This window comes from Salinibacillus kushneri, from assembly GCF_900111405.1.
Classification (GTDB): Bacteria; Bacillota; Bacilli; order Bacillales; family Alkalibacillaceae; genus Salinibacillus; species Salinibacillus kushneri.
The window spans coordinates 1-176,243 of record NZ_FOHJ01000007.1 but is presented as its reverse complement, the minus strand read 5'-3'; the positions used below and the strand labels follow the sequence as shown (position 1 = coordinate 176,243).

179 protein-coding genes, 1 tRNA gene, 1 rRNA gene, 4 pseudogenes, 1 riboswitch and 2 other annotated features are annotated in these 176,243 nt (G+C 38.0%); of the genes and pseudogenes, 125 read left to right on the top strand and 60 right to left on the bottom strand.

Annotated elements, in window-relative coordinates; all coding sequences use genetic code 11:
* A partial coding sequence (locus tag BMX63_RS11945) for a helix-turn-helix domain-containing protein (protein WP_143060130.1) occupies positions 1-295 on the bottom strand: 295 nt, incomplete at its 3' end.
* Positions 296-538: 243 nt separating this feature from the next.
* Between BMX63_RS11945 and pruA the strand changes: the two genes are divergently transcribed.
* The 11 genes from pruA to rlmD all read left to right on the top strand — a co-directional run bounded on the left by pruA (position 539) and on the right by rlmD (position 16,050).
* The gene (gene pruA, locus BMX63_RS11940) at positions 539-2,089 is read left to right on the top strand and encodes an L-glutamate gamma-semialdehyde dehydrogenase (RefSeq protein WP_093135900.1); all 1,551 of its coding nucleotides are present in this window, start codon (positions 539-541) and stop codon (positions 2,087-2,089) included.
* Positions 2,090-2,266: 177 nt separating this feature from the next.
* Complete coding sequence (locus tag BMX63_RS11935) at positions 2,267-3,724, top strand: aldehyde dehydrogenase family protein (RefSeq protein WP_093135898.1); 1,458 nt, start codon at positions 2,267-2,269, stop codon at positions 3,722-3,724.
* 19 nt (positions 3,725-3,743) lie between these two features.
* Positions 3,744-4,604, top strand: a complete 861-nt coding sequence (locus tag BMX63_RS11930; RefSeq protein ID WP_093135894.1) for a methyl-accepting chemotaxis protein — start codon at positions 3,744-3,746, stop codon at positions 4,602-4,604.
* Positions 4,605-5,039: 435 nt separating this feature from the next.
* Positions 5,040-6,584, top strand: a complete 1,545-nt coding sequence (gene putP / locus BMX63_RS11925; RefSeq protein ID WP_093135892.1) for a sodium/proline symporter PutP — start codon at positions 5,040-5,042, stop codon at positions 6,582-6,584.
* 208 nt (positions 6,585-6,792) lie between these two features.
* Entirely contained in the window at positions 6,793-8,385 is a 1,593-nt protein-coding gene (aceB, locus tag BMX63_RS11920) for a malate synthase A (RefSeq protein WP_093135889.1), read from the top strand.
* A gap of 19 nt (positions 8,386-8,404) precedes the next feature.
* Positions 8,405-9,685, top strand: a complete 1,281-nt coding sequence (gene aceA, locus BMX63_RS11915; protein WP_093135886.1) for an isocitrate lyase — start codon at positions 8,405-8,407, stop codon at positions 9,683-9,685.
* 597 nt (positions 9,686-10,282) lie between these two features.
* Positions 10,283-10,573, top strand: coding sequence for an Asp-tRNA(Asn)/Glu-tRNA(Gln) amidotransferase subunit GatC (gatC, locus tag BMX63_RS11910; RefSeq protein WP_093135884.1), 291 nt, complete (start codon positions 10,283-10,285; stop codon positions 10,571-10,573).
* A gap of 13 nt (positions 10,574-10,586) precedes the next feature.
* On the top strand, positions 10,587-12,059 hold the full coding sequence (gene gatA, locus BMX63_RS11905; protein ID WP_093135881.1) for an Asp-tRNA(Asn)/Glu-tRNA(Gln) amidotransferase subunit GatA: 1,473 nt from the start codon (positions 10,587-10,589) through the stop codon (positions 12,057-12,059).
* The gene (gene gatB, locus BMX63_RS11900) at positions 12,056-13,486 is read left to right on the top strand and encodes an Asp-tRNA(Asn)/Glu-tRNA(Gln) amidotransferase subunit GatB (protein WP_093135879.1); all 1,431 of its coding nucleotides are present in this window, start codon (positions 12,056-12,058) and stop codon (positions 13,484-13,486) included. The genes gatA and gatB overlap by 4 nt, the downstream gene beginning before the upstream one ends.
* A gap of 139 nt (positions 13,487-13,625) precedes the next feature.
* A complete protein-coding gene (locus BMX63_RS11895; protein ID WP_093135876.1) occupies positions 13,626-14,522 on the top strand; it encodes a diacylglycerol kinase in 897 nt (298 codons plus the stop codon).
* Positions 14,523-14,667: 145 nt separating this feature from the next.
* Entirely contained in the window at positions 14,668-16,050 is a 1,383-nt protein-coding gene (gene rlmD, locus BMX63_RS11890; protein ID WP_093135873.1) for a 23S rRNA (uracil(1939)-C(5))-methyltransferase RlmD, read from the top strand.
* A 426-nt stretch (positions 16,051-16,476) separates the two neighbouring features.
* Here the strand turns inward: rlmD and BMX63_RS11885 are convergent, their stop codons facing one another.
* Together BMX63_RS11885 and BMX63_RS11880 are read right to left on the bottom strand one after the other, a co-directional pair.
* On the bottom strand, positions 16,477-17,172 hold the full coding sequence (locus BMX63_RS11885; protein ID WP_093135871.1) for an SDR family NAD(P)-dependent oxidoreductase: 696 nt from the start codon (positions 17,170-17,172) through the stop codon (positions 16,477-16,479).
* 2 nt (positions 17,173-17,174) lie between these two features.
* On the bottom strand, positions 17,175-17,555 hold the full coding sequence (locus BMX63_RS11880) for a MerR family transcriptional regulator (RefSeq protein ID WP_093135868.1): 381 nt from the start codon (positions 17,553-17,555) through the stop codon (positions 17,175-17,177).
* Between the two features lie 764 nt (positions 17,556-18,319).
* On the opposite strand from BMX63_RS11880, the gene BMX63_RS11875 reads away from it, so the two are divergent.
* The 10 genes from BMX63_RS11875 (at position 18,320) to BMX63_RS11835 (ending at position 26,115) form a co-directional block, all read left to right on the top strand.
* On the top strand, positions 18,320-18,880 hold the full coding sequence (locus tag BMX63_RS11875) for an isochorismatase family protein (RefSeq protein WP_093135866.1): 561 nt from the start codon (positions 18,320-18,322) through the stop codon (positions 18,878-18,880).
* A 498-nt stretch (positions 18,881-19,378) separates the two neighbouring features.
* On the top strand, positions 19,379-19,738 hold the full coding sequence (locus BMX63_RS11870) for a GlcG/HbpS family heme-binding protein (RefSeq protein ID WP_093135863.1): 360 nt from the start codon (positions 19,379-19,381) through the stop codon (positions 19,736-19,738).
* Positions 19,739-19,910: 172 nt separating this feature from the next.
* Positions 19,911-20,450 carry a DUF5412 family protein gene (locus BMX63_RS11865; RefSeq protein ID WP_093135861.1) on the top strand — a complete coding sequence of 180 codons (540 nt, stop codon included), beginning with the start codon at positions 19,911-19,913 and terminating at the stop codon, positions 20,448-20,450.
* 211 nt (positions 20,451-20,661) lie between these two features.
* Positions 20,662-20,931 carry a VOC family protein gene (locus BMX63_RS11860; protein WP_177167285.1) on the top strand — a complete coding sequence of 90 codons (270 nt, stop codon included), beginning with the start codon at positions 20,662-20,664 and terminating at the stop codon, positions 20,929-20,931.
* A gap of 190 nt (positions 20,932-21,121) precedes the next feature.
* Positions 21,122-21,277: a hypothetical protein gene (locus tag BMX63_RS18290; protein ID WP_220083830.1), complete on the top strand. Its 156-nt coding sequence runs from the start codon at positions 21,122-21,124 to the stop codon at positions 21,275-21,277.
* Between the two features lie 174 nt (positions 21,278-21,451).
* Entirely contained in the window at positions 21,452-21,832 is a 381-nt protein-coding gene (locus BMX63_RS11850) for a hypothetical protein (RefSeq protein WP_093135855.1), read from the top strand.
* 169 nt (positions 21,833-22,001) lie between these two features.
* Positions 22,002-22,178: a hypothetical protein gene (locus BMX63_RS18080; RefSeq protein WP_177167284.1), complete on the top strand. Its 177-nt coding sequence runs from the start codon at positions 22,002-22,004 to the stop codon at positions 22,176-22,178.
* A gap of 205 nt (positions 22,179-22,383) precedes the next feature.
* Entirely contained in the window at positions 22,384-22,851 is a 468-nt protein-coding gene (locus tag BMX63_RS11845; protein WP_093135853.1) for a GNAT family N-acetyltransferase, read from the top strand.
* 320 nt (positions 22,852-23,171) lie between these two features.
* Positions 23,172-23,558: a VOC family protein gene (locus BMX63_RS11840; RefSeq protein WP_093135850.1), complete on the top strand. Its 387-nt coding sequence runs from the start codon at positions 23,172-23,174 to the stop codon at positions 23,556-23,558.
* Positions 23,559-23,952: 394 nt separating this feature from the next.
* Entirely contained in the window at positions 23,953-26,115 is a 2,163-nt protein-coding gene (locus tag BMX63_RS11835; RefSeq protein WP_245732823.1) for a heavy metal translocating P-type ATPase, read from the top strand.
* A gap of 138 nt (positions 26,116-26,253) precedes the next feature.
* Here the strand turns inward: BMX63_RS11835 and BMX63_RS11830 are convergent, their stop codons facing one another.
* Both BMX63_RS11830 and BMX63_RS11825 read right to left on the bottom strand, forming a co-directional pair.
* A complete protein-coding gene (locus BMX63_RS11830) occupies positions 26,254-26,598 on the bottom strand; it encodes a four-helix bundle copper-binding protein (RefSeq protein ID WP_093135847.1) in 345 nt (114 codons plus the stop codon).
* 282 nt (positions 26,599-26,880) lie between these two features.
* Positions 26,881-27,399: a hypothetical protein gene (locus BMX63_RS11825; RefSeq protein WP_093135844.1), complete on the bottom strand. Its 519-nt coding sequence runs from the start codon at positions 27,397-27,399 to the stop codon at positions 26,881-26,883.
* Positions 27,400-27,765: 366 nt separating this feature from the next.
* On the opposite strand from BMX63_RS11825, the gene murB reads away from it, so the two are divergent.
* The 5 genes from murB to BMX63_RS11800 all read left to right on the top strand — a co-directional run bounded on the left by murB (position 27,766) and on the right by BMX63_RS11800 (position 31,606).
* The gene (gene murB / locus BMX63_RS11820; RefSeq protein ID WP_425441485.1) at positions 27,766-28,689 is read left to right on the top strand and encodes a UDP-N-acetylmuramate dehydrogenase; all 924 of its coding nucleotides are present in this window, start codon (positions 27,766-27,768) and stop codon (positions 28,687-28,689) included.
* Positions 28,690-28,994: 305 nt separating this feature from the next.
* Positions 28,995-29,765 (top strand): phosphotransferase, encoded by a 771-nt coding sequence (locus BMX63_RS11815; RefSeq protein ID WP_425441484.1) that lies wholly within the window; start codon positions 28,995-28,997, stop codon positions 29,763-29,765.
* A 230-nt stretch (positions 29,766-29,995) separates the two neighbouring features.
* Positions 29,996-30,400, top strand: coding sequence for a hypothetical protein (locus tag BMX63_RS11810; RefSeq protein WP_093135839.1), 405 nt, complete (start codon positions 29,996-29,998; stop codon positions 30,398-30,400).
* 138 nt (positions 30,401-30,538) lie between these two features.
* A complete protein-coding gene (locus BMX63_RS11805; protein WP_093135837.1) occupies positions 30,539-30,907 on the top strand; it encodes a hypothetical protein in 369 nt (122 codons plus the stop codon).
* A gap of 144 nt (positions 30,908-31,051) precedes the next feature.
* Positions 31,052-31,606, top strand: a complete 555-nt coding sequence (locus BMX63_RS11800) for a SurA N-terminal domain-containing protein (protein ID WP_093135834.1) — start codon at positions 31,052-31,054, stop codon at positions 31,604-31,606.
* Between the two features lie 490 nt (positions 31,607-32,096).
* Here the strand turns inward: BMX63_RS11800 and BMX63_RS11795 are convergent, their stop codons facing one another.
* Positions 32,097-32,912, bottom strand: coding sequence for a DMT family transporter (locus BMX63_RS11795; protein WP_342732730.1), 816 nt, complete (start codon positions 32,910-32,912; stop codon positions 32,097-32,099).
* A gap of 137 nt (positions 32,913-33,049) precedes the next feature.
* Between BMX63_RS11795 and pdxR the strand changes: the two are divergent.
* The 4 genes and pseudogenes from pdxR to BMX63_RS11775 all read left to right on the top strand — a co-directional run bounded on the left by pdxR (position 33,050) and on the right by BMX63_RS11775 (position 35,694).
* Positions 33,050-34,464 (top strand): annotated as a pseudogene (gene pdxR, locus BMX63_RS11790) (MocR-like pyridoxine biosynthesis transcription factor PdxR).
* A gap of 233 nt (positions 34,465-34,697) precedes the next feature.
* The gene (locus tag BMX63_RS11785) at positions 34,698-34,880 is read left to right on the top strand and encodes a DUF4179 domain-containing protein (protein ID WP_093135832.1); all 183 of its coding nucleotides are present in this window, start codon (positions 34,698-34,700) and stop codon (positions 34,878-34,880) included.
* A gap of 134 nt (positions 34,881-35,014) precedes the next feature.
* A complete protein-coding gene (locus BMX63_RS11780) occupies positions 35,015-35,278 on the top strand; it encodes a DUF5643 domain-containing protein (protein ID WP_093135829.1) in 264 nt (87 codons plus the stop codon).
* The gene (locus BMX63_RS11775; RefSeq protein WP_093135827.1) at positions 35,263-35,694 is read left to right on the top strand and encodes a hypothetical protein; all 432 of its coding nucleotides are present in this window, start codon (positions 35,263-35,265) and stop codon (positions 35,692-35,694) included. The genes BMX63_RS11780 and BMX63_RS11775 overlap by 16 nt, the downstream gene beginning before the upstream one ends.
* 122 nt (positions 35,695-35,816) lie before the next feature.
* Here BMX63_RS11775 and BMX63_RS11770 read toward each other — a convergent pair whose 3' ends face one another.
* Positions 35,817-36,347, bottom strand: coding sequence for a phosphatase PAP2 family protein (locus BMX63_RS11770; RefSeq protein ID WP_093135825.1), 531 nt, complete (start codon positions 36,345-36,347; stop codon positions 35,817-35,819).
* A 460-nt stretch (positions 36,348-36,807) separates the two neighbouring features.
* Between BMX63_RS11770 and BMX63_RS11765 the strand changes: the two genes are divergently transcribed.
* The 5 genes from BMX63_RS11765 to BMX63_RS11740 all read left to right on the top strand — a co-directional run bounded on the left by BMX63_RS11765 (position 36,808) and on the right by BMX63_RS11740 (position 41,168).
* On the top strand, positions 36,808-38,088 hold the full coding sequence (locus tag BMX63_RS11765) for a glycosyltransferase family 2 protein (RefSeq protein WP_245732821.1): 1,281 nt from the start codon (positions 36,808-36,810) through the stop codon (positions 38,086-38,088).
* 842 nt (positions 38,089-38,930) lie between these two features.
* Positions 38,931-39,119, top strand: coding sequence for a helix-turn-helix transcriptional regulator (locus BMX63_RS11755; RefSeq protein WP_177167283.1), 189 nt, complete (start codon positions 38,931-38,933; stop codon positions 39,117-39,119).
* A 4-nt stretch (positions 39,120-39,123) separates the two neighbouring features.
* Positions 39,124-39,621 (top strand): DUF3278 domain-containing protein, encoded by a 498-nt coding sequence (locus tag BMX63_RS11750; protein WP_177167282.1) that lies wholly within the window; start codon positions 39,124-39,126, stop codon positions 39,619-39,621.
* A gap of 205 nt (positions 39,622-39,826) precedes the next feature.
* Positions 39,827-40,177 (top strand): PadR family transcriptional regulator, encoded by a 351-nt coding sequence (locus tag BMX63_RS11745; RefSeq protein WP_093135815.1) that lies wholly within the window; start codon positions 39,827-39,829, stop codon positions 40,175-40,177.
* Positions 40,164-41,168 (top strand): HAAS signaling domain-containing protein, encoded by a 1,005-nt coding sequence (locus tag BMX63_RS11740; protein WP_093135812.1) that lies wholly within the window; start codon positions 40,164-40,166, stop codon positions 41,166-41,168. The genes BMX63_RS11745 and BMX63_RS11740 overlap by 14 nt, the downstream gene beginning before the upstream one ends.
* Before the next feature lie 119 nt (positions 41,169-41,287).
* Here BMX63_RS11740 and BMX63_RS11735 read toward each other — a convergent pair whose 3' ends face one another.
* Together BMX63_RS11735 and BMX63_RS11730 are read right to left on the bottom strand one after the other, a co-directional pair.
* Positions 41,288-41,989, bottom strand: a complete 702-nt coding sequence (locus tag BMX63_RS11735) for an HAAS domain-containing protein (RefSeq protein WP_220083829.1) — start codon at positions 41,987-41,989, stop codon at positions 41,288-41,290.
* Positions 41,990-42,039: 50 nt separating this feature from the next.
* On the bottom strand, positions 42,040-42,363 hold the full coding sequence (locus tag BMX63_RS11730) for a PadR family transcriptional regulator (RefSeq protein ID WP_093135807.1): 324 nt from the start codon (positions 42,361-42,363) through the stop codon (positions 42,040-42,042).
* A gap of 384 nt (positions 42,364-42,747) precedes the next feature.
* Between BMX63_RS11730 and BMX63_RS11720 the strand changes: the two genes are divergently transcribed.
* Positions 42,748-42,963: a helix-turn-helix transcriptional regulator gene (locus BMX63_RS11720; protein ID WP_093135925.1), complete on the top strand. Its 216-nt coding sequence runs from the start codon at positions 42,748-42,750 to the stop codon at positions 42,961-42,963.
* The gene (locus tag BMX63_RS11715; protein WP_093135802.1) at positions 42,950-43,381 is read left to right on the top strand and encodes a hypothetical protein; all 432 of its coding nucleotides are present in this window, start codon (positions 42,950-42,952) and stop codon (positions 43,379-43,381) included. Before BMX63_RS11720 ends, BMX63_RS11715 begins: the two co-directional genes overlap by 14 nt.
* A 124-nt stretch (positions 43,382-43,505) precedes the next feature.
* Here BMX63_RS11715 and BMX63_RS11710 read toward each other — a convergent pair whose 3' ends face one another.
* Complete coding sequence (locus tag BMX63_RS11710) at positions 43,506-44,423, bottom strand: SDR family oxidoreductase (protein ID WP_093135799.1); 918 nt, start codon at positions 44,421-44,423, stop codon at positions 43,506-43,508.
* Positions 44,424-44,551: 128 nt separating this feature from the next.
* On the opposite strand from BMX63_RS11710, the gene BMX63_RS18075 reads away from it, so the two are divergent.
* From BMX63_RS18075 to BMX63_RS11695, 4 genes are all read left to right on the top strand, one after another.
* On the top strand, positions 44,552-44,722 hold the full coding sequence (locus BMX63_RS18075) for a hypothetical protein (RefSeq protein ID WP_177167281.1): 171 nt from the start codon (positions 44,552-44,554) through the stop codon (positions 44,720-44,722).
* A 417-nt stretch (positions 44,723-45,139) separates the two neighbouring features.
* Positions 45,140-46,312 (top strand): MFS transporter, encoded by a 1,173-nt coding sequence (locus BMX63_RS11705; RefSeq protein WP_245732820.1) that lies wholly within the window; start codon positions 45,140-45,142, stop codon positions 46,310-46,312.
* Between the two features lie 602 nt (positions 46,313-46,914).
* Positions 46,915-48,417 (top strand): sodium/proline symporter PutP, encoded by a 1,503-nt coding sequence (gene putP / locus BMX63_RS11700; RefSeq protein WP_093135796.1) that lies wholly within the window; start codon positions 46,915-46,917, stop codon positions 48,415-48,417.
* Between the two features lie 121 nt (positions 48,418-48,538).
* Positions 48,539-49,492 carry an agmatinase family protein gene (locus BMX63_RS11695; RefSeq protein ID WP_093135794.1) on the top strand — a complete coding sequence of 318 codons (954 nt, stop codon included), beginning with the start codon at positions 48,539-48,541 and terminating at the stop codon, positions 49,490-49,492.
* 49 nt (positions 49,493-49,541) lie between these two features.
* Here the strand turns inward: BMX63_RS11695 and BMX63_RS11690 are convergent, their stop codons facing one another.
* Positions 49,542-49,940, bottom strand: coding sequence for an SLAP domain-containing protein (locus BMX63_RS11690; RefSeq protein WP_093135791.1), 399 nt, complete (start codon positions 49,938-49,940; stop codon positions 49,542-49,544).
* A gap of 100 nt (positions 49,941-50,040) precedes the next feature.
* On the opposite strand from BMX63_RS11690, the gene BMX63_RS11685 reads away from it, so the two are divergent.
* The 3 genes from BMX63_RS11685 (at position 50,041) to BMX63_RS11675 (ending at position 51,737) form a co-directional block, all read left to right on the top strand.
* Positions 50,041-50,607, top strand: a complete 567-nt coding sequence (locus BMX63_RS11685; RefSeq protein WP_093135788.1) for a hypothetical protein — start codon at positions 50,041-50,043, stop codon at positions 50,605-50,607.
* A gap of 282 nt (positions 50,608-50,889) precedes the next feature.
* A complete protein-coding gene (locus tag BMX63_RS18070; protein ID WP_093135786.1) occupies positions 50,890-51,198 on the top strand; it encodes a hypothetical protein in 309 nt (102 codons plus the stop codon).
* Entirely contained in the window at positions 51,198-51,737 is a 540-nt protein-coding gene (locus BMX63_RS11675; protein ID WP_093135783.1) for a spore coat protein, read from the top strand. Before BMX63_RS18070 ends, BMX63_RS11675 begins: the two co-directional genes overlap by 1 nt.
* Before the next feature lie 192 nt (positions 51,738-51,929).
* Here BMX63_RS11675 and BMX63_RS11670 read toward each other — a convergent pair whose 3' ends face one another.
* The 6 genes from BMX63_RS11670 to BMX63_RS11655 all read right to left on the bottom strand — a co-directional run bounded on the left by BMX63_RS11670 (position 51,930) and on the right by BMX63_RS11655 (position 57,104).
* Positions 51,930-52,559, bottom strand: a complete 630-nt coding sequence (locus tag BMX63_RS11670; protein WP_093135780.1) for a queuosine precursor transporter — start codon at positions 52,557-52,559, stop codon at positions 51,930-51,932.
* Positions 52,560-52,603: 44 nt separating this feature from the next.
* Positions 52,604-53,101 carry a preQ(1) synthase gene (queF, locus tag BMX63_RS11665; protein WP_093135777.1) on the bottom strand — a complete coding sequence of 166 codons (498 nt, stop codon included), beginning with the start codon at positions 53,099-53,101 and terminating at the stop codon, positions 52,604-52,606.
* 73 nt (positions 53,102-53,174) lie between these two features.
* Positions 53,175-53,221, bottom strand: a riboswitch (PreQ1 riboswitch).
* A 90-nt stretch (positions 53,222-53,311) separates the two neighbouring features.
* The gene (locus BMX63_RS18065) at positions 53,312-53,488 is read right to left on the bottom strand and encodes a hypothetical protein (RefSeq protein WP_177167280.1); all 177 of its coding nucleotides are present in this window, start codon (positions 53,486-53,488) and stop codon (positions 53,312-53,314) included.
* A gap of 3 nt (positions 53,489-53,491) precedes the next feature.
* Positions 53,492-54,334, bottom strand: coding sequence for a hypothetical protein (locus tag BMX63_RS11660; protein WP_093135775.1), 843 nt, complete (start codon positions 54,332-54,334; stop codon positions 53,492-53,494).
* Positions 54,335-54,897: 563 nt separating this feature from the next.
* Positions 54,898-55,074 carry a hypothetical protein gene (locus BMX63_RS18060; protein WP_177167279.1) on the bottom strand — a complete coding sequence of 59 codons (177 nt, stop codon included), beginning with the start codon at positions 55,072-55,074 and terminating at the stop codon, positions 54,898-54,900.
* Between the two features lie 74 nt (positions 55,075-55,148).
* Complete coding sequence (locus tag BMX63_RS11655) at positions 55,149-57,104, bottom strand: aconitate hydratase (RefSeq protein ID WP_093135772.1); 1,956 nt, start codon at positions 57,102-57,104, stop codon at positions 55,149-55,151.
* Positions 57,105-57,693: 589 nt separating this feature from the next.
* On the opposite strand from BMX63_RS11655, the gene BMX63_RS11650 reads away from it, so the two are divergent.
* Positions 57,694-58,680 (top strand): Gfo/Idh/MocA family protein, encoded by a 987-nt coding sequence (locus BMX63_RS11650; protein WP_093135769.1) that lies wholly within the window; start codon positions 57,694-57,696, stop codon positions 58,678-58,680.
* A 91-nt stretch (positions 58,681-58,771) separates the two neighbouring features.
* Here the strand turns inward: BMX63_RS11650 and BMX63_RS11645 are convergent, their stop codons facing one another.
* From BMX63_RS11645 to BMX63_RS11630, 4 genes are all read right to left on the bottom strand, one after another.
* Positions 58,772-59,104: a helix-turn-helix domain-containing protein gene (locus BMX63_RS11645; protein WP_093135767.1), complete on the bottom strand. Its 333-nt coding sequence runs from the start codon at positions 59,102-59,104 to the stop codon at positions 58,772-58,774.
* A gap of 91 nt (positions 59,105-59,195) precedes the next feature.
* The gene (locus tag BMX63_RS11640) at positions 59,196-59,324 is read right to left on the bottom strand and encodes an anti-repressor SinI family protein (RefSeq protein ID WP_093135764.1); all 129 of its coding nucleotides are present in this window, start codon (positions 59,322-59,324) and stop codon (positions 59,196-59,198) included.
* A gap of 627 nt (positions 59,325-59,951) precedes the next feature.
* Positions 59,952-60,959, bottom strand: a complete 1,008-nt coding sequence (gene mreBH, locus BMX63_RS11635) for a rod-share determining protein MreBH (RefSeq protein ID WP_093135760.1) — start codon at positions 60,957-60,959, stop codon at positions 59,952-59,954.
* Between the two features lie 129 nt (positions 60,960-61,088).
* On the bottom strand, positions 61,089-61,220 hold the full coding sequence (locus BMX63_RS11630) for a YflJ family protein (RefSeq protein ID WP_093135756.1): 132 nt from the start codon (positions 61,218-61,220) through the stop codon (positions 61,089-61,091).
* 174 nt (positions 61,221-61,394) lie between these two features.
* Between BMX63_RS11630 and BMX63_RS11625 the strand changes: the two genes are divergently transcribed.
* The 6 genes and pseudogenes from BMX63_RS11625 to BMX63_RS11600 all read left to right on the top strand — a co-directional run bounded on the left by BMX63_RS11625 (position 61,395) and on the right by BMX63_RS11600 (position 65,682).
* A complete protein-coding gene (locus BMX63_RS11625) occupies positions 61,395-62,138 on the top strand; it encodes a YkgJ family cysteine cluster protein (RefSeq protein WP_093135754.1) in 744 nt (247 codons plus the stop codon).
* 15 nt (positions 62,139-62,153) lie between these two features.
* Positions 62,154-62,531: a DnaJ family domain-containing protein gene (locus BMX63_RS11620; RefSeq protein ID WP_093135751.1), complete on the top strand. Its 378-nt coding sequence runs from the start codon at positions 62,154-62,156 to the stop codon at positions 62,529-62,531.
* Positions 62,532-63,268: 737 nt separating this feature from the next.
* On the top strand, positions 63,269-63,991 hold the full coding sequence (locus tag BMX63_RS11610) for an ABC transporter ATP-binding protein (protein WP_093135746.1): 723 nt from the start codon (positions 63,269-63,271) through the stop codon (positions 63,989-63,991).
* Positions 63,988-64,200 carry a hypothetical protein gene (locus tag BMX63_RS18760; RefSeq protein WP_342732694.1) on the top strand — a complete coding sequence of 71 codons (213 nt, stop codon included), beginning with the start codon at positions 63,988-63,990 and terminating at the stop codon, positions 64,198-64,200. Before BMX63_RS11610 ends, BMX63_RS18760 begins: the two co-directional genes overlap by 4 nt.
* Before the next feature lie 15 nt (positions 64,201-64,215).
* Positions 64,216-65,016 (top strand): annotated as a pseudogene (locus BMX63_RS11605) (ABC transporter permease); the annotation flags it as partial.
* Between the two features lie 12 nt (positions 65,017-65,028).
* Positions 65,029-65,682, top strand: a complete 654-nt coding sequence (locus BMX63_RS11600; RefSeq protein ID WP_093135743.1) for a TetR/AcrR family transcriptional regulator — start codon at positions 65,029-65,031, stop codon at positions 65,680-65,682.
* A gap of 52 nt (positions 65,683-65,734) precedes the next feature.
* Here the strand turns inward: BMX63_RS11600 and BMX63_RS11595 are convergent, their stop codons facing one another.
* Positions 65,735-66,562, bottom strand: a complete 828-nt coding sequence (locus BMX63_RS11595) for an HAD family hydrolase (RefSeq protein WP_093135741.1) — start codon at positions 66,560-66,562, stop codon at positions 65,735-65,737.
* 96 nt (positions 66,563-66,658) lie between these two features.
* Between BMX63_RS11595 and BMX63_RS11590 the strand changes: the two genes are divergently transcribed.
* The 5 genes from BMX63_RS11590 to BMX63_RS11570 all read left to right on the top strand — a co-directional run bounded on the left by BMX63_RS11590 (position 66,659) and on the right by BMX63_RS11570 (position 70,275).
* Positions 66,659-67,327, top strand: coding sequence for an SOS response-associated peptidase (locus BMX63_RS11590; protein WP_093135738.1), 669 nt, complete (start codon positions 66,659-66,661; stop codon positions 67,325-67,327).
* Positions 67,328-67,510: 183 nt separating this feature from the next.
* Positions 67,511-68,080 (top strand): RNA polymerase sigma factor, encoded by a 570-nt coding sequence (locus BMX63_RS11585; RefSeq protein WP_342732762.1) that lies wholly within the window; start codon positions 67,511-67,513, stop codon positions 68,078-68,080.
* Positions 68,080-68,526, top strand: coding sequence for an anti-sigma factor (locus BMX63_RS11580; protein WP_093135733.1), 447 nt, complete (start codon positions 68,080-68,082; stop codon positions 68,524-68,526). The genes BMX63_RS11585 and BMX63_RS11580 overlap by 1 nt, the downstream gene beginning before the upstream one ends.
* Complete coding sequence (locus BMX63_RS11575; RefSeq protein WP_093135731.1) at positions 68,519-69,619, top strand: hypothetical protein; 1,101 nt, start codon at positions 68,519-68,521, stop codon at positions 69,617-69,619. The genes BMX63_RS11580 and BMX63_RS11575 overlap by 8 nt, the downstream gene beginning before the upstream one ends.
* On the top strand, positions 69,619-70,275 hold the full coding sequence (locus BMX63_RS11570) for a LiaF transmembrane domain-containing protein (RefSeq protein ID WP_093135728.1): 657 nt from the start codon (positions 69,619-69,621) through the stop codon (positions 70,273-70,275). The genes BMX63_RS11575 and BMX63_RS11570 overlap by 1 nt, the downstream gene beginning before the upstream one ends.
* A 185-nt stretch (positions 70,276-70,460) precedes the next feature.
* On the opposite strand, the gene BMX63_RS11565 is transcribed toward BMX63_RS11570, so the two are convergent.
* The gene (locus BMX63_RS11565; protein ID WP_245732824.1) at positions 70,461-71,855 is read right to left on the bottom strand and encodes an alanine/glycine:cation symporter family protein; all 1,395 of its coding nucleotides are present in this window, start codon (positions 71,853-71,855) and stop codon (positions 70,461-70,463) included.
* A 160-nt stretch (positions 71,856-72,015) separates the two neighbouring features.
* Here BMX63_RS11565 and BMX63_RS11560 point away from each other — a divergent pair, with 160 nt between their 5' ends.
* Genes BMX63_RS11560 through BMX63_RS11550 form a run of 3 tightly spaced genes read left to right on the top strand, consistent with a single transcriptional unit; the run spans position 72,016 to position 73,649 of the window.
* The gene (locus tag BMX63_RS11560) at positions 72,016-72,513 is read left to right on the top strand and encodes a low molecular weight protein-tyrosine-phosphatase (protein ID WP_245732819.1); all 498 of its coding nucleotides are present in this window, start codon (positions 72,016-72,018) and stop codon (positions 72,511-72,513) included.
* A gap of 13 nt (positions 72,514-72,526) precedes the next feature.
* Complete coding sequence (locus tag BMX63_RS11555) at positions 72,527-72,793, top strand: YtxH domain-containing protein (protein ID WP_093135724.1); 267 nt, start codon at positions 72,527-72,529, stop codon at positions 72,791-72,793.
* 16 nt (positions 72,794-72,809) lie between these two features.
* Positions 72,810-73,649 carry a YihY/virulence factor BrkB family protein gene (locus tag BMX63_RS11550; RefSeq protein ID WP_245732818.1) on the top strand — a complete coding sequence of 280 codons (840 nt, stop codon included), beginning with the start codon at positions 72,810-72,812 and terminating at the stop codon, positions 73,647-73,649.
* Between the two features lie 234 nt (positions 73,650-73,883).
* Here BMX63_RS11550 and BMX63_RS11545 read toward each other — a convergent pair whose 3' ends face one another.
* Positions 73,884-75,821 carry a heavy metal translocating P-type ATPase gene (locus BMX63_RS11545; protein ID WP_093135721.1) on the bottom strand — a complete coding sequence of 646 codons (1,938 nt, stop codon included), beginning with the start codon at positions 75,819-75,821 and terminating at the stop codon, positions 73,884-73,886.
* Between the two features lie 414 nt (positions 75,822-76,235).
* Entirely contained in the window at positions 76,236-77,423 is a 1,188-nt protein-coding gene (locus BMX63_RS11540) for an MFS transporter (RefSeq protein WP_093135719.1), read from the bottom strand.
* 170 nt (positions 77,424-77,593) lie between these two features.
* On the opposite strand from BMX63_RS11540, the gene BMX63_RS11535 reads away from it, so the two are divergent.
* Positions 77,594-78,409: a YfkD famly protein gene (locus BMX63_RS11535; protein ID WP_093135716.1), complete on the top strand. Its 816-nt coding sequence runs from the start codon at positions 77,594-77,596 to the stop codon at positions 78,407-78,409.
* A gap of 119 nt (positions 78,410-78,528) precedes the next feature.
* Here BMX63_RS11535 and BMX63_RS11530 read toward each other — a convergent pair whose 3' ends face one another.
* Positions 78,529-79,389 carry a mechanosensitive ion channel family protein gene (locus BMX63_RS11530; protein WP_093135714.1) on the bottom strand — a complete coding sequence of 287 codons (861 nt, stop codon included), beginning with the start codon at positions 79,387-79,389 and terminating at the stop codon, positions 78,529-78,531.
* Between the two features lie 93 nt (positions 79,390-79,482).
* Between BMX63_RS11530 and BMX63_RS18055 the strand changes: the two genes are divergently transcribed.
* The 4 genes from BMX63_RS18055 (at position 79,483) to pdaA (ending at position 83,262) form a co-directional block, all read left to right on the top strand.
* Entirely contained in the window at positions 79,483-79,635 is a 153-nt protein-coding gene (locus tag BMX63_RS18055) for an SE1561 family protein (protein WP_177167277.1), read from the top strand.
* A 140-nt stretch (positions 79,636-79,775) separates the two neighbouring features.
* Positions 79,776-81,080, top strand: coding sequence for a Na+/H+ antiporter family protein (locus BMX63_RS11525; protein ID WP_093135711.1), 1,305 nt, complete (start codon positions 79,776-79,778; stop codon positions 81,078-81,080).
* 53 nt (positions 81,081-81,133) lie between these two features.
* Positions 81,134-82,402: a histidinol dehydrogenase gene (hisD, locus tag BMX63_RS11520; RefSeq protein WP_093135708.1), complete on the top strand. Its 1,269-nt coding sequence runs from the start codon at positions 81,134-81,136 to the stop codon at positions 82,400-82,402.
* Between the two features lie 62 nt (positions 82,403-82,464).
* The gene (pdaA, locus tag BMX63_RS11515) at positions 82,465-83,262 is read left to right on the top strand and encodes a delta-lactam-biosynthetic de-N-acetylase (RefSeq protein WP_245732817.1); all 798 of its coding nucleotides are present in this window, start codon (positions 82,465-82,467) and stop codon (positions 83,260-83,262) included.
* Positions 83,263-83,665: 403 nt separating this feature from the next.
* On the opposite strand, the pseudogene BMX63_RS11510 reads toward pdaA, so the two are convergent.
* A pseudogene (locus BMX63_RS11510) lies at positions 83,666-83,845 on the bottom strand (IS1595 family transposase); the annotation flags it as partial.
* A 38-nt stretch (positions 83,846-83,883) separates the two neighbouring features.
* Here BMX63_RS11510 and BMX63_RS11505 point away from each other — a divergent pair.
* Both BMX63_RS11505 and BMX63_RS11500 read left to right on the top strand, forming a co-directional pair.
* Positions 83,884-84,753, top strand: a complete 870-nt coding sequence (locus BMX63_RS11505; protein ID WP_093135707.1) for a DNA-3-methyladenine glycosylase family protein — start codon at positions 83,884-83,886, stop codon at positions 84,751-84,753.
* A 103-nt stretch (positions 84,754-84,856) separates the two neighbouring features.
* Entirely contained in the window at positions 84,857-85,615 is a 759-nt protein-coding gene (locus BMX63_RS11500) for a GNAT family N-acetyltransferase (protein ID WP_093135704.1), read from the top strand.
* A 249-nt stretch (positions 85,616-85,864) separates the two neighbouring features.
* Here the strand turns inward: BMX63_RS11500 and BMX63_RS11495 are convergent, their stop codons facing one another.
* Positions 85,865-86,728 (bottom strand): Cof-type HAD-IIB family hydrolase, encoded by an 864-nt coding sequence (locus tag BMX63_RS11495; protein WP_093135702.1) that lies wholly within the window; start codon positions 86,726-86,728, stop codon positions 85,865-85,867.
* A gap of 140 nt (positions 86,729-86,868) precedes the next feature.
* Between BMX63_RS11495 and BMX63_RS11490 the strand changes: the two genes are divergently transcribed.
* The 3 genes from BMX63_RS11490 (at position 86,869) to BMX63_RS17770 (ending at position 88,116) form a co-directional block, all read left to right on the top strand.
* The gene (locus tag BMX63_RS11490; RefSeq protein ID WP_093135699.1) at positions 86,869-87,630 is read left to right on the top strand and encodes an SDR family NAD(P)-dependent oxidoreductase; all 762 of its coding nucleotides are present in this window, start codon (positions 86,869-86,871) and stop codon (positions 87,628-87,630) included.
* Positions 87,631-87,800: 170 nt separating this feature from the next.
* A complete protein-coding gene (locus BMX63_RS11485) occupies positions 87,801-87,980 on the top strand; it encodes a hypothetical protein (protein WP_177167276.1) in 180 nt (59 codons plus the stop codon).
* Positions 87,973-88,116 (top strand): hypothetical protein, encoded by a 144-nt coding sequence (locus BMX63_RS17770; protein ID WP_245732816.1) that lies wholly within the window; start codon positions 87,973-87,975, stop codon positions 88,114-88,116. The genes BMX63_RS11485 and BMX63_RS17770 overlap by 8 nt, the downstream gene beginning before the upstream one ends.
* Before the next feature lie 155 nt (positions 88,117-88,271).
* Here BMX63_RS17770 and BMX63_RS11480 read toward each other — a convergent pair whose 3' ends face one another.
* The gene (locus BMX63_RS11480; RefSeq protein WP_093135694.1) at positions 88,272-88,637 is read right to left on the bottom strand and encodes a DoxX family protein; all 366 of its coding nucleotides are present in this window, start codon (positions 88,635-88,637) and stop codon (positions 88,272-88,274) included.
* Between the two features lie 139 nt (positions 88,638-88,776).
* Between BMX63_RS11480 and BMX63_RS11475 the strand changes: the two genes are divergently transcribed.
* The 6 genes from BMX63_RS11475 to BMX63_RS11450 all read left to right on the top strand — a co-directional run bounded on the left by BMX63_RS11475 (position 88,777) and on the right by BMX63_RS11450 (position 95,128).
* Complete coding sequence (locus tag BMX63_RS11475; protein ID WP_093135691.1) at positions 88,777-89,895, top strand: NAD(P)/FAD-dependent oxidoreductase; 1,119 nt, start codon at positions 88,777-88,779, stop codon at positions 89,893-89,895.
* Positions 89,896-89,970: 75 nt separating this feature from the next.
* On the top strand, positions 89,971-90,573 hold the full coding sequence (locus BMX63_RS11470; protein WP_245732815.1) for a transporter: 603 nt from the start codon (positions 89,971-89,973) through the stop codon (positions 90,571-90,573).
* A gap of 82 nt (positions 90,574-90,655) precedes the next feature.
* Positions 90,656-92,767 carry an MMPL family transporter gene (locus BMX63_RS11465; protein WP_093135686.1) on the top strand — a complete coding sequence of 704 codons (2,112 nt, stop codon included), beginning with the start codon at positions 90,656-90,658 and terminating at the stop codon, positions 92,765-92,767.
* 264 nt (positions 92,768-93,031) lie between these two features.
* Complete coding sequence (locus tag BMX63_RS11460) at positions 93,032-93,238, top strand: hypothetical protein (protein ID WP_093135684.1); 207 nt, start codon at positions 93,032-93,034, stop codon at positions 93,236-93,238.
* 346 nt (positions 93,239-93,584) lie between these two features.
* Positions 93,585-94,106: a redoxin domain-containing protein gene (locus BMX63_RS11455; protein WP_093135681.1), complete on the top strand. Its 522-nt coding sequence runs from the start codon at positions 93,585-93,587 to the stop codon at positions 94,104-94,106.
* Between the two features lie 182 nt (positions 94,107-94,288).
* Positions 94,289-95,128: a hypothetical protein gene (locus tag BMX63_RS11450; RefSeq protein ID WP_093135678.1), complete on the top strand. Its 840-nt coding sequence runs from the start codon at positions 94,289-94,291 to the stop codon at positions 95,126-95,128.
* Here the strand turns inward: BMX63_RS11450 and BMX63_RS11445 are convergent.
* The 7 genes from BMX63_RS11445 to BMX63_RS11415 form a co-directional block, all read right to left on the bottom strand.
* The gene (locus tag BMX63_RS11445; RefSeq protein ID WP_177167275.1) at positions 95,109-95,384 is read right to left on the bottom strand and encodes a glycoside hydrolase family 25 domain-containing protein; all 276 of its coding nucleotides are present in this window, start codon (positions 95,382-95,384) and stop codon (positions 95,109-95,111) included. The two genes, BMX63_RS11450 and BMX63_RS11445, sit on opposite strands and share 20 nt — an antisense overlap.
* 27 nt (positions 95,385-95,411) lie before the next feature.
* A complete protein-coding gene (locus BMX63_RS11440) occupies positions 95,412-95,885 on the bottom strand; it encodes a hypothetical protein (RefSeq protein WP_093135675.1) in 474 nt (157 codons plus the stop codon).
* A 62-nt stretch (positions 95,886-95,947) separates the two neighbouring features.
* On the bottom strand, positions 95,948-96,211 hold the full coding sequence (locus tag BMX63_RS11435; protein WP_093135673.1) for a hypothetical protein: 264 nt from the start codon (positions 96,209-96,211) through the stop codon (positions 95,948-95,950).
* Between the two features lie 412 nt (positions 96,212-96,623).
* Positions 96,624-97,757, bottom strand: a complete 1,134-nt coding sequence (locus tag BMX63_RS11430; protein WP_093135671.1) for a zinc-dependent alcohol dehydrogenase — start codon at positions 97,755-97,757, stop codon at positions 96,624-96,626.
* Positions 97,758-98,026: 269 nt separating this feature from the next.
* Positions 98,027-99,274, bottom strand: a complete 1,248-nt coding sequence (locus tag BMX63_RS11425; RefSeq protein ID WP_093135669.1) for a hypothetical protein — start codon at positions 99,272-99,274, stop codon at positions 98,027-98,029.
* Positions 99,271-99,783, bottom strand: coding sequence for a pilus assembly FimT family protein (locus tag BMX63_RS11420; RefSeq protein ID WP_093135667.1), 513 nt, complete (start codon positions 99,781-99,783; stop codon positions 99,271-99,273). The genes BMX63_RS11425 and BMX63_RS11420 overlap by 4 nt, the downstream gene beginning before the upstream one ends.
* Positions 99,784-100,200: a type IV pilus modification PilV family protein gene (locus BMX63_RS11415; protein WP_093135664.1), complete on the bottom strand. Its 417-nt coding sequence runs from the start codon at positions 100,198-100,200 to the stop codon at positions 99,784-99,786.
* A gap of 369 nt (positions 100,201-100,569) precedes the next feature.
* Here BMX63_RS11415 and BMX63_RS11410 point away from each other — a divergent pair, with 369 nt between their 5' ends.
* The 15 genes from BMX63_RS11410 (at position 100,570) to mbcS (ending at position 115,627) form a co-directional block, all read left to right on the top strand.
* Positions 100,570-102,228: a GspE/PulE family protein gene (locus tag BMX63_RS11410; RefSeq protein WP_093135662.1), complete on the top strand. Its 1,659-nt coding sequence runs from the start codon at positions 100,570-100,572 to the stop codon at positions 102,226-102,228.
* 11 nt (positions 102,229-102,239) lie between these two features.
* Positions 102,240-103,289 (top strand): type IV pilus twitching motility protein PilT, encoded by a 1,050-nt coding sequence (locus BMX63_RS11405; RefSeq protein WP_093135660.1) that lies wholly within the window; start codon positions 102,240-102,242, stop codon positions 103,287-103,289.
* Positions 103,276-104,484, top strand: a complete 1,209-nt coding sequence (locus BMX63_RS11400; RefSeq protein ID WP_093135658.1) for a type II secretion system F family protein — start codon at positions 103,276-103,278, stop codon at positions 104,482-104,484. Before BMX63_RS11405 ends, BMX63_RS11400 begins: the two co-directional genes overlap by 14 nt.
* 32 nt (positions 104,485-104,516) lie before the next feature.
* Positions 104,517-104,927, top strand: a complete 411-nt coding sequence (locus BMX63_RS11395; RefSeq protein WP_093135655.1) for a type II secretion system protein — start codon at positions 104,517-104,519, stop codon at positions 104,925-104,927.
* Positions 104,928-105,027: 100 nt separating this feature from the next.
* Positions 105,028-105,759: a prepilin peptidase gene (locus BMX63_RS11390; RefSeq protein ID WP_342732659.1), complete on the top strand. Its 732-nt coding sequence runs from the start codon at positions 105,028-105,030 to the stop codon at positions 105,757-105,759.
* A 21-nt stretch (positions 105,760-105,780) separates the two neighbouring features.
* Positions 105,781-106,764, top strand: coding sequence for a type IV pilus biogenesis protein PilM (gene pilM, locus BMX63_RS11385; protein ID WP_093135650.1), 984 nt, complete (start codon positions 105,781-105,783; stop codon positions 106,762-106,764).
* The gene (locus BMX63_RS11380; RefSeq protein ID WP_093135647.1) at positions 106,764-107,327 is read left to right on the top strand and encodes a PilN domain-containing protein; all 564 of its coding nucleotides are present in this window, start codon (positions 106,764-106,766) and stop codon (positions 107,325-107,327) included. Before pilM ends, BMX63_RS11380 begins: the two co-directional genes overlap by 1 nt.
* Positions 107,324-107,938, top strand: a complete 615-nt coding sequence (locus BMX63_RS11375; protein WP_093135645.1) for a type II secretion system protein M — start codon at positions 107,324-107,326, stop codon at positions 107,936-107,938. The genes BMX63_RS11380 and BMX63_RS11375 overlap by 4 nt, the downstream gene beginning before the upstream one ends.
* Positions 107,939-108,063: 125 nt before the next feature.
* A complete protein-coding gene (locus tag BMX63_RS11370; protein ID WP_177167274.1) occupies positions 108,064-109,176 on the top strand; it encodes a sensor histidine kinase in 1,113 nt (370 codons plus the stop codon).
* The gene (locus tag BMX63_RS11365) at positions 109,166-109,801 is read left to right on the top strand and encodes a response regulator transcription factor (protein WP_093135639.1); all 636 of its coding nucleotides are present in this window, start codon (positions 109,166-109,168) and stop codon (positions 109,799-109,801) included. Before BMX63_RS11370 ends, BMX63_RS11365 begins: the two co-directional genes overlap by 11 nt.
* A 229-nt stretch (positions 109,802-110,030) precedes the next feature.
* Positions 110,031-110,231 carry a hypothetical protein gene (locus BMX63_RS11360; protein ID WP_093135637.1) on the top strand — a complete coding sequence of 67 codons (201 nt, stop codon included), beginning with the start codon at positions 110,031-110,033 and terminating at the stop codon, positions 110,229-110,231.
* A gap of 427 nt (positions 110,232-110,658) precedes the next feature.
* On the top strand, positions 110,659-111,591 hold the full coding sequence (locus BMX63_RS11355) for an ABC transporter ATP-binding protein (protein ID WP_093135634.1): 933 nt from the start codon (positions 110,659-110,661) through the stop codon (positions 111,589-111,591).
* Positions 111,592-111,603: 12 nt separating this feature from the next.
* Positions 111,604-112,860 carry an ABC transporter permease gene (locus BMX63_RS11350; protein ID WP_093135632.1) on the top strand — a complete coding sequence of 419 codons (1,257 nt, stop codon included), beginning with the start codon at positions 111,604-111,606 and terminating at the stop codon, positions 112,858-112,860.
* Positions 112,857-113,936: an ABC transporter permease gene (locus BMX63_RS11345; protein ID WP_093135629.1), complete on the top strand. Its 1,080-nt coding sequence runs from the start codon at positions 112,857-112,859 to the stop codon at positions 113,934-113,936. Before BMX63_RS11350 ends, BMX63_RS11345 begins: the two co-directional genes overlap by 4 nt.
* Before the next feature lie 116 nt (positions 113,937-114,052).
* Complete coding sequence (mbcS, locus tag BMX63_RS11340; protein WP_093135912.1) at positions 114,053-115,627, top strand: acyl-CoA synthetase MbcS; 1,575 nt, start codon at positions 114,053-114,055, stop codon at positions 115,625-115,627.
* A gap of 45 nt (positions 115,628-115,672) precedes the next feature.
* On the opposite strand, the gene BMX63_RS11335 is transcribed toward mbcS, so the two are convergent.
* Positions 115,673-116,053 carry a YhfM domain-containing protein gene (locus tag BMX63_RS11335; RefSeq protein ID WP_093135627.1) on the bottom strand — a complete coding sequence of 127 codons (381 nt, stop codon included), beginning with the start codon at positions 116,051-116,053 and terminating at the stop codon, positions 115,673-115,675.
* Between the two features lie 113 nt (positions 116,054-116,166).
* On the bottom strand, positions 116,167-117,339 hold the full coding sequence (locus tag BMX63_RS11330) for an ROK family transcriptional regulator (RefSeq protein WP_093135624.1): 1,173 nt from the start codon (positions 117,337-117,339) through the stop codon (positions 116,167-116,169).
* Positions 117,340-117,522: 183 nt separating this feature from the next.
* On the opposite strand from BMX63_RS11330, the gene xylF reads away from it, so the two are divergent.
* The 8 genes from xylF to BMX63_RS11290 all read left to right on the top strand — a co-directional run bounded on the left by xylF (position 117,523) and on the right by BMX63_RS11290 (position 126,693).
* Positions 117,523-118,608, top strand: a complete 1,086-nt coding sequence (gene xylF, locus BMX63_RS11325) for a D-xylose ABC transporter substrate-binding protein (RefSeq protein WP_093135621.1) — start codon at positions 117,523-117,525, stop codon at positions 118,606-118,608.
* An 85-nt stretch (positions 118,609-118,693) separates the two neighbouring features.
* Positions 118,694-120,226, top strand: a complete 1,533-nt coding sequence (locus tag BMX63_RS11320; RefSeq protein WP_093135619.1) for a xylose ABC transporter ATP-binding protein — start codon at positions 118,694-118,696, stop codon at positions 120,224-120,226.
* Positions 120,204-121,376 carry a sugar ABC transporter permease gene (locus BMX63_RS11315; RefSeq protein ID WP_177167273.1) on the top strand — a complete coding sequence of 391 codons (1,173 nt, stop codon included), beginning with the start codon at positions 120,204-120,206 and terminating at the stop codon, positions 121,374-121,376. Before BMX63_RS11320 ends, BMX63_RS11315 begins: the two co-directional genes overlap by 23 nt.
* 37 nt (positions 121,377-121,413) lie before the next feature.
* The gene (gene xylA, locus BMX63_RS11310) at positions 121,414-122,736 is read left to right on the top strand and encodes a xylose isomerase (protein WP_093135614.1); all 1,323 of its coding nucleotides are present in this window, start codon (positions 121,414-121,416) and stop codon (positions 122,734-122,736) included.
* A 93-nt stretch (positions 122,737-122,829) separates the two neighbouring features.
* Complete coding sequence (xylB, locus tag BMX63_RS11305; RefSeq protein WP_093135611.1) at positions 122,830-124,329, top strand: xylulokinase; 1,500 nt, start codon at positions 122,830-122,832, stop codon at positions 124,327-124,329.
* Between the two features lie 40 nt (positions 124,330-124,369).
* Positions 124,370-125,344: a Gfo/Idh/MocA family protein gene (locus BMX63_RS11300; RefSeq protein ID WP_342732643.1), complete on the top strand. Its 975-nt coding sequence runs from the start codon at positions 124,370-124,372 to the stop codon at positions 125,342-125,344.
* A 28-nt stretch (positions 125,345-125,372) separates the two neighbouring features.
* A complete protein-coding gene (locus BMX63_RS11295; RefSeq protein WP_093135609.1) occupies positions 125,373-126,356 on the top strand; it encodes an aldo/keto reductase in 984 nt (327 codons plus the stop codon).
* Positions 126,357-126,513: 157 nt separating this feature from the next.
* On the top strand, positions 126,514-126,693 hold the full coding sequence (locus BMX63_RS11290) for a hypothetical protein (protein WP_093135606.1): 180 nt from the start codon (positions 126,514-126,516) through the stop codon (positions 126,691-126,693).
* 39 nt (positions 126,694-126,732) lie between these two features.
* Here the strand turns inward: BMX63_RS11290 and BMX63_RS11285 are convergent, their stop codons facing one another.
* From BMX63_RS11285 to BMX63_RS11240, 10 genes are all read right to left on the bottom strand, one after another.
* Positions 126,733-127,629, bottom strand: coding sequence for an ABC transporter permease (locus BMX63_RS11285; protein ID WP_093135603.1), 897 nt, complete (start codon positions 127,627-127,629; stop codon positions 126,733-126,735).
* A gap of 15 nt (positions 127,630-127,644) precedes the next feature.
* Positions 127,645-128,649 carry an ABC transporter permease gene (locus tag BMX63_RS11280; protein ID WP_093135601.1) on the bottom strand — a complete coding sequence of 335 codons (1,005 nt, stop codon included), beginning with the start codon at positions 128,647-128,649 and terminating at the stop codon, positions 127,645-127,647.
* Positions 128,650-128,718: 69 nt separating this feature from the next.
* On the bottom strand, positions 128,719-130,362 hold the full coding sequence (locus tag BMX63_RS11275) for an ABC transporter substrate-binding protein (protein ID WP_093135598.1): 1,644 nt from the start codon (positions 130,360-130,362) through the stop codon (positions 128,719-128,721).
* A 41-nt stretch (positions 130,363-130,403) separates the two neighbouring features.
* Positions 130,404-131,390 (bottom strand): ABC transporter ATP-binding protein, encoded by a 987-nt coding sequence (locus BMX63_RS11270; RefSeq protein ID WP_093135595.1) that lies wholly within the window; start codon positions 131,388-131,390, stop codon positions 130,404-130,406.
* Complete coding sequence (locus tag BMX63_RS11265; RefSeq protein WP_093135593.1) at positions 131,387-132,382, bottom strand: ABC transporter ATP-binding protein; 996 nt, start codon at positions 132,380-132,382, stop codon at positions 131,387-131,389. Before BMX63_RS11265 ends, BMX63_RS11270 begins: the two co-directional genes overlap by 4 nt.
* A gap of 430 nt (positions 132,383-132,812) precedes the next feature.
* Positions 132,813-133,583, bottom strand: a complete 771-nt coding sequence (locus tag BMX63_RS11260; protein ID WP_093135590.1) for an ABC transporter permease — start codon at positions 133,581-133,583, stop codon at positions 132,813-132,815.
* Complete coding sequence (locus BMX63_RS11255; RefSeq protein ID WP_093135588.1) at positions 133,583-134,491, bottom strand: ABC transporter ATP-binding protein; 909 nt, start codon at positions 134,489-134,491, stop codon at positions 133,583-133,585. The genes BMX63_RS11260 and BMX63_RS11255 overlap by 1 nt, the downstream gene beginning before the upstream one ends.
* Before the next feature lie 2 nt (positions 134,492-134,493).
* Complete coding sequence (locus BMX63_RS11250; protein WP_093135585.1) at positions 134,494-134,682, bottom strand: PLD nuclease N-terminal domain-containing protein; 189 nt, start codon at positions 134,680-134,682, stop codon at positions 134,494-134,496.
* Positions 134,683-134,817: 135 nt separating this feature from the next.
* Positions 134,818-136,569 (bottom strand): LysM peptidoglycan-binding domain-containing protein, encoded by a 1,752-nt coding sequence (locus BMX63_RS11245; RefSeq protein ID WP_177167272.1) that lies wholly within the window; start codon positions 136,567-136,569, stop codon positions 134,818-134,820.
* Between the two features lie 530 nt (positions 136,570-137,099).
* Positions 137,100-137,172: transfer RNA gene (locus BMX63_RS11240), tRNA-Ala, on the bottom strand.
* 126 nt (positions 137,173-137,298) lie between these two features.
* On the opposite strand from BMX63_RS11240, the gene nagZ reads away from it, so the two are divergent.
* A complete protein-coding gene (gene nagZ / locus BMX63_RS11235) occupies positions 137,299-138,999 on the top strand; it encodes a beta-N-acetylhexosaminidase (protein WP_093135579.1) in 1,701 nt (566 codons plus the stop codon).
* Between the two features lie 462 nt (positions 139,000-139,461).
* On the opposite strand, the gene BMX63_RS11230 is transcribed toward nagZ, so the two are convergent.
* A complete protein-coding gene (locus BMX63_RS11230; RefSeq protein ID WP_093135576.1) occupies positions 139,462-139,587 on the bottom strand; it encodes a YfhE family protein in 126 nt (41 codons plus the stop codon).
* Positions 139,588-139,766: 179 nt separating this feature from the next.
* Here BMX63_RS11230 and recX point away from each other — a divergent pair, with 179 nt between their 5' ends.
* Together recX and BMX63_RS11220 are read left to right on the top strand one after the other, a co-directional pair.
* Positions 139,767-140,588 carry a recombination regulator RecX gene (gene recX / locus BMX63_RS11225; protein WP_093135574.1) on the top strand — a complete coding sequence of 274 codons (822 nt, stop codon included), beginning with the start codon at positions 139,767-139,769 and terminating at the stop codon, positions 140,586-140,588.
* A 17-nt stretch (positions 140,589-140,605) separates the two neighbouring features.
* Positions 140,606-140,956 carry a YfhH family protein gene (locus tag BMX63_RS11220; RefSeq protein WP_093135571.1) on the top strand — a complete coding sequence of 117 codons (351 nt, stop codon included), beginning with the start codon at positions 140,606-140,608 and terminating at the stop codon, positions 140,954-140,956.
* A gap of 111 nt (positions 140,957-141,067) precedes the next feature.
* Here the strand turns inward: BMX63_RS11220 and BMX63_RS11215 are convergent, their stop codons facing one another.
* The 3 genes from BMX63_RS11215 to BMX63_RS11205 form a co-directional block, all read right to left on the bottom strand.
* Positions 141,068-141,217: a YpzG family protein gene (locus tag BMX63_RS11215; protein ID WP_093135568.1), complete on the bottom strand. Its 150-nt coding sequence runs from the start codon at positions 141,215-141,217 to the stop codon at positions 141,068-141,070.
* Between the two features lie 2 nt (positions 141,218-141,219).
* Positions 141,220-141,381: a small acid-soluble spore protein K gene (gene sspK / locus BMX63_RS11210; RefSeq protein WP_093135566.1), complete on the bottom strand. Its 162-nt coding sequence runs from the start codon at positions 141,379-141,381 to the stop codon at positions 141,220-141,222.
* Between the two features lie 126 nt (positions 141,382-141,507).
* A complete protein-coding gene (locus BMX63_RS11205) occupies positions 141,508-142,491 on the bottom strand; it encodes a metal-dependent hydrolase (protein ID WP_093135563.1) in 984 nt (327 codons plus the stop codon).
* A gap of 206 nt (positions 142,492-142,697) precedes the next feature.
* On the opposite strand from BMX63_RS11205, the gene mutY reads away from it, so the two are divergent.
* From mutY to BMX63_RS11175, 6 genes are all read left to right on the top strand, one after another.
* Positions 142,698-143,771, top strand: coding sequence for an A/G-specific adenine glycosylase (gene mutY / locus BMX63_RS11200; RefSeq protein WP_093135560.1), 1,074 nt, complete (start codon positions 142,698-142,700; stop codon positions 143,769-143,771).
* A 153-nt stretch (positions 143,772-143,924) separates the two neighbouring features.
* Positions 143,925-144,107, top strand: a complete 183-nt coding sequence (locus tag BMX63_RS11195) for a gamma-type small acid-soluble spore protein (RefSeq protein ID WP_093135558.1) — start codon at positions 143,925-143,927, stop codon at positions 144,105-144,107.
* Between the two features lie 182 nt (positions 144,108-144,289).
* Positions 144,290-144,820: a nucleoside tri-diphosphate phosphatase gene (gene ntdP / locus BMX63_RS11190; protein ID WP_093135555.1), complete on the top strand. Its 531-nt coding sequence runs from the start codon at positions 144,290-144,292 to the stop codon at positions 144,818-144,820.
* 155 nt (positions 144,821-144,975) lie between these two features.
* Positions 144,976-146,742, top strand: a complete 1,767-nt coding sequence (locus BMX63_RS11185; protein WP_093135553.1) for an ABC transporter ATP-binding protein — start codon at positions 144,976-144,978, stop codon at positions 146,740-146,742.
* A gap of 329 nt (positions 146,743-147,071) precedes the next feature.
* A complete protein-coding gene (locus tag BMX63_RS11180) occupies positions 147,072-147,269 on the top strand; it encodes a hypothetical protein (RefSeq protein ID WP_093135550.1) in 198 nt (65 codons plus the stop codon).
* 14 nt (positions 147,270-147,283) lie between these two features.
* The gene (locus tag BMX63_RS11175; RefSeq protein WP_093135906.1) at positions 147,284-147,436 is read left to right on the top strand and encodes a PspC domain-containing protein; all 153 of its coding nucleotides are present in this window, start codon (positions 147,284-147,286) and stop codon (positions 147,434-147,436) included.
* Between the two features lie 88 nt (positions 147,437-147,524).
* Here BMX63_RS11175 and BMX63_RS11170 read toward each other — a convergent pair whose 3' ends face one another.
* Entirely contained in the window at positions 147,525-148,592 is a 1,068-nt protein-coding gene (locus tag BMX63_RS11170) for an FUSC family protein (protein WP_093135547.1), read from the bottom strand.
* Between the two features lie 288 nt (positions 148,593-148,880).
* Between BMX63_RS11170 and BMX63_RS11165 the strand changes: the two genes are divergently transcribed.
* Together BMX63_RS11165 and BMX63_RS11160 are read left to right on the top strand one after the other, a co-directional pair.
* Complete coding sequence (locus tag BMX63_RS11165; protein WP_093135544.1) at positions 148,881-153,077, top strand: 5'-nucleotidase C-terminal domain-containing protein; 4,197 nt, start codon at positions 148,881-148,883, stop codon at positions 153,075-153,077.
* 519 nt (positions 153,078-153,596) lie between these two features.
* On the top strand, positions 153,597-154,121 hold the full coding sequence (locus tag BMX63_RS11160) for a YceI family protein (RefSeq protein ID WP_093135541.1): 525 nt from the start codon (positions 153,597-153,599) through the stop codon (positions 154,119-154,121).
* 517 nt (positions 154,122-154,638) lie between these two features.
* On the opposite strand, the gene BMX63_RS11155 is transcribed toward BMX63_RS11160, so the two are convergent.
* On the bottom strand, positions 154,639-155,931 hold the full coding sequence (locus BMX63_RS11155) for a glutamate-1-semialdehyde 2,1-aminomutase (protein WP_093135903.1): 1,293 nt from the start codon (positions 155,929-155,931) through the stop codon (positions 154,639-154,641).
* 116 nt (positions 155,932-156,047) lie between these two features.
* Between BMX63_RS11155 and BMX63_RS11150 the strand changes: the two genes are divergently transcribed.
* The 8 genes from BMX63_RS11150 (at position 156,048) to trpA (ending at position 164,113) form a co-directional block, all read left to right on the top strand.
* A complete protein-coding gene (locus BMX63_RS11150) occupies positions 156,048-156,317 on the top strand; it encodes a hypothetical protein (RefSeq protein ID WP_093135538.1) in 270 nt (89 codons plus the stop codon).
* 325 nt (positions 156,318-156,642) lie between these two features.
* Positions 156,643-156,889: a binding site (T-box leader), on the top strand.
* 271 nt (positions 156,890-157,160) lie between these two features.
* Positions 157,161-157,421, top strand: a binding site (T-box leader).
* A 97-nt stretch (positions 157,422-157,518) separates the two neighbouring features.
* Entirely contained in the window at positions 157,519-158,937 is a 1,419-nt protein-coding gene (trpE, locus tag BMX63_RS11145) for an anthranilate synthase component I (protein WP_093135536.1), read from the top strand.
* Positions 158,934-159,518: an anthranilate synthase component II gene (locus BMX63_RS11140; protein ID WP_093135533.1), complete on the top strand. Its 585-nt coding sequence runs from the start codon at positions 158,934-158,936 to the stop codon at positions 159,516-159,518. The genes trpE and BMX63_RS11140 overlap by 4 nt, the downstream gene beginning before the upstream one ends.
* A 185-nt stretch (positions 159,519-159,703) precedes the next feature.
* Entirely contained in the window at positions 159,704-160,735 is a 1,032-nt protein-coding gene (gene trpD / locus BMX63_RS11135) for an anthranilate phosphoribosyltransferase (protein WP_093135531.1), read from the top strand.
* A complete protein-coding gene (gene trpC, locus BMX63_RS18520) occupies positions 160,732-161,520 on the top strand; it encodes an indole-3-glycerol phosphate synthase TrpC (protein ID WP_093135529.1) in 789 nt (262 codons plus the stop codon). Before trpD ends, trpC begins: the two co-directional genes overlap by 4 nt.
* Positions 161,517-162,125, top strand: coding sequence for a phosphoribosylanthranilate isomerase (locus BMX63_RS18515; RefSeq protein ID WP_093135527.1), 609 nt, complete (start codon positions 161,517-161,519; stop codon positions 162,123-162,125). The genes trpC and BMX63_RS18515 overlap by 4 nt, the downstream gene beginning before the upstream one ends.
* A gap of 1 nt (position 162,126) precedes the next feature.
* Complete coding sequence (gene trpB, locus BMX63_RS11120) at positions 162,127-163,332, top strand: tryptophan synthase subunit beta (protein ID WP_093135524.1); 1,206 nt, start codon at positions 162,127-162,129, stop codon at positions 163,330-163,332.
* The gene (gene trpA, locus BMX63_RS11115) at positions 163,325-164,113 is read left to right on the top strand and encodes a tryptophan synthase subunit alpha (protein WP_093135521.1); all 789 of its coding nucleotides are present in this window, start codon (positions 163,325-163,327) and stop codon (positions 164,111-164,113) included. Before trpB ends, trpA begins: the two co-directional genes overlap by 8 nt.
* Positions 164,114-164,155: 42 nt before the next feature.
* Here trpA and BMX63_RS11110 read toward each other — a convergent pair whose 3' ends face one another.
* The gene (locus BMX63_RS11110) at positions 164,156-165,997 is read right to left on the bottom strand and encodes a monovalent cation:proton antiporter family protein (protein WP_093135518.1); all 1,842 of its coding nucleotides are present in this window, start codon (positions 165,995-165,997) and stop codon (positions 164,156-164,158) included.
* 341 nt (positions 165,998-166,338) lie between these two features.
* Between BMX63_RS11110 and BMX63_RS11105 the strand changes: the two genes are divergently transcribed.
* Both BMX63_RS11105 and bcp read left to right on the top strand, forming a co-directional pair.
* Positions 166,339-166,701: a potassium channel family protein gene (locus BMX63_RS11105; protein WP_245732814.1), complete on the top strand. Its 363-nt coding sequence runs from the start codon at positions 166,339-166,341 to the stop codon at positions 166,699-166,701.
* A gap of 61 nt (positions 166,702-166,762) precedes the next feature.
* Positions 166,763-167,230, top strand: a complete 468-nt coding sequence (gene bcp, locus BMX63_RS11100) for a thioredoxin-dependent thiol peroxidase (protein ID WP_093135513.1) — start codon at positions 166,763-166,765, stop codon at positions 167,228-167,230.
* Positions 167,231-167,444: 214 nt separating this feature from the next.
* On the opposite strand, the gene BMX63_RS11095 is transcribed toward bcp, so the two are convergent.
* The 4 genes and pseudogenes from BMX63_RS11095 to BMX63_RS11075 form a co-directional block, all read right to left on the bottom strand.
* Positions 167,445-168,416, bottom strand: coding sequence for an AEC family transporter (locus BMX63_RS11095; RefSeq protein WP_143060151.1), 972 nt, complete (start codon positions 168,414-168,416; stop codon positions 167,445-167,447).
* Between the two features lie 168 nt (positions 168,417-168,584).
* On the bottom strand, positions 168,585-169,034 hold the full coding sequence (locus tag BMX63_RS11090; RefSeq protein ID WP_093135506.1) for a hypothetical protein: 450 nt from the start codon (positions 169,032-169,034) through the stop codon (positions 168,585-168,587).
* 84 nt (positions 169,035-169,118) lie between these two features.
* Positions 169,119-170,402 (bottom strand): annotated as a pseudogene (locus BMX63_RS11085) (MFS transporter).
* An 88-nt stretch (positions 170,403-170,490) separates the two neighbouring features.
* Positions 170,491-171,123 carry an ArsR/SmtB family transcription factor gene (locus tag BMX63_RS11075; RefSeq protein ID WP_093135497.1) on the bottom strand — a complete coding sequence of 211 codons (633 nt, stop codon included), beginning with the start codon at positions 171,121-171,123 and terminating at the stop codon, positions 170,491-170,493.
* A gap of 210 nt (positions 171,124-171,333) precedes the next feature.
* Here BMX63_RS11075 and BMX63_RS11070 point away from each other — a divergent pair, with 210 nt between their 5' ends.
* The 3 genes from BMX63_RS11070 (at position 171,334) to perR (ending at position 173,443) form a co-directional block, all read left to right on the top strand.
* On the top strand, positions 171,334-172,284 hold the full coding sequence (locus BMX63_RS11070; RefSeq protein ID WP_093135494.1) for a D-2-hydroxyacid dehydrogenase: 951 nt from the start codon (positions 171,334-171,336) through the stop codon (positions 172,282-172,284).
* A 2-nt stretch (positions 172,285-172,286) separates the two neighbouring features.
* The gene (locus BMX63_RS11065; RefSeq protein WP_093135491.1) at positions 172,287-172,841 is read left to right on the top strand and encodes a cob(I)yrinic acid a,c-diamide adenosyltransferase; all 555 of its coding nucleotides are present in this window, start codon (positions 172,287-172,289) and stop codon (positions 172,839-172,841) included.
* A 155-nt stretch (positions 172,842-172,996) separates the two neighbouring features.
* Positions 172,997-173,443 (top strand): peroxide-responsive transcriptional repressor PerR, encoded by a 447-nt coding sequence (perR, locus tag BMX63_RS11060; protein WP_093135489.1) that lies wholly within the window; start codon positions 172,997-172,999, stop codon positions 173,441-173,443.
* 563 nt (positions 173,444-174,006) lie between these two features.
* Here the strand turns inward: perR and BMX63_RS11055 are convergent.
* Positions 174,007-174,387 carry a YgzB family protein gene (locus BMX63_RS11055; protein ID WP_093135486.1) on the bottom strand — a complete coding sequence of 127 codons (381 nt, stop codon included), beginning with the start codon at positions 174,385-174,387 and terminating at the stop codon, positions 174,007-174,009.
* Positions 174,388-174,516: 129 nt separating this feature from the next.
* Here BMX63_RS11055 and BMX63_RS11050 point away from each other — a divergent pair, with 129 nt between their 5' ends.
* The 3 genes from BMX63_RS11050 to BMX63_RS11045 form a co-directional block, all read left to right on the top strand.
* On the top strand, positions 174,517-175,377 hold the full coding sequence (locus tag BMX63_RS11050; RefSeq protein WP_093135483.1) for a nucleotidyltransferase-like protein: 861 nt from the start codon (positions 174,517-174,519) through the stop codon (positions 175,375-175,377).
* Between the two features lie 82 nt (positions 175,378-175,459).
* Positions 175,460-175,624 (top strand): hypothetical protein, encoded by a 165-nt coding sequence (locus tag BMX63_RS18045; RefSeq protein WP_177167271.1) that lies wholly within the window; start codon positions 175,460-175,462, stop codon positions 175,622-175,624.
* A 387-nt stretch (positions 175,625-176,011) separates the two neighbouring features.
* A 16S ribosomal RNA gene (locus tag BMX63_RS11045) occupies positions 176,012-176,243 on the top strand; the annotation flags it as partial.

Genomic DNA, 176,243 nt, shown 5'->3' with positions numbered 1-176,243 from the left:
AATTAAGAATCAAAGGCGGTTCAGTAATGCCAAATTTTCTAGCAACATCTTCAAGGGAATCTCCTGTTCTTACCTTATAGTTTATGACATCTAATTTAAATTGAACAGGATAATTCGTAGATGCTTTTTTAGTAGTCAAACCCTGTTCCCCAAACTGTCGGAAAGCACTGACCCATTTTCTTATATTGGTTTTACTTCGAATTCCAAATCTTTTAGCCAAGGAAGCATATCCACCTTCTCCAGCTAAATAAGCGTTAACTACATTTTGCTTAAATCCTTCATCATATTTGACCACAAAAAACACCCCAAAAGTTAGAATTAGTTCGTCTAACTTTTGGGGTGCACATCAATGTGGTTAGTCTTTTTTGGCTCTAAAAAGCGATATTTCAAGGTACATGGCTATTCGATTTTTTATCATATTTTTTAGAAAAATACCAATAGTGTGATTTGAACGGCTTGTCTGAATAGGTTAAAATATAAGTGGATGCCTTATATAGAGATATTAAAGGCGATTCATATCATAAAGGGAGGAATGAACATGGTCGTACCATACACACATGAGCCTTTTACAGATTTTACAAATGACGAGAATCGAAAGAAGCAGGAAGCGGCAATCAAACAAGTTGAAGCTGAATTAGGTAAGGAATACCCTTTAATTATTGGTGGAGAACGTTACTATACAGAGGATAAAATTGTTTCGCGAAATCCTGCGAACAAAGAAAAGATTGTAGGTAAGGTTTCCAAGTCAAATCAGGAACTCGCTGAAAAAGCGATGCAGGTAGCCGATAAAACATTTAATACTTGGAGCAAAACGAAGCCGGAGATGCGTGCAGACATTTTATTCCGTGCTGCAGCCATTATTCGTCGTCGTAAATTTGAATTCAATGCCTGGATTATAAAGGAAGGGGCAAAGCCTTGGAAAGAAGGGGATGCTGGTATTGCAGAAGGTATTGACTTCTTAGAATATTATGGACGTCAAATGCTACGTTTAAAAGATGGTGCCCCTGTGAACAGCCGTCCGATTGAAAATAATCGTTTTCACTACATTCCGCTTGGAGTTGGTGTTGTAATCTCCCCATGGAACTTCTTATTTGCAATTATGACAGGTACAACCGTTTCATCTATGGTTGCAGGTAATACAGTGCTGTTAAAGCCGGCTAGTTCCACTCCTGTTATTGCATATAAGTTTATGGAAGTAATGGAAGAAGCGGGTATGCCTGCTGGAGTGATAAATTATATTCCTGGAAGCGGCTCTGAAGTAGGAGATTACTTAGTCGAGCATCCTCGTACACGTTTCGTCAGCTTCACAGGTTCAAGAGAAGTTGGAACACGTATCTATGAACGAGCTGCTAAGGTGCAGGACGGTCAGACTTGGCTTAAGCGCGTTGTAGCAGAGATGGGGGGCAAGGATACTATTGTAGTAGATGACGATTCTGATCTTGAATTAGCAGCAGAATCGATTGTAAACTCTGCATTTGGTTTCTCAGGACAAAAATGTTCTGCATGTTCACGTGTCGTTGCACACGAAGATGTATATGAAGATCTCGTAACACGTGTTAAAGAGTTAACGGAACAAAACTGCTCATTAGATAATCCTGCAAAACATAGTACTTATATGGGTCCAGTTATTGATCAAGCTGCTTTTGATAAAATTATGAGCTATATTGAGGTAGGAAAAGAAGAGGGGGAATTGGTAACAGGTGGAGAAGGTGATGATTCCACTGGTTATTTCATTAAACCAACAGTGTTTAAAGATGTTTCTCCAACAGCCCGCATTATGCAGGAAGAAATTTTCGGGCCTGTTGTTGCCTTTACCAAGGCGAAAAACTTTGATGAAGCGATTGATGTGGCTAACAATACCGAATATGGATTAACAGGAGCTGTAATCTCTAACAATCGTGAACACATTGAAAAAGCCAGAGAGGATTTCCATGTAGGTAACCTTTATTTCAACCGCGGTTGTACAGCAGCGATTGTAGGTTACCATCCATTCGGTGGATTTAACATGTCAGGTACAGACTCTAAAGCAGGTGGACCTGATTATTTAACTAACTTTATGCAAGGGAAAACCACCTCTGAAATGCTTTAAAATGGAAAGTAAAAAGGCACTGAACCAGCCGGGTTCAGTGCCTTTTTTTTAGATTAAAGCCCAAAAATGACATCAGGATTGAATTCCTAGTTCGAATTATCTAATTTTAATTTATTTTCTTAATTTAACTACTCTCCCTGACGATATAAATAGTGTTAAATGACTAGGAGGGGTAAGATGATAGATATTCATTCACTGAACAAACAATACATTGCTGGAATATGGCGTGATGGTAAGAGTAGTCGTTTACTTGCTGATAAAAATCCATACAAAGATGACCTCATTACAGAATTTAAGATGGCTACAACAGAAGATATAGATGAAGCGTATCAAAGAGCGCAATCTGCAATGGATGAATGGAATCAGATTAACCCGTATAAGCAGCGGGATATTCTTGAAAAAGCTGTAGCTTATATTGAGGAACATGAAGAAGCTATTACGAATATGATCATTGATGAACTTGGTGGAACCCATTTAAAAGCTGCGTTTGAAATTGGTCTTGTAAAAGATATGATTAAGGAAGCAGCCACCTTTCCACTGAAGAAAGAGGGCAAAATTCTCCCATCTGTTGAAGATGGAAAGGAAAACCGCCTCTATCGTATGCCTGCAGGTGTCGTTGGGGTTATTAGCCCATTTAATTTTCCTTTTTTCCTATCTGTTAAATCCATTGCACCAGCCATTGGAGCCGGAAATGGTGTTGTTCTAAAAGCCCATGAGGAAACACCAATCGTAGGCGGTACACTGATTGCTAAGATTTTTGAAGAGGCTGGAATTCCCAAAGGTCTTTTTAATGTAGTAGTCACGGATATTAGTGAAATCGGTGATACTTTTGTAGAGCATCCAATCCCACGAATCATCTCTTTTACAGGATCAACTGCTGTGGGTAAACATATTGCGCAGCTGGCCGTGAAGAATTTTAAAAAACCACTGCTTGAATTGGGTGGTAACAGTGCTTTTATCATTCTGGATGATGCAGATATCGACTATGCAGTTCATGCAGCGGCTTTCAGTCGATTTACACATCAAGGTCAAATTTGCATGTCGGCTAATCGTATTATCGTCCACCAATCTGTATATGAAGAGTTTATTACCAAGTACAAGGCGAAAATTGCATCACTGAAAACAGGTGATCCACGTAATCCTGATACCGTTATAGGTCCTGTAGTAAATGAAGGCGCAGCCCAAAACCTTAAAGCATTAATTGAAAAGGGCATTGAACAGGGGGCGACACCACTACTTAAAGGAGATATTCAGGGGAATATGGTAGAGCCAACCATCCTGACAAATGTTACTCCGGATATGGATGTTGCCCAGAAGGAGATGTTTGGCCCTGTTGTTAGTGTTATGACATTCGAAACAGATGAGGAAGCTATTCAAATGGCTAATCATACCAACTTTGGTCTTAGTGGTGCCGTTCATACAGCCGACGGTGAACGGGGTGTTCAATTAGCCAAACGTGTACATACTGGTATGATTCACGTCAACGATATCACGATTAATGATGAACCGATTGTTGCCTTCGGTGGTGAAAAGCAATCCGGTCTAGGTCGTCTAAACGGAGAATGGAGCCTTGAAGAATTTACGACCTTAAAGTGGATTTCGATTAACTATGGACAACGTCAACTTCCATACTAAACAGTAAAGGAGAAGAGATATGACGGATATAAATAATGTTAAGACAGATTCAGAACTTTTGGATGCCTTTATTAAAGTGGCACCATTTTTGAACCAATTGACACATGATGATATCACAATCGGCATCTATGATACCGAAAAGCTGATTATTAATATTCCCGGGGAAACGTTCTCGCTAAATGTAACCCCTGGTGATCCACTTGCAGAAGGTGACATTATCACAAAAGCTATTCGGGAAAACCAGCAAAAATCGGAGATCGTACCGAAAGAATTATTTGGTTTTCCGCTAATAGCCCGAGCTATTCCATTACATGATGAAAAGGATACGGTTATTGGAGGAGTAGGGCTAGGTACCAGCCTGGAAAAAGCTAATAAACTTCACGAAGTGGCCGAAAGTCTTTCGGCAGTAGTCGAACAGTCGGCTTCTTCTATTCAAGAAGTGACAAGCTCTATCAATGAGTTGGCTCAAAATGTCACCAATGTTTCTTCGCAAGTAAAAGAGGTAAATGAAAGTACAGAAGAAATCGGTGAGGTTTCAACAGTTGTTAAAGGTATTTCTGAACAGAGTAATCTTCTGGGATTAAATGCATCGATTGAAGCTGCGCGTGCTGGAGATGCCGGAAAAGGTTTCGGTGTTGTTGCTGAAGAAATTCGCAAACTGGCCAATAACTCAAAGGATAACGTCAAAAAAATTGATGATGCAACGCAAAAAATTCAAAGTCTGATTACCGAACTGGATGGCGCCTTTGCCGGTATCCATAAAATGACAGACTCACAGGCCGCTGCTATACAAGAAATATCATCAACGATTCAGGAAATTAGCACCAACGCTCAAGATTTAGCCCAATTAGCAGAAAAGCAGATTTATGCAGATAAATAGATAATTGTTTATCATCTTCCCGAAAACCTTCTTAGTTGGAGGTTTTCGGGTTTTTTGTGGTATAGAAAATGTAAAAATAAAAGCTTATGGATAAAAATTCAGGAATGGACACGTCTAGTTCCAGTGCAATGTGACAAGCGAGATATTTTTAAAATATATTCAAGCATAATGTCGGATTTTGTCGCAATAAGCAATGTGGATAGTCTATATCGTACTTGGACAAAATGAGAGAGATTCACTACATTTATTCAAGCTGAGACGACTTTGTCATCTTTTTGTCAAAATGTAATAATAAAAACATTGTGTTTACAAAGGAGGGTGAATATTGGAAGACTACGTATTATCAGGAGCAACGATGTTTTGGTTATTTGTTCCGATGCCTATTTTAATCATACTATCAGCTATCACATTATTTAACAGAGGTGACAAAAATTAATGAGTACTTTTATTACGTTTATTGTATATTTAGCCGGGATGCTATTACTTGGTATTGTCGGCTATCGACTGACTAGTAATCTATCCGACTACTTTTTAGGTGGAAGGACCTTGAGTCCAGGGGTTGCTGCTCTTAGTGCTGGGGCTTCAGACATGAGCGGGTGGCTTCTATTAGGACTGCCAGGTGCGATTTATATATCAGGTTTAGGAGAAGCATGGTTAGCTATTGGTCTTTCGATTGGTGCCTATCTAAACTGGCAGTTTGTTGCCAAACGACTTAGGACTTATACAGAAGTATCAAATAATTCCATTACCATTCCTGACTTTTTTGAAAACCGCTTTAAAGACCACTCTCATATCCTCCGTTTTGTATCTGCGTTGGTTATTCTATTCTTCTTTACGATTTATACAGCATCAGGAATGACAGCAGGAGCAAAATTATTTAGTTCATCATTTGATTTAACGTATACGCAAGGTCTTTGGATCGGTGCGATTGTTATCATTGCTTATACATTTTTAGGTGGTTTCCTGGCTGTAAGTTGGACTGATTTTATTCAAGGAATTCTAATGTTCGCAGCTCTTATCATTCTGCCAATTGTTGCTATTTCAAAATTAGGAGGCTGGCAGGAGACTCTAAATACTGTAGGGAATCTCAGTTCACAAATGGGAACCAACCATTTAGAAATGGTGTCTGGAGTAGCGGTGATCGGAGTTATTTCCTCGCTTGCATGGGGGTTAGGTTATTTCGGACAGCCTCATATTTTAGTGAGATTTATGGGATTAAGATCTCATAAGGACGTTCCAAAAGCCAGGTTTATCGGAATTTCCTGGATGGTAATCGGGTTGTTTGGTGCCATTTTCGCAGGACTTGCTGGATTTGCTTATATCGCGTCATTAGATGCTAGTGTTCTAGCAGAAGAAAATATCAAATTGGTATCTGCACTTGAAAATGGAACAGCTATTGATTTTTCATTACTGGATGACGAAGAATCTATCTTTATTTTATTATCACAATTTTTAACTCATCCTATTGTTGCAGGAATTCTCCTGGCAGCTATTTTATCAGCAATTATGAGTACGATTGACTCACAGCTGCTTGTATCATCATCCGCTTTAGCAGAGGACTTTTATAAGGGAATTTTCCGAAAAAATGCTTCTGATAAAGAATTGGTTACAGTAGCTCGTTTGTCCATTATCGTTATAGCCATTATAGCGATTATCATTGCAAGTGATCCAAGTAGTTCTGTTTTAAACTTAGTAAGTTATGCCTGGGCAGGATTTGGTGCAGCATTCGGGCCAATCATTCTTTTATCCCTATTTTGGAAGCAGGTTACTGCGCCAGGTGCAATGGCGGGAATGATTGCAGGAGCAGTGATGGTTGTTATATGGGCTAACCTTTCCGGTGGATTATTTGATTTATACGAAATTGTCCCGGGATTCCTGTTGAATACACTTTTAACCATTGGAATTAGCCTATTTACAAAAACGAATCCAGAGATGGAAAAAGAGTTTGAGGAAGCACGTGAAATGGCCAAAAACGGATAATATATAACAAAGATACCGATGAAAAAGGGATGTACCAACGTTGTTGGTACATCCCTTTTTACATTATGCACATCTCCATATACAGACGCTCATTTGTCGAAATTTTTCGTTATTTTTTCTAAGAAAAGGGGTTACATTTTTTGCAACCCTGTTATATAATACATACTATATAAAAGAAACTGTATTATAACAAAAGGATGGTGAGATTTTGACAGCGAAAGTAGCCGGTGTAGCGAACCAAAAGGAAGAGAGACGTGATGACACAGAAATCTTAACAGCAGGAACCCTTGTGTTTTTGCAGCAGTTAGAAAGAAAATTTGGAAAACGCAGACAAGAGCTGTTACAGAACAGAGAAGAACGCCAGAAAAAATTTGATGCTGGTGAGATGCCTGATTTCTTACCCGAGACAAAAAACATCCGTGAAAGTGACTGGAAGATTTCTCCGATTCCAGAAGAAATTCAAGACAGAAGAGTAGAGATTACAGGTCCAGTAGATCGGAAAATGGTCATTAATGCCCTTAATTCCGGAGCAAAAGTTTTTATGGCCTGTTTTGAGGATGCTACTGCACCTGCCTGGGAAAATATGATCCAGGGTCAAATCAACTTAAAAGATGCTGTGCGAAGAACGATTGAATTAACAACGGAGAAGGGCAAAAAGTATGAGTTGAATGATGAAACAGCCGTATTGTTTGTAAGACCAAGAGGCTGGCATTTAGAAGAAAAGCATTTGGTTGTTGATGGGAAGCCAATGAGCGGGAGTCTGTTTGATTTTGGTTTGTACTTCTACCATAATGCGGAGAAGTTAATAGAGGCAGGAACAAGACCTTATTTTTACCTTCCCAAAATGGAAAGTCATTGGGAGGCACGCCTATGGAATGATGTGTTTGTATTTGCACAAGAATACTTTGGGATTCCCAAAGGGACGATTAAAGCAACTGTCTTAATTGAAACCATATTGGCAGCTTTCGAAATGGATGAGATTTTATATGAATTAAAAGATCACTCAGCAGGGTTAAACTGCGGCAGATGGGATTACATTTTTAGCTATTTGAAAAAACGTAAAGGTCATCAGGAGGTCATCTTGCCAGATCGATCGCTAGTAACGATGACCGTTCCATTCATGAGATCCTACTCTTTACTTACCATCAAAACCTGTCATAGAAGAGGAGCACAGGCAATTGGTGGCATGGCCGCTCAAATTCCGGTTAAGGGAGATGAAGATGCAAATCAAAAGGCCTTTGCAAAAGTTAGGATAGATAAGGAACGGGAAGCAAAAGACGGTCATGATGGCACTTGGGTTGCCCACCCTGGTTTAGTTCCAGTAGCCAAGGAAGTGTTTGATAAGGAAATGCCAGATGCGAATCAGGTTGATCTGAAAAAATTAAATGATTTGCAGGTTTCCGCTGAAGACCTGCTTGAAATTCCAACAGGTGATATTACAGAAAAAGGGCTTAAACAAAATATTCGTGTGGGTATTCTGTATATCGCCAATTGGTTACAAGGAAGAGGTGCTGTACCTATCAATCATTTAATGGAGGACGCAGCTACTGCAGAAATTTCCAGAGCCCAAATATGGCAGTGGATTCGTCATCCAAAAGGCGTACTATCTAATGGCAGGGAGGTGACAGAAGAGCTTTACCAGGAGCTTAAGCAGGAAGAGGTAAAACAAATTATTTCTGAAGTCGGGGAAGAGGTGTTTGAACAGGGGAGATTTTCAGAAGCTGTAGAGTTGTTTGATAAATTAATTTTAAAGGATGAGTTGGAAGAATTTCTAACATTACCTGGATATGAAATTTTATAAGAAAAGGGAGGAATTTTATATGAATAAACGTGTAAGAGAGCTGCGGAAAAATTGGGAGCGGGATAGTCGCTGGAAAGATGTGGAGCGCCCTTATACAGCTGAAGAGGTTATTGGCCTAAGAGGTTCTATCGATATTGAACACACACTTGCCAGAAAAGGAGCAGAAAAGCTTTGGAATTATTTAAATACGGAAGATTATATTCATGCCCTTGGAGCATTGACCGGAAATCAAGCTGTACAACAGGTTAAAGCTGGTTTGAAGGCCATTTATCTAAGTGGGTGGCAGGTAGCTGCAGATGCAAATATTTCTGGACACATGTATCCGGATCAAAGCCTGTATCCTGCTAATAGTGTGCCGCATGTAGTTAAGCGTATAAATCAAGCATTACAAAGGGCAGACCAAATTCACTATTTGGAAGATGATGATTCTGTTGATTGGTTTCAACCAATTGTAGCCGATGCTGAGGCAGGTTTCGGGGGTCAACTGAACGTTTTTGAATTAATGAAGGGAATGATTGAATCAGGTGCTTCAGGGGTACACTTTGAAGATCAGCTTTCCTCTGAGAAGAAATGTGGTCACCTGGGTGGGAAAGTATTACTCCCTACTCAAACGGCAGTAAGAAACTTAATTTCTGCTCGACTTGCAGCAGATGTAATGGGTACACCAACGATACTGATTGCTCGTACGGATGCAAATGCGGCAGATATGGTGACTAGTGATGTGGATCCGTATGACCATGAATTTATTACAGGTGAACGTACTTCAGAAGGCTTTTACCGTACAAAGGCAGGAATTGATCAGGCGATTGCAAGAGGGCTTGCCTATGCACCTTATGCTGATTTAATCTGGTGTGAAACTTCAGAGCCAAATCTTAAAGAGGCCAGGAAATTTGCAGATGCGATTCATGAAAAATATCCACATAAAATGCTTGCCTATAATTGTTCACCATCCTTTAACTGGAAACAAAAGCTTGATGAACAAACCATAGCGAACTTTCAGAAAGAAATTGCCAAAATGGGTTATAAGTTTCAATTCGTAACACTTGCTGGATTCCATGCCTTGAACCATAGCATGTTTGAATTAGCAAGAGGTTATAAAGATCGTGGAATGGAAGCCTATTCTGAATTGCAGCAAGCAGAATTTGCAAGTGAAAAAGACGGCTATTCAGCAACAAGACACCAGAGGGAAGTAGGAACTGGTTACTTTGATCAGGTATCTACTGTTGTATCTGGAGGGACTTCTTCCACAACCGCGCTCAAAGATTCTACAGAAGAAGAGCAATTTACGGTTAAATCATAACACGGTAAATCACGGCCTACTCTGTTGCCGCAGGGTAGGCTTTTATAATGCCTCCAGTTCTTCACCTGACGTATTAAAATCCCTCTGGCTTATTCAAAAGATATCAATAGAATGAAAAAGAAGCAATAGGTTTTGGGAAAATAAGGGTGTCCAGAGTGCGTAAATCTTGTTAAACAAACGTTTGTTTAAACGCCTTAAAAAGACGATAACAATTGCTGTATAGGAGGACATATCAGTATGGATGAGCTGTCTGTCTGTGTGAGTGGAAATGATGTCTTTTTCAGGAATAATCCACTCTGCTAGGCGGAGATTCTGTTGGATGAAGACTGGATTCGGTCCCGAGGGTTTAGTTTAGTCTGTGTTGTGAATAAACAAGTCGATGTTAAGTGAGATTCGGTCTGTTTTGCTGCTCAGACTCGCATTTTGCAATCATCCTGTCACATCGATAAAGCTTTTAAACCGGATCCTATTGTAAAATGTTCCTCTTTTGCCCTTTAAAATGTTAGAATAAACATTGGTACAAGTTGCTACTCCATAGGTAATTTTGCTATTATAAATAAATATTGTAAGTGTTCGATTATTTTGGAGGTGAATGAGATGGCTGAGATTTCAAAAGAGCAGGTTAAACATGTTGCAAATCTTGCACGACTGGCGATTACAGAGGAAGAGGCAGAGAAATTAACGGATGAGTTAGGTTCGATTATTAAATTTGCCGAGCAATTAAATGAACTGGATACAGAAAATGTAGAGCCTACAACGCACGTACTGGATTTGAAGAATGTCATGCGAAAAGATGAACCAAAACAATGGTTGACACAGGAAGAAGCATTGAAGAATGCACCTGAAAAACAGGACGGGCAATTCCACGTTCCATCCATTTTAGAGTAAGGAGGTAGAAGAGATGTCACTATTTGATTATTCAATCCAAGAATTACAGGAAAAAATACATAAAAAAGAAATAAAAATTCAGGATTTAGTAGAAGAAGCTTATCAAAGAATTTCTGACGTAGATGATCAGGTTAAAGCTTTCTTAACCCTGAATGAGGAGGAAGCTCGCAAACAGGCAAAAGAACTAGATGAAAGTGACGCAACGGCAGAGGAGAAATTGTTCGGCCTTCCTGCTGGGATTAAAGATAATATAGTAACAAAAGGTTTACGCACCACTTGCGGGAGTCAATTTTTAGATAACTTTAATGATCCTTTATATAATGCGGCGGTCATAGACAAGTTGAATCAGGCTAAGTCGATTACAATTGGTAAGCTGAATATGGATGAATTTGCAATGGGTTCATCGAATGAAAACTCAAGTTATTTTACCACCCGAAACCCTTGGAATACGGATTATGTACCAGGTGGATCAAGTGGAGGTTCAGCTGCAGCCGTAGCATCTGGTGAAGTTCTGTATGCATTAGGTTCTGACACAGGAGGATCCATCCGTCAACCAGCTGCCTTTTGTGGAGTAGTTGGTTTAAAACCTACATATGGAAGAGTATCCCGTTTTGGACTAGTTGCCTTTGCTTCATCCTTGGATCAAATTGGACCGGTAACCAAAACGGTTGAGGATAATGCCAAAGTACTTGAAGTGATTTCCGGACACGACCAAATGGATTCTACGAGTGCTGATGTAGACGTTCCGAAATACTCTGAGGCATTAACAGGTGATGTAAAAGGCTTGAAGATTGCTGTTCCAAAAGAATATTTAGGTGAAGGTGTGAATGAAGAAGTACGCAATTCTATTCTCGAAGCCTTGAAAAAATATGAAGAATTAGGTGCAGAGTGGGAAGAAGTTTCTCTGCCTCACTCCAAGTATGCTGTGGCAACCTATTATCTATTAGCATCTTCTGAAGCATCAGCAAACTTAGCAAGATTTGACGGTGTGCGTTATGGAGTTCGAGCAGAAAATGCGAAGTCCATGATGGATATGTTTAAAGAATCCCGCAGTCAGGGCTTTGGTGAAGAGGTCAAACGCCGTATTATGCTGGGAACCTTTGCATTAAGCTCAGGTTATTATGATGCTTATTACAAAAAAGCCCAACAGGTACGTACATTAATTAAACAGGATTTTGATCAAGTACTAGAGAAGTATGACGTCATTATGGGACCAACAACCCCAACACCAGCTTTCAAAATTGGAGAGAAGATTGAAGACCCACTAACCATGTATGCCAATGATATTCTTACCATTCCAGTTAACCTTGCTGGCGTACCAGGTATTTCGATTCCTTGTGGTTTCTCAGCTGAAGGATTGCCAATTGGGTTGCAAATTATTGGAAGACACTTTGATGAAAGCACCGTTTATCGTACAGCCCATGCATTTGAACAGGCAACAGATTTCCATAAGCAAAAGCCAGCATTGGGAGGTGTTCAGTCATGAATTTTGAAACCATCATAGGTTTAGAAGTTCACGTTGAATTAAAAACGCAGTCTAAGATTTTTAGTCCAAGCCCGAACGCATTTGGTGATGATACCAACACAAACGTAAACCCGATTGATTTAGGGTATCCAGGTGTTTTGCCCGTACTTAATGAAGAAGCCGTGAATTTCGGTATGCGGGCTGCTCTTGCTTTGAATTGTGATATTGCAACGAACACCAAATTTGACCGTAAAAACTATTTCTATCCTGACAATCCTAAAGCCTACCAAATCTCTCAATTTGATCAGCCAATCGGGGAAAATGGCTGGATTGAGATTGAGGTGGATGGAGAAAAGAAGAGAATCGGGATTACACGCTTGCATTTAGAAGAGGACGCAGGAAAACTAACACATAGTGATGATGGTTATTCTTTAGTAGACTTTAACCGTCAAGGAACACCACTTATTGAGATTGTTTCAGAGCCGGATATTCGTACACCAAAAGAAGCTTATGCCTATTTGGAAAAGCTAAAATCCATTATTCAATATACAGGTGTTTCCGATTGTAAAATGGAAGAAGGATCTCTTAGATGTGATGCCAACATTTCCCTTCGCCCCATTGGACAAGAGGAATTTGGTGTTAAAACGGAGCTGAAGAACCTGAACTCCTTTAACTATGTACAAAAAGGCCTTGAATTTGAGGAAAAGCGCCAGGAAAAGGTATTACTTTCCGGTGGGGAAATCCTTCAGGAAACTCGTCGTTACGATGAACAAACGAAAGAGACCATCCTGATGCGCGTGAAAGAGGGTTCTGATGATTATCGCTATTTCCCAGAGCCTGATTTAGTTCCATTATATATTGATGAGGAATGGAAGGAGCGGGTTCGTGGAGAGATTCCGGAACTTCCAGATGCCAGAAAGGATCGTTATGTCAATGATTTGGAACTTCCTGCTTATGATGCTATGGTTTTAACCCTTACAAAAGAAATGTCCGACTTCTTTGAAGAAACCATTGCAGCTGGGGCAGATCCTAAATTAGCTTCTAACTGGCTAATGGGTGAAGTTTCCGGTTATTTAAATAAGCATGATCAAGAGCTAAAGGATATTGCTTTAACACCAGATGCTCTTGCGAAAATGGTGAAGTTAATTGCAGATGAAACCATATCTTCTAAAATTGCGAAGAAAGTCTTTAGTGAGCTGGTTGAAAAGGGTGGAGATCCGGAAAAAATCGTTAAAGATAAAGGACTTGTACAAATTTCAGATGAAGGACAGCTTACTGAAATTATTACAGGTATTCTGGATGAGAACCAGCAATCTATTGATGACTATAAGAACGGAAAAGATCGCGCACTTGGTTTCCTGGTAGGACAAGTGATGAAGGCAACAAAAGGGCAAGCTAATCCTAAGATGGTTAATAAAATTATCTTAGAGGAAATGGACAAAAGATAGATTCTAATAGGAAAGAGTTCAAGGTTGTCCGCATAGATATGTTAAAAGAGCAGATTCCGTCACAATCTGCTCTTTTCATTTCAATCAAAAAGGGATATGATGAAAACTGGTTAGATATCCAAAAATGAAGGTGAAGAAGATGAAGCGTGCCAGAATTATTTATAATCCGACATCGGGACGTGAGGCATTTCAAAAGGAACTTCCCATCGTTTTACAAAAACTGGAGCAGGCCGGTTATGAGGCATCTACTCATGCAACAACAGGAGCAGGAGATGCAACAGAAGCTGCCAGGACTGCAGTGAAACGTAAATATGATGTTGTAATTGCTGCTGGAGGAGATGGGACGATTAATGAAGTGGTTAACGGTTTAGCTGAACAACCCTATCGTCCTAAACTTGGCGTTATTCCCGTGGGGACAACGAATGATTTTGCTCGCTCGCTAAGAATTCCCAGGAATATTCAAAAGGCCATTGATGTCGTCGTGGCCGGACATACGAAAAAAATCGACATTGGTAAAATTAATGATGAGCAATATTTTATTTATATCGCGGGTGGAGGAAAAATCACTGAACTGACCTATGAAGTGCCCAGTAAACTAAAAACGATGCTTGGACAACTTGCATATTATATAAAAGGAATTGAGATGCTCCCCTTTATGAAACCAATCAATGTTCGGATTACTTATAATGATCATATCCTGGAAGAACCGATTATGATGTTTTTGATTACAAATTCCAGTTCCATTGGCGGATTTGAAAGAGCAAATCCAGAAGGAGAAATGGATGATGGTTATTTTGACCTGTTAATTGTAAGAAAAACACATTTTGGTGACATTCCTAAAATAGCGACTAGTCTTCTTAAAGGCAACCATATTCACCATGACAAAATTATTTATGCGAAGACAAAATCAGTGACGGTTGATGTAGAAGAAAAAGTTTCGTTAAATATTGACGGGGAATATGGCGGATTATTGCCCGGGAAATTTGTCAATTTGTATCAGCATATTGAATTCTTCGTTCCTGAGAATACGGATTAGACAGGAGTTTGTCTGATTTCGTATTCTTTGTTCTGTAAATGGGAAGGAAAAAGGCAATTGTTAAAGAAATCATGAGCTACCATGAGTTTTTCAAGCAATTAAAGGAAAAATAGAATCGAAAGCTTAATAAAAAGGAAGATTAAACATGGCTAAAGTAAAACCACCTGTTACCAAAAATGAAACGGTTGAACTTGAATTTGTCGATTTAACCCACGAAGGCTCTGGGGTAGGTAAAATAAATGGCTATCCTTTATTTGTTCCCTACGGTTTACCCGGTGAAAAAGCCAAAGTAAAAGTAGTTAAGGTTAAGAAAAACTTTGGTTTTGGAAAATTACTGAAGGTATTAGAGCAAAGTCCAGAGCGTATTGAACCCCCTTGTGATGTTTTTTATCAATGTGGGGGCTGTCAGATCCAGCATATGAGCTATAAGATGCAGCTTGATGTGAAACAAAAGCAAGTACAGGATGCCATGCGAAAAATTGGACATTTAGAAGATGTTCCTGTTCACTCGACAATCGGTATGGAGGATCCTTGGCGGTATCGAAATAAAGTTCAAATTCCTGTGAAAGGTGTAGAGGGTCGTTTAGAAACTGGTTTTTATAAGAAACGAAGTCATGACATAATCAATATGGATACGTGTCCGATTACAGATGAACAAAATGATCGTATGGTCGAAGCTGTGCGTCGAATTGCCGAAGATGCAGGGATTACTCCATATGATGAGAATAATCATCGTGGCATTCTTCGACATATTATGGTCCGTAATGGAAAGGAAACCAATGAGATTATGGTTGTTCTTGTAACCAGGACAGATAAGCTTCCCTATGAGGAGAAAATCGTCGAAGAAATTCTTAAGGCCTATCCTAATGTGAAGTCCATTATGCAAAACGTAAATCCTGAACGCACCAATGTCATATTAGGGAAAAAGACAAAACTTTTGTGGGGTGAAGAATACATCCACGATGCTATTGGAGATATCCAATTTGCGATTTCCGCGAAGTCCTTTTATCAGGTTAATCCTGTGCAAACGAAGAATCTTTATGACATTGCATTAGAGTACGCCAATTTAAGCGGTAATGAAACGGTTGTCGATGCTTACTGTGGTATTGGAACGATTTCTCTCTTCCTTGCCCAGAAAGCCAAAAAGGTTTATGGAGTGGAGATTGTTCCCGAAGCTGTTGATGATGCGAAGAAAAATGCAAAATTAAACAGGATTCATAATGCAGAGTTCTATGTAGGAGCAGCTGAAAAAGTGATGGATTGGTGGAAAGCTCAAGGGTTAAGACCTGATGTTATCGTGGTTGATCCACCACGAAAAGGCTGTGATGAAACGTTACTTAAAGCCATGTTGGATATGCAGCCTAAACGTATTATTTATGTTTCCTGTAATCCATCCACTTTAGCGAGAGATTTGAATATTTTAGCTGAGGGAGGTTATGAAACAAAAAAAGTACAGCCGGTGGATATGTTTCCGCAGACAAGCCATATTGAGAGTGTGGCTTTGATTGAAAAAGATTTGTCTAATTAATAAAATCTCTTGCTAGTTAAAATAAACATTTGCTAGTCCGACCCTGATTTCGTTAAAAAATACTTTTGCGAACTCGGGGTCTTTTCATGCCAAAACCCTTGTTATTCCTGGATTCTCTCTTTTCTCGGTTTTTTCTTATTTCACATATGTTTTTTATAACTCCGAAAAAATGGTGAAAAAACAGGTGGAAAATAGGCGAAAAAACGTCCATTTTTGATCCGAAAACCCTTCAAAATGGGGGTTCCGTAGCAAAACTTTATTTTAACGCTAGTGGTGGAATGCGGGTTTGAGGAGGGGATTTTAGCTTGAGTTTATTTTGGTTTCACATAGTAGAAAAAGCTGATCTTCCTAATTAAGAAAATCAGCTTTTTACTCACCATGAATCTGGCATGGAATCAGCTAAGTTTATACTCTATATTAAGATCCTTACCATGGCATAAAGCCATCTTTCATTAGCATTTGTCCATGATGCCATTTACCATCTGTTGCGTAATCAACAATTATTTTAGCACCTTCTGCTGGCGTTTTTCCAAGCGGATAATGATCATTTAGATCTGTGGATGTTGGTTCAGGCGTTACGGCGAAAATTTGTGCTTGTGTATCTTTAAGTTCATGAGCAAAACCAACCAACATGGCATTGTTTGCTGTCTTTGAAGTGTTATACGTAAATGAATTTGGTAGAATACCTTGTGAAAGAATGGCTAAGGAAGCCATTTCCATCGTGACGTTTAGTATAGTACCTTCATTTTCTTTAATCAATAATAGGATTCCACGTGTTAGTTCAAAAGTTCCAAAAAAGTTTACTTCAAATGCTTCTCGTAAATCCAGGATATCTGTCTCCATTGGACCATGTTCCATATTGCCACCAATACCAGCATTATTTATTAGTAAGGATAAATCGGAATGTTCCTTTTTAACCTCTTGTACAGCTTGATAAATACTGTCTGCACTGCTCAAGTCGAGCTGAATAAAGGTAACGTTTTCTCCCAACTCATCTGCAGCCGCTTTTCCACGATTTATATCACGAGCTCCAAGTAATACATGGAAGTCTTTCTCCATCAATTGTTTGGCAATTTCGAAGCCAATTCCTTTATTTGCTCCCGTAACTAATCCTTTTTTCAAATTTATTCTCCTTCCTCTCTATCTATAATATGTTTGGTATAACGATCTATCTTGAAATCAATCCCCTTTAAAGATTCTGTCATTAATGAAATTTCTGCAAGCACCGATTTTTTGTGATTCTTCATCATTTCAAGCCGCTGATTTATGGTGTTATCTCCTTCTACCACCCAATCAATATACTGTTTAATTCCACTTATTGGCATATGCGTGTTTTTTAAACAAATGACCGTTTCAAGTAGCGAAATTTGATCTTTTGAAAATAATCGCCTTCCAACTTCATCACGCTCAATTAGTGGAAGTAATCCTTTTTTTTCATAATATCGTAGTGTTGATTTTGGAATATTGAACTTGGCAGCAGCTTCACTTATTGAATAATACCTCATTTGGAGACCCCCAAAATTTGAATGATTTCATTTCGTCAACATAGTCATCATACAACTTAAATTATGGTTTAAGTCAATACAAAACTTTATTTTAACTGAAACGGTGGAATGCGGGTTTGAGGGGTGGATTTTAGAAGGAGTTTATTTTGGTTTCACAAAGATTGTAGATACAAAATAAACTCCCACCATTGATAAAAAAGTTTGACCAAAAGCCTAATTTCATGAAAATAAAGTTCTGATACAAGCGTTTGAAAGAAGTTGGAGAAAAAGGTATTTCCTATATCCTGGCTTCTTTCAGACGCTTTTTTCGTTGAACGATTTATTCCTTAAAAAATAAAGTTACATTTTTAAAATGAATTCGGGAAAATTGGGTTTTGTGTTGAGACTTTTTTATAAATGGCGACGGAAGAATGGGAGTTGGAAGGGGGGAAGTGTTGAGAGATTTTTATAAAGAGAATGAGGGCTTAGGAACTTTGGAATAGAAAAAAAGGAATGATATGCGGGAGAATAGGAGATTGTGAAGAAATGTACTTAAAGTAACGCAGCAGAATGATAGTGAAAAAACTAATTGACGATATGGGGTGTTATTTCAACTATAATATGTTACTATTAACTATCTGAAAATTTCAACACTTAATTAGAGGACAATCTTAGTGTAGGAGGTAGATATTATGAAAAAGAAAAAATATATCGACGTTAAAAACATTAAGGGGAAAACGTCAAATTAAATAAAACGTTTCCCCAATTTGAGAGGGGAAAATTATTTGAAGCAAATATTGTTAATCATTGATGCCCAGCAGGAGTTAATTGAAGGGAATCAAGAAGAAAGTGCTATTTACAAAAAGGAACAACTTATCACAAATATCAATGCAGTGATAAAAAAAGCAAATAATTTTAATGTTGCTATTGTCTTTGTAAGGGACTTGGAGGTTGCAGAAGGAATAGGCAAAGGTTTTCAAGTTCATGAAAAAATTAATGTACCTACTAATGCAAATTTCTTTGAAAAAACAGCAACGAATTCGTTTCAGGGTACAGGACTTCTAAATTACTTAAAATCTCAAGAAATTGGACATGTTGTTGTAATGGGATGTGCAACCCAACATTGCATAGATAGTGCAGTCCGAACGGCAACTATTAATGGAATGGATGTCACCTTAGTTGGGGATGGACATTCAACAACAGATGGCGATGTTTTAAGTGCAGAACAAATGATAAAGCATCATAACGAAACTCTTCATGGACATTACAATGTTGAAAACTTTTCCATTGTAAGAAATACAGAAGAAGAGTTATTCTATCCAACACATAATTCATATAGGGAATAATTGATTAGTAGAGCAATATCCCAATTTCTTAGTTCTTGAGATTTATCTTGGGTATTACTTATTAAGGTAGAATTGGAATATAATTTAAAACGTTAAAGTATGTGAACCATTACACTTAAAGTAACGGGGTGCTTTAATTTAACAATAGGAACAGTAAATAATATTTATTCGAAAATGAAAAAATAGGTCTTGCTTAAAAACGGAAGTGTTTTAATTGGCAATTATTTTTTCGGTATTTGTAATTTTGGTAGTAAGCTTTGGAAAGTATAAATTGGTAACTGGAAAAGGCCCCCTTATAATAGTTATACACCATATGACCATATTGCTAGTCAGAGCATACAGAGTTCCAAGAGTATAAGTCATCATTTGAAGAATAAGAAGACGATTAGTAAGTCGTACAATTTAGTGTTTTAACTAAAGGGCGTAATTCTTCAAGAAGGATTGGGCTACTTTTTTGTTGAAGACTTACACTAGATACTACTAGAGGTGTTTTTAGCAATGGTACTTAATTTGGAAATAGCTAAAAGGATTATAGAAACAGCTGAAATAATTGCCAATGAAAGCCAGTTGAATATGACTTTTGCAATTGTAGATCTTGGTGGTCATTTGATTGCCCTCCATAGAATGGATGATGTTGAGTTTATTAGTATTGATGTAGCTATTGGGAAGGCTTATACTTCGGCAGCATTTAGAACAACAAGTGCGGAGGTAGCAAAAAGGGGAGAAAAGTTACCCTTGTTTGTTAATGCAATAACAACCGTTACACAAGGGAGATATATACCACAAAAAGGTGGATTACCTATTAAAATAAATGGTAAAGTAGTTGGGGCTATTGGGGTACGGGAGAAGAATATGTAGAAGTATTAAGAGATGCTCTTGAAAAGGTTTGTAATTAGCTTCAGTACAAGACTTTAATAACAATAACTTTGGCTTGTTAAGCTAACGGGGCTATTCTTTAAGAAGATGGCATCCCTCAAAAAGCAAGCGATTGCTTTTGTCCTAATGAAGGTAAAAATGGGGGGAGAATAAATTGGATAAACGATTTAACTCATTTTCCTTTTATTTAATACTTATATGTTTAGTGTTAGCAGTCTACTCATTATATTCTAATACAAACAACACTTGGTTGATCTCACCGCCAAATTCCATTCTTCTATTGCTTAGTTTACTAGCTTTTGTCTTAGGAATTTTAGGTATTAAAGACAAGAGAAATTGGAGAACAAAAACAAGAGGTTGGTTAACAATAATCTTATCATATTTGGCATCTTTCGTACTTTTTTTGGTCGTTTTATTTGAACTCACTTTTTCTTCTATGGGAGCAAGTGAACATATTAAAACGGTTAGTTCTCCTGACAAAAAATACACCATTGATTTCTACCAATGGGATGCAGGGGCAGCTGGAACATTCGGGATAAGAGCTGAATTGAATGGACCACTATGGTTTTCAAAAAGAATTTACTACCAAAAAAGAACTGAAGATGTAAATGTAAAATGGATAAGTAATAATAAAGTATCCATAAATAATCATATTTTGAATTTAGAAAAAGGAGATACTTTTGGTTATCGGTGACTAAGTTGAGAATAGCATATATGAATGCAAACAACAATTAAACTAAAGGGTTCTTTAGCTGAATAAGCAGTTGTCGATACGACTGCTCCATCGCTTATTGAAGTAACGGGGCAGAATAGTTGAATAAATCACTTAGTGCTAATTATGCTTTATTAGTATAGTTAGCCGTTGGAAAGGGGAAAAGAAAATGAACCTAAGAATGGAATTGTTCGTGAAAAATATAGATAAATCAATGGAGTTTTATGGTAGTGTTTTAGGTTTTAGCTTACCAAAAGATGTTAATAAAAATTACATACCCGTTAGAAAAGATGATGTGGTTTTAGGCTTAGGGGAAATGAAAAATTTGCCTGAAAGTCACCCTCTTAAAGCTGTTGACGGCCAACAAATTGGTTTAGGAGTTGAAATAGTCTTAGAAGTGGAAAATGTAAAAAATGTTTATAACAGAGTAGTAGAAAAAAGTATCCAATCCAGACTGAATTGACTAAAAGACCTTGGGGTTTGGAGGATTTTAGAATAATTGATCCAGATGGATATTATCTAAGAATTACCTCTTCAACGGCAAATGACTAATGATCACTGTTGTGCTAACGGGGGCAAACATTTAACAAGAAGATCATCATTTGATGGTCTTTTATTTTTTTGGAGCGAATTGATGGAATATTGTGTTAAATATGGGTAAGGATCTTGAGCTCACGAAGCAGTTTAGTGATTGTATTTTAGGAAGTGCTTTGCTTGCTTTATTAAATACTCCGCTATTTAGCCACGCTAAACTTGGAATATTTCCAAGTGGATATGGAGGACATATATTCGGAGAGGTTGCTTGTTAAAATTACTAATTATTTATCATTGGTCGGATTAATATTACTAATAGTATTTTCCATTACATTGATAATAAAGAATCTAATTTCACAGGAGGAATAATGTAATTATGATTCTTCTCGTATTATGCTAACTGGGGTGTATCTTCAATAAGCAGAGACGATTCTTTACTATATTAAAAAATGGAATTTCAAAATAGGGGGATTATTATTTCAAAAAAGAAATGGCTTGTAGGAGCTTTAATGGTTGGATTACTCATTTATGGTTTTCAACTTTTCACTTTGGATAAGGAGAAGAGTAAATTAAAGAATGACACTATTTCGTACTTAGAAAATAAAGGGTATGATGAGGAAACGGATATAAAAGAAATATATATTGTTGCGATAGTCGAATTAAGCAAAGATAACGAATTGATCCATACGGGTGATTACCAAGCAGTTGTTCATTTTGAAGATGAACCAAAAAATGCTTATTTTTACACTTATAAAAATAATACAAAAGAAATTATACAAATTGATAGCGTCAATGAAGGTACAAACCAATCATTAAATCATAAAGAATAATATTTTATGTTATTGTACTAGCAGGTGCAATAGTTAAAACAAGGGGCTGTTGATTGTGACAGCTCCTATTGCGTTAAAGAGCAGGAATGTTGAACAAAATGGAAAATTTTAAATGAAATATAAGTGTTAAGATTAGAGTGAGAGTGATTGTATAGATTGGAGAGATTTGATGAAAATTAACTTATTTCTTATTCAATTTGCGACTTCATTACTTGTAATATTTGGTGGCACATTTATTTTTCGTTATTTTAGAACTGGTGAACTTTTATTATTCCAACTTATTGGAGCTTCAGTAGGTGTTGTACTTCTGATTGCATCCTTGATTTGGAGAAAATTGAATAAATAATGTTGTTAAGCGAATTGGTGCTTTTAACGGAGTTGTCGAATTATGCAAAAAATACTAATTCTTATAATGGTGAATTAGTAAAATATACAAGTGATATTGAGTAATATCTAATTTAACAAACAGGTAGCTATTCTTGAAGAAGGAGAATAGTTTTTTCTTATTGAAGTAACGAGGCAGAATAATATAAGAATTGAGGAAAGTAAAGATGGTAATAAGAAATATCAAATCAGAAGACTACACAAGAATTATACCTATATTAAGTGATTGGTGGGATGGGAGGAACATGTCTCTGCCCAGGTTATTCTTTGACCACTTTCAAAATACGAGTTTTATTGTCGAGAATGATAGTGAAATAATAGGTTTTTTAATTGGATTTCTATCGCAATCTCAACATAATGAGGCTTATATTCATTTCATTGGAGTAAATCCTAAGTATAGAAAACAAGGGATAGCAAGTAAACTGTATAAGCTATTTTTTGAAGAAGTTAGGAAACATGGTGTAAATACAGTAAAGTGTATCACTTCAATTGTAAATAAGAAGTCCATTTCTTATCACACAAGGATAGGGTTTAGTATTGTACCAGGAGATAAAGAAATAGACGGTATTAACGTTCATTCTAACTACGGGGGAAAGGGCATTGACAGGGTGTTATTTGTAAAGGAAATAACATGAACCATATATTAAAAAATCCTGTTGCCGCTGTAGCTAAAAGTGCAAATAAAAATTCTAAACTTGTAAAGAGAGTTCCTTCCATTTTATTGTTTATACCACTTAATAAAAAATAGTTAAACCTTGCCTGCTTTATGTGAAATAAATGGTAAAGCTAAGAAGGATTATGAAGACTTGATGCTGGGATAATTATTAATGGCTTCCCCGTTTGAAGTATATAATATACTTATAAATAGAGTTATGACATAAATGTTAGACGTGTTAATGGCAGCCAGATGGTTATCCGTATACCAACATAGAAAATAAAAAGGTGGAAAAACGAAATGAAAATCATTGTTACCAGTATATTCGTAGAAGACCATGACAAGGCACTGGAGTTTTATTCAGATACACTGGGATTCGTAAAAAAAGAGGACACTGCCGCCGGAGAATTTAGGTGGATAACGCTTGTTTCTCCCGATGAACAAGAGGGTACTGAGCTTCTACTTGAACCGAATATCCATCCAGCTGCTAAAGAGTATCAAGAGAGGTTATTTGAAGAAGGAATTCCAGCAACAATGTTTGGCGTTGAAGATATTCACAAAGAGTATAAACGATTAAAAGAAAAAGGTGTAAGGTTTACCATGGAGCCAACAGAAATGGATGAAGTCACAATAGCTGTCTTCGATGATACATGCTGTAACCTAATTCAGATAGCGCAGAGAAAATAACTTTATGTTAATCCAGTCCTAAATTCCAGCGCTGGATTATACATGTTTAAAATGAAATAACATTAATATCATTTTAAACTAGAAATGTATCTTTATGAATGAGAAAGAAGTGAATTCACTTCTTGCATTGCAGGATAGTTGAATAATATGGATAAAATTTTAGTTGATTGTTAATACTTGCTTGTTCAAGCTTAATTAAAAACCAAATAGACTAATTTTTATTAAATATTAGTCCGAAAAACGTAAAAAATAGAACTATCAGAGTAGGATAGTTCTATTTTAATAGTACCATGTTTAAATGTACCGTACAGAGGTATCGTATTATAGGCTGTAATAGAAAATATTTTATGTAAAACAAAATACAAAATAAAATCCTTTTTAGGGAGTGGTGTAAATGGCTAAAAACAGAAATGAAAAGCAAATGCACAATTATCGTGAGCACAACCATAATCATCAAAATCATGAACACCACGTCCATGAACATCACAACCATGACCATAATAATAAATTTATACATGAAAACCATCATGAGCAGGGCGGTCATGATGGTCATAATCATGATAGTCATGGGAATTACAGCCATCATCATGGTGGTCAGGAAAGCCATGATCATCATAACCATGGAGATATGGTAGGTGATTTTAAGAAACGTTTTTTCGTTTCTTTCATTATTACCATTCCAATTCTTGCGTTATCTCCGATGATTCAGGATTTCATTGGTGTAGATTGGAATTTCATGGGGGATATGTATATTTTATTTGTGTTATCCTCTATCATTTTCTTCTATGGTGGTTGGCCGTTTATAACTGGAGGCATTAGTGAGGTAAAGGAAAAGAGTCCTGGAATGATGACGCTAATAGCGTTAGCCATCACCATTGCATATGGGTACAGTACTCTTGTTGTATTTGGATGGGATGGTCATCAGTTATTTTGGGAATTAGCAACACTGGTTGACATTATGCTGTTAGGCCATTGGATCGAGATGCGTTCTGTGATGGGGGCTTCTAATGCGCTTGAGCAGCTTGTAAAACTTATGCCAAATGAGGCACACAGATTAGATGATAATGGTCAAATACAAGATGTCCCACTGTCAGATTTGAAACGTAATAACCGAGTTCTTGTAAAGCCGGGTGAAAAGATTCCGGTTGACGGTACCATTATTGATGGGAAGTCAGCCATTGATGAGTCCATGCTAACAGGCGAGTCTATTCCAGTTGAAAAGAATACAGGAGATGAAGTAATCGGTGGCTCAGTTAATAAGGAAGGATCACTAACGATTCAAGTAGAAAAAACTGGCGAAAATTTGTATTTATCTCAGGTTATTACAATGGTTAAAGAAGCACAGGAATCAAAGTCTAAAACACAGGATTTAACAAATCGTGCAGCAAAATGGCTATTTTACCTTGCTCTAACAGCTGGAATTGTAACGTTACTTAGTTGGTTATTAGTTGGTTATTCATTTGGCGTATCAGTGGAACGTATGGTGACAGTAATGGTTATAACCTGTCCGCATGCACTAGGACTAGCTGCCCCACTTGTAGTTGCTGTTTCGACAGCCATTTCTGCTAAAAAAGGTTTGTTAATCCGTAATCGGGCAAACTTTGAAGGTGCACGTAATCTTAATGCGGTTGTTTTTGATAAAACCGGAACATTGACTAAAGGTGAATTTGGTGTAACAGACATCATACCTAATGAAGGCTATAGTGAAAAAGAAATCCTGAAATTAGCAGCAAGTTTAGAGCAAAACTCTGAACATCCTATCGCAAAGGGTATTGTAAAAGCAACAAAAGATAAAGGGGTTCAATTAGGAAAAGTAACAGACTTTGAATCCATTACGGGTAAAGGCATACAAGGAACAGTGAATGGTAAAACAGTTAATGTTGTTAGTCCAGGCTATGTGAATAGTCATAATTTAACATATGATCAACGATTATTTAACAAAATGTCAGAAGAAGGAAAAACAGTTGTATTTGTCCTGCTTGAAGATAGGTTAATTGGCATGATTGCACTTGCAGATATGGTTCGTGAAACAGCGAAAGAGGCCATTGCAACCTTAAAGGAAAAAGGAATCCATACGATTATGCTTACAGGTGACAATAATAAAGTAGCAAACTGGGTTGCTGGGCAATTGGGTATAGACGAAGTTTACGCAGAAGTTTTACCAGATGATAAGGCAAACCAAGTGAAGAAGATTCAAGATAAGGGTTGGAAGGTTGCTATGACAGGGGATGGAGTCAATGATGCTCCTGCACTTGCAACAGCAGATTTAGGTATTGCAATCGGTGCAGGGACTGATGTAGCAATGGAAACGGCAGATATTGTTCTCGTTAAAAGTAACCCGAATGATGTTATTGCCTCTATGGATTTATCAAGAAAAACTTATAGAAAAATGGTACAAAATCTATGGTGGGCAACAGGGTATAATATATTTGCCATTCCACTTGCTGCTGGTGTCCTGGCTCCGATTGGAATTGTGTTAAGTCCTGCGGTAGGTGCTGTACTAATGAGTTTAAGTACCATCATTGTTGCAATCAATGCGAGGTTATTAAAGACATAAGTAGTTCGCTTACAATCCTGGAATAAAGTGTTCAAAGCGTTTTCATTAAACATGATGAGTATTTTAAACTATAGTACTAGAAATAAGAAGAGCTTTGGGATAGTGATAGGCTCCCCAAAGCTCTTCTTATAAATTATATTATGAAGCCATTTGTCTACATGTGTTGGCACAAGTACGACAAATATTGGCACACTCCTTACAATACTCATCTTGAAATTTGTCACATTCCGTTGCACAGCCTTCACACATGTTTGCACAAAGATTACAAAAATCCTTAGCACTTTGACTGTTTCTAGCCATAAGTGCTGCTGATTGGAAACAAATTTCAGCACAATCATTTAAGTGTTTTATACATGTGATTCGTGCTTGAACATCTGGTTCTTGTAGACATGCCGTATGACATTCTTCACATGCACGAGCACATTTTAAACATTCTTCAATACATTGATCCATATTGGATGGTGAACCAGAAAGTACCCCCATCAGTTATCCCTCCTTATAATGTGAACAGTAGTAGTTTTCTCAAGTTGAAAAATAATATGCTCTAACTAGAACTGAATGTAAACGGAAGAAACTATTGGTATTTTAGACTTGAACTAACCATTTTTTTACGGGTGATTTTTGTAAAGGTGTGGTGAAAGGAGGGAATGGGATATATCTTCCTGGCTACATCGGCTATATGGTGAACGATGAAAATTAGCTATTGTAACGTACCTGCCAATATAATAGAGGGCGACTTCTATTATGTTGGTTTATCAGACTATATTATAAAAGATGTTGGAAATGTAAAAAGGTGTTTACCTGTTCTTCTACGGAGACGCGGGGAACAAACTGCCATCTCATGTGTGTTATAAATTCATCATACTTTTTCTGTAATTGGTGTTGTTGTAATGCCATTTCAATATGTGCATTTATTACATTAGTATTTTGCATCATTAAAGCAGAGTTATAATTTGTACTCGACATATTTTTGGCCGTATTACGCAGTTCCAAAACAATCCATTTATTATTATGACTTATTTCGTTTTTTTCACTATTGAAGCTATGTTTAGTACTACCATTACTTAATGGTGGTACTTCAACATAATGGCTATACTCGGGGTTTATTAAGGCTAACATTACCCAGACGTGTGTTCGCATTACATTTTCCTGCAATCTAATAATATCTCTCAACTGGTGATTAGTAACTATTTCCTGATAAGCTTTTAACTTATGAATTACGCCTTCATGGGCTGATAGATGATCAGCCATAAGACCCAGATCTACAGCGGGTAAATGAGCCATAAAGACACCTCTTCCATTCAATATAGGTTAATTTATTATAATGTATGAGAGTGAAAGTAATGTGTTCCATAAGCTGATTCGGTGATTAAGTTAGGAAAAGGAGGTATGGAAAAAAGTCTTCTGGAAGGAGAGTTTAAGTAAATCCCCTTGATAATACCTTTTGCTTCAGATTCTGATTTCGTAAAAACAAATTAACGTTTCCGATATCAGGATTTTTTTCATTTTTAATGCCTGACCATTCTTAGCTTTCCCCTCTTTCTTCTATGCAACATTTTCAATAATGTTGTAGTATTATATATGTAAGAAATCAAATTCATTATTATAATTTGTGCATGACTATCAAAACACGATAAGGCTATCTAAAGGATGATTAAATTGGTTAATAACCATCATATTTATAAAAAGTTACGGGACATTACATCTGAAGAAAATGTGATGATGGATGAATACTTGAAAAACTATATGTACACAAGATTAGGCGGCAAGGCAGACTTCTTTGTTACCCCGGCAAATATAGAAGAAGTACAGCAGGTTGTTAAGCTGGCAAACCAAGTAGGTATTCCTTTTACTTTATTGGGAAATGGATCCAACTTAATTATTCGGGACGGTGGAATTCGTGGCATTGTGATGAGTCTTAAACGCTTTCGGTCTATTCGCAGAGAAGGAAACAGTATTATTGCTGAAAGCGGAGCAAGAATTATTGATGCCTCAAGAAAAGCCCTCGAAGAACGGTTAACAGGCCTAGAATTTGCTTGTGGAATTCCGGGAACCGTAGGCGGTGCCTTATTTATGAATGCTGGCGCTTATGGAGGTGAAGTAAAGAACTGTTTAAGATCCGCTGTTGTGGTAAACCGGGAAGGTGAGGTACTCACTTTATCTGCAGATGAATTAGACTTAGGTTACCGTACCAGTAACATACCTGACAAAGGTTATATTGTTTTAGAAGCAACATTTGATTTGAAACCAGGAAATTATCGTGAAATCAAAGCGGTGGTGGATGACCTTACACATAAAAGGGAATCCAAGCAACCGTTGGAATATCCTTCTTGTGGCAGTGTATTTAAACGGCCGCCCGGATATTTTGCAGGAAAATTAATTCAAGATAGTGGCTTACAAGGAAAAGGTGTGGGTGGTGCAGAGGTATCCACTAAGCACGCCGGTTTTATTGTGAACAAAGATAATGCTACAGCGACAGACTATATCAGGGTGATTACAATGGTTCAGGAAACCGTTAAAGAAAAATTCGGTGTAGAGCTTGAAAGAGAAGTAAAAATATTAGGAGAAGACTAAGGAGAATAATAGAATCAGAAGTAGCTAAAGCGACAGTAAAATAAATACCTATTAAAAAAGTAAGTAGTTCAGTTTTGGAGTATAAAATTGTAATTTGTACCCCCTAATTGAACTACTTTTTTCATATGAAATTGTAGTCTAAAATGTAAAGCTTGTTGTAATCCAAGTTGTATAATGAATCGAGAGAATTTTAGGATAATTAACACCTATGGTAAAATAAGTTAAAAAAACGTTATTCAACTAAACCAGCAGGATAGTTTGAACGAATAATAGAATTACCAAAAGTAAAAGTGTGGTGTATAGAAGTGAATACACAATTGATAAAAAAGGTTGAAGAAATAATTGGTGTAACAAAAACAATTATAATGTTGGATGAACAAGGATGTACTTCTGAAGTACAGAAAATCATTACTGATAATGGTTGCTATTTACTTAAAAGTTCATTTGAGAAAAGATATATAGAATGGTTAAAGGATGAAGCTCTGGTACTAAAAAAGCTAAATAATAAAAAACAAATTCCAGTTCCTGAATTTTATGGTTTTATCGAAGAAAAGCGTGGAAGCCATTTAATAATGTCATTTGAGGACGGAATAACCTTAACTTCTGCATTAGAGCAAGCGAAAAGTACAACAGAAAAGAAATCGTTAATTAGGAGCTTTGGACACTTTCTTCAACAATTCCATGAAATAGATCCAATAGATTCGTTTACTCATAATATTGATTGGTTGGATCATCAGTTAGTTAAAGCCGAAAGCTATTTGGAACATGGACAAACAAAAGGTAGTTTACAACTGTTAGAGAAGTTAAAGTTAAATAAACCCCTTCCCGTCGAACAGACTGTAATTCATGGAGATTGCACAACTGAAAATGTTCTAGTGATAAATGGAGAAGTTCGATTATTTATTGATGTGGCAGGTATGACAATTGGAGACCCTCGATATGATGAATCCCTAGCTATCAGAAGTTTTGTGAATAATGAAGAATACAGAAGAGCTTTTTACGACGGATATAAACGTTACAAGGTATCAAAAGAAGAGTTTCAATATTTTGATCAAGGACTATATGAATTTTTCTAACCTTAGCTTATTGAACTAACAAAGGAGTAATAGTTGAACAGGGCGATCAACATTTTGGTCGTCTTTATTTTACCCGATAAATAATTGGAATATTATGTTAATATTAGTTTAGAAGATATTGAGCTATCCAAGCAGAAGAGTTTAATAAGTATAATTAGCCGAATATTTAAATATATCGGGAGAGTATTTCGTATTTATATTAAGTAAATAGTTTTAAGGAGGGATTTGAAATGAAAAGATTTTTATATTATTTCGGTTGTGCGGTTATTATGGGATTTGTTTTTTATTTAGGTGTGAAGTATCAAATTTGGTTAGAGGAAGAAGGGAATATAACATTTGATTTAATGCCTGTTTTGTTATTTTCATCCGTATTTCCTATTTTTATAGGTATGTGCTTACGATTGCCTAAGCTAATTGTTGAAATTAAAGAGACGAAACAATGGAAGTTTGATTGGATAAAGATAGTTGCAGTAGGTGTACCTTCCTTATATATCACGATACTCCCAATACTGTCTTACTATTCTGAGGTGAATTTGTTATTTAGCAGAGAGTTGGTAATGTCAGGTAATACAACATTGACAACAACAGCTGGAATTGTCTTTGGTTTTGTTTTATTAGACAGTTTAAGAAAATGATAACTATTAAACAAACGGGGGCTTATCTTCAACAAGATATGTAAGCCTTATCATTTTAAAGAAACAGAAATATTGAACAAGAATTATGGAACTATAGTATGAAACAACGCGTCTTTATTATTAGGGGGGCGATAAAAAGTGAAGTATTTGTTAGTATTAGTTTCTTTAATATTTATAATTTTTACAGGTTGCTCAAATGACCTTCAAGAGAACAATGACAATAATTCAAGTAATTCGGGAGGAGACTCAGGTTCCTATGCTGCATTACTAAAAGTTAATGGGGTTCAATATACTTCTCTTGGAAATGTAAATAAAGATAAATATACAATTAACGAAAAAATTGGAAAAGTAGATAAAAAGGTCCCAGTTGATGTACTACCATTTAAAGATTTCATGTCAAACTATTTGGAAGAAGGAACGCCTATATTTTCAATAGAGGAAAATACTGATGTAGTTCTTGCTAAAAGAGAAGATGAAACTTATGAAATATTAAGATATAATAACTAGGTATCTTCTTGTGTTAACGGGATGCTTTAGCTGAATAAGCAGTTGTCAATACGACTGCTCCATCGCTTATTGAAGTAAAGAGGCAGAATAGTTGAAGAAGCCTTTTATCACAAAGTTGGCACTTATAGACTTAGAGGTGAAATTATGAACAAATTAATTAGTTGTATTATTTTAATAAGTATAAGTTTCGTAGTTGGATGTTCTGATTCAACCAAATATGATAATGATGATGTTGCTGCTATTGTAAGGGGAGAAGAAATAACAGTTGGGGACATTCGCTTTTTTGCTGAAGTGAAAGATGAAGATTTACCTGAAGCTATTGAATCAAAGGTTAGGGAAACTGTTGTTATTCAAGAAGCTAAAGAAATGGGAATAGATGTCTCAGATGAAGTCGAAGAGACAATTGAATACTTTGGTCAGTATCCTTCTGAAAATGTTGATACTGATAAAGCAAATGAAATCAGAGAGTTTGCAGAGGCTCAGTCTGAAAGGTTTGATATGAAGCCAAAAGAGTTTCATAAGGAGTTTATAGAGAGAAATGCTAAGAGAAGTGCATATCAAAATGAATTTTTTAAAGAACATTTAAATGGCAATCCTGAAACAGAAGAAGAAGCTAAAGAAATGAATGAAGAAATACAACAAATAATTGATGCGTTGTTAAAAGAAAACGAAGATGAAATTGAAATACTAATTAAATAATGGATAAATATAATTTGTTATTGAACTAAATGGGGCGTTAGTTTAATAAGAATGAGCATTTTCGATAAGGAATTTGCTCTTTTTTGTACCTCAAATTACATTGGTTTTTGCACATGATTTTCCAGTTCTTCAATAATTATTGTAGATCGCAATTTGGGTTACATTTTTCTATATAAATAACTACTCAAAATACAATTTAATATTGACGTAACAATGAAAAACGAGCATCAAATTGCTATGCAATTCAACGCTCATTTTATAATACGTTTTTATTGTTTGCACTCCAAAACTGAACTACTTATAAAAAAAGAGGTGCTTTTTTGCACCTTTTTTCATTCCTGAATCCTTTCTTTCAACCTGTTTGATCATATAATCCAATTTGAAACCGGTATGGACTAGATCTGACTTTCAGTATTGGCGTTTTCTTTGATCGAATCTCTTTTCTTTATATTTGATAGAAATACCCCTGTTAAGGTGATGAGTCCTCCGATTATGGCAGATAGTAGGGCGTTTCATCAAGCCAGATCCATGCAATAACAAAAGCAAGTATAGGAGTTAAATAAAGTGAACTTGTTGCTTCGGATGCGCCTGTTCGTGAAGTCATAAAGGCAAGCATAAAATAAGGAATAACACTTGGGAAAATACCTAGATAAACAACCACCAGGGTTGTGTCCATCGGAGCATGAATGATTGCTTCCCCAAGCCCTGGTGAAAAGATCAGCATGAAAAAAGTACCGGACCAGATTGTATACATTGTAAAAGTAATAGAACCATATTTTTTTAGATAAGCATTTTGAAAAACGAAGTAAAAGCTTTCAGCAAGGGATGCAAGTAAAACCAGGAATATCCCTGAGTTAAAGGAAAAACTTTCACTTGTCCCGTATAAGGAGATCAATGCCACTCCGCAAAATCCAATCAATGAACCTATCCATCCCCAAATTCCAAATTTCTCACGGAAAAATAGTAGAGCCAAAAGAGCCGTAAATAGAGGGGTTGTTGAAACCAGTAAACTGGCTACCCCAGCACTAATCGTTTGTTCTCCAAAGTTTAGTGCGGTTTGATAGACGGAGAACCCTAAAAAACCAAGTAATAGAATGGCAGGTATATCTTTTAATTCTGGTAAGCGAATTTTTTTAATAAGTGCTACAAAAATCAGTGCTGCTGACCCAATCAATAACCGTAGAAGAGATACATGCTCAGGGGAATATGCCGTCAATGCAGCTCTTATACCGGGGAAAGCTGATGCCCACAAAGTGATGGTAATCAAATGAGCTAAAATAATTTTGAAATCTAGTGACTTTAACATATATACACCTCTATTCAACTTTAAATCCAACCAGTTCATTTTGATGTTTCCCATCTTAATATGCCTTTGGTAAAATGTCTTCAACAGGTTAACTAAAAAAACCAACCAGTTGAAACGAAGCTGGTAAAGGAGTTCATATGAAAAAACCCAAATACCAGGCAATTGTTGAGTATATTAAGGCAAGGATCTCAAAAGGTGAATGGACAATCGGAAGTCAAATACCTAGTCAGCGTCATTTGGCAAAACAATTTGAGGTCAATCGCAGTACGGTCATTACAGCGCTGGAAGAACTGATGGCAGATGGCCTAATTGAAGGAAAAGCAGGCAAAGGAACAGTTGTCACCAATAACACCTGGACCTTGATGGGGAAACAGACCTCAACCAATTGGAACGAAAACGTTACGTTAGGTATACATAAACCGAGTATCTCGACTGTGCAGGAAATTAATGAGGCTGAATCTGACGATAGTCTGATTCAACTAAGTAAGGGTGAATTATCACCGGAGATATTCCCTTTAGAGAAAATGAAATCCATTGTGCAAAAGGTTTCAAGTCAATTAACACCGTTTGGATACGAAGAACCAAAAGGTAATGTAAAGTTACGCCATGCTATCAGTGAATATCTGAAACGGAGAGGTGTTAACGTTTCGCCATCATCTATTTTAGTTGTGTCCGGTGCGCTTCAGTCCCTTCATCTAATTTCTATTGGTCTTTTAAAAAGAGGATCAACGGTTTTTCTGGAATTTCCTTCCTACTTATATTCACTAACGGTTTTCCAATCTGCTGGTATGGAATTGAATAGCTTATCAATGGACAAAGAAGGCATTATGACTGATTCCATTTATCAAACAAAGGAAAAGGGAAAAATATTTTGTATACCAATCCAACCTTTCATAATCCAACAGGTACTTTAATGCGGAAGAAAAGACGGGAAGAGCTAATCGAATACTGTGTAAGAGAACAGCTTCCGGTTATAGAAGATGATGTTTATCGCGATTTATGGATTGACAACCCGCCACCAGAGCCATTGAAATCAAAAGATCATCACGGGAATGTTCTGTATCTTGGCAGTTTATCAAAAACCCTAAGTCCAGGCCTGCGAATAGGCTGGGTAGTTGGTCCGGAATCTGTTATAAATCGATTAGCTGATTTGAAGATGCAATCCGATTATGGATCAAGTACCTTATCTCAGTTGGTGGCGGCTGAGTGGTTATCCAGTGGTTTGTACGATCATCATCTTGAAGATGTCAGAGAGCAGCTTCGGAATCGTAGAAAAGTGGCGATAGATAGTCTTAATAAATATTTAAGTCCCTATGCTACATGGGAAATACCAAAAGGTGGCTTCTTCATATGGGTTAGGATAAAATCAACTTTTAAAGTAAAAAGGCTATTTGATAAGGCTTTATCCAGCGGTATTCTTGTAAATCCTGGTCGTATTTATGCAGAACAATCAGGGCAATATATACGTTTGTCCTATGGATATGCCTCACTAGATGAGCTGAACGAAGGTATATTTCAATTAAGTGAAATCATTAAACATCAATATAAATGAAAGTTTGTGAAACTACATTCTTTTAATAGATACTGGACCTTAGCTTAAGGCTGGTGAAAATGTTGTTATGATTAAGAGAACTTGGCGCTTCAAGTTCTTTTTTTGTAGAGAGATTTTATTTAACGATTTATCTTACAAAACTTTTGATTTTCTCTAAATAACGAAAACTTTTTTATCACTCCGCAGTCTAATATATAGATACATCGTATAAGGGGGATACACCCTGGAAATGGATGTGTGCTTTTCAGAATGATCATTATCAGGAAATGGGTGCTTCTCGAGAGCATAATGGAGTAACGATGACACTGGATGGAGTCATTGCAGATCAAAAGGGGTTTGTACTCTTTATGCTTAAAGATAAAGAAGAAACCGAGCACCCATCTAGCACCCATCTATTCTTCAAGATGTATGGTTAAAAACGGCTGATGGAGAAAGAGTTGATTACAAATCTCTTTCACTAGGCGGAGCCAACCGGAATAATCAGAAGAAGAATGTATTCAGTGGAACGATTGAAGTTTTCTTTGATAAACCTTATGAAGACAGAGAGTTTGTGCTTGAGGCCCGATTAAGAAATTCCAGTGAGGAAATAACTATCCCATTTACGATCACTCAGCAAATCCCAAGTGAAAAAACGTATAAGATTAATCAGGAAATCGTTATCGATGGTCAAAGGGTTGAAGTTTTAGATGTAACGGTTAATCCGATTCGCACAGCCATCAGGCTAAAAGCGGACTCAGATAATACAAAGGAAATTCTAAACTATGAAGATGTACAGCTTGTTGATGAGCAGGGAGAAACATGGGGGAAAATATGAATGGCGTTACAGCAAGTCGCACATCAGATCATGAACAGACCATTTTCATGCAAAGCAATTATTTTCATGATCCTGAGGAACTGTACCTCGTTTTAGAACGCATGCAGGCAGTTGACCGGGGAAAGGGCAAGATAATCATTGATATGGAAAAAGAAAGAATCATGCAGCAGTCGGATGGAAAGAAACTTAGAAACGTCCAGATAGATGGAGACACATTGAAGGCAGAACTCCATACAGAAGAGGAATTTCATTATTCGATCTTTAGTACCATTATCGGGGCAAACGGAAAAGAAATTAACTCAACTTCAAGTATGCAATTTGGATTTGGTGAGAAGGGATATTCTCAAATAGATGTAACGGCTGCGAGCTTTCCTCGCCTGTATCTATTAAACTGTCCTTTTTCCCTGAATGGATAGAAGGACAGCAAAAAATACGTGTGAAATAGCTGAACATGAAGCCCCCTAATCTGCAAAGATTAGGGAGCTTCGTTGGTAAGAAAGAGTTAAATAATAAGCCACCACTCTGGCTAATTTTTTTGTTAAAAAAATGGCGTTAAATAGACGATAAAGGAACTTATTGTTCCAAGTAACGCACCAATAATACAATCAGTCGGATAATGTAAACCGAGGTACATTCGCGAAAACCCTACTAACATTGCTATTGGTAGGAGGATAATCGCTAAGATGAAGGAGTGTAATGCAAAGATAACAGCAATGGAGAAAATGGCCGTAGTATGACCAGAAGGAAAGGAATAATCCTTAAGCGGGTGTACTCCTAATTGAATATCAGGAAGTTTCACATAAGGGCGCTCACGGCAATATATTTTTTTGATGATATGAACAAAAAGATGACTTAATGCCAGGGAAAAAAGCGACTTTATTGCTACGAGTCGGAACATTGATTCAGATAAAAGAATGATGAATAGCAAAGATGAAATCGTGGATGTTGCTCCTCCTAAATGTGTTACTCTTGGCAAGATTAAATCCAATCCTTTACATCTTAGTTTATGATTGATGATTTGAAATGCATACCTATCATTGACTGATATCCATGTGACAATACGATTCAATACTATCTACCCCCACATAATTGACTAATTCTAATTCAAGTAGATAAGTTAATTCTATTTTAATCTTCCAATGTTAAGACAATTTAAAAGGGATGTTGAGTTTTTGAGAAAAAATAGCAGGCTGTTTCTAAAAGAGTGTTTTTTAAAAGATCATTTATCCATGAGACGCTTCTACAAGCAGTTGATATACACTCCTCTGAACAGGGTGATACAAATGCAGGATATATTAAATTTACCATCAAAAATATTTAGGTTAAATTTACAAGGCATTAATCCTTTAATGGAATTCAGCTGATATACTACACAGATAGAGATAGTCCTTCACTATTTGGTTTAAAAGGTTTTAAGTCAACGAACCAGTTTTGCACCTTGAAATGGGAAGACAACCTTTGGTCTTTAAATGATAGATAACGAGTGAAAGGATATAAGGAGGGGGAATAAACTAAATGGGGGTGTCAATTTGGACTCATCTATTTTCACGTCGATTCAATCCTTTAATTTCCTTATGTTCGTACTATTCACGTTGTTGTATTCGTATAGGTTTGTCTATATGTTTATTGCTTTTAGGATGAAAGGGAGGAAAAGGTCAGTTGAACATGGCAATAAACTGAACAAGTATGCTGTCATTATAGCAGCCCGTAATGAAGAACTTGTGATTGGAGAGCTAATTAGAAGTATTAAAGAGCAAAAATATCCCGAAGAATATGTTGACATTTTCGTTGTAGCAGATAACTGTACGGATCAAACCGTCCAGGTAGCGAAGGAAGGAGGAGCAATTGTTAGAGAGCGTTTTAACAAAACACGTATTGGAAAAGGATATGCCCTTGACTACATATATAAAATCATCGAAAAGGAATATTCGTTTAAAAACTATGATGGATATTTTGTGTTTGATGCAGATAATGTTCTTGAAGAGAACTATATTATGGAAATGAATAAAACTTTTAATCAGGGCTACCGAGTGATAACCAGCTATCGAAACTCGAAGAACTTTGGCCAAAACTGGATTTCTGCTGGATATTCCCTTTGGTTTTTGCATGAGTCTGAATATCTAAATCTTCCCAGGATGACTCTTAATTCCAGCTGTGCTATTTCGGGTACCGGATTTCTGGTAAGCACAGATTTGATTAGAGATAATGGAGGGTGGATTCATCACCTCTTAACAGAAGATATTGAGTTTTCCATAGATCATATCATGAAAGGAGAAAAAATTGGATACTGCAAAAAGGCTATCTTTTATGACGAGCAGCCTGTCACTCTCAAGCAATCATGGAACCAGCGTTTACGTTGGGCCAAAGGTTTTTATCAAGTATTTCTAAGATACGGTAACAATTTGACTAGACAAATTTTTCAAGGGAAAGGTAATAGATTTTCATGCTACGATATGATGATGACCATCATGCCAGCCCTTCTTATCTCCTGTATTAGCATGGTAGTAAATACATGTTTTTACTTAACGGCAATCATTTTAGAAAAAAGCGAGATCGCAACAGTAACCAATCAGGCATTGTTTGAATCCTTTATAGGCTATTATGGGTTACTCTGTTTGATTGGTCTTATTACCACCTTAACTGAGTGGAAAAACATTCACTGTTCTGGTCCGAAAAAAGTGAGTTATGTATTCACGTTTCCTATTTTTATGTTTACCTATATTCCTATTGCAGTCGTCGCACTATTTAAGAAAGTAAGTTGGAAACCGATATCGCATACTGAAGTGAAAGCACTTGAAGATATACGGTGAAACAGCATAGCTGCCCTCTTATTGTATTTTGGGGCTTCTATTATATTTTTGGAATTATTACGACGAAAAGAAGGATAATGAATGATACGCATCTTTTTACTGGTAAGAGACTATTCCTTATCGTACAACCTTGCTTAAATAGAAGATGTATATGTAATAGAAATAGAACTTGGCTTTTAAGGTAGCAGCCACCTAAAGCCAAGTTCCTTTTGTATGTAATAGGCTATGTTAAAGCTTATTGTTGATTTAATACCAGGTTGATTGGAGCGCACTGGAGCGCAAATCAACACCCATATTTAACAGAGCCTTTTAAATATGGGTGCATAAATGATTTCATAATCGGTTTCCATTTTATATATGAAGTGATTACATGATGAAACAGGTTTTATAAAACATGAGTAATAAAACCCCATAAACATATCCAACCCCTAATAGAGTTAAAGAATTATATGGGCTCTTTTTAAATAATCCGTATATACCTATCGTAATATTCCATAAAACTGTAAATCCCCAAAAAATTAGATTTGAAGAGACAAAAAGAAGGATTAGTATAAAGCTTAATAAATAAGCTAAAGCCTGGGAACAACGTAATAAAGCCAACATCCTCAACTCCTGTGAAATATTAAGTTATAGAACTGATTGTTTAATATTTTTATTTCAACAAAAATTTACATAAAAGGTAATTAATTACCAACAAATGTTTTGGCATGGTTTTCATACAGAATTTCAGTAACAAAGTAGTCTTCGGGCCAATATACTGGATAAATTTTGTGTCATATATATTTGACATATAACAAAAAGTCATATATATTGTAAATATAATGACCGAAAGGATGTTTGTCTTGAATAGAGTCAAAGAGTACAGGATGAAACAGAAATTCACTCAGATTGAATTAGCCAAAAAAGTAGGGGTGGCAAGACAAACGGTAAATTTAATTGAGAATGATAAGTATAACCCTTCGTTGTCGTTGTGTATTTCTTTATCCAGAGTACTGAAAACAGATTTAAATGCCTTATTTTGGGAGGAGTAAAACAATGAGAGAAAAGTTGCTAAATCACTTTATTGGAGCAGTTGACAATCGAGATGAATATCAACAACACGAAATCTATAAAGAGTTAGCCTTCTCAGGCATTTTGTTGTGGTATTTGTCGATGTTATTAATGTTTGTAAGTCTTATTTTGGATACGATTCACAATCAGTTTTCTTTGATGACCCTATTACTTTTCATTATCAATATGGTCTATGCAACGCTAATCATGACAAGGTTAAGAAAAAGGCAGCTTGATGAAACAGATTGTGCTTCTATAGAAGAGTATAGGGATAAAAGGAAACGTATAAAAAAATCATCCATATTAGCTGGTATTCAATGGGGACTCTTCATGTTTTTTATTATGCAGTATTTATTTCCTTATTTGTCCACGGGAGAAATTGTCGTAAACTGGGTGCAAACAGTTATATGGGGGATTGGAGGAATCCTATACGGGACTCTCCTTTATCAAATTTCTAAATCAAAGTTAAAGAAGCATTTTTAGTTATAAAAAAGCAGCTGCTCTTTCCAAATGAAGAGCGGCTGCTTTTATTCGTTATTAAATCTTTAGGGGTTTACCCTCATTGTTCTTTACAGAATGCATTTTTAGATTATAGTTTTCTAAAAGGTCTTGAAATTATTTTTTTATACTGTATGATGTATAGTATATAAATAGTGTACGTCATACAGTACTAGGAAGAGGCGAAGATATGGATCCATTAATTCATTCACTCCTAACCGAAATCAGAAGAGGTAATTTAACACTGGCGGTTTTAAGTCAATTGAGATCACCACAATATGGTTATTCGCTCGTTCAGTTACTGAAAGAACTCGGCGTAGTAATTGAACAAAGTACATTATATCCACTGTTACGAAGGCTGGAAAAACAAAAACTCGTGACGAGTTTTTGGGATAAATCTGATAAACGGCCACGAAAGTACTATCAATTAAGTGGGTATGGGGAAGAAGTTTTTCACCAATTGCGAAAGGAATGGATGAAAAATACCAAAAAACTGTATGGTGTCCTAAGTGAGGGGGAAGGTGAACATGAATTTGATTGATCTCTATATCCAGGAGGTTACTAGGTGGCTGCCCAAAGATGAACGAAAGGATATTGCATTAGAGCTTGAATCGGCCATTTATGATATGCTTCCTGAAAATTACGGTGAAGAAGATGTTTATCAGGTGCTTGAAGTAATGGGTGACCCTGCTGTTTTAGCCAACAAATATCGGGAAAAACCTATGCATTTAATTGGTCCGAAATATTATGATGTTTATATGTCATTACTCAAAATCATATTGCCGATTGCTATTGTCATTTCCCTTTTAACAGTAGTAGGTGTGGAATTCTTAAATTCAATTGAGGACAATACGGCTTTACAAACCCTGCTTTCTCTTATTGGTGATGTCATTTCAAATGTCATTACTGCATCGATTCAGGCTTTTGTTTGGCTGACCGTCATCTTTGCTTTAATTGAACGTGTAGATGGAATGAATGATGGTTTACCTAGATGGATGGGTTTCAAATCCTGGAGCCCTGAACATTTAAAACAGGCTAAAAACGTTTCAGAGAAGAAAGCTATTAAAACATCTGAAGTCTATGCAAGATTGATTTGGACTGCATTTTGGGGAACCGGTTATTTTTACGCGGATCATTTATTAGGTATATATGAAAATGGTGCCAATGGTCTAAGATTGGTGATTCCAGTTTTTAACCAGGATGTACTTATGTCGTTTTGGACATGGATTGTTTTATTAATTGGCGCAGAGGTTGTCTTAGCTATATATAAATTGATCAAAAAACAGTGGTCACAAAAATTGGCTACATTCAATATGATTTATGAATTCGTCTCGGCCGTTATATTTATTATCATTCTAACCCGGGCTGACCTTTTTACAGTTGAATTTCTTACTCAACTAAGTGATTGGTTTAATTTAACCCTTACAAATATCAAAAATATTTTGGTAGGGGGCTCAATAACGATAACATTGGTACATTCAGGAATATCGATAATTGATCGTTTTAGGAAAGCTAATGTAAAAACGAGCTAATTCTGAAAAACATAGGGAATAGCTGAAGAAGGGATTATCAAAATAGATAACATCTTTTAGCTTAATCATTTAGAGGGGATTCATTGCTTTGAAAAATGAATACCCCTATGAATAACTATTTATCGTATTTTTTCTTGTTTGTTGACAAGAAAAAAGTATAAGAATAATCCCCCAAACATGATGACCATACTTACAATCATTTGGATTTCTTTATCTAATGGTGTCATTCTTAGGAATACTTCAGGTAAATAAAGGATAGCAGGGACAATAATGGATACCCACGTTTTACTCCAAATAGAGATTGCAATAAAAATTAAGATACACAAACCAATGGTGATGGCATTTCCTAATGGATTAAATTCAATGGATGGCGTATCAACGGTTTTATCAAGAAACATTAATCCAACAAATAATCCAACCGGTATACTACCCAAAAGGAAGAAGAGAATTCGTTCTTTAGTTTTAGACAATGTGTGACTCGCCACATATTTAAATGAACCTGCAAATAAGGTCATCATGATAATAAAGATGGTCAAATCCCCTATGACTTTCAATAATGAATATTCAATCCCGCCTTGAACCGCATTCCCAAGTAGGATATAAGCATATACACCTATAAGCAAAACCGGTATATACTTTAACAATCCTTTGAGATCAAATGCCATTTCACCTGCAAGTTGTTCCATGTATTCTTTAGGACTTTGTCCGATTAAGTGTTCTACATCTTTTCCATCCTTCTCAGCTTCCATGAGATGATCTTCTAATTCAGATATGATTTTCTCAATTTCATGCTCGTTTTTGCCACTTGAAAATAAGTACACTCTTAAGTTTTTCGAGAAAATCCTGGCTCCGTTTTGATAATTCCATGTCACTAGTCCCCTTTCATTAGTTGATTTACACCATTTGAAATCACTGTCCATTTTTCCTTAAATATCTCCAGCTCCTCAAACCCTTGTTCTGTTAATCTATAATACTTCCGTTTTGGTCCGCCTGATGGAACTTGTTTTTTCGTTGTCTCAACAAGACCTTCCCTTTTCAGACGAAGCAAAACAGGATAGATGCTCCCTTCACTTATCATCGTCAAACCACGGTTATTTAGCTTTTCAGTGATTTCATAACCATATGTCTCTCCTTCTGAAATAATCGACAGGAGACATCCTTCTAATATCCCTTTTAAAATTTGACTGGTTGACAATCGTGGACCCCCTCCACCACAATGCTAACATTGTATTACAATGTAGTTATGCAAAAAAATACTACTATATTGTAATGCAATATAGTAAAACTTTAACATATTATACTTCGTATGACAATGTAAGGATTAACAATTTTTAGGCTAAATGATAAAAGTTATTAAGATATCAAAGAGTGGGAGAAAATAATGGATGTTCAATTGAAGCGACTCATTGATAAAGCCTATGAAAAGTTCGGTTTGGAACAATATGAATTAATACGACCCTTCCCATATAAAAACAGACTATTTAGTGTTGTTACACTTATCTTCTTTATTTGTTATGTAACATATATATTGAATTATGTAATATATATGTTACAATTAGCTTGAGGAGAGAGAATAATGGTGAAGAACAAAGTGAAATTAGCACGTGTTCAGGTGGATTTAACACAGCAGCAATTAGCAGAAGAAGTAGGGGTTACCCGGCAAACGATTAGTCTCATTGAGAAAGGAAAATATAACCCTACACTTAAGTTATGCTTAGCGATTTGTTATGCAGTGAATAAAACGCTGGATGAAGTATTTTGGGTTCCTGAGGAGGAAAAACATGAAGAAGATTAAAGATGAACGATTAATATTACAAAATCTAAAAAATATTCGAATCGCTTTTCTCGTCCAAAGTGCAGGCATCGTTGCGATTTTACTTTATGAGACCATATCAAAGGGATTTAGTGAAGTAAGCGATAATCCACTATGGTTCGTATTCATTTTAACTGGAGTTATCTTAAGCTGGCTAAATCTGAGAATCTCAGTTGATATGGATGACAAATCCGGTAAGAAAGCTCCTGGGCCGTATTATCCTAAGGTTGTGATAGCGGCAGTCGTTGGAATGGTCTCAGCACTATTGGTAAAGTTTGGACCAGATGGAGGCAGCACAAGGAATGCCATTATTATAGGGATAGTGTTGTTTGTTTGTTTTCTTGCTTCTTATTCATTCGTTCACTATTTACGAAAAAAACGGTCAGATCATGATGGATAAATTAACAAAATATGATTAATGCGGAATGAAAAGCTGCTCTGTTTTGGAATAGAGCAGCTTTTCCTGTGATGAAGTCATAAATTGTTCGGCGTTAATCAATGAACCCTTTATAAGGTTTGGTGCATCATTCTAACACCTGTCCTCCATTTACGTGCAGGACCTGGCCTGTTACAAAACGAGAATCGTCAGAGGCAAGATAGACAAAAGTTGGGGCAACTTCAAAGGGCTGTCCCTGCCGGCCCATAGGATTATCAGCAAGTGGTACTTGATCTGCAGAAAAACTGGATGGGATAAGCGGAGTCCATATTTTTCCTGGAGCAATGGCATTGACTCGAATGCCTTTCTTAACCAAACTGTTTGCCAAAGAGCGAGTAAATCCGATGTTTGCTGCTTTTGTTGCTGTATAGTCGATTAATTGTTCGTTTCCATAAAAGGGAACAACAGAGGATGTATTAATAATTGAGCTTCCTGCCTTTAAATATTTTAGTGCTTCACGAGTAGTGTAAAAGTGAGAGTAAATGTTAACTTTAAAGGTGTCGTCAAATTGTTCATCTGTAATATCCAGTAAGCTTAATTGCTGAAATTGAATGCCTACATGATTGCATAGAATATCCAGCTTTCCAAACGTTTCCACAGTATGTCTGACAATATCTATACACTGCTGTTTGTTTCTAAGGTCACCAGGCAACAATAAGCAACGTTTACCAATTGCTTCAATTCTGTCCTTAGTTCTTCTCGCATCTTCATGCTCATCTAAGTAAGCTATCGCAACGTCTGCCCCTTCCTTGGCAAAAATAATGGCAGCAGCAGCTCCCATTCCACTGTCTCCGCCTGTTATGAGTGCAACTTTTCCTTTTAATTTTTCACTTCCTTTGTAGTTGGGGTTTTCGATAATGGGCTTGGGTACCATTAATCCTTCTACTCCAGGTTGGCGAAATTGGCGTTGTTCTGGTACGGTCAGGGGTACTTCCTCATATTGTGTAATTTTTCCATAATTTGGGTGCGTGGGATAATGTTGATTGTTTGATTGATTATAAGACATTGATCATCCTCCTCATCAACTATTTAAAATTAAGTTATGTTTATTAGGCGAATGATGTGCAGTACATGCTCGTTTATGTGAAATAAGAATAGTGTAATAGAAGAGAAAGGAAATAAGGAGGAAGTGGAATGCACTATTATTACAATCCTGAAGTGAATTTACTGCTGATTAATCAGTCTAATGAAACAGAAGAATTGCTATATGATGAGAATGCCCATCCCTTTACCGTTCCGAAAATTGGTCCCAGACCACCATACTACTGCTATCCAAGATATGAACCTTATTATCCAATCATCTAGAAACACGTGGATTTATATTCCATAAGATTAAACGTAAGGCATCTTGCAGATCTGCGTATGTTTTATAAAGCTGTTTTCGCATCGTGTGTTGCTCTGCCTTGTAGTAGGTGAAATATACACTACGCTTTCCGCGAGTGAGCCGTGGACCACACGTCTCTCACAGGGCAAGGAAAGCTTGGATGATTTTACATCGCATGAGAAAAATGTGCATACATTTTTTAAAGGAGTCTACGTGTATTTCAACAGCTTGTGCAGCGTATTATTCTCTGATTTACCCTTTACAAAAAATGTAAATCGGCTTCTTGGTTCATAAAATGGGTACCATAGAAGCCTTATTTTTTCATTGAAGTAAAATTGCAACTGTCTTATAAGGCTCGTCTAATTTGTATCTCTCCCGCATATAAATGGTGGGGAGAGGTGAAAAAATTGAGACAAGCAGCTGTAGAAAAATTACCTATCTTTTTGATAATGTTTTTAATCAGCCTGATTATGAGTATTGAGTCACCAGTATTTACTCCCTTTGCGGCCGGTTTTGGTGCTACGAGTATTTTGATTGGAATGATGCTAAGCTTTGGTTCGATGTCTGATTTAGTTGGAAATTTAATGGCTGGCCCGCTGGTTGATCGTTTTGGTAAAAAGTTATTTATCATTTTACCTTTATTTGTATCTGGGGGATTATTTATTGCACATGGATTTGTATCAAATTCGAGGGAATTATTTTTTCTGCATGGCTTAAATGAGTTTGCCATGGCTTTTTTAATCCCGGCAGCATTTACATTGCTTTCAGGATACGCTAAAAACCGGAGGCAGCAGGGGAAAAACATGGCCATTAACGGGATTCTTACAACTATAGCAAGTATTCTGGCCCCGGTAATTGGCGGTCAGCTCGTTGTATGGATTGGCTATGTCAATACGTACTTTTTTATTGGAGCTTCTATGATCCTCACAGGATTGTATGGCTTGAGTTTTTTAAAGGAAAGACATTTTATTGTGAAAGAGCCTAGAGGAGGAGAACAGGTAAGCTTAATGCGGGTATTTACGACGCCGGAATTAAAGCTCATTTATTTAACCGGCTTTGCCGTTATGTATATACACGGCGTTATTGCTTATGAAATTCCATATTTAACGGTGGAAAAAGGCGTTTCCACATTAAATACAGGTCAGTTATTTAGCTTTATGGGGCTAGGAACATTTCTCGCCTTGTCACTCTTTTTTGTTAACCGCTTCGATCCTTTTAAAAGGTTTATAACGGGTTTGACGGGAATGAATATTTCTTTGTTTTTGTTATTTGGATTATCTTTGTCCATGCCTGTCATGTTATTCTGTGTTGGCTTTTTCTTTGGACTGGTCATGCCGGCCATCGCAACAGCCATTACTGAAAGTGTCTCGTCAAAATATCATGGCAGGGCCTTCGGAGTCATGTCTGCTGTGTATTCTTTAGGGATTATCATCAGTTCATTTATAACAGGTGTAATAAGGGAGATGATTTCCCCTTATTTTATCGCCTTTGTTGTAGGAATGTTCATTTTAACGTATGTTGGTTATTCAAAACTAAACATGACATCTGTGGTTCGGCAAAAGGCATCTTAAAGTGCTTCCCCTTAAATGAGAGTATAAAATCAAAAATGAATTCCAGGAGGGCTGGGACAAAAGTTTTTTATAAAAGAGATAGAAATAATGGATGCTGCATAGACCCGCTCCGGAAATATACTTCGCTAAAATCGTTCTTTGTTCTTCGTTGGTTGCCTTTGCTATGTCTCAGCCCCTTTTGTCTTCTTTATCTTCCAAATCATGAATTTATATATCTTACTCATGTTTTACCAAACAATAAATGAAAAATAATTGTAAGGATTTTATGATGTTTTTTGACAAAATACTTGATTCATTGATCGAAATCCCTTTAAATTATATATATAAATAACAATTTTCTAAAAATTCACTATTTACGGTTAATTATGTAATCATATAGGATAGGCTCCATTTTATGTGATGCAGGAACAAGTAGACGCGATGAATATGTGAGAGTAACGATTTTTACTGGTTAACCCATAAAAATCGTTTTCTATAAAACTAAAAGAAGGAGGGGGAAAGATGATTACAGGCTGGACATTATTCTGGTTTGCGGTTCCAATGCCGTTACTCGTAGTCTGGGCAATATATACTTATTTTAAAGAAGGGAAGGATGAAGGTTAATGGATATAAATCCAATATTAATTACGTTTATCGCCTATTTGGCACTCATGTTAACCATTGGTATAATCACTTATCGAAGAACCAATACATTGTCCGATTATGTGTTAGGCGGACGTAAGCTGGGAAGCTGGGTTACGGCTTTTTCCGCTGCCGCGAGTGATTTTAGTGGCTGGTTATTAATTGGTTTACCTGGTGCTGCATATGCGGCGGGATTTGGTCAATGGAGTTTATGGATTGCTGTTGGTCTGGCCATTGGTGCTGCGATTAACTGGACTTATGTTGCGAAACGTCTTCGTGTTTATACGGAATACTCCAATGATTCTATTACTCTACCAGAGTTTTTTGAGAACCGTTTCGGTGATAACTCAAATCTATTACGTGTTATTTCTGCGGTATTCATATTGGCTTTTTTCTTATTTTATACAGCTTCAGGTTTAGTTAGTGGTGCAAAACTGTTTCAGGGAACATTCGATGTTGATTATCATCTTGCATTAGTTATCGGAGCACTTATTATTGTTGGATATACATTTCTTGGCGGGTTTATTGCGGTAAGTTACACAGACTTTATCCAAGGGGCATTAATGACTATAGCACTTGTTTTTACTTCCGTTTATGGACTTATCCAAGTTGGCGGATTTGGAGGTCTTTTTGAGCAACTGGGCGCAGTAAATAGCAGTCTTGTCGATGGATTTGCCGCAACCTCTTATAGTCAGCCAGAAGGAATTCTCTGGGAGGCTGCAGGTCCAATTGGCTTTGTTGGAATCATTTCGGCCTTAGCCTGGGGGCTTGGTTATTTTGGACAACCGCATATTTTGGCAAGGTTTATGGCGATTCGTACCCATAAGGAAGTACGTAAGGCAAGATTGATTAGCGTAACCTTAGGACTTGTTCTTCCGCTGTATGGTGCATTGATTGTCGGGATGTTGGGGATTGTTACCTTTGATCAGCCTCTCGCAGACTCTGAGCAGGTGTTTATTCAGCTTGTACAAGTCGTTTATGACCCATGGATCGCAGGTGCACTTTTAGCAGCTGTCTTAGCAGCGATTATGAGTACAGTTGACTCTCAGCTTCTCGTTTCTTCAAGTGCTCTATCGGAGGATTTCTATCGTAAATACTTCCGAAAAACTGCATCCGAAAAGGAGTTAGTTTGGGTAGGACGAATTTCCGTATTAGTAATTGCGATTATTGCACTATTTATTGCCTGGAATGAAACCAGCTCCGTTCTGGACCTTGTATCTTATGCATGGGCAGGATTTGGGGCTACATTTGGACCTGCCATTTTATTCTCACTATTCTGGAGGAAAACATCCAGAAATGGGGTTCTAGCGGGAATTATTGTTGGTGGTGTCACGGTTTTCACTTGGCAATATACGGGATCAGCCCTGTATGAAATGGTACCAGGCTTTATCTTCTCAAGTATAGCTATTGTAATCTTTAGCTTTGTAGGTCAAAAACCAACTGACGATGTGAAAGAAGAGTATGATAAGGTAGCTGGCGTATAATAAGCATAGGTTTTAAAGGCGTTTTGTTTTACCTTTTAAAAAAAGGCTTCCACTATACTATGTTCATAATTAAAAAGGCACTAAATAATGCATTCATTCAAGGTAAAAGGAGTGTTAAATCATGACTGGTGAAAAATTATATGGCAATACCCCTTGTTTTCTAGGCGGAAAAAAGGTTTCCATTAAAGATCAGAACTTACGTCATTACGATGTATTAATTTATGGTGTACCCTGGGAAGGTGCAGTCACCTGGGGCGATTATACGGGTGTTGAGCTTGGGCCAAAAGTAATTCGTTTAAACTCCGCTCGTTATTCGGGGTATTTACCCGAGCTGAATCATATTGATGTATTAAGTCATTATAAACTTGCTGACTTAGGTGATGTGGACGTGGTTCCGGCAGATACTATAGAAACCATGGACAGAATCACGAATTTTGCCAGTAAAGTCTGGGATACCGATACATTCCCAGTTGCCTTTGGCGGTGACCATGGGATTACCTATCCAATTGTAAAAGCTTTAAGTGAGAAGATTGATGGAAAAGTGGGAATTATTCATTTAGATGCTCACTATGACAATCATCCAGATTATGAGGGGGATTTATACGCCCGAAGTACACCTTTTGCCCGTATATATGAAAGTGAAAGTGTACGAAATGAAAGTATTGTTCACATGGGAATTCATGGACCTAGAAATAAACCAGAAACAGGCAAATACGCAGATGAGGTCGGTGCGACAACCATAACTTCAAGAGAAATCAGAAAAAGTAAGGATTTAGAGGTGTTGGCAAAGCAGGCTTATGATATTGCAAGTGAGGGAACAGAAGCGGTTTACTTAAGTATTTGCAGTGATGTGCTTGATTTTGCCTTTAATCCAGGTGGACCGGTTGATGGCAATGGATTAACTTCTTATGAATTGGTGGAACTGGTTCATGCATTTGCTAAATTAGGGGTTAAAGGTATGGATTTCGTTGAGGTTTATCCCCAGCAGGATGCCAATGATAATTCTTCACACTTTGTAACAACTGTAATTCTTTACGCTCTTGCTGGTAATATCTTTAGAACAAAAAACCAATAGAGAATGAAAAGCTGTCCTGATTCAATGGGGGACAGCTTTTTTGTGAAGATTAGTCATCCTCTTCGTAAACCGCTACGATTTTCGCATTTACTGGGACTGTCCCTGCCTCTTCATCATAACTTCCATGGGGAAAAATAAACGTCCATGGCATACTTGTGTATGGTTCAATGACAAGGGCAGGAATGGTAAACGTATTTTCCGCAATAATTCTCGTTTGATCCAGGTAGCGCAGTTTTTGATTTTGAAAGGTAAGTATGCTGGAACCGTGATTCTGTATCAATACGGTTACTAAAAGATCGGATTGATGATTAATAGCCTCCCATAAGGTGATAAATGGATCTTTAGAATACTGTGTCTCCTGGAAAACATGCTGAATGAAAGCACGATCCTTTTCAGACAAAGTTTTATCCCACGAGGATTCATAGTTAAGACTTTGATTCTTTTGCATCTCCATCACCTCCAAAAAATTAAATCCGTAATAAGTGGTTGATGCAGTAGAAGAAATGGTACGATAATTATTAAACCATGAAAAATGGGAGGAGATATGATTGACACATACCTTTTTAGATCAATTTTACACAATCGATCCAAATACAGGTGAATATATTATTGAAATATCACTTAAGGACTATGATGATGTTTTTAATACCTGGGATTCATCTGTTTACAATATCCGTGATCTAGATTCAAGTTTAAAATCCTTTCTAAAAGAATGTTCGTATGATATTGGTTCCAAAAAGGCCATTAAACTTCGATTTAATATGAAAAATCAAAAAAAAGATGAACGCATGGAAGCTTTAATTGCTGAGGGAATCAGAAATTATTTTCAGTATGCGCTTTACGTCACAAAAAAGCGCTTTTCAGAGAAACGTAAACGTTCCTTACTGTATGTCATTTTATCCTTATTCTTTACGATTTTATCGTACTTCTTTCAGACTACAAATGCCAGCCAATTAATGGGGGAGATCATTTCGTTAAGTTTGACAGTAGGGGGCTGGGTGTTTTTATGGGAGACGTTTTCTCTTTTATTTATCCATAGCAGCGATTTATGGAAGAAAAGGGGGCAATACAAACGAATATCCCAAGCCCCCATTATATTTCGATATATGGATTAGGCAATTTATTAAGAAAAGGAGTTTAGTCTGTGAAGATATAAAATCAAACAAGCAAACCCTACTAAGACATAAGCTAACCGGCTTTTTTATCGGAAAAACAGAGGGAGATGAAATCCTGAAGTTTTGCTATGCGACTTCACTTATTTTATAGGTGACTCTACTATTATACTCTACCATGGATACGAACCCTTTTTTCAATAGACTAGGAGACAGCCCTAACTTTTATATTATCACCCCATATACTGCTAGTGAAAGATAGTTGAAAGGAGTGATAATGAAAAAATGGTTGATATAAACAAAGATCTAGAGGGTTTATCAAAAAGTTTAGCCAGTGTATCAGTAACGGATGCTTTTAAAAAATACGGAATAGATAAAAATAATGGTGTCAACGAATTATCTGATTCGCAAAAACAAGAATTACGAAATATGGCTGACAACCTGCAATCAATGGTCAACCAATTTGTCGCTCAGCAGAAAGATCCAAGTTCTTCATCTGATTCCAAGGAGGAAAAGAAAAAGAAAGAAAAATCCAAGGAGAGCCCTCTTCGTGAGTTTCTAAACAGGAAAAATGAAAAGGAGGTTGATGGATAATGGGTCGAAGAAGGAAAAGAAATTTTGTGGATTTTGCGGGGAATACTTGGGATCATAATTGCGGCTGTGGTCAAAGCCAAAATCTCGCTTATGACTGTGGTTGCGGCTCCCAAAGACCTTATAGAACAAATAATCGGTTAGATAGGACTTATCAATCTGATGACGACGCAAAAATTGATAACTTTGCTGGCCAAGTAGAAGATATTTATCAAGGTTCTCATGAAGTAATAGAAATTAGAGATTCTTATGATGTTGATGTAACTTCCACAGACACTCAAATTGCTCTTTCCATTAAGGTAGCTATCCAAATTGCCATTGCATTTGTTGTAAATATTACAATTGCAGACTCAGATCGCGCAGAACAAGTAACCAATGACCTCTTACAGCACAGTGATATGCAACAAGTAAATCGACAAAAAGTTATTATCGAACGCTCTGAAGATATTAACGTAACAACTAATGATACGGACATTGCGCTATCGCTACAAATTCTTGTACAAATTCTCATTGCTATTCTTATTCAATTAGATATCCTGTAACCTTCTATCAATTTTTAAATTTCCCCGCCCCATCGAGCACACTCCCTTTAATAGGCTGACTCAAAATAATGAGTTAGCCTTTTTACTTTATCTCACATTCCTTTAGATAACAGCCAGAAATAGAAAGGATCGCCCAGTTCAGGACAATCCCTATTACACGATTGCTCGATTTATACCATTTATAATGGTTGTCTATGCACTTAATGGTGATTCAGAGGTATTTCGTTCTTTTCTTGCTATCCTTACCAATAGATAAGTGATAGGGGTATCCACTATTGCTACGACTAGTTTAAATACATATTGTGTGGCAATCATACCCAATAATGCAGTTATCGGAACCGTTCCAATAAACGAAATGGTGATAAATATACTAGTATCGATAAATTGACTGGCCATAGTAGAAGCATTATTTCTGAGCCATAGCTTATTATCTCCGTGCTTTTGCTTTAAACGGTGAAAGATAAACACATCAAAGTGCTGACTGGCCAAATAGGATAGTAAGCTGGCTAAAATGACACGAACGCTGCCGCTTAATATCGTTTCAAATTCCTGCTGATTCCCAAATAGAGGGGCAGCTGGAAGTTTAATCGCGATAAAGAGGAAAATGAGGGCGATTAATTGCGTAAAGAACCCAGCCTGTACTGTTTTCTTTGCTGCCTCTTTTCCGTAGACTTCTCCGACAACATCTGTTATCAGATATGTGATGACATATACAATGACTGCAGCCGGTAATACAAATTCACCTATACTAAACAATTTAACACCAATAATATTTGATAAAACCAATAGTCCAACAAATAAAGCATTTAAATAAACAAACATCGTATTCCTCTCCTTTTTAGGGAGGATTCTAAACTTTCCCTCTGTTATCGATTATCAACTTTTTCAGGATACATATCGTGATTCATTAGACGATGCTGCGCCATTTCTTCGTATTTTGTGCCTGCTTTTCCATAATTGCAATAAGGATCAATAGATATGCCACCTCTAGGGGTGAATTTCCCCCATACTTCTATATATCGAGGGTTCATGAGCTCAATTAAATCATTCATGATAATATTCATACTATCTTCATGAAAATCACCATGATTTCGGAAACTAAATAAATAGAGTTTCAATGATTTACTTTCCACCATCTTTTCATCTGGAATATAGCTAATATAAACGGTGCCAAAATCTGGCTGATGTGTTTTGGGGCATAAGGTTGTAAATTCCGGGCAATTAAATTTTACAAAATAATCCCGATTTGGATGCTTATTATCAAATGTTTCAAGCACTTCCGGTGTATAATCAAATGTATATTTTGTATGTTGATTCCCTAATAGTGACAGATCTGTCAATTCTCCATCTCTTCTTCCGCTCACTTTTCAAACCTCCTTCATTAAAAAAGCCATATCCTAAGGGAGGATATGGCAACGAATTTATATATCACGTCATATGTCCTTAGTTTTTTATAGAGGGTTGAAGCTAAGAACCTCTCCCGTACATTGCGAATATTTCATTTTCCTGCATTAGTATAAAGAGATGTGTGTTGATTGTCAAACACTTTTAAAGCAGGATGCTGAATCGATCATTTACACAAGTTTTCTTAGTATAGACCGGGCTTTAGCCGGATAATCTTGACATGTCTTAGAATCTGCTTTCTTAAATCCGGATTCATATTTAGCAGGTCGAACTTTAGTATCTTCAGGTAGAGTTAAAACAGAAATATTAGGCTGATTCTGATTTGAATCTTTTTCTTTTACGGACACTTTTTATACCACCTTTTCTAGTATATATTTAATCATTTTATCGGTAAGATTATCGATTTTTCCTAAAAGCATTAAATAGGAGGATGCTGCTTGGAAATGTTGAAGTTTCTCCTCTGTAATCATATGCTGTTGTTTAAACAATAACGCATATCCTAATCGAAATTCACCGTAATTTCGGACAAACACAAATTCGCGATTTTCTCCATTAAAATTGCGTTTGACCCGGTCATCCCAAAACTGCGGATTGGGCTGTTGGAGTGCCCATCTTATAATACGTTTATCCTCTTCTGTTGGTTTCATTTGCTCATTTAAGTTTACAATCATTAAAATACTTTTATGATCATTGTGATAAAATTCATCATTTTCTTTTTCAATCGTTTTATGGTATTCATCTTTATTAATTTGGAGAACCCAAAGGCTCTTTAAGTCATTTTTATCCATTTTGAAGATTTCTGCAACCATTTCGTCAAATTTTTTCATAAATGTTATAATTTTTTCATTAATTTTTACATCGTCTTCTGAATCCACAGCATCCAACATTGATGCTATTTCATTTTGACACACCATTTCCGGATAGGATGATCGTAATTTAACTGGCTTTTGAAATAATTTTACCAAACCCTTAGTAATAAGTATATAAAAAATAAGAGCAATGGAAACGGCTAGCCAATGAATTAATCTTGATGAATCCATATTAGGTTGGAGCTTTTCAGTGAAAGGAAATAAAATGAGGCCTGTCACTTTATTCAAACTGTCTTTTGATAAAGTGGCGGTAAGGATAATAAAGCTGAAAATTCCTAATATGCTAGAAACGTAAGTGACATTCAAGAATTTACGAAACTTCATTCCATCACCACACCTTGTTTTATATTATATAAATTTTAACAAAGTGTATTGGAAAAACCTATAAGATATGGTGAAAAAGGGAAAAATTACCCTCTTTCACCAATAGGTTTTCTAGGAGTATGGACGGAGGAAGGGATTTCCTTTTCCAACTCCATAATCGAATAGAAAACCGATTGCTTTCCAATCTGCACCGTTCCTTCCTTATGAGTTGTGAGAGGAATGCTTTCGGCCAGTGATGTCTTATTTTTTGTTGTGATTCTTAAGATGAGAAAGCACCTCCTTGCCCTCCTTGAAGATTGCACCTATTTACAAGTATATTATGCTGGTTGGTTTCTATCCGCAAAAATTTTTTAAAAATTAGGCAATAATTTTTCATAGGCTTATCCAAGATAAAGCAGTCAAAGTGACGGAATAAACTTACCCGTCAATAATATAGAAGGGCTAAGATTGAGAAATTTGTAAGCCGTTTTGTGTATATCATATTTGTGCTACGAAATGATTTTTTTGCACTTTGTTAAAATCGAAAGGACCAAATAAAAGGGAGTGCAGTTATGGCACTCCCTTTACTCTAAGGTACGATTATTTTCATCAACAGAAAATGGTGCATCTGGTTCGGGGTTATCACCTGCTTGAAACACCCCATCACCACCGCAAACCGTACAAGTATATTGCCATTCCTCATCATCAGCCAGAAGGCCAGTGCCATCACATGCTTTACATACTTTATTGCGATCTACCATGCGTATCTCCCCTTGTCTAAATACTTTTGTATAGTATTTCACAGTTTCTGGAATACATACATGTGATTGGTGTATTAAGCATTTGTATTTTGCCGTTCTCGAACCCAGTTAATTAATCCACCCTTAATCATCATGTCTTTTTGTCTGGAAGATAGAGCGTGGGTAAGCTCAAGTTCAACACCTTTTCCTTTTACAGTTGCCATTATATCGTTGCCTTCTTTCACGTTCTGTTGCAAGTTTTTAAATTGAAGAACATCGCCTTGTTCTAATTTGTTAAAGTCCTCCTCAACTTTAAAGGTGAGAGGAAGAACACCAAAATTAACAAGATTTTGCCAATGAATACGGGCGAAGTCCTTCACCACTGCAACCCGTAAACCCAAATAACGTGGAGCAAGGGCAGCGTGTTCGCGGCTTGACCCCTGACCGTAGTTATGTCCTCCAACAATCGCGTGACCACTTTGATCCCGAACATCCATAGCACGGTCATAATAGCTCTCGTCTATAATCTCAAATGTAAATTTGCTAATCTCGGGTAAGTTACTGCGAAACGGGAGAACTCGGGCTCCCCCAGCTAAAATTTCATCAGTCGAAATATTATCATCCATTTTAAGGAGGATTGGAACCTCTAATTCATCCGGAAGTTTATCCATTTCCGGAATAGATGCAATGTTAGGTCCCTTGTAAAGCTCAACATTTCTGGCTTCTTCCTTTGATAGAGGTTTGTCTAGCAATTGATCATCTACTGTAGGCTTTTTAGGGTCTTTTATTTTCGGATATTTCATTTCCAGTGTTCGAGGATCAGTGATTTCTCCTTTCAGAGCGGAGGCTGCTGCTGTTTCCGGTCCGCATAAAAAGACACTATCTTCCTTCGTACCTGAACGTCCAGGGAAGTTTCTTGGTGTGGTTCGCAGACTATTCCGTCCCGTTGCGGGTGCCTGCCCCATACCGATACAGCCATTACAGCCAGCCTGGTGCAGTCTAGCTCCTGCTTGCAGAAGGCTTGCAATATGTCCTTCTTGAACAAGGTCTGTTAACATTTGTCTTGAAGTAGGGTTGATGTCTAAAGACACCCCTTCAGCAATTTTTTTATCTTTTACAATTTCTGCGGTCATAGCAAAATCATTAAATCCAGGCTGAGCAGAGGAACCAATATAAGACTGATAAATGGATTCGCCCGCTATATCCTTAACGGGGACAACATTTCCAGGACTTGAAGGTTTGGCAATAAGAGGTTCGATTTCTGATAAATTGATTTCTTCTTCAATATCATATGCGGCCCCCTTATCTGCATGGAGCTTTATCCAATCTTCTTCCCGGTCCTGCTCCTTTAAAAAGCGTTTGACTTCTTCGTCAGAAGGGAAAACGGTTCCTGTTGCTCCTAACTCTGCTCCCATATTGGCAATGACGTGACGATCCATGGCATCCAAACTCTTTAATCCGGGGCCATAGTATTCGATAACGCGACCGACTCCACCTTTTACATCATGACGTCGGAGCAGTTCTAAAATGACATCTTTTGCACCAACCCAATCCGGTAGTTCACCAGTTAATTTGATTCCCCAAACTTTTGGCATTTTGACATAAAAGGGCTCTCCAGCAATGGCCATGGCTACATCGATACCGCCAGCTCCCATAGCAAGCATCCCCATACAGCCATTGGCACAAGTGTGACTATCTGAACCTAGTAATGTTTTACCTGGTTTTGCTAAACGCTGCATATGAACAGGATGACTAACCCCATTACCAGGACGACTATAATAAAGACCAAACCGTCTTGTTGCACTTTGTAAAAATAAATGGTCATCAGGATTTTTGTTATCAACCTGGATTAAATTATGGTCTACATACTGAGCAGATGCTTCGGTTTTCGCATAGTCCAGTCCCATGGCTTCAAGCTCAAGCATTACCATGGTTCCTGTGGCATCCTGAGTTAAGGTCTGATCAATTTTTAACCCAATTTCCTCACCAGGTGTCATGTCTCCTGAAACCAAATGATCCTTAATCAACTTCTGCGTAACATTTAGCTTCAATGTCATTCCTCCTTTATTGTTCTATAACCGTCCTGTAGATTTATAAAACCTCATATTTCATTAGACTATTCTTTATAAATTTACAAATTCATAGTAAAATATACATAGAAAAGCGAAGGCGACTGAATAGGCCAGGCAGTATAAGCAGAATACACGAAGTGGCACGTATTTTCGCCACGTAGTGGATTATGCTTATACCTGCTTTGGCCTAGGAGCAGCAGCTGGACAATGAAAAGCGAAGGCGACTGAATAGGCTTGGCGGTATAAGCAAAATGCACGGAGGGAGCAGCTGGCTAAAAAATGAACTGGTGGACTGTTTGAAGGACAATAATCTTTATTTTTACAGAGCTTTGTCTCTCATTATTTTTATAAAGGACAAATCAAAAGGGCTTCGTCAATATTTTGTCTCTCATTACACTAATGAAAGACATTTTAATTGATTTTATGCTTCTTTTTGACCTTCATACCTACAATGAAGGACATTTCCTTCACACCATTCACATTTCTTGTCCTTCATCTTCCGTCTGGAATTGCTTATGAGGGCTTGGCACAGGGTACTGCCATCAAACAAATAACAGGGGGTTAACACATGGTACGATTCGGAATAATTGGAACTAATTGGATTACTGAACGGTTTTTAGATGCAGCTAGTCAAGTAGACGACTTTCAATTAACTGCTGTATTTTCACGAACGGAAGAAAGAGCACAGGAATTTGCATCGAAGTACAATGCTCCTTATACCTTTACAAATATAACGGAGATGGCTGAAAGTGATGAATTGGATGCCGTATATATAGCATCTCCCAACTCATTACACAAAGAATATGCGGTTCAGTTAATGAATGGAAAAAAGCATGTATTATGTGAAAAACCAATGGCCTCGAATGTAAAAGAAGTAGAGGAGATGATAACAGCGGCTCAATCGAATCATGTCTTATTAATGGAAGCTTTAAAGACTAGTTTTTTACCTAATTTCAAGGTTATTCAAAAGAATCTGCATAGAATCGGCAAAGTACGAAGGTATGTAGCTAACTACTGTCAATACTCCTCCAGATATGATGGTTATAAAGAAGGAAAGATTTTAAACGCATTCAAACCGGAATTTTCCAATGGGTCTATAATGGATATTGGCGTTTACGGACTTTATCCGATGGTCGTATTATTTGGTGAACCTAAAGAAGTGAAAGCAAATGGGATGATGCTTGATTCTGGTGTTGATGGGGAAGGGACTGTTCTTGCAACGTATGAGGATATGGAAGGAATCGTCATGCACTCTAAAATTACCAATTCCCAATTACCTTCTGAAATACAAGGGGAGGAGGGAAGTTTATTACTTGACCCCATACATAAGCCTGATCGGATTTTATTTCGGGACCATAAAGGCACAGAAGAAGACTTAAGTGTTCCGCAAAATCAGAACTCAATGTATGATGAAATTTATGAATTTATCCAACTGATAAACCATAAACAAACGGAATCTGCGATAAATTCATTTCAGAACTCTAAAATTGTAGCTCAGATTATGGAAGAAGCAAGAAAGCAAATAGGGATTACGTTTCCTGCCGATAAGAAATAAGAAGAGTAGAGGCGACAAAGAGCATTTTCTCGAGGAAGAAAATGCTCCTTTTACTGAATGATTGTGGATAGTAATGGTTATATACAAAATGCTATTTATCTTGCTCTAGCTTCCATTTATTATACTCTAAAAAGCTTTTAAACTCCTCTTTAGATACACCGGATTGCATTGCTTCCTGTACTAAATGAATCCATTCATGATCTAAGTGTTCGTTTGATAGATTTTCTGTTTTTTCATGAAGAAATGTGTTTACAGATACACCTAAGACAGAAGAAATTTTTTCAAGGAACTGAATGGAAGGGTTGGATTGTAGATTCCGTTCGATTGAGCTTAAATAGGATTTTGCTACACCAGCTTGTTCTGCTAATTCAGATAGGGACATATTTTTCTGTTGACGTTGTTTTTTTATACGTTCTCCGATCATCTTTTTCACCTTCCTTAAGCTTATTATAACATAAAATTGTACAGGTGTTTGATATGGAGAACGTAATTTTTTTAAAATTAAGTCTTTACGACTAACAAGGCGTAGGGTTGGCTAGAAACTTTTTAATTTCCTCCTCACTTATACCTAATTCCAGAGCTTCCATAATAAGCTCCACCCATTCAGGATCTAAGTTGGTAAATTGGGTATGTATCATTTCCATCGGTATCCCCCTCTTATGTGTATTAGTTTTCTTTTTGGCCGGTCTATAGATATCTTATAGTAGTATATAAGACTTAAGCTAAAAAGGATGGCAACTACTGTCGAGAGGGATTTTGCAAAATTTTACATAATATACAAGCTTCTTTTACTTATTTCAGATATCACTTCATAAATCATGTTTTATAACAGCTTATTTTAGAATAAAAATTAAAAATTGGATAAAACACTCAGGTAATTTGTCGAACGATTTTTTAAAAAAACCCCCAAAAAACGAAAAAGAGGCTGGGACAAAACTTTTTCATCAAAGAAAAGTCCGAACGAAATCGAAATGGATGCTACATAAACCCGCACGGAAATATACTCCGTTTTTCGTGGCTCTTCTCGTGCTCCCACCGTGTAGTCTATGCCTTTCTCTTACAGGAAAGGGAAAACTCTGATTTTACATCATACGAGAAAATGTGCATACATTTTATGAGGAGTCTACGTATAATTGCTCCGCTCAATCGTTCACTGTTCTTCTTTTGAAAGTTTGTTATGTCCCAACCTCTTAAAAATCGGCTAAATAATCTAAAGCCTCATCAATTTTTAGTAAAAAACAATCATTTATAAAACAGACTTCTATTAAGAGTTATTTTGTAGCTTTTTGCAGCTTGGTAATCATCTTTAAGGATTTTCCAGTTCCAATGGCAACACATTCTAGAGGCTCTGGTGCAATATGAACTGGAACATCAATTTCATTTGAAAGCCATTCCTGCATGCCTTTTAGCAACGCGCCTCCACCTGTTAAGGTAATACCCTGGTCAACGATATCACCACTTAATTCTGGAGGACAACTTTCAAGAGTAGTTTGAATAGCCTCTAAAATTTGTTCCAAGGACTCTTGTAATGCTTTCTGAATTTCACCGGAAGTTAATGAAATCGTCTTAGGCAGCCCTGAAACCATATCACGTCCACGAACCTCCATACTTTCTTCGGGATGATCAATCAGAGCATATCCAATCTGAATTTTGACTTGCTCTGCAGTACGTTCACCGACTAATACATTGTATTTTTTACGTACATGCTGAATAATTGCCAGGTCCATTTTATCTCCGCCAACTCTGGTTGACTGGGAGGATACTATACCACCAAAGGAGATAATAGCAACTTCACTCGTTCCTCCACCAATATCAACGACCATATTGGAGATAGGCTCGTCTACTGGTAATCCGGCCCCAATCGCAGCTGCAATGGGTTCTTCGATTAGATGAACGTATTTTGCTCCATATTCCTTAATGGCGTTGTGAATGGCGCGGCGTTCTACTGAGGTTGCACCTGTTGGGACACAGACGACGACAGAAGGTTTACGTAATGAATGGCCTAATTTTTTGCTTACTTTTTTAAGCATCGCTTTAAGCATTTGAGAAGTAATTTCATAATCTGCAATAACTCCATCTTTCATAGGACGAACAGGTACAATGTTTTGAGGAGTCTTTCCGATCATTTGTTTCGCTTCCTCGCCTACAGCAAGCACATTTTGTGTAGCTGTATCAATGGCTACCACTGCAGGTTCATTATATACAATGCCTTTATTTTTAGTGTAAATAAGTAAATTAGCTGTACCGAGATCAATGCCAATTTCTGCTGATGAGAACATATCCATTTCCTCCATTAGTTCTAGTTTCCATGTTATACTTCATTAGTTTACCACTTTTCAATTATATAATAAAATTAAATATTCATAACAAAAAAATAACAGGGAGCGTGGTCCCTGTAATAAAATTGGTTATTTTTGCTTGCTTTCCAATAAATTGGCTAATACGTGCTTTTTATAACTTTCAATTTTACGTTCTTCATGACGGCTTACACCAATTTTCTTAAGTTCATTTACGTACCAGCCCTTACTACCGATATGCATGGAACTCATCCTCTCATTCTGTAATTACACTGAAGTTTTATCAGAGTCTAAGTTATTCTAACATCTATCAATAAATCTATGAAAGGGAGAAACACCAAAAAATACCCGTATGATTTTTGGTAAATTTCGTCTATAATTTTAAGAGAATGCAAATGATGAAGGGATTTTAATTTGATGAAAACTTATCTATCCTTTGAAGAGATTCAGGAAAAAATGCAGCTTCTGCAAAATTCTTATCAAATAGATGAAGAGAAGTTTTACCGAGTAGTAGAAGCCTGGGCAGATGAAGACACAGATGTTGAACAAAAATTATTAGCCAGTTTCCAGGAGCTTTTGCAGCTTGTAAGTGGTGAAATGGAGCAAATGGATCAAACGATGGGGATGAAACCAACGTGCCAAATGGGGTGTGCCTTCTGCTGTTACTTTCCAATTATTGTGTCAAAAATGGAAGCTAAGCTCATGACAAAAGCGATTGAACAATTTCCAGCTGATCGAAGGCAATCCATTATGGCTCACTTAACGTCATATTATGAAACATACGGAAAGAAGCTGGACACGATTACTTCAATGGATTATGAGGAAGATCCTGATTTTAAACGCAAATATATTCGCAGCCATGTACCATGTCCTTTGTTAAATACGGAAACGAATATGTGTATGGCATATGAAATACGTCCAATTCCTTGCAGGACCTATGTCAATTATACGGATCCGAACCTATGTGCCGAGAACGATTTGCCTGAGGAAACCATTAGTTTTGAGTTTTTATATAATGAATATATGGGAGCCTTAAATGAGTTTGTTCAATTCTTATATGAAGAGGAGCATACGGCTTTTATTAACTATCCAGATGATTTGTTTTCTTATGATTATTTGCCGAATTGGTTAAAAGTGTGGCATGAGAATCAATCTATGTAGCAGGGAGGTGTGGATATGGATATTGGATATATTCTTGCTGAAGAAAAAATTAAAAGCGCTTTGGATAAAGGAGAGCTCGATAATCTTCCGGGAAAAGGAAAGCCGCTTCCTAAGGATGATTTAGCAGGGATGTCTGAGGATTTGCGTACCAGTTACCGGATGATGAAAAATGCTGGTGTACTTCCGGAAGAAATGAAGATTAAAAAAGAAATGGTCACACTTGAAGAATTAATCAATCAGACACAGGATGAAAAGGAAATAGAAGAGTATAAAGAAAAGCTGACAGAAAAGCACATCCACTATCAGTCGTTGATGGATAAACGCAGACTCTCCTCATCACCGGCTTATCCTAAATATCGCGGAAAAATACAGAAACGATTTGGTATTCGCTAGGGCTGCAGGCTCTAGTTTTTTATTTACGCTGTTTTCTAAAAGATTGTTGTTTTAAGAGTCGGAATTGGACTAAATCGTAAGAGGAAGTTCCCGGATTGCCCACGGAGAGTGAGCGCAATGGAGGGGAAATCAAAACCTATGTTTATTAAGGCGGGGCTTGAATATTTATTGGCAAAAATGCCATCATTGATGCCAATAAGGTAGGTAATCCTGTAAGTCAAAATACGAGTAGTAAGACGGGGATTTTACTTACATGTACCATTTTCTTATATATTTTTATAGGATGATTTAAAAGAGGTAATGTGAATGTCTCAAAATAAAGAAGGTAGCAATTACTTATTAAAGAAATATTGGAAAGCGTGGGTCACTATTTCGTCTATCCTCTTATGTTTGTTTTTACTTAATGAATTTCTTTTTCATCTTAAGATAGTTAGCTATATTGTGTTTATTATGATTATTTTATTACCTTTTATTTTCTATGGGTATGTAAATATAAAAGAAAAAAACAAGTAATTGAAAAAAAGTGTAACGAAGGCGTAGGCCAGGCTTTAAGTAGAATCAGAGCAGAAAGCACCATGCAAGGTATAGCAGGTGTTCTTGTTGGGTTGATTCCAGGTATGCAAATTTATAGTTTAAAAACCTTTATCAAAAAATGAGTGATTAATCACTTTAGTTGTGGATAAGATTAGAATATAAAGTGAGTAACCACTCATTGATGGTGAAAGGAGAGAAACCTTATGTCCACGATGATTAAAATCCAGGGCCTGGCGCTTTCGTTTTCTAATGAGAAAGTGCTTAAAGATATTGATATGCAAATTGAAGAAGGAGAAATTTTTGGTTTGCTCGGGCCCTCCGGGGCAGGAAAGACCACTTTAGTTAAAATCATTGGAGGGATTCTTGAAGCAGATAAAGGGGAGGTTCTGATTAATCAACAAAAGGTCCCCTCTTTAAGTTTAATGAAATCCATTGGATATATGGCACAATCTGATGCTCTATATCAAGAACTATCTGCTAAAGAAAACCTGGAGTTTCTGGCTTCTATTTATGGACTGGGTAAGAAGGACAGAAAAAAGGCGATCTTAGAGGCATTACAAATGGTAGATTTAACAGACCATGTAAATAAAATTGTACAAAATTTCTCTGGAGGAATGAAAAGAAGGCTGTCGTTAGCCGGATCATTGTTACATAACCCCGATTTATTGATTTTAGATGAACCAACAGTAGGGATTGATCCCATGTTAAGGCAATCCATTTGGAAGGACCTTCAAACCCTGAAAGAACAAGGCATGACGATTCTTGTAACCACTCATGTGATGGATGAGGCGGAAAAGTGTGATCGCTTAGCTATGTTGCGAGACGGGTATGTTATTGCTTGTGATCGACCTGAACAATTAAAGAAAAATCAAGAAGTCGATACGCTTGAGAAAGCTTTTCTTGCTTATGGAGGTGATGAGTCATGAGAGTTTGGGCGATTATGAAACGAATTATGCAGCAATTTTTACGTGATAAACGATCGATAGCATTACTCATCATAGCTCCTATGCTTGTTCTAACGCTCATTTGGCTTGTCCTTGATGGGGACGATTATCATCCTGAAATTGCAGTCCAGAATCTTCCATCATCCATGCAGGAAGCATTACAAAAAGGGCTGGAAAAAGACCTTGTTTAATATACGGAAGAGGAAGCCATAGAGGCATTTAAACAAGATCAATTAGATGCTTATATAACGATAAAAAATCAAAAGCCTTTTATTCTCTTAGAAGGTAGTGAGCCCACTGCAAATTCTGCCGTTATGTCTACAATTCAAGAGGCTTTACAGTCTGGAAACACTGGAAAAAACTCTGATTCATTAATTGTTGACTATTTTTATGGAGATGAAGATTTAAATTTATTTGATCGCATTGGGTCTGTATTAATTGGATTTTTCGTATTCTTTTTTGTATTTATTATTGGAGGAATTTCCTTTCTTCGTGAGAGAACACAAGGCACTTTGGAAAAATTATTATCGACTCCTATCAAAAGATGGGAAATCGTGACTGGGTATGTATTAGGTTTTGGTTTGTTTACCATATTACAATCTCTTATCATTGTGGCGTTTTCGATTTATGTATTAGATATTTGGATGGCAGGAGACTTTTGGCAATTGCTTATCGTTACCTTTTTATTGGCTATTACCGCTTTAACACTTGCTATACTCCTGTCAGCCTTTGCTCAAAATGAATTTCAAATTATGCAATTTATTCCGATTGTAATCATTCCTCAAGTGTTTTTCTCCGGAATCTTTAATCTGGAAACGTTAGCGGAATGGATTCAAGTGTTAAGTAAGTTTATGCCACTAACTTATGGCGCGGAATCCATGCAGGAGATGATGATCAAAGGAAAAAATCTATTGGATGTCTGGCCAAATCTTCTTGTTCTGCTTGGTTTTACTTTGCTATTCTTTATATTAAATATTTTAGCATTAAAACGGCATCGAAGGTTATAAAGGAGAATGAGTATGGAGCGGCATGACATGATAAAAGAATTAATGGAAGCAGCTGATCAAAAAATGACTCCAAAACAAGCAAACATTATTCGCGCTGCAATCGAGATTTTTGCAGAAAAAGGATATGCAGCAACATCCACAAGTGAAATTGCCAATCGTGCAGGTGTAGCAGAAGGGACCATTTTTCGTCACTATAAAACGAAAAAAGAGCTTCTTATCTCTATCGTGACCCCTATGATCACCAGATTTGCTGCCCCCTTTTTTGCAGAAAAATTTGTAAATAACGTATTTGTGGATGAGAATTTAGCTGATATGGACACGTTGTTACGTGAACTCATTAAAGAACGTTATGAATTTGTTAAGCAAAATGTCCCCTTGCTAAAGATTATTTTACAGGAAATGGCCTTTCACCCTGAAATTCAACGAGGATACAGAGAAGCGTTTGTTACGAATGTTCTTCCCCGTTTTAAAAAGGCTGTGGAGCTTTTTAAGGAAAAGGGTCAGATTGGAGATTTTCCAACTGAAACTGTAATGCGTCTTACGATTTCTACTGTGGCAGGTTTTATGATTGCCCGATTTATTATTATGCCGGACTTTGATTGGGATGATGAGCAAGAAATAGAGTATACACTTCGTTTTATTCGGAATGGATTAATAGACGGTTAAGTAAAAAAGAGGCCTTGAGCCTATAAGCTCAAGGCCTCTTAAGCATGAAATTTTATTTTGTTGCTAATGTTCGTATTTTCATAAACTTTTCTTCCTTAACAGGCTCCTCTTTAGATGTCGTTAACCAGACAGCATACATTCCCAACTGCAGTGCTGGAGCTACTTCATTCATAAAGTTGTCTCCAATGGATAGCACTTGTTCAGGTTTTTCGTTGTACCTGGCTAAAACGTCTTTAAAATGCTTTTTCGTATTGGTTGGTTTTAAGGCACTCGGGACAATGTCTGAAAAAATATGATCTAAGTCTAAAAATCTCAATAATCGATGAACATCTTCCATTTCACTGTTCGTAATTAGAACCAGCTTCTTTGTTTTTGATAGTTCCTCTAAATATTCCTGTAGTCCAGGTGTTGGCTCGAGCATTCCATCTAATTTTGCCATTTGTTCTTTAGTACGGCGATAAGCCCATTGGGTATCTTCGTTTGACAGTCCGAAATGACGGGCTATGGAGTATGGTGGCCACCAGCCATCACCAATAGGAACAAAACGTTTATAATCAAATTCTGAAACAGCTAACTTATCTGGTGCATTTTTAATATGTACAAGTTCATTATTCCAGTTTTGAGCGTTCGTTAATTCTGTAGTAAATGGATTCCAAGTCCAGATGACATCCTCTTGAATATCATAGACCTTCCCGATAGTTAAGGCATGCTTCCCAGCCAAAGATTGCTGATAAAGCTCATCAAAACTCTGGTGATGTTTTTCGGGCAATCGTTGCTTTAAATGATTTACCATTAATGCAAAATGCTGGTCACCTTCATATAAAGTTCCATCCAGGTCAAAAATAATGACATCTGTTTTTTCAATAAATGCGTTCAACATAGCCCATTTCCTTTCTTCATACTTTTACTAAAACCATGTACAATATATGATAACAGAATTATCCTAATTTTACATTGAAAATAAAGGGTGATGAACATGTGTGGACGTTTTACTTTACTTGCGGAAGAATTAGAGATTTTAGAAGCTTTTGGAATTGCCAATGAAATTGAAAACTATCAACCGCGATATAACATAGCTCCTGGTCAATCAGTCTTAGCCATTGTTCATGATGGGGAGAAAAATCGGGCGGGGTATTTAAAATGGGGGCTCGTACCATCCTGGGCAAAGGATTCATCGATAGGTTATAAGATGATTAATGCTCGAACGGAGTCGGCAGCTGAGAAGCCCAGTTTTAAACGTTTGCTGGAGCGTAGACGTTGTTTGATTGTAGCGGATAGCTTTTATGAATGGAAGCGACTTGATAAAAAGAACAAGCAGCCATTAAGAATTTCACTGCAAAACCGCAAGTTATTTGCTTTTGCTGGACTTTGGGATCGTTGGAAGCAGGGGGAACAGGAAATGGTCACTTGCACGATATTAACTAAGAGTCCAAATGAATTTATGTCAGCTATTCATAACCGTATGCCTGTTATTTTACCGAAAGAAAAGGAGCAGGAATGGGTTGAAAAAGAGCAGCGGGATGCGGAGGAAATGCAGAATTTCTTATTACATTTACCTAATGAAGACCTTACAGCTTATGAAGTAAGTACATATGTAAACAGTGCAACTAATGAAGGTGAAGATTGCATTGCTCCATTAGTGTAAGGGGGGAATACGTTTTGCTTTTGTATCCTTGTCGCTCTGGTCAAATAACCCTCTGGAATGGATGGATAATATGGCATGCTAAGCAAATAAAGGACAATACTACTGACTAAGTTTTCTTGGTCAGTATATTTTTTGTTAATTTTTTGTAGGGTTTTATAGCTAAAGCCTCGTCTAAAAGATGTCATTTTTAAGAGAGGGGAGGGGAGCATCATTCACGACGAACCATTAATTGAAAAAGTAAAAGCCGGTCACCAGCAAGCTTTGCGCATGCTAATTGAAAAATATAAGCATCACATTTTTAAGGTGACCTATAGTGTAGCCAAAGATAAACAAGAGGCTGAAGACTTAACACAGGAAACGTTCATCAAAATGGTAGATGCGCTCCCTTCCTATCAAGCGCAAGGCTTTAAAACATGGTTAAGTCGTATAGCTTACCACACAGCGATTGATTCCTATCGAAAGAAAAAGCGAAGACAGGAGGATTTAACCTCCTTTGATGAGCCCATTTTTCATATTGAACAGGAAAACAGCGCAGAGATGGAGATGCTGGAAAGAAATAAAAAAGAAAACGTTCGTAAAGCAATAGAGTCAATGCCGGGAAGTTTTCGGGATGTGGTGTTCTGTTACTATATTCGGGAAATGTCTTATGCGGAGATAGCCCAGGATTTAAATATAGCGGAAAAGACAGTAGAAATGAGGCTTTATCGTTCCAGAAAATGGATGCGCCAATATTGGAAGGAGGAGGATTTTTGATGAGTAGCCATATGGAGTGGGAAATACTGCAACAGTATGTTGTAGGGCAGTTACTGGAAGATAATCAACGAAAAGTTGAAGACCACCTTAGTGAGTGTGATATATGTTTTGATCACTACATGGGAGTCATTGAAGAATGGTCCGTTCCATTTTCAGTTTCACATTCCTTTACAGATGACACCCTCGAAAAACTGCAGACCGTTCAGCCTAAACTAGCAAATGAATCATCAAAATCTTCTTCCAGAGAAGTGCATCGTAAAACGATAGGTCATTATGTCTTAGCTGCTGGTTTAACAGTTTTATTAATGTTTACAGGTGTCTTCGATATGCTATTTAGTCTTAATGATCAAATTAAAGCCGATGATCCATCTATCTCAGAACAAATTCTTGAATCAAATTTTCTTGACTCATTAAATAACGGAAAGGAGGAGAAAGGGAATGAATAAATCACGACTATTTGCCTTTTTATTAGCTTTTATACCGGGGTTTGGTCATATCTATTTGAACCGAAAAGTTAGAGGGGTGCTGTATGGGCTGGGATTTGCCGGGTCCTTAGGGCTTGCTTTTATTTTGGCGATTCTGTTCCCTTATAATGATTTTCTAATTGCTTTACTTTTAGCTCTTGGTATTTGGATGGTCAATATGTTTGATATGGTGATTACTTTATTAAGTGGTTCAGTCGTTGTACAAAGAGAACAAGGAATTCTTGAAAGTGATAGAAATCAAAATCAGCAAAAAAGAGATGAAGAGAGTCAGGACCGTTTTTTAACGATTGTCCTTTCGTTTATACCAGGTGTGGGCCATTTTCATCTAGGTCTAAATTATCGCGGATTAACCTTTCTGACAGGCTTTCTTGGTCTGGGGACAATGATTTTGTTTGTCACAATCTTAACGAGTCAGCCTGGCTTTCTTATATTTGTTCTGGGATTACCGATCATTTGGATTTACAGTCTTTTTGATACGATTCAGCTGTTAAATAAGCAACAAAATGGTGAAGAGCTTATGGATCGTTCAATTATGGAGGATTTCGAGCAGCACCGGGCAAGTGAGGGGAAAAGTAAGGCTATCACAACCGTTCTTTCCATTTTTCCGGGTGCAGGACATATGTACTTAGGCTTACAAAAGAGAGGCCTTCAGTTAATGATAGGGTTTTTACTTTCTATTTATATTCTTGATGCATTGCGGATATCTTTATTTCTCTTTTTAGTACCTGTAATTTGGTTCTTCAGCTTTTTTGATGCCCTGCAGCAGCAATCTCGTCATGAAATCGGTGAGGCTAAGGATGTACCGATAATTGGCTACTTTGCTAATCATCAACGCTGGCTCGGAATTGGGCTCATTGTATTAGGTATATTTTTTATTGTGGACTCCATTCTTATGCCTGTATTTGGACGGTATATGACAGAAGTATTCCAAATCGATATTCGTTTTTATTATCAACGATATTTACAGCTGGCAGTTGTTTGCTTGCTTCTTATTGGCGGCGGCATTCGTCTTCTTATGGGTTCGAAGGGGAAGGACAAAGGAGGAGAGGATTAATGAGGCAATGGAGAATCGGAACCTTTTCCATGGGGTTACTGTTAATTCTTTTAGGAGTAACTCTGCTGGTTGCGAATTTTGGAAATGAAAAGGTCGTTAAAATGTTATTAGTCTGGTGGCCCGTTATCCTCGTTGTTATTGGTTTAGAAGTCTTAATCTATCTCTTTTCATCGAAAGAGAAAATGCCCTTTTTAAAATTTGATGTTCTATCGATTGTGTTTATAGGTTTGATTGGATTTGCGGGTATAAGCTTTTATATGGCAAGCAGCCTCGGAATTGTTGATGAAGTAAAGGCTGCTGTTTCAGAGGAGGTTCATACCGGAGCGCTGCCAATGACAGAACATAAGGTTCCTGACCATATTGAAAAAGTGGTCGTTTTCTCAGACTTTGCTCGGCCTGAAATATTAGCGCATAAGAATGATAATCTTGTCATCTTTGGCAGCTATAAAACAACGATGTCTGATGATGCTTTTGAATCAAAAGATGTGGCACAAATTGTCGAGGCAGGAAATACATTATATGTTCAGTTTTTCCCGGGTGATTACCAATCGGGTCTGGTTAATCAAAGAAATCAGATTCAGCCTAAATTATCTTTGCCAGAGACAGTTGATGTAGAATGGGCACATGACTTGGAAAATGTTCCTGTGAGTAAATAAAGTGGTTCATAAAAGGGAGCACAAAAGTTGTGGCCTGAATAGGCCTCAAGTAGTTGTGTTCATTCTATTTATGACAGGAATAATAAATTTTAAAATATATGAGAATATTTTATTTTAAGTTTAATAATTCATCATTGAGCAAAAAAATAAAAGGTACCTGCTATATGACAGCAGGTACCTTCATTTTATGCTGATACATCTCTAGATTTTCTTTCCTGCTTTTCCTTTTCAGCGACTTTTTTAAATCGTCTGGTCTCAGCCACAACCACTCCAGATAAGGCGATTAGTCCGACCAAGTTCGGAAAGGCCATCAGTCCGTTGGCTACATCAGAGAAAGTAAATACAACATCAACGGTTGCAACCGATCCAATGAAAATAAATACAACAAATATATAACGATAAATCCGGACTCCATTTTCGCCGGCTAGATACCCAATCGCCCGTTCACCGTAATAGGACCAGCCAAGAATGGTGGAGAAGGTAAAGAATAGAACGCCAAGTGTAACAATATACATTCCGGTATCACCCAAGAACTGAGCAAAAGAAGCACTTGTTAATACAGAACTGTCCATTCCACCTCCATACTGACCAGCCATAACAATTGTAAGTCCGGTAATCGTACATACGATAATAGTATCGATAAATACCTGTGTCATGGAGACTAATGCCTGACGTGCAGGATAGTCCGTTTTTGCTGCAGCAGCTGCAATTGGTGCAGAACCGAGACCTGCTTCGTTAGAGAATAGTCCACGAGCCACCCCGTAACGAATAGCTGCCCCAAGTAAGCCTCCAAATCCGGCTTCTAAACTGAATGCTTCAGAGAAAATAGTACCAAATGCTTGGCCAACTAAATCAAAATTCATCACAATTAAAATAAGACCGCCAAGAATATAAAATGCAGCCATAATCGGAACAAAGAATGCCGTTACTTTTCCGATTGCCTTAATTCCTCCCACAATTACAAGACCTGCTAAAACCGTAAATACGATTCCGGTTACAAAAGGAGGAATTTTAAACGTATCTTGTAAGGATAGAGCGGCTGTATTGGATTGGGTCATATTACCGATACCAAATGCAGCTAAGGATGCGAAAATGGCAAAGGCTACACCTAATACTCTTCCTACTTTGTTATTCAGACCCTTTTCCAAATAATACATAGGCCCACCAGCCATAAGTCCTTGCTCATTTTTGGTGCGGTATTTAACAGCTAAAAGGGCTTCTGCATATTTTGTCGCCATGCCGACAAGTGCTGTGATCCACATCCAGAAAACGGCTCCAGGCCCACCAGCTACAACTGCAGTAGCAACCCCGGCGATGTTACCTGTACCAATAGTAGCTGCGAGTGCTGTAGTTAAAGCCTGGTAGTGGGTGATGTCTCCTTCAGACTTTTTATCCTGTTTGCTAACAACTAGTTTTAATGCATAGGGCAGAGCTCGAAATTGTAAAAATAACAGTCTGAAGGTTAAAAATAGGCCTGTTCCTACGAGTAGAATGAGTAATGGTGGTCCCCAAATTACACCACTAATATTGCCTAAAAATTCAGCGCCTTTCTCGTTAAATGTTTGTAAGCTTGAGATAATACTATCCAATGGCTTCCCCCCTCAAATAAGATCAATGTATATAAGTTGTCCATATATAAAATATTCTAAAAATTCTCATAAAATGTCAAGGTTATTAGCGAAAAAAGATGAATTTTTTCTATTTTTGCGTAATTTTTGATATATTAATGGAGGATAGGCCATGTTAAATGAAGAAGGTGGAAAGATGAAGATAAACGTTTTATTTGTTTGCCTGGGAAATATCTGCCGATCTCCTATGGCGGAAGCAATTTTTCGGCAAAAGGTTGAAAAGGAAGGGCTTTCTGACACCATAGAAACAGACTCTGCAGGTATTGGACAATGGCATGTGGGTGAACCACCACATAAAGGAACACAAGAGCTTTTATCAAAAAGGTCTGTTTCAGTAGAAGGAATCAAAGCAAGACAAGTTGATATGACTGATTGGGCCAAGTTTGCATATATTATAGGTATGGATGTGCAAAATATTAGAGATTTACATGCACTCAGAGAACCATCTGGTCAGGTTGAAATCAGGCGTTTAATGGATTATGTACCTAATCCAGTGGAGAAGGATGTACCTGACCCTTATTTTACAGGTAATTTTGATTATGTTTATGAATTAGTGGAGGAAGGTTGTAAATATTTATTAGAAGACATAAAAAAGAAGTGGAATCTTTAAGGAGGAAAGGAAAGTGAAGCAAAATCGATGGAAGCGTGGTGTACTTATAGGCGCTACACTAGGGGCTTTATGTTCTTTGTTTCATCGTGAAACAAGAGAAGGTGCGAAAGAATTTGGACGGGATGTATTAGGTCAAATACGGAGTTACCGGGAAGATCCCGCTAAGGCTTTTGAAGTTTTAAGAACAACCGTTGAAGAAATTGAGTATTATGCAGATTCCATCATTAAACAGCTTGATGATGCGGATAATATGATTGAAAAAAGACCCAAGCAGGGGTAACAAAACGATTACTGGGGTGAAAAATTTGATCCCAAAAGTTCGTAAGTTTTTCAAAAGAATGTTTTTTCGTTATATAGAGGACGATGTAGGAGGGCGAGCCGCACAGCTTGCCTATTTTTTTCTACTTTCACTTTTTCCGTTTATTATTTTTTTATTAACGCTATTAGCTTATATCCCCGTAACGGTTGATCAAATGTTATCACTTGTTGGTAGTTATGTACCAGTGGATACAATGAATTTTATTGAAGAAAATATCGGGCAGCTCATGAATAATAAAAATGGACAATTGCTGTCAATTGGACTAATAAGTACTCTTTTTATTGCATCAAATGGAATTAATGCTTTAATTATAGTGATTAATTTAACCTATGAAATCGAACCCAGACGGTCGTTTATTTTAGCAAGGCTTATTTCGATGGTTCTGACTGTAGCCATGTATTTAGTTATTATTACTGCTTTGCTATTACCTGTGTTTGGAGAACTGGTTGGGATTTACTTGTTTTCCTTTTTTGGTGCAAGTGACGAATTTATGCAAGTTTGGAATGCTTTACGCCTGGTGGTTTCATCAATCGTGATGCTCATTATTTTCATCTTCTTATATAAAATTTCACCTGAAAAACGTGTTGGCTTTTCAGAAGCATTGCCAGGAGCCATTGTTGCTACCTTTGGCTGGCAGCTTGTTTCCTTCGTATTTGCATTTTACGTTGAAAACTTTGGCCACTATGATGCAAGATACGGAAGTCTGGGTGCGATGATTGTACTCATGATTTGGCTTTATTTATCTGCCCTTATTATTATTTTGGGCGGAGAGATGAACGCTACGCTATATAAAATGAAACGGCAGGGGTGGCGATAAAAGGGTAATCCTTTTTTACGTTTATGTATGCTTGCTTGATAGCCCATAAAAAGAACCTGCTTGACACAAAAGCAGGTTCTTTTCATTTTAAGTAGTTCTGTTTGGTATTTAAATCCAAATGGTTATATTTAATATTTGTACTGTTATTTAAGGTACTAAACATACTGTGTTTTAGTATGTTATTTCATCTGTTATTTTATATTTTCTCTAAGGTATCGAACTACTTATTTTAAATTAACTTCTAAGCATCCTCAATCCATTCAGGATAACGAGAATCGTACTCCCTTCGTGGCCCACTACACCTAATGGGAGATTAAGGCTTTGCAGGAAGTTGGTTAGCAATAGAACGATGATGACAGTAACGGAAAAGACTACATTTTGTTTAACAATACGATTCATTTTTTTAGATAAGGAAACTGCATAGGCGATTTTGGGTAAATCATTTTTCATGAGTACCATGTCAGAAGTCTCTAACGCAACATCCGTTCCTTCTCCCATCGCAATGCCCAGATTTGAAGTAGCGAGAGCTGGGGCATCATTAATACCATCTCCTGTCATGGCTACAGATTTATATTCTTTTTGTAAATCCTTAAGTCTTTCTACTTTTTCTTCTGGAAGGCAATTGGCGTAATATTCTGTGATGCCGCATTCTTCAGCGATAGCTTTAGCTGTTTTTTCATTATCACCGGTAATCATTATGGTTTGAATCCCTTCGTTATTTAAAACTTTGATTGCCTCTTTTGCATCCTCCCGAACAGTATCCTTTAAAGCGAACAATGCTATAATCTGATCATCTTGGGAAACAAATACAATGGTTTTTCCCTGTTCAGCCAGTTCCTCATGAAGGCCCTTCTGAAAAGATTTTGCCTGCTCAAAACCGATAAATTCGGCTTTACCAATTTTCCAGTTAACTCCTGCAATAGTAGCAGAAATACCGTTTCCTGCTGTGTTCATCATCTCGTCTATTTCAGTAGTTAAATAAATGTTGTGATGTTTTGTATATTGAACAATAGCCTGAGCCAGTGGATGTGTTGACTCTTTTTCCATAGAACCAACTATATCTAAGACTTTGTTTTTATTTTCATTGTTGGCTAGATAGAAATCTGTTACTTCAGGCTCTCCATTTGTTAGCGTACCTGTTTTATCAAGGGCAATAGCTTTAATGTGTGAAAGGTTTTCTAAGTGGACGCCACCTTTAAATAAAATTCCATGACGTGCCCCGTTGGAAATACCTGATAAGGTAGCCGGCATAATCGAAGCTACAAGTGCACATGGAGAAGCTACTACGAGAAAAATCATGGCTCGGTAAAAAGTATCCTGCCAGGTCCAGTCGAATAAATAGTGGGGCAAAAACATCATAAGAGCTGCCCCGATAAGGACAATCTTCACATAGGTTCCTTCAAAGCGTTCAATAAAGAGCTGAGACGGGGAGCGCTCACTTTTTGCAGCCTGAACAAGGTGTATAATCTTTTGAAATACACTCTCGCTAGGTGATTTGGTTAATTCTACAACAAGACTTCCATTTAAATTGACTGTACCGGCAAAAACGTTATCATCTAATTCCTTTTCAACAGGCATTGATTCACCAGTAATGGCAGATTCATCAATGGCTGTACGACCACGGAGGATTATGCCATCTGCCGGAATTCTTTCACCGGCTTTGACTAAAATGTGATCGTTTAATTGCAAAGCTAAGACAGGTACTGTTTCTGTTTTATTTCCTGTAATGCGAACAGCTTCGTCGGGCTGTAACTTCATAAGGGAAGAGAGTTCCTTTTCACTTTTATTCATTGTATACGTTTCAAGAGCACCACTTAAAGCAAAGATGAAAATGAGGATAGCTCCTTCCATCCAATATCCGATAATCGCAGATCCTATAGCAGCGATAATCATAAGTAATTCAACATTTAAATCTTTATTTGTAATCGTATCCTCAATACCTTCCTTCGCTTTGGCAAATCCACCAATGATATAGGCTGAAACATATAAAAATACGGTAATTGAGTGCGAAAAATAAGCTTCAGTCGCCCATGCAAATAAAATAAGGACACCACTTAACAGGGCTGCTATTAACTCCAGGTGGTTAGAAATATTTTTAAACCAATGGAAAAATGGATGACGTTTAGGTCTTTGTGCTTCTTCATTTACTGGGTAGGATAATTCTAATCCCATATTCTCAACTCCCTTCACCTAATTGAAAAATATTCTTGTTTATGTAAGCTATTTGAATAGGAAAGCTCTGTACAATAAGAGAGATGTAATCACCACGTTTAAATTATAATAATTATTATCTAACTATTATTATTATAACATATTATATGCGAGATTCCATTTAAATGTTTGATCAGATTAACCTAATTGGAAATAAATCATAATCAACAAGTGGAAACTTCGAGTATATATCCATAGCATCTAAGGGCAGGAGTTAAAAAAAGAAGTCATTTTTTACCTAAAAAAACGCTCAGGTAATTTCCTGAGCGTTTATAATACTAAATTGGTTTTAATCGTATGTTATGTTTACTGTTATTCTCAGAGCGGAAACGGTTAACCATAAGGAGGAACCTTATTAACCGTCAATAAGATATTTTACATCATTTGACTAGAGGTTTTAGAATAAGCGTTTGTCTTTTTATTAAAAATCACCAGCCAGATGAGAATTAATGATAGTGTAATCATATGGAAAAAGGATAAGTCAGGAAAATATTCAATAAACAAACCACCTGCAAAAGGTCCGATAATACTGCCAAGGCTAAAGAATATTCCGCATAATATATTTCCGGCCGGGAGCAGGTTCTTTGGTAATAAATCCGTCATGTAGGAAACTCCTAATGAAAAAATTGAACCCACACACATACCCGCTAAAATAAAACTAATAAAGAGTCCGATAGTGGATTGTTCAAAAATTGATGCCATAAAAAAGATGATAATTCCCCCACCAATGACTGATAAAAGAACCTTTTTTCGACCTATTTTATCACTAAGAGCTCCTAGTGGAAGCTGTGTGATAATACTTCCGCCTGCAAAGCAAGGCAGAATATAAGATAGCATGTCAATATCATGACCAATTCGCATACCGTAAACCGGAAAATTGCCATGTAGTGATGCTTCAAGTAATCCGTAAGTGAATGGAGGTAAAAAGGCGACCCATGCTATTTTTGCTGCCTGGTAAAATCGTTTAAATGAACTTCTATTGGAGCGAAAATCTACATCCTCATTTTCTATTGTTGGAAGTTCATTACGTACCATAAACATCATGGACCAGACAAGAATACAAAGAATAGAGCTAATAATAAAAGGCAAGGTTACATGTATTGAAATGAGCTGTGTCATAAGGGGGCCAAGTGTAAAACCTGCCCCAAAGGATAGCCCGTATGTGGCAATATCCCGGCCTCTATTAGCAGGATCACTGGTTGATGTAATCCATGTTTGTGTACTGAAGTTAAGCATTTGATCCCCAATTCCAATCATTAAGCGCAGGATAAACCAGAACCATAGTGCTTCCCATAAGGTGAAGAAGAATAAGGAGGTGAATACCAAGGCACCTCCGATAAGAATCATAGGCTTATAACCGATTTTTCGTAACGGTTTTTCCATAAATGGAGAAGCAATTAATACCCCAATGTAAAGCCCGGTTGCATGCAGTCCATTAATAGAAGAAGAGATTCCACTTTGTTCTAATATAATCGCTATTAAGGGAAGAAGCATCCCTTGAGAAAAACCCGAAATCCCAACAAGAGCGACTAAAACATAAAAGCGGCCTCGTTTCGATACCATCCTTATTCCTCCTTTATTTATCTATTTACAACCTCTTGTATCTTAACGTATGTTAACGTAATGTCAATCAAAATCCCTTAAGGCTGTAGAGACCGTATATTCCTTTGCATAGATTTTAAAACGAAAGATAAAAATAAGAGAAAAATGAAAGAAAGGCTGTGAAGGAGCGTATGAAAAAGAGGCGTTTTGTGTTTTTATCGATTGTCCTAGTGACAATTATGATGTTTCCTGTTGTCTTAACAGCTGAAGAAGAAAACACAGAAGATAAAGAGGACCAATCAAATGATAACATTCCAAGTCATGTTCTGGATATATCAAAGGAAAATACTTATCCGAATACAAAAAAGGATCAAACCTATTTAGAGCCAAACGATTTGGCCAACGAGCTCATTGAAAGTTCTAAGGTAAAAATTGAAAATCCTGAATTTATCAAAATGCTGAATGAATCCTCTTTAAAGCCATCTAAATTGGCCTTTGGTTATCGCGGAGAAATTTATCTCGGGCACTGGCCTTTAAATTATAAATCAGATGAGTCAAGCATGAACTGGGAATATCAGGAGATTAATGTCAATGTATTAAACAACTTGGGCGGTAAAGAGAAAAAGACATTAAACTATGTTCAAGAGAAGGAAAAGCGTGTAAAAGGTGGTTTAACTTCTAAGACAGAAAGAGCAGAAGATGTGAAAAAAATGATTCAAATGAAGGCACAGTCAAGTACAGATCTACCCCTTGCTTTTGAAACAGTGATAGGTGCAGGGACAAAAAAAGATCAGACTTATGGTGTTTCACCCAAAAATGTTGGCTATTTACATGCTTATGCACCTGCATTAAATGAAAAGGGTGTTGTTACTTACGGAGAGGTTTATTTAATATTAAAAGGTTCTAAGAAAAAATTAGAGGTTCGAAATGTTACTAAACAGGGTATTGGAGCATGGATTCCCATACAGGACCATGCATCTTTCTCCTTTCAGCTTAAGTCAAATTAAGTATGGATTATAGGAGCTGTGGATTGCACATAGGCAAATAAAAAGGGAAGTAAGCCAATATAACATGGACAGTCCCTTTTTCGTGATTTATTCGCATTATTAAAAAGTCCGCTATCCAGCTATTCACTGGGAGCGGACTTTAAATCAACATGCTGCATAGCCATTTCCATATTGTGTTTATATAATGTTTCCGCGATAATCATTCTTGCTTGCTTAGCAGCTGTAAAGTAGAATAAATCACTGGTTACTCCCACAATAGTGAATTTATACCCACGGAAGCTATCATTAAGAGAGGTCATGCCATAAACCTGGAATTTTTCAATTGGCTGATTATACTCATCCTTCTTAAGATAATGACTGAGCTCTCCATTTAATCGATCGCAGGCTTCTTCTAAAACCTGATAAACTCGACTTGGATTTTCCTGATAGCTTGTTGTTATATGTTCAATGACGCGCATGTGGTCTATATTATAGTTTTGAATCGTGTTAACCTGCCCGTTACTGATTGTTACCAGTTTTCCACTCCATTCCCGAATGCGGAGAAAGCGTAATCCAATATCTTCAACTGTGCCTGTAAACTGGTCATTGACTGTGATAAAATCGCCCTTGTGTAATTGTTTCTCATATAAGAGGAAAACGCCGGATAAAAAGTCACGAATTACACTTTGAGCACCAAGACCAATCACAATACCGGCAACTCCTGCACCAGCCAGCAGGTTTGTGACAGGGACGTGAAAAACAGAAAGAGCATACAGCACATAACCGAAAGTTGCTGTGTAACGAACAATGGAACGAATCATAGCTTCCAATGTTTTTTCTTCACGTTCTTCAATAAAGTTTGTTCGTTTAAAAAAGGTATGGACGGCCCTTGTTATAAATTTTACGAGGATAATGGTGAATACTGCACCAATAATAAGCTTCGTTATACGCAATTGGGCTAAGTCTGTCCAGTAGCCCTGAATTGAATTCCAAAAATCCATGGCTTATTCCTCCTTGCTGTCTCATCAAAGAACATTATACAGAAAAACAAAAGGAAGCGCGAATGGAAATCATTATAAAGAAAGGTGAAGATCATGAACGAACAACAGGAAAAAATTTTAGAACTAAGACAACGTTTAGACCAGGTTATGGAACGAATTGAGGGGGTATCTCCAGATCAAATGACCGTAGATGACATTGACCATTTTATTGAATTACTTGATCAATTGGAGGAGAAGTGCAGATAGTGGGGCTGGTCCCCACTTTTTTAGGAAACACGAAAGATTTTTCGTAAAAGGGTTGATTTTTTTACGTTAATCCTTTATCATATTAAAACATTAGAGAGTTAGAGCAATAAAATATTATATTCATAGATTGGAGAAAAATCATGGCATCAGCAGTTATAATATCCGTACTTATTATGGTTGTATTAAGCTTATTACGTGTAAATGTAATGGTTTCTATCATTATTTCAGCCCTTGTAGCTGGTTTATTAACAGGAGAAACTTTAACCGATACAATCAAACTCCTTGTAGAGGGGATGTCTGATGGTGGAAATACAGCGCTAAGCTATATTTTACTTGGTGCGTTTGCAGCAGCCATTAGTTATACAGGGATTACAAGTATTCTTGTAAGATCTTTAATCAAGGTCATTAAAGGAAAAAGAAGCATTATGCTTCTTGCTATAGCCGGAATTGCTTCTTTATCCCAAAATCTGATTCCTGTGCATATTGCTTTTATTCCAATTCTAATCCCACCACTACTAGCATTATTTGACAAAATGAAGATTGATAGGCGAGGAGTGGCTACGGCCTTAACATTTGGTCTAAAGGCACCTTACGTAATGATTCCGTTTGGTTACGGATTAATTTTCCAAAGGACTATAAAGGATAGTATGAAGGAAAGTGGTTTATCTATGCCCTTATCAGACATTACCATGTCGATGATTATTCCAGGTTCAGGAATGATTGTAGGATTATTCATAGCTATATTCTTCACCTATCGAAAAAACAGAGACTATCAAACTACCGGTGAAGAACAAAATGTAGATTTAGAGAGTCTCAGTAGTGTCAAATTTGAATTAAAGCATTTTCTTACTCTCATTGCGATTGTTGCAGCAGTGATCGTACAGATTATAACAGAGGATTTAATCTTAGGAGCACTTACAGGCTTAATTCTTATGTTTATTCTCATTGTTGTTCCATTTAGAGAAGGAGAAAACATTATGACAGAGGGAATTAAAATGATGGGAATGATTGCCTTCATCATGCTTGTTGCTAATGGATTCGCGAATATCTTACAGCAGACTGGATCGGTAACAGCCCTTGTAGAACAAACTTCAGGTATTTTAGGAAGTAGCAAAATTGTGATTGCCTTCATTTTGCTTATGGTTGGTTTAGTGGTAACGATTGGTATTGGAACTTCCTTTGGTACGATTCCAATCTTGGCGGCATTATATGTACCGATTGCAAGTGAAGCTGGATTTTCAGCGATGGCGATTGCAGCTTTAATCGGTACTGCAGGTGCATTAGGTGATGCCGGTTCACCAGCATCAGACAGTACACTCGGTCCAACATCCGGTTTAAATGCTGATGGAAAACACAATCATATTTGGGATACATGTGTTCCAACCTTTATACACTACAATATCCCATTAGTTGTATTTGGTTTAATTGCTGTCGTTATCCTTTAATTTGGAGAAACACTCCCTATGTTTTAAAGCGCTGAAGGAAAGGGTGGTCGATGATGAAAATTGTTAAGGATTCTCTTGTGAAATTGGAGAGGACAATTCTGGATGATCATGATGAGCAGTTTGATTCTGTGAAAGCCATACTTCATGATGTGAAGAACAACAAGGATGAAGCATTACGTCGGTTGACAGAGCAGTTTGATCACGTAAAACTAAATGATATAAAAGTGTCAAAGGCAGAAATCATTGAAGCTTATGGTGCAGTTGAAAAACGTTTTATTGAGGCTGTCAAGCAAGCTATCTCAAATATACAATCATTCCATGAAAAACAAACGAGGCAAAGCTGGATGGATACTTCCCCATCAGGTACCATATTAGGTCAGCTCATTCGACCGTTAGCTAAGGTGGGGATTTATGTTCCAGGTGGTCGAGCTGCTTATCCCTCTTCCGTCTTAATGAATGCTATTCCTGCCCAAGTTGCTGGTGTAGAGGAAATTGTAATGGTTACTCCTCCAAATAAGAATGGAAAGGTAAATCCAGGTGTCCTAATTGCTGCGAATGAGTTAGGAATTAAGCAGATATTTAAAATAGGGGGAGCACAAGCTGTTGGTGCCCTAGCCTATGGAACACAAAGTATTCCTAAAGTCGATAAAATTACCGGCCCGGGGAACATATTTGTAGCACTTGCGAAAAAAGAAGTATATGGACTGGTTGATATTGATCTGGTGGCAGGTCCAAGTGAAATCCTTATTCTAGCGGATGAAACGGCAAATCCTAAGCTTGTTGCCGCTGATTTATTATCACAAGCTGAGCACGACCCGCTTTCTTCAGCAACACTCATAACGGTATCAGAAAGGTTAGCTTATCAAGTGGATACTGAAATTTCACAGCAGTTGCAACATTTGCCGAAAAGGGAAATTGCTGCTGAATCCATTGAAAAACAAGGGGCCATTTATGTCGTTTCCAGTATAGCTGCGGCTGTTCAGATGGCAAATGACTTTGCACCCGAGCATTTAGAGCTGCTCGTAAAAGAACCATTTTCTTATGTAGGACAGATAAAAAATGCCGGAGCTATTTTTGTAGGTGAAAATAGTACAGAGGCTATTGGTGATTATTTTGCTGGTCCGAACCATGTTCTGCCAACAGGCGGCACAGCCAAGTTCTCTTCACCTCTGGGCGTAGATGACTTTCTAAAAAAATCAAGCTTAATTTCCTACAGCAAGAATGATTTAGATGAATATGCGGATTCCATTGCTACCTTGGCGCAATTTGAAGAGCTACAAGGTCATGCGAATGCAGTGATCTTTCGTAAACAAAATTCCTAATGCATGGAATTTTTGAAGCCTGCAAATGATAAGAGTAAAGATAGAAAAGCAGGTGATAAGGATTGCGTGCATTAAGAGTTATGGCCATTAGTGTTATGATGCTATGCTTAACGGTTGCACCCTGGCAGAATGCACAAATTAAAGCCTACGATCAGACGACTTTTGGCTGGGGATATAAAAAAAACACCGAACATAATCCCCCTGATGCCGGAAAATACGGCAATATACTTGATAAATATGACAGTTATTATGTCGATAAGTCTGGGGAAAAGGTGGTATATCTTACATTTGACCTAGGTTATGAAGCTGGTCATACAGAGCTTATTTTAGACATTTTAAAACAGCAAAAGATTCCAGCAGCCTTTTTTTTAGCAGGTCATTATATTACAAGTGCGACAGATCTTGTTAAACGAATGCATGAGGAAGGCCATGTGATTGGAAATCATTCGTATAACCATCATGATTTTACCACTCTTTCTGAGGAAAAGATAAAAGAAGAATTAAATAAAATTGATGAGGAACTTGATAAAACGATAGGTGTACGCCATACCCAATTTGTAAGACCTCCACGTGGAGATTTTAGCGAGAGAACCTTGGCCATTACCGAAAAACTGGGTTATACAAGTGTTTTCTGGTCAGCAGCACTCGTTGACTGGGGCTCCCAAAATGGCCAGCAATCAGCATATAAAGATATCGTTGAACATATTCATCCTGGTGCAATTATTCTTTTACATGCAACATCTAAAGATAATGCCCTCGCACTTGAGCATTTAATTGATGAATTACGAAAAAGAGGGTATCAATTCAAAAGCTTAGAATACTTACTATGGAAGGAACATGTACCCTTTCAATATGAATGATACCAATTGGGCTGACATCAAAAAATGAATTTTGATGTTAGCCCATTTTTTGTTTACCCATTTAAAATCGTTATAAACGACTGGGTTATCATGAGCATAGCTAGAGGGATATGTTAATGGTTAGAGTAGGAGATGGGGAAGAGCCTGGATTAATGTTCTTCTAAGCTTACTTTTTCTTTTAGATTAGGCTGTTTTCTAAAATTTTGTTGTTTTTTGCATAATAATACCATTGTATGTTTTGAATTTTCTGGTAAAATTATCAAAACTGAAAATAATAGGAGTGGAGTAGAATGATAGTGGAGTATTTTATAGGAATTGTCCCGCCAGAAGAATATATAGAACAAATAGAGAATTTTCAAAACAAATGGATTAACCAATTAGGTTAGTTTAAGGGCTAAAGAAGGAAGGTTTCATCGCTTTCTACGATACCTTCTAACTGATTGAAACCAAGTTTTTCTAATGTTTTTCTAATGCGTAAGATTTTATGTCTCTAATAAATTGCAATAGAAATGTGTATTTTAAGACATTCGGCGATTTTAGGTAGCGTATAACCTTCTACCATTCGTTCCATGTACTTTACCCAATTTTGATGAGAATATATGTATAAAAAGGAGGATTCCAATGTGGACAAAGGAAGTAAGCATAAATGGATTGTTTGATTTTGATTATACATTACTCCGTTTTTCGTTTGATCCGTTAGTTGATTTAAATTGTGACGAACGCTGGGTCCGTATTCCTTTAAGAATGGGATCTGAAAAGCATATCATAAAAGTACAGGCTCTAGGTACGACTGAGGAGCCCAAGTTTAGAATTCAAGGGTATGACGAGGAAAAACAGGAAGAGCTTTCAGCCAGAGTTGAAAGCATATTTCTTTGGGATCGAAAGCTCGATTCAATTTATCGCTTTTACCAACAAACCAGACTCGCTCCATTATTTGATCAATATCCAGGTACACCGATTGTAAAGGATTTTAATCCCTATGATGCCCTTATGAAAACCATCATACATCAGCAATTGAATATGAAATTTGCCTATACCTTATCAACAAGGTATATTCAAAGCTTTGGTGAAGAAGTTGATGGAGTATGGTTTCAGCCACAGCCAGAAAAAGTAGCAAGCCTGGATTATAGTCAGCTTCGAAAGCTTCAATTTAGTCAACGCAAGGCGGAATATGTAATCGATACATCAAGGATGATTGCAGATGGCAAGCTTCATTTAGGGGAATTAGCCGGATTGTCTGATGAAGAGGTTTTTAGAATTCTGACAAAAATTAGGGGAATTGGACCATGGACCGTAGAAAACTGGTTATTATTTGGATTGGGCAGAGAAAATTTGTTGCCCGCAGCCGATATTGGGATTCAAAATGCTCTGAAAAAGTTTTGGGGTTTAAACGCCAAGCCTCATAAGGATGAAATTTATAAAATGGGAGAGGATTGGGCCCCGTATCGAAGTTATGCCTCCCTTACATTATGGAGAAGTATAGAGAGTTAAAAAGAGGAATGTTAATGTTCAAAAAATTATGATAAGGTACATAAGGGAACCTAAAAAGATGAAGTACATTCAGAATAGAATTACAGGGGGAGAGGAGAGCAATATGACAAAATGGACGTTTGACCATATTGAAACCATTGGTCATTTGATTGATGAGAATGATTTGTACAAGCATTACCACTATCCGGAAATGCTTATTCGCTATGATAGTAACTTTATGGAATTTAAACGAATGCCTTCTTTGCAGGAATTAAAAGAAGTGGAGCATAATCAAAAGGTATACCACCAACAGCATCATCAAAATCATATAAAATTTGAGTTTCCTGATAATCAAAAACCCACTTTTGAACTCATCAATTATTTGGAAAAGAACGGCTATGAGGTAGGTTTTTTAGAGCTATATTCGATTCAGCCTAAGGCGTTTCCAGCAGTAGAACCAAATCCAGATATCAAGGTTTTGGAAGTAATGGATAACCATTTTGAGGATTTTGTCGAGCTTCAGTACAGTCAAGACATTAAAAATGGAAAAGCTTTTGCTGAAGAGAAGGTGAAGTTAAATGAGCGACAAAGGCGAGATGATAAATACATAAAGGTTATAGCCTACTACGAGGGAAAACCTGCAGGAACCATGAACGTTATTCTTTCAGATCAAGCTGTGGAAATTGATGATTTGGAAGTTCGGGATGAATGGCAACGAAAGGGAATCGGCTCCCGTCTTCAGCGTTTTGTTATGGATAAATTTCCGGATTCGACCATTATCTTAGTTGCAGATGGAGAAGACACCCCTAAAGAAATGTACCAAAAGCAAAATTATCAATATCAAGGGTTTAAATATGAAGCCTTAAAAATAAAAAAAAGCTGATGGCAAACAGGATTGCTTTGCCACCAGCTTACTACTAAGATCTGGATGAAGAGGATATCCAGGCCTTTTTTATGGTATAAGAATTGACAAAATGACAGGAATGGCCACCCTCAGCTAAAAGCGACCGGTAAGACTTCTTTCCCTCCGTATGATAAGTTATCACCGGCTTTAGTTCGTCTTATTTCCTTGATTACCTATCGTTTAAGTCCGGTCGTTAGCAATACAGATGCTTCCAGCTTTTGTTTAATTTTATTCGAGTTCTTTTAGCATTTCTTCAATCGCATAAGCGACACCGTCTTCTTCGTTAGTTTTTGTTTTATACTTGCATAATTGCAGGATTTCTTCTGCTGCATTTCCCATAGCTACTCCCATACCAGCCTTCTCCAGCATGCTTTTATCATTTAAATTGTCCCCCAACGCCATCACGTCGTCCATTGAAATACCTATTTGTTCAGCTAATCGTTCTAAAGCAATTCCTTTTTGGGCATTTGGGTGATTGAATTCTAAATTTATATACCCAGATGAGGTGATGGCAATGTCTGAATGATATTCAAGTTTACGATAGACATCTTCTAATGTATTCTTATCTAAAGAAGAACTCAGGATTTTAAAAATCTGAATTTCATCATTGCCAAGTAATTTTTCATAGTCCCCCCTAAAATGAATCTTTTCATTCTGAAATCGCTGGTTAATCTGCTCCTTGATTTCTTCATCTGAGGTATCAGGATTCGCTGATTTCATAATATCTTCAATAACTTCCTCGAAGAATGCACGGCTTGTAGCATAGATTCCATCATTAGTGAAAAATTCAACATACATTTGGGCATCCTGACAGATGTCTAATATTCTTTCACAAGTCGAACGATTCATGGGGATACTGTTAGTTAACTTATGCTTTTGATCATAAATCGTTGCACCATTCAGGGAAATAATCGGGCAGGACAGGCCTGCGTTTTGTAAGGGTTTGGTTGCCGCATCATAGGATCTTCCTGTAGCAACGACAAACTTGATTCCCTTAGAGGTAACGTTCTTTATGGCTTGAATATTTCTTTCACTAATTTCTCCTTTTTCATTAAGTAGTGTCCCATCTAAATCTGAAGCTATTAGTTTCATGTTTTCGCCTGCCTTATGGTCTTATTTATCCATTCTTTACTATATCTAAAATGAGGGTTGCTTGAAAATCATTTGTTTATCCTCTAATTTAAACATAGAAGAGATTCCTTTGAAATGGAAAAATGGAAGGTGATAAAATTATGGATTTACAGTTACAAGGAAAACACGTACTAGTCACAGGTGGTTCTAAAGGAATTGGAAAAGAAATCGCCAGCGCGTTTGTCGAAGAAGGGGCAGAGGTATCCATTGTGGCCAGAGATCAGGATTACTTAAGCAAAACAAAAAATGAATTGGATGGTCGAGTATCCCTATATCAAGCAGATATTATAAAAGCGGATGAACGGGAAAAGCTTATTCAATCCTTCATAAAGGACCACGGTTCTCTAGATGTTCTCGTTAATAATGCAGGAGGAAGTAAAGGGGGAAATATCACAGAAACGGAAATGGATTTATTTTACGATACTTTAGAATTGAATTATTTCTCAGCTGTTCATTTAAGTAAGCTTGCCGCTTTACATATGAAAGAATCTAATCGTGGGTCCATCATTAATATTACCTCGATATATGGCCGGGAAAGTGGAGGGAAGCCAACCTATAATAATGCAAAGGCAGCGTTGATTAGTTTTACCAAAGCTTTTGCGGATGAAGTGATTTCGGATGGGATTCGTGTCAATAGTATTGCCCCAGGGAGTATCCTGCATGAAACAGGGAATTGGCAAAAACGGATTGAAGCTGACCCTGAGGGTATGAAGGAATTTGTGAAAAATGAAATTCCTGCTGGTCGATTTGGAACTCCAGAAGAAATCGCCAATGTAGCCGTATTCCTGGCTTCAGAAAAGGCTTCCTGGGTTGTCGGAGCAAGTATTAACGTTGATGGTGGTCAATCCAAAATGAATTTTTAGGGCCAAAACCCGAAGATATGTATTTTTTAGCACACGGTCGTCATCAACCTGGATGGTATAGATTTTTTACAGACATTTCCTCTAGTAAGGATAAAGCTGTATGAAAACCTAACAGTAAGGAGGCATGATTGCTTCCTTGCTGTTACTTTTTTATAAAGGAGCAGGTGATGATGGACAAAAAACGGAAAAAGCAGCAGGAAAAGCGGGAAATTGAGAAAGTTGAGACGGAAGAAATCGAACATCACACGGCTCATCCTGATCACAGTGAAGTGAATTTGCAGGATGTAAACTTTGCCCCTGGAGAAAATGGGTATATTTCTGGAGCGAATGAAGGAAATATCTATGGATAAAAAACAAAACGCAAAGGTTCATGGGAAAAGCAGGGGAAACCAACGAGAGCATGAATTTGCCGAAGAGTTAGCAGATGGTGGAGTAAGGGACCAAGTAATGAAAAGACAAAGCAAGAAAAGCTGCGGAGGGCTTTAGGGTAAGGAGGGAGGCCGTTCATACTGCCTCCCTCATACTAAGTGATATAGATTGAGTGGGTCTGGAATGATTTTCGATTGTAGATTGAACAATTAAAACGTTTATGGTTCAAACTTTTGATTCCACATTTTTTAACTTAAGCCACAGAGCCCGCTTTATTTCGGATATTTCGTATACAAATACCACAGTAAAATTAGAATAATAACATTAAGCCGGGATTCAAAAACGAAGGCCATAAAACCTGTATGCATCATCGGTATTTTAGTAAGAAAGATAGCCCCAAACATAATAAAAATCAGGGGTATGACAGCAAGCTTGACCCATTTTTGTATAAACAGAAATACAGCCCCGAGAATTTCAATAATAGCAATCACTTTTACAAATATAAAAGGATAGGGAAGTCCCATATTTGCAAAGTGTTGCCCAAACTCTTCGTTCAGTAGTTTCATCATCCCGGATGTTAAAAATACATAAGCCACTACATAACTCATTACTTTTAAAGGTGATAAGGAAATATTCATGATAATCCCTCCCTATTAAATTCTATGCATGAACCTGGACAAACAGTCGAAAAATTTCATCAGGGAGAACAGCTTCCTTGAATCTAAAGTTTTCGTTTATAATGAAAAAAGAAATGACGAATAGAAAAGGTGTTTTTACATGCAGAAAATTATTATAGTCGGAGCCGGTATTCTCGGAGCATCAGCGGCTTACCATTTAGCAAAAGCAGGAGCTGATGTTACGATTGTAGATCGTTTTGATCATGGACAGGCAACAGATTCAGCAGCTGGGATGATTTGTCCGTGGCTTTCACAACGCCGTAATAAAGCCTGGTACAAATTAGCGAAAGGCGGAGCGCGTTATTATCCGGATTTAGTCCAGCAATTAGCAGAAGATGGGGAGAACCATACGGGGTATCATCGTTCCGGAACGATTTTTTTACATACTAATATAGAAAAGATGCAGAAAAAGATTGATATGGCCAAAAAGCGAAGAGAGGATGCGCCGGAAATCGGGGAAATTACTCCATTAACTCCAGAAGAAACGAAAAAGCTTTTCCCTCCATTAAAAGAGGGATACAGCTCTGTTCATGTAAGTGGTGGAGCCCGTGTTGATGGTCGGGCAATGCGCCAGTCGTTGATACGAGGGGCATCTAAACATGGTGCAGTATTTGTGAAAGGTGATGCCTCCCTGACTTTTGATGGAAACCGAGTAACTGGGCTTCAAGTGGAGGACCAGACATTAAATGCCGATGAAGTTATTGTTACAGCAGGTGCATGGTCGAAAGAAATCATTAAACCCTTAGGCATAAATCTTGCTATTACTTATCAAAAAGGTCAGGTGATTCATTTGGATATTCCAGGTGAGGATACTAGGGAGTGGCCTGTAGTAATGCCTCCAAATGATCAGCATATTCTGGCCTTTGATCAGGGCCGGATTGTGATTGGTGCAACCCATGAAAATGATACAGGCCTTGATAAACGAGTAACTGCTGGTGGAGTTAACGAAGTACTGGGTAAGGCCTTAGAAGTAGCGCCAGGTTTATCAGAAAGTACCCTTGTCGAAGCGCGGGTAGGGTTTCGACCGTATACGCCTGGATTTTTACCTGTAGTTGGAGCTTTACCAAACTTTGAAGGGATTTACGTAGCAAATGGACTAGGTGCTTCCGGATTAACAAGTGGTCCGTATCTTGGCAGAGAGCTTGCTAAATTCGTTCAAGGACAGGAAACAGAAATTGATGTAAGCTTATATGACGTAGCAGGAGCTATAGAGGAATAAGACATCGTCATGAACAAATAGGATGAGTAACATAGGGGAAAGGGATTTAAAGAGGGGAAATCAATGCGACGGCTTATGAGAACCATTTATGAAAGCATCATGATCTTACTTGTCATGCTTACCATCATGACACTCTGGACAGAGAATACCTATGATTCAACCATTAACTGGATTGTATGGGGAATCTTTTTCTGTGATTTTGTGATTCGCATCATTTTAACGAGGGATAAGTGGGGTTTCATTAAGCAAAATCCATTTCTCCTTATTGCGATTATTCCCTTTGATCAGTTTTTCCAGGTAGCAAGAATTGTACGTATTTTCTATCTATTTCGCATCAAAACGATTACGAAATACTATATTACTCCCCATATTAAGAAGTGGAGTTACCGTACGAAGGCCCTGATTATCATGATGATTTTTGGCTTATTAGTCATTGAAGCGATATGGATCTGGAATATAGAAAATACAGTATTCACTTATTTTAATGGATTATATGTTGTCTTTGGCCATCTGTTATTTTTTGGTCACCAAATGTTTGATATTGAGAATGTTTTTTCTATATGGGCGCTAACGGCTACGTCGGTTGTAGGAATTGTTGTTCAAGGTTTAGCCCTGCAATGGTTTTTTTCTAAGGCGGAGGAAGTCTATAAAAGCTATAAGAATAACAAAGGTGCATAGGAAATTACATGTTTTAGAATAATGGAAGTGTCATCATGAAATAAATGATAACACTTCCTTTTTAAAGGGTGAGGTGAACTGCATGAGAAGGTTTTTGCGGTATATTACGGATTTTGTGTGTACGAAAAAAGGAATGTGGATCACACTGGCAGCTTGGTTTCTATTGATGATGTTTTTGGCTATGTTTGCCCCGAGTGCACGTGATTATGTTGTTTCCAGTGTGGATTCTCTCCCTGAAGATGCTCAATCGGTTATTGCGCAAAAGAAGTTAGATGAGCACTTTGAAGGGACAGACACAATCCCGGCACTACTTGTGTTCCAATCAGAAGAAGGGGAAATCGGCAAAGAATCTTTACTGGAGTTATTTCGTCATGTAACACCAGAAAATGTTGATGGTCTGGAGCAGGTTATTCCTATTGCACAATTATCACCACAAGCGCTTAATGGGTTTTTTTCAAAAGACAAGTCAACGGCGGTTGTTCCCGTAAACTTTGATGAAGCTCTGGAGACAGATGGGCTGGAAACGATACTAAATGAGATAGATAATTTAACAAATGAACATACAAATTTATCCTTACATGTGACAGGGCCTGCTGGAATTGCGGTTGATACGGTTAATCTATTTAGCAGGGCTGATATGGTATTAATTATTTCAACAGTGGGATTAATACTTGTTCTGCTGATTGTTATTTACCGTTCTCCACTCCTTGCGCTGACTCCATTACTAGCGGCAGCATTTGTTTATGAAGTGGTGAACCAGGTACTAGGCTTAATTGGAAAAGCCGGCCTTCCGTTAGCTAACCAATCTTTATCCATCATGTCGATTTTGCTATTTGCATCTATTATTGATTATTCGCTATTTGTGTTCTCCAGATATCGTGAAGAATTAAAAAATAAGGAGAGCAAATTCGATGCAATGAAAGATGCCATGCGAGAGACGGGCATCCCTGTATTTTATTCAGGTGGAACCGTATTAGCGGCTATGCTCGTGTTACTTTTTGCCGAGTTTAGGGATTATCAAAACTTTGCACCACTATTCGGCACAACGATGTTTTTTGTCATGCTTGCTTCTGTGACCTTAGTGCCAGCGTTATTTACCCTATTTGGCCGCAAATCTTTTTGGCCTAAAATTCCACATGTAGGAGATCAGCATGAACAAGGACATACATTCTGGGGAAGAGTAGGTGCGACAGTTGTCAGGAGGCCACTTGTATCGGTAATCGTAATGGGTGTAGTTCTAATCCTATCAGCAAGTAATCTAACAAACTTAAACTATCAGTTCGATACGATAAAGTCCTTTCCGGAAGATATGCCGTCACGGGTTGGTTATGAGATTTTAGAAGAGAACTTTGAAAAAGGTGACTTAGCTCCAACGACTGTCCTATGGGAAACATCATCGGAAATTAGTAACGATGCTAAAAAGGCTTTAGTTGAAACTCTGTCTGAACAACCTTTGGTAAGTAGTGTGCGACCGAATGGAACGTCAGGAGATAAAAGGGCTGTACAATTTCAATTAACTTTTGAGGAAAGTCCATATGCTACAGAAACGATGAATGCACTTGAGAAAATGAGAGCGAATGCAGATACAATTGTTCAAAATATAGGTGTAGGAGGTTCCCTTTATTTTGTGGGTGAAACAGCTACACAAGTGGATGATCGCATGGTCAATATTCGGGACTTAATTGTGATTGTAACACTAGAAACCTTGTTGATTTTAATCATGCTATTTTTCTTAACCCGATCTATCAAAATGCCTCTGTATATGATGGGAACAATTTTAGTATCATTTGCCGCCGCGCTTGGCTTAGGGATGTTTTTGACAGATGTATTGTTCAGCATTGAATCGATAAGTAATCGTGTACCCCTCTATTCTTTTGTGTTTTTAGTTGCCTTAGGTATCGATTACAACATTATGTTAATATCAAGGTTCTTAGAGGAACGAAGGAAGCATCCAGTGAAAAAAGCAGTAGAAATGGCAGTAGAAAATACAGGGGGCGTTATTTCTTCTGCCGGCCTCATTCTTGCCGCCACCTTTGCCGTACTAATGACACAACCAATTCAAATCTTATTTGTATTTGGTTTTATCGTCGCTATTGGCATTTTAATGGATACGTTCCTCATTCGTGGCGTCCTCATGCCAGCTTTAATTGTTCTTTTTGAAAAGGATAAATCACCTGAACAGATAAAAGAATAATAGAGAAGAGCTGTTTCAATCGAGACAGCTCTTTTTATGTTCGATATGTCAATAGTCAATATGGATTAATTCAAGTGAAGTTGGTCCACGGAAAGCGTAGTGTATTTCGGGCTGCGATAGGGAGAGTAAAGCTATGTGAAGACAGCCTCTCTTAAAACATCAGCTACTATACTACACAAAATTGTTATTGAATATTCATCAATCTTTCATATAGATAAAATAAAATAACCATAGATAGCTTGTACACTGATAGGAAGATAAAAAATGGCAGTCACATCCGCGATGGAATCCATTTTTATCATCATTTTAAGTTTTATAGCAGATGCTATTTTTTACTACTATTTGAGTAAACGTACCAAATCAAAGAAAAGGAAGCAAATCTCAATCTTTACGTCACTCTTCATTGATTTTGTGATTTATATTTGGTTAGGGAAACTTGTCGTAAATAAAGGCAAGAGGATGTCGAAGTGACAGCGGATCTTAGTCATTGAAGTGTGTTCTATCCTTTCTACCTTGTACTTTCCTGATTTTTCTAATGTATTTATCGTACATAACCGGAATAAGTATAAAAGAGTAAGAGGGACAAAAACAGCCAAACACAGGTCGAAACGTTTGATTCACTCTGTATTCTTTTAATTTGGTAACCCCTTCGCCCCTTCGTATTGGACTAGCTTTTGGCGTGTCATTAGGAGTGATTATGGTCTCATGGGGCTTCCCCTCTTCATAGGTCAAATGTCCCTGATATCTGGCTGTTAATGAAAAATAGTAGAAGGAACGTGGTTTTCGAACCTAGGATAAGCAATGGAGGAATTAGGCTATGAAAAAAGCTATCATTTTGGTTGTTCTCGCTGGGATGTTTTTTTGGGCGGTGTATGATTCTGTTTTTCAATCGAATGAAAAAGAAGCTGAAGAAAACGTTGGAATTAAGGTAGGAGATCATGCCCCGGATTTTGAATTAACCACTTTAACAGGGGAGGCTAAGACATTATCGGACTATAGAGGGAAGCCTGTGATGGTCAATTTCTGGGCATCCTGGTGTGGGCCATGTCGGAGTGAAATGCCCGCTATGCAAAAAGTTTACGAAGAACAAAATATAAATATTTTAGCGGTCAATCTCACATCTACTGAAATAAGAAAACAGGATGTACCCGATTTTGTTGATGAATTTGGATTATCCTTCCCTATTTTACTTGATAAAGAGCTGAATGTAGGAACAAAATATCAAATACAGCCCATTCCCACCTCTTTTTTTATTAATTCAGAAGGCATTATATCCTATAAGCATACAGGTCCATTGAATGAGGAACGGATTATGCAGGAGTTTGAGAAAATGAAATAAGTCTTGGTTGTGATAGAATATATCAAATAAAAAGGCTGAACTCTTCATCTTTCCTTCCTCATATTAAACTCTTTTATTATGACATGATTTCCCTTAAAGTTATGTTTAAATAGAATTATATAAGTTTTTGAATGTGTGCCGAAGATGATTTTTTTACTAAAAATTATGGAAGGAGGGGTACGTTGAATGAATTATTTCATCGACCTAAGGAGCTAGGGGAGGTCCTAAAGCTAGTTTTTTCAATCATAAAAAGTCACTTTTCAAAGCTAATTGGTATTTACCTCGTTTTAGTAGCACCTATCTATTTACTGGATGCAATCATTATGGGACTCACAGGTGTTGAGCTAATAGGTGATCAATCATTAAGTGCAACCTGGTATGAATCTATTATTTCTACCAGTACACCAGCGCCCCTTCAGGAGGGGAGTGTGTGGCTAACGATTACAGGTATAATAAGTGGTATGGTTTTATTACCGATCGCGTATGGTGCAGTGTTTTTTGCCATGAGTCATATTCGTAATAGCGAGACGTATACTACTTCTTCTGTGATTAAACAATCCCTTGCTCGTTTTTGGCCTATTTTTGGCAGTCATCTGTTATTTTTTCTAATTTTATCAGGGTTAACGTTTGTTTTTTTAATTCCTGTCGCTATGTTTGGTGTTATTAGTCCGAATATAATGATACTTTCCTTCATAGGATTTGCTATTTTAGTTGGCTATTGGATTACAAGATGGAGTTTTTATCTCATCAAAGTTACACTTGGAGAAGAAGCACCGGGATTCTCAAAAAGCTGGGACTTCACAGACGACTATGTATGGCCTTTAATGGGCTTTTATATTGTTATCTTTCTCATTACTATGTTAATCAATACCGTCATTGAATATTTATTTGGCTTTTTGCTTGGAAATGGTGTGTTGCAAATGTTTGTATTAAATATAACCACTCTTCTTACGTCTTTAATCTTCTTTGTGGGGTATAGTGTGAAGTATTTTGATGTGAAGGCTAGACGGGGTGAATGGTAGGCACTTTTGTACCACTATTATGAAGCAACCCAATTTCCTCCTGGGTTAAACCTTCTGCGGCATTAGGGACAGTGGTTAAATAACGCCCCCAGTATTCAGGCTTGCCATAGTTGTTTAAAACACAATTATATAAATCTTGGGTCACATTTGTGGAGGAATCGACTCCCCACAGATAGCTCATTATTTCACTACTTTCTCTAAGAAGGACAGGGGTGTGATGATTTTCTTCATAATATGTATATGGTTTATGACCCAAAATGGAAACACAAGAAAAAACAGCCTGTTACAAAGTAGGCTGTTTGTGTTCATTTACTTTTACATTTTTGAATTGAAAGGTTGCCTGTTGTTTGCGATTGGTTAAAACCATAATGTCTATTTCAGCGGTTTTGGGAGAAAGCATTAAGTTATGCTGAGCCGTTTTCCAATCCTTTGCCAGCTTTATTGGATCGCTTATGGATTCTTTAATGTATTTTCCTGCTTTATCTGATTCAGAAACACGAATAAGTACCTCGCCTTTACCCTTCATATCAAGCTGAAACGTAATTTGCTTTCCACCTTTAATTGATTTTGGTGTAAATACAAATCCTTCATCCTGTTTAGATCCTTTTGTGCTCACATTATAGCTTTGCTCATTAATCTCGCTAATTTCTGCATCTCCAACACTAAAATATTTATAGGCTTGTTCAGCTGCCACTAAACTTGCAGAACAGATAAAAAGTATCCAACAACTTATCCATATTGATAAAAATTTTCTCACATTGCTTCCTCCTAGTACATAACGGTTAACCATTAGTTTGGGCAATTTGAGAAAATTTATGTTTATTGGTAAGAATTATTTTTATTTAAAGGGAAGGTTACAAGCGGTATTTCATTAGCGATAACAGAAACAATTCCCTCTTCAAGTTTGGGGAATTTACTTTGGATATAATCGGCTGCTTCCTGCTGGATATCGCCTCCTTCATGATGATCCTTCACGCCTAATTCAGAAGAAAACTCCTCCAACTGGGAATTCAACTCCAAAGTAATCGCTAATTTTCCGTTTCTTTCTTTAATTTCATAGCTTTGAAAAAGATCATCATTCATCGGATCTACCCCCTCCATTTTTAGTATGGTTTCCATAGATAGAGACATGTTTGGAGGTTATTTCATGTCCCGCCAAATTTTTGTAATCCTTTATATTTATATGAAATATTTTCGAAAGTGTTTTTATTAGGGAGCATTTGGGAGGAAAGGTGATAAAAGTGACATGAATTTACTCCTGGTGACGTGAGTTTTGGCGGTATAGACGTGATTAAGGACAAAAGAGACTGGCAAAAGATAAGGTGACAGAATGAATGGGGAAACAGACAGAAATAGTAAGGAAAGTAACAGAATAAGCCTAAAAACAAACCTTCTCTGAAACCTGATAAAGTAAATTTAAGACCTAAAAGCTGAAAAACACAAAAACTAGAAGAAAGCCGACGCGTCTTAAGCGTCGACTTTGGTTGAGTATAGGTTAAGGCTTCAATACAACTTTTATACAATTATCATCTTTTCCATTAAAAATATTATATCCATGTGCTGCTTGTTCAAGAGGGAGATTGTGGGTAATAATTTCAGTTGGATCGATTTCTTCATTTACGATTTGCTTATAGAGTTCAGGCATATATGTTCTTGCATGAGACTGTCCGGTCTTTAGCGTGACGTTTCGGGAAAAGAACGGTCCTAGTGGAAACATATTGTACAATCCGCCATAGACACCGGTTAATTGAACCGTACCTGTCTTTTTGACCGCCTTTGTTGCTATTTGAATAGGTCCGAGTGTTCCACCTTGTAGTTTTAACTTTTGTTCAATGAACTCCATCGGTGATTTTTTCCCATCCATTCCTACACAGTCTATGACGACATCTGCGCCGCCTTTGGTCATTTCCTTCAATGTTTCACCTGTATCCTGGTCCTCGGCAAAGTTGAAGGTTTCCACATTGTTTATTTTTTTCGCATGCTCTAACCGATAGGGAATGTAGTCTACGGCAATGACCCGCTCTGCTCCCTTTTGCCAGGCGAATTTCTGGGTCAGCAGCCCAATCGGACCGCAGCCTAAAACAATGACAGTGTCGCCAGGCTTCATTTCCGAGTTTTCTACACTCCAAAAGGCGGTTGGCAGGACATCTGATAAAAAGAGCAGAGATTCATCGTCCATTTCATTCTCCTCAGGTATAACAAAAGGAGTAAAATTGCCAAAGGGAACGCGTAAATATTCAGCTTGTCCACCAGGGTAGTTCCCGAACTTTTCGGAGTAGCCAAAATAACCACCACTATCATAATGAGGGTTTGCGTTATCGCATTGGCTGACAAGACCATCTGAGCAATATTGGCAATGTCCACATGCTACGGTAAATGGGATGACAACTCGGTCTCCTTTGTTCACTGCAGTGACATCTGGTCCGATTTCTTCTACAATACCCATAGGTTCGTGCCCAATAATGTATCCCTCAGGCATAGGGAAATTTTCCTGATATAAATGTAAATCAGATCCACAAATGGCAGTAGAGGTAATGCGTACAATGATATCATCATTTTTTTGGATTTCTGGATCAGGTTCTTTAGTAACGTCAACATTGTATCTTCCCTGATAAGTTACAGCTTTCATGAGCAGCCCTCCATTTTCGTATGGAAAAATAACTATGCATTATTATTTGATAGGGATAAAAGGATATGCATGAAAAAATATTTAAGGTGCAGGAAAACCAAAGTAAAAAGCGTATGTTTAGCGACTTGCGGAGGTGAAGGAAATCTCACTAGTCGCTTGAAAATGGGAACATGACGGTTTCCAAAAACCTATCCAAAGACTCTCTTTTTAAAATTTCTTAAAACATAAAAAACCCTTCTCATATGTATACGAGAAGGATGGGTTCAATGCTATTCATATTGAACATTCATATCGTCATCGGTAATTTGAGGAGTGAATTGATTGCCAGCATTGCCGTCATCTGGCTGGTCTTTTACAGGAGGGCATTCATTCACAGCAAAATCATTCGTGGTCAGCTCTTCCATATCGTAAGGATGATTTTTGATTTTATCGCCATTCTCATCCGTAACCTTGCCTCCCAATTCAATTTGGCCAATGATGTCGGGTAGGTTATGGGTGTCTTCTTTGACATCATAGTTCTGGATAATGAGATCACCTTTAACCTGTACAGGATTTTTTTGGAATTTTGAATCAAACTGATATTCATATCCAGCTTCCAGTAGTAAATTACCACCGACTTTAAAATAGTCATAGATATTGTTTTGTTGGCCGTTTTTATTTTGATTAAAGCCATTTGCTAAATAGGTACTACCACCAGATTGAAAGGAACCATGTGCGTTATTACTAAAAGAAAGGGGATTTGTAAAATAGGCATGTCCTCCGATTGTTAAACGAAGGTTTATGTTGTTTACATCGTCTCCAAATTTTGCATTGCCGCATACATTTATGTCGCTTTCACTTCCTGAGGTATTGATTATTCCGTTTATTACCATATCCTTATCTGCTTTAACTGCATTTTTATTGTGAAAATCCGCATTTCCCTCAATCCACACACTTTCGTAAAACTCCCTTTTTTCTTTATTACGTAAATCCCACTCCTCTTCAATGGTCCAGCTCTTAGCCTCTTCTTTGGTGTCTGGAAATAGCCCCTCCCAGTTTATTTTGTCATCTTCATCCTTTTTAGGAATTCCTCTTATCGTGAAAGTAGTCGTTAACGTTTCGCTTTTATCGCCATCATTCCCAGTAATATTGAACTTGACTTTCGTTTCTCCTAAATCTGTATTTGGTGAAATAGTTTCTGGGATTTCTATCTTAAAATATCGGTCCGGTACATCATCATCAAGATTAACCTTTTTATTCAAATGATTAAAAATCTCACGTACATACTCTTTAATATACGTTGGACTATTATCGCTCGGAAGATCATGTTCCTTTAAATACTGGTTCATCTGATCTCTTGTATATTTCACACCAATTTCTGCAATGTCCGTTACACGATAGGAGGATTCTGTATGAGCTGTTTGATTGGCGGTAGATATAGTACTTCCGATTAAAGTCAGTGCAATGATTGAAATAAAGGCAGCGGCTAGTATGGCTAAGACCAGGGCATAGCCCTTTTGATTTTTGATGTGCTTCACGTTTCTCCCCCTCCTTTATTGGCAATTGACAATCTTGAAATACTGGTATCGATTTCTACAAAACGATAATCTCCACTTTCTATTGGACTTATTTTGAGTTTTATATGGATGGTTAGATGATTAGGATTAGTTAAGTCAATGCGTATTCGTCCGCTATTAGATGGAAGTGTATTTCCGTTAACATCTTTAATACTTGTGACTTGATACGCATATCCTGGTATAGGAACTTCAGCTTTCATCCCATTTCCATCTGTTAGCGTAAACGAATCTTTCTCTTCTATTGGAAAGGTATAAACCTTTCTTGTCTGATGGATGTCGGTAAGTTGATAAAGAATCTGATTGGCGTGTGTTCTAGCTTGATTTTTTGAATAAATGGATTGCATATTATTGTGGCTATTTGTAATAAGGCTGATAATGATGGTACTAACAATAGTCAGTAATGCGAGCGTTACGAGTAATTCTACTAATGTTATTCCTTCCTGATTGTGGGGTTTTATTGGGAGTTTCAACTACTTCACCCCCAAATAACCATATGTTTCCGCTACAATATGGTTCTCCTGATTGATAATTTCAATCTTAAAGATTTTTATATCGGAGTTTTCTTTTGGATGAGGGTTAATTCGTAAGCGGAGATCCTGATTAGATTTAAAACTTCCATTTAGATTAACAGATTTAACAGTCGGATAACCTTCTGTATTAAACCTTTCGATGTATTTTTCTCCTCGAATTTCTTCTTTATTTTTGATTCCTTCCATTATGTTTCTTACTAAATAAGTCCCTTTTAATGAATCGTCATTTTTCTCCGTAAATAGTGCCCCTTGGACCAAAAAGGTGAAAAAACCTAACAGCAGGATAATAATCAATACACTTGCTGCTAAGAGTTCTACTAAGGTCATGCCATTTCTGGATTGTAGGACTTTATTCATCGTGATCACCTACCATGCTTCAGCTGGTGTTAGTTATACTCCTATCTTACCATTAAATTCATGAAAAGGTTATACTTATGATAAAACTTTTGTAATAGGTTTATAGACTTATATATTACTTATTTTTATATTAAAGGTAAAAAATAACAGGAAAAAAGTTGTGAATATATAGTACTTGTCGTAAAATGTAGATAATAGAAAGAATTCAGACTCATCTCATCGAACACTTCACAACATGCCACCTTAGATTTACTTCACTTTTAAATGAACAAATAGAACAAAAAATAATCCTTGTTTTTCATGAAAAGAATACCTTTGCTTTTGCAGCCAAAATCCCTTAGAAGAAGCAATTTTTTTGGAGGGGATGTCATGACAATTAAAAAAAATATGCGACTGGGAGATCTATTGATTGAAAGTGGGATGATTACAGAAGAAGAACTCCAACACACTTTAGAGGAAAAAAGCCCTGAGCAAAAATTAGGAGATCTTCTTGTACAAAAGGGTCTTGTCACGGAGCTTCAATTAATTGAAGCTCTGGAATTCCAGTTAGGTATTCCTCGAGTAACTTTATATAATTACTCAATTGATAAAACTATACGCTCAATGGTATCAAAGGAATTTGCCAAGCGTCATCTTGTTATGCCTTTAAAAAAGGATAAAAACAAATTATATATTGCAATGGCTGATCCCATGGATTATATCGTGATGAATGATTTACGATTATCAACTGGTTTTAATATTGAGCCTATGATTGCAACAAAGGATGACCTTATACGAAGTGTGAGTAAATACTATGATGTGGATGATCTTGGTGAAGATTTTGAACTTCCAGAAGAAGAGGAGAAGGAAAACCTGCAACTTCTAGAGGATGAGGATTCTCCGGTTGTTAAACTTGTCAATCAATTATTACAACAAGCGGTTGTGCAGCAAGCAAGTGATGTTCATTTTGATTGTATGGAAACCAAGATTTACGTTCGTTTTCGTATCGATGGCAGGTTGCGCACGGAGAGAAGTTTACCTAAAAACATGCAGGGTCCCTTAATTACGAGAATTAAAATTATGGCCAATATGGATATTACAGAACACCGTACGCCCCAGGATGGACGTATCAAGTTATCGGTAGAAAATCGTAAAATGGATTTGCGTATTAGTACGCTGCCTACGGTATATGGTGAAAAAATTGTGATTCGTTTATTAGATTTAAGTATAGTACAGAAGGATATAAAACAAATTGGATTTGATTCAATAAATCTGGAAAAATTCCAATCCTTAATCAATCAGCCACACGGTATAGTCCTTTTGACAGGTCCAACTGGCTCCGGGAAAACCTCGACTATGTATTCAGCATTAAGTCAATTAAATGATGAAGAAAGAAATATAATTACGATTGAAGACCCAGTGGAATATCAGTTAGAAGGGATTAACCAGATTCAAGTTAACACCAATGTTAATCTGGACTTTGCTACAGGTTTACGTGCCATTTTACGACAAGATCCAAATATCATCATGGTTGGAGAAATTCGAGATCGAAAAACAGCGGCAATCGCGACAAGGGCCTCTATAACTGGACATCTTGTTCTTAGTACTTTGCATACGAATGACTCTATTAGTACGATAAATCGTCTTAAGGATATGGGAATAGAAATTTATTTAATTGCCTCTTCCTTGAATGGGGTTGTATCCCAGCGACTTGTACGAAAAATATGCCGTGATTGTAAGCATGAGCGAAAGGCTTCTACTCGTGAAACAGAAATTTTCTCGAAATATAACATTCCCATTGAGACGGTTTCCTATGGTGAAGGCTGTCCAACCTGTAACATGTCAGGATATCGGGGAAGAACGGCAATACATGAAGTATTAGTCATAGATAGTGAAATGAAAGAAGCTTTAGTCAATAATGATTCGATGGTCAAAATCCGTGATATTGCCTTGAAAAACGGATTGAAGTCTTTAACTGAGGATGGTCTGGAAAAAGTGAAAGAAGGAATTACGACAACGGAAGAAATTCTGCAAGTATCTTTAGAATAGGTGAGATGATGATGATGGAAAGGATTAACAAGCTTTTGTATCATGCTTATCAGCAGTATGCTTCTGATGTGCATTTAACCGTTGGATTGCCTCCTGTATTTCGGGTTCATGGACAGTTAAAAAGGCAAAATATGAATCCTTATGATGTTCAAGACCTTAAGGAGATTGCTTCTGCTCTTATGTCAGAAAGGCTTAAGACCATTTTTGAGAAGGATGGGGAAGTGGATTTCTCTTATGAACTCGAGGAAATATCCAGGTTCAGGATAAATGTTTACAAGCAGCGAGAGGGAATCTCGATTGCCATACGTCTTATTCCCAGTCAGATACCGTCTATTGAGGAATTACAACTACCACCAGTTCTGAAAAAGGTTGTAAGTAAACCTCAAGGTCTTGTATTAGTAACGGGGCCAACGGGAAGTGGGAAGTCTGCAACATTAGCAGCGATGATTAATGAAATTAACCAGAATACCCCAAAACATATTATTACACTAGAGGATCCAATTGAGTATATTCATCAGCACAAACAATCGCTCATTGAGCAGCGGGAAGTAGGAAGAGATACGAAGAAATTTGCATCAGGGCTCCGTGCTTCTTTGCGTCAGGACCCAGATGTGATTTTGGTTGGTGAAATGAGAGATTTAGAAACTATTTCAACTGCCATTACTGCAGCAGAAACTGGTCATTTAGTATTTGGTACGTTACATACAACGAGTGCTCCTCATACGATAGAGCGAATTGTCAATGTGTTTCCGGCTGAGCAGCAGGGGCAAATCCGTTATCAATTGGCCTCAGTATTGATTGCAACGATTTCTCAACGATTGTTTCCGAAAAAGTCAGGAAAGGGACGTATTGCAGCAACCGAAGTTTTAACTCAAAATAATGCGGTTAGCAGTCTTATACGTAATCAGAAAATCCATCAGATTCCAAACATCATGCAGACTTCTAGAGATGAAGGGATGCATTCACTTGAAATGAACATTCGTTCTTTATTACAAAAACAGCTTGTATCCCCTGAAATGGTACAAAGCTACTTGGGAGACCATTACTATGGCTCAATTTAGCTATGTAGCTCGGGACCGTCAAGGAAATAAAAAAACCGGTCTTATACAGGCCGATACAAAGCAAGGAGCTAGAATAAGGCTTAGAGAGCGTGGTCTTCGGGCTTTATCAGTAGAGCAAAAAAAAGAAACCATTTGGAATAAGGATATTTACATTGGGAGTCCTGTAAAACTGGAAGATTTCGTGGTTTATTTGCGACAATTTTCAACATTACTAAAAGCCGGTGTCACTATTGTTGATGCTACTAGAATTTTATCAGAACAAACGGAGAGTAAAGTTTTAAAAAAAACATTATCTCAGGTAGAGATGAACTTAAGAGAAGGAAATTCATTATCAAGTTCCTTTCAAAAGCATCCTAAGGTCTTTAACCGGTTTTTTATCAACATGGTTCATGCCGGAGAAGTGAGTGGATCTCTGGATGAAACCCTTGAAGAAATGGCGGGTTATTTTGAAAAGCAGCATCAGACCAGACAGAAAGTGAAGTCTGCTCTTTCTTATCCGATTATCGTAGGGATTATTGCTGTTATTGTCGTTATTTTTTTATTGGTAGCTATTGTACCTGCTTTTGTTTCAATGATTGTGAAATCAGGAGGAGACATCCCGGTTATTACCCTATTTGTCCTGACGATGAGCGACTGGATGTCAAGCTATTGGTATCTGTTCATCCTTCTTCTTATCCTGTTTATTTTAGGTATTTATCTAATACGCCAAAACAGTGAATCAAAATATTATTTAGACTACTTGTTACTGAAAATACCCGTATTCGGCAAAATTTATAAAAAATCAATCCTTGCTAGAATGACAAGAACCCTTAGTTCCTTATTAACGAATTCTGTTTCGATTCTAAGGGCGATTACATTGACGGAGAAAATCGTGGAAAATCAAGTCATTGTAAAAGTTCTTCAAGAGTGTAAAACAACGTTGGAGCAAGGTCGCTCGATGTCAGAGCCGATGATGAAGCATTGGGCATTCCCGCCTCTTGTAACGCAAATGATTAGTATCGGAGAACAAACGGGAGCTTTAGATCAAATGTTAACCCGTATTGCTGAGTTTTATGAATCTGAGGTGGATACCGCAACAGACCAACTCAAGACATTAATTGAACCATTAATGATTGTTTTTTTAGCAGTTGTAGTTGGCGTTATCGTACTCTCAATTATGGTACCCATGCTTGAAATATTTAAGAATGTTGGGTAAATAATAAATCATTTATTAGGGGGAATTATTTTATGAGAAAAGGAAGAACCATTTTAAAGAACAAGAAGGGTTTTACATTAGTTGAACTGCTGGCGGTTATTGTGATTTTGGGGATTATTGGTGCAATCGCTGTACCTGCGATTGGAAATATTATTGATGATTCAGAGGAAGATGCGGTTTATGCTGAAGCAATTAGTATTTTAGAGGGAGCAAGGCTGGCGAAGGTCAATGACGATATGGGTACTGACGGCGAAATTGATGTTAGTGATTTAGAATCCTCTGGTTATGTGGAAAATGTCTCAGATGGTTTTGACGATGCGACAATCACCGAGGGAGATAATGGTGCCTTGAGTATAAGTGAAGTTACAGTCGATGATGTTACAGTAGCAGGTACAATAGATGACATTAATGCTATTCGTGAAGGTACTCAAGAAGAAGGATAATAATGGAGATTAAACTGATAGTAAAAGTGTAGCATATCGTAGCGTTTTCCCAAAAAAACAAGAGGAATGAGTAATTTTGTGGATTTTATACATATATTTAATGAATATTGGTCTCATTTTAGGCTCATTTTTTAATGTAGTAGGATTGAGGGTTCCCAAACACCAATCAATAATAACGCCAAGGTCAGCCTGTCCGAATTGTCAACATACACTTACCTGGAAAGAGCTGATTCCGGTTTTTTCTTATATCAAACAAAAGGGAACATGTACCAACTGTTCTCAGTCCATTTCTTTGCTTTATCCAGCTATAGAGTTTTTGACTGGACTTTTGTTTGCTTTATCTTTATACGTCATCGGTCTCGATAAAGAACTAGTCGTTGCTATTACGTTAATTTCTCTTCTGGTGATTGTCACGGTTAGTGATCTCGCCTACATGATTATTCCAGATAAAGTGCTCGCTTTTTTTCTTCTTTTATTCATTATCGAGCGCAGCATCATTCAATCTGACCCATGGTATGATCCCCTTTTAGGTATGCTTATAGGTTTTGGATTATTATTCCTTATTGGGCTGATAAGTAAGGGTGGTATGGGCGGAGGGGATATTAAACTTTTTGGTGTACTCGGGATTGCCTTAGGACTCGTGAACACATTATTAACCTTTTTCTTTGCTGCTCTTATTGGTTCGGTTGTTGGTATGATAGGAATGGGAACCGGAAAAATGAAGCGGAAAAAACCGATTCCATTTGGACCGTTTATAGCATTTGGTGCCTTAATTGCTTACTTTTTCGGGACTGACATTTTTAAATGGTATGTATTATCTTTCATATATTAATGGTTAGAATTAGGTGAAAATATGGCATTAGGTCAAATAAGAACAATCAATATTGAAATACAGGATTATGTCATTCGGTGTGCAGAGGTGAAAAAAAAGCAGTCTTTTGTGGTTACTTATTGTGATGAATACTATTTTCCTACTGGGATTGTAGAGAATGGAGAAATCATTAATCAGGAAGCATTTGTTAAAACGTTAAAATATTGTGTTCGCAAATGGAAGATGAAAAGAAAAAATGTAAGATTTATTGTACCGGATTCCTCCGTGATTATTAAAACCGTTCAAGTTCCAGCAGCCATAGAAGACGAAGAAATAACGGGCCATGTCTACTTTGAACTTGGTCACAGTATTCATTTACCATTTGAGGATCCTGTTATTGATACCGTACTTTTAGAGAAAAATGAAAGTCAAAAGCAGGTACTTCTTGTTGCTTCAGCTGCAACAGCCGTTGATTCCTATCATGACTATTTCAAAGCAGAAAAAGCGACCCCTATCGCAGCTGATGTTTCAGCTTTATGCCAATATCGTCTCTTTCATCATTATGGGATCACGAATGATGATGATACATTTATGCTTGTTCAGTTTAATGTAAAGTCGGTAACGGTAAGTATTTTTGAACATCATCAACCAGTTTTCCTTCAGCATATAGAAATCCATTATCAGGAGGATACGTGGAAAGTGGTCCCTCTTAATCAAGGTGGACAGTTATCCCGGGAGCAATTTGATGAGGAGAAGGTCAAAAATGCCTTGGAAGAAATTTATACTGAGTTAGAGCGTATTCTTCGGTTTTATCAATATTCTTTAAACAATGGAGATAAACAAATCAATCATCTTATGTTAACAGGTGACCATCCATTTTTAACAGATATCCTGGAGGGCGTTCAGGAACGTTTAGAAGTTCCTGCTCATCTCCTTTCTCCAAGAACTATTCCAGCTGCAAAAGGGGTTCCATTAGGTTATGCATTTTATAATGTGATTGGACTTGCCATGAAAGAGGGAGTTTAATGGTAGTTGAGATTAATTTGCTTCAAAATCGTGAACAAAAAAATCGTACATTTATGGTAACCCTTATTTTCATGATTTTTCTATTGATTGTGCTCTTTGCTGCAGCATTTATGTATTCCGTATTCATAAAACAGGACATTTCGAATTTACAAGATACGTTAACACAAACAGAAGAGACACGTTTGAATCTAACAAATCAAGTGAATCAGGAACATCTAAAAGAAATTGACGAACTGAAACAGGCAGTAAAAGCCTTACAATCCTATCCGATTGACAGTGCAGCTTTCATAACGTCACTCATTGCTTTATTACCTGCAAACGCACAAATCGGGCATTTTGAATATACAGATGGAAAAATAAACTTACAAATTCTGATGGAAGATGATATGGATGCTGCTTATTATTTATCTCATCTTTCCCAAACAGATTGGATAGATTCAGTTAGTTTAGTCAGTGTAAGCCAAACTGATCAGGATGAAAATACCCAGAAATATATAGCTCAGTATGATTTGACGATTAACCGTGATGATGTAAGGGAGAATGGGGAAGGTGATCAGGAGTGAAGACGTTAGCGAAACGGCAAAAAATCCTTCTCGCTCTCTTTGCGATATTGTTTTTCATGAGTGCAGGGGTTCTTTATGGATGGCTGATTCATCCATTGGTAGAGGAAAAAAGTGAGATAGAGGACTCTCTGGAGTATGAAAGAGAGCTTTTAGAGGCAGTATGTAAGCAACAAAAGAATAGTGAGAACATAGATGTTAAAGAGCAATCTCAACAACTCCAAAGCCAATTACCTGTTACCCCATATCATGAGCAACTATTTTCCATGATTAATAAGGCGGAAGAAGCTACTAATAGTACGGTGAATCGATACGACATTTCAAACCGGGAATCGGTATCTATAGAAGATATCAAAGGACTAAAAGGAGTTTTGTATGATCTGGAAGTAACTTCTCCTTCTTATAAGTCCATGATCGGATTTATTGAACATCTTCAAAACCAAGAGCGAATTCTATCGGTTAATTATTTATCCTTTACAACAGAAGGTGGAGAAGGGATTACCTATCAGCTAAGTTTATCAGCTTTCTTTAAAGATGATTTAGACGGTTTACAAGCCTATCAGCCGACAATGAATATACCAGACCCAGATAACCAAAAAAATCCCCTTTCATAACGTTTAGACTGATTTCTGCTGCAATAGGCTGCATTGAAAATCAGTCTTTTCTTTTGCGAAAAATCAGATAAATATATGGTAGGATAAAGGTAATAGTTCTCGTTATGGATGAGGAGGGATCCTTGTTGCGCCCCTTTTGGTATTCGTTTTTACCTCTACTACTGCTCACAGCACTAGCTCTGTTCAATGAATATCAGGAAGAACATGTATTACCATTTATGCTCGTTTTCTACAGTCTTTTCTTTATTGTCTATTTCGTTATTCCGCTTGTAGGATGGCCATTAATTATATATGTAATTATGACGCTTATCATATCCGGTCTGGAATGGCTGAACGGTTCTTACCTGAATCTTTATGTTCTGCTTACGGGCTTTTATTTAATCATAAATAGTTTGTCTGATTTACCTGTTAAGGCTTTTCGAATTTATTTTTTCTATCAGATGTTTTCGATTTGTGTTTTATTGTATTTGCACGAGCAGCTTCATTTAGCCTCGGTTTTACTCGCGATTCTAGTAGGCTATCCCTTAATAAAGTGGAATAAAATACAGGTAGAGCAATCTGAGAAGCAGGAGATGTATGAAAAATTGGTCAGCGAGTATCGCAAACTGAAAAGACAGACCCATGAATCTGAGCGGGCCGCCCGTTTGGAGGAACGTACAAAAATGGCCAGGGATATTCATGATTCAGTTGGACATAATTTAACGGCCTTGCTTATGAAATTGCAAATACTTACAATGCAGGAAAAGAAAGAAGAATATGAAGATCTGAAACAGCTAGCTTCTGATAGTTTAGAAGAAACCAGACATGCAGTGAAGACTCTTCAGGCTGAAGAGTCTGAAGGAATCTCATCAGTACTACAGCTTATTCGTAAATTGGAAGCGGAAAGTCATATTCATTTAGATTTTACGTTAAAACAGGGCGTGTTATCCGCGCATTTAACGAATGAACAGAATATTGTATTGTATCGCGTCTTGCAGGAGTCTTTAACCAATGCCATGCGTCACGCATTTTCACGAGAGGTAAAAGTAGTTTTGGCATTAAATGCGGCGGAAGATTTAGCGTTCACCATCAAGAATAGAGTACATAATGATGTGGGCTGGCAATGGGGATTTGGTTTAACTAATATGAAAAAACGAGTCGAGGAGCTGGATGGTAAATTGAAGGTTTACCAGCATGAGCAGGAATTTGTTGTTGATGGGATTTTACCACTGAGGGAGGAGAAAGTGGATGCGTTATAATCTATTACTTGTGGAGGATCAAAGCATTGTACGGAGCGGCTTGAAAATGATGATTGAACAGGATGATACGTTAAACGTAATAGCAGAAGCTGAAAATGGAGAAGAGGCGCTTCGGAAAGTGGATGAACATATCATTGATGTGGTGGTTATGGATATTCGTCTGCCGGAAATGAATGGTATTGAGACGACCCGTCATATTAAACGGCGTTATCCCGATGTACATGTGTTAATGCTGACTACTTTTAATGATGAGGAATATGCTGAACAGTCGTTAAGAGAGGGGGCGGATGGGTTTTTGCTAAAAACAGCAGAGCCGGATAAATTGGTTCAGGCTATCCATACCTGTTTAAATGGCGGGATGACGATTCATGAAGACGTCGCAGCAAAAGTAATGCCACGCTTGTTAAATAAATCTACTGTTGAAGTAAAGGATCTTCCGTTGTCTCCGAGAGAGCTTTCCATCACCCGTTTAGTGGGAGAGGGAAAAACCAATAAAGAAATTGCCACGGAGCTCTATCTGTCTGTCGGTACTGTGAAAAATCACATTACGCAGACCCTTACTAAGCTGGACCTGAGAGACCGGACACAGCTCGCCATTTTCGCTGTTAAAAACAATTTGGTATAAGGTATAAGCGTGCTTTGAGGAAAAGAAATTCGTTCTAAATATAAAGGTTAGCTATTGGTTTATAATGAGAGTAACCGATTTTAATAATACTAAAGTGGTGGTGCTTAGGGTTGGTTTTAAAAGAATACCTCTTATAATAGGAGGGACTCTTTCCCTTGCTTTAGGGGGCATTGGAATTGTGTTACCATTAATGCAAACACCTGTAAAAGAATCGTAGGAGGAAGAGAGTTTGCATAAGTATACAAGAACAGGAAATATCATTTTTTGGACCGGAATTGTCATATTTGTTATTGGTGCAGCGATGCATGAAAATATAACAGGTGCACCAGAACCTTATACATCCTTTGCCAGACCTGTGATGATTGCTGGTGTGGTGGTTGTATTTCTTACCAACTTCTTTAGGAAAAAACGAGAAGATTCAAAAAGATAAAGGAGAATTACTATTTGCTATCCGCCGTCATTCACACAAATTCCACAACTACTCTCACAGTGCAAACAATAAAAGGGCTTAGAGAAATAAATTCTCTGAGCCTTAACTTTGATAATGCATTATTACACTAAAATCCTCTAAAGTGTATATTTCTCATTTTTTTGCAAGAGGTGCTGCGAAAAGTCCAGATAAAAATCCTCCAACACCATAAAACAATATAAGAACAATCCAAAAACAACCGATTCACCTTGAACTGCATCACTTACATACTCTGGAAGCACAACATTATATCTCCGAACACGATAAACCTGTCACTCATCCTGTGACTATCGTCATGCTTTTCCCATTATTTTAGTGACTCGAGCGTGATGCAGGAAGACTGTCCCCTTTTATAAAATATTGATAAGCAAAAGGGGGGAATAGGATTATGTTAGAAGCGTTGGATTTAAAGAAGCAATTTAAAAATACAAGGGCTGTTGATGGAGTGAACTTGTTTATTGAACAGGGTGAGGTTGTCGGACTCCTTGGACCAAATGGCGCAGGGAAATCAACAACCATTTCGATTATATCTTCGCTGCTTCCTCCATCGAGTGGAGATGTTCGTTTTTTTAATGAAAGTATTATTAAAAAGCCCCAAACTTTACGAAAGCATCTAGGTGTCGTTCCTCAGGAAATAGCTTTATATAACAATTTGACAGCTAAAGAAAACTTGCAATTCTTTGGAAAGATCTATCATATTTCTTCCAATCTCATAAAAACAAAAATGGAGGAAGTCCTAGAAATTGTAGGGCTTCAGGAGAAACAAAATGATTTGGTTAAAACCTTTTCTGGTGGAATGAAGCGAAGGTTAAATATAGGGGTAGCCTTGCTGCATGAACCCAAGCTGATTTTTATGGATGAACCAACCGTGGGGATTGATCCACAGTCGAGAAAATATATTTTAGATACTGTGAAACGATTAAATCGAGAGCAGGACCTGACCATTTTGTACACGAGTCATTACATGGAAGAGGCGGAGTATTTATGTGACCGGATTTATATTATGGACCAGGGTCATATTATTGCTTCAGGGAATAATAACGAAATCAAGGGGATTCTATCATCGGAACAAACGGTTGTCATTGAAGCGGAAATCATAGAGGACTCTTTTCTTAATAAACTGGAGTATCATCCTTCTGTAACCCAGGTCTATAGGCAGGAGAATGCTATCCATGTCATTGTCCCCCTCGAAATGGATTTTTTTCAGACTATCATCGATATAGCGGGAGAAACAGAAACCTCTTTAAAATCGGTTCAAATTCAAACCCCGTCACTGGAGGATGTGTTTCTTCACTTAACGGGTAAGGCATTACGGGATTAGGAGGATTTTCTTATGTTGTATACATTCATTAAAAAACAGCTCTTTTTAATGATGAGGGACAGGACGAACTTTACTCTATTGCTCGTGATGCCCTTGATCCTCGTTTTTATCATCAATTATGCGATTGGTGGTTTGATGACAGAGGAGACACCCAAGATTGATGCTACCATTGCCATTCTTGAGCATACAGAAGAAAAGGAAGATATAAATCACATCAAAAAGGAAATCGAGCTACTGTCTCTACCAGACCATGAAAAAAATGAAATGATCAATGGATTAAATCATTTTAAGCCCATTCAGATTTTAAAACAAGAAGTGTTCGGGAACCCGGAGATAAAAGAGATGTTTACCATAGAGAAAATTAACCCTGAGGAATTAGCTGCCGCTATGGAAAACGATAAATATACAGCAATCATTGAGGTTCCAGAGAATTTTACTTTTAATGTTGTGAAGTATTCCTTTTTAGGTGAAGGCGAAGAGCCGAAATTAGACCTGTATCTGAATCAAAATGAAGAGTTAGCGAGCCAGGTGGTTCATGATTTATTGGCTGGGTACCAGGAACAGCTCCAGACCGCAACGGTTTTAGAGCAAAATGGACTTGGAGATCTAAAGGTTTCTCCTCAGGATTTGGAAGGGGAGACTGTCACCATCTCCGGTGTGGCTCCCATTACATCCACGACCTATTATATTGTGGGTATGAGTGTGATGTTTGTCTTATACGTTGCATCCACAATGGGATCCTATGCTTATGAAGAAAAAAGAGATCATGTCTTTAATCGAATGGTTTTGGCCAATGTATCCAAATGGACTTATTTCACTGGGATTTTCATTGCGAGCTCTATTACAGCATTTCTTCAACTGGTGATTTTGTTTAGTTTCTCCATTGTTGCCTTTGGTGTATCCTGGCCAAGTCTTAGTCCGTTTTTGGCTACATCCATTTTGTTGAGTTTTGCTGTGGGAGGAGTTGCGTCCCTGTTGACGTCTATTAATTATCAATTAAATTCAGATCAGGCGTCAGTGATTTTCGGAAATGCGATTGTAACCGTATTCGCCTTTTTTGGAGGGAGCTTTTTCCCTATAGGGGGAGATCTGATTGATAGACTAGGGAATTTGACACCTAATGGTTCCGGAATGTCGGCATTTTTATCAGCATTTCAAGGATATGGATTGGGGGATATTACCTCCAATTTACTATTTTTAGGTGGATTTACTCTTTTAACTCTATCTACGGCTGTTACGATCTTTCCAAAAAGGGGGAAGGCAATATGAAGGGCATGCTCTATGCTCAATTTAAATTACTCTTGCGAAGACCGGCTTCCTTTTTACTAATGACAGGTATATGTCTGTTATTTGCATTTTTCTTTGGGATTAGCTCTTTTGGAAAATCGACACTGCCTGTATACAGTGAAATGAGTGAAAAGAATACTGAAATCGTAATGAATTATCTTCAAGAAGCAGATACCCAGAACTTTGAACAGGTTGAAAAAGAAGAGCTGCTTAAAACGGTAAGGGAAGGTGATGCTGAAGCCGGTTTATTTCTATATGAGGATCATTATGAAATTGTTATTGCCTCTGAAACGCCAACTAAAACGATTCTGGAGCAAAATATTCAAAAGGCTTTTGGGGATTATTTGCAGAAAAAACGAATCCATTCGACTGATGTGAATGATTCAGCTATCATGGAACAGTTGGAGGACTCTATGTTTTCAATTGAAACGAAAACACTCACGAATGAGGATTCCTTTGTATTTGATGCTCAGTTACAAGGGATTTTTGGCATGTCGGTCTTTTTTGTCATCTATACTGTTGCCTATAATGTAATACAAATTTTAGTTGCAAAACAAGACAAGATATGGGACCGATTTATACTGTCTCCGGTTAAGAAGTGGGAAATGTATACCGGAATCTTAACCTATGCCTTTATTATTGGTTACATTCAGGTGGTTCTAGTGTTTTTCGTGATGAAATATGGCTTTGATGTTGATTTTTACGGTGGCTTTCTGGAATCACTTATCTTATTGATACCGTACGTGCTGACAATTGTCTCTTTATCAGTATTGATTGTTGCCGTATCGAAAAACTATCAAACCTTCAATGCCATTATTTCATTAGTAGCCGTTAGCTTAGCCATGATTGGGGGATCGTATTGGCCAATTGAAATTGTAACAAACAAAGCTATGCTTGGCTTATCTCAAATAGATCCCATCACTTATATTATGGAGGCTCTTAAGAATGTTACGATATACGGACAAACATTAGGAGAGACCATGTTCCCGATTAGCATTCTTCTTCTTATGAGTGTCATCATGATGGGTGTAGGATTGAACCTGATGGAAAGAAGATGAACCAGGCTGTTCCTGTATTGACTAACGCTGAAAAGATGCAGGGACAGCTTTATAATATTGAAAAATTCTGAAAATTTGATAAAATGGAGAAAGACTAGTTGAAAGGGGATGAGGGATTGTATCAGGATGAATTAATTGCGCCACAGAAGTATAATATTGTTTCGGAATTTGAGCGTTTTGCATCTGCCCCAACAAGATTAGCCCTTAAATGGGAGGATGAACAAGGACAGACAGCGGAGATTACATATGAAAAATTAATGAAAAATGCCAATAGAATTGGAAGCGCTTTCCTTAATTTAGGACTTCAGAAGGGCGATAAAGTGCTTGTGATGGTTCCTAAAAGGATTGAAGCCTATCAGGTTTATATCGCCGCTTTAAAAATCGGAATAGTTGTGATTCCAAGTTCAGAAATGCTTCGGGCAAAGGACATTGAATATCGTCTTATTCATGGAGAAGCAAAGGCCGTTGTTAGCTATTTTCCATTTACTGATGAGTTTGACAAAGTAAACCATATGAACAGCCTGAAAAAACTTGTTATTGGACAAGAGAAGGAAGGCTGGGTTTTACTCGATTCTTTAATGGATACTGAAAGTGATCAGCTGGAAATCGCCAGCACTTCACGAGATGATATGGCCTTTCTCTCTTATACTTCAGGGACAACCGGAAATCCAAAAGGAGTGGTCCATACTCATGGCTGGGGCTATGCCCATCTGAAGACAGCGGCAAGTAACTGGCTCAGTATTGAAGAGAATGATACGGTTTGGGCTACAGCGGGACCAGGCTGGGCTAAATGGCTTTGGAGTCCATTTTTATCGGTTTTAGGTTCAGGTGCAACCGGTTTTGTTTATGCTGGAAAATTTGACCCGCAAAAGTATTTACAGCTTCTAGATAAACATGAAGTCAATGTTTTATGCTGTACACCGACAGAATACCGTCTAATGGCAAAGGTGGATAATCTCTCAGACTATCATTTAACCCATTTGCATAGTGCGGTTTCTGCAGGTGAACCGTTGAATCGTGAAGTAATCGATACCTTCCGTAAATATTTTACTATTACAGTTCGCGACGGTTATGGACAAACGGAAAATACACTTTTAGTGGGCATTACCAAAAGTATGGAGGTTAAACCTGGTTCGATGGGAAAACCTACCCCTGGTAATTTAGTAGAAATCATTGATGAAGATGGAAATCCGGTAAAGGCTGGTGAAGTGGGCGATATTGCTGTCCATCTTGATACACCGGCTTTATTTAAGCATTATTATAAGGATCCTGAAAAAACAAAGGCTTCAAGACGTGGAGAGTATTATTTAACAGGTGATCAGGCATATAAGGATGAGGATGGTTACTTCTGGTTTGAAGGACGCAGTGACGATATTATCATTAGCTCAGGTTATACCATTGGACCATTTGAGGTGGAAGATGCATTAGTTAAGCATCCATCGGTTAAAGAATGTGCAGTTGTAGCCAGTCCTGATCCCGATCGTGGAGCTGTAGTCAAAGCATATGTTGTTCTGAAAGGGGAAACGCCATCAAGTAAAGAGTCGCTAATCAAACAATTACAGGATCATGTAAAAAAACAAACGGCTCCTTATAAATACCCAAGAAAAATAGAGTTTATTGAGGAATTGCCTAAAACGACATCAGGAAAAATCCGTCGAGTTGAGTTACGTAAACGGGAACAAACCGTCTAAAAATACTAAAACCTCCAGGAAACCTGGGGGTTCTTATCATTTTTTCTAAAAAACATCTAAAGTATGTAAATCTTCCACATGGGTCTGTTTTAAATCATAGCCGATATTTGTATCATCAGGGTCCATGGCCATGCCGGATTTCTTCGTTAACCACATCCATAATGTCTTCGTTTCATCATCTTCAAAATAAAAGGTAATTTCATAGTCCTGTTTGCGAATATCCATGACTCCATCTAATTTCTGTGCTTCCTGAAATGATTGCTGTAAGATTTCAATCTTCTTTTCATCTGTTAACGTAACTGTGTTTTGATCGTTAACTTTTGTGATTACAACTTTTTCAACAGGTTGATCTGTCAATAGTTTTGATGAACTGCAGGCTGACACTATCAGAATCAAAAGACATAATGCACCGAAAACCTTTTTCACGACGTTCCCCTCCTCAAATATTAAGACGAATGGGGGAGGTAAAATGTTTCAAATCTTCACAGATTGATTTAAAAGAGGAGAACGATATAATATTCTCAAGCAGCTCTAAAATCCTACATAGATTCCTTTCCGCTCAAAAAGTTTTCGGCAGTAAATGTAGAAACTCCTAAAGCAGCAGAATAAACGGATTTCTTTGAAAAATCCAACTGTAATGACTCTAAGTGAAACCGTAGAGAATGCATAGTAATATTTTTTTTCATTTCTGGTTCAATCCACTTTCTTGCCATTACCAATCGATTTCCGAGTATAACTTGTTCTGGATTGAAGCTGTTAATCAGATTACTGATTCCAAAGCCTAAATATTTCCCAATCTTTTCAAATAAGTGAATAGCCGTTGCATCACCATTTTCTGCTTGCTGGACTATAGATTCTAATGAAAGATTTTCATCTGGATAATGGGATTTAGCCTCTTTTAATAAGGTATGTTCAGATGCATACATTTCCCAGCATCCCTGACTGCCACAACGACATTTTGTACCGCCCATTTCCACTTTCATATGCCCAAACTCTCCAGCATAACCATTTAGCCCTCTATACAGTGAGTTCTTTAAAATGAGTCCAACTCCAATTCCGATGCCTGCACTTACATAGACTATATTTTGATAATCCTTTCCAGCACCTAAATGTTTTTCCCCATAAGCACCTGCATTAGCTTCATTGTCTATGATGACTGGTATGTTAAACTCTTGTTCCACAATTTCCTTTAAATGGATATCCTTCCATTCTAAGTTAGGTGCCATCAATACTTTACCTTCTTTGCTAACAATGCCAGGAACGCCAATACCAATTCCTACAATACCATAGACACTTTCAGGGCCGGATTGAATCAAATCTTGAATAACCTCAAATAGCAATTTAATAATGTCATCATACTTTGATCCTTCTGGAAACCTTAATTCTTTTTCCTGTACAATTTGCCCCTGTAAATCTGTTAATATTCCTAAAATGTAATTAACGCCTAAATCAATTCCAATATTATAACCAGCAGTTTCATTGAATAAGAGCATTACAGGTCGTCTTCCGCCTTTAGACTGGCCGATTCCGCATTCATAGATCAATTGCTGGTCAATTAATTCGGATACAAGTGAGGAAACCGTACCTTTATTTAAGCCTGAATTCTGAGAAATATCTGCCCTTGAAATGGGTCCTTGATTTTTAATCGACTGTAAGACTATGTTTTTATTAATTTGTTTAATCAGCTTTTGATTACCAGTTGTTGAATTCATCTGTTCCACTCCGTTCTTTTCATCAACGTTATTTTATAGCAGTTAGGCAGAGATTAGCAAATATTTAATGAATCTTTTCCCAAATAATTTATCACAAAACTTTGTTTATGTAATGGACAAACAAAGCCCCTGTTGCTATAATTCATATATGAAAGCACTTACAGTTCTTAGAGGAGGAGAGTTATGAAACGTCTATTAGGATTTTTATTGGTATTATTGTTAACGTTTGCATTAATGGCGTGTGGTCAAGATGTAGCAAATGATGATTCAGATAGTGGCGATAGCAATAATGATGGGGGAGACAGTGGTGAATATACGATTGGTTTATCCGTTTCTGATCTTCAGTTAGAAAGATGGCAGCATGATCGTGATATTTTTACCGAACAGGCTGAGGAGCTTGGTGCCGAAGTTTTAGTCCAATCAGCAAATGGTGATAGTGCCAAACAGTTGTCTCAAATCGAAAACATGCTATCACAAGGTATTGATGCCTTAGTTATTATAGCAGTCAATTCAGATTCCCTTTCTTCTGTGGTGGATAAAGCACAAGAACAGGGAATTCCAGTTCTGGCTTATGATCGTTTAATTAACAATACAACCATTGATGCATATGTTTCATTTGATAATGAACGCGTGGGTGAAATGCAAGCTGAATACTTAACTGAAAAGGTACCATCTGGAAAATACTTCTTATTAGGTGGAGCTCCAACAGATAACAATGCTCAAATGTTTAGGGATGGTCAGATGAATATCATTCAACCTCTGGTAGATAGTGGGGATATTGAAATTATTGGTGACCAGTGGGCTGAAGGATGGCAGTCATCTGAAGCACTAAACATTATTGAGAATGCTCTAACAGCTAATGATAATGACATTGATGCCATTGTGGCTTCAAATGATAGCACTGCAGGTGGAGCAATTCAGGCTCTTGAAGCTCAGGGGTTAGCTGGTGAAGTAGCCATTTCAGGACAGGATGCTGACCTGGCAGGTGTACAACGTATTGTTGAAGGCACACAATCTATGACAGTCTATAAACCTATTAAAGATATTGCAACAAAATCAGCTGAAGTGGCAGTGCAACTTGCTAAAGGTGAAGAAATTTCAACAGATGACACGGTAAACAATGGTTCTATGGACGTTCCATTTATCAAACTGGATCCAATTATGGTAGATAAAGAGAATGTAATAGATACTATTATTGCCGATGGTTTCCATTCCTATGATGAAGTGTACGAAAACGTTCCAGAAGGCGAGCGTCCTCCACGTCCGTAATAGAAAAAGACATCGTTTGAACGAAAGGGGGAAAGGAAGGATTTTTCTTCTTTTCATCCCTTTCTTCTTTAAAGGAGGTAATAGAATGAGTGATTATGCACTGCAAATGAAAGAAATCACAAAGGAGTTTCCAGGTGTACGTGCATTAGATAACGTGACATTTTCTGTGCATAAGGGGGAAATTCATGCTTTATGTGGAGAAAATGGAGCAGGAAAATCGACTTTGATGAAAGTGTTAAGTGGGGTTCATCCTTATGGTTCCTACTCTGGTGATATCTATGTAGATGGTGATAGGGTTGCATTTCATTCTATTAAGGAGTCACAGGAAGCAGGAATTTCGATTATTTACCAGGAGCTTGCGTTAATTGAAGAAATGTCTGTTGCTGAAAATTTATTTCTAAGTCATGATTTTATGAAAAAAGGTTTGATTGATTACAATCAGCTTTATGCTGAGGCGCAGAAGTGGTTGGGATATATTGGCCTGAATATTGACCCAAGAATCCCCATTAGCAAATTATCAGTTGGTAAACAGCAGCTCGTTGAAATTGCTAAGTCATTAACCAAACATATAGATATTCTCATTCTGGATGAACCAACCGCATCATTAACGGAATCTGATGTAGAGCTGCTTATGGATATTTTACGGGATTTGAAATCCAAAGGAGTTACCTGTATATATATTTCTCATAAGCTTGGGGAAGTCATGGAAATTGCTGATTCTGTAACGGTTTTGCGGGACGGTCAAACAGTAAGTACAGACCCAATTGACGAACTTACAGAGGAAAAAATTGTAACGAAAATGGTGGGCAGGGAGTTGACACACCTATTTCCATATGAGCCGCGTAATATAGGAGAAAATATACTGGAAGTTAAAAATTATACAGTAACAGACCGTGATAAAACAGTCATTAACGATGCTGCCTTTACCCTTAAAAAAGGCGAAATTTTAGGAATATCCGGATTGATTGGCGCCGGAAGAACGGAATTATTCACAAGTCTTTTTGGCGGTCTGGAAGGAAAGAAAGAAGGAACGGTTTTAATAGATGGTAAAGAAGTAAATATTAAAAGACCCGCTGATGCCATTGAAGCAGGTATCGCCTATGTGTCCGAGGACCGGAAACGGTTTGGTCTGGTCATGGGAATGGATATTCAAAAGAATACAACCTTAGCTGCTCTAAATAAAGTTATGAAAAACCAATTAATAGACAGCAATCTTGAATTGAAAAAGGCTGAGGAAATTACGAAGAGAATGAAACTGAAAGCACCAAATTTAGAAGTAGCAGTTGAGCAGCTTAGTGGTGGGAATCAACAAAAAGTTGTGTTAAGCAAGTGGATTTTAAATGAACCGAAAGTGCTTATTTTAGATGAACCTACACGAGGTATTGATGTCGGTGCGAAATTTGAGATTTATAAAATTATCAATGAACTGGCAGAAGAAGGTGTAGGGATTGTATTGATATCTTCTGAGCTACCGGAAGTACTAGGGATGTCAGATCGTATTTTAGTAATGTCTGAAGGACAAGTGGCTGGTGAGTATCCAAGACATGAGGCATCACAGGAAAAAATTATGTCACTTGCAACAGGAGGGAATGAAGATGCAAAATCAAACGTCTACTAATATCCAAGATGTAAAAGAGAAAAAAATAAGTTTTAAGTTTGATTTGCAGGCCTATACACTTGCTATAGCGTTAGTGTTAATCGCCGCTATCTTTACGTTTTTTACAGATGGTGAGTTCTTATCTTCTCGTAATCTATCAAACTTATTTACGCAAATGTCTGTGATAGCAGTACTCGCAATAGGTATGACTTTAGTTATTGTCGCTGGGCATATTGATTTATCTGTTGGATCATTAGTTGGTTTAACAGGTGGAATTGCGGCTATTCTCCAAGTTTGGTATGGCTGGAACACGATTTCCGTTTTTGTCGTAACCATTATTATCGGTGCCATCTTTGGTTTGTGGCAGGGCTGGTGGGTGGCCTATCGGGGTGTCCCTGCATTTATTGCCACATTAGGTGGAATGTTAATTTTCCGCGGAATGCTTATCGGTATCAGTCAAGGACAAACTGTAGCACCACTTGAGGGTGGTTTCCGGCAACTAGGGAATAGTTATCTCCCTTATTCCATCGGATATATTCTAGCGATAATAGGAATTATTTCCTTGTTGTACTATACCATACGTAATCGTCAAAAAAGATCGAAACTTGGTTTAGAGCTTACATCAGGTGTTATGGATTATGGAAAAATAACCATTTATTCTCTTTTTATTATGGTTATTGTATACATGCTAAACCGTTACTTAGGAATTCCGGTTCCAATGTTAATTGTAGTAGCGCTAGCCGGGATCTTCATTTTTATCTCATCCAAAACTTCTTTTGGGCGTTCTGTATATGCCATTGGGGGAAATGAGGAAGCAGCAGCCCTCTCAGGTATCAATATTAAACGCAATGTATTAACAGTATTTATTTTAATGGGAGCATTAACTGCTATTGCCGGATTGGTGTTAACTAGTCGTTTAAATGCTGCAACTGTTAATGCTGGAGATATGTATGAGCTTGATGCCATTGCTGCTTGTGTTATTGGTGGTACAAGTTTAATGGGTGGAAAAGGTAAAATTGTAGGTTCTCTTATTGGTGCGCTAATTATGGCTAGTATTGATAATGGAATGAGTATGATGAACATTGAAACATTTTGGCAATTTATTGTAAAAGGGTTAATTCTTATTTTAGCTGTATGGGTTGATATTTCAAGTAAAAGACGTGCAGCTTAGTAGAAACATATAAAAATACTCCAAGGAGGAATTTCCAATGGCATTCTTTGAAAATGTGAATCGGATAAAATATGAAGGTGCAGAATCTACCAATCCATTTGCGTTTAAGTACTATCATCCTGAAGAGAAAATCGGCGACAAAACGATGGAGGAACATCTTCGTTTTGCTGTAGCTTACTGGCACACTTTTACGGGTGATGGGAGTGATCCATTTGGGGATGGAAACATGGTTCGGCCCTGGGATCACTTAAAAGGAATGGATTTAGCCAAAGCGCGGGTTGAAGCAGCCTTTGAATTTTTTGAAAAATTAAATGTCCCATACTTCTGCTTTCATGATATCGACATAGCCCCTGAAGGTGAGGATTTAAAAGGTACACTCCAAAATCTGGACACCATAGTAGATATGATTGAAAAATATATGAAAACCAGTAAAACAAAACTGCTTTGGAATACAGCAAATATGTTTACACATCCACGTTTTGTTCATGGGGCTGCAACGACAAATAATGCAGATGTTTATGCTCATGCAGCTGCTAAAGTGAAAAAGGGACTTGAAATTGGCAAACGTCTCGGGGGACAGAACTATGTATTCTGGGGCGGACGAGAAGGTTATGAAACTCTATTAAATACTGATATGAAACTAGAACAGGACAATTTGGCACGATTTCTTCATATGGCTGTAGACTATGCAAAAGAGATTGGATTTGATGCCCAGTTCTTAATTGAGCCAAAACCAAAAGAGCCTACCAAGCATCAATATGATTATGATGTAGCAACGGCGTTAAGCTTTTTGCAAAAGTATGATTTACAAAATCACTTTAAAATTAATATTGAGGCTAATCATGCGACACTGGCGGGGCATACATTTGAACACGAACTAAGAACAGCACGAATGAACGGGATGTTAGGTTCTGTTGATGCTAATCAGGGAGATACATTATTAGGCTGGGATACAGATGAGTTTCCAACGGATCTTTACTCGACAACTCTTGCTATGTATGAAATTTTGAAGAATGGTGGATTAGAACGAGGCGGCTTAAATTTTGATGCCAAGGTTCGCAGAGGATCATTTGAGCCAGATGATTTATTCCATGCCCATATTGCCGGAATGGATAGCTTTGCGGTAGGATTACGTGTGGCTCATCGTTTGATAGAGGATCGTGTATTAGATGATTTTATAGAGAAACGTTATGCAAGCTTTACAGACGGAATTGGCAAGGATATTGTGGAAGGCAAAGCAGATTTCCACTCTCTCGAAAAATATGCTTTAGGAATAGGAAAGATTAAAAATCAATCTGGTAGACTGGAAAAAATCAAAGCTACCATTAACCAATATTTGTTACAAGAGTTTTCTAAGTAGGTTTTCAGTGACTATGCCAGGGGATAATTTATCTCCTGGCATAGTCATCTATCTTTTATCTGTTTTAATTATAGAATATAAGGAGGAGATGAGATGAAATACGTTATAGGAGTGGATTTGGGAACAAGTGCTGTAAAAGTTTTACTTATAAATCAAAATGGCAGGGTTTGCCTAGAAGTGTCAAGATCCTATCCACTTATCCAGGAAAAGGCGGGGTATAGTGAGCAAAACCCTGAACATTGGGTAGAAAAGACTGAAGAAGCCCTGACTGAGCTTGTACAGCAATTTGATGACGATGTGGAAAAGATTGAGGGCATTAGTTATTCAGGACAAATGCACGGTCTTGTTCTGCTTAATCGTGATAAAAACGTTCTCCGAAACGCCATACTTTGGAATGATACGAGAACAACCAGACAGTGTGAAAAAATGAATGAATGGGTGGGAAATAAGAAATTACTAGATATAACGAAAAATCCTGCACTGGAAGGATTTACGTTACCTAAAATGTTGTGGGTGAAGGAGTATGAGCCTGAAATCTATCAACAAGCTGATGTTTTTCTTTTACCTAAAGATTATTTGCGTTTTCGTATGACCAATACCATACATATGGACTATTCAGATGCAGCAGGAACCCTATTATTAAATGTTGGAGACAAAGAATGGAGTCAGGATATATGCGAACAAGTTGGGGTTCATAAATCGCTTTGTCCACCGTTGATAGAATCGCATGAGTGTGTAGGAAGGTTAACGGAAGCGTTTGCCCAAAGAACAGGATTATCAAAGAAAACTAAAGTATTCGCTGGTGGAGCAGATAATGCATGCGGGGCGATTGGATCCGGGATCATTTCAACCGGCAAAACAATGTGCAGTATGGGAACATCAGGTGTCTTACTTTCCTATGAAGAAAGTAAAACGTTAGATTTTGAAGGAAAGGTTCACTATTTTAATCACGCAAAGAAAAATGCTTACTATACAATGGGTGTAACGTTAGCTGCAGGCTATAGCTTAACCTGGTTTAAGGATACTTTTGCAGCTGATGAGGATTTTGCTTCTCTTTTAAGGGACATGGATCAAGTTCCTATTGGTGCCAATGGACTTCTTTTCACCCCATATATTGCAGGAGAGCGAACTCCTCATGCTGATGCCAATATCCGAGGAAGCTTCATAGGTGTATCCAGTCATCATGAACGGAAGCATTTTGTGCGGTCTGTCCTTGAAGGCATCACCTTTTCTTTAGCAGAATCTGTAGAGATTTTTCGGGATAACGGAAAAAAGGTAGATACAATCGTATCTATTGGAGGTGGTGCGAAAAATGAAGTATGGTTACAGATGCAAGCGGACATATTTGATGCGGAAATTGTAAAGCTATCAAGTGAGCAGGGGCCAGGGATGGGAGCCGGAATGTTGGCGGCTTATGGAGCAGGCTGGTATTCATCTTTAGAAGAATGTACGGATGTTTTTCTTGAGGTTGCTAACCGTTACTATCCACAGAGAGAGAATGTAAAAAAGTATCAAAAGCTCTTCCGTTTATATAAACAGGTCTATAATCAAACCCAAGAATTAAATGAAGGATTACAGGCCTTCCGTATGTAATATAGTAATAGACTGCAAAATCTTGTGAGGGGGAATGATCATGTCTAAAGTTCGCTATGGAATTTTAAGCACAGCAGGAATTGCACAAAAGCAGCTGATTCCTGCGATAGAGCGAGCAGAAAATGCCGAAGTTCAAGCGATAGCCAGTGGGAGTAGTCGGGGAAGAGCAGAAGAAGTTGCTTCTCTTTTTCATATCCCAAAAGTCCATGAAAGCTATGATGCTCTTTTAGATGATCCGGAAATAGATGCAGTATATATTCCCTTACCGAATCATTTACATAAAGAGTGGATTATAAAGGCTGCAGAAAAAGGAAAACATGTGTTATCTGAAAAACCTGCTGCCATTAATGCAGTTGAGACAAAGGAGTTAGTTGAGGCCTGCAAGCAAAATCAAGTGAAATTTATGGAAGGCTTTATGTATCAATTTCATACGCAGCATGACCGGGTAAAAGAGATAATTGCTTCTGGAGAAATCGGTGACGTGCAACTGATGCGGGCCAGCTTCTCCTTTATGATGAATAATCCTGAAAGCAATATTCGTATGGATCCTACTAAAGGTGGCGGAAGTATTTATGATATTGGCTGTTATTGTATTCATTCTATTCGCCATATCCTTGATGATGAGCCAGAAAGGGTTCATGTGGAAGCAGATGTTGATTCTAATTACGGTGTAGATACATCAGCTTACGGAATCTTTCAAATGAAAAAGGGAACACGTGCGTTATTTGATTGCAGCTTTAATAGACCTTTTCGTTCCTTATATGAAGTTATCGGAACTAAAGGGCTCATTATAGTTCCCCGTGCCTATAGACCTGATAATTATAATCATGAAGGTATCGTAAGGATTGAAAAGGATGGAGAAGTGCGTGAGGAAATGATTATAAAGGATCAGTATAAGGCAGAGGTTGAGCACTTTTCTCAGGCTATTTTAGAGGATAAAGAACCATCCTATACAGGTGAAGATACAATCCGTAATATGAAAGCTATCGATATGTGTTATTCTTTTGTAAATTAAGTCATTCAAAGCTAAGGAGGCGAACGAATTGAACTATCGTCAATTAGGAAATACAGACTTGATGGTTAGTGAACTAAGCTTTGGAACCTGGGCTATTGGTGGTGCCTGGGGTAAAACATCAGATGATGAAGCCTTAAAAGCGTTGGATGTAGCTATGGATGCTGGTGTTAACTTTTTTGATACAGCTGATGTATATGGTGATGGACACAGTGAGGAGCTTCTTGCTAAGGCTACAAAGGGTAAAGAAGACAAAATTCATATTGCTTCTAAGTTTTGCCGGGCAGGGGATATTCACGATCCTGACAACTACTCAGAAGAGCAGGTACGCACTTATTTAGAAAATACATTAAAACGTTTGAACCGTGAGCGGTTGGACCTTTACCAGATTCATTGTCCACCTTTTAAGATATTAAAGGACGGGAAGGTATTTGAGGTCCTTGATAAGCTTCAGCAGGAAGGAAAAATCAGATATTACGGTGTTAGTGTGGAGACGGTTGAAGAAGGACTGTTTTGCCTGGAAAATCAAAATGTAAGAACATTGCAGGTCATCTTCAATATCTTTAGACAAAAGCCTCTTGCCGAACTGCTTCCTAAAGCAAAAGAACAAGGTGTAGGAATACTTGCCCGTGTTCCGTTGGCAAGTGGTCTTTTAACGGGTAAATTCTCAAAGGATCATCAATTTGAGGATGACGACCATCGTAACTTTAATCAAAATGGGGAGGCGTTTAATGTCGGAGAAACCTTTGGCGGATTAGAGTTTGCTAAGGGTGTTGAGTTAAGCGACAACCTCAAATGGATTGCAGATGACCGGGAAAACATGACAAGAGCCTCTTTGCGCTGGGTACTGGATCAGGAGGAGATTTCCTGTGTAATCCCTGGTTTTAAAAATGTAAAACAAGTGGAAGACAATCTACGTGCATTGTCTGTACCTTCATTCAGTGAAGATGAGCTGATTAAATTAAAAGCGTTTTATCAAAAAGAAGTACATGCACATATACGTGGGGGTTACTAGGAAAAGGAGAGCTGCTGAAAGCTCTCCTTTTTGCTATCTGTTTTTACTAAAATTCGTTCTGATTATTATGAAACTTAGAAGACGTTTTTTCGTACATTGTATTAACTTCAAATAGATAAACGTATACGTCTAAAAATAAGTGAAAGGAGTGAATGGCTTGTTTTTACTATACTTCTTACTATTTCTAGGTGCTTTGGTTTTGATCGGCTTTTTATTTGACCGAAAGCATAAGGTAAAAGATCCGCAAAAAATGAAAGAACAAGATCAAAGTCGGGACCGGGCAATGGCGGAAGTCGATCGGCAAAAAATGAATAATACCTTTCAGAATCATCTTTAGTTTGGGACTGTCCCCACATGCTTTAAAGGGCTAAAGTGGCTAATTTTTCATTTTGGGGTCCATGGCATCTCTGAGTCCGTCGCCCATTAAGTTAAAGCCTAAAACGGTCAGCATAATAGCAAGACCCGGGAAAATCATCGTCCATGGGGCGTCGACTAAATAGGCTTTAGAGTCATCTAGCATTTTTCCCCAATCCACATCGGGGGATTGCGCTCCCAGTCCCAAAAAGCTTAAGGCAGCAACTTCTACAATAGCCGTTGCAATCGCAAGGGTTCCTTGGACGATGATAGGAGTTATGCTGTTAGGAATAATGTGATGAATCAGAATACGAAAGTCACTCATCCCAATAGCTCTTGCGGCGGTTATATATTCTTCTTCCTTCACACTTAAAACCTTAGATCGAATCAGTCGTCCAAAGTTCGGTACGTTGACGATAGCAATAGCAATAAGGGCGTTTTGCAAATCAGGCCCTAAAATAGCTACGATGGCAATCGCTAATAAGATACTTGGGAAAGCAAGCATAATATCAAATATTCTTGAAATAAGTGTATCTACCCATCTGCCATAGTAAGCGGCGATGACTCCTAAAATACTTCCAATAATTACAGAGCCAATAACTGCAGTAAACCCTACCATTAAGGATATTCTTGCTCCTAATATGACGCGTGATAATACATCTCGTCCAAAATCATCAGTTCCAAACCAATGCTCGGAGGAAGGTGGCTGAAATCGATCAATAAGCTGCTGATCGTTATGACCATAGGGCATAAGAAAATCGGCAAATATAGCAATAAGGACAAAACCAAAGACGATAATCGCTCCAGCTAAGGCTATTTTATTTTTCTTAAAACTCCGCCATCCATCTCTCCAGGGAGACGATGGCTTTTCTTTTTTAACGATTTTTTGCTGAACAGGCTGTTGTGCAGGTTCAGACATTCTGCTTCCTCCTTTCTATTTATATTTAATACGTGGATCAATGGCTGCATAGAGGAGATCGACAATTAAATTAATGATGACAAAAATAGTGGCAATGATTAAAATTCCAGACTGAATAACAGGATAATCACGGGCTTGTATGGCGTCATATATATAGCGACCTATACCAGGCCACCCAAATATCGTTTCCGTTAAAATCGCCCCACCTAATAATAAGCCTGTTTGTAGTCCAACAACGGTCAGAACAGGAATAACAGCGTTTCGTAATGAATGTTTGTATACGACCCAGATGTTATTAAGTCCTTTTGCACGAGCTGTACGGATAAAATCAGATTTCATAACCTCAAGCATTGTAGAGCGGGTCATACGAGCAATAATGGCCATGGGTATGGTTGCCAGAGCTGCACCAGGTAAAATAATATGGGAAAGAAGGTTTTTGAATTTCCCAAATTCTCCTTGTATCAGTGTATCGATTAAGTAAAAGTTGGTAATGGAGTCAATAACTGTTGAAGGATCATAACGGCCAGTAGAAGGTAACCAATCTAGCCGGACAGCAAATACATACTGCTCCATAAGCCCTAACCAGAAGACAGGCATGGATACACCAATCAGGGCTAATATCATAGCGATATAATCAAACCAGGAATTATGAAACCATGCACTAATAATACCTGCGTTAACCCCAACAAAAATCGCAATGACCATAGCAACAAGCGTTAACTCCATCGTCGCAGCTAAATAAGGCCAAATTTCTTCAGATATGGCAGTTTTTGTTTTGATAGAAGTACCTAAATCCCCAGTAAGTAAATCACCGATATAACTGAAATATTGAATATAAAAGGGCTGATCAAGCCCTAACTGTCGCTCTACCTCCGCAATCGCTTCTGTAGTGGCTCTTTGTCCCAAAATGACCTGAGCTGGATTACCCGGGATTAAATAAATGATGGAGAAGACCAGTAAACTGACACCAAATAAAACAGGAATGAGCATTAATATTCTCCGTATGATGTATGCTGTCATGCATTCACCTCCCATATCTATGATGGAAAAAAAGGGGAGCAGTGCACTCCCCCTTAGGATAGACTTTACTTATTTAAATTCTGTTTTAGTAACTGCTTCTGAACCTGTTGGATGAGGAACATAACCTGTTACAGAGCTTTTAGCGGCAACAACTGGAGTAGAGTGAACGAGTGGAATCCATGGTGCATCTTCATGAATGATTTCCTGTGCTTTTTTATAGAGCTCATTTCTTTGTTCCTGATCGGTAATTGTTTGGGCTTCAATCAAAATGTCATGTAATTCATCGTTTGCGTAATGAGTATTGTTGTTACTGCCTATGCTGTCTTTATCAAGCAATGTATAAATAAAGTTATCGGCATCCCCATTGTCTCCGGTCCAACCCAGTAGGAAAGCATCGAATTCTCCGGCCGCTGCATCTTCAATGTAAGTAGCCCAGTCTACGGTTTGCAGGTTGGCTGTAACACCAATTTCAGCAAAGCTTTGCTGAATAACCTCGGCAATTTTTTCGCCTTCAGGAATATATGGTCGAGGCACTGGCATATACCATAAGTCAAATTCAAAACCATCTTCGTAGCCCGCTTCAGCTAACAGCTCTTTGGCCTTTTCAGGGTCATATTCGTAATCTTCAATTTCATCATTGTATCCTTGAATGGATGGAGGCATGACTGTTTTAGCCGGCTCAGCATAACCAGCATAGAAGGCATCAATAATTTCCTGTTTTGGTACGGCGTGGCTTAAAGCCTGTCGAACGGTTTTATTGGAAAGCGGATTATCACGATTAACAGTCATCCCGAGATAACCGACGTTCATGGATGGACGTTCAATCACTTGTAGATTCGAATCATCTTCAACCTGTTGGATGTCTGATGGATTTAGGCCATCAATCAGATCAACTTCACCTGTTTTTAGAGCATTGAGACGTGCTGAGTTATCGGGAATAACCGTATAGACGACCTCTTCTAATTTAGGGAGACCATCTTTCCAGTAGTCATTAAACTTTTCTAACACAATACGTTCTTCTCGTGCCCATTCTACAAACTTAAATGGTCCTGTACCGACTGGATTTTGGTTAAACTCTTCAGCCCCCATTTCATCAAGGGCAGATGGACTAGCTATACCAAACGGGCTCATGGCCAGGTTTTTAAGGAATGGAGCCTGAGGGCGTTTTAACGTAAACACTACTTCATACTCCCCTGTTGCTTCCACACTCTCAATCACATGACCTTCATCTCCTTTATAGCCGCCAAACATCGTATAATATGGGAATTCTTCTGCATCCCCATTCATCCAACGTTCAAAATTATACACAACAGCTTCGGCATTAAAATCAGTGCCATCATGGAATTTGACCCCTTCTTCAAGCTGGAAGGTGTAGGTTAAACCATCATCAGATACTTCCCATTCTTTTGCTAAACCTGGTTGAATGGTCGTATCCTGTTCACCATAGTTAAGCAAAGTTTCAAAAATGTTTTTCGTTACACGGAAGGTTTCTCCTTCCGTTGTTGTAATTGGATCAAGAGCGGTCGAATCTCCGCCTCTTGCATAAATTAAAGTATTTTTGTTCGTTTCATCACCTGCTTCTTCTGATGTATCCTCCACTTCCGATTGCTCCTCCGTTTTGTCTGATTCCCCTTCATCATTGCTGCATCCAATGAGGACGATAGACAGGATAAAGGCGAATAGAATCAATTGGATCCAAGATTTTCTTGGCATACGTTTTCCCCCTTGTTTTATCATAATGATAAGCTTTTATGTCATTGTTGCTTGTCATTTTGTTCATAAAGGTGACAAGCAACATAATGACTATTTTCCTTTTCCTGAAATACAGGACGAACTTCCTTACAAATATTCATGCGTGCGGGACATCTTGTATGGAATGGGCATCCTTTTGGCGGGTTAGATGGACTTGGAAGTTCACCATCTAATAAATGCTGTTGTTCACTCTTAAACTCTGGATCTGGTATCGGTACAGCTGATAATAGTGCCTGGGTATAGGGGTGGAGGGGCTGATGATAAATGTTTTGGGAATCTGCTAATTCGACTAAGTTTCCTAAATACATGACTCCGACCCGGTCGCTAATCTGTCTTACAACACTTAAATCGTGTGCGATGAAAATATACGTCAACTGAAACTTTTCCTGTAAATCCTTTAATAAATTTAAAACCTGTGACTGAATGGATACGTCTAAAGCGGAAACAGGTTCGTCGGCAATCATCAATTTCGGCTTTGTCATCAATGCTCTCGCGATCCCGATTCGCTGACGCTGCCCGCCGCTAAACTGATGGGGATAACGCTTCGCATGATAGGAATCAAGCCCAACAACTTCAATCATTTCCTGAATCAGCTGTTTTCGTTCTTTTTTTGTTCCGATATGATGAACTTTCAAAGGTTCCTCTAAAATACGCTGTACGGTTTGTCTCGGGTTTAAGGAGGCAAACGGATCCTGAAAAATTAATTGCATTTCTTCACGCAGTTCTTTTAATTCCCTTTTCGACATTTTGGTAACTTCTTTTCCCTCAAAGGTGACCGATCCTTCTGTTGCTTCAAGTAAACGTAACAGCAATCGTCCCGTAGTAGATTTTCCACAGCCGCTTTCTCCTACTAATCCGAGGGTTTCTCCTTTTTGAACAGAGAAGGAGATATCATCGACTGCTTTCACTTCACCAACCTGTCGACCAAAAACACCACCGTTTATCGGGAAGTATTTTTTGAGATTTTTGACCTCCATTAAAGTGTTCATTGGGTTTCACTCTCCTCTTGTGCATGAAGGAAGCATCGAACCTCATGATCGTCATTTTCACCCGGATATAATTCAGGACTGTCAGCTAGACACCTGTCAAAAGCGTAGTCACAACGAGGTGCAAAAGGGCATCCACTTTTAATAGATCCTGGCTTAGGTACATTTCCTGGGATGGAATATAAGTGGTTACTCTTCTGACGTATGTCTGGAATGGAATCTAGCAGTCCTTTGGTATAAGGGTGCTTAGGATGCTGAAATAACGTTTTAACATCCGCGGTTTCAACCACTTTGCCGGAATACATCACGGCTACACGGTCACACACCTCAGCCACAACCCCTAAATCATGTGTAATCATAATAATGGCTGTATCTAATTTTTCGTTGAGATTTTTCATGAGTTCTAAAATTTGTTTTTGAATGGTGACATCAAGAGCCGTTGTAGGTTCATCGGCGATTAGCACTTTAGGATTACAAATCATCGCCATGGCAATCATTACCCGCTGACGCATCCCCCCGGACAATTCATGGGGATAGGTGTCTATTAGTTCATTTGTGCGCGGCAATCCCACCAGCTTTAACATTTCCATTGCCCGTTCTTTAGCTGTTGCTTTATCGATTTTTTGATGAGTTCGAATCGCCTCGGTCAGCTGATTGCCAATTTTAAATAACGGATTTAAAGATGTCATAGGTTCTTGAAAAATCATGGCGATATCATTTCCGCGAATCGAGCGCATTTTACGTTCAGGAAGCTTTGTCAATTCTGTTCCTTCAAAAAAAATGTTACCATCTACAATCCTTCCAGGTGGCTGGGGAATGAGCCCCATAACAGATAAGAATGTAACACTCTTTCCGCAGCCCGATTCTCCGACAACACCTAGTAGTTCTCCTTTTTTGACATGGAGATTAACGTTATCTACTGCAGGTACTTCGCCGTCATCGGTAAAGAATGAGGTTTTAAGTCCGTTAATTTCTAAAATGGCTTCATCGTTCATGACAACCCGCCTTTCTGAGCTTCAATTGGTCGACGCTTGTCTTATTGTAAAATGGATATGCTGGAATTCCTCTTTTTATGCCAGGGAATGGAAAAATGGGGAGAAGGACTTACCGGGAGGATCAATGAGTTCGGAGTCCTGTACTGGGGGAAAGCTGGCAAATAAAGGCTGGGATTGGAGGCTAATAAGAATGTGTGTCTAAAAGATAAATGGAGAAATGAGGCAAATAACACATAAATATCTATAATCACTAGACAGGCAAATAAATGAGCTTTGGAGCAAATAATCTTTATCGCCACATAAAGGGCAAAAGTAAGCCAACAATCAACATAAAGGCAAAGAAAAAAACCTCTATTTCCGTTAAGGCCCATAATAAAACCAATGAGAACAAAAAAAGCCTGGATTATGAATCCAGGCTAAAATAAATCTTCTATAATTCCTTCCTTTTCAAAACCTCAACAGCTGCATAAAGCAGCCCAATAATCAATACGATTGTTGTTCCAATTGTCCCCCACATCTCAGTCGTTATATTCCCTGTAAAAAGATACGTGCTGACATAAGAGGATATATGACCAGGACTCCAAGTTAAAAAATGACCGAGGATACTTGTTATGATGTTGACGAAAATAATGAGTAAAATAGACAAGAAGAGCACCATGCCAGGTCGCTTAAACCACGTGTTTACAAAGATTGCAATGGTGATGAAAAACAATAAATAAAGGCCATATACTAAAAAGGCGACAAGGAATTTATCAATGGCAAGCTCTCCAAAAAGGATATTGGTATAATACCATCCAGCTAATAGCCCAATAAAAAAGGAAGCCAGAACTAACGTAGAAAGGGCAGCCCATTTTGCTGTGACATAATTTGCGTACTTCACTGGTTTGGATAGAACCAGTTCATATACACCACTTTTTAGCTCTCCAGCTATAAGGCTCATCGAAAGTAAACCAATGATAAGAATCCCTAGCGTGTTCATTTCGTTAATACTCATAAATAAAGCTTCTGCTGGTGGAGGACTAGGAATATTTACTTCTGCTCCTTCAGGCATACCACCTGTAGCATCAATAATTTTAGGTAAATAATACATCGTAATCTGATCCATAATTCCAAAAATAAAAAAGACGATCGGAACCCAAATCCATTTAATACTTCGAACGTATTCCATCATTTCACGTTTAAAAATAACTGACCATTGCATCAGGAATTCACCACCTTCATAAACACATCTTCTAATGTGGTTTTTGCCTGCTCAAATTTCGTTAGCGGCCATTCCTTTGTCATCACTAACTGTAAAATTTCAATTCTGGCAACATCCATGTCACTCACAACGACTTCTACGCCTTGTCCCACAGGCTTTATATGCTTAATGGAAGATAAGTTTTTCAATTGGCTCTCCAATTTTTCCGGATAGACGGAAAAATTCAATTGAATTTTTCCTGTTTGATCAAGATGATTTAAATTTTCCAATGCTCCCTGTTCTACAAGCTCACCGTGATGAAGTAACAAAAGTTCATCACTAACTTCTTCAGCATCATTTAAAATATGAGTTGAAAACAGGATGGTGGCATCCTTTTTCAAGTCCATCATGAGGTTTAATACCTCGCGTCTACCTATTGGATCAAGGGCTGAAACAGGTTCATCGAGGATAATAAGTTTAGGTTTATTGATGAGGGCCTGCGCAATTCCGAGACGCTGCTTCATCCCCCCTGAATACTTTTTGATTCTTTGCTTTTTGGCATCCTCCAGGCCTACTTTTTCAAGTAATTCATTGGCACGATCTGTTGCCTCAGCATTCGTTAAATAAGATAACTGCCCGACGTAAACCAAAAATTCCAGGCCACTCATCCAGGTATGAAAAGTGGGAAATTGAGGTAAGTAGCCAACGTATTGACGAATATCTGTGGTTAGAGATTGCTGATCAAATTGTATAGTGCCGGCAGTAGGATGGGTAAATCCGGCAAGCATACGCAATGTAGTCGTCTTCCCGGCACCATTTGGACCCAGAAGGGCAACGCATGTTCCGGTCTTTAAACCAAAAGATAAATCTTTGACCACTTCCTTTCCATCAAATGCTTTTGTTAAACCATCAACTTCCATTAAAGACATGCCTATGGCCTCCTTCCGAAAATAAAGTAGAGAACAGGTCCTAAGATACTAATGAAAATACAGATAACTGCCCATACCCATTTTGGTCCATTTGTTTCATCTATTCGGATTAAATCAATAAGTGCTACAGCTAATAATATGAATTCCACAATAAATAAGGGAGCAAGTAACGCCCAGTTTATTTCAAACATATCCTGTAAACTCCTTTTTCTTAGGCAATACGTTGTGTACTGATAAATGGTTTCATTAAAGTTTTTAAAATGGGTTTAACAAATTATGTTCATCAGCTTTGGAGTCAAATGAAAGAGCTGCCAGTCTAATCCTGGTTAAGATTGGATTAAACCGGCAGCAATTTGAATTTGTTCCTGATGCCGTGGATTAACTTGACCATCATTGTGACGGGTGCTATTTTTAAAATGAATATCTGTGTGACCATTAAAGTTATTATCCTTAATATATTCAATGTCATGAGGCATAGATGTCATGGAAGCTGCAATTCTATGACCGTTAACCTCCACCAGTACGGCGCGTTCCTTCCAGCTAAAATCTCCTCCCCAGATTTCTTTTATAATCTCTGTATCCTTTGAACTCGAAGGCTCAACATCTGCATGATTCGCCCCAATTGTTCGTGTTACATAAAAGGATATACCTGTAGTAAAGTCAGTAACTTTAGCAGTTATGTCTATTGGGAAGACGTATTGAGCTTCTGTCCACCAATCCAGATATTCACCATGCCTTTCGCTGACTGTTGGATGTACGCCAATTTCATGAACCGGGATTCTGAGCGTTTGACCTATCGATAATGTGGAGTTGTTCGTCAGGTTATTAGCCCTTAAAAGCTCAGCCTGTGGGATACCATATGTTGTACTTAATGCCCAAATATTATCACCTGCTTGTACGGTATGTGTTTTATACGTAATTCGTTTTGTAGGGGTTGATTCTTGGGTTTCTCTGTCTGTACCAGGTTCTGAGACGTGACCTGGTATGGTTAATATTTGTCCAACACGAATCCTATCAGAAGGGAGTCCATTTGTTTCTTTAATGGCCTGAACTGTGGTGTTATGGAAAGCTGCAATACCAATCAGCGTATCACCAGCTTTTACGGTATAGGTAGCATCATCAGCTAAAACAGGTTTTTCAGTTTGGGTTTGAGCAGCTGGGATGGTCAGCACTTGTCCAATCCGAATTAAAATTGACGTTAATCCATTTGTTTGTTTAATTTGATCCACTGATGTACCAAATTTTTTAGCAATTAGAAAGAGAGAATCACCGGCTTGTACAGAATAGTTCGTTGATTGCTTAGGCGTTTCATTTTCCTGTGGTTTCGGTATGGCTAATGTTTGTCCAATCCCAATTGTATTGGATGTAAGCCCATTTGCATGTTTCAATTCATCTACAGAAATACCATATTGATTAGCAATACGATAGAGTGTATCGCCAGCCTCAACAGTATGGGATGAGTCTACTAATACTGGTTGAGGGGTGGCTTCTTCTTCTTTTTGGATAGAAGTTGGAATGAATAAGCTCTGCCCGGCAAAAATTGTGGGCTCAGTGAAGTGATTTGCCTTCATAATCACATCAATGTTGGTTTGATGATTTTGAGCAATACGATAAAGGGTGTCTCCGCCTTTTACCGTGTAGGATGCCGTCGGAATCGTTAAGGATTGCCCTGTTTTGATGGTGTTTCCGGGAAGATTATTCGCTTTTTTGATATCATCAACGTTTATATTAAATCTCTTTGCTATCGAATAAAGGGTGTCTCCATTTGCGACAGTATAAGTAAGGTTTTGACTTTTAACCTTCGTAATGCTGCTTGCTTCAGCAGGATTGGCAAACATTCCTTGGGTAAGAGGAATAGATGCAATAATCATCGATCCCATCATAACTTTTACGACATTTACTCTCAGATTGGGAACTTTAGTCCGTAAATAATGAACGGCACCTTTTTTTAAGTCAGTTTCTAAAGTCGGATCATATCCAGCTCCCAGTTCTTTTGCAAATTCGGTCTGGTTTGGTTCAAGATATAATATAACGTTATAACCATCGTCGGTTTTCTCTAATTTATGATTTTGGAACATCATCATTCTCCTCTTCTTTAAGTGAATGTACTTTTATTGTTACCACTTAAGAAGTTGGAGAAAGGGCTAAAATATTGGAAAAATTGTGGATGAAAATGGGAAAAGCAGATGCTAAACATGAACTATGCTAATCTCTGCTGGTGATCTTCTGCTTAAAAATGTAGAAGGGAGACAGTTATGGATTTGGTGGAGGATATAAGGGGGACTGGCTTTTTTGTTAAGGTTTAGAAGTTTCGTCGGTTTAAGCTTCTAAGCTTGGTAATGAGATGAAATTCTGTTTGATTAACCAGAAGTTGAAACGGCATGATTGGAATTTTGGAATAAACTAATTTTCATGATTAATAAATGAATGTAAGCAAATGTTATATAGTAATTAGGTCTATTTTGACCTGGAAGGCTCTACAATTTCTTTTTTATTGCGATTCGTAATTGTGTTTTGTCGAACGGGGAAAAATATTTTTTAACATATACTCAAATAGGAGAAAAGAGGGAAAATCAAATCCCTTGTAAGACAGGAGATTTAAGAATAATGGAGCATAGCGGGCTCGAACCGCTGACCTCTTGTCTGCCAGACAAGCGCTCTCCCGACTGAGCTAATGCCCCAAAGTATACCTTCATTATAGTCCCACTAAAAAATTTTATCAATATGATTTTATAAAAGTGTGAGACAAATTGAGTAATCAGTTCGTCTAATAAAGTACGTGGATTTTACAGGGGAGCGAGTTACGCATGAAAAAAACGCTTTTTTATACTGGAGTTGTGTTAGTCTTTCTCTTTATTTTAGGAGCTTTTCTATTAAATCATACACTTCTGTATGACAATGCAGATAATGCTAATGAGACGAATAATGCCAATGATGCATCAGAAATAGAGGACGATTTTGATGATAAAGAAGAACCAATGGATAATTCCTCAATAGAGCTTGTTGACGAGGTCTTTCAATGTGCAATAGAGGGGAGAGTGCCGGGGGAATCGGTTATTGCTGGAAAATCAAATATTGGTGAAATTAAAAGTGAGTGGGGAGAGCCTTTGAACTCGATAACAGCTGGTGATGGGGTTTATATCGATTATGAGGACACAAACTTTGGGTATACGAAAAACACTGTATTTGACGTTCGTTCCTTTCATAATGATTTGCAAGAGATAAAGCTAGAGGACATTAAACAAGAAAAAGGAAATCCAGATGAAGAACGGTACTATGAAGATGAACAGGTAGATCAAATTATTCTTGTTTACAATGTGAGTGAGAATTACCAGTTAAAATGGATTCTACCACTTCCAACTGACGCTAATCCAAATCCTGCTGTTCATCATATCTCCGTTTACACAGATGTAGCGAATATTGAAATGGATGCCCCTAGTCTAGTGGAATCCATGAGTCTTGATGAAAAAATTGGGCAAATGATTATGGCTGGGATTGAAGGGACAACGACTAATCCAGAAACGATAAAATTAATTGAGGATTATAAAGTTGGAGGAGTTATCTTCTTCAGTGAGAATTTAACCAGTGTTGGCCAATCGCTTGATTTAGTGAATGGGTTAAAGCGGACCAATGCATCCAATAAAGTTCCGTTATTTTTATCGGTTGACCAAGAAGGTGGTCGTGTAGAAAGGCTACCTGGAATTGAAGGACTGCCTACAAATCAAGAAATCAGCCAGCGAGAGAATCCTAAGCTTTCGTATCAGATTGGAAAAATTTTAGGGCAGGAATTAAAGGCTTTTGGAATGAATTTAAATTTTGCACCTGTCATGGATGTGAATAGTAATCCGAATAATCCAGTTATTGGGGACCGTTCCTTTAGTAATGACCCTTCTTTAGTAAGTAAGCTTGGAGTCCAGACGATTAAAGGAATGGCGGATGAAAATGTTATTTCAGTAATCAAGCATTTTCCTGGTCATGGTGACACATCAGTAGATTCTCATTTAGAGCTACCGAAGATTGATAAGAGCGTAAGAGAGCTTCAACAAATGGAATTAATTCCATTTACCAATGCAATTAATGAGGGTGCAGATATGGTAATGGTGGCGCATATATTATTTCCACAGCTGGATGAAGAATATCCTTCATCGATGTCCAAGCCGATTATTACTGATGTATTGAGAAATGAGTTAAATTTTGATGGTGTCGTGATAACCGACGATATGGTAATGGATGCAATTGATGGCCATTATCACACTGGGAATGCCGCAGTGAAATCCGTCAAAGCAGGAAGCGATATTATATTAGTGAGCCGAGGTTATGATAAGATCGTGGAAACATTCGAAGCGATGAAGCAAGCGGTTACTGTTGGTGAAATAGGGGAAGAACGAATCAATGAGAGCGTCAATCGAATAATAGCTTTAAAGCAGAAATATGGCCTAAATGATAAGGAAGTTGCTTATCAAGATATAGCCGAGCTTAACGAATCCATTAAGAAGATAGCGAATTAATAAAAAGGACTGCTTCCGAAAATTAAGGGAATGTGGTGCCCCCAAAAAGTTAGAGTGAAAATCTAACTTTTGGGAGTCACCACAGAAGCAGTCCTTTTTATATAGGTTCAAGTAGAGTCCGGGAAACATGAAGCTCTAAAGAAGAACAAAAAAAGCGGCTGAATAACCAGCCGCAAAATCGAGTCAATGATTGTCAATGGGGACTATATGGTTAAAGGGGAGGAATCTCTTGCCGAGAGACTCGGCAAAACATAGAGCATTGACAATCACTTATTAACATTATTGTCCACATATTCTATGCTTTATACATAATAAATTCAATACTTATACACATTATCCACAGAAACGATGCCAGTTGTACACACTTTTTTGTTCACAAGTGGTATGTGATTATCATCGCATTCATTTGAATTATTCACATTGTGCACAGCTTTGTGAATAACTTTTATCAACAACTCTTAACTAAGATTTGGTTCTACTCTGATTAAATACCTTATCAGCCTTTTTAAATTCGTGCTGATACAATACTTGTTGTGTCTTAGACAGATTAAATCTCTTCTCGTCATGTGTTTTCCTCTGCTTAGCCATGTAAACCCACCAGCCTTTTTAGATGAATTTTTCCTTTCTTTCCTAACATGCCCAAAACGTGGGTGTATATGTATAGCTTCATACACTTTAACGGTCTAAAGCATTGCCCGATATGCTTCTGTCTCTATACTTTTTGCTGATTACGGTATGTTATAATAGCGGTAGAGGGGGAATATGCTTTGGCTAAAATCTCCAAAATTACAACACAAAAGAAAAGAAAAAATCGATTCAATATTTTTATAGATGAAGGGAAAGGCGAACATTACGCATTTAGTGTGGATGAGGATATACTGGTTAAATATGGTCTGCGGAAAGGCATGGAGCTTGATCAGGCAACTATGGAGTCTTTGAAAGCTCAGGACGAAATTCATAAATTTTATGGCATGGCCATCAATTTATTAAGCTATCGCATACGCTCGGAAAAAGAATTAACCGACTATTTGCGAAAAAAAGAGGCAGAAGTGGAGCAAATTCAACAAGTTATCCATAAGCTTAAGCAGGAAGGATATGTGGATGATCGCGAGTTTGCCTATACGTTTGTTCGGTCAAGAATGAATACTTCGAGTAAAGGTCCTTTGTTATTAAAGAAGGAGCTAATGGAAAAAGGAATCACTGCTTCCATAGCAGAAGAGGCCATTTCAGTATTTACCCCGGAAAAACAAAGGGAAAAAGTGAAAAAAGTTGTTGATAAAAAGCTTAGCTCCAGTACAAAAAAATCTTTTCAACAGCAAATTCAGTCTGTCCAGGCTACCCTGGTTCAAAAGGGGTTCTCTTCAGAAGTCATTCGTGATATGTTACAGGAAGCAAAGGATAATTATCGTGATCATGAAGCTGAACAGGAAGCTGTTATTCATCAAGGGTTAAAGCTACTTGGAAAATATCAGCGTAAAGCAGAGGGTTTTGAGCTTAAACAGAAAATTAAAGCAGGTTTATATCGAAAAGGTTTTGAAATGGACAAAATTGATGCCTTTCTTGATGAACACGTTGATTCTGAAGCGTAATAAAGGGAGATGAAATAATGGAAACCAGATACAGTGATATGACAGTCGAACAGCTGCGTGAGGAAATTGCAAAACTTACGGAAAAAGCACAAAAGGCTGAACAGTTAGGAATGATTAATGAGTATGCCGTTTATGAACGCAAAATGATGATGGCAAAAGCATATATGATGGATCCTTCCGCTTATGAATCAGGGGATATTTACGAAATTGAAAATACACCTAATCATTATTTCAAAATTGATTACAGGAACGGAATCTTTGCCTGGGGAAAACGTGTAGATAAAGAAGGCAACCCAATTGCGATAGATACAGAACAAGAAGCACTGCCAATTTCCATGCTTGGAAATTACATACCTCCGGAGAAGTAGGAGGTGCCTGTCACCACCCGAAAAAGCGCGAACTTTGTCGACAGAAAAACCTGACACCATTTGCAGATGCCAGGTTTTTTCGACAAAATCCGGGTGGTGACAGGCACCACTTTACGCGCGTTTGTTCATTTGTACTTCAGTGATGATTTCTGATTGGGTTTTTCTTGTTTCTCCATTCACCTGGTTACTGGCATGCTTGACATTCGCGCGTGGTGATTGGAACGGTGTGTTCTTTAAGTGCTTTTGCTCTTTAAAACCCATGCTTACTCCACCTCATTTTCATTTTGTTGAGATGATTTTGCCATTCTCTCCTGAGGGTTTGTGTTTATCGTTCCGTTAGCCCGCTTAGAAGAGAATTTTGCTTTTGCATGTGGCTTTTCTTCGTAACGCTGGACAGGGAAATCTTTTGCTTTATTCCGGACCATTTGCGTTACTCCTTTTTTGGTTAAATTGCACGCAGAAAACGTGCTTTTATAGCGTTTGTTATTTGCCCAAATGTATGTGTTCTAAGGCAAGGTAAAATGATGCAATCCCTATATTATTGGCGTTATTTAATTAGGGGCGGGATGGAGCTTTTTTTGTAGTTTTTCTTCAGAATAAATCCAGCCCGTATAAGAAGTTTTAATGTTATAATCGTAATCGAGCTTAACAACGGCTACAAACGGATAATGGCCTTTAGATCGATAACGTAAATCAATAAAACGGACTTCTGTATAGCGGTCTAATTTTTCAATTTCCCAGCGGTATACCGGCGAAAAAGATATAAAAGCTTTAACATTGCGGTCTTGCAGTGCCTTTTTCATGGCTGGATGATCAGGAAGTTCTTTTCGTTTGAATGTGTCTACTATTCTGATCTCTCCATTTTCAGAACGGGCAACATAAAAATGGTCATTCGCAGTTATGGCAATCTTCCAAGTGTTATGCTTGATTGTTGGTGATGTGACTATTCGTTGGACATCCTCCTGCTGCTGATGAATTTTCTTAATAATATCCTGTTTGTCAAAATATCTTTTCACATAATACAAAAATAAAACAAAATAGAGAATAAGAAACGTAAATCCAGGATCTGCATTAAAAAACAGCCAGGCAATAATACCGACTATATGGAGTGCAAAAATATACGGGTCAAAGGTATTAATCCAGCCAAGGGCAATCCAATTTTGGTTAAAAGGACGGGCTGCCTGGGTTCCATACGCATTAAAAATATCAACAAATACATGAAATATAACAGCTAACAGTGTCCAGAAAAATAAATGCCAAAAAGGTGTTTGGGGTACAAATGTATGGATAGCAGCTGAAATGGCCGTTCCCCAGGCCATAACGGCTGGTATGGAATGGGTAATACCCCGATGGTTTCGGATATAAAGGGCGTTGTTTCTAAATTTTAGGATTGTATCAAAATCAGGTGCATTGGATCCTAAAAGGGTTCCAATCATTAGGGGTTGAAATACGGCTGAATCCTGTTGAACCACTGGATCAAGAGTAGCCAGTCCCCCAAGAGCAATCCCCATCGTGATGTGTGTTGCTGTATCCATCGTATCATCCCTTCAAAAATTTTGTTAGGCTGTTACTGAAAATGTCCTGATAACCCCTATAAAAGCAGCTAAACTACACGTAGACTCTTGCACGTAAGCTTAGGCGTGTTGCTTGCACAAGAGCGCATGTTTCATTCAACTGCGATAGGGAGAGCAACTAACTAAACTAAATGTGCCTTTGTTTTGACAGTAAGGAAGGAGAAACTATGTACGATTATCAATCCCATCTGGAAGAACTGGATATACAAGCCTTTAAAACGGATTTAATACAATGGTTTAAGGAAGTCCATCGCAATCTACCCTGGAGACATGATCCCACTCCTTATCATGTGTGGGTTTCTGAAATTATGCTTCAGCAAACCAAGGTAGATACGGTTATTCCGTATTATCATCGTTTTATGGAAAAATTTCCAACACCAGAAGCTTTAGCAAAAGCTGATGAGCAAGACGTACTTAAAGTTTGGGAGGGCTTAGGATATTATTCCCGTGCACGCAATCTTCAAACAGCTGTACGAGAAGTTGTAGAAGAGTATAACGGGAAAGTCCCTGATAACCCGAAAGAACTAGGAAAATTAAAAGGTGTTGGTCCCTATACAAAAGGTGCCATTTTAAGTATTGCTTTTCAAGAGCCGATACCTGCTGTAGACGGAAATGTTATGCGTGTTATCTCTCGGATTTTACGTATAGAAGAAGATATCGCAAAAGCAAAAACGCGAAAAATCTTTGAGGGCATTATTACAGAAATCATTTCCCAGCATGATCCTTCTTCCTTTAATCAAGGTTTAATGGAGTTAGGAGCGTTAGTGTGTAAACCGAAAAATCCGGTTTGTCACGAGTGTCCCCTTCAAGTTCACTGTCAGGCTTATAAACATGATCTACAGCAAACATTGCCAATTAAATCAACCAGCAAAGCCCAGAAAACAAAGCGCTATGCTGTCCTAATGATTAGAAATGATAATGGAGAGATTCTTGTGCAAAAAAGACCGGAAAAAGGGCTTTTGGCTAACCTTTGGCAATTTCCGATGATTCCTTTGGATGAAATGGATTTTAAAAACCTCATTCAATGGTTTCGTAATGAATATGGTCTTGAGCTTGAACTTGATAAAAAAGTGACCAATATTAAACATGTCTTTTCTCATCTGGTTTGGCAGCTAGAGGTATACTCCGCCACGGTTAAAGGTGGACACGTAGTATCAGATAAAGGAATCTTTTTGGATTATGGAGAGCTAATTAAGCTTCCTTTCCCTGTTTCGCATCAAAAAATTATCCAATTGATTTAAGGAAATCCGCTCAACATATAGTGAGCGGATTTTTATATATTTATTTTGCCTCTGGAAAAGGGATTTCATTCATTTGTGGTATTATTTGGTAGATGAGAAACGGGATATTGAAAAAGGATATGGACACATTAAGTAATGCGGAGGTGATATCAAATGGCAAACAACAAGAAAACCCAATCTGGCACTAATGTGCAGCATGTAAAACAACAAAACCAACAAGCTGCACAAGGCCAACAACAACAGGGACAACAACAATTTGGTGCTGAATTCGCTTCTGAAACTGATGTACAACGTGTGAAACAACAAAACCAAAAGTCTCAACAAAAGAAAAAGTAACCCCCAACCTCAGTTGAGACATTTAAGAGAGCACCCCAGCATGATGAAGCTGGGGTGCTCTTTTTTGGGGACTGTCCCCACATGCTTTAAAGAGCTAAAGTGTGTTCTGTTTTCATTTCCTTTTATTAATGGGTATAATAGATGAAAGATGGACATGTGATGTGTATGGAAAGGGAGATTGTATGATAATTCCCGAGCCAGGTCAGAAAATTGAAATTCAAAGTTATAAACATAATGGTCAATTACACCGTGTATGGGATAAAACAACGGTGTTAAAGGCGAATCATAATGTATTGATTGGTGGCAATGATCGGACGTTGGTAACGGAAAGCGATGGGAGAACGTGGATAACAAGAGAACCGGCCATTTGTTATTTTCATGCTAAGTATTGGTTTAATGTAATTGGGATGATTCGTACAGGTGGTCTTTATTATTATTGTAATTTAGGCTCCCCGTTTGCTTATGATGAAGAGGCATTAAAATACATTGATTATGACTTGGATATTAAGGTTTTCCCAGATATGACATTTACCTTACTTGATGAGGATGAGTATGAGCAGCATAAAAAAGAAATGAACTATCCGCAAGTTATAGATTCCATTATACAAAATCAGGTCGGAATTTTGCAGCGCTGGATTCGTCAGCGTAAGGGTCCATTTTCACCCGAGTTCATCGACCAATGGTACGAGCGCTTTTTAACATATTTAACATAAGAAAAAATACGTTATATTAACAACATCTTTTTAAAGGCCTGCCTGAGTCTTCAGCAGGCTTTCCTTCATGTTTTGGGATTAAAATTCGTTCAAACAAAATTCTTATCATATTATTGCTATACAAACAAAGGCTATGCACATAGGAGTGAGCAATTTTGGGAATTATTAGACGTTACTTGCAATTTGTAAAGCCCTATAAATGGCGATTGCTTTTAACCATTTTTATAGGGATTTTGAAGTTTGGCATACCGCTCTTATTACCATTGATTATAAAATATGTTATTGATGATGTGATTGGTGCTGAAGCCCTGTCGCAAGCTGAAAAAATTGATCAGTTATTGCTTGTCATGGGCCTTGCTTTCTTTATCTTTTTAATTGTGCGCCCACCGATTGAATATTTCCGTCAATATTTAGCGCAGTGGATTGGGAGTAAAATTTTATATGACATTCGGGACCGGTTATTTGATCATATTCAAAAATTAAGTCTGCGCTTTTATTCGCAATCAAAAACCGGCGAAATCATCTCACGTGTCATTTATGATGTGGAGCAAACCAAGCAGTTCGTCATCACCGGGCTAATGAACATCTGGCTCGATATGATGACGATTGCTATAGCTGTGTCGATTATGTTTACCTTGGACGTCTGGCTAACCCTTATTTCAATCATTCTTTTCCCACTGTTTGGGGTTTCGGTCAAATATTTTTATTCCCGCTTGCGAAGACTGACCCGTGAGAGATCACAGGCGCTGGCGGAGGTTCAGGGACATTTACATGAAAGAGTGCAGGGCATGCCGGTGATAAGGAGCTTTGCCTTAGAGGATTATGAACAAAAGCAATTTGATGAAAAAAATTACAAACACTTAAATAAATCTTTAGACCATACTTCGTGGAATGCCAAGGCTTATACCGTTACGCATACGATCACGGACTTAGCCCCTTTGTTAGTTGTGGGACTCGGCGGTTATCTGGTTATTAGCTGGGGACTATCGATTGGTACAATGGTGGCTTTTGTCGGTTATATGGATCGTGTTTATAATCCATTACGACGCCTGGTAAACTCTGCAACTATCCTAACCCAAGCCCTTGCATCCATGGATAGGGTATTTGAATTTCTAGATGAAAAATATGACATTCTAGACAAAAAGGACGCGAAAAAATTAGAGAAGGTAAACGGAAGAGTGCAATTTGATGACGTTTCCTTCCGGTATGATGAGGAAGAAGCAAAGGTATTACAAAACATTTCCCTTGATGTAAAAGAAGGTGAAACTATCGCTTTTGTCGGTATGAGTGGTGGAGGGAAATCGACGCTAGTTAGCTTAATCCCGCGTTTTTATGATGTGACGGAGGGACGAATTTTATTGGATGACCAAGACATTCGTAATTATGAAGTAAGATCGGTTCGCGACAATATCGGAATGGTTCTTCAGGATAATATTCTTTTTAGTGATTCGGTAGTGATGAATATCCGCATGGGTAAACCAGACGCGACAGATGAAGAAGTGATTGCTGCGGCAAAAGCAGCCAACGCTCATGAGTTTATCATGGATCTCTCGGATGGTTATGATACCTTAGTTGGTGAGCGAGGCGTTAAATTATCAGGCGGTCAAAAGCAGCGTGTGGCTATTGCTAGAGTATTTCTGAAAAACCCACCTCTTCTTATCCTGGATGAGGCAACGTCTGCTTTGGATTTAGAAAGCGAACACTTAATCCAAGAAGCACTGGAAAAACTAGCCCATGACCGCACCACCTTTATCGTCGCCCATCGACTTGCGACAATCACTCACGCCGACCGGATCGTCCTCGTTGAAGATGGACAGATTAAAGAAATGGGTAGTCATGAGGAATTAATGAAGAAAAAAGGCCATTATTATGATTTATTCCAGGTTCAGCATTTGGACCAAATCGAGCCAAGTACCATTTAAATGCTATTACAAAAAAAATAATCCGTGTTGCCGAAATATGCAGCATGGATTTTTTTATTCACTGTCTTCCTTGCCAAATCGACTGAATGGGTGCTATCAGTCTTTTAAATGATAGGTTCATATAGGTAGTAGGGAAGGATTTTAGTTATCGAATTTTTATTATCAAATTTCCATATTATGTAGAATCATATAACTAGATTTATTACAATATAACTTAAACGAAAAATTAAATGATTTAATTAATATTTTAAAAAATATTAATTAGGATTTTAGTATAGGAAATTCTGTAGTTACCTATTTATTACCTCCAGTAAGAAAGGAGTTATTTTGTGAAGGATTATTTTAATTATCGATTTAAAGATATAATGAGGACATTATTGGCTGTTGGGATTGGTTTCTTAGCAGCGTTTATCTTTTCAGACATAGAAGGTGATCATGTCATTTTACTTTGGATAACGGCAGGTTTAGTCATTGCCGAAATTATTCAGTATTATAAATGGAGAAATGATAAAAAGAGAACAAAATGAGTGGTTAATAGTAAATTTATTATTTTTTTATATGTAAAGGGGGTATCGCTGAGTCTTTTGGCATTTCTTCTTTAGCAGTTAGGCTCTTATTTATTTTCATACCTGCTAATTGGCTTATCTATATCATCCTTACCAATATCATTCCTGATCAAGGTCCAACATTATGACGTAAAGCTCTTGTTAAGTTTGTGGGCTATTCCATCCATAATGAAAGAGCATCAAACTGTGCTCCAACAATTTAATGCTCAATCTCTATTACAAATCATGACTTTCTGTTTTAATCGTCTCCTGCTTATGAAATTGCTGATAGCTCCCCAGAAGTCTTTTTAAATGCTCCAACTGGTTTTCATAATCCATTAAATTTCCGGCCAGTGGAAGAAACTGCCACGCATCACGATTAACCTTTGTATGTTCAATAACATCCTCTAAAAGAGCTGAGATATCATGATCTTCATCGAATTGATCTTCCTTTTCAGTATCTTCCCGAATTTTCCCCATGCACATCATAACGAGTTTTTCATGTGTGTGAATCAGATAATCTATTTCGTTTACGATTCTCCCCTTTAAATCAGGAGTTAAATGCCCAAGGGTCTTGTCATAGCGCTGAAGGGTGCGTAAAACTTCCAAAGACTTTTTACTTGTATGAATCAACTGTCGAAATAACACAAGCTTTCTTGCTCTGGTGTATCTGCTTTTTCGCGAATACATGCGTTCCTCTGAAAATAATAAGTAGATATGATCGAGCTTCGTTATATCCTCAATTAGCTTCTCTATTTCATCCTTTAAAGCAGGCTGGTCTGATAAATGCCTGGATGAAAGACGAATCCACTGTAAAGTCTCATTAGATGTTTGTTCAATCTGCCTAAATAATCTCGTTTCATATTTTGGTGGTAAAAAGATAAGATTCACAAGAAAAGCAGCAAAAATTCCGATAAAGACTGATGATACTCTGGTACCAGCGAATTCCACAAAGGGCATATCGGTGCTTTCCATTATCGCAATAACAGAAACCACGGCAAGCATAATAATTTCCTGCTTCATCTGGAATCCCATACAAATGGTCATAACTAAAATGATGGTAAAGCCAATAATCATTGGATCATTCCCAATCACGGTGACCATAATGATTGCAATGACAGCTCCTAAAAGATTGGCTTCAATCTGCTGTAAGACATACTGATACGAACGATAAATGGAAGGCTGAATGGAGAATACAGCTGCAATACCGGCAAAAATAGCAGAGGTGAAGTCAAACATTAAAGCAGCATACATCGCTATGGAGACGGCTAATCCGGTCTTTAAAACTCTTGCACCAAATTTCATCTTTCCATTCCTTCCTTAAATACTTTTATTCAAAGATGTATTATAGCGCATTTTGATCAGAATAAAACGTTTTTTGGTAAATCTTTTTTGAACAACTATATTTTCTATTAAATAACGAACGATAATAAAAATATATAGTAATATAGTATGAAAAATGTCGAATTAAATCTTATTTACATAGAATTAATTGAATATTTACACCTAATTAACGAACATTAGGTTGACCTGGGTTCATTAGTTATCTAATATGAAAGTGAATGATGGTTATTTTAAAATAGGAGGGGAATCATGAAGAAATTTGTGTCGAACAAGCTCTTTAATGTACTCATTGTATGGACGTTAGTATTTCCTAATCTTTTTACATTGTTTGAAGGTACGGTGAGTGCAGAAAGTGAACCAGCGGATTTATTTATTTCAGAGTATGTGGAAGGAGGATCCTATAATAAAGCGGTTGAAATTTATAATGGTACAGGACAAGCCGTTGACCTATCTCAATATACGCTAAAGCTTTACAGTAATGGGGCCGAAACGGCTACGCAGACTTTAGCTTTATCCGGCAGTCTTTCTGCTGGAGATGTTTATGTAGTTGCTCATCCAAGTGCAGCATCAGATATTTTGAACATAGCAGATGAGACTCATGGCGGTGTTGTTAATTTTAATGGAAATGATGCCTTCGCTTTAACAAAAAATGACAGCCAAATTGACGTCTTAGGTACCATTGGACAAGATGGGGACTATGCGAAAGATGTCACTCTTGTACGAAAAGCCTCTATTACATCAGGAACCCTCACATATACAGAAACAGAATGGAATTCCCATGAGAAAGACACATTTGAATATTTAGGAAGCCATAATGGATCACCAACTGATCCTGAAGAGCCAGGTGACCCAAGTGACCCTGTAACGATTGAAGAAGCACGAAACTTAGGCATAGGCACTGAAGTTACTGTTGAAGGTGTTGTGACTGCGGACAATGCTGCTATTGGCGGTGGAAATCTATCCACATACATACAGGATGAAACAGCCGGGATTAATGTGTTTGATTTTGAAGCAACAAGCTATCCAACACTGGAAAAAGGGGAGCGTGTTCAGGTAACTGGCGTTTTAGATGAGTACAATGGCTTGCTTGAAGTGGTGCCAAATAACAGTGATTCTGTGGAAGTTTTAAGTGAAAACAATTCCCTTCCAGCTCTTCAAGAGATTACGTTAGCCGGAATGCAGGATGAGGGAATTGCTGAGCCACTTGAAGGATCCCGTGTTCAAGTAAATGGCTATATTTCCTCAATCCCTTCCAGTCCAGCAGGGGGAGGATATAATATTTCGCTTATTGATGAAGAATTTAATGGTACAACGTTAAGGGTGATGGAGGATGCGTTTGATGTATCCACATTGGAAGAAGGAAAATGGTATGATATTACAGCGATTTTAAGCCAATACAATACCTATCAGTTGATTCCAGCAGAAGCGAGCGATATAACGTTAGCGGATGAACAACCAGACCCACCATCTGCAGCCGGTGAATATACCTCTACTGTTGAATCCGTTACAGACGGAGATACTATTCGTTTGGAAACACCTGTACTGGGCTCTGACCGTGTACGCTTTGTCAACATTGATACACCAGAAACGGATATGGGCTCAAGTAATGGTGCACACGGCGAAAATCAGGATGAGCATGGAGAAGCAGCAAAATCGCATTTGCAGACCTTGCTTCAGCCAGGGGATGAAGTGACTTTAAGAATTGGTGATGAACCTACTGATGATTATGGACGCTTATTGGCTCAGGTCATAAATAAAGATGGGGTAAATACCAACCTTGAAATGGTTCAGGAAGGCTATGCTACGACATACTTTATCTGGCCATTTGGTGAGGATGCTCAATATGAGACGTATCAGACAGCAGTGAAGGAAGCGAAGGAGCAGGGTAAAGGCATTTGGAATCCTGACAATCCATTAATTGAGCAGCCATTTGAATATCGTGCGATTTTAGAAGGTGGAGATTTTAATAAATATGTTGGGAACTCAGATACCATGGAGTATGTTGAGCCAACAGAATTTGAAGAGGTCCCTGTTCATAAGCGGGTTTTCTTCTGGAGTGAAGGTGAAGCACAAGATGCAGGTTATACTCCAGCAGGCGATGAAACAGGTGGAGAGGATCCGGGCGAGCCAGGTGATACCGTTTCTGTTCAGCTTTTAGGTTTAAATGATTTACATGGGAAAATTGATCAGGAATATGAACTGGATATTGATAGCGATGGCCAAATAGATGGTACATTTGGCCGCATGGATTATGTAGCCAGTTATTTTGAAAACCGAGAGCAGGATAATCCGAATACATTAAAGGTACATGCCGGTGATATGATTGGGGCAAGTTCTCCAGTATCTGCCCTTTACCAGGACGAACCGACTGTTGAAATTATGGAGGAAATTGGGTTTGATGTGGGAACAGTCGGCAACCATGAGTTTGACGAAGGTACAGAAGAATTGCTGCGAATGGTCAATGGAGGAGAACACCCTGAAGGAACAGAAAATTACGATGGTATGAACTTTGATGTTCTTTGTGCGAATTGTGTTGATAAAAACACAGGAGAAACAATTATACCACCATACGCCGTTAAGGAAGTATCAGGTCAGGAAATTGGATTCATTGGGGTAACCACACAAGAAACACCTGAAATGGTTATGCCAGATGGAATTCAAAATATGGAGTTTACAGATGAACAAGAGGCTGTTGATCAGGCAGTAGATGAACTAAAATCACAAGGAATCGAATCCATTGTGGTCCTGTCCCATGTTCCTGGATCGCAATCAGGTGATGCCTCAGCAACTGGAGCAGTAGCTGACTTAGCCAGATCGATTGATGATGAAGTAGATATTATTTTTGCCGCTCATAACCACCAAGTGGTAAATGGTGTAGTAGATGATAAGCTCATCGTACAGGCTTATGAATATGGAAAAGCTATGGCAGATATCGACCTTGAAATTGATACAGAATCAGGAGACATCGTACAAAAAGAAGCAGAAATTGTATATATCGATCAAAGTCAGGCTGAGCCTGATACGGAAGTGAAAGGGATTCTGGACAAATATACCGCACTTATTGAAGAAAAAATGAATGAAGTTGTTGGCTATAATGCTCAGGATTTAACCGGTGATTATTCTAATGACGGTGACCATGGATTAGGAAACCTCCTGGCTGATGGTATGAAATGGGCCATGGATAGTGATTTTGCCATGATGAATGGTGGTGGAATTCGTGATAATTTACTGGCAGGTGAAGTGACCTGGGGTGATTTATTTAACATTCAGCCATTTGGTAATGTACTCATGAAGTTTGAGGTTAAGGGTGAGGATCTTTATCCAATCCTCAATGCACAGCTATCCCCTCAGTATGGTCCAGATTACAGTATCAGTGGATTTCATTATACCTGGGATCCGGAAACAGCTGAAGTCGTTACGATTACCTTACCGGATGGAACCCCAATAGATGAAGACAAAACCTATACGTTAACGGTCAATAATTATATGGGTACATCTGAAGGCGAAAAGTATCGTCCAATTGGCGAGCTCGGTCAAAATCCGGAAATGGGGTCAATAGATGTTGATGCGACAGTAGATTTTATGAAGAACTTAAATACAACAGAGGAAAATCCATTAGAATATCAACCAGATGGAGAAGGAAGAATCACAGAAGGTAGTGCTATTGATTATCAGGATGTTACGATTGCTGAGGCACGTGCTGCTGATATAGGAGCGGGTGTCATCCTGGAAGGTATTGTAACTTATGTGGATGGAAATCATTATTACATTCAGGACGAAACGGGCGGCATCGTGATTCGCTCCTCTGATTTAACAGCGGAAGTCGGCGATAAAATTCAGGCTCAAGGGGTAACCAGTTATTATGACGGACTGCTTCAAGTCGTAACAGAAGATGTAGAGGTGATAGAGGAAGACGCTGGTGAACCTGGGGCGAAATCCATTCAGGCAGTCGAGATAAACGAAGATGTAGAGGGACAACTGGTAGAATTAGAATATGTGACAACAAGTTCTGCAAATGAGCAAAATGAATATTTGGCAGAGGATGCTTCAGGTGAAGTCGTAATAGCAGATCCAACTAATCTATTAGAGGAAGGTCAAACTTATAAAAGATTAGTAGGCGTTGTGACGTATAGTTCTGGAGAGCATCAAGTGATTCTGCGTAAAGCTGGTGATGTAACCAAGCTTGCTTTTGTTAATGAAGAAGGTCCAGTTAGTGATGCGACCAACACATTGCTTGAGTCAACCCGAGTACTGGGATTAGATACAGTTAAGGACTTATTGCAAGCGCAACTAACAGAAGTCGTTGAAACGAAAGGAAATACCAAACAGCATATTAAGTCAGCTGTGCACCATATTTCCAAATCCTTAAGCAAAATAGAACAAGGTAAAGGAAATCGTGAGACAGAGCTTAGAAAGATTGAGCATGAATTGAATAAGTTGTTCTAAGGTGTAATGCATGTGGGTGATGAGCCTGCATGCATTTTTTATATTTTTATTGAAGGGGGTAAGTAATTTTGGCTTAATTGATACCATTCTGGTTTTAAAATCGTAATGATGGATGAATTCTTAAAAATTATTTAGAAAACTGAATTAATCAATTTAAAAGAGGTTGAAAAATAGGGTAGAATTCTTTAAAATAAATAATTTTACTAAAGGGTATCGCAGATTGAAGAATACAATAAAAATCAATTAAAGTTGGTCATGCTATATCAAATAAGTCAAAGCTAAATGATAAGTTTTACAAAGCAGGTCTAGACTCCAATCAAATTTTTTGAACGCATTCCTTACGCAGCATGGTCGTTAAAATTTTCAAATCAGTCTGTTGACATGTTTCATGAATATATGGTATATTAATCTCGAATTAAAATTAAATGAATTCGAGACAAAGGACAAACCAAAGATTGAGCTATATTTTTTTAATAAATATTTCGAATTCAAGATTATTAAAATAGGGGGAATATAAAAATGGCGAAGTATTCAGTAGACCAGACCCACTCAGAAATTGGATTTGAGTTAAAACACATGATGGTATCAAAAGTAAAAGGAACTTTTGATTCTTATTCTGCAGAAGTAGAGGCCGAAGATTTAACGGATCTTACTACAGCATCTATTTCGTTCAAAATTGATGTGGCAAGCATTAACACACGTAACGAAGATCGTGATAATCACCTTAAATCCCAGGATTTCTTTGATGTTGAAAAGTATCCAACGGTAGATTTTACATCAACAAGCATTACAAAAGATGGCGATGACTACAAAGTAACAGGTGACCTAACCATCATAGGCGAAACAAAACCAGTAACGTTTGATGTCGAATTTGGTGGTAAAGGAACAGATCCATGGGGTGGAGAAGTATATGGTTTTGAAGCAACGGGGAAATTTAACCGTGAAGATTTCGGCCTTACATGGAATGCACCACTTGAAACAGGTGGCGTTTTAGTAGGTAAGGACGTAAAAATCAAAGTAGAATTAGAATTAAATCCAGCATAAAAACTTCATAGCCTTTAAGCCAGAAATAAACAATAAAGCCAGGGAGCAGTTCATCTGTTTCCTGGCTTTATGTTATGAATAGTTGATTTTTCATTTTGTACCTAGAAGGCAGTTGATGGTTTATTAGTTGATGGTTTATTCTGGCCCATCGCATTCTGGCCTTTTTCCTTTTGTTCAGTTTTTATAAAAAAAGAAGGCTTTTGCAGATAGTATCTGCAAAAGCCAATGAAAACTAGAAAGGAAGGGAGTTTGAGCAAAATGATTGCTCAAATCATAAAAAGGGTAAGAAATGAACGAAAGAATGAAAATCAAATTTTCTGAATTATTGATAATCTTAACACAATCATCTGCTAAAAGCAATTAAATATTCATGAAAGTGCAATAAAAAAGCTCATTCTGCTGTTTGCCTGAATAATCTTTTGATTATTGAAGGAATATATAGTAAGCGTGATCTTTCCTTTACAAATAACTCCCCTCCCGAACAGCTGGGAGGGGAGTGAATAAAAATTGTATATGATCAAACAGCCATTTGCTCAAACGAATAATCAACGGCTTTTAATGTTTGTTCAATATCTTCATCAGTGTGGGCAATAGTTAAGAACCACGCTTCAAATTTGGATGGTGCTAAATTAATGCCCTGATCAAGCATAAGCTTAAAGAAGGTGCCAAATTGCTCTTTATTTGTAGCCTCGGCCTGATCGTAATTTTCCACTTTTTCATCTGTGAAAAATACAGTGAGAGCTCCTTTTAAGCGATTAATGGTAATGTGGATACCGTGTTTTTCAGCACGTTCAAGAATCCCATTCTCAAGCTTTGCTCCTAACCTGTCTAGCTTTTCGTAAACACCGTCTTCCTGAAGGACCTCCAGACAGGCAATGCCGGCCGCCATAGAAGCAGGATTACCAGCCATGGTTCCAGCTTGATAGGCTGGTCCCAGTGGTGCTACTTGTTCCATGATGTCTACACGACCACCATAAGCACCAATTGGCAGTCCGCCGCCAATGATTTTTCCTAAAGCAGTCATATCAGGTTCTACGTGTAATAGCTGCTGAGCACTTCCGTATGTAAAACGAAATCCTGTAATTACTTCATCAAAGATAAGCAGTGACCCTGCGTTATGGGTTAATGTTTTAACCTCTTCTAAAAAGCCCTCATTTGGCTCGACAATTCCGAAGTTCCCGACAATAGGTTCTACAAGGACTGCAGCTATTTGACCTCCCCATTTGTCTAAAGCTTCTTTAAAGGGTTCAATTTCGTTAAATGGAACCGTGATTACATCTTCAGCGATGGAACTTGGAATCCCGGCTGAATCAGGTGTGCCTAAAGTTGAAGGTCCAGATCCTGCTGCAACGAGAACCAAATCCGAATGGCCGTGATAAGACCCTGCAAACTTAATAATTTTATTACGGTTTGTATAAGCTCTGGCTACACGAATGGTGGTCATTACAGCTTCGGTTCCTGAGTTCACAAAACGAACCTTGTCCATGGATGGAATAGCTTCTTTCAGCATTTTGGCAAATTTATTTTCTAAAGCTGTTGGGGTTCCGTATAAAACACCGTTATGGGCAGCGTTCGTGATTGATTCTGCAATGTGTGGGTGACCGTGTCCAGTGATAATCGGGCCATATGCGCCTAAGTAATCAATATATTTGTTTCCGTCCACATCCCAGAAATGAGCCCCTTTTGCTTTCTCCATAAAGATTGGTGTACCTCCACCAACCCCTTTATACGCACGGGATGGAGAATTCACCCCACCAACAATATGCTCTTGGGCTTCTTTATATAATTTCTCAGAATTTGTAATATCCATGCTCATACCTCCCATTTCAATATCCTTTCTTATTGTAGCATAAACGAAATCTTGGGACAGTCCCCACATGCTTTAAAGCATGTGGGGACTGTCCCGTACCCCTTTAAAGCGATAAAGTGTTTGGGATAAAAGATATAAAAATAACTTTCTCCCTTTCCTATCAGAATCGCTGGTTCGTCCTGGTGAGATTTAATGAAGAACAATTTTCACCCATGACGGCCGCATTATTTGAAATTGAGGGCACAAAAGAAGATTATACCGTTCAATTTTTAACTGGAAAGAATCTGGTGCCTACTCACTGGTATGATCAAAAGCATAACATTGGATACGGTACAATTAACAGTGTCTATTCATTTATTGAAAAAGTACGGATTGAAACCGAATAGGACGAATATATTAGTTATGTGGAAGATGAGAAGTATATGTATGTCAGTGAAGAAGTTGCGCAAAAGATTGAATTCTTAACCTCAGAAGGAATTGTTTTGCGGAACGCTTGAAACGTTTCATTTTGATGAACAGTATCCTTTACTTGCAACAGCTGAGGGGGAGTTTGCCTTATTAGTGGCAGGAGATAATCGTATAATGGAATCAGATTTTCATAGGGACTGTCCCCAACTCTTTTAAAGCGTTAAAGTGATAAAAATTTTTTGTTGACATTTTGTTTTTTGGACATTATTATAATAATCAATAAATTCAAACAGCGGATAAATATTTTGGGCGCCGATGAAGAGGAGTAGCTTTCGTTGAAGCTTCAGAGAGCTGGTGGCAGCTGCGAACCAGTGCGGAGATGAAGGTGAATGGACTTCTGAGCCTCCAAACCGAACTCCTTTTGGAAAGTAGGCTTTGGCGAAGATCTCATCGTTACAAGAGATAGGCATTGAAACAATATTTTGTGTAGATGCTGAAAGAGTGTATTGGCAATGAATAAAGGTGGCACCACGGGTTCCTCGTCCTTTTGGATGGGGGACCCTTTTTGTATGGTAAAGGGATTGTGCTGAGGTGATGGTAGTGGAGCTGGATGAAGCTTTGCGGAGCGAGCCAATAAGCCGGAAGTTTTGGCAAATGTTAGGTGCTGCCAGGCAAATAAACCTAGCTGACTAACAAATAAAATCAAGAAGGTGGCAAATGAATAGAGTCAAAGGTGAATAAAATCTGGCCACCATGAAATTCAACATAACGATTTGCTTTTCAGCTAAATATATCCAGTTTTTAAATGAAATAACCAAATATAAAAATCAATGAGTAAGAGGAGTACGCAGACCCGATTCATCACAGAGAGCCTGGGCATGGTGAGAGCCTGGTATGATAGGGTTGTGGAATGGACTTACGAGAGTCTTCCTGAACTAAGAAGAGCAAAAGTAGGGAAGAACGGCCTCCCCCGTTATCAGGATAGGGTATAAGACAGAAGTTTTCGTACCTGAAATGAGTGGGTATCTTAAGTTTTCTTTAAGAACCAATGTGAGGTGGCAACGCGGTGATTCGTCCTCCAATTGCACATGTTGTGTGTGCAGTTGGAGGTTTTTTTTATTAGGTCTAAAAGGAATTAAGATCCCTTACGATTTTGAACGATAAAAAGGAGGTTCAGAGATGAGTGTACAGACAGGATTAGAGTCAGGTCGAACGATTCAAACGAAGGTAAAAGAAATCAAAGGGGATACGCTAACACCTATATCCATCTTTCACCGGTTAAAAGGGCCGAAGAAATTCTTACTGGAAAGCTCACTGAAGCATGAAGCATCAGGACGATTTTCCATGGTTGGAAGTGATCCTTATTTGGCGATTAAAGGAACCGGTAAAAAGAGTACAATGCAGCAATTTCGCTCCCCATACAAAACCAGGCATTTGGAAACCTCACCACTGGAATTGATTAAAAAGGAGCTTGGTGATATACAAATGGATTTACCTATTCCGTTTTATGGCGGAGGGGTAGGTTATTTAGGCTATGATACGGTTCGTCAGTTTGAGGACATTGGAGAACTTCCGGAGGATGATCTGGAAATGCCGGACATTCATTTTCTTTTTTATGAAAAGGTCGTCGTGATGGACCATAAATTGCAAAAAGTCTACTTAGTGGTTCTTAATATGTCGGGCTTATTGACGGAACAAATAATGGAGAACGAGCTGGAGGCGATGGAAAAGCAGCTAAAAACGCCAACGAAGACAGAGTTTCAGACAGATTCCATGGAAACGGGTGAGTTTTCCAGTAATCTTACTCGGCAGGAGTACGAAGAGAAAGTTAAAATCATTCAGAATCACATCAAACAAGGGGATATTTTTCAGGCTGTATTATCCCAGCGACTTCAGGCAGATTTTCGAGGAGACGCATTCACCTTTTACCGTAAGTTGAGGACATCTAATCCATCCCCTTATATGTTTTATATCGACTTTGAGGATTATCTTATTCTGGGTGCTTCCCCTGAAAGTTTAATTAAAGTTCAAAATCAAGAAGTCATCACTAATCCGATTGCAGGAACGAGAAAACGAGGGCAAACCGAGGAAGAAGATAAAAAACTGGAAAAGGAACTGTTAGCAGATGAAAAAGAACTGGCTGAACATCGGATGCTAGTCGATCTTGGACGAAATGACGTTGGGAGAGTTTCTGAAATCGGTTCTGTGGAAGTAACCAGGTATATGGATATTGAGCGTTATCAGCATGTGATGCATATTGTGTCCGAAGTAAAAGGGAGGTTAAAACCGAGCCTTAGCAGTCTGGATGCGTTAGCGGCATGTTTACCAGCGGGGACGGTATCAGGTGCTCCTAAGATTAGAGCGATGCAGATTTTGAATGAGTTAGAACCGACAAAACGTGGCGCCTATTCAGGAGCTGTCGGTTACATTAATGGAAACGGTGATCTTGATTTAGGGCTCGCTATACGAACCATGATGATAAAAGACCAAACGGCTTACGTACAGGCTGGAGCTGGTGTCGTTATGGATTCTGTTCCTGATAAAGAGTATGAGGAAACCTTGCAAAAAGCAAAGGCACTGCTGGAGGTGGAGAAATGATTTTATTAATCGATAATTATGATTCTTTTACGTATAACCTGTATCAATATCTGGGAGAGTTAGGCAAAGAGGTCATGGTCAGACGAAATGACCAAATCAAAGTAGAAGAAATTCTAAAGCTTAAGCCTGAAGCCATTGTCTTATCACCTGGGCCTGGTTACCCGGAAGATGCTGGAGGCTGTATCGACATTATAAAAGCCTTTTATCAGAGCATTCCAATCTTAGGAATATGCCTTGGTCATCAGGCGATTGGTGCTGCATTTGACGCAACTATCAAACCAGCTGAACAAATGAAACATGGGAAAACCTCCTCTATAAAGCATAAAGGAGAAGGGCTGTTTGAATATATTTCTCTTCCAATTGAAGTGATGCGTTATCATTCTCTGGTGATTGAAGAGAATACCCTCCCAGCACCTTTTGATGTAACTGCAACGGCGATGGATGATGGGGAGTTAATGGCCATCCAACACCGAAAGTATCCGTTATATGGACTGCAATTTCATCCTGAGTCAATTGGGACGGGAACAGGAAAACGTATTTTAGGAAATTTTATTAAGAAGACAGAAGCTGCTGCTTTATAAGCACGAAAGTTTATCAAAAGGCTCTGTTAATCATAGGAGTTGATTTTGTCTCCAGTTCGCTCGCTTTCTGCGGCGAGCCGCGGGTCTCCTGCGGGGGTCCCCCGTATATGCTTCAACCAACTTGGTAAAAAATCAACAATAAAATTTAACACAGCCTATCAAAAAAAGGAAAGGAGAAATTCATGATGAAAGCCTATCTTGAAGCTTTAGCCAACGGGGAAAATTTAGGTGTTTCTGAAATGAGTGAGGCGGCCGGACTGCTTTTTGAAGATTCTATTTCAGATAGTGAAATTGCTGCTCTTCTCATGGGGCTGAAAATGAAAGGTGAAACGTCAGAGGAGATTGCCGGATTTGTAGAGGCGCTTAGACGTCACGCCCTTCCCTTTTCCAAATCGTATTCAGATATTATGGATAACTGTGGCACAGGTGGGGATGGTTCACACAGCTTTAATATTAGTACTACATCCGCCTTTGTTCTGGCAGGTGCAGGATTAAAGGTTGCAAAGCACGGAAATCGCAGTGTTTCCAGTAAAACAGGAAGTGCTGATGTTCTTGACGCTCTGGGGGTTGCGCTGAATTTTACGGTAGATGAGGTGGATGCATTACTAGCGGAAAATGGTATTGCTTTTTTATTTGCTCCCCATGTTCATCCAAAAATCAAGCGGATTATGAAAGTGCGTCAGGATCTTAAAGTGCCAACGGTCTTTAATCTATTAGGCCCTCTTATTAATCCAGTTGAGTTGGAAACCCAGCTGTTAGGCATTTATCAGCGTGAAGGATTGGAAATGATGGCTCAGGCTCTTCATCATTTAGGGCGTAAACGTGCGGTTGTCCTAAATGGAGCGGGTTTTATGGATGAAGCTTCCCTGGCTGGGGAAAATCACGCTATTCTGTTAGCTGATGGAGAGTTGCAGCGTTTTACGGTTCATCCGGAAGAAGTGGGGTTAAACACTTACCCATTGGAAGCCATTAGAGGGGGAAATGCACAGGAAAATGCAGATATTTTACTTCGGGTATTACAAGGAGAAAAGGGTGCGCAATATGAAACGGTGTTATTAAACACAAGTCTTGCCTTGCTCGCTCACGGCACTATAGATGAACTGAAGGAAGGGATTGAATTAGCCAGAGAAAGCATTCAATCTGGTGCCGCATTATCTAAGCTGAACTACCTTATTGAATATAGTCAAAAGCGTGCGAAAGGAGCTAAAGAAGCATGACCACTATACTGGACGATATTTTAAAAGAAAAGGAAAAAGAGGTTCAAAGATTAAAAGAAAATCCACAGGAAGAGCTGGAATCTTATTATTCTTTTCATTCCTTGTACGAAGCTTTTATGAACAGCGACAAGTTAAGTGTCATAGGAGAAGTAAAGCGTGCGTCCCCATCAAAAGGAGATATTGATGCAGAGGTAAATCCTGTTGAGCAGGCCAAATCCTATGTAAACGCGGGTGCCAAAGCGATATCGGTTTTAACGGATACACCGTTTTTTAAGGGAACGATGGATGACTTGGCTCAAATCAGAGAAGCTGTAGAGGTTCCGATTTTATGTAAGGACTTTATTATTGATCGTGTACAAATTAAGCGTGCGAAGGCACATGGAGCGGATGTTATTTTACTTATTGCTAGCGCCATGCCGAAAGAAAAGCTTCTCGATTTATATAACGAAGCAAAAGCGAATCATGTAGAGGTTTTATTTGAGGTGCATAATGAAGATGAACTGCAGATTGCCCTTAGTATGGGGGTTGATATAATTGGAATCAACAATCGTAATCTAAAAACCTTTGAAGTGAATCCTGAAGTGACGGAAAAACTGGCCAAGCAAATTCGTACGTCAGATACCTTACTCATTAGTGAAAGTGGTATTCGGACAACAGAGGATGCGGAGCGAGTGACCAGGACTGGTGCTAAAGGTATCCTTGTAGGTGAGACATTAATGAAATCAAAAAACATTAAAAAAACGGTTGATGAATTAGTAGTGCCTTTAATGAGTGATCAAGTATGAAGGTAAAAATTTGTGGCGTGAAAAATGTTTCAGCAGTAAAGGCAGCAGTGGACGGAGGAGCAGATTTTATTGGTTTGATGTTTGCGGAAAGTAAGCGTAACATTTCTGTGGAACAGGCTCGGAAATTAGCCTGTTACATTCCACCACATATAAAAAAGGTGGGCGTGTTTGTGAATCCGAGGCTTAACCAGGTACTCGAAGTCATTAACAAAGTAGGTATCAATTTTACCCAGCTTCATGGAGACGAATCTCCTGAGTTTTGCAGGGAAATTCCCATTCCAGTTATTAAGGCCTTTCAATTGAACGAAAAAGAAGATGTTGAGAAGGCAAGGAAATACAACACAGCCTATTATTTATTTGATAGTCCTGGTGGAAAATACCGTGGTGGTAGTGGGATGACCTTCAATTGGCAATGGCTAAAAGACATGAATATCCCACAGGAAAAGGTGATACTTGCCGGTGGATTACAGGCGGAAAATATTCAGGCTGCGATTCAGGAAGTGAAACCAGCAATAGTAGATGTCTCAAGCGGTGTAGAGACAGACGGGGAAAAGGATCCGAAAAAAATACAGGTATTTATAAAAAAGGCAAAAAAGGAGGAATAAAATGACAACCTATCAACAACCTGATCAACTGGGCCAATTTGGTCCATATGGAGGGCGCTATATCCCGGAAACATTAATGCAGGCGGTGATTGAACTGGAGGAGGCTTATGAACAAGCGCAAAACGATCCGGAATTTCATCGTCAGTTAACCTTTTATTTAGAACAATATATTGGTCGAAAAAATCCCTTATATTTTGCTGAAAATCTGACGAGAGAATTAAGAGGACCGAAGATTTATTTAAAACGGGAGGACCTCAATCACACCGGTGCCCATAAAATTAACAATACCATTGGCCAGGCACTCTTAGCGGTTCGTATGGGCAAGCAAAAAATTGTCGCTGAAACAGGCGCCGGACAGCACGGAGTCGCGACGGCTACCGTCTGTGCTTTGCTTAATTTAGAGTGTGTTATTTTTATGGGAGATGAGGATATTCGCAGGCAAAAGCTGAATGTATTTCGCATGGAACTTCTAGGAGCGAAAGTGGTTGGTGTAAACCAAGGCAGTGCAACCTTAAAAGATGCCGTTAATGAGGCACTGCGTTATTGGGTAACCAATGTGGAGGATACCCACTATATCATCGGCTCTGTGTTAGGGCCACATCCTTTCCCGAAAATGGTTCGCGATTTTCAAAGTGTAATAGGAAAAGAAACGAAGGAGCAGTTTCTTGAGTTGGAAAATCGTCTCCCGGAAGCCATTGTCGCTTGTGTAGGTGGCGGAAGTAACGCAATGGGGATGTTTTACCCATTTGTAGATGATGAACAGGTCAAATTGTACGGGGTGGAAGCGGCCGGAAGTGGTATTCATACCGATAAGCATGCAGCAACCCTAACCAAAGGCACCGTAGGCTCCCTGCACGGGGCAATGATGTATTTACTACAGGACGAAGACGGACAAATTCAGGAAGCCCATTCCATTTCAGCTGGACTCGACTATCCAGGTGTAGGTCCTGAGCATAGCTATTTACGGGATGAGGGAAGAATTGATTATACATCTGTCACAGATAAAGAAGCATTAGAGGGTTTTCAATTACTCTGTAAAACAGAAGGAATTATTCCTGCTTTGGAAAGCTCGCATGCGATTGCCTACGCATCAAAGCTTGCTGAAGAAATGTCACCAGAAGAAACGCTTGTCATATGTTTATCTGGACGGGGTGATAAAGATGTGGAAACGGTCAAAGCTGCTCTAGGAGGTGGGGAACATGACTAAAGCTTATTTAAATGATGCCTTCCAACAGGTTCAAGCTCGCGGTGATAAGGCATTTGTTCCTTATATTATGGCTGGTGATGGAGGATTAGAGTCACTTGGAGAAAAGATATCCTTTTTAGAAAAAGCGGGTGTTACCGCAATCGAGATAGGAATTCCTTTTTCTGACCCTGTTGCAGATGGACCCACGATTCAGCAGGCAGGCACACGCGCATTAAACGAGGGAACAAGTTTACGGGACATTTTGGCTTACTTAACAGATATTAAAAGTGATTTGCAGGTTCCTTTGATTTTCATGACTTATTTAAATCCGGTTTATAAATATGGACTGGAGAATTTTAGCCGGGATGCCCGGGAAGCAGGTGTGAGTGGATTGATTATCCCTGACTTACCCATTGAACAGGCAGACGGAATCATCCCATATCTGAAGCAAGAGGAGATTGCACTTATTCAATTAGTAACGCTAACAAGTCCTGAGGAGCGCATTAAAAAAATCGTTGAAGCATCAGAAGGCTTTGTATATGCTGTTACTGTGAATGGAATAACAGGGGAAAGATCAAATGTTAATCAGTATTTAGGAAGTTATCTGAATCGCATTAAAAAGTACAGTCACACGCCTGTTTTAGCAGGGTTTGGAATTTCAACTCCAGAGCAGGTAAAAGATATTGGGGATAAATGTGATGGAGTGGTTGTGGGTAGTAAAATTATCTCGTTATGGGAAGAAGGAAACCAGGAAGAAATAGAAAAACTAGCAAAAGCAGGTCAATCAAAAACAATCCGTTAACATGTTAAAAAGGATGTGAGGAGGGTCCGCACATCCTTTTTTCTATCCATTCATCTTTTCACGTAGTTCCTGTATACTATCCTCGCTTCCGGTTACGATAAGGCGATCGCCGAGTTTAATTTCCGTATCACCATGGGGGATAATCGACTCATTATCCCGGAAAATCCGGACGATAATCGCATCACCCAGGAATGGGAAGCGACGCAATTCCACCTCGTGGAAGGCGCGATTGTGCATTTCAATTTCAATTAATCCTTCCTCGGATGTTGTGAAGATATCAGCAACGTGTGGTGATTGAACCATAGCCTTCATCATAGCTTTTGTGGAGAAGAAGGATGAAAAAACGTTAATATTATATTCTTTAAGTTTTTTACTTAGTGTTGGTGATTCAATTCTTGTCACAATGTGGTCATTTCCAAGCTCCTGAGCGTGTTTGGAAATTTCAAAGTTTTGCTCGTCACTATTGGTTGACACCACTAATATGTCCGTATCAAAAATTTCGTTTCGTTCCATTTCCTCAATAGAAAAATCCTGAATACCAATCACCTTAAATTTAGAACGGTCCACTTCTGGATCAATGGTTTCGGTTTTTTTCGTGTGGTACAAGCATACTTCAAATTCATTTTTGTCCAGTTCATTGGTTAGTGGCAGTGTTAACTGGTTAGCTCCGACCACTTTAACATTCCTCTTCTTACTTTTCACATCCTGAAGTGGGAATACCTTCTTAAACAGGATTGGCGTAATAATACAAGCAATGACCGCAAGTAAAATTAAAGCGGATGCCATCGTATTTTCGATAACACCAATACGCTGACCAATTTCGGCAGCCGCAACAACCAATGATAGAGTAGACGTTAAAATAAATCCAGACCCAAAAACTGTTCTCCAGTCATACCAACGTTTTAAAACGAGAGCTGGTATTAATTTCGATGCCAATAAGCCAATTAACAATAACGGAATAAGCATAATGACAGACTTATTCTGGAATAAAGCCCATATATCAAGATCAACTCCAACCATCACAAAGAAAATCGGAATTAAAAAGCCATAACCAAATGAATCAAGCTGCTCGATGATTTCCTTCTTTGGAGATAGTAAAGAAACCAGCACACCAGCAAGGAAAGCACCTAAAATATTTTCCGCACCCAGTGTTTCGGATAATCCTACTAATACCATTAATAAAGCAAAAATCGCTCTTGTTTCGATTTGGACAGTTCCAGTAGTTAACGATTCAAAGAATGGCCGGTTTCTAAAGAATTTCCCTCCAAAGTAAAGCAGTATACCGGCTGCAAATAATAAGAGGAGAAGCCACGTATTTCCTCCTTCTTCCTGGAAAGATACAAATACAGCTAACAAAATCATGGTTACCAAATCAGCCAGTACAGCTACAATGAGTATAATCTGGCCAATTCCGGACTTCATGATTTCTGCCTCTTTAAGTGTAGGGACAACTACACCAAGTGAGATTGTGGAAATCACAAGCGTCATGAAAAAGACATTGTCCACTAATCCCATCATGTCGAGTCCGAAAGAAATGAGGTATGAAACAAGTAATATTAATCCAAATACAATGGATGCAACAAAGAATGAATTGGGCTGTTTCTTACCATTCTTTTGTTTCTTCTTATTGTTTTTAAAAACGGAAAAGTCGATTTCTACCCCACTTAAAAACATCAAAAAGATAAAACCTAAAGTGGATAAAATCGTAATCCATGGATCAGGTTCGACAATATCAAAACCACTTTTACCGATGATTAAGCCTACAATAATTTCAGCAACAACAACAGGAATTATATTTAATCTTAACCTTTTCAGGATAATTGGCGTTATAAATGCAGCAATTAAAACAATAATTAACGATGTAACTGAAGTGTGTCCTTCCATACGACCTTCCTTTCTATATGGGTTTTTTAAGACGTTAAAGTATAGTCCTCCTATTATTTAAAGGTTAAATATACAATATAATCGTCTAAAAATAAAGCAAAAAGGATGTCGGGACTGTCCCCACATCCTTTACAGTATTAAAGTAGTTTTATGTAGCTTTTACCTGTACGTTTTGTCATTTTATCTTTTTTATACATTATCCAGGGAGGGGATGAAATAGATGTGTTCAGAGACTATAGCTAGATATAAAATATGCTGTATGTTTCACAATATGCCTGCATAAATTGTATTAGGTGATGCCTATGGTTTTTTGGTTTTCAACGCTTTTAATTTTTTATATTATGTCTACAAGTATTTACACCTTCTTTAAGCGGAGAGATGAAATAAGGGGACGGTTTTCCTTTGATCAGTTTTACACCTTAGTCATCATATATTTAACCGTTATGACAGGATTTGGGATTTTTTATTTTTTATTATCTCAACAGGGAATCCCTTTGTTAGATGAAGGACATTTGCTTGGTACTTCCCAATGGGACCGGCTGGGACATGCCATATATTTTAGCGGTGTGACATTAATGACAATAGGATATGGTGATATTACTCCAATTGGCATTGGTAAATTTATCGCTCTTTTTGAATCCATGATTGGCTATGTTCTCCCAGCTGCATTTTTTGTACGAGTTCTCCAGGACTACCGAAAATAAGCCTGTAAGTTGAATTTCCCTTCTATATTCGGTACTCTAAAACCAAAAGGAGGAATTTTCCATGACTGTACATACTGGTGAAAAAGCACCCGATTTCGAACTTGCGGCCAGTAGTGGTGAAACGGTGAAGCTATCTGATTTTCGGGGGGAAAATGTCGTTCTATACTTTTATCCAAAAGATATGACACCTGGCTGTACTACGGAGGCTTGTGATTTCCGTGATCATCATGAAAGCTTTGCAGATCTGGATGCTGTGATTCTTGGTATCAGTCCTGACCCTGTCGATCGTCATGAAAAGTTTATTGATAAGCATGACCTTCCATTCCAGCTTCTTGCTGATGAGGACCATAAAGTGGCAGAAGAATATGGGGTTTGGAAATTAAAAAAAGCCTTTAGTAAAGAATCAATGGGTATTGAACGCTCGACTTTCATCATCGATAAAGAAGGAAATCTTGTGAAGGAATTCCGTAAAGTAAAAGTAGACGGGCATGTGGAAGAGGCACTTCAATTTATTAAAGAGGAAATGTAGATTATGGAAAGAACAGGTAGGGGTCATCCGATAGAAGATGATCCCTTGCTGCTTTCGTTTTTATTTCGCCAGTCAAGTTTACTCTTACTGGCTAAAAAAACCAGCTTGATGATTAATTTTGCCTAGGGGCCTTGGTTATAATAGATAGTAGTTTTTAGTAAAAAATGCAAAGAATTTAATATCCCCCATAATCAAACCATCCTTAAGTGAGTAGTTATAAACTTTCCATCACAATCAGAATCCCGGACAGTGTAAAGATTGATATAATAGTAGAAAGTAGAATCAGGATAGGTGCATAGTTTGAGAGTACACGGTATTTATCGGCAAACACGTTTAGTAATGCCCCTATTGGCAATGCAGATAAAAGAATAGCGACTGTTGTCCATAGCTCATTATCAAGGGAAAACACAAATAGAACCAGAATGCCCATTACAATCGGCATATAAAGTAACTTGAGTCCTATGATGACACCCATTTCCTTTTTGGCTGTGTTATCTATTTTTACAGATTGTTCTTCACTTAATAGTCCCAGGCCTAAAGCAAATAAAGCCGTAGGTCCTGCGGCAGCACCCAAAGTGTCTGTAAATACCTGGACAAACTTAGGAATCGGCAGCTGCAGGAGAGAAGCAAGAATTCCTAACAGTAACGAAGCGTTAATGGGATTTTGAAAAACTGCTTTTGATACATTCAAAGGAAAAGACATGCGACTGGTGTGCTTTGCTTTATTCGCTAATGTAGAAGAAATTTCAAAGGATAAGACCACAAGCGTAATGATAATGATATCATATGTAAACGTAGCAATCGCTGCAGGTACGGCCGCCTTTTCTCCAAATGCTGCCACAACAAATGGAATCCCTAAAAACCCGGTGTTCCCATAAGAAACGGCCATTCCGTACATGGAAGCATCCGGTAAGGATTTTTTAAACAGTTTTTTGGCCAGTATTACTGCGGTCAAAAAACAAATCAGTGCTACAACGAGATTAAGGCTGATAAAAGGCCAATTTGTAATTTGTTCAATTGGAGTGGTCGATAAGGAGTAAAATAACAATGCGGGTAAGGCAAAATAATAGACGAAATTATTTAAAGCCTGGGCTCCGACAACCGAAACAAGCTTTAATCTCCCAGCAAGATAACCACACAGAATGATAGTAAAAATTGGAATAATGACATTAATAATCAAATCCACCGACAAAACCTCTCTTTCTATCCAATCTATGATGTCAGCAATTACTCCATTTTATCAGAATTTTCGCCGAATTTCATTACTGTACCTTAAGTCATAGAGTTTATCAAAAAAATACCTCCAATCACGGTTTGATTGGAGGTGTCTTACTTCCATTTTTTATGTAGAATTTTACTTTTCGGAGTGATCATACAGATTTTGATAGCCATACAGAATGGTGGAATAAATCATCGCGACAACGATGTGGTGGAAACGGGAGAACTTCGTGTACTTTATAAAATTCATCTTTTCTAAGAAAGTAATAATCGGAAGTCCATAGATGATATTATTCAACAGGTTTGCAAGTACATACCTTCTAAAATTCCCATATGTTAAATGATATATCCATATATTACCGAGTGGGAATAAACCAAGAACAAGGGTCAACGCATTCCACAATTTTCGTCTCGCGTTTCCTTTAATTTCCCAAAGATTGTAGTTAAGGCCGATGAAGGTTCCAGTCATGGTGATAAGAGAAGATAAAATGGTAACAGGCATAAATCGCTTAATAGATTTTCTGGGGATAAAAACTAAGCTTCCCCAAAGTAATACCGCTCCTATTCTGATTAAGTACGTTCCCATCGTTAATTCCCCTTTCTTCTTTTATTAAAGTTTACAATGATACAAAAAATATGTAAGAAAGGGGATGTTTTCTAAAAAAAAGGACTAAATGGATACGTTCTCCTGATCAAGAATTTCTTTATTAAAGTGAAAATCCTCAATCTTGGCATTCTTAACGGAAGGCATGTTTCTTAAGACAGGTACTAAAGTGATATATATAGAAATAAAGAGAAAGCTAAACCCTGCTCCTAAAAATACAGCCTGACTTGAGTAGATACTGCCTAGTGTCCCACCTACCAACGACCCAAGTGGCATAGCGGATGTGCTAATACTTGCGATAACGGAAAAGACCCGTGCTAAAAACTTTTGCGGGACACAACCCTGTAAAATGGTATAAAAGAGTACATTGGTTAAGCCGATTGGAACGGAACATAGACCAAACAAAACAACACTTATCTCATTGATAGGCATGTAAACTGAACTGATCCAAAAGGCTGCTCCTAATAGAAAGCTTACAATTGTGATTCGTCCAACTGGTATTTTTTCAAATAAAGGAGCGCAAAGAGACCCAACGAGAACACCTGCTGAAAAAGCGGCTAATAACGCTCCATAAACTCCGGAACCACCACGGAAATCAGCATAAGAGGGGAGGATGGCTATCATTGCCCCTAAAGCAAAGTTCGCTGCAATATTTTCCCCAAAAATTTTGACAATGGCGGACCCTAATACAACTTGAAAACCAGCTTTTAAATCATGCCCATATTGTTTGATTTGCCCCTTAATAGAGAAACCCTTCACAGATTCTTTTTCCTCTGTCTGTCCTTGGTTAATCGTCATACGCCAATAAAGAAGCGCTGCCATTAAGAAGATAACCGAATCTGTCCAAAAGAGGGTGATGGCACCAAAAAGTGTAATCAGCAATCCTGTAACCGCATTAAACACCATATCGATTCCCTAGTAGGCAAAGGACATGAGGGAATTTCCTTTTGTTAATTGCTCTTTAGGTAAAAGTAAAGGAATGACTGCTGAAGTAGCTGGATAGGCAATTTGATTTAATAGCGAAATAAAAGGCATGACAAGTAATACTAAGGTCACATTTAGTACATCGAGCAAATGTGCAATAGGAATAAAAAGAATAAGAATGGCCTGGATTACTTGTGAAAATGTTAATAATTTACGAATGGAAACCCGGTCAATAATCGGCCCTGTTAAAAACTGAAACACTTGTGGCATTAATGTTAGAAAACCGGCAAGTCCTGTATAAAAAGCAGATCCTCCTAGCTCATAGACAAGCCACATAGCTGCTACATAATAAATACTGTCGCCAGCATTTGTTGTGATACGACCGCTGAAGAGCTTCAAAAAGTTCATGTTCTTTAAAACCGACATCATAGCTTTTCTCTCCTTCAATATAATTTTCTCAGTAAAATTAATTTTACCGTTAGTTTAAAAAATAGAGCCTGTCTTAACAGGTCTTCTATTCATCATCGTCCTGATTCTCATCCTGTTCCATTTGCTTGAAAAATCCTTCCTCCATTTGAAAGGCCATGCTTAAAAAGTAATAAGACTTTGCTTCAGGATTGTTTTCCTCCTCTCTGGACATTTCACCTAACTCATGCATCAGTTCATAATACTTTTTGGCCCATACCTTAAATTTATCTTCCGTTGTTTTCAGCTCCCACTGGCTGGACATAAATTTCCAATTAGCCGGGTTCGTTTCCTCAGACTCATTTTTAAAGGCATCATCTGGTGCAGTTAAAATTCTCGTTCGGGTTCGGTCCAAGGTTTCAAACATTATTTGACGAGTTGCATTGCTGATTTCCTTCGCATGAGGCAAAAGCTCGTCGCTCAAAACAAACCCTTTAGCAACAGATTGATAAAATTTCTGTATAATGCCGTTTTTTTCTTCCTTTCTAATTACTTGAATAAATCCGTGTTTCTCAAGCTCGCGCAGATGATAGTGAACTCTCGCACGACTCAGATTAAAGATTTCGGATAGCTGCTGACCTGTGTAGGGCTTTTCAATCAGACGCATAATCAATTTGGAGCGGAATGGATCTCCTAATGTTTTGAGCTGTTCGTACTCTTTTATGATTTTATATGGGTCCATTTTTCATCACCTATTTGTTTAAATACTTTACTCGGTAAAAATAATTTAACTGTATTATACATTGTATTTCGTTGAAAGACAATGAAATTCTTAAAACTTTTAATAATTAAATAATGTTTCGTTTATATATAGTATAGGGAATGCAATACAAGTCAAAATCAGGTATGCTGTAATATAGAAGAACGAAGCAAGAATGAGGAGGGAATCGTGATGGAGATCCTGACAACATGTCGGATAAAACGCAGTATACAGGATAGGTTATTGCATTCTTATCCATCTCTTACATTTCGATTTTGTGATGATATAAAAGAAGCGGAAGCCTATCTGCCTCAAGCAGAAGTATTAATTACATATGGAGAAGATTTAACAGATAATCATATTGATAAAGCCGAAAACTTAAAGTGGATTATGGTCATTTCAGCTGGTGTCGATAAAATGCCTTTTGGAACCATTCGGGAAAAATCCATTCTCGTCACGAATGTAAGAGGGATTCATGGGATTCCGATGTCTGAATATGCGATTTCTATGTTACTACAGGTCTCCAGACAGGCAAAAATCCTCTATAATAATGAACAAAAGCATCACTGGGACCGTACTGTATATATGACAGAAATGTATGGCCAAACCATGCTTGTCGTGGGAACAGGAGCTATTGGGCAGGAAGTGGCACGATTAGCGAAGGCCTTTCAAATGAAAACCATCGGGCTATCCAGAAGCGGTCGTCCTGCCAAATATTTTGATGACACGGGACAAATCGATCAATTATTAGAGAAGCTTCCGGAAGCGGATTATATTGTTTCTGTACTTCCAAGTACGGACGATACCAAGCATATTTATCAAGAGTCCCATTTTCAAGCGATGAAAGATCAGGCGATTTTCTTAAACATGGGTAGAGGAGACGCGGTAGACGAGAAAGCATTGATTAAGGCGTTAAATCAAAATGAGATTCGCCACGCTGTATTAGACGTTTTCGAGCAGGAACCATTACCAGAAGATCATCCATTCTGGGATATGGAAAATGTAACGGTTACTCCTCATATTTCGGGGATATCCCGCTATTATCAACCAAGAGCCTTCGAAATATTTGAAGCAAATCTTGAAAAATACTTAAATAATCAAACCGATTTTATAAATATCATTGATCCAGAACGGGGGTATTAAGTATGAGAATTTATACGAGATCAGGGGATAAAGGAAAAACTTCACTTATTTATGGTGACAGAGTAGAAAAAAATCATGCACGAGTGGAAGCATACGGAACATGTGATGAAGCAAACTCGATGATAGGCCTTGCATTAAGCTATTTAAATGAGGAAAACTGGGAAGATAAGGACAACTTTATGTCCTTTATGCAACGGATTCAAACCATCTTATTTCATGTAGGGGCAGAGCTTGCCACTCCTGAGGGAAAAGAAGTAACCTGGAAGCTAAAGCAGGAGCATATTGAAGAGCTGGAAAAGGAAATTGACAAAATTGATCAGCATTTAACCCCTCTAAAGAACTTCATCCTTCCATCCGGACACCAGGCATCGGCCACATTGCACGTAGCAAGAACGGTTACCAGAAGAGCAGAGCGGAAGGCGGTAGCCATAGACTCGGAGCAGCACCAACAAGCGATTTCCTATTTAAATCGACTTTCTGATTTCCTATTTGTAGCGGCCCGATATGTAAATGAGCAGTGTGGAGGAACGGAAACCCCATTAAAAACAGACATATAATGGATAAATAAAGGTAGATTTATTGACAAACGTGAAAATTAAGCGATACACTAATTGTAAGAATTGTAATGTAATAATAAATTGATTATAAGTATCTCTTTAAATTTAAATGAAAGTAAATGCTGATAACGAATATACGATTGAAAGCGAGGTGCATGGCGGTGTCAGATCAGCTCCAAGAGGCACTGGATATTTTAAGAGACTCCGGCGTTCGGATTACTCCACAACGTCATGCAGTATTGGAATTCCTAATTCAATCAGAGAAACATCCGACTGCTGATGATATTTATAAGGCACTGGAAAGTAAATTTCCGAATATGAGTGTAGCGACCGTGTATAATAATTTACGCGTATTTCGGGAAATTGGCTTAGTGCGTGAGCTTACGTATGGCGATTCCTCCAGTAGATTTGATTGCAATACATCAGACCATTATCACATCATTTGTGATCAGTGCGGAAAAATAGTTGATTTTCATTATCCACGATTGGATGAAGTGGAATCCATTGCTGAACAAATCACTGGTTTTGATATTAGTCGCCATCGGATGGAAGTATACGGTGTCTGTGAGGATTGTAAAGATCTCGCAAAAGCGAGTCATTAAGGGTGTATTAAAACACGAACTATGTATACATGCTAGCTGGGAACCTATAAGGGTCCTGGCTTTTTTTATTTGGTAAACTTGTCTTTTTGCTTTGATAGGAAGTCGTGTTTATTTTAGTTTTTGGGGAATGAACACAGGGAGTGACAGGGTAAAAAGGATGAGAGACTTGATTATTGGTTGAGGCGACAGGATGATCTGAGGACGGGACATGATTTTTGCGTATAGACTGAATAACCGGAGGAGTGAAGGGTTTATTCTGTGAATGGAAAGGAATATGAACGACGCAAACTAAATTCCTGCAAGTAGAGGTGACAATCCAGAAAAATCAACAGAATCGAAAAATCCTACATCTATTAGAGAATTAATTCCTTATTATGAAGATAGAATTTTTGGATATAGATACAGAATAAAGCCACAATAAGACCGAATTCTTTATTTCAATAACAGAAACCATAATATAAGGAAATTCACTCTCTACCAAAAACCATTCCGCAACCTAAAATGGGTATTGGAATGGTTTTTATTCTGGTTACGTATAGGATACATGAAACATTCGAATCAGATTAGTCACCTTCGCTTTGTAATTCCTTCTGATATTTCTTAGAGTTGTACCGTTCGTCGAATTCTTTTCCCTCAAGGTCTTTGTCCAATGTTAAAGGCTGTTTACAGAACATGCAGGCATCCACACGCCCAAGCATTTTCGTTTGTTTTTGACAGGATGGACAGGTAACAGGGACGGCTCTGGTTGAAAGCATGCCAATCCAGAAATACACAACCGTGCTAAAGACGATTCCAATCACACCTAAAATCATAAAGGTAACCATCAACCACGCGGTATCTTTAAAGTAAAGGCCTATGTACATCAAGATCATTCCGGCAAAAACCAATCCTAATGCAAAGCTTCGGATTTTATTTATTTTACTTTTATATTTGAGTTCTGCCATAGAGCTTATCCTCCTTTTACTTTAATTCCACTATAGCATAATTATACGTGAAGTCGTGAAATTGAAAAAAGGATTTTCGTATATTTTATCGAAATATTTTATGTACATTTTTTTTGGAGGAGTTCGACTATGGAAGATTTTTTAAGACCCATATACCAAGAGAGGGCTAGTCATTCGAACACATTGGGAATTGTTATGGTTGAGAAGGAAAAACCGGTTAGTCCGATAACTGATAATTTTGATGTGATATTAATGATTGTCGTAAGGGAGTCTGAATCACCCTGGTTTGTAAAGCATTATGAGTTTGAAAATCAACGCGCTGCTATGCATATTGTTGAAGAAAAGCAGTTAAAGGAATGGATAGATACAAGTGGATATCGAAAAGTTTTGGAATGGCTATTATCAGGAAAAATAGTTTTTGATCGAAATGAGTACATGGCTAACTTAAAGGAAATGTTAAGGGAATTTCCTGATGAAAAGCGCAACCTTCGAAAGGTCATTGAGTTTGCCAAGTTAATTCGCTCCTATCGTGAATGTCGCTCTTTATATGAGACAAAGCAATATCTTGATTCATTCAGTCAAATGGTTCGTTCTCTTCATTATTTGGCAAGATTGGCGGTGATTGAAAAAGGGCTTCATCCAGAGGTTACTGTTTGGAAACAGGTGAAACAAATTGAACCGGAAATCTACAAGTTATATGAAGAATTAATTGAAAGTCATGAACCGATGGAAAAGCGGGTAGAACTTATGCTGTTGGCAAGTGAATTCATTATTAACTCCAGAGCGAAGATTAGTTCTAAATACTTGCTGGATGTCATGGTTACTCGTGATACCTGGTCCATAGGAGAACTGAAAAATCATCCTGCTGTGCAGCCGTACGCTTTAGATCTAAGTGCATTACTTGCCTATCTGGTAGAGCGGGATATTGTAGAAGTGGCCAAAACCGAAACAAAGGGGAAAAATATTTATCATCGTAAGTACTGGGTGTGAACAGTAAAACATCTTTTAAAAGGGGTCACTTTTTTCGGATACCTGCATAGTTTATGATTGGTGCAGGAGATAATTATCATAAATGGATTGGTTTATTGGTCATACTACAATAATGACTGGTTTCTTACTTGCTATTAGATGGCATCCATTTTCTATAAATGATGGAATGGCAGGTCAAGGGGTTTGGGTGGAAGTCATCTGTAAAACAAATGAATCAGTAATAATAAAAAAATATATAACATATTGACGCTGTTCCTTAACCATGGTATATTATTATTCGTCGCTTGAGGCGACACCGACAAAACATGAAGGACATTATGAAATTTGTTCTTGCAAATAGACAGCTATTCATGTTACATTAAGTATCGTTGCTCACAAGGCAACAGAACATTTTGAAGATGATAAGTTATAAATTATGTATTGAAATCAATTGCTTATCATGTTATATTGTCATTTGTCGCTTGAAACGGCGCACAAAACAATATAAAAAGTTATTGACATCCGGTTGGTAACTTGATATAATTGATTGGTCGCTTTGAGAGCGACGGACTTTGAACCTTGAAAACTGAACAAAACAACCAGTACGTTAATTCGCTATTTTGATAGCATTGATGAATGAGCAACAGGAAAACTTTTATTGGAGAGTTTGATCCTGGCTCAGGACGAACGCTGGCGGCGTGCCTAATACATGCAAGTCGAGCGCGGGAAGCAGGCTGATCCCTTCGGGGTGAAGTCTGTGGAACGAGCGGCGGACGGGTGAGTAACACGTGGGCAACCTGCCTGTAAGTCGGGGATAACTCCGGGAAACCGGAGCTAATACCGGATAACACTTCAGACCGCATGGTCAGGAGTTGAAAGACGGCTTT

What these genes read in the sequence shown, in the direction of transcription:
- BMX63_RS11625 (WP_093135754.1), top strand. Translation starts at nt 61,395, where the DNA reads ATGAAAACTTATCTATCCTTTGAAGAGATTCAGGAAAAAATGCAGCTT.
- BMX63_RS11465 (WP_093135686.1), top strand. Translation starts at nt 90,656, where the DNA reads ATGAGAAGGTTTTTGCGGTATATTACGGATTTTGTGTGTACGAAAAAA.
- BMX63_RS11750 (WP_177167282.1), top strand. Translation starts at nt 39,124, where the DNA reads ATGAGAGAAAAGTTGCTAAATCACTTTATTGGAGCAGTTGACAATCGA.
- BMX63_RS11775 (WP_093135827.1), top strand. Translation starts at nt 35,263, where the DNA reads ATGGGGGAAAATATGAATGGCGTTACAGCAAGTCGCACATCAGATCAT.
- BMX63_RS18070 (WP_093135786.1), top strand. Translation starts at nt 50,890, where the DNA reads ATGGTTGATATAAACAAAGATCTAGAGGGTTTATCAAAAAGTTTAGCC.
- BMX63_RS11215 (WP_093135568.1), bottom strand. Translation starts at nt 141,217, where the DNA reads ATGGGTTTTAAAGAGCAAAAGCACTTAAAGAACACACCGTTCCAATCA.
- BMX63_RS11055 (WP_093135486.1), bottom strand. Translation starts at nt 174,387, where the DNA reads ATGGCAGAACTCAAATATAAAAGTAAAATAAATAAAATCCGAAGCTTT.
- BMX63_RS11250 (WP_093135585.1), bottom strand. Translation starts at nt 134,682, where the DNA reads ATGTTTGAAATAAACTGGGCGTTACTTGCTCCCTTATTTATTGTGGAA.
- BMX63_RS11600 (WP_093135743.1), top strand. Translation starts at nt 65,029, where the DNA reads ATGGAGCGGCATGACATGATAAAAGAATTAATGGAAGCAGCTGATCAA.
- BMX63_RS11050 (WP_093135483.1), top strand. Translation starts at nt 174,517, where the DNA reads ATGGAAGATTTTTTAAGACCCATATACCAAGAGAGGGCTAGTCATTCG.
- BMX63_RS11495 (WP_093135702.1), bottom strand. Translation starts at nt 86,728, where the DNA reads ATGAAACTAATAGCTTCAGATTTAGATGGGACACTACTTAATGAAAAA.
- BMX63_RS11405 (WP_093135660.1), top strand. Translation starts at nt 102,240, where the DNA reads ATGATGGAAAGGATTAACAAGCTTTTGTATCATGCTTATCAGCAGTAT.
- BMX63_RS18045 (WP_177167271.1), top strand. Translation starts at nt 175,460, where the DNA reads ATGGATTGGTTTATTGGTCATACTACAATAATGACTGGTTTCTTACTT.
- BMX63_RS11675 (WP_093135783.1), top strand. Translation starts at nt 51,198, where the DNA reads ATGGGTCGAAGAAGGAAAAGAAATTTTGTGGATTTTGCGGGGAATACT.
- BMX63_RS11260 (WP_093135590.1), bottom strand. Translation starts at nt 133,583, where the DNA reads ATGCAATGGTCAGTTATTTTTAAACGTGAAATGATGGAATACGTTCGA.
- pilM (WP_093135650.1), top strand. Translation starts at nt 105,781, where the DNA reads ATGGCATTAGGTCAAATAAGAACAATCAATATTGAAATACAGGATTAT.
- BMX63_RS11795 (WP_342732730.1), bottom strand. Translation starts at nt 32,912, where the DNA reads ATGTTAAAGTCACTAGATTTCAAAATTATTTTAGCTCATTTGATTACC.
- BMX63_RS11650 (WP_093135769.1), top strand. Translation starts at nt 57,694, where the DNA reads ATGGTACGATTCGGAATAATTGGAACTAATTGGATTACTGAACGGTTT.
- BMX63_RS11580 (WP_093135733.1), top strand. Translation starts at nt 68,080, where the DNA reads ATGAGTAGCCATATGGAGTGGGAAATACTGCAACAGTATGTTGTAGGG.
- BMX63_RS11470 (WP_245732815.1), top strand. Translation starts at nt 89,971, where the DNA reads ATGAGAACCATTTATGAAAGCATCATGATCTTACTTGTCATGCTTACC.
- BMX63_RS11455 (WP_093135681.1), top strand. Translation starts at nt 93,585, where the DNA reads ATGAAAAAAGCTATCATTTTGGTTGTTCTCGCTGGGATGTTTTTTTGG.
- BMX63_RS11560 (WP_245732819.1), top strand. Translation starts at nt 72,016, where the DNA reads ATGTTAAATGAAGAAGGTGGAAAGATGAAGATAAACGTTTTATTTGTT.
- BMX63_RS11355 (WP_093135634.1), top strand. Translation starts at nt 110,659, where the DNA reads ATGTTAGAAGCGTTGGATTTAAAGAAGCAATTTAAAAATACAAGGGCT.
- BMX63_RS11535 (WP_093135716.1), top strand. Translation starts at nt 77,594, where the DNA reads ATGAAAAAGAGGCGTTTTGTGTTTTTATCGATTGTCCTAGTGACAATT.
- BMX63_RS11345 (WP_093135629.1), top strand. Translation starts at nt 112,857, where the DNA reads ATGAAGGGCATGCTCTATGCTCAATTTAAATTACTCTTGCGAAGACCG.
- BMX63_RS11715 (WP_093135802.1), top strand. Translation starts at nt 42,950, where the DNA reads ATGAAGAAGATTAAAGATGAACGATTAATATTACAAAATCTAAAAAAT.
- BMX63_RS11640 (WP_093135764.1), bottom strand. Translation starts at nt 59,324, where the DNA reads ATGGAAATGATACATACCCAATTTACCAACTTAGATCCTGAATGGGTG.
- BMX63_RS11155 (WP_093135903.1), bottom strand. Translation starts at nt 155,931, where the DNA reads ATGGATATTACAAATTCTGAGAAATTATATAAAGAAGCCCAAGAGCAT.
- BMX63_RS11830 (WP_093135847.1), bottom strand. Translation starts at nt 26,598, where the DNA reads ATGGGGGTACTTTCTGGTTCACCATCCAATATGGATCAATGTATTGAA.
- BMX63_RS11320 (WP_093135619.1), top strand. Translation starts at nt 118,694, where the DNA reads ATGAGTGATTATGCACTGCAAATGAAAGAAATCACAAAGGAGTTTCCA.
- bcp (WP_093135513.1), top strand. Translation starts at nt 166,763, where the DNA reads ATGACTGTACATACTGGTGAAAAAGCACCCGATTTCGAACTTGCGGCC.
- BMX63_RS11475 (WP_093135691.1), top strand. Translation starts at nt 88,777, where the DNA reads ATGCAGAAAATTATTATAGTCGGAGCCGGTATTCTCGGAGCATCAGCG.
- BMX63_RS11300 (WP_342732643.1), top strand. Translation starts at nt 124,370, where the DNA reads ATGTCTAAAGTTCGCTATGGAATTTTAAGCACAGCAGGAATTGCACAA.
- rlmD (WP_093135873.1), top strand. Translation starts at nt 14,668, where the DNA reads ATGGCTAAAGTAAAACCACCTGTTACCAAAAATGAAACGGTTGAACTT.
- BMX63_RS11745 (WP_093135815.1), top strand. Translation starts at nt 39,827, where the DNA reads ATGGATCCATTAATTCATTCACTCCTAACCGAAATCAGAAGAGGTAAT.
- BMX63_RS11525 (WP_093135711.1), top strand. Translation starts at nt 79,776, where the DNA reads ATGGCATCAGCAGTTATAATATCCGTACTTATTATGGTTGTATTAAGC.
- BMX63_RS11800 (WP_093135834.1), top strand. Translation starts at nt 31,052, where the DNA reads ATGAACAAATTAATTAGTTGTATTATTTTAATAAGTATAAGTTTCGTA.
- BMX63_RS11230 (WP_093135576.1), bottom strand. Translation starts at nt 139,587, where the DNA reads ATGGCTAAGCAGAGGAAAACACATGACGAGAAGAGATTTAATCTGTCT.
- xylB (WP_093135611.1), top strand. Translation starts at nt 122,830, where the DNA reads ATGAAATACGTTATAGGAGTGGATTTGGGAACAAGTGCTGTAAAAGTT.
- trpC (WP_093135529.1), top strand. Translation starts at nt 160,732, where the DNA reads ATGACCACTATACTGGACGATATTTTAAAAGAAAAGGAAAAAGAGGTT.
- BMX63_RS11330 (WP_093135624.1), bottom strand. Translation starts at nt 117,339, where the DNA reads ATGAATTCAACAACTGGTAATCAAAAGCTGATTAAACAAATTAATAAA.
- BMX63_RS11410 (WP_093135662.1), top strand. Translation starts at nt 100,570, where the DNA reads ATGACAATTAAAAAAAATATGCGACTGGGAGATCTATTGATTGAAAGT.
- BMX63_RS11160 (WP_093135541.1), top strand. Translation starts at nt 153,597, where the DNA reads ATGGCGAAGTATTCAGTAGACCAGACCCACTCAGAAATTGGATTTGAG.
- BMX63_RS11575 (WP_093135731.1), top strand. Translation starts at nt 68,519, where the DNA reads ATGAATAAATCACGACTATTTGCCTTTTTATTAGCTTTTATACCGGGG.
- BMX63_RS11460 (WP_093135684.1), top strand. Translation starts at nt 93,032, where the DNA reads ATGGCAGTCACATCCGCGATGGAATCCATTTTTATCATCATTTTAAGT.
- BMX63_RS11660 (WP_093135775.1), bottom strand. Translation starts at nt 54,334, where the DNA reads ATGAAGTTTCGTAAATTCTTGAATGTCACTTACGTTTCTAGCATATTA.
- BMX63_RS11365 (WP_093135639.1), top strand. Translation starts at nt 109,166, where the DNA reads ATGCGTTATAATCTATTACTTGTGGAGGATCAAAGCATTGTACGGAGC.
- nagZ (WP_093135579.1), top strand. Translation starts at nt 137,299, where the DNA reads ATGAAAAAAACGCTTTTTTATACTGGAGTTGTGTTAGTCTTTCTCTTT.
- BMX63_RS11435 (WP_093135673.1), bottom strand. Translation starts at nt 96,211, where the DNA reads ATGAATGATGATCTTTTTCAAAGCTATGAAATTAAAGAAAGAAACGGA.
- BMX63_RS18075 (WP_177167281.1), top strand. Translation starts at nt 44,552, where the DNA reads ATGCACTATTATTACAATCCTGAAGTGAATTTACTGCTGATTAATCAG.
- xylF (WP_093135621.1), top strand. Translation starts at nt 117,523, where the DNA reads ATGAAACGTCTATTAGGATTTTTATTGGTATTATTGTTAACGTTTGCA.
- BMX63_RS11270 (WP_093135595.1), bottom strand. Translation starts at nt 131,390, where the DNA reads ATGAACACTTTAATGGAGGTCAAAAATCTCAAAAAATACTTCCCGATA.
- BMX63_RS11195 (WP_093135558.1), top strand. Translation starts at nt 143,925, where the DNA reads ATGGCAAACAACAAGAAAACCCAATCTGGCACTAATGTGCAGCATGTA.
- BMX63_RS11620 (WP_093135751.1), top strand. Translation starts at nt 62,154, where the DNA reads ATGGATATTGGATATATTCTTGCTGAAGAAAAAATTAAAAGCGCTTTG.
- BMX63_RS11490 (WP_093135699.1), top strand. Translation starts at nt 86,869, where the DNA reads ATGGATTTACAGTTACAAGGAAAACACGTACTAGTCACAGGTGGTTCT.
- BMX63_RS11265 (WP_093135593.1), bottom strand. Translation starts at nt 132,382, where the DNA reads ATGAACGATGAAGCCATTTTAGAAATTAACGGACTTAAAACCTCATTC.
- gatC (WP_093135884.1), top strand. Translation starts at nt 10,283, where the DNA reads ATGGCTGAGATTTCAAAAGAGCAGGTTAAACATGTTGCAAATCTTGCA.
- BMX63_RS11740 (WP_093135812.1), top strand. Translation starts at nt 40,164, where the DNA reads ATGAATTTGATTGATCTCTATATCCAGGAGGTTACTAGGTGGCTGCCC.
- BMX63_RS11400 (WP_093135658.1), top strand. Translation starts at nt 103,276, where the DNA reads ATGGCTCAATTTAGCTATGTAGCTCGGGACCGTCAAGGAAATAAAAAA.
- BMX63_RS11895 (WP_093135876.1), top strand. Translation starts at nt 13,626, where the DNA reads ATGAAGCGTGCCAGAATTATTTATAATCCGACATCGGGACGTGAGGCA.
- BMX63_RS11275 (WP_093135598.1), bottom strand. Translation starts at nt 130,362, where the DNA reads ATGCCAAGAAAATCTTGGATCCAATTGATTCTATTCGCCTTTATCCTG.
- BMX63_RS11880 (WP_093135868.1), bottom strand. Translation starts at nt 17,555, where the DNA reads ATGAGGTATTATTCAATAAGTGAAGCTGCTGCCAAGTTCAATATTCCA.
- BMX63_RS11280 (WP_093135601.1), bottom strand. Translation starts at nt 128,649, where the DNA reads ATGACAGCATACATCATACGGAGAATATTAATGCTCATTCCTGTTTTA.
- BMX63_RS11845 (WP_093135853.1), top strand. Translation starts at nt 22,384, where the DNA reads ATGGTAATAAGAAATATCAAATCAGAAGACTACACAAGAATTATACCT.
- BMX63_RS11610 (WP_093135746.1), top strand. Translation starts at nt 63,269, where the DNA reads ATGTCCACGATGATTAAAATCCAGGGCCTGGCGCTTTCGTTTTCTAAT.
- BMX63_RS11690 (WP_093135791.1), bottom strand. Translation starts at nt 49,940, where the DNA reads ATGCAAAAGAATCAAAGTCTTAACTATGAATCCTCGTGGGATAAAACT.
- BMX63_RS11140 (WP_093135533.1), top strand. Translation starts at nt 158,934, where the DNA reads ATGATTTTATTAATCGATAATTATGATTCTTTTACGTATAACCTGTAT.
- BMX63_RS11090 (WP_093135506.1), bottom strand. Translation starts at nt 169,034, where the DNA reads ATGGGAACGTACTTAATCAGAATAGGAGCGGTATTACTTTGGGGAAGC.
- BMX63_RS11075 (WP_093135497.1), bottom strand. Translation starts at nt 171,123, where the DNA reads ATGGACCCATATAAAATCATAAAAGAGTACGAACAGCTCAAAACATTA.
- BMX63_RS11170 (WP_093135547.1), bottom strand. Translation starts at nt 148,592, where the DNA reads ATGAAATTTGGTGCAAGAGTTTTAAAGACCGGATTAGCCGTCTCCATA.
- BMX63_RS11835 (WP_245732823.1), top strand. Translation starts at nt 23,953, where the DNA reads ATGGCTAAAAACAGAAATGAAAAGCAAATGCACAATTATCGTGAGCAC.
- gatB (WP_093135879.1), top strand. Translation starts at nt 12,056, where the DNA reads ATGAATTTTGAAACCATCATAGGTTTAGAAGTTCACGTTGAATTAAAA.
- trpA (WP_093135521.1), top strand. Translation starts at nt 163,325, where the DNA reads ATGACTAAAGCTTATTTAAATGATGCCTTCCAACAGGTTCAAGCTCGC.
- BMX63_RS11840 (WP_093135850.1), top strand. Translation starts at nt 23,172, where the DNA reads ATGAAAATCATTGTTACCAGTATATTCGTAGAAGACCATGACAAGGCA.
- BMX63_RS11785 (WP_093135832.1), top strand. Translation starts at nt 34,698, where the DNA reads ATGTGTGCTTTTCAGAATGATCATTATCAGGAAATGGGTGCTTCTCGA.
- BMX63_RS11540 (WP_093135719.1), bottom strand. Translation starts at nt 77,423, where the DNA reads ATGGTATCGAAACGAGGCCGCTTTTATGTTTTAGTCGCTCTTGTTGGG.
- trpB (WP_093135524.1), top strand. Translation starts at nt 162,127, where the DNA reads ATGACAACCTATCAACAACCTGATCAACTGGGCCAATTTGGTCCATAT.
- BMX63_RS11430 (WP_093135671.1), bottom strand. Translation starts at nt 97,757, where the DNA reads ATGAAAGCTGTAACTTATCAGGGAAGATACAATGTTGACGTTACTAAA.
- BMX63_RS18515 (WP_093135527.1), top strand. Translation starts at nt 161,517, where the DNA reads ATGAAGGTAAAAATTTGTGGCGTGAAAAATGTTTCAGCAGTAAAGGCA.
- BMX63_RS11850 (WP_093135855.1), top strand. Translation starts at nt 21,452, where the DNA reads ATGGAATTTCAAAATAGGGGGATTATTATTTCAAAAAAGAAATGGCTT.
- BMX63_RS11670 (WP_093135780.1), bottom strand. Translation starts at nt 52,559, where the DNA reads ATGTTTGTTTATTTAAATGCTTTATTTGTTGGACTATTGGTTTTATCA.
- hisD (WP_093135708.1), top strand. Translation starts at nt 81,134, where the DNA reads ATGAAAATTGTTAAGGATTCTCTTGTGAAATTGGAGAGGACAATTCTG.
- xylA (WP_093135614.1), top strand. Translation starts at nt 121,414, where the DNA reads ATGGCATTCTTTGAAAATGTGAATCGGATAAAATATGAAGGTGCAGAA.
- BMX63_RS11110 (WP_093135518.1), bottom strand. Translation starts at nt 165,997, where the DNA reads ATGGAAGGACACACTTCAGTTACATCGTTAATTATTGTTTTAATTGCT.
- BMX63_RS11930 (WP_093135894.1), top strand. Translation starts at nt 3,744, where the DNA reads ATGACGGATATAAATAATGTTAAGACAGATTCAGAACTTTTGGATGCC.
- BMX63_RS18055 (WP_177167277.1), top strand. Translation starts at nt 79,483, where the DNA reads ATGAACGAACAACAGGAAAAAATTTTAGAACTAAGACAACGTTTAGAC.
- BMX63_RS11710 (WP_093135799.1), bottom strand. Translation starts at nt 44,423, where the DNA reads ATGTCTTATAATCAATCAAACAATCAACATTATCCCACGCACCCAAAT.
- BMX63_RS11630 (WP_093135756.1), bottom strand. Translation starts at nt 61,220, where the DNA reads ATGCATATCGGTAGTAAGGGCTGGTACGTAAATGAACTTAAGAAAATT.
- BMX63_RS11390 (WP_342732659.1), top strand. Translation starts at nt 105,028, where the DNA reads ATGAATATTGGTCTCATTTTAGGCTCATTTTTTAATGTAGTAGGATTG.
- BMX63_RS11105 (WP_245732814.1), top strand. Translation starts at nt 166,339, where the DNA reads ATGTCTACAAGTATTTACACCTTCTTTAAGCGGAGAGATGAAATAAGG.
- BMX63_RS11065 (WP_093135491.1), top strand. Translation starts at nt 172,287, where the DNA reads ATGAGAATTTATACGAGATCAGGGGATAAAGGAAAAACTTCACTTATT.
- murB (WP_425441485.1), top strand. Translation starts at nt 27,766, where the DNA reads ATGATTAAATTGGTTAATAACCATCATATTTATAAAAAGTTACGGGAC.
- BMX63_RS11480 (WP_093135694.1), bottom strand. Translation starts at nt 88,637, where the DNA reads ATGAATATTTCCTTATCACCTTTAAAAGTAATGAGTTATGTAGTGGCT.
- BMX63_RS11530 (WP_093135714.1), bottom strand. Translation starts at nt 79,389, where the DNA reads ATGGATTTTTGGAATTCAATTCAGGGCTACTGGACAGACTTAGCCCAA.
- BMX63_RS18080 (WP_177167284.1), top strand. Translation starts at nt 22,002, where the DNA reads ATGAAAATTAACTTATTTCTTATTCAATTTGCGACTTCATTACTTGTA.
- BMX63_RS11245 (WP_177167272.1), bottom strand. Translation starts at nt 136,569, where the DNA reads ATGTTCCAAAATCATAAATTAGAGAAAACCGACGATGGTTATAACGTT.
- BMX63_RS18290 (WP_220083830.1), top strand. Translation starts at nt 21,122, where the DNA reads ATGGGTAAGGATCTTGAGCTCACGAAGCAGTTTAGTGATTGTATTTTA.
- BMX63_RS18060 (WP_177167279.1), bottom strand. Translation starts at nt 55,074, where the DNA reads ATGGTAGATCGCAATAAAGTATGTAAAGCATGTGATGGCACTGGCCTT.
- BMX63_RS11870 (WP_093135863.1), top strand. Translation starts at nt 19,379, where the DNA reads ATGGTACTTAATTTGGAAATAGCTAAAAGGATTATAGAAACAGCTGAA.
- BMX63_RS11255 (WP_093135588.1), bottom strand. Translation starts at nt 134,491, where the DNA reads ATGTCTTTAATGGAAGTTGATGGTTTAACAAAAGCATTTGATGGAAAG.
- BMX63_RS11935 (WP_093135898.1), top strand. Translation starts at nt 2,267, where the DNA reads ATGATAGATATTCATTCACTGAACAAACAATACATTGCTGGAATATGG.
- aceA (WP_093135886.1), top strand. Translation starts at nt 8,405, where the DNA reads ATGAATAAACGTGTAAGAGAGCTGCGGAAAAATTGGGAGCGGGATAGT.
- BMX63_RS11505 (WP_093135707.1), top strand. Translation starts at nt 83,884, where the DNA reads ATGTGGACAAAGGAAGTAAGCATAAATGGATTGTTTGATTTTGATTAT.
- gatA (WP_093135881.1), top strand. Translation starts at nt 10,587, where the DNA reads ATGTCACTATTTGATTATTCAATCCAAGAATTACAGGAAAAAATACAT.
- mutY (WP_093135560.1), top strand. Translation starts at nt 142,698, where the DNA reads ATGTACGATTATCAATCCCATCTGGAAGAACTGGATATACAAGCCTTT.
- BMX63_RS11590 (WP_093135738.1), top strand. Translation starts at nt 66,659, where the DNA reads ATGTGTGGACGTTTTACTTTACTTGCGGAAGAATTAGAGATTTTAGAA.
- BMX63_RS11220 (WP_093135571.1), top strand. Translation starts at nt 140,606, where the DNA reads ATGGAAACCAGATACAGTGATATGACAGTCGAACAGCTGCGTGAGGAA.
- BMX63_RS11825 (WP_093135844.1), bottom strand. Translation starts at nt 27,399, where the DNA reads ATGGCTCATTTACCCGCTGTAGATCTGGGTCTTATGGCTGATCATCTA.
- perR (WP_093135489.1), top strand. Translation starts at nt 172,997, where the DNA reads ATGGCGGTGTCAGATCAGCTCCAAGAGGCACTGGATATTTTAAGAGAC.
- BMX63_RS11165 (WP_093135544.1), top strand. Translation starts at nt 148,881, where the DNA reads ATGAAGAAATTTGTGTCGAACAAGCTCTTTAATGTACTCATTGTATGG.
- BMX63_RS11350 (WP_093135632.1), top strand. Translation starts at nt 111,604, where the DNA reads ATGTTGTATACATTCATTAAAAAACAGCTCTTTTTAATGATGAGGGAC.
- BMX63_RS11395 (WP_093135655.1), top strand. Translation starts at nt 104,517, where the DNA reads ATGAGAAAAGGAAGAACCATTTTAAAGAACAAGAAGGGTTTTACATTA.
- sspK (WP_093135566.1), bottom strand. Translation starts at nt 141,381, where the DNA reads ATGGTCCGGAATAAAGCAAAAGATTTCCCTGTCCAGCGTTACGAAGAA.
- BMX63_RS11695 (WP_093135794.1), top strand. Translation starts at nt 48,539, where the DNA reads ATGACTGGTGAAAAATTATATGGCAATACCCCTTGTTTTCTAGGCGGA.
- BMX63_RS11645 (WP_093135767.1), bottom strand. Translation starts at nt 59,104, where the DNA reads ATGATCGGAGAACGTATAAAAAAACAACGTCAACAGAAAAATATGTCC.
- BMX63_RS17770 (WP_245732816.1), top strand. Translation starts at nt 87,973, where the DNA reads ATGGATAAAAAACAAAACGCAAAGGTTCATGGGAAAAGCAGGGGAAAC.
- putP (WP_093135796.1), top strand. Translation starts at nt 46,915, where the DNA reads ATGGATATAAATCCAATATTAATTACGTTTATCGCCTATTTGGCACTC.
- putP (WP_093135892.1), top strand. Translation starts at nt 5,040, where the DNA reads ATGAGTACTTTTATTACGTTTATTGTATATTTAGCCGGGATGCTATTA.
- BMX63_RS11205 (WP_093135563.1), bottom strand. Translation starts at nt 142,491, where the DNA reads ATGGATACAGCAACACACATCACGATGGGGATTGCTCTTGGGGGACTG.
- BMX63_RS11380 (WP_093135647.1), top strand. Translation starts at nt 106,764, where the DNA reads ATGGTAGTTGAGATTAATTTGCTTCAAAATCGTGAACAAAAAAATCGT.
- mreBH (WP_093135760.1), bottom strand. Translation starts at nt 60,959, where the DNA reads ATGTTCTCATCAGCAGAAATTGGCATTGATCTCGGTACAGCTAATTTA.
- BMX63_RS11415 (WP_093135664.1), bottom strand. Translation starts at nt 100,200, where the DNA reads ATGAATAAAGTCCTACAATCCAGAAATGGCATGACCTTAGTAGAACTC.
- BMX63_RS11485 (WP_177167276.1), top strand. Translation starts at nt 87,801, where the DNA reads ATGGACAAAAAACGGAAAAAGCAGCAGGAAAAGCGGGAAATTGAGAAA.
- BMX63_RS11315 (WP_177167273.1), top strand. Translation starts at nt 120,204, where the DNA reads ATGCAAAATCAAACGTCTACTAATATCCAAGATGTAAAAGAGAAAAAA.
- BMX63_RS11545 (WP_093135721.1), bottom strand. Translation starts at nt 75,821, where the DNA reads ATGGGATTAGAATTATCCTACCCAGTAAATGAAGAAGCACAAAGACCT.
- BMX63_RS18760 (WP_342732694.1), top strand. Translation starts at nt 63,988, where the DNA reads ATGAGAGTTTGGGCGATTATGAAACGAATTATGCAGCAATTTTTACGT.
- BMX63_RS11810 (WP_093135839.1), top strand. Translation starts at nt 29,996, where the DNA reads ATGAAAAGATTTTTATATTATTTCGGTTGTGCGGTTATTATGGGATTT.
- pruA (WP_093135900.1), top strand. Translation starts at nt 539, where the DNA reads ATGGTCGTACCATACACACATGAGCCTTTTACAGATTTTACAAATGAC.
- BMX63_RS11285 (WP_093135603.1), bottom strand. Translation starts at nt 127,629, where the DNA reads ATGTCTGAACCTGCACAACAGCCTGTTCAGCAAAAAATCGTTAAAAAA.
- BMX63_RS11595 (WP_093135741.1), bottom strand. Translation starts at nt 66,562, where the DNA reads ATGTTGAACGCATTTATTGAAAAAACAGATGTCATTATTTTTGACCTG.
- BMX63_RS11570 (WP_093135728.1), top strand. Translation starts at nt 69,619, where the DNA reads ATGAGGCAATGGAGAATCGGAACCTTTTCCATGGGGTTACTGTTAATT.
- BMX63_RS11070 (WP_093135494.1), top strand. Translation starts at nt 171,334, where the DNA reads ATGGAGATCCTGACAACATGTCGGATAAAACGCAGTATACAGGATAGG.
- trpE (WP_093135536.1), top strand. Translation starts at nt 157,519, where the DNA reads ATGAGTGTACAGACAGGATTAGAGTCAGGTCGAACGATTCAAACGAAG.
- BMX63_RS11500 (WP_093135704.1), top strand. Translation starts at nt 84,857, where the DNA reads ATGACAAAATGGACGTTTGACCATATTGAAACCATTGGTCATTTGATT.
- trpD (WP_093135531.1), top strand. Translation starts at nt 159,704, where the DNA reads ATGAAAGCCTATCTTGAAGCTTTAGCCAACGGGGAAAATTTAGGTGTT.
- ntdP (WP_093135555.1), top strand. Translation starts at nt 144,290, where the DNA reads ATGATAATTCCCGAGCCAGGTCAGAAAATTGAAATTCAAAGTTATAAA.